The organism is Paenibacillus sp. B-A-8 (assembly GCF_048572915.1).
GTDB lineage: Bacteria > Bacillota > Bacilli > Paenibacillales > Paenibacillaceae > Paenibacillus_AQ.
Genome location: NZ_CP183882.1, coordinates 1787818 through 2018503, shown reverse-complemented (window position 1 = coordinate 2018503; position 230686 = coordinate 1787818). Strand labels below are relative to the sequence as shown.

Sequence of the window (230686 nt, the reverse complement as noted above, 5' to 3'; positions counted from 1 at the left end):
CACATAAATTTTGCGCAAGTAATTGTCAATCGAACGACGACTTACTGCAATTTCGAGTGCTATTTTATCATAGGTAATCCCCTGTACGATTCGCTCCATAATAAACATCTCTGTCTGCGTCAATTGAAGAACATCATCCAGTCCTTTAGATGTCGAAATCGGCCAGGATCCTTTCTCTATCCATTCTAGCGGCATTGAAAGAAAACCCACTCGCAAACCCAGTATCAGCTGTAAAAGCTGATTAGGAGAAGCTCCTTTGGAGAATATCCCGCTCGCTCCCAGCTCTATGAGGGGTTGAAGCAGATCCCTGCCATCTTCATCTGTCATCACGACAAAATGTGAGTTTGGTGAGCTTTTTTTCATATTTAACAGCACACTCTCAATATTACCTTCAGGCATATGATAATCTGCCAGCACTAGCTCGGGATTCTTTTCCCTTACGATGGAAGCGCCTTCGTTCCAAGTTGAATACATTCCTAGAACCTTAAGCTCTCCTCCCTCTTCCAAAATCAATTTCGTCCCCAGCATACTTGTAGGATGACACCCCACAATAACCACCTGCCAAACCTTCATCATTAATGCCCAGACCCCCTGCTTTATATAATCATCCAGAAAGGAAAGCGCCGCAGCGTTTCCGGTTTAAACGCAAGCAAGGAAGTATGATGACTTGTCCGTTTATTCTCTAGCTGGTTACCTTGAGTACGTCTATCAGAATTCCAATCTATAGAAATTGTATCGCAGTAGTTTAATAGGATGCAATTACTTTTTCTAGTTTTCACACTCTCTTTCATTTTTGCGAAACTAGTCAAAGTCTGATAGAATGGGGACTTGAAAAAAAGACCAACCCGAGGTGATCAAATGCAACCGCTAGCGGAAACGTCCCCGGTACACTCGCGCCGTGCTGCTGTGAGAAGCGGCCCTTCCGTAAAATGGTTTTTACTGTTCTGGATCGTGATGATTGGAATTGGTGTATATGCTGTTTACAGCTACACGAACCATTTGAAGCAGCAGGTGCTGAGCGAACTTAGTACTCAGAGCCAGCAGCAGCTTACCGTTCTAAAGACCGACTATGAGTCAAAAATTGCCGTTCTGACCGAAGAAGTGAAGGAATTGCAGAATACTGTGCAAAGTTTTAACGAACTATTAACCTTCACTAAAGATAATGCTAGTGCCAAGACAGATAATAGTAATAAGCTATATACGCAATTGAACGAGGTTAACAAACAGTTAGAAGCTTTGAAGAAACAAATGGATCTGATCAAATGATGACGCCTGTCAAAAGAGTAAACCGTTTCTTTTTGCTTCTAACCGCACCTTTTCTAGGTTTACTGATATGTATGTGGTGGTATCGACCACCGATCGAGCTGGATCTTGATGTAGGACAATTCACACCTATCTCAGGACCGTTGAATGAAACAGCCATACTAAAAAAAGATTTAGCCCTAGCTGAAGGCACTGTATCCTACACCATAGATGCAATCAGCGCCAGCGCCAAGCTATATAAAGGAACCACTGCTGTGATGAATAAGCTGGTTGAAACAGCGCAGACGCAAGCGAGCCGTCCTGAGCTTATCTATAACCGCCGGATTTCCGCCAAGCTTGGAATCCCTTCTGAGATCCTTAGCAGCGACCGTATTAGAGTTGAGTTATATCGATTGAATCCAGGAAACTACAAAGCTTATGCTTTGAAAATCAAACTGAAGGATCCGACCGCTATGAAGATGAGCCTGGCGGAGACAGCCTCCGGTGCGGAAACAACTATGCATGCCGTACAGCGTAATGGAGCCATTGCTGGTATTAATGCAGGCGGTTTTGCAGATCAATCCGGAAAACGCTATCCCTTAAGCACTACTGTGGTTGATGGAAAGTATCTCAATGGTTTCGAGCCGACCTTCAAGGACCTCAGCTTCGTAGGACTGAACAAGTCCGGACAGTTAATCGGCGGAAAATTCTACAGTCGCGCACAGTTAGATCAACTTGAACCCGTATTCGGTGCAACCTTTGTGCCTGTTCTACTGAAGAATAACGTCAAAGTGCCCATCCCTGAAAAGTGGAAAACCTCCCCCAATCGGGCGCCACGTACAGTTATCGGTAATTATAAGGATGATCAGCTTCTCATTTTTGTAGCAGATGGCTATAATGAGCTAGGTAGCTCTGGAGCACAATTAGAGGAAATTCAGAACAAGCTATATAACATGGGCGTGATGGATGCTTATAATTTGGACGGTGGAGGCTCATCATCACTTATCTTCAACGGAAGAGTAGTCAACAAACCTTCGGACGGAAATCTTAGAGCTGTACCGACTAATTTCCTGTTTTTCGAATGATTATATTAAAATGTCTATGCAACATATCACATTTGCGTTTATTTTTATTGATTTGCAGGTTATAATCTTGATAACGAATACATTTGCTAATGGAGGTGCCAGTATGTCGTTCTCATTAACCTTTTGGATCGTAACGTTCGTATTTGTGTTATTTATGGCCGGCATCCTTACCTCATCTTACAACGACGACAAAACAAAAGGCTTATAAGCAAGAAGAAACGGTATTGCCGTCCTTTTTGGGGCGGTACCCGTTTCTGCGAAAACCAGCACGATTAATTTACGGTGTGAAATCTATATAAATTCTTACATTTATACTAATGCTTCAGAGGCTCTTGGCTTCTGAGGTATTTTTTTGTATAAAAAAACTGCCACATAAAGTAGACGATATCTACGAATGGGGCAGTTCCTTTATTTAGAAAACTATAGGCCGTCGAATTCTAAATGAGTAAATATGTACTTCCTAGGCGTGTCTCGGCAATTGGGTCATTTCTGAGAGGCATGCAGCGCAAATATAACGATCTTTATATTCACTTACACCTTCCATTGATCCGCAGAAAACACATTTTGGACGATAGCGCTCCAGGATAATATGGTCACCCTGTACCAAAATTTCAACCGGGTCGCCTTCATTCATCTGATACCTTTTACGCAGGGACTTAGGCAGAACAATTCTACCCAGCTGATCCACTTTGCGAACTACACCAGCAGGTTTCATATCTAACGTACACCTCTCCTGTTCAACTAATAATTTGTAGCTACTATTTATTTCGGCTCATTCATTATATTTCGTTATTAAAATGTCGAATCCTGCTGAAAAAAACAAAAAAATTGTCTTTTTTTCTAAATAAGATTCGGAAAATCCAGCTGTCGAAGGGCTTCATATACAATAATAGCCGCAGAATTCGATAAATTTAGCGATCTCACGGCATCACTCATCGGCATGCGCATTTTTGTTTCTTTTCCGGCTTCCAGAATTTCAGCAGAAAGCCCCTTCGTTTCTTTACCAAAGACAAAGAAATCTCCATCTTGAAAATCAAAGTCACTATATCTCTTCTCAGCTTTCGTTGTTGCGTAAAAGAAACGTCCCTCACTATACTTCTCGAGCACTTCAGCAAAAGAATCGTGATATTCAATGTTAACGGCATGCCAGTAATCTAATCCTGCTCTTTTCAATGTAGCATCATCTGTACGGAATCCGAGTGGGCGAACCAGGTGAAGATGAGTGCCTGTTGCTGCGCAGGTACGCGCGATGTTTCCAGTATTGGCCGGAATTTCCGGTTCAACTAATACGATATGGAGTGCCATTATATGGTTCCTTCCTCTCTAAAGGCTTGATAGCCAGATGTTTTATTCTAGTGCATAACCATAGCTTCTCCAAACAAACTGAAAACCTTCCACCCATGGGCGGAAGGTTTACGATAGAGTTCATTAACCTTGAGTTTGCCGGAAATGGTTCATGAAATCAGAAAGTGCCTTAACACTTTCGTAAGGAACTGCATTGTAAATGGAAGCGCGCAAGCCACCCACACTGCGATGTCCTTTTAAGCCGACAAAACCTTCCAGCTCAGCGGCTTTAACAAACCGTTTTTCGAGTTCTTCCGATTGCATCCGGAAGGTAACATTCATAATGGAGCGGCTGCTCTTCTCAGCAACACCACTATAGAAGCCGTCACTTCCATCGATATGATCGTATAAGAGACCCGCTTTTTCAAGATTCTTGGATTGGATGCCGGCTAGACCGCCTTGCTCCTCAATCCATTTTAACACTTCGTTAACCATGTATACAGAGAAAGATGGAGGTGTGTTGTAAAGAGAGTTATTTTTATAATGAGTACTGTAACGCATAATTGTTGGAATGTTAGAAGGTGATTCTGCAAGCAATTCTTCTTTAGCGATAACCACAGTCACACCGGAAGGACCTAGATTCTTCTGAGCTCCAGCATAGATCATTCCAAATTGATTTACATCGATTGGACGACATAGAATATCACTAGACATATCTGCAATTAGCGGAATCGAACCAGCATCTGGGAATTCCGCATACTGCGTTCCTTCGATGGTCTCATTGGAAGTTACATGAAGGTAAGCCGCATTATCCGCAGCCTTGATCGAGCTTAACTCTGGAATCGCTACGAATTTCTTATCTTCTGAAGAAGCGGCTACATGAGCGCCCCCGACCAATTTAGCTTCTTTAAAAGCCTTATCAGCCCAACTTCCTGTCATTACATAACTACCTACTTGGCCCTCAGAGATCAAGTTCATAGGAATCATAGCAAACTGCGTGCTTGCTCCACCTTGTACGAACAATACCTTATAGCCCTTCGGATTGCCGAGGAGCGAAAGCAGACGTTCCTGCGCTTCATTATGCACGGATTCGTAGATTGCTCCACGGTGCGACATCTCCATGATAGACATTCCACTTTCTCGGAAATCAACAAACTCCGCTTGTGCGCGTTCCAGTACCGTAAGCGGCAATGCTGCCGGTCCGGCATTAAAATTGTATGCTCTCTTATTCAAAACTACTCCCCACCCTTTCTCTCCTATCAATATGGATATCGCTTATGATAGCAATAATCTTACACACCAGCAAGTATAATTATTCACATAAAGGCTTGGATTACTGCTTATTGAGTTGTGAAAAAATGATAAGTTCGGCTCCAGGACTTGCTTTCATGCGGTAAAAGACTAATGTTCACAAAAACTTCAGGAGAGACCACATGGCGTTCTCCCCATAGCGCCATTCGTGCTACTGGGAAATCTCCGCTTTCACGTACTCCTGTTCCACTAGGCTTATGAACCAATTCCCAATTGAACTCGGCTTCCGGTCCTCCCCAGCCACTCAACTTGCAATAAAAGGACCGGTCTGGCTCTTCTGACCAAGTAAGGGTATTACCAGATACCTCTAGCAAATTGTTCGTGTATTGAGATTCCGGTTCCTCAACTTTGAGCCCATTCGGGAGGCGCAACTCAAAATCCGGACCTATATTTAAACCATCAATTCCAATAAAATTGTGGATGTACTCCTCGGTCTGGATTGGCTTATTCCCTTTGTTATGCAATTCATATGCAATTTTTAATTGGTCGTCCTTTATAGAGATCGTTTTGGTCAAAAGCATCGTGTATCCATTACTTTCCATAGGTTGAATAATATATGAAACCGAATCACCCTTAACCTCCCTATCAACAGTAAAGGGGGTTAGTGGATACTCGTTATGAAAGCTATAGCTCTGCGAGTCCTGCTTTTGTAACAGTCCGATTCCGGGCTTTGGAAACCAGCCTCCAATCGGTGCTTCATCATACCCAATTGCCCGGGAAATGCCAAACTCATTGCACAGTCCACTTCCGCCAGTACCTTCGCCTTCCTTCAAGCTTTCTGGCACACAAAAAGTATGCTTACCTTTTTCTAACGTAACTTGTGTGATAAACCCCGTCCAGTCAAAACGAGTCCCTTTATATGCTTCTCCAATATCAGCGATATCTACAGATAATACGCCATTTGACAGCTTGCAGCCCATCCTTCACACGCCCCTTTAATCATTCAACAAATAAATTAGCCCCATTATATCATCTATGAAGAAGCTTAGTTTTTATATTTTTTCAAAAAAAGTCTGCAGCCGCTATACTTAACGGTGCAGACGCTTTTAATAAAATCTAGTTATGATTACGCCAAAGTCACTTCAATCACGTGACGCTTCTCTGTCTGCAGAGCGAGTAGATCTTCACGTGGAATAATCGCACTCCCTGAGCCGCGCTGCAGCGTCACCTCGCTGCCATTTAAGGTAACGGAGTGTATTTGGTACTCTCCGTAATTAAAGCTTCCTGTGGCTTTATAGACCACTTCAAACTCACGATCTGCAAAGATCGTCTTAATGGATGCTTTCCCCTCTGAATCAAATTGTTCTTTTACTAGCTTAGGTTCTAGCAATAGATCGCCCAGTTTTCCCTTCACACCAAATACTTCAGTGACCATGGTTAGCAAGAGCCAGCTTGCCGAGCCTGTTAGATATGTGTACATTCCTCTGCCTTGCTCGTTAATATATTCAGGAATCCCTGGATAGATACGAGCTTTTGCGAAATCTGTACTCAAGTTGTAAAGAGATTCGAGAACCTTATGACCTTCTTTTACATAACCTCGTTTGTACAACGCATTTCCATACATGATCGTCATGTGACTGAACATGGCCCCATTTTCTTTATGACCAAATGCAAAGCCGAAAGCACGACCCAGATTCTGCTGAATCCCTCCGAAACGGGAATTAAGCCTGTATCCGATCTTGTCATCTAGTAGATTACGATCAACAGCAGCAATAATGTGTGGAATTTGCTCCGGAGCTGCTGCATGACCCATAAGCGGGAATACTTGACCCGTAAGTGTCATCCGAACGCCTTCAGAAAATTCTCCCTCTACCCGTTCACCATCGTTATTATAATAACCGTTAAACCAGCCATCGCCATTCTCACTCTGTACCCACTCGTTGTTGCGCAAATGATTAAATATCCATTCCGCTTTTTGTTCCAGATCATCAGCTACTTTTTCAATATCTAGAGATACACGAACTCCACTCACCTTATTTGGTGCCGCGGCATAATATCGATCCAATCTCTCATGCTTGCCTGATATAGAACCGTAATCCACACGTTCGTTAAGCGTATCCAGCAACAGCTGCATCTCTTCTGCCAACTCAACCTTTTCCTGACCTTTAGAAGTCTTAAGAGTACGCAGCATCCGAGAAATATCTAATAGATTGCTAGCATAGAAAGATGTAAAAGCCACACTCTCTCCGCGATCCGCACCCATATCGAGACCATCATTCCAGTCCGCACCTTCGAGCAGGATATTATTATGTTCCCCTACATTAAAGAACGGAACCAGGTTTTGCAGCAAAATATGTTCCAGAATTGTACCTTTGTAGATTTCCCCAGAAGCTGTTCTAAGATCACTGCCTGCAGAGGTTTCCCAAGAAGTATCACGTTCCTTACAACGACTCATAAAAGTATCCCGGAAATAAGTCTGTTCTTGCAACAAGAAATCAAGATCACCACTCTGATCCAAATAGAGCATCGTTGTTAAGAACGGCCATGCCCCATGATCCATCCATACTCGAGGAATATTGTTACGGTCAGCAATAAATTCGCCCGGTTGTTGACCGATAATAGTTGCGTTACTGCCGTCAATTCTCACACCAGCGTAATTATTGAAGAGTAGGCTGCGAACTTCGGCAGGTTCCATAATAAGCAGTGCCAGACAGTCTTGCCAAAGATCTCGCCAGCCACGTCCGCCTCTTCCATAATCATGATACGGTAAGAAGGAGTTACCATAGAGTCTTCTAAGGACCGGTTGAATGGTTACCCATTTCATCCATTGATCCGCATCCGAATCACCGGTATGGAATTCAACCATATTCACTTTATCTGCCCAGAACGCTTTAGTCTCCTCTAGGAGTTGATCAAAAGCTTCAGATGCTCCATATTTATTCATCAACGCTTCAACATTAATTCTATTACTATCAATTGCCATAACTACGACATATGAATGTTTTTCACCAGGAGACAAGGTAATTGAGGCAAACCGGAGGCCACCGACTGCTTCATAACCCTCTCTATCCACGCCTCCACCTTTACCGATCTCTGGCGTAGTATTCAGAATAACCGCTTCTGGCCAGTCAAGACTTCCACCTTCGCCGATGAATTCCTCTTGAATCGGGAAGAAACCAACAGGCTGACTTCCGTCACCTTCCGCTCCAAATACACCGTAAGAGGTATGGTTAACGCGATGACCACGTTCATCGAAAGAAAGTGCAGGCTGAACCTCAACACCATATGCTGAAGTGTAAATCCGGTTCAGCAAGGAAGTTACATGTCTGTGATCCCGCAGATCATCTGCGGAACGGGCATACAATGGAACTACAGCTGTTGGTGTAAGAGTAATCTTCTCTGTTCCAATGTTCGTCAATGTAACTTTCATTAGTTCTACCTTGTCGTTACCGCTAGGTACGAAGCTAGTAATCTCAGCTGTGACACCCATCTCAGAGTTACTGCGAGTGACCCGATGCCATAGAAAACCAGCCTCAAGCACTGCTTCATCAGCAGATGAAGTGTAGAACGCTGCGTTTTGCTTAGCCGAATTTCCTGCTGCAGACCAAGCACCCTTGCCTTCGACGTATACCCAGAAATTACGTGAAGCACGGGAATTATGCAAATCTTCGACAGATAATGGCGGTGTTAAAAATGTATTATGACCTGTCGTCGCCTGTCCATGAAGTTTAGGAGTAACGGTCGACATCATCCCTCCCTCATTTACTAGAGGGAAGTATAAGAAACTACTGTGATCCGGTTGCTGAAGCTTGAACTCCCCATCTTTCCCAGTGAATTCAAAGCCATGAATTTTTTTACGGTCCATTGTCCCCATCCTCTCATTTACACAACTACTTAAGCTTTAACCGCACCTGCCAATGCACCGTCAACAATATATTTTTGAATGAAGGTGTACAGGACGATAAGTGGTGCCGATACGATCATGATCCCGCACGCCAACATAGGCCAGTTATTCCCGTATTGACCGCGGAATTCTTTAAGCCCGAAGGTAATTGGATAATGTTCCGGACTTGGCAAATACATGATTGGACCTACAAAGTCATTCCAAATCGTAATCGCCGTCAGGATAACACCTGTTGCGATAACAGGTTTCATCAATGGCATAATGATCTGGAACAGATAACGCATATATCCAGCACCATCCATGCCCGCAGCTTCATCCATCTCACGGCTGATTCCTTTAATATAACCTACGAACATCATGAAGACGATACCAGTTCCCCCTGTTTTTAGGAGGATATAACCCAGCTTCGTATCATAACCCACAAATCCAAGCTCTTGTTTCAGGGTAAGCATTAATTTGAACTGTGCAACCATAGGGTTAGGCAAGAATTGTGACATCAAGAAGAACAAATAAATAAATCCGCTCCACTTTACATAATTTCTCGCTACCGGGAAAGCTCCGAATAACGAAACGATTAGTGTTAGCACTGTCGCTACGCCTGTGTACAACAAACTGTTAATGAAATAATTAGAGAAATTACCTTTTAACCAAGCTTCCTTGTAGTTATCCCATTGAATACTTTTCACAAGTCCGATCGGGTCTAGCAGGTAATCTGAAAAAGACTTGAATGAAATGTTTATTACAAACAATAGCGGCATGATATACAAAACAAGCAATACTGCAATCAGAATATAGGAGAGAGTTTTGGCGGTTTTGGAATCTTTCATTAATATTCCACCTCTCTCTTACGCATTTGTTTAACTGCAAATACAACGAAGACCAGAATCATTAGGAACTGTACCACCGAAAGCGCGGATGGAAGTCCCATCTGAAGAGAACCACGGAACGTCTCTTTATACACGTCATAAGCCATCGTTCTTGTGTTAAAGCGACCGTCCGTAGTTGCGAGAATAATATCAAAGGTGGACATCGCACCGATAATGGACAAAATAATATTAATGGTGAACGATGGAGCAATAAGCGGGAACGTAATGTTCTTAAAAGATTGCCACTTCGTAGTTCCATCAATATATCCAGCTTCATACAGATCCTTCGGTACGGATTGAAGGCCTGCAAGGAAAATTAACATGGAGTAACCCATGTACATCCAAATTTGCGTAAATATAATATAACCAAACGCATGGGTGAAGCTTCCAAAGAACATATCTTTATAACCGAACAATGAATCATACAGTTGATTGACAGGGCCACTAAGCGGATCGAACATCAAGCCCCATACCAGTGCAACTACCGATACACCGAGGACAACCGGTAAAAAGAAAACTGCGCGATAAAAATAATCGCCTTTCAGCTTCTGATTAATAACTACGGCCATAAGGAGACCTACACCGTTCTGTACGATTGTAACAATGATCATGAAATAAACAGTTCGTATAATGGAATCCCAACGTTCGCCTGAATTTCCGGAGTTAAAAACGCTATAGTAATTGTCAAGGCCTACGAAATTCAACTTGCTTCCAGGAACGTTAGTAATATCTGTAAATGAATAGATGACCGTCATCATAGAGGGTCCAAAATAAAAAACAACATACAACGATAATGGAATCATAAGCAGCAGAAGTGGTAAATATCGTTTTATACCTTTTCCGAACGGATACATTTCTCTCACCTACCCAATCCTAATTCAATAAAATCATCGGGGTCTGTACGAACAGACCCCGAAGTTGTAGTACATGATGTTGCACAGTATGTTGTAGATGTCTGTTTATTGGGATAACAGCTTATTTAGGAGCTGCTGCTTCCCATTCTTTTTGTTGTACATCTGCAAGTTCTTTAGCGGTTTTGAATTCGCCACCTGGTGCTAGGTATTCAGTGTGTACACCTTCAGCAGCAATGTGCTCGCCTACATTGTCGCGGTTAATCATTATGATTTCATAGGCAAGTTCAAAGTCTTCTGCCATGTATTGTGCTAGTTCGTTATCAATGAAGTCACTGCCAGTTGAAATGTTATCTTGTGTTGGTACAAATCCAGCAGCCTTAACATATTCAGTGTAGTTTTCTGGCTCAGAGAAGAATTCCAGCCATTTCAAAGCCCCTTCTTTGTTCGGACCTTTTTCTGCTGCATACCAAGTTACATCGTATTTACCGACAAGAGAAGCATTCTTAGCTGCATCTTCAGTAGCTGGGATTGGGAAGTAACCAAATTTCACATCAGGATTTGCCGCAGCGATCGTAGGTGCATCCCAAGTTCCGTCAGCAATCATAGCTGCTTTACCTGTTGCGAAGTACGAAGGTGCTGTTGCATAGTCAATACCCAAGAAACCATCGATGATGTAGTTATCTTGAAGGGTCTTCATTTTATCCAATACTTCTACAGCCTCAGCATCGTTGAACGCCGAAGTACCTTTCCAAACGCCTTCAATCCATTTTTGTTGGTCGCCGCCGCCTAGAATCTTAGCTTGCAAGCCGAACACTGGCAGTTTCAAAGGCCATACATCTTTACCAGCCACTACGATAGGTACGATGTTTTTGGATTTCAAAGTATCTAGAACACTGATGAATTCTGTCCATGTGGTTGGAACAGTCAATCCGTTTTGTTCAAAAATTTCTTTATTATAGAAGAAACCTGACATCGCTACTTTACCGGTTGGGATCGCATACACTTTATCATTGTAAGTACCCGCTTTAGCAATATCATTCGCATTGTAGTTTTTAACGAAAGCTTCGTTGCTCAGATCAGCAATCAAACCGGAATCAATCCATTGTTGCCAGTCTGGCACTTTCGCACCCGGTGTCCAATCTTTCGGAGACAATCTCATACCGGACAAATCAGCAAGGACGTCTACGTCACCAGCTGTAATTCTCGCTCTTTGTGCTTGTTTAAATTCATCATCCGGACCCGTGGTCGTGTACTCCACTTTGTATTCCGGATACTTTTCTTCAAACTTTTTATTAATTTCGGTAATGGCTTTATTAATGTTTTCTTGTTTCCAATGCAAGATCTTAATCACTTTCTTATCGCCAGATGCAGGCTTATTTGTTCCGTTGCCCGGAGTAGCCTCACCATTTGTGTTGTTGCCGCTTCCACATGCTGCTAATGAGAGCACCAGCGCCGAGCTCAACAATACCGCAGAAAGCTTCTTTACCATTTTTGTTACCCCCCAGATGATTTGTTATGACCTTTTACGAAACCTTGTGTTAGCTCCTAAACTTTCGTAATATAATCGAAAATATCACAGAAAGCGGTTTCGTTGTTTTTATTATTACATCCTTATATATCTTTGTAAAGTCTTTTTTTATTCTTTATTTTCGAACCCATTTTTAACGAAAACGCTCAAAAACCCTTTAATATCAAGGATATCCCTATTTGCGCACCAAATATCCCATTGACTATATACCTATATAATTATAAAATCATTTACGAAAACGTTTCGTAACTCATATTTGAAATCCATAGAAAAGTCTGACTCAACTACACTTTTATCATAGATTACGGAGTATTTCTCATTATAAGGAGGACTTAATTTGGCCTATAACATCAAAGAAATCGCGAAAATCGCTGGGGTTTCTGTTTCGACAGTATCCAAAATCATTAATAATTACAGCGATATTTCGGAAGATACCAAGACTAGGGTACAACAAATCATAAAAGAAACCGGATATACTCCCTCCAATTCCGCAAAAACATTAGCAACAAAATCATCGAATCTAATTGGTGTTATATTTGCAGGAATGCTGAATGTTGACTTTACCCACCCTTTTTTCATCGAAGTCCTAAACTCCTTCAAAAAACAAATGGGACTGCTAGGTTACGACCTTATCTTTTTCTCTAACGAAAAATTTCAAAGTGGTGACACTAATGATTATCTTGCCCGTTGTCTGCATTTTAATGTAGATGGCTGCCTTCTTATTTCCGGACAAGAGCTAGAAACCTCTATCAGTGAATTAGATAATAGCTCTATCCCATGCATCGGCGTAGATTTAAAGCTATCAGGCGACAATTCGGGTTATATCATGTCTGATAATTTCAAGATGTCCACTAAGGTAGTCGAACACTTTTACTTATTAGGCTATCGAGAACTCGGTTATATCGGCAGCTCCTCAGAATCAGAAATCTCCAACATTCGTGAAAGTGGTTTTCGCAAAGCGCTTGAAGATTTAGGACTACCGATCAACGAAAACTGGTTCTTAAACGGAAGCAATTTCTTTGAAGCCAGCGGTTATGAAACCATGCGTAGAATGATCGCGAACGGAAATTTACCCAGAGCGATCTTCGCAGCGTCTGATCAGCTAGCTATCGGGGCTATGCGTGCCCTTAAGGAATCTTCTATCGCTGTTCCTGGTACCGTCGCAATTATTGGCTGTGACGATATCGAAGCTTGTAATTACACAACACCACTGTTGACTACGATTAAACAAAACAAAGATAAAATCGGTCGCCTAGCCGCGTTAATGCTGTATGATCTGATAAACAATCAATCTGGCACGAGCTCCTTCAGCGTAGAGCCAGAGCTCATCATAAGAGAATCCTGCGGCGCTTCTGAGCGGGGTTTAGCGTAACCTCCTTAGAGTTACCTTTACTGAACTAAAGTAGAGATATGGGGCAAAAATTTGGACTATACAGGCAAAAAAACGAGGACATCTAAAGCCATGTCAATGGCCAATAATGTCCTCGTTTACTTGTAATCCTATATATCTAAAACAACAAAAAAAGATGTTCCAACAGCCAAGTAAATGGCTCAGGAACATCTTTTTGTTGATGCTTTATCACTTAAGAAATCTTATAGATCGAAGTACAGAGAATATTCATGTGGATGAACACGAATTGCAACCTCTTGAGCTTCGGAACGTTTCAGAGCAATATAGTTATCAATGAAGTCCTTAGTAAATACGTCACCTTCAGTTAGGAACTCATAATCAGCTTCCAAGGAATCAAGCGCTTCGCCCAGGCTACCTGGAACGCTGCGGATCTTTTCTTTGTCTGCATCAGACAATTCGTAGATGTTCTTATCCAAAGGACCGTAACCCAGTTCTTGTGGGTTGATCTTGTTCTTGATTCCGTCCAGACCTGCCATCAGCATTGCCGAGAATGCCAAGTAAGGGTTAGCCGTGGAATCCGGTGTACGGAACTCGATACGACAGCCTTTTGGTGTCACAGCTGCTACCGGGATACGAACTGCAGCAGAACGATTTCCCTTGGAGTATACCAAGTTAACCGGTGCTTCATAGCCAGGAACCAAACGTTTAAACGAGTTGGTGCTTGGGTTAGTCAAAGCGATCAAAGCTGGTGCATGGTACAAAATACCGCCGATATAGTGAAGAGCCATTTCGCTCAAGTTAGCATAAGCGCCTTTTTCGTAGAACAAAGGAGTGTCTCCATCAAAGATCGATTGATGCACGTGCATTCCGCTACCATTATCACCAAACAGTGGTTTTGGCATGAAAGTCGCTACCTTACCGTACTGACGTGCAGTGTTTTGCACAATATATTTATAAGTCATGAGATTATCAGCAGTTTTCTTCAAGGTATCAAAACGGAAGTTGATTTCCGCTTGGCCTGCAGTTGCCACTTCATGGTGATGACGCTCAATGCGCAATCCAGTTTCAGCAAGCAAACGGCACATTTCACTGCGAATATCCTGTTGGGAATCCACAGGTGCTACAGGTACATATCCACCTTTAACGCCAACTTTAAATGCCATGTTGCCGCCCTCTTCTTTACGACCCGTGTTCCAAGCCGCTTCTTCAGAGTCTACGAAGAATGAAGAGCTGTTCATACCACTCTCATAACGAACATCGTCAAAGATAAAGAATTCAGACTCAGGTGCGAAGAATGCTGATGTACCAACTCCGCTCTTTTGAAGGAATTCTTCTGCTTTCACAGCAATACCGCGAGGATCGCGCTCATAGCGTTCGCCATCAGGAGTGAAAATGTCGCACATTACGTTCAGCGTTGGATGAGCTGTAAACGGATCAATGAACACACTGTTCGGATCAGGCATCATTACCATGTCTGATTCTTCAATACCACGGAATCCTTTGATGGAAGAACCGTCGAATGCTACCCCATTTACAAAAGTTTCATCTTCCACTTCAGAAGCAGGCAGAGAAATGTGGTGAGCACGGCCACCTAAATCTACGAATCGAAAATCTACCCACTCGATATTGTTTTCTTTAATTGTTTGCAACACTTTTTCAACCGACATGAATTTTTCCTCCCCCAAGTTCCGAACATTAAGCCCCTCACAGTATGCAAATGTTCTTGTTTTATTTTTATTTGCTGTCGTCATTATAAATCTCATACCTAACATCGTCAATGCTTATGTCAGGTATTTCTTGCAACTATGTAAGATATTCTGACGCTTTCGTGAAATCCGTTATTTTCGCTTAAATTCATACCATCTTTAACTTATCCAACAGCAAAGAAGCCCTACTATCCCGCTATACCGCGGTTTGTAGGACTTCAAAGGTAGTAATATAATTAAAAATTATAGTGCCGAAACGGTTTCTGGCGAAGTTGAAAACTTACGTCCAACGATCGGAGCAAGCTTTTCCAGATCCTTAAGTAGATTATCGAACTGTTCAGGGAATAACGATTGAACACCATCACCTGTCATGGAATTGTCCGGATCTGTGTGCATTTCGATAATTAGACCATTTGCACCCGCAGCAACAGAAGCTTTAGCCATAGGCTCAACTAATTCACGTCGTCCAGTGCCGTGACTCGGGTCAGAAATTACCGGAAGATGACTCAAGCTTTGTAGAACCGGTATAGCCGATAGATCCAGTGTATTGCGAGTGTAAGTCTCAAACGTACGAATACCGCGCTCACAGAGCATTACATCCTTATTTCCACCTGCCAAAATGTACTCTGCAGCATTGAGCAATTCATCATAGGTTGCACTGAAGCCGCGTTTCAGAAGGACAGGTCTTCCACAAGTACCAAGCTTACGCAGCAAATCAAAGTTCTGCATGTTTCGTGTACCCACCTGGAGAATATCCGCATGTTCTGCACAAATATCCACATACTCTGGTGTCATTACCTCTGTAATGGTCAACAGGCCATGACGCTTTCCTGCTTCAGCCATCATAGTCAAACCTTCTACACCAACACCCTGGAAGCTGTATGGACCTGTACGGGGCTTAAACGCGCCTCCACGCAGTACCTGCGCACCTGAAGCTTTAACTAGACGGGCAATCTCATCAATCTGCTCTGGAGACTCCACGGCACAAGGACCGCCCATAATCACCAGATTCTCTCCGCCAATCTTCACACCCTTGATATCGATGATGGTATCCTCTGGATGGAAATCACGGCTAGCCAGCTTATAGGACTTGGAGATCTTCACGACGTTCTCCACACCCTTCATTTGCCGCAAATGCTCTGCAAGCTTAGGCGTAACACTTCCTACTAATCCGATAACCGTATGATCTGCACCTTTGGAGAGATGTACCTGCAAGCCCTCTCTTTCGATCACTGCGATAATATCTTTAACCTGCTCTTCTGGCGTTTGATTGGATGTAATGACGATCATTTTATAACTTCCTCTCTGCACTTAAAATTTATAATAATTCCGCTGAATACACTCGCACTACGACGCGTGTTCGCTTTTAAGCTTTTAAGCTTTTATGCTTTTAACCGATAAAGCGATTTTACCCCAAAAATCCATTATCGTCAATCCTATTTCCTGATTTAGAAGATGAAACCGTTTTTTCTATAAAGAAAAACGCTCAACCCCGATAGACGAGATTAAGCGCTTCTTCAAGCACAAATATATAAGTTCGCTAACGCATTAAGTAGTACTTGCGCTCTTATTCTTAACTGGAGGAAGTAGCTTCGCCATATTCACTGTACGTTTGATCTCCCATGTCTCGGGATTCTCGGAATCGTACTGATCCAAATAATTAATAACTTCTTTGGTAATTGGTGTCGGTGTAGATGCGCCCGAAGTAACCCCAACAATATTTACACCCTTTAGCCACTCTGTGTTTAGTTCAGAGATATCAGAAATCCGATGGGCCGGAACACCTGCGATCTCTTCCGACACCTGTGCCAGACGATTAGAGTTGTTGCTTCGTGGATCGCCAACGACAATCACTAGATCACATTGGCCCGCCTGCTCGGCTACAGCCTCTTGACGCACCTGAGTAGCCATACATATCTCATTATGCACTTCGGCACCTGGGAAGGTCTCTAGAAGCTTTTTCATAATATTTTTAATGTCCCACTGGCTCATAGTGGTCTGATTCGTAATTACAATCCGTGAAGAAGGGATGGACAGAGTTGCAATCTCATCTTCTTTTTCAATTAAATGCACATGTTCTGGCGCAATGCCAACAGCACCTTCCGGTTCCGGATGGCCTTTCTTGCCGATATAAATAACCTCATAGCCATCATCGACCTTCTCCTGAATGAGATCATGTGTCTTGGTCACATCAGGACAAGTAGCATCAACAGTAGTCAATCCTTTATCCCTAGCCATCTTGCGTACCTCAGGAGAAACTCCGTGAGCAGTGAATATAACGGTTCCACTATCTACTTTATCGAGAATATCCAGACGGTTATGACCGTCCAAGGTAATAATGCCGTCGTCCTCAAACGAATTCGTGACATGACTATTATGAACAATCATGCCCAGTATATAAATCGGCCGGGGAAGATCGAGATTTTGCGCAGCCTGCCGTGCCATTACCATAGCATCGACTACTCCGTAACAGTATCCCCGGGGAGAAATTTTAATGACTTCCATGACTTCACCAACTTTCTGCTTTCGTTGACTTCTGTAATAGGGCACACTTTAAATTATACCCTATTCCAGCGGCGGAGCAAAGAGAAGCGGCAACCAGATCACAAAAGTAGTTCCTTCGCCTTGGCGCGTAACAACTTCCACAGACCCACCATGTTCGTCAATAATCCATTTAGCAATAGATAAGCCAAGCCCAATTCCTTCCGTAATTCCACGTGATTCATCTGCACGATAGAAACGGTCGAAAATATATGGAACCTCATCTTTATCCATACCTATCCCCGTATCGGTGATTCGAATACCAACCTGATTCTGATAGAAAATCGTATCTAAACTCACCTCACCGGAAGGTGTGTATTTAAAAGCATTATCAATAAAAATAAACAACATTTGTTGCAAATAATCTTTATTACCCACAACATACTTACCATTTAAGACGGACATATCCCCTGTAACCCACTCCGCTTGACGAGGTAGAAATGACGCCCGACGCGCTATCTCCGTCATCATTGGTTCCAGTGCCACCGGTTCTATCTCGAAGGTTCGCCCTGTATCAGCGCGCGCAAGTGAGAGCATATCAGATACCAGCCGGCTCATACGTTTAGACTCGTCCGCGATATCCTTCACCGATTCCATCGAGAGCTGGCGAATTTCAGCCTCGCTCATCTTCCCTTCACCCGGCTCCATCTCCCATACTTTTTGCAGCAGATCAATATTCCCGCGAATGGTTGTCAGCGGCGTCCGCAGCTCATGTGATGCATCGGAAACAAATCGTCGCTGTGCCGCATACGAATCCTCTAACTCAGTGTAGAATCCTTCCATACGCCCAAGCATGTTATTGACGGTCTCAATTAGGCGACCTATTTCATCTGGAGGTCCATCATATTCAATACGGGAGCTTAGGTCATTCCCCGTCTGAATCCCGTTTGTAGCCTCAATAACTTTTCCAATCGGACTCATCGCTTTACGGGCCAGGAATAATCCAAAGGTAAATGCCGCAATCAAGGTAGCAAAAGACCCGACAAGCAATATATTTTTCAAACGCTCCAATAGCTTATTCTGCTCGCTCACATAGGCAGCGACTTGTAATACTGCCACTGGATTATTATTATAATGCTCTAGTTCGATAGGCATCTCGTAAATCAAAAACTGATTACCGTCTACAACTACGTTACGAAAACCTTTTACAGCTTTATCTTGAGGAGGATAATCAAACTGTAAGCCAAAGTTAATCATGTTCGTTGATTGCGACAGGCTTTTGCTTCCATAAGTATAAATCTGTGTATACATGTTGGAGTTTTCAGGACGTCTCACTCCACCGAGCTTCAACTCTCCGTTGAAGACATCGTAACTAAATAAAGGTTTCGTTTGCTCAGCTTGCAATCTTAGACGATCCTTCAAGTCACCATACGTATTAAAATAGACAAAGCCGTAAATTGCGGCTGATAAGGCCAGCAGCATAACGGCCAAAATCCCTGAATACCAAGCAGTCAGCCGCAATCTTATAGACATGTTAGTTGTCACCTCTTAGAATGTAACCGGCACCCCGGATCGTTTGAATGAGGCGTTTACCGCCATGCTCCTCCGTTTTTTGGCGTAGCATAGCTATGTATACCTCAAGTACATTAGATTCACCGCTGTAATCATAACCCCATATTTTATCCATGATCAGATCCCGCGAAAGCACACGTTTCGGATTCTGCATAAACAAATGCAACAGTTCGAATTCCTTCGCCGTAAGCTCCAGTCTCTTACCTGCACGTGTGACCTCGCGTGAATCTACATCAAGTGTAATATCCTCATAAGTAACCGCTTGCTCACTGCCTCCGCTTTGCTCACTCTTACGCCGAAGTAGCGCACGTACCCGGGCAAGTAATTCTTCCAGTGCAAATGGTTTTACTAAATAATCGTCCGCACCCAGATCAAGCCCCTTCACACGGTGCTCAATTTCATCCTTCGCCGTAAGCATTAGAACAGGCACATTACTGCCCCCTTCTCGCAAACGACGGCAAACTTCAAATCCGTCTACCTGAGGCATCATAACATCCAGAATCACCACATCCGGATCACTGCTCAGAATCGCTCGTAATCCATCCGCTCCATTCACCGCAGTCTTTACATCGTAACCTTCAAAGGCTAGCCCTCGGCGCAGCATGGAAATAATTTTTTCATCATCATCAATAATTAGAATATTCGGTCGCATCAAGCAGCCCCCATTGTTCATTTCTTTTTATTTATATTGTAGCAGTCGCACCATGTTTAGACAAAAAACGGAAGGGTTGCCCCTTCCGCGTTATTCACCGTCCGGTGTTATTTCTGCTGACTTTGCCCAGTAGTCGTATCAAAATCATTTTTGTTGCCGATTGTGACGGAAAGATCCAAGTTTTTACCATCGCGCACAACATTCAGCGTTACTTTGTCACCGACTTTTAACGTTTGAATGAAAGCAATCAGATCTTGGTTTGTAGCATATTTCGTTCCATTTGCACCAGTTATGATATCGTAAGGGCGCAAGTCTGCAGCATACGCTGGCGATTTAAAGATAATATCTGCAACTACAGAGCCTTCTTTAATATCCGTGCCCATTTGTTTAGCTACTTCATCTGTAATCGTCATAAGCGTTGCACCAATGAATGGTACTGGTTCTTTAGGAATCGCTTGGTTCGCTTCCAGTTTATCTACGACTTCTTTAATCGTATTCACTGCGATAGCAAAACCTATACCTTGGGAATCTGTGCTAACAGCAACATTCATACCAATTACCTGTCCATTCATATTGAGCAGCGGACCACCGGAGTTACCAGGGTTGATAGATGCGTCAGTTTGCAGCAAGTTTTTGTAGTTGCGAGTTCCACTACCATCTTCTTCGTTAATGTCGATGCTGCGTCCTTTTGCACTAAGAACACCAGAGGTTACTGTATGATCGAAGCCTTGTGGGTTACCGATAGCAACTACTTCTGAACCTACTTTCAAGCTATCTGAATCTCCCAGAGCAACTGTAGGGAAATCACTATCTCCCTCAATCTTCAATACTGCCAAATCCAGATCTTTGCTAGAGCCTAGCAATTTTGCTTCGTATGGTTTAGTTACGCCATCTACTGTAACTTGGATGACATCGGCATTCTCAATGACGTGCTGATTCGTCAAAATATATCCGGATTTCTCATAAATGAAGCCTGTTCCAATTCCATATGGGATGAGCTGCGATGAAGAGCTTGAATCCGACTTCGAGTCCTGCTCATTTTGTGAAGAACCACTTCCACCGTATTGATCTCCGAAAAAGAATTGAGAAAACGGATCACTCAAATTCGGGCTGGATGAACTTCCATTACGTGAACTGGATTTTACTAGTGTCTCAATCTTGACGACTGCTGGTCCAACCGCATCAACTACGCCAGTCACATCACGGGAGCCTTTCACCAAAGATGTAGTGGTAGTATTAGGTGTAGTACTAGCACTCTCATTCGTCGTCTTCGCCGTTCCATTCGATTCCGAACTAGCAACGGTTGAAGCTGCATCCCCTGTGAACCAGTTGCCTCGATCTGCCATAAACATTGAACCTGAGAGAACGACCATACCTGCTAAGAAGGAAATCAAAACTGTTTTCACTGAGCTTTTTGGCTTTTTATTATATTGCCAGCCACCGCCACCTTCAGAGCCGCCTCCGCCGTTTCCACCTCGTCCGCCGCCATTACCATCAAAGCCTGTACTGCGAAATGAACTGTTGTATGGGAGTGGTTTTACGGGCTGTGGAGGTGTAACCTCAACCCGCTCCGGCTCCATCCGGTTGTAATGCTGAGCACTTCCGTCTGCATCACTTTCATCTTTGTTCAAAGATTTAAAAGGTCCGTAAGAATAGTAGTATGATGATCCGGATTCGGATGACTGATTATTATTACTATTATGATTATTATTGTCCCAATCCCGATCTGGTGCTGGTCCATTGTCACGATTAAAGTTGTTTTTGTTATCGTCCATGTTCATATACCTCCTGCATCCTGTCGCCTGACAAGGATTAATTTGTTTTCTTGTTTCTTATTTTGTACTTTAAACCTTAAGGTCACATTAAAAACAATTTAAGCGGAGATAAAAGATATAGGCAAATAGACGGGATTGGGCATCAGAAGGGAGCTATTAGGGGACTAGGTTCCAAAAGGCGCACGCTGTTGGTCGGGACTGGGTTTCAGGCTACACCGCTGTTGAAATCATGTTCCTATGAATTGACCCTGCAGGTGGAACAGGATTTCAAAGGCGGACGTAAACTTTTCGCTCTGAACCCAATCCCTAGGCAGGGAAGTAAAAAAGAAGCTCGGGCGCGGAAAACAACGCGGCCCGAACTTCCAACATACAACCTAGAACAAAACCCTAGAACGACGTCCATGAACGAAGTCCAAGAACAAGGAACAAACAACAATTATAGGGAAAAACTCCCTATAATTAACCAAAAATCACAAGAAATCAAGATTTAAAGGGAATACCTCCCTATAATTCTCAGCAATATAGCTGTTTATGAGAAAAACAAGGAATTTATACGGAGGATTTCCCTATAATCCTGTATACAAGCGTAAAACTCAAGTTTAAAGGGAGGTTTTCCCTATAACTTACTTTTAAGCCCCCATAAACTACCCCACATCATCTTGAAAAACAATCCCTAACCCTGAGCCCAACCCTTCCGATGAGCATAAATAGCCAACTGGGTACGGTCGTCCAGCTCGCATTTCATCAGCAGGTTGCTGACATGCGTCTTCACCGTCTTGATGCTGATATGCAGCTCCTCGCCGATATCCTTGTTGGTCTTGCCCTCAGCAATAAGCAGCAGGACCTCCTTCTCACGCTCCGTCAAGCCGGAGGAATCACCTTGCACAGTACGCTGGCGAATGCCACGCGTCAGCGCTTGCGATACATCACCAGTCATGACAGGCATACCACGGAATGCGCCTTGCAGAGCGTAGATCAGCTCCTCTGCTGACACGGTTTTTAGCACATAGCTGACTGCTCCAGCTTCTATAGCGTCCACGACGAGATCATCTTCAAGGAAGCTGGTCAAGATCACGATTTTGAGATTAGGAAATTCTGACAGCACTGCACGAGTAGTCTCCACACCATTCATCACAGGCATCATCAGATCCATTAGCACGAGATCAGGCAAGCCTTCATGTCCACCGGCACGCAGCATCTCCAGTGCTTCCTGTCCATTGGCTGCCTCTCCTATAACCTCAAACGTCGGCTCCAGCATCAGATATGTTTTAAGGCCCATCCGCACCATATCGTGATCATCTACGAGCAACACTCTTATGACACTCATGCTCTATTCCTCCTCGTCCTCTATATCAGATCCTAGCACTCTTTTTTCCTCTGACTCAGAATTCCCTTGCACAAACTTAGGGATATGTACACGTATGGTCGTTCCTGCACCCTTACGGCTAATAATCTCCACTTGTCCACCTAGTTTCTCCGCACGTTCGCGCATGGTGGTAAGACCGTATGATCCCTGTTTTTGCTGTATATGTTCAAAGCCTTGACCGTCATCGCTAATACTTAGCACAACTTGTCTTGACCCTTCACGCAGCGATAGACTAACTAGCCTAGCTTCAGCATGCTTCACAATATTCGCCATCGCCTCCTGAATAATCAGGAACAGCTGATGCTCAATTGCTTCAGACAGTTCTCCTTGCAGCTCAAGCTCCTTCATTCCTTTTAAGCCGTTCTGGCGGCAATAATCAGGGAACCATTTTTCCAATGCTTCGAAAAGATTCCTGCCTTCCAGCTCCACCGGCCGTAACTGCGCAATGAGCGCTCTCATCTGCTTTTGTGCCATTTGTGACATTGCAATTAACTGATCCATTACCAATTGACCTTGAGCTTCATTAACTTTCAGCACTTTAGGCAGCGAAGAAGCCGACATATGGATGGCAAAAAGCTGTTGGCTCACCGTATCATGCAAATCCCGGGCCATACGCCTTCTTTCCTCCAACACCGCACTCTCCGCTGCCTGTTCCTTCTCAATAACCTCTTGTTCACCCAATCGCTGCAGAAGCTGCATCTTGTTCTCAACCGTATCCATCATGACATTAAATTCGTGGTACACTCTCGCAAAAGACTGGTCATCACTCTCTGGCATACGTACGGACAGATTTCCTTTTGCTACCTGCAGCATATTTAGATCCAGATGATCAATCCGGCGCTGAATCCGCTGACCTGCCATATAACCGATTACAACAGTGAACAACACGATCCCAAGACATAAGTACAGCCACATTCGATAATCCATAACCTCGATATAACCAAGGCAAGTGCCTGCATACATCAACCCGGCACTTACGGCTCCAGTGAGTAGAAAGTAAAACAACAACAACCATTTGGTATTACTGAATATTGTCCCCATCTAACCCACCGTTTTAACTTTAATGTCACCTATAAAAGCACTTACGTTAATACGAACTTTTTTGCCCGCTTCTTTATAATAAGGCGTTTTGCATTGAACACTGCTCATGAATCCACTGCGGGACTGATCCAGAACTTCCATATCGCCGATAAAAGAACTGCTGTTCACTGAGATCCCAAGGTCCATATCATTTGGAATATATACCTTGATATCACCAATAAAAGCGGAAATATTAATTTTTGTCTCACCATAAGCAATTTGTGCGTTCGTCAGATCCAGTACAGTATCACCAATAAACTGTGAGACATTCGTGTTCTTCAGTTGAAAATGCTCGCGACCCATATGAACATCCCCGATAAAAGCAGAGCGATTGGTTGACTCCTTGTTGTTACTCTCTGTCTCATGGAACTCCTCATGCCATTCCCCATGTCTTCTAGCATGCCGCTCATGACGCTCCTGACGTCTGCGCTCATGACGCTCCTGCTTCTCTTGCCAACGTGATTCAGCGGTGGATTTAAATGCTCCTCCATCCTCATCCTCTTCTTCATCTTTTTGAAGATTAATATTCCAGTCTCGCCCACCAGAAGGTTTACCAAATTTCTGCTCGAATTGCTCATCTAGCGTGGAATCCAGCGGCTTTGGCGGCTCCACATCCAGCGAGCTTTTTCCTGGAGGAAAGTAATCTGGCGGTGACGGCGGAGCTGGCGGCACTGGAGGTACTGAACCTCTAGGTTTAAAAATCACATAAAGACCGCCGCCAATCAGCATGATTGGAATGAACATTTTGAAAAAATCCCCGGCTGAAATATCGAACCAGTCCAAATTCCGTCCAAGGAAGAACACTCCGATCGCCAGAAAGAAAAAACCGCCGATTGGTGAAGATCCACCTTTTGAATGTTCGTCTCCCGTTCCCAGAAGCCGTTTCATCCCCATTAGGATCAAGATAACAGGCCAATAATTTGAGATCACATAGCCTAAGCTGAAATCGGTGTAACCCAATTGTCTGAGTAAAAACATGGCTCCAATTCCTATCAGGATCAAGCCGCCAAAAATCTGACTTGTGAACCTTCTTTTCATATTCCATTTCCCCTTTAAATTAGTGGAACGCTCTCTTCTTCAATCTTATAGCCTTAGTCTACAGGAAGAAAGCGCTCATAAACAGCGGCGAGAGAAGGAACTTCCACTCAGTCTCTAGACGGAGACGTTTGGGATATTATTCTATATACTACTATATATATAAAAAAAAGACCGCCCCTCAGTTATAAACTGATCTGGGACGGTCTCTTTATTCAGCAGTCTTCTGCATCAGCAGCGCATTATTGTTGCGGTTTCTGAGCTGGTTTAGAAGTATTTCCACTTTGCTTAGTAGTGCCGTCATTCTCAACAGCAAACTCAGCATTGTATTTTTCATTCGGTGTTTTGTAATTTTCTTGAACTTTAGATTTTTTATTATTAGCCACGGAATTCACCTCCCTTATCCCTTATGCAGCATAGATAATGCTTACTAAGAGAACATCTCGGATGAGGCTAACGCTCTGCCCCAGTCCGTATTATGGCAAGGTGATGTCACTATTATGCATGGCCAAGTGAAAATAAGTTCAATCCGCCAAATTCATTGAAATACAATTCTAAATTTAGATGGATTCTTCCAGCAGAGATTGCGGTACAGCATTATAAGTCTCAATCGCTTGGGTAAGCTTCTTCAGCATGACTTCCGTACATGTTCCGTTACCACGCTTAATGAGCTGAACCACAACTGATTTTTTACCCCATTCCTTATACACCTGTTTCGTAGTAGCAAAATACAAATCAATCTTCCGCCCTTTAATGGCAGATCCTGTATCAGCAACAATGCCGTATCCATAACCTGGTATATAAAGTATACTCCCTAACGGGATTACCTTAGGGTCAGCAGCAATAGTCGAGACTGTATTCTTATCTCTACGTACTTTCACACCTGAATAGGTGATTCCGTATTCGGGATGTTTAGATGTTTTACCTGTAGATTCATAACCCGCAGTATAACCCGTCGCCATCACTTTCATTGAAGTAATAATCTGGTCAGGAGCTGGTGCAGCTACAGGAATAGAATTCGGTGATTTCGAAGCGCCAGTGCCTCCATTTCCTTTGGCAGTCGGAGCTTTGGTGGCTGGAGCCTTGGTAGTTGGAGCAACAGTGCTTTGTGGTGGCTTTGTAGATACTGGTTTATTTATTGTTGTCGCAGGTAATACAGGTGAGCTTGCATGTGACTCATTAAACAATATCGTGGCACGGCCTGTCGTTAGAACGACTTGTTGTTCTTTGGTTCTCAGTGAACCAGAGTTAGTTTGGGTATGTTGCACCTCGTTCGAAAGCGTTTTGCTCATGCTTGTGTGTTGTAACGTGTCTCCTGTCCCACTAGCCACAACTGCTTGATGCTTTGATTCAGGAATGATACCTGCAGCAGTTAACAGTAGAACTATTGTGACGAAAAGACACCAAAACCTCTGAAATATGCCCATTTTGTTCATGTGATAAACCTCCCCCTTATTAGCGAAGGTTTCCCGATTCACAAAATTTTATACATGAAGATCCTTTTTAGATCCTCATGGGCATATGACAGAGGTCGTAATTAAACATACTTTTGGTGTAGATTATTTCATGTAATTAGGAGATTACACGGTCTGCAATTTCCTGAGCCAGTAGCTCAATCACTTCTTGAAGTGGCTTAGCTCCAATATCGCCTTCCCCGCGCTTACGGATGGAAACTGTCTCGGCATTCATTTCATTCTCGCCGACTACGAACATGTATGGCAGCTTCTCCAGCTGAGCTTCACGGATCTTATAACCAAGCTTCTCATTACGTAAATCTGCCTCAGCAGAGATACCACGGCGACGCAGCTTGTCCGTAACTTCCTTAGCATAATCGTCGAAGGCAGTGGAGACAGGAATAACTTTAACCTGCTGTGGAGACAGCCAAAGCGGCAGTGATCCGGCAAAGTTCTCTAACAAGAAAGCAACAAAGCGCTCCATAGTACCTAAAATACCGCGGTGTAGAACGACTGGGCGGTGTTTCTGACCATCGTCACCGATGTATTCCAATTCAAAGCGTTCAGGCAGCAAGAAGTCGATCTGTACAGTGGAGAGAGTTTCTTCTTTGCCTAGTACAGTCTTGATCTGTACATCCAGCTTCGGACCGTAGAAGGCAGCTTCGCCTTCTGCTTCGTAGAACGGCAGACCAGCTTCTTCTACAACCTCACGCAGCATGCGCTGTGCAGTTTCCCACATTTCGTCATTTGCGTAATATTTCTCAGTATCCTTAGGATCACGATAAGACAACCGGAAACGGTAGTCATTAATACCAAAGTCACTGTAAACCTGTTTAATCAACTCGATTACACGAATGAACTCGCCTTTAATTTGATCCAGACGGCAGAAAATATGGGAATCATTAAGAGTCATTGAACGCACACGGTGCAAGCCAGTCAATGCTCCAGACATTTCATAACGGTGCTGGATACCCAGCTCAGCAATACGGATCGGCAAATCACGGTAGCTGTGCATGGAGCTCTTATAAATCATCATGTGATGCGGGCAGTTCATTGGACGAAGCACAAACTCTTCATTATCAATAGTCATTTTAGGGAACATGTCCTCTTGATAGTGCTCCCAGTGTCCGGAAGTTTTATATAGTTCAACATTACCGAGCACCGGAGTGTACACATGCTGGTATCCTAAACTTGCTTCCAGATCCACAATGTAACGTTCTAGAATACTGCGCAGTTTAGCACCCTTAGGCAGCCAGATCGGCAAGCCTTGGCCTACCAATTGATTAAATGTGAAGATTTCAAGCTCTTTACCCAATTTACGGTGATCGCGTTTCTTCGCTTCTTCAAGCAGACGAAGATGCTCATCGAGCTGTGCTTTTTTAATCCAAGCTGTACCGTATACGCGTTGAAGCATTTTATTCTTGCTATCGCCGCGCCAGTAAGCACCAGCTACATTCATCAATTTAAAGACTTTGATTTTGGAAGTAGACGGAACGTGTGGTCCACGACACAAGTCGAAGAATTCACCTTGTTCATAGATCGAAATCACACTATCTTCAGGCAACGCTTCGATCAGTTCAAGCTTATAAGGATCACCTAGCTCCCCGAACATTTGGAGCGCTTCCTTGCGACTAACTTCCTTACGTACGATTGGCAGATTTTCAGAGATAATACGATCCATTTCCTTTTCAATCTTTAGTAGATCCTCAGGATTAAGTGGATGTTCCAAATCCATATCGTAGTAGAAGCCATCTTCGATAACCGGGCCTACACCTAGCTTAACTTCCTTTGTTCCGTACAAACGTCTTACAGCTTGCGCCATCAAGTGGGCAGTACTGTGACGCATAACTTCCAATCCTTCAGGTGAATCCAAAGTTACGATTTCAATCAATGCGCCTTCCTCAAGCGGAGTGGACAGATCCACGACAATACCATTCAATTTCCCTGCCACCGCGTTCTTGCGAAGTCCACTACTAATAGAAGCCGCTACATCATCAATATTACTACCTTCTGCGTATTCCCGAACAGAGCCGTCCGGAAGTTTAATACTTACCATTTTAATTCCTCCTTCATTTCCTTAAGCCAACCAACAATTTTAATTTTGCGAAACGGAAATATCCACGCACAAAAAAACGCCCGTCCCGCAAAGGGACGAGCGATTGCACCCGTGGTTCCACCCAAATTCGATTCTCTCAATCCGCTCTTAAATCGGAGTTGAGACAGAATCCTTCGTAAGCATGGAATAACGACCATGAACCGGCGGTTCTTACTATCCCATCTCTGGGAATTCATAACCGCAGCTACAAAGGGGTAAATCAATAGTAGATACCGGAGGAAATTACAGCCTATGTTCCCTCTCTCTGAACGGTCCAGAACAATCGATTCATATCTTTGTCAATGCTGTTAACGTGAATTATGGAGTAATTATAAATCTGTCCTCTCTGACAGTCAAGTCTGTAGAGGGGGCAAAATTTTGTAAACCCCGGGCACCAGTTACCGACACGTACAGTTCTACATCCTGGAGATCCTCCTAGAACTGTCCTTAAGAGGTTACTCTTCTCGTCGTTTCCTTTCAGGTAAGCGGCCTGCACGTTTCAAAGACTCACGCAGCAAGTATTCGATATGTCCGTTTACACTGCGAAATTCCTCTCCCGCCCAACGTTCCAACGCCTCATGCAGATCCGGATCGATCCGCAATGGAAAGCTTTTCTTGGCCGCCATGATGCACCGCCTTAATACAACGAGCCGGTGTTAATGACCGGACTCGCTCCGCGCTCCGACACGATCGCCACCATCAGATTATTAATCATCGCTGCTTTACGTTCTTCGTCAAGCTCGACTACACCGCTCTCTTTAAGCTGTTTAATCGCCATATCAACCATGCCAACTGCACCTTCTACGATAATTTGACGAGCTGACAGAATGGCAGAAGCTTGTTGCCGCTGCAACATTGTGCTCGCAATTTCTGTTGAATAAGCCAAGTGTGTAAGCCGGGCTTCAATGACTTCTACACCAGATAAAGACAAGCGCTCTTGCAGCTCAGACGCTAATTCTTTAGCAATTTCGTCTGCATTGGCACGCAAGGACATGCCGGATTCATTGAAGTTATCATAAGGGTATTTGCTGGCTACATGACGCAGTGCTGTCTCGCTCTGAATCTCTACGAAAGCCATGTATTTATCTACATCAAAAAGAGCTTTAGCAGAGTTAATCACCTTGAAGACAATAACTGCAGCAATTTCAATCGGATTACCTTCAACATCATTGACCTTAAGCTTCACACTGTTAAAGTTACGAACGCGCAGGGAAACCGTCTTACGTACGCTGAACGGAATGACTGCGAACAATCCACTCGTTGCAATAGTCCCTACATATTGCCCGAAAAAGGTAACAACGACCGACTTATTGGGCTGTACAACCGTAATACTGGTACATAGAACCCCAGCTACAACGAACAGAATAACTGGCACTGCAACATACTCCTGAACAGCACCATAAATTCCACCAGCTAAACAAACTGCAATCAATGCGATAACCCAAAATCCGCTGACAGGACGAAGCATTTTCTCCTTCATAAAAGCACCCCCAAAAGATATTCATTTGATATGAATATGATATCACTTTTGGATAATAATGTGTATACAGAAATGTAATAAAATAATGAATTTATGTTCACAGGTAAATGCGGTTAGAATCAGCTCCACAACAAAAAACGCTTGTTTATCATTCATCCAATTAAGAAGATGAACGACAAACAAGCGATAAATGTAACCGTATGAAATTGGTATTAGTTCTGCATGATGAAATCATTATCAATCTTCGCATTAGCATCATCGAACACGCGCAGAATATCGTAGCGAGTATTCCGCTGTGCCGGGATTTTGCCCGCTTCGCGGATCAATTGAGTAATCGACTCGATGTTAACCTTGTAAGTTGCACCTGCAGAAGATACTACGTTCTCTTCAATCATCGTACTGCCGAAATCATTGCAGCCGTATTGAAGGGAAAGCTTGCCGACCTCTGGTCCCATAGTTACCCAAGAGGACTGGAAGTTCTTGATGTTGTCTAGAACAAGGCGACTAATCGCTACCGTCTTCAGATATTCCTCAGGCGTTTGTCTATCCAGCTTCAGGTTGGTATTGTCCGGTTGGAATGTCCAAGAGATAAAGGCCAAGAAACCCTCTGAATCATATTTATTAGCAATACACTCGTCCTGAGCCTCACGCACACGAAGTAAGTGCAGTGCCCGTTCTTCCATACTCTCTCCAAGTCCAATGACCATTGTAGCCGTTGTATTCATACCGATCTTATGCGCTGTCTGCATTACGTCCATCCACTCGCGCCATGAGCCTTTAAGACGACTGATCTTGCGGCGTGTACGGTCATCGAGAATCTCTGCTCCCCCGCCTGGTAAAGAATCCAGACCAGCAGCATGAATTTCACGTACTACTTCCTCGAGCGATAATCCAGATACTTCCTTCATCTTCATAATCTCTGCTGGTGAGAAGGAATGCATTGTAATCTCAGGGAAACGTTGCTTAATACCGCGAAGGATATCTGTATAATAGCTGAAAGGAAGATTAGGGTTCGTTCCACCTTGCATTAGTATTTCTGTACCATTTACAGCGATGGTCTCAGCGATTTTTTGGTAAATCGTCTCATCCGGCAGTACATAGCCCTCATCAGAGCCCGGTCTACGATAAAATGCGCAAAAGCGACAGTAAACATCACATACATTCGTATAGTTAATATTACGACCAATTACAAACGTGGCCATCGGGTCCGGATGCCAGCGTTCCATTATGGTGTTTGCAGCAGCACCCATTTTCTCAATTTCGTTGCTCTCGAACAGTCGGATGGTATCTTCCAATTGGAGACGTTCACCCCGTAGGGCTTTGTCCAAAATAAGATCTATCGCACTCATCGTTCGCATCCTCCTTTTAAACCCTTAGGGGTATTGGTAGAATCACAAAATAACAGGAAGAAAAGACGTTGTCTCCTTTCAAGATGACAACCCTTTCTCATACAAATGAACAGTTCATTTCCTCATCGTATCACAATCTGAACAGCTTGAAAAATGCTTTTACATTCTTCGTAAAATCCCATCCAGAAGAAAAGCAGCATCGCACTAAGCGATACTGCTAGTTTATACTCTATTTCTCCACTAACTCCTGATTAAAAGTATATCCCAGTTATTTCGACTCAATTTCAGCCCGTGCCGCCTCTAGTGCGTGGCCAAGATCAGCAATCAAATCCTCTGCATGCTCAATACCGACAGAGAAGCGCAGCAAACGATCATCTACACCCACAGCATTTCGAATCTCCACAGGAATATCAGCATGTGTTTGTACAGCCGGATATGTCATTAGTGACTCTACGCCGCCCAGACTCTCTGCGAATGCGATAAGACGAATATGACGAAGAAGAGGCTCTACGTATCTGGCATCTTTTAATTTGAAAGAAAAAATACCGGTATTTCCTGAAGATTGACGATTCTGGATTTCATGCCCCGGATGATCTGGCAGTCCTGGATGGAACACTTCCGCAATTGCTGGATGCTCTAACAAGTAGTCGGCAATCGCTAGTGCATTGCTCTCGTGGCGCTCCATACGCAGAGCCAACGTCTTCAAGCCTCTCATCAACTGATAACTGTCTGTTGGTCCGAGAACAGCACCGATAGAGTTATGTAGAATTGCTATTTCAGCTGATAATTCTACACCCTTGGATACAATTAAGCCTGCCAGCACATCATTATGACCACCCAAATACTTAGTAGCGCTATGAACTACAATATCCGCACCTAATTCTATAGGACGTTGGAAAAACGGAGTCAGCAGCGTATTATCTACAATGCTAAGCAGCCCATGGTGACGTGCCCAAGTACACACGGCTTCAATATCCGTGATCATCATCAGTGGGTTCGTTGGCGTTTCAATAAATACAGCTTTCGTGTTGGGACGACGCGAAGCTTCCAGTGCATCCAAATCATTCGTGTCTACATAAGAAGCAGTGATTCCGAACTTGGACATAATCCGTTCCAACAAACGATAGGTACCGCCGTAAAGATCCAGCGAAACGATCAGATGGTCGCCTTGAGCGAACAAGGTAAGAATCGTTTGAATAGCTGCCATCCCTGAGCTACAAGCAAACCCTGCATCTCCAGATTCAAGTTCCGCAGCTGCATTCTCAAGCACCGAACGGGTCGGACTCTTGGTGCGGCTATAATCAAACCCTGTGCTCTGACCGAGTTTTGGATGACGAAATGCCGTTGCATTATAAATCGGAAAATTAATTGCTCCTGTGGCTGGATCTTCTAGAGAACCTATTTGAGCCAGTCTACTTTCAATCCTAAGTTTGTCATCCATGATTAATGCCTCCTAATTTATATTGTAGCGCTGTTATTAATAAACAATCGGGTCGATATCATAAGGCGTTTCTTGATATACATAGTAATTGAGCCAGTTAGAGAATAATAAATTGGCATGCGCACGCCATACTGCTGGAGGTGTACGTTCAGGATCATCTTTAGGGAAGTAATGTTTTGGCAAAGCCATCTCCATCCCTCTAGTCACATCACGGTCATATTCCCATTTCAAGGATAGAGGATCATATTCGGAATGTCCGGTCACAAATATTTGTTTACCGTCATTTGTAGCCACTAGATACATACCAGCTTCTTCGGATTCAGCCAGAATCTGCAGATCTGGATTATTCTCAATATCTTCACGGGAGACGTCGGTATGACGGGAGTGTGGTACATGGAATACCTCGTCAAAGCCGCGCAACAATTTAATGTTATTTTGATTTATCGTATGAGCGAAGACGCCAAAGCATTTCTCAGGCAATGCCACTTTACGAACACCAAAATGATGATATAAGCCTGCCTGTGCCGCCCAACAAATATGCATGGTTGAGGTCACATTATCCTTGCTCCATTCAAAAATCTCTTTCAGCTCTTCCCAATACGATACTTCCTCGAACTCCATTTGCTCTACAGGAGCACCTGTAACGATTAGGCCATCCAAACGGCGGTGACTGATCTCGTCAAAGGTTTTGTAAAAGCTCTTCAAATGTTCAGCAGAAGTATTTTTGGAAATATGGGATCGTGGATGCAATAGCGTAACATCAACTTGTAGTGGCGAATTTCCAATTAAACGCAGCAATTGAGTCTCTGTCGTCTCTTTAGTCGGCATGAGGTTCAGAATAGCAATCCGTAGTGGACGGATATCCTGATGGAAAGCCTGACTTTCGTCCATCACAAAAATATTTTCTCCGGATAGTACTTCTTTCGCCGGTAAACTGTCGGGAATTTTAATTGGCATTGTCTTTCCACTCCTTAGCTGAATTTAGTTGTTTTGCCGCAATGCGGCTTGCTGAACAATAAAAAGACCTTCCTCGGAAATCGAGAAAGGTCATATCTACAGTCATATGCGCCTCTCTCATCTGCCAGAATGTTCCTGAAGACGATTAGACGTCTGCAGAAGTTCCGCAAGAATTAGCACCGTGCGTTTACACGCCGGTTGCCGGGTTTCATAGGGCTAGTCCCTCCACCTGCTCTTGATAAGATTTAGCTGTATTCAATTAAATTACTTTAAAATTCACTTTAAATCATGAACCTCCTTTTCGTCAAGTCCATACAATGCTGAAGAAGCCTCAAAATCACAATAAATTTGCTTGAAAGAGGCATACTCCGTTGTTATACTAGACAAGTATTTCATACCTGAACGAAAAGAAGAGGTGAGAAGAAGAATGGAAGGCGACCCGAGCTCGCAAATTAGTGTACAGAATGAGCAACCACACAGGATAATCATCAGCTTGCCGGCGGCGGGAGCAGTTCTTCTTCATGCCCTCGAAACGTCATTTGGCCCTATGTATTGATGTAACGCCGGCCAAGCTGATTTTTTTCTCTGTGCTTAATTTAGCAGTCCCTGGTGAAGACCTGGGGATAGGAGGAGTGAAATCAGATGAAAATCCGGCTGGTGAATGCAGGGGTTTTTACACCTATTGATGAAATTGATGAAACACTGACACCCCCAACGGAAGGGTTCTATTGGATTGACGCCGATGTAGAGGATTTAGAGCTGCTTCAGCCTTTGTTCAACCTACATGATCTTGCTGTTGAGGATTGCCTTAGCGAAGAGGATCAGCGTCCGAAGATCGAAATATACGAAAGCCACTACTTTATAGTTGTAAATAGCATCCGCTTTGATGATGAAGAAATTTTCCTACGGGCGCTCAATGTATTCCTTGGAAGACATTACATCATCACTGTAACGAAACAAAAGATCAATGAACTTCGAATCCTAAAGCCTATGCTCTGGGAGCAAGAGGTAAGCGAACCAGATATGTTCCTTTACTTACTTATTGACCTTGTCGTGGATAACTATTTTTCCGTCGGCGACCGGATTGAAGCTCGAATTGAGAAGCTTGAAGAGGATATCCTAATGCATACCAAGAAATCTCATCTAAGTGAGATTATCGGTCTGCGAAGTGAAATTCTATGGTTGAAGAAAATGCTGGGACCACAAAAAGAAGTAATCAATACCCTAAATAAAAAAGACCTCCGTCTGATTGATGATCAGCTGCAGAAATATTTTAGCGACATTTATGAAAATGCGGTTAAAATATCTGAAACCTTTGAGACGTATCGCGATCTCATGGGCAACTTACGAGAGGCCTACCAATCCAGTATCGCCAATCGCGCGAATGAAATTATGAGAGTGTTTACTGCGATCACAACAATATTCATGCCTCTGACCGTAATTACCGGAATCTACGGTATGAACTTTGATCATATGCCCGAGCTTCATACGAAATACGGCTATTATGGCGTTATAGGCGTTATGTTGACGTTAGGCTGTGGGATGCTGTATGTTTTCCGCAAGAAGGAATGGCTATGAAAAGAATCGGACGAATAAGCAAGACGAAGGCCCTGTAACCGTAAGGTATAAGGTAGCCTTCGTCTTTTTGGTATGTGGACAATTAAAAACTAGTTGCCATCCCCACTTTATGCGTTTGCTCTCGACGGAAACGAATGCGGATCAATCGCAGGCGCTCATAATAAATATCCAATCCTTCAGCAGCGGAAAACCCCTCTCCATAAACCTTATTTAACACCGGTTTTAGAAAGAGATCACCGAGCTCCACATATGCATTCCATACCGCTTCTTGCTCATTCTGTGGCATATTACCAAGCTCTACATGGATCAGCTTCTCAACGGAATAACCTTCTCTTTCTAGTTCCTCTACCACTTCAATCAGTTCACGCCGGTTCACTCCACTATTCACCTTAAGCTGTTCCAAACCCAATCCATTCTCGATCCCCTGCAGTAAAATCCGCCGTAAGCGCAGTCGTTCAAGTTGCTTCTTATATTTGACCTCTTTCTGTTTATAAAGCCAATTTACAAAAGACTCCTCTTCAATTACTTCGTGAACCCAATTTAGAGGAAAGGAATGCTCCCTTGCCGCCACAGTAGTTATAGCCAGCCAATCGGTCCCAAACTGTGCTACCTTACCTTCTCCTACACCTGGAATTTGTAACAGCTCCTCTGGCGTATGCGGTAGAAATGTGCTTAACAAGCGCAACAGACGATTACTGGCGAGAATATAGGGCGCCTTGCGTTCACTCGAAGCTTTTCCACGGCGCCAAGCACATAATTCCTCATAAATAACCTCATTCCCATGATGTTCGCTGTAATATTGAAGCTTCAGTTGCTCCTGATTCCGTCCAGTAAGACTATCCTCCTCGTGGAATATCCCATCGATTAAGGGTCGATAGCCATCTCCCATCTTCACCGCTAGCTCATGCCTGTATACACAGAGCATTTCATTCCAAGAACCACCTTCATACCATAAATTCTCGATGTAATTCTCCCCCCCTGAAAAATCGCGCCAGCCCAAACTCCAGATCCCCTCTTCCTCTCCAATCCACAGCTGGGCGTACATCTCTTGATCCACTCCAGATATTCTGGATAAACGGTTCATAAATACAATTTGCATATTCATCCCTACCTTTCTCAACTTACAGCAAGCACAATAACTTCCCGGGCAGTGCCTCCTTCGGACCGAACAAATCCTTTCTCAAGTAGACCCCGAAACGCAAAAAAGCACCTCTCTCACGATAAACGTGAAAGAGGTGCTTCCTCATTAAATGCTATACTGTTAGATCCTAGAATACCATATATTACCGAACAGTCAATGTCTTTTTATACTAGCTTCTAGCTAGAGCTAATGTAGCCAGTCCAATCGCTCCAGCAAGCCCAGCATTATCTCCAAGACCTGGTGACACAACATAATTATTAATGTCGACATTAAGCGATGGATGCTGAACATAACCGTTCAATAGCTCTTGCAGCTTAGTACGAATTAACGGGAATAAGTGGCTTTGCTTCATAACACCACCGCCCATGACGATTTTTTGCGGAGACAGAATCAGTACATAATTCATGAGTGCATGCGCAAGATAGTGCGCTTCCATCTCCCATGCCGGATGATCCACCGGAAGGTCGCCTGCCGGTTGTCCCCAGCGTTTGCCGATCCCCGGACCTGCGGCTAATCCTTCAAGACAATCGCCATGATATGGACAGTAACCTTCAAACGTATCTTCTGGATGTCTACGAACTAGAATATGTCCCATCTCAGGGTGAGACAATCCATGGACCATCTGGCCGCCAACAACCGCTCCTGCTCCAATGCCTGTCCCAACCGTAATATACAGACAACTGTCCAGACCTTTAGCTGCTCCCCACTTACTCTCTGCAAGCGCCGCACCATTCACATCCGTGTCAAAGCCGATCGGAACGTTAAATTGCTCAGCCATGGTGCCTACCAGATTATATTGTCCCCAATGAGGTTTTGGTGTCGTTGTTATGTAACCATAAGTAGGGCTGTCCAGCACAGGATCAATGGGTCCAAAAGATCCGATTCCGAAAGCTTCTACATTCTTCTCTTTAAAATAATCTATTACTAGTCCCATCGTTTCTTCCGGTGTAGTTGTCGGAAAGCTAACTCGGTCAACAATGGTACCGTCCTCATAACCAATCCCACATACAAACTTTGTTCCTCCTGCTTCAATCGCTCCCAATAGCTTCACAGCAATGATCTCCCTTTCTCTAGTTAGAAGTAAATACAATACCCATACAAAAATGAATAATATCATTTAAAAAAGCAATCACCAGTCCTAATTATACGTCGAATGAAGCGCTATCACAACAAGTATAAACGCCTTCGGCATCCTTATAAGGACGATAAGCGTTTAAGCGAGAAATATAAGGATAATGTATAGCGTGAAACTTATTTGTCTTACAATTTAATAAAAACACCCTCCATGCAACTTTGCATGAGGGGTGTCTGTCCTTTAGTTATTCAAGTCATCGAACATGGAGCCTTTTACCGTAACCTCAATCTGATCCAGCGGCTTAATGCCGTTTAATTTGCCTAATGATTTGTAGGCATTGGTACTCTTGGACAGCTCCACATCTGCCAGCCAAGCCTTGACATAGTACTTACCGTCTGGCATTTCAGCTGTAGTATAGACAGGGAGTTTGTCTTTGTTAATCGTAATTGTTACTGTAGACTTCTCCGTGATCTTGTACATATGCTGATTCAAGCCTACATATTCACGGTATTTGAAATTGTTGAAGCTACCCAGTGTGCTAGACTGCGAGTAACCTTCCAGGATATTTTTCCAGAATTCATGGGTGCCTTTATCACTTTCTCTATCCTGTGAATATGGAATTTCTTCTACCTCTTTAGTAAAGCCTTTCTCAACCGTCAGCAATTTCTCATTATTCACACCCGTGTCATTCTCTACTGATAATGCTGCTGGCTTTCTCGCAAAGTTATTACCGTTTTTGCTGAGCGGCTCATTCCGCAGATTAACCGCATCCTTCTCCTTATTAATATACATAAGATCAGTTTCATAGCGGAATGAATTCGTAAGGTCTTCAACAAGCTCCTTATGATCCACGGTGTCTTTATCCGTGTCCTTAAACATCACTGTCTCCAGCGTAAAGGTATAGGTTCCAACTGGATTAAAATAATACCCCGATTTAATTGGATAATCATAGCCTTGCAGTTGTTTATCAGTTGCAAACACGGCAGTGTCGTAAGCAGATTTGTTGTTAAGCATTTTTTTTGCGGTATCTCTGGCCTTCTTATAAGCTTGAGCCATGCTATTCTCTACCTTCCAGCCGACATCTCCGCTTGCCTGCTGTGTAAAGATCCGTTCGAATTTACCCTTAACCTTCGTCCAGTCCTGCAAGATCTTATTCTCATCTTCATGAGCCATCCAGCGGATCACATTATAGTTGTAAGGCTCACTTGTCCAGAGAAGCTTTCTGATCAAACTATCTGCTTTGTTATTTTCTATTGAATTCTTGTATAACTTCGGCGCGATTTGTTCGAGCCCATTATAAATATAGGTCCGAATGGTTTTGACGTCTTGCCCGGGTGTAAACGGAGCCGAGGTGCTGCCGCTCGTCGTATATGTTTTACAAGATTCAACGTCTTGGCCTGCCGCATTCTTACTAGTGCTGCAAACCTGATAATCACGGGTGTAATTTCTGCTCACGGTACCCTGGAAACTTATATTTCCTGACTTCTGATTAGGCGTGTACGGAGCTGGATTACTATACCATTTACCGTTAACCGGATCATCGCCAAAATCAGGGCGCTGCAAACTAGCTATAATGTCAGGTTTTCTCACTATTGTACTGGCAGCATCATTCACAGCGGGATTGTTCTCCACTCGAAAATAGCGATAGATCGCATCCGTATTATTAGTAACTTCCAAAGCACCTGTAGCATTCCCACTCCAAGTGAAATTAGCATAGGGCGGCTGTAAAACAGCTTTTATAGCAGCGCCATCAGCTAAACCGAAGTTCACTTTTTTTGATAACACATTGTAATCCAGATCAAAAGAGCCTTTGGTCGTTGGCATCGCGGTGACCTTCTGAATCCATCCATAAAGCTCATTATTTTCGTACAAAACTTCCTTAGGTGACTTTTGACTGTTCAGATTAAATCGTATGTTCACATCCCCATCTGGCATAGTAAATGTCGCGTAAAGAATATTGTCCTCCGCATTAGCTGCAAGCTTAATTTCACCAGCCAACGTTGACGCATGGCCGTGGTATTTTACGGGAATTTCCTTCCCGTTACTCGTAATCTTCCAAGCAAAATCTGTTGTTTTCTGGGTAGCGAAGCTGGATCTGAGTCTAATCCCAACAGTTACCTCTTGTTCCTCTAATGCGCCGGTTGGCATCGTTTCGAAATGAGGGGATAAGTCATTTACCTGCAAAATAAAAGGAGCGATAGGAATGCCTAAGTAAGTGATATTTCCGTTAGAACCCTCAATGTAGATACGACCCGATCCCCATGACAGATATGTAGGCGGTTGCAGGACATGTACATAATCTATCCACTGACCACCCTTAGACGGAGTCGCATCCCTTGTATACACAGGACTGCCTTTAAGTGTACTGTTTTGATTGTTATAGATGAATTCAGCGTATGTTTTTTCAGCGTAATCTCTATTTAATCCATCGATAATGGATTTTTCAAAAGTTCCATTAGAATCTTTTAGATATTCACTTTTCCTATTGCTATAATCATCGAAATTATTCTCTGTAATATTGTACAACTCTTTAACTTTTTCATTTTTCCATGGACGATGAACCATATTGAAATCTTGTATCTGCTTTCCACTCCAACCTGCATACCAGGGCGCGCCTTCCGCTGAGACATCCTCGCCATCTTTTGAATAACCAGAGAAGGCATGCATTTTACTATGTTCCAACCAGTAATGAGGCTCTCCGTAAACTATTTCATAATTATTACGGTTAGAATCAATACTTTTTTGAAGTAAATCTTTTCTTAGGTCCCTGCTACCTACTTTAACTGGGTAATAATCAGGCCAGCCATATATATTTTCCATATCATTATTAATATATTTTATAACTTCCTCTGGTGTTTTAGGTAAGCTCTCCAAAGGATCGTCTATCGCTTCCTCTGAGAAAACAAAAGTATTAATAGATTGAAATAATAATACGATTATCGCAAAAATACGTATAGATTTTTTCATATATTCACCTATCTCATAATATTTTCATATCTATTCATAAATCCTATTTCCTCCATATGGAAAGATGTACACTCCCCCACTCCTTAGATTGCACTATAACTTTAAAGTTTTTATCTGAGAATTCCTTTATTGGTAATACATCCACTCTTTCTCTTTTAGATCTTACATACTCCATAATAGAATCCACCACATTACTTTCAATCTTTTGTTTTAGAATTTCTTCTGCCTCATTAGCTGCTTGCACAGGATCAGCATCTTTAACTTCATATTGAACTGTGATTTGGAAAAGGTATTTACCCTCTGCTGGCTCAGAACTACCAAACACTGTGAGTTTAGAATTTGAAATATAGACAGGTTCCCTATTTGGTCCTAACTCAGTGTATGGAATTTTAAAACCTTCAACCGTTGCTACTTTTGGTTCACTTGAATTCCCTGTTTCTGGAGTACTCGTAGGAGGCTCATTCCCCGGAGTAGTAATATAAACCGTCTTCACGGCATCATCCCATTTCACGTTTACACCGAGCCCTTCATATACAAAACGAAGTGGGACAAACGTTCTTGATTGCTTAAACAGTGCAGCCGTATCCATTTGCTTCGTCGTTCCATTAAGCTCATAGCTCTTTTTCCCGATATAGACACCCATGGTTTTGCCTTCAAGCGAAATTGTCGCTTTTTTAGCCTTACTGTCCCATAACACCTCAGCTCCAAGAGCTTCACTTATAAAACGAACTGGAAGCTGGACTCTTTGCTGCGCATCAATAAAAGGCTGGGCATCTGGAAAAATCACCTTTTCTCCATTAACTACTACCCTCAATGGAAGACTTGCGGCTAACCCCGTAAAACTCGAAGACAACAGGGCTACCATTATTAATACAACCAGCGAACTCATTATTTTTTTCATATAACTGCTCCTCTCAATTTAGTTGCCTATTGCTTAGTTCAGGCGCATTGTATTAGTACTTGCGCGGGCAGCCGCAACAATCTTGGATTCGATGTCCCGATATTTTGTTATCGTGTATTTTAGGCCTGCGGTTTTGCTATGAATTGCTGTTGTTACACGATTTTTCTGTGTCCTAACTTCATTGCTTATACGCAGCAACTCTCTTAATTGGGCTTGCACATAAGATTCACTATAAGCTCTGCCCACATTAGAACTTACTCCAGAGGCTATAGACAATATCCTTTCGACAATTTCAGCAATGCTCTCCTCCTTACGCACCAGGCTTTTCTGCAGACTCTCCAGTTTATCCATATTCGCCAAAATCTTGGCTCCTTGAATGACACTGGCGGATGCAACTGCAATTTTCGTTATAGTTTTTGTAATGGTCGATTTAACTTTGCTGATTGCTGAATCTTTAATCGTACGGGCGCCAGCGATAAATTCATCCTTGGTTTTCTTGATTTTAGCTTTTACACTTTGGAATATATCTCCCATTTTCTTCATCGCTTTGTCTTTTACACCGATCCAATATTCCTTCTGAGCTTTTACATATTGAATAGTGTTATCCACAAACCGGTTGAAGCCATCTTTCATTTTTGTCATAACATCAGAGACTGCTTGTTTTACCTTTTGTGAAAACTCCGCAATTCTTTCACCGATTAGATTAGTGACTCGGACAGCTTCTGTAACCATATTCGTTACAAATTCAACACTTTGATTATAAAAGGAAACCACTCTCTCCTTGATGTCTTCCACCTTTTGCTTAATCCAGGGAATGACACTGTCAATGACAAAACCGATTATATAAAGCGCAATCAATGCTTTTATAGTACCAACGAGTACAGCTAACGCTGTAGTAATCGCCGCAGTAACAACTGCAACAGGCCCAACAGTCGCCAGTAATACTCCAACTACCGTTATTCCTGCAATCGCTAATGGCCGTAAATCCACTTCCCCATCCAGTACTTTGAACACCCCTTCAACCAAACTCTCCTTCAGAAAATCAGGGATGACCTCCAAACCAACCGTAATATTATGCACGAGGTTAGGAACTAAACCCCGTGTCTGGGAATCCGAAAGTAGAAAGGTGTTGTTTCCATTGGTCTTCAGTGAGAATAAGGAGTGATGAGCCAGTACGTCATCCCGTTCAGATTCAGTATCTATATAAATACCTGCCGAGGGATTTAGGAATAAAGCCGGTACGATGTCATATTTATTCCTGAACTCTTTGATTTGCCCTTTTTCATTCATTTCATCAATATTCGATTTGAACTTGTCTAGTACATCTCCATTAAATCCCGGAGCATTAAAGGTTGAAGCCGAAATGAGGTGTTTACGCAGATCCTCCGACAGAATAAAGGAAGAATATAAAGCCAGGTTGCCTCCTAGCGAATGCCCGGTCAAATATAAATCATAACTGCCGTCGGTCTTAAAGCTTTTCATATACTCTCTCGCTTCCGTTTGCTGCATAGCTTCAATGGAGTACGCCGTTGTCCCGTTATTTTTCCAGTCATTGCGGTAAAGTGGGTTTTCCATAGGTTCACTACCCCGGAACGCAGCTACCTTTTCTCCGTTAAGGGTATCCACTGTAAATGCAACAAAGCCTGATTCCTCTTTTTTATTATGAGAGACGATATTGGAAATCTCCCAATTCTTATATGGAGGTTTATTCATCTGCTCTATGAGAACAATCCACTGGTCGTATTCTTTAACTCCGTTAAGATCGTTGGGAAAGCGCTCTTTTAATTGCCGCTGACCTTCGGGTGTAGAGTAGAAACTGAGAACTTCGCCGAGAGTGATTTTGTCGTTCTTACGTGTATATATTTTCCCAAGGTCTTTATTATCTAATATATCTAAATAAACAATCTGGGAGATTTGCTTTAACTCAATCTCTGAAAGAATATCAGGATCAGCCATTACAATCCCCCTCTTTGTTCAAAGCTTTCTATTCTTTTCTCTTTCCATATTTCATAATACTCTTCTATTTCTTCTCGGGATTCTTCAATCTCCCCATCTGCCCCTAAACTGTAACCAACCATCGTTACAATGTTAACTATTCCTGTTTCCTTCGTTTCATCACTATAATAAAGATCCACATCTGATTCTGTCTTTTTGATGTCATCCAAGCGACTATGAGCATCAGGAGTGAGGTAAGCTATAGTAATTAGACTACTGACATATTTGTTTTCCTCTAACCTTTTCACAAATGCTAACTGGGCTTCAATTTCTTTATCCCGATCCGAGTTTCCTTTATTATCCATATAGTTATCACAATTTAAATATACTGTTACAACCTGTGTATTCGTTGGATATAACTTCAGAAATTGCTCATAGGATATCTTGGTATCGCTATGTTCGGGATAAACTAGACCTGTTTCGTTGGCGACGATAACCTTACTGTCAGGCCAAATACTAGCAGCCATTTCTTGAATGTGTGGTTCCTCATTTCTGGCAACTACTTGGTTTAAGTACTTGTCATAGACCTTTTTCAGATCCTTCGTAATTTCAACAGGAAATCTTAGCGTTTCATCTTTTTTCGGATAAACCATCGCCTTCAACGTATTGTTGTTCATCGTTCCCCAGCCGCCGCCTATACCGTCAAGGACAAATTCCTCTCCATACTTTTCATGTAAGGAGCTCAAAATTTTCTTTGCCGCTTTCTCATCTTTGGACTCAGATCCACAACCCATAAAGCTAAACATTGATACTAACAACATCAGAGTCAACACCTTCCTTGTACAAATCTTGTTCATGCAGCTTCACTCCTTTGTGATGACGATCCAGTTCACGCTAGAATTCAAAATCCAGCTTCAATTCCGGGAATTTGAACATTTGATTCATGTAAGTTTCAACCACCTTATCGAGGTGTCCTGTCATTTGGTTAGATAGCTTCTCCATACATCCCATGATGGCGTCCGTCAATTTATCGAGCCACTCTTCAATATGATCCATCAGTTGATCCCCTATCGGACTGCAAATCAGAAGAATGGATAAGACAGCCTGTGTAATTTCATTAAACTCCTCCGCCACTTCCGCTGCCTCAAGCATGGCTGCCTCAGATAATTGCTCGAACTTCGCATGAATATCGTCAAAGAGAAAGGATTCCGGAATATTATTCATTTCGGTTCTCCACACACTGAACTTTTCATCCACCATTCGCTCATATTTGTGAGCAATTTCAGTCAGTGCACCTCGTACTTTTCCAACATCCAGTTGATCTATTAAGGTAAAGATCACATACCCCAAATGATCTGATGCACGTTCGGTTAGTCCGACGGTATCCCCAAATCCACTCATAACAGCATCAAAAACAGGCGTATGGTCTTCCGTTAAGGTATTAATCCTGGACAACATAGCATAGGCATTCCCTTTTTCACCTGTAATCACATTCCCCTGGGAATCAAAGGTATACCGCTGCCAAAGAGAATCAGGAATTAAGAAATCCGTTCCCTCTATACCCGATCTAGCAAATACAATCTCTTCGTTATGTTTACCTAATGCAGATACAAGACTGTTATAGGCCACAATATTCTTAACTTGAACCTTCCCACTTTGCTCCGTGGTCAAAAGGTTTGCGATTCCCGGAGCATCGAATACTACACCACCGACCCCCTCATTAACCGATGCTGCATAAAGAGCTAAAGCTCCGCCCATGGAATAACCTGTAACCTGGCAATTCCCCTCTCCTTTGTTCTTCAGTACAAATCTTGAAGCTTCCTCCGGCATGCTGCTTTGGCCGCTTAACAGAGACTGAAGATCAGCGAGCCAATCCGAGCCTTTATATGTAAAGATAATTAATCTATCGTTATACTCATCTTTATAGGCATAGGCTGTTGCACCTGCAAAAGCCAATTTATCTGTTAGTTCGAGACCATCTGCTGCTTCTAGAACGGTTGCCAGCGTTATGTATTGTTGTTCGGTCAGCTTCATTTTCAGATCCCCCCAAATAAAAATCACTTCATCATTCCTTAAAATCATACTAACAAGGCAGATGATTCAAAGATCTGCCTTGTTATGTACAACCCGCATTATTTTCCGCGCAGTTTACTTGCCATTTCTTGCTCAGCTTGTTGCTTGATGTTAGCAATTTGTGTTAGGTTCTTGCTGATATTCTCTACACAGAGAACCAGCTCTTTAAAACTAGGCATAAGTCCGTCGAATTGTTGTACAAAAGCAGTCTGTGATTCTCCTTGCCACCAACCGCTAACGGCATGGATTTCAGTTTGCAATTGTTTGATAAGTGTATCTGCATTGCTTGCTTTAGTCTTGATTGACTTTGCTACACCAAGTGCCTGATCTGGATTAAATGTAAGATTGTTTCCCGCCACATTATTCACCTCCTTTCAAAGCAGTTCTACCTCAACACCCTGTCACTACTTTTGGCTTTGCCTTTGTTTTTCCAATTGCTTTTGCTTCAGCGCCTCTTGCGCCGCTTTCTCTGCCAACCTTCGCTTTTCTTCTCTCTCTTGTTCGGCACGGGTCACTTCTGAAGCCACTCTTTGGACTCCACTTTCGAGCCTATCCAGCGTTCTGAGCAAGGTCTTAATCTCATGATCCAACTCGTTGTATTCACTTTGAAATGCCTTAGAAGCTGTACCGGTCCAATAGCTGGCTGATTGTGTATAATCACTTTGCAGCTTTTTTGAAGCACTGTTCACTTCATTAGTTAAACTATGGATCTGTGAAGCGTTTCCCCTGATTTCTGATGGACTAACTGACACTGGCTGCACCTCCATCCTAGACTCCTATGCCTGCAGTAACTTGATTCTCCTTACTCCATACAGCGCATCTTAATCCGGTGTATTTATTCTTCACAATGAGATAGCCATCGCCTTGCTCCCCATCCTTCTCCTGGGTTCCATAAGGTAAGGACACATTGAACAGATTTTGTTCTTTAATTTTACCTAGCAAGATCCCGGCCTGTTCTTCCCTTATCGTCTTGCCCAAAGAATCCCAATTAGAGGTAAGATCACTTGTGTTATCTGCCGCTAGAACAGCCACCTTCATACCGCGTTCTTGCTTCACAACTCGCTCAATCAGCTCTTGCAGCATGTACATGTCTCCGCTTGTAAATTCACTTAGACGATCAATGACGAAGATCATCTGCTTCCACTGCTTCATCAATGCGCCAACGTCACCACCGGACATTCTGCAAGAGAGAAGCTCACTGCGTCTGGTTTCCAGTTGTTCCTTTATCCCTTCAATGAAATCATCCAGATCATCCACATTCGATAGATCCGTTACGTATGGCTGCTGCATCAGCTCGTAAATTCCCATAGCGGAGGAATCCAACGCATACACCTCAAGATCCTGTTTATCACTCAGCAGCTTCATCCACGAGACTAGCAAAGTGCTTTTGCCTGACATCGCTTCTCCAGCTACCATCAGTACCGGCGTAGCAAGAAGATCTATAAAGACGGGTAGTAAATCATTGTTAGCCAAGCCTATAGCCAGTTGCTCTGTATCATTATTGAGCTGCCATAGGTCAATTGTAGAAGGCATCACTGGAATTGGAGTGGCACCACTTAGATGCAAGGCCTCCATTCTCTCCAAGATAAGCTCAGTAGCGGTATGTTGATAATCAGGAAGCGATGTCTGAAATTCCAAAGGCGGTTTGCCTCGTACTAGCCCTCTGCCTGGAACCTTTGCTGGCTCCAACCCTTCCGTTCGTCCCACAATACCGTCATATTCACTCTTCTCGGTCATCTGGAAGCTAATCGCCATCTTGAAGTTGACCGAAAATTTATATCTGACCAATGCACTGTTGGTTGCTGTGGCGACCATATAAATACCGTATTTAAAGCCTTCACGAGCCAGCAGCACCATTTGTGCATCAAAATCTTCGTAGGTCTCCGATAAAGCGAAGTAGTTGTCGACCATGACTACAAATGATGGCAATTTCCGACCACTTCTACGGTAATCGCTGAATCCTTCACTGCCCGTATTTTCAAACAACGTTCTTCGTTCCTCCATAACCCTGAACACAAAACGTATAAATTGATCAATCTTATCTTCTTGCTCCAGTGTCATTACACCGCCGACATGAGGGAGTTTCTCCGTAGCTTTAAGCGAGCTCCCCCCAAAATCCATAATATAGATATTGACCTCATCCGGCGGATACATCAGGGCCATGGAAATACATAACGTTTTGAGGAACACAGTTTTACCCGTACCCGGCGTTCCATAGACAAACAGATTGCCTTCAGATGCAAAATCTATCTCCAGCGCTTCCTGTCTCTGTCCTCTTGGATCATCCATGATCCCCACGGGCACACTGAGCAGCTTCTGCTGCTGCGGCCATCTACCCTCCGCAAAGCTATTCGTAAGCAAGGAATCAAGGTAAACTACTTCAGGCAGCGGCGGTAGCCAAGGCCCTTTTATTGGAGAAATCCCATATTGCTTGGCAGTCTCCGTAATGTATTCAACCATGGCATGCAACTGGGAGGCCGACTCATTTTTGGCTATTTTCTCTTCCTCCAGCGGAAAGATCTGCTCGCTTCTACCATTCAGGGCTATCTTATAGATTCGTTTCGGCTTGTTCTCCTGTTTCTGCAGTTCGCCTTTCGAATCATAATCAGCACCGGAATAAGCAGACTGGAACAACTCAAAGATCTCATCATTCCCTACTTGTATATAGGCCCGTCCCGGTTCCTTAATCATGGCCGCATCAGGACGCTTAACAACATCCCTACTATCAGCTTCATCCTGCACTTTAAGACATATTTTAAATTTCGAGTTACTCCAAATCTGATCATCCACTACGCCGGCAGGCTTCTGTGTAGCAAGGATCAAATGAACGCCAAGGCTTCGACCTACCCGGGCCGTACTTACAAGCTCTTTCATGAAATCCGGTTGATCCTGCTTCAGCTCCGCGAACTCATCCGCAATCATAATTAGATGAGGGATGGCTGGCATGTCACCTTTTACATTTTTGCTATAAAATAATTTTTGGTATTTATCAATATTGTTCACGCCATATTCCGAGAAGACACGTTGCCTCCGCATGAGCTCACTTTTGATAGATAGCAGAGCTCTCGTCGTTTGATTCCCATCCAGATTCGTAATGGTACCGACTAGATGAGGCATTCCCTTGAATACATCTGCCATGCCTCCCCCTTTGTAATCGATAAGTACAAAAGCAATATCATGGGGGTGGTAATGAATCGCTTGGGATACGATGATACTTTGCAGTAATTCACTTTTTCCAGAGCCTGTGGTCCCGGCTACTAGACCATGGGGTCCGAACCCAGCCTCATGCATATCCAGATGTAAAGCTTCTCCACCAGCCCTTATCCCTATAGGTACGCTCATACCCATATAAGTTTTGTTACGGGTCCAGTTCAACATCACATTTACTTCAGATACCTTTTCGTTCTTCAGCATTTCCATCAGTGTGATGGAGGACGGTAACGAGAAGTTAGCGTTTGCATTCTTAATCCGCAGCGGCGCAAGCTTTCTCGCCACCAGATCCAAGTCTTTAATGTCTGCCTGGTCCGGTGTAAACACAATCTTCTCTCCGGTTAATCGATTGGCCATTTCACCGCTTTTTCCATTTAAATGAATAACGGTTTTACAGTTCATGGGCAAATAAGCGGAATTCTTGGCGATAAATAGGGTTGATACCCCAAGCTGTGCACTGCCGTTATATAAATATTTACTGATTAGCTCACTCTCGAGCAAGGAAGCATCTTCAACAATAAAGAGATAATGCGGCAAAACCCCACCACCCAAAGGCCTCATCTCTCTCTCCTTCAAAGCGCCATAAATCTCGGACAAAGTCTGATGGGCAATGGCTTTACCACATAAAAGAAATCTGATATTAAAACCGTCATCCCATAGGTGGGGTACAAATTTTAGCCAATCCCATTTATCCAGCTCATCCTCTGCGGCAAGAACAATAATCCTGACATCGTCATAACCATGATGAGTCACTAGCTGTAGAAGCATTAGCTTTATAAGGTCGGCTGTCTTATTACTCTCCCCGGCAATCCCGCATATTTCAGAGCTCACTAGATTAACCGTTATGGGAACGTTCGAGACCTTCTCGAATTCCATAGCCAATCTTTGCGGCTCCATCAAGAGCGGGTCCGTTTCAAGAATAATCGCCTGTTTGGTGTATTTGATCTGCAGCTCGAGCGGTGCACCGCCTACCCCGATTCGCAGAGCCAAAAAATCATTATGAGACGGTGTTTTTTCCCACAGCTTGTTATCTCTACGCAAAATTCTCTGCACACATTCCGCTGGCTCCGGGCTCATTTCATTCATGGCTTTTACCTGCTGTTCGCGAGCGATTGATAATTCACTGCGCACATCGGTAATAAACTGAAGGTATTTCTCTTCTCGTTCTTTCTTTTTCCGTTTATATTTTCTGATCTGCGTTGTCGCCCCTGTAAGAGAGCCGATTAGAGTCATCACGGTAGTCGCAACTGAGATCAGTAAATAGATGGACTGTGAAGTCATTGCAATTAATACGGTAATAATCAACATCACGATAGGTGGGAGTAATATTCCAAACCAAGAGATTTCTGGCTTCTCGTTAATCATGGGTGGATTAGGAACATCAATTTCTCCCCTAGGCATATCCGGCAAGAAACGAGGCTGACGGCTGAATTCATCACTCATGGCTGTACCTTCCTGTGTAGGTTATTGTCTCGGCTTCTCCCCCAAATAGAGAGAGTCGATGCCATTCACGACCGTTGCAAAAATAAAGATCATTCTCCAAAACATGCAAATAATCAGCGCTCATTCCACATATCCGAATACTTCCCCCATGCACTGGGTCTATTCGATAAATACTGTTGCCGTTTAGCCGGTTAGTACAATAAATATATCTGCCATCTGTGCTGATACTAGCGACATCTATACCATTCATAACTGTTGTGTCGTTAGTTTTAAGATCGAGTAGCGTCAAGCAATGTCTATTCTTCTTGTCCGCACATGCGAGAATGTCTCCAACCATAATCAGCCCAGTCGTTACCATGCCGCTTATCGATTCTCTCTGCCCTCCGGACTCAGTACTTCGGATGATTCCCCGTGGCGTTGCACAATAAAGTAAACCTTCATACATAAGAAAGCTATCTACATGCTCATCAATCAGCCTTGTATTACGTTTGCTGTTAGTTGTATAGCAGTACAATCGATGATCTTCCTCATGAATGTAATACAAGCAATCTTCGTGACGCAGCAACTGATAACAGGGTTTATCAAGTAATAGTTCTTCCTTCTGTTGTTCGATATCCAGCTTACAGAGTGCATTTCCCTTTAACTGATCACTGTAATAAAGGAAGTTGCCGGCTTCGTTCATGAACCAGAACAGCCCTTCATAGTGAGTTGGCGCTGCATGAGGGTGATCCAAATCAACGAAGTAAGTGCCTGTATAGTTCTTGATATCCGTAATAAGCAGTGATTCTCCAGCTTTCATGACTAATCCACCGCTTAACAGGTTGCCATTCATTTCATCGCTCCTTCTCAGATGAGTGTGAGCAGTGCGCCATGGGCTACACCTTCTTGATCCAAAGTCTTGCTATTATTCAGAATTCTCCCGAGCGGTTCTGCCTGAAGTCTAACATCACCGTTCATCTTTACGTGAAGTGAAGAAGCGAGCATAACCAATAGTTCCTCTATAGTCACAAACACCGGAACCTTCAGGTCTATCCTTTGAGCAATACCGGTCTGCAAAGTTACCATGATATAGTCCATTCCGATTGTTCCTTTCATTAATTCTTAACGGAGAGAAGGTATGTTCTTACACTGATCAGCTTATAATCGACATCTTCCCCCGCTGCTTCGGCCAGCTTTAAATATTGTGTTTTAAATTTATAAGTGGATTCGGCCTTGATTTCTACTTTCGTCACCAGTTGTTCTGTTTCGTAATTGGTAACCGAGGAGAAATTTAAAGTGACCTGAAAATCGTTGTATTTGCTGTCATTCGATTTAAATTCAAGTGTATCGCCGTCACTGGTCAGTAATGTTAAGTCCATGGCACTCTCGAAGGCATCCGAGAAATATTCTTTGAACTTCTCTTCATCTATTTCCGCATCTAATCCGCGTAGCGACTCATACTCCAGACTTCGATCCTTTGCCACCCTACATGCGTTATTAATCGCTGTGCTTAGTACTACATTTTCTTTAAACACAAGGGCCATTTCTACCAAAGGCTCAATAATAACCGAAAGAAAAATAACCAACATTATTCCTATAGCAATATTCTTCACCGTCAGTCATTCCTATCAATTCTAATAGTAGTCTAGATCTTTATAATGCTTCAGACCCGTGGTCGTCATGGAGAATCTGACAGGCATCTCACGCTCCACTGGTTTCCCCCAGAGGGTGATTGAAAAAGGATATACCGCTTTGATCTCTACTTGAAGAGACTTCCCTCTCTGTCGGTAAGGTTTATCTGATTCCGGCATCTCATAATAATCGGTTGCATCATCTCCCCCACGGGCATCCTCTTTGTCCTCATTCAAAACTGTAATTTTAATATCATCTGCCTTGTCGCGAAAAATCGGACGTTTCTGCAATCTATCCAGTGCATCCTCATAATCAGAATTCTTCAAATAATTATCACCAGCTACGATCTGTGAGACATTATAGGTTTCAACAACTAGCGTCAAGTACCATGGGAAGAAGAACGCCAGATTCATAAACACCAGAATCATTGCCGTTGTGACAATAGTGATTAGGATTGCTTTTGCTATACTTTGCATCTCATGACTCTGGAAGATCAAAAACATCCTTTATTTTACCAAAAACAGCATCCCAAACATCTCCAACCCAATCAGCTAGAGTACTCCCACTGCTCAAAGAAGTAACTACAACTCCAATCAGAATAATAACACCGACTGTCATCGCAATTTGCTTAATGCCCACTTCACCTTTTTCATCAGCCCAAAACCCCTTGAATTTTTCAATAGTCTCTTTCATCCTAATCTCTCCCTAGAAATAATTTCGAATTATTGAAACAGCTTCATAGAACTCAAAATGGTAAACAAATAATAGATAACGATGTAAATAGCCAGAACAATAATAAGTACTAACTGAATTCTTGCACTGCTGCGCTCCCTGCTCTCAAGTTCCTCTTCCAGTGCCCTGATTCTGAAACCATCCAATTCATTCTTGAGATAAGCCATCTGAGACACATTGTCATACCCCTTTAGTCTGGTTTCCATAATGTCGCAGAATTTGATGATATAGTGCATCGGGATACGTTTCTTCAACTGTTTGAAGGCAAACTCTTCTCCATAATCGATGTTGTCCAGCATTACGCCAAGCTCTTCCGCAATATCCGGATTCGCATTTGGGATATAATCCTTGAGTACATCGGCAAAATGTATATTGACCGACTTTACATACTGGTAATAAACCATGCTGTAAAAAGCCGGGAAATCCAATGAGATATTTTTATTCTTCTTCTCAATAACCTTTTCAAGCTCCACGACCGGATACAACCAGCCCAGCATGATGAAGATGGCAGAAGCGCAGCCTAGCAGAATATTTACCTTTAGAAAAAATAGAGTAACTAGGATCGCGCCTAGCGTGAACATATATTGCTCAGTACGTATTTCCTCAGGTGTTTTTTGAAGATCTAATCTGTCTATTATTTTTTTGAATCTTAGCCTTTCAGCACTTCCCAGCAGGCCTTTGACATATTTCCTAGCAATTCTTCGTTTATATTGATTGAATTTTTCTTGGAAAATAGCATTTTTACGCTGTTTTATGTATTGACGTGCACGTTTTTTCTGTTTTCTGCTTACAGGCTTAAAGAAGGGATACAAGAGGACTTTAATCAAGTAAAGAATGGACAACATAGCGATGAGCTTCATCAGAAATATCATTTGCGCCTACCTCCGGTACCCACGCTCCCTTGAAGCACCTGACTTCGTGCAAAACTCAAGCAGATCACACTAATTAACAGCGTATTAATTAATTTCCCGGCATTGCTCATTAGCATGAATTGCCTGAAATCCTTCACCGTCAATGCATATAAGAAAAATAGCACAATAATTCCAGTTTTAAACATAAAGTCGCGATTCATTTTTCTGAAGATTCGTTCCTTTTTGGTGTTGATTTCACGAAGCACCGCATTTTCATCCACGATATCGAGAAAAATATCTGCCATTCCTCTTCTTTCGTTGTATTCAAAGACGACTGCTTTTTTGGTGAAATTATCAAATTTAGGTCCAAGCTGTCTGTTCAATAGCGTAATTGCTTGCCGAAAGGAGTAACCGTTATTATCACAATTATCTATAAACTGCTGGAAATACGGCCTAAGATTAGCGCTGATATATTCATCGTTCTCCATTACTTTTTTGATGGCTACAAGGACCCCTTCCCGGGCTAACGGGCAAATGATATCCTCGGCATCCATAATATTCTCAAGTCGTTCCGCCTGTATGGCTCTAGACTGCATCACAAAAAAAGTAAGCAATCCTACAAAGATCGAAATGGTGATTACAACCGAAAGCGTAATACTCTCCATAACAAGAACGACAAGCAGCGCTATAATAGCGAAACAAATGCAGAGCATAGAGGTAAAGCTTTCTAATGTAAAAGGCATATTAAAATCAAGAATTAGCCCTTCTACTAAGCGATTGTATTTCGCATAAATATTCTCCTTCTGCCTGACGATTCTCTCTTTCTTGATACGGTCCACATATCGCTTCGTATTGTATTTGCCTAAATACTCTGCGAGGGTATCAATGACATCGAGAATATATCTTAATGAGCCTTGGAAGAATCTCACTTCAAAAATAGCATTAATAAGCACAAATCCTGCCGTTCCCAAAAGAAGACTAATGATTAAAGTTGTATTCATCGAATTCGTACACCTCTGTTTCATCCTCCGTAGGATCCTTAGTAAAAAATTCAAATCTGCTCTTCTTTATTCCGGCCTTCAGCATAAGCTGCTGCACCTTCGCGGATATTTTCCCTACCCGCAAATGTCTTCCAACAATCTTGACGACCTTCTTGCCATCCACCATCTCTTCAATAACATCATCACAATCGAACCTGTAAATTTGATTAATCAGCGGATTCAGATCTTCCGACCCCAGAACTTCCGATATGGAGGTAACCTTACGGGTGCCATCCGCTAGCTTCTCTTGGAAAATCACGAATTTTACCGCACTGCATATATTTCGAAGTGCAAGTTCCGCAGGTTCGCTAGATGCCATAAGATACGCGGTTAAAAACCGATAAATCGCTTCCTTGTCTCCTTCAGCATGGAGTGTAGAGAAAAAATAATGACCTGTTTGGGCTGCTCGGAGTGCCGTTGCGAATTCACCGGGTGTCCGAAGTTCCCCTGGCCCTATCCAGTGTGGTGACTGCCTCATAGCGTTAATAAGCAAATTCTCCATGGTCGCCGGGCTTGAATCATCATCATCAGGTACAGATTCATACTGAAGGACGTCATTCAATACTCTACCGTGTTCACTACCGTCTTCTCGTTGAATTAATCGCATCTCTGAAGGATTCTCGATCGTTATAATTCTGGAAAGAGGATTGATCTCCTTAACCAAAATTTCATTAAGTGTTGTTTTCCCACTTCCTGTAGGTCCCACCGTGATCCACGATAAGTCTGACTTTGGGATCAATGACAACAATTTATACATGTTAGAAGAGAATGATTTATTCTCGATCAGCATTTTCGGAACAATACTTTTCTTACTGAACTTTCGAATTACAAAAGCAGGCTGATCGTAAGGTGATATATCTGCATGCGTTGCGTTTACCCGATACCCTTCAATCGTTCTGGCATTAACCATGGGAATTTTAGGGATTAAGCGTACCTTAGACACGCCAATAAGTTTGGAGATGATTCTTTCCATATGATCACGATCTGTGAAATGCTGATCCCACTGTATGCTTCTGCCGCCGCTTTCCACAAAGATTTGATCTGGACCATTCGCTCTAATCTCATCAATGGATGGATCCTCCATCGCTTTGGTAATCGGACCATAATGCGTGATTTCATTCGTAAGCGCGTTCTTCAACTGGGTTAAATCATGATATCCTTCGACAGATGGCTTCTGAGCGTCTACAAATTCATTGATATATGCTTTCGTCATTTCACGTTTACGGGCAGGGTCATTCTCGCGCCTGTAAGCATGTGTGGTTATTTTGGTAATATACTTTTGGCACAATTCCAAAGCCTCTTCAAAGCTGATCGTCGTATACTTATTGGTCAATTCCTCCATACTTTCCTTGGGACCCACCTGATGTAGTACTTTTTGCTGCATATCACTTATTTTCCCGCGTGTCAGCAATTTACTCTCCCCTTTACTGATCCGCCAACTGATCCGCCAGTTTTTGAATCTCTTTTTTGAAATATTTATTGATTAGGGGGTTATCCTTTATGTACAGCCTTCCCTCATGTGCACGAACCACCGCATCCTTCACTAGCGGTAATACGGTCACGATATTAAAGCCCATATCCTTCATCACCTTATAATCAAATTCAATATTCTGAAAATTCATAAGGACTACACTAGTGAATTTCGCTGTACTGACTCCCACTGATTTGGCGTAGTCCAGCAGCTTTACCATATTGATTGTGGCTTCCATTCGCTCTGTTGCTGTAAAAAAGCCGATATGGCAATATTTCATGGCTCCGAGACAGAATTCGAGCGGTGGATTGTTGGGAATATCGATCAGTACGATATCAAACATTTGTTTAAGTGTAGTAATGACGCGCTCTAAATTCTCAAACTCAAAATCAAAGTATTCTTCCATTAAGTCTTGCGGGCTCGGAGATAAAAGAAACAGTTTATCGTATTTGGTCTGCTGTAATTCATCCCTGAAATCTACCTTATCGCTTTTCAAAACCTTGATTAGACCATTCCCCTTCTTCTGTGTAGGCACATCCAGAAATTGATATAAGTTCGGATAGAATACTTTCAAATCAACTACACAGGTATTCAACCCCTTTTGTGAAATAAGATAAGCTAAGTTACTGATAAGCATCGCATTATCAACACCATCGCAAGCGGGAATAAATCCAACTACACTATAAATTAGGTTGTTCTCTTGAAGCTCTGCACCGACAAGATCTTTGGATGATATTTTCTGAAAAATACTATCGAGCCCTAATCCTCTTCGCTTATCCACGATTCCACCTCATTCTCCAACGTGGGTAATTGATCAATGATGACATCACTATCTTTTCTGCTCAGAATTGTAATTAAAAATGAATTCCCGTTTAACCCTTTATACTTGGCATAGTTATTAATTTGTTCGCTGGTTCCTTCTAGAAGCAAAGCTTTAGGTTGAATGTTCTTCAAAAAATCTTTACTTTTCATAACATCCTGTTTCTTCTGTGAATTCAGCTTTTGAACCTCTTTATAAACCTCATAAATGGAATGACTGCTAGAGTTGAGCATATCCTTTACAATAATGCTATCGAACAACACTTCTGTCTTTTTGATCGTATTAGTTGACTCTGAATAAATAGTATTAGGGTTGCTACCCACTGCACTTTTCTCGTCAACCTCATAAGAAACCCGGATACGAACGCGGTCACCAGGCATTAGGATATCGCCCCCTACCTCAAGGAAATTGTACGGGAGTGTCAACACCTCATTCTCTTCGTTAACCTGATACAGCCATTCATTTTGTTTAGGTTTCTCATCGATTAATTGATCTTTATAAAGCACGCTGTTTCCTCGAATATAATAGGCGGTAAGCTTTCCCTTTACAGAATCCAAATCCTCAGATAACAGCATATCTTCTGTGTATTCTTTTTTGATGATCTGGTATTTCTCAACCGTATTGTCTGAGATCATAACGAAGGCAGGAATGCCCTCATTCGATTTCACTCGCAACACTTCAACGACATCATTGGCATCCTTACTAGCCTTTGTCATAACCATATAAGAGATTACAATGATCAATATGCTAAAGAGCAATGCTGCGACTCGTTTGAACATATGTCTGTTCGGAGTCTTACTCTTAATCCCGCTCAAATCCATTTAACTTACTCCCTCCAGTAATCGTAGAAGTATGTTTCCGTAGGTCCTTTCATGGTCTGTGCCCGTGTATACAAGCGGTACGTCACTTTCGATTTGCGAATCAAAATCATTGTTATACGAGACATAACCTGCTACTTTCATTTCATATGTAAAACTTTCTAGTAAACCCGATGCCATAATCTCGCTTACTCTGTCTGGTGTGAATATATCTCCTTGAAACCGTGATCTATCATTGTATTTGGTAACGATTACCTTTGATTTCGCGTTCAAATAAGCCGCTTTCTCCTTATCAAGGGTACCTTCAACGTTCTTTAACGTACTCAAAACAGAGTAGAGATTATTAGGGATGCACATACCAAAGCTATCAATATGAATCATTACATCACCAAACTTTTCCAATAAATGAAGTGGCATATCCAATAATATTAAATTGAACTTATTTCTCAGTAAGGATACAAGACCGACTAGCTTCGAACTATTATAAAATTGCTCTATCAGCCTCGGATCAGTGAAGCTGTAGCCAAGCCCTGCCATCCAAAGATTGTCTTTCACATGAAAAGCTGTTGTCATATAATCCTGCGGCCTAGCCAGTGTTCGAATTAATGAAGCGTTAATCCCTTCATCCCTTTTAGAACGTTCGTGAAAGCTGCTGAAGTACATGTTGGTGCTGCGATATTCGATATCCATATCTAGAACCAAAACACTTAATCCCCGTTTGCTAGCTTCACTCGCCACGTTGATTGTTGTACTCGTTATTCCGCAACCTCTGTGGCCAGTGATCGCAACAATTCGGCTAATCCCTCGACTGACCTTATCCAGCTCTTTTGTAAGATTATCCGTAGCCTGAAATTCAGGTAGGGACTTGGGTTTTGGTTTAAACCGATCCAGAAATGATCCTTTTTTCTCCGTACTACTTTTATTCCCCTTATTCTCCAGGCTTCTAGCGGTTTCTACACTGCTTTTACTGTCGGATAAATGCTCCACAGCCTCACGGAAAACAGCGGGTGGTATTCGTATGTATTCGCAAATCTTAATTTGGAGATTCGAGTATCTATTGATTGCACTCTCTAGCTCCGCCTCTTGTTTGAAGTTCCTCGTGAGAACCAAAATCTTTACATCTAACCTTCGATTAGCTATCAGCCAATTTACAAGATCGTTTAAGTCATTCTTGTTTTGCTCAGTTCTCACTGACAAAGCCTCATCTGTTATCAATATGCTGTCTACAATTGGATTAGTATCCTCCAAATAATGCAGTACCTCACTTAGTGTTAAATCTGTGTCATTTACGATATCTATGGTCCGCTTAAAGTAGTTGACTATTATTTTTTGAAATTTGTGCGTGACCAAAAGAACCTTCATCTCATCACCTACTGCAATTTTATTCTTTTATGCTATCATAGTAATATTTTTACAACAGTGCATAAATAACCAATTTATTTACTATATTTGATCTATAATTTCTCCATTCTTCTATTTAACATAAGGAAAAATTAAACAAATATGTTCATTAAGAAACATTAAAATGTATTTTCGATAAACAAAGACATTTTATTACAATATATGATAAATAATCACCTATAAAAAAAGCAGGCCAAGGATGATAACCTTGACCTGCCATTATGTTTATTCACATTTTTATGAGAAGAGAACTCTTCTTTCCTTAACCCAAATCGCCTAACTCAATCTGGACAATTCCCCGCTCGTCCTGCACCTCAGCAATCAAATGCATCAAGCTGCCGAACTCTAGCTCCTGAAATTTGCGCGCGGCTGTTTCCCGTTGAAGCTGCCACAAGGCTTCCGTCAACTCGCAGACCACCGGTACATCGCAACGGATTTCAGCTAGCTCTCTCGATAAATGCAGCATATCCAAATCTGCTTCAATTTTGGTACGCACACCCTTAGGAAGCAGATGCAGATTCTCAATTACACCTTCAACTGTGCCGTATTCGGTCAGCAGCTTCAGTGCAGTCTTCTCACCAATCCCTTTTACTCCAGGATAGTTGTCACTGGTATCTCCCATGAAGCCCTTCAGGTCAATCACCTGTCTAGGAGTAAGACCCTTTTCCTCCAGCAGCTCTGCAAGATCATACACTTTATAGTTAGAGCGGCCCTTTTTCATAATTACGACCTTAACGTTCTCATCAATGAGCTGAAGCATATCATGGTCACCCGTCAAAATATATACCTCAGAATTTTCACTGTAACAAGAAGCCAGTGTACCAATGCAATCATCCGCCTCATAGCCTGCAAGACCAATATTCGGAACGCCTAGCTCAGCTACTACATCTTTTACGAGATCAAACTGCGGAATCAGCTCTAACGGCGCTTCAATCCGATTCGATTTGTACCCATCGTATTTCTCGGTGCGGAACGTTCCTTTGCCCATATCCCAGCAGCATACGACATGAGAAGGCTCAAATGTACTTACCGCATCGAAAAAATACTGTAAAAAACCATACACTGCATTCGTCGGTAATCCAGCTTTTGTCTTGCGAATATATCCTCCATAAGAGGTCGCATAAAAGGCCCGGAACAGCAGAGCCATTCCATCTACAAGCATTACACGGCCCTTTGTTTCTGCTCTCATGTATAAACCTCTCCTTTAATCGTTCTATTCATATTACGCATTTGTCCAAGCTATTGCACAAAGAGTATTCTATCAGAAAAAGCCTGATCTGATAAGGGATCATAAAGTTACACATATGGGAGCTTATTCATATCTCTTAAAATAACATAAAAGACCATGGCTCTCAAAAGGGACTGACCCCCGTTTGTGAGACAGGGATCAAAACACCTTACAAGTTTAAGTAGCCAGTCGCCGGAAATCCATCGGTGACTGGTTATTTAGTTTCGCTTGAATTCGAATTGAGTTATAGTAAATGATGTAGTCTCGAATGGTCTTTACAACGATTGCAGTCGTTGTAGATGTGAGATCTTCGAGGTAGAACGTTTCAGACTTTAGAGTGGAATGAAACGATTCAATGGGGGCATTATCAGCGGGCGTTCCTTTACGGGACATGCTCATGGTAATGCCTTTTCCTTTTACAGCTTCCTGGTACGCAAAGGACGTATACACGCTGCCCTGGTCGCTATGCAACAACATCTTTTTCTGCTTTGGAAGTTGATTTAATGTATCCAACACCAAAGAGGTATCTTGTTTATCTGCTATACTGTAAGCCACAATCTCACCATTGTACAAGTCTAGAATGCTGGAGAAGTACAACATCTTCCCGCCAAATGGCAAATAGGTAATGTCCGTGACGAGTTTTTGCAGAGGTGCTTCTGCATGAAACTGTCGCTTGAGCAGATTTTCAAAGGAGTGTACAGATTGCCCAGTCACCTTTCGTTTTTTCATCCTCACGCGGCACTGAAGCCCCTCACACTGCATGATCCGCTGGACTCGCTTATGATTTATACTCTGCTCTATCCGAAGGAGCGCCGTGATTTTCCGGTACCCATAGCGGAATTTATGACGGATGCAAAGCTCCCGGATTTTCTCCACCAGTCTGTCTGTATGCTTTGTCCTCACAGCTGCTTTCCAGCGGTAGTAAGTCGTTCTTGCGATTCCGAGCCATCTACAAGCCTCAGACACCGTCACTTCGTTTCGAATGGATTCAATCCAGGCAATAACGGCCTCTGGTTCCACCTCCTCTCCAACTCCTCGTACTTTTTTAGCAGATCTAATTGTTGTTTTAAGAATCGGTTCTCTGCCTTTACTTTTTCGAGTTCCGAAGAGTCCTCCGGACCTTTGCCATAGCTGTACTGTTTACCCACCGGCTGCTCCAAACGATGTCGTTCACCATTTCGATTCCATCTCATCCATGTCTTTAGCTGTGTCTTATTCCGTATTCCGAGCTGCTCCATAACCTCTTTCACAGGTACTCCTGCTAATCTCATTTCTATAGCTTTCATCTTTATTTCCACGGGATAACTTACTCTGGTTGCCAATGCAAAAACACCTCCAAGATGATCTCCTTATCTTACGACAAGGTTCCATTCTCTTGAAGGTGTTTTGATTTGTCTCACGTTATGGGGTCAGTCCCAAATGAGAATCATGGTCTTTTGTTGTTTAATTAAAGACAATTATTCCATAGGGAGCATACGGTCGAGAATGGGGACATCCCTTTACGGGATTATGCCTTGGAGGTATTGGTCCAAGCTTCAGCATATTGATCTTCTTTAAATCCTACTGTAACTTTAACTCCATCGGTGACAATCGGACGTTTATTCAGCATACCATGGCTAGCAAGCAGCTCTAGCTTCTCCTGCTCACTAAGCTGTGCCATTTTGTCCTTAAGACCTAATGCTTTATAGACTTCACCGCTTGTATTAAAAAACTTTTTCAGTTCAAGACCGCTATTGGCCAGCAATTCACGTAATTCTTCAACTGTAGGTGGCTGTTCTGCGATGTGCTGAAGCTCCAGCTCATGACCTTGAGCTTGTAGCCATTTCACCGCGCTGCGGCAGGTGCTGCATTTAGGATATTGATATACTTTTAGTTTGCTCATGTTGTTCTCCTTTAATTGTCGGCTAATAATTCTTAACTACGGGGAATGTTCGGACTTCCCCTGCATTACTTCATAGCCTGAGTATTAATCTTACCTCAAATTCACTATCGGTCCTTGCTCCAATATCTCCTCCAAGGCCGCCATATCAGGCGGCAAAGGAGCTTCAAAGATCATTTCCTGCAATAGCACTGGGTGCTTGAACGTTAGACGTACCGCATGCAGAGCTTGACGAGGGATAGATGCATCTAGTGCTACAACGGACTCCAACTGTTCGCTTTGAGTTGAAGTCAAATCCGGTAGATTATACAGCTCATGACGATACATGCTGTCACCAATCAAAGGACAGCCGATCGAGGTCATATGGACCCGAATCTGATGCGTACGACCACTCTCCAGCTTCAGTTCAACTTTTGATCCTTGTGTATATACAGCCTTAACTTCGTAACGAGTCAGAGAAGGATATCCATCCGGTGTCACGATACGCCGATGCGGCTCCTCAGGATCACGATCAATAGGTCCGTCAATATCACCGAAAGGCTTGGTAGGGACGCCATGAACAAAAGCAGCATAACGTTTGTCCACAGTGCCGGCAATCATCTGCTCGGAAATATGCTGATGACTATATGGATTCTTGGCGATGACTAACACACCGGAGGTTTCCTGGTCCAGACGATGGACAGGTCGAAAGCGGAACCGTTCATTTTTTTGCGCCCAATAATGAACTACTCCGTTAGCCAGTGTATCGGTGTAATGTCCATGCGTGGGATGTACAATAATACCTGCAGCTTTGTTTACAACAAGCAGATGCTCATCTTCAAATAGAATTTCAAAGGGAATCGGTTGCGGTAAAATATCATCCGAAGTCTCTGTTTCCATGCGAATCTGTACAATATCGCCTGCTTTAACACGTACGCTGATATAAACACGCTCTCCGTTTAATGTAATCCCTTGTTCTGTTTGCTTAAGGCGCGACAACAATTTGCGTGAGACATCCATCCGTTTATGCAGGATCGTCTTCAACAGCCAGTCATCCTCTTCAGGCGGTATGATGTAAGTAATAGGTGAATAATAGCTTGTCATATTAGTCCCGGAACACCTTTTTACTGCGAATATATTCTACATCAGTAATTCCTGCCCGTGTATTAGCCGTTCTAGCCAGCGCAAAGAAATAATCCGATAACCGGTTCAAATAAATAACCGCTTCCGGGTTAATGTCCGCATTTCGTCCAAGTGTAACTGCCCGACGCTCCGCCCGGCGGCAAACCGTACGGCACACATGTAGAACCGAAGCTAGAGGACTGCCCCCAGGGAGGATGAATTTTTCTAGTGGCGGATTCTCTGCTTGAAGATCATCAATCCAGCCCTCCAGCCGTTTAGCCATCTCGCTTGTTACCATATATTGACCACCCTCACCCAGCTTAATAAAAGCCAGATCGGTTCCACAATCGAATAGTTCATGCTGGATTTCCAGCAGCTGCTCGCGTACATCGTCAAACTGATCGTCCTCCATCAGGCTCCGCGCCTGCCCTACAAAGCAATTCAGTTCATCGATGGTTCCGTAGGCTTCAACTCGGACATCGTCCTTACCAACCCGGCCGCCGATCACTGAAGTTTGACCCGCGTCACCTGTACGTGTATAAATCACCAAGGCTTGTTCCTCCTATCCATTCTTCAAATCACATAATGCTAGTTTAAGCTTTCTTATATAAAATTGGCAAATGAAGAATATAGTTAGTAATCGACATCTATACCAAATTGTTTTTAAAGAGCGTAAGGCCATTATTATAGACAATCCGCCCGTCAATCAACGTACCTAGAATAGAAATATCTTTAATGTGAAGCGGATCAACAGATGTTGGATCTTCTGCTACTATAGCAAAATCAGCTCGCTTGCCAAGCTCAATCGTTCCTACCTCATCTTCTTCAAAAATCAGTTGTGCCCCGTAAGATGTCATTGCCCGCAGAGCCGTGACTACATCGATTCGCTGCTCCGGACCGAGGATTTTGCCATCGCTAGTTAACCGATTTACGGCTACCCATACTGAGAACAAAGGGGAGATAGGGGTTACTGGATCATCTGAATGAAGCGTAAATAACACGTTATGCTTTGCCGCTTCTGCCAAGGGATTGACTCTTCGCCCCCGCTCCGGTCCTAGAAAAATCTTTTCATGACGGTCACCCCAGTAATACACATGATTGATAAAAAAAGAGGCTGCGACACCTAAGTCATGCATTCGGATCAGATCTTCAGTAGTTGCTGTCTGGGCATGCTCAATCCGGTGACGATGATCGGGACGCGGATTTTCTAGAATTGCCTGCTCAAAGGCATCCAAAATCGAACCTATTGCGCGGTCTCCATTCCCATGAATCGCAATACGAAAGCCTCTATCATGCAAGTCTTTCACTTCAGCGTCTAATTCTTCCTGAGCATGGATGAGATTACCTGACACATCCGGATCATTGAAATACGGCTCACGAAGCGCTCCGGTTAATCCTTGAATAGAACCATCCTGGAACATTTTAGCACTATCTAATGAAGCACGGCCACCTGATCGTTTGCGAATATACGCATCCACTTCATTCGCAGTCATTGAACCCATTTGGCTGCCTTCTCGAAGCCTATCACTCGCGATCATCAATTTCATATGCATAGGTAGTCGCTCTTGTTCAATGGCCTTGAAACACAATTCCAAATCATCTATCTCATTGGTCACTCCAATCTTCGCATCTGTATTCGTTGTAATCCCCTGCGATAAATAAGACAACGACTCTTCACTTATTAACGAAAGAAGCTCCTGCTCACTAGGCTCTGGAGCATAAGCACCAACCGCTTGCGCCGTCCCTTCGTAGAGAACTCCATTAAGATGACCCTCCTCGTCCCTACCAAAGCTTCCACCTTCGGGATCAAGGGCTTGCTCATCAACACCTGCCAGTTCCAGAGCTAGAGAGTTAGCAACTCCCAAATGACCGGAAATATGATAAATGATCACTGGATGATCTGGAGCCGCTTCATCAAGTTCTTTTTTGGTAGGATGTCTCATCTCTGATAAGGCAGTATCGTCATATCCAAAACCCACAATCCAGTTTCCTTTCTCTACACTTAAAGCTTTTTGTTTGATACGGAACTGAATATCGGAAATATCACGATTAGGCGGACTTTTACAATCCAGATATTGTCTGAGCATAATAGCGCTGATCATGTGATTATGAGTATCTATAAATCCAGGAAGCAAGGTCGCGCCCTGTAGATCAATACACTGGGTTCTTTCAGTAATATTCACTTCACTTGAGGATGGCCTCTGTTCTAACCAAATCCCCGTAATTCTTCCGTTCGTAACACCTACAGATCCAGCCTTCTTATTTTCCCCATCTAAGGTCAACACATTTGCATTCACAATCAACAAATCCAAATCAATCATAACAAAAAACCTCCTTCATACCTCTCAGCTAGGAACTATAGTGGGAATTACCCCGTTCACCCGCCGTAGGAATCTACTTTAAAACATATTCTCTCCAATTCCGTCTGCAATATTGCGATGTGTGAGCTTAAAAGGAACAACAAAAAGAGGACCCTAAGGTCCTCTTCATCAGCATGTTGCGACGTTATTTTCCAACTGGACGCCCCTTCATGTATTCATTTATCTTGAGATCCAGTAAACTGCTAATTTCAATCACATTATCTGAAGTGAATGATTTTTCCTGCAAAAAAAGTTGCTCCATCTTGGTACGGAGTATTCTAATTTCATCTTCCAGAGAGAGTATGCGAGCAGATGCATCACCCTTGGGGGACAGTTTCCCACTTCCAGAAAAACATTGCCCTCCATAGGAAGGTAAGTAATAATCGGCATTAAGCACAATCATCCCTCCTAAAAGTTTGTACAGCGTTGCTTCTCGTAAGAGCTTTGTACAAAACTCGCTTTAGAAGCATAAGCCTAAAAGTATTATTAAACGCGTGCCACAAAATATCATCAAAGTATAAAAATTAACTTCAAAGCAACGCTTAATTCCAGAGTAAAATACATCCTTGTTAGTTCTATTATAGGGGCTAATTACTCTCAAAGTAAAATAATACCATAGGATTATGAGATAGGCTATAGTCCAATTTTCTCTATTCCATTCTCTCTCGTTCCAATTGTGTGACAAAAGCACCAATGCGTTCTATCGCTTCATTCAGTTGAGATACTGACGTGGCATATGAGCAGCGTAGGTATCCTTCACCACCTAATCCAAAGACACTTCCAGGTACAGCTGCTACCTTATATTCAAGCAACAGACGCTGTGCAAATTGATCAGAAGTCAGTCCCGTTTTGCGCACGCTTGGAAAAGCATAAAATGCACCCTGCGGTTCATGGCACTCCAGTCCGGCATCACGCAGACCTTTAACAATCAGCCTCCGCCGTTGGTTATACGAATCAACCATTCGGTCTTTTTCTTCCATCCCATTCGTCAGTGCCTCAAGTGCTGCTACCTGACCCATAGAAGGAGCACACATCACAGTATACTGGTGAATCTTAAGCATAGCGGAGATTAAATCAGGGTGACCACAAGCATAACCCATTCTCCATCCAGTCATAGCAAAAGCCTTGGAGAAGCCGCTGACCAGAATCGTACGGTCCATCATACCTGGCAATGAAGCAAAGCTGACATGATTAATTCCATAAGTCAATTCTGCATAAATCTCGTCTGAAATTACAATAAGATCATGCTTCTCAACAACCTTGGCGATCGGCTCCCAATCCTCTAGGGTCATAACACTTCCCGTTGGGTTACTCGGGTAGCACAGAATCAGAACTTTAGAGCGTGAAGTAATCTTCGCTTCCAAACTCTCCGCAGTAAGCTTAAAGTTATTCTCTCCAGTCGTTTCAATGCCTACAGGAATTCCCCCGCCAATAGCCGTTATCGGGGAATAGGAAATATAGCAAGGCTCTGGTATAAGAATTTCATCACCTGGCGTGATCAAAGCGCGCAAAGCCAGATCAATGGCCTCACTTCCGCCGACCGTTGCTATAATTTGATTCGCAGGATCATATTCCACTGCAAAACGGGTGTGTAAATAATTCGCAATGCCCTCCCGCAGTTCAGGCATACCTGCATTGGATGTATAACCTGTAAACCCTCTTTCCAGCGAATAGACACAAGCTTCTCTGACATGCCAAGGGGTCTTAAAATCAGGCTCCCCGACTCCAAGTGATATGATATCCTTGCTGCCTGCTGCCAGATCAAAAAACTTGCGAATACCCGAAGGCTGAATCTGCTGTACTAGCGGGGCCAAATAAGAATTCATTGATTTGCTGTCTTCTTCAGTTAGCTGTGTTTTATTCGTGATCATATGATTACTTCCTTTATGGAGAGATCATCAGACGGTTGTCTTCCTCATGCTCCTCGAAGATGATCCCATCCTGTTTGTATTTTTTAAGGGTAAAGTTCGTTTTTGTGGAGAGTACTGAATCGATTGGAGACAGCTTCTCAGAAACAAAGTTGGCCACTTCCCGTAAGTTTCTTCCTTCCACTTCTACTAGAAGATCGTAAGCACCTGACATGAGGTAAACGGATTTCACTTGTGGATACAGGTAGATTCTCTCCGCAATACCTTCGAATCCGCGGCCTCGTTCGGGTGTAATCTGCACCTCGATCAGCGCAGTAACCTTCTCATCATCCACTTTATCCCAGTTTACAACGGCGGCATACTTAACAATTACATGGTCTTTCTCTAATTGCCCAATCGCCGTCTTCACGTCTTCTTCTTCCTCACCAAGCAGCGTAGCTAAGAGTGCAGTAGATCTTCTCGCGTCCTCTTTAAGCAGTTCCAGCACTTTCCTCTTTAGTTCGTTCATTTCCTTCATGCCTTCCCTCCGGATAGTTCGCAAATGACGTTGCGCTATTCATGCGTCGCCCCGCGAAAAGAGTTTAATACTAATATGACATGAATTGAGCATCTCTGCAAACAAAATAACCCCATATGATGTCCGCATAGAAGACTGTGTTTACTCAGCTAAATGGATTTATATACAAAAAACGCCTGTTTATACTGGATCCCTCCGGTATAAACAGGCGTCATTCTTAAAACGATGAGACAGGATGCTTCATCCGATAACCAACTTGGTTACATTAAATGAGACGGTTGATGTTGCCCATTCGAATGAAGATGCGCGTTCGTATTGTGAGCAAAGGATCCAGCTTGTCCGGTTTTTTGCTGAACAAATTGTCCGGCTTTTTGCTGCAATTGCTGTGCAGTTTGGAGCTGCTTGTCTACATCTTGGCGCAATGCTTTTGCAGGTGCAGGATACATATTCAGTTGGGACATCTGCGTATAAAGCTCGCCCTGAAGTCGAAGCGTGTTCATGGTCATGTCGTTAAACACCCGACGAACCGCTGGACATGCTGATTCTGTAGCGGCGGTCGCATATTCACGGACCGTCCGCTTCAAGTCACACAAAATGGTGTTCATCAAATCCTCATCTGGCATAAATGCTGCTGAATTTTGTGCGTTCATAAAATAACCTCCTTAAGATTTAATAATGCATTTATTGTGGGCTTGTAGGCGCATATTGCTGATGTTGCTGGATTAACTGAGTAAGTGTAGTCATGTGTTGTGTATGGTTTTGCATGTGCTCCATACAAATTCGACGAACCTGCTCATTCTGTGTTGTCGCAGCTGTGGCCGCGCATTGCTTGAGGAGCAAATCCTCGTTGGAAATGGAGTCGGCAATATATTCCAGTTCTTTTCCGCTTAATGCCTGCATTTGATTTGATTGCATGTGTTGTAGTCCCTCCTTGTAGTTGATCCAAACAGGCTTTAGTATACCGCCAACACACACCATTTATTTGCCCGAGAGCATTAGAGAGATATGACAAAAATAAGAACATGCTGCGAATGAGACGGTAATATGCCGCCCATACTTAATTATGGAACGAATGAAGGAGCGATCAATTTCATGAGACTAAATAGCGGCACCCCCCCTTGGAGAAACACTTTACAAGACCCTCCAACTTATCCCGCGCTAGAGGATACCATACGCTGTGATTGCCTGGTTGTAGGCGCTGGAATGGGCGGAGCAATGGCATCCTATCGCTTGTCGTTAAGCGGAGCGGAGGCTGTTCTGATCGAAAAAAAACGAGTTGGCAGCGGAAGTTCACATGCCAATACTGGTCTGCTGCAAATATCTAACGACAAATCGTTAACCTCATGTATGAACACCTTTGGAGAAAAGAACGGCTTGCTCTTTTATCAGCTATGCCAAGCAGGGGTTAGAAATATTCTGGATCTGCCGGCCAAACTCGATATCGATCCCCAAATCATTCCTCGCAGCAGCCTTTTATATGCCAGTACACATGAGGATGTACCCGCTCTGCGAGAAGAATATGAGAATCTCGTTGCTCACGGATTCGATTCTGATTTCTGGGAAGAGGAAAAAATAGCTTCTGTGTATTCTTTTTCAAAACCCGCTGCGCTTTATTCACGCGGTGATGCAGAGGCGAATCCTTTCCGGACGGTTCACAGCCTGATCGCCAAGGCAGCAATGAATGGTGTACATGTTTATGAGCAAACCGAGGCTAAACGCTATGAATTTACTGAAGATGGCGTAATTTGCCACACAGAGCATGGACGCATCATTGCGAAAAAGGTTATCTTTGCAATGGGCTATGAAACGCAGGAGTTTAAAAAAGACCGGGGCGCTGAGCTGATCAATACGTATGCTGTGATGACAAAGCCTCTGAAGGAATTTCCGAAATGGCATGAGCGCAGCCTTCTTTGGGAAACCGCCCGACCGTATTTGTATTTTCGGACAACACCGGAGGGACGTATTATTGCAGGAGGCAAAGATGAGCCATTGACGGATCCCGAGCGTCGTGATGTCAGAGTAATCTCTCAGAGTCAACGGTTACTGGAAGAGCTGGAAGCTCTGTTTCCTGAAATCAAAGGCATCGAGATTGAATACTCCTGGGGAGCTGTATTCGGCTCCACGCGTGATGGGCTCCCTTATATCGGCCCACATCCCAAGTTCCCTCATTGCTATTTCATCGAGGGTTATGGAGGCAATGGGACGGTGTACAGCATGATTGCTGCGGAGTTATTAACAGATACGATTGCGGGTAAACACCGGCCGGAGCTAGATCTATTCTCGTTGACACGATCAGTTAAACCTTCTCCTTCTCAGAATACGAACGTTAATACACAGAAATGGAATTAAAAAAAGCTTAGTCCCCTTATAGTCAATAAGAGGACTAAGCTTTTTATGATGATACTTATGCTTTATCGGTACTCAGATTACGTACGAGCTGAATACGGTCTTCCTGCGCCAGACTATGCTGTACATGGAAACATGATGGGCACACATAGACATTAAGCGAGAATGGAGATGTTAATACAGGTCCACCCAGTGTAGCCGGTGCAGAAGGCTCGAAGTTGTTAACAAGCTGCTTTCCAGCAAGGATAGTTAATTCATGGCATTGTGTACATTCGGGTGCTTCTTCCTGAATCGCTAAGATACCCGATACACGCTCTTCATACTTATTCAAATCATAATCGTCACCGAATTGATTGAGCGTGTTGTAGATAGGCACTACACTGTCTTTGTCGACGTCGCCCCAAAGATCCTCATCATTAATAACCTCTTGTTTAGGTTCTTCTACAACTTCCTCTTCCTCATCTTCGATGCCGTCTATCCCTACTGTAACAGTACGATATCCGTTAAGTTCATTGTTACAGTGAGGACAATTTTCCTCTGGTCCGAATTCCTCGTCCCATACGATTTCAGTATGACACCAAGGGCACACAGTTGTTTCCATCTTTATAATCTCCTTCTTACTTCACGTTTAAATTTAGTTCATCATTAAATAAATAATACCGGCTGCTATAAAAGCAATGGCTGACACAAACAGAACTCGGGTAAGAATCTTCATGATATCCTCCTAATCCCCCACAAAGTGGAGCTGCTCATTTCAAAGCTTGTCCAGATCCATCTGGAATCCTTTGTAGGGAGGTGCAAAACCGCCTATTTTATTTAAAATATAGCTGCACCGATCACATAAGACAACGAAACCGAGATCAGCATTGCTATTAGCCCAACAGCACGGTTATCCGCAGCGATCTCCTCATCAATAGAGAATACCGGGGTTAGAAATTCAAATAAAAAATAGGCAAGCAGCAGCAGTAAAAAACCAACAACCGACCACTTCATCGTCTCATAAATCGAGACACCTGATTCAATACTGAAGCGCAGCACGTTGCAAATTCCGAAGATTTTGCCGCCAGTAGCCATGGCTACTGCCAAGTTTCCCTTGCGAATTTCTTCCCAGCAATTATATTTCGTTACCATTTCAAAAATAGACAAAAATACAACGAGCCCTAGAATTGCCACTGCAAAGTAGCCAAGCAAGGCACCTAGCGGATGACCCAGCAAAAGATCAATATCTCCTTGCACACTCTTCCCTTCTTTCTGCCGGGCAATCCCGCTATTGCAGCTCAGCTACGGTTACGCCTGCGCCGCCTTCATTATAATTTCCAAGCCTATAGCTCTTAACATGTCTGTGCTTACGCAAATATTCTTGAATCCCTGTGCGGAGCACACCTGTGCCCTTACCATGAATAATTGAAATTTGGCCCAAATTGCCTAAGAAAGCTTCATCAATAAAACGATCCGTCTCCATGATTGCTTCCTCTAGGTTCGTCCCCCGTAAATCCAGTTCTCTACGAATATTCTCGTCACGGGAACGTTTAACGGTTGTTGCCTGCCGAAGAGGCACCGGTGCAGAGGCTGCCTTAGATGAGAGCAGTTCAAGATCATCCAGGCTCACCTTCATCTTCATGATCCCAAACTGTACTAAAGCCTCTTTAGTGCCGCTTAATTCCACTACAAAACCTTTTTGATTTAAGCTATCTACTTTCACTTCATCACCAGGCCCAATCGTCCGCGGAGTCTTAGCTGGCTTCCGAGTTGCGGCTTTCTTACGCGGTGAAGGTTCCGCTTCATCTAGACGTCTCCGTGCTTCAATCAGCTTATGCTCTTTGACTGAAGCGCCTTCTTCCATAGCTAAGCGGCGCAAATCGCTAATGATTACTTCAGCTTCCTTACGCGCTTTCTCCAAAATCGCACTGGCATCTTTCTCCGCTTTCTCCAGTCGTTTGTCCCGCTGGCTTTCCAGCTTTTCAAGCTCTTGCTGGTGTCTGCTGCGCAGTTCTTCCACTTCACGGCGGATACTCTCTGCTCTCTCATGTTCCTGCTCTGCACCAAGTCGATTCTCTTCAAGAGAAGCAATCATATGCTCCACACGAAGGTCTTCTTCCTTCACTTCACCACGTGCATGCTCCAGAATCGCGCTTGGCAGACCTAATCGCTCTGCAATTGCAAAAGCGTTGCTTCGTCCAGGAACACCAATCAGCAAACGATAGGTAGGACTAAGACTTTGGACATCAAATTCCATGCTGGCATTGATGACCCCTTTACGCTCATAAGCATATGCCTTCAGTTCGCTATAATGCGTAGTAGCGACCATACGGCATTCAGTCCGGTGAATATGCTCCAGAATGGCAATTGCCAGCGCGGAGCCTTCTGCCGGATCCGTTCCTGCACCCACTTCATCAAGCAGAATAAGACTCTTTGGAGTCATTCGGCGCAGAATGGATATAATATTCGTCATATGGCTGGAGAACGTACTCAGACTTTGCTCAATACTCTGTTCATCGCCAATATCTGCATAAATGGCATCAAACACACACATTTGACTGCCTTCCTCTGCTGGAATGAACAAACCAGACATCGACATAAGACTCAACAGTCCAATGGTCTTGAGTGTAACGGTTTTACCACCTGTATTCGGTCCAGTTACAATTATCGAGCTATATTGGTTGCCGAGCTCTACATCCAGAGGAACCACATGCTCCGCAGGAATCAGCGGATGTCGTCCTTTGCGCAGCTTCAAATACCCGCGATCATTCATGCGAGGCTGCGTAGCCTTCATATCTCGTGCAAGACGTGCCTTAGAGAAGATGAAATCAAGCTCACCTAAAATATCGATATCATAAGTCATTTCTTCGGCTATATCAGCTACTAGCGCTGTCAACCTATGCAAAATGATCTCAATCTCCCGCTCTTCACGCAGCCGTGTTTCACGCAGTTTGTTATTCATCGCCACAATAGACTCAGGTTCGATAAATAAAGTCGCACCTGATCCAGACTGATCATGTACGATACCACCGAAATGCGCACGATACTCCGCTTTTACAGGAATAACAAACCGATCCCCACGAATCGTTACCAGCTGATCCTGCAGCATTTTAGATACGGAAGAAGAACGAATCATGGAATCCAGCTTCTCACGAATTCGAGTCTCTCCGCCGCGTAATTCACGTCGAATCGTAGCCAATTCAGAGCTAGCTGTGTCAAGAACATCTGCGTTCTCGTCTATGCATAAACGAATGGCATCTTCTACATGTTTTTGCTCTGACAAAACATCGCTGAGTGAAAATAGGAATTCAATCTTCTCCTCCTCATGCATAGCTGCCAGGAAGCGTTTGACTCTTCTTGCTCCGCCAATGGTAGTTCCCACTGCCAGCAGTTCAGTTGTTCCCAGCATTCCGCCTATAGAGGCACGTTTTAGCGCAGCTCGAATATCGCTTATCCCGCCAAATGAAGGAATACCCTTCAGGCGATCTACATTAGCCGCTTCATCCGTGGCTTGAAGTAGCTTTTTCACGCCTTCAAAATCACCGGAGGGTCTTAGCTGCTCCGCAGTCAATCGCCCCATTGAGGTTTGCGTATATTGCATTAATTTATTTAAAATCTTGCGATATTCAAGCGTATGCAAAATTTTGTCGTCCAATTACAGTCACAGCTCCCTTCATAGATGTTTCCATTATACAGAATTCAAGTCAATTTCGCTATTTGGTATAGGATTAAGCATAAAAACAAGTATTAAGGTCACAATAAGAACTGCACATATCCTTAGCTTGGGCCAAAGGAGGTTAGTACATTGAATTTCTTAAGTCATGTGGGTCGTTTTGTTGTAGCAGCGCTTGTTCTGATGGTTGTCGGTTGGATTGTTCCACAGTTCACTATTGGAGGCTTTTGGAGCGCTCTTATCCTTGCACTGGTGATCGCGTTACTCGGCTGGGTTGTCGAAGGAATCTTCGGCAAGAAAGCAACACCCTTCGGCCGCGGTATCGTCGGTTTTATCGTCAGTGCATTAGTCATCTGGGTCGCCCAATTCGTAGTGAGTGGAGTTAGCGTATCCATTCTAGGAGCAATCCTGGCAGCACTGGTCATCGGTATTGTCGACTTGTTTTTACCGGTATCCACCCCGTTCGAAGCGGCAAAGTAACGAAAGCTATCCACAACACAGAACCCCTATTCCCGGTTCTTTTCCGGCAATAAGGGTTCTGTGTCTTTTTTATCCATAAGTCGCAATTTCAGCTCCATCATTGTCAAAAGCATTAACGACTGTATTCTTGCCACGTTTCTTCGCTGCATATAGCGCATTATCCGTTTTGCGGAACAGAATCTCCTTCCCGTCCCCTAGCTGATATTCACATATTCCAATGCTTACGGTGATCGGCTTATTGCCAGCGTGCAAATGCTCTATTCGAGCAATGTTGATCCGTAGTTCCTCTATAGCTTTATAGGCCTCAGAATAACTTTTGTCCGTAAAAATCACTGCAAACTCTTCACCGCCGTATCTGGCTGCAAAATCATTAAGTTCGATCATGCCGCCAACCTTTTCCGCAACCGCCTTAAGTACAAGATCCCCTACCCAGTGCCCATATGTATCATTAACCTGCTTGAAATTATCGATATCGAAAAGAGCCAGCTGTAATTTGAGGTTGTTGCTCTCACACTGCTCTAATAATGTATCCAGGTATTCATGAAATGTTTTATGGTTGTACAGCCCAGTGAGCGCATCTGTCTTGAGCAGCTTATCAGAAACAGCCCTCTCCACCATGAGATCTTGGCCTTCCTTCGTTAATCTCTCTAGATTATCACGCGCTTCCCGAGCTCGGATTATTACCGCATGAGCCATCCCTACGAAAATAATAAATACACACTCTACCATTAAGAATTCAAGCAACGGTTTATTCAGAAATATCCGTTCTAATCCAAAATAATTCCCTGCATAAAACACTACGCTGAATATCCCCATAATGTACAGAAGCTTACTATCAAAGTAAATTAGAGCAACCATAATAGGCATCATTAACGTCATCTGCGCACCATCAACATAAGGCTCTAATACAAAATACATAAGATAGGATACTAGAAATCCACAACTGACCACTCCGAGCTTAGGAGAAAGTCTGCTATACCGCAGCCACAGCTCAGCTGCAATCATAAAGATCACAATTAATAAATTGCAAGCTAGAAACAAATGTGATTGCGTTTGTGTGTGGGGAAGGTCAACATTTATCATAAAAAGGATCTCTGAAACCATCATTAGAATGACTATTATCCAGAAGCCTTTTAAAATTCTACGGTGCCAAATCTCTGTTTTTAGCACATCGTTATTATTAATAATCTGTATCCCCTACTTAATCGTTAATATATTCTTTTTTCATTATAATAAATCTAAATTAGATTCACATCAATTTTTTGCAATTTTCGACAAAGTTTGAGCGATCCCTTCGTTCACGGATTATTCACAATTCATCAAAGTGATGACAGAAATTTTAAGTTATGATGTTTACATAATTGTCACATTATTTCTGAGATTGTACTTCCTGGGAGGGGATAAGGATTATGAAGAGAGTTGCAATTCTGCTTTCCATTGTGTTTGTAATAGCTCTCACTGCCTGCAGCAACAGTAACAATAATACAGCAAGTAATAGCGGTAATGAATCTAAGCCAGAAATCGAAGCAGAAACAGAACTCATAATTACGGCTACAAATTACAGCTTTGATCAGGAAGAATATCATTTAAAAAAAGGTGTACCCGTCAAAATTATTTTTAAAAACGATAGCGGCAATCATGGCATCCTTATCCCTGAATTTGAACTCCAGCTTAATAGCAAAAAATCCTCAAAGGTAATTGTTCCGGAAGAAGCCGGCACATTCGAAATGACCTGTTCGATTATGTGCGGTTCCGGACATAGCGGTATGAATGCAAAAATCATCGTAGAATAGATGACTCAATAAAATAGCCGATCGCTAGGGAATTTCCCTACGGTCGGCTATTTATTTACGCTGTGGCCACTAGCATAAACGCCTTCGGCGTCTCTATAAGAATACTAACCATTTAAGCGAGAAATATAAGAAAGGATAGTGTGAGGCTTATACTAACTTATATTTTAGACAAAGAGGGCTAACCTGAAATAGATCTCTCTACACCTCAGGTACAGCCCTCTTTTCTTGCATCCGACATTCAACTATCCTGTTCGATCAGTTGAATCCATTCATTATATTCATTCTGAAGCTTGGCATATTCCTCTTGAAGATTACGATGCTCATCCGTCATCTTCTGTAGCTCATTCTGATGCATCTCAAACTGGACCTGTAGCAGACGCAGTTGTCCTTGAGCCAACTCATAGTTCTCGCCGACTTCACCAAGCTGCTGAAGCACCTCACTGCGTTCACGTTCAATAGATTCCTGCTTCGCCTCAGCCTCACCGGCCTCCTGCTGCCAAATATCTATCTCTTCGCGCAGCTTCGCTTCTAAATCACTCCACTGCTGCTGCCGCTCGAATAACTCCTCGTACTTGTGCTTCCAGGAAGCTCCGTACGCCTCGGCCTCCTTAAGCACTCCCTGCTGCTCAGCAACAGTAGCAGCGGCTTCACGGCTAGCTTCAGACAACTCTTCCAAACGTCGTGCTGTCTCTTCGCCTTCTTCCTGCAGCAGCTGATATCTTTCCTGCAGACGTTCGCCATCTTGCAGCACTTCGTCATATTGAGAGATCAGTTCCTCATAGCGTTCACGAAGCGCAGACAGTTCCTTCTGAACCTGTCCACCTTGTTCACGGAGTGCTGCAGTTTCCTCTTCTGCATCTGTACGAAGTTGAACTTGATGATCTAATTGTTGTACTAATCCATCCGCTTGACCACGAAGAACCTCAATCTCCTTCTGAAGTGTCAGTGATTTCTCCTCGGACTCCAGCAGATTCATTTCCAGTTCGCCAATATCATCCATTCGTTTATCCGAAAGCTCTTGCCAATTCGCTGCCTCCGCCATAGATCCAGCGAGTTCTTCCTGAACACGGTGCAGATTATCACTCGTTTCCTGTAATGACTTCCGCAGCTCTGCTGCTTCATTCTGTGACAGCTGATAACGCTGACGCAATTCTTCCAGCTCTTCATTCAACAGCACACCTAACTCAGTAGCCGTACGCAGTTCCTCACTGAGCTGCTCTTCGCGTTTAACCACTGCTTCATATTGTCCGAGCAGCGTTTGACGAGCATCTCGTTCACTCTTAAGACTGGCTTCAGCCGCACGGAGTCTAGACTGAAGTTGTCCTGTTCCACCACGGAGCTCAGCCAGCTGTTTCTCAAGCTCTTGAATGCTTTGCTTATGTCTGTGTTCCTGAGTGCCTTGCGATTGTCGAAGCTCCTTATTCTTAGCAAGCTCCCGTTGTAAAGCTTCCCGCTCTTCAGCCAGTTCCTTGCCTAGCTTCGTTGTTGTATCCTCAAGCTCCTTACCCAGTGTTAACTTAGTCTCCTCGAGTTCCTTACCTAATGTCGATTTGGTTTCCTCAAGCTGTTTCTCTAATGTTGACCTGGTCTCGGTTAACTCAAGCTCCAGGGCAGACAAAGTATCTGTCTTCTCCTTAATCAGCGTCTCACGGATGTTCTCCAGCTCTAGCAGATGCGCCGTCTTCTGCTCTTCCAATTGCTGCAGACGGATGGCTTCTGCAATCGCTAGCTCCTCTCGATGATTCTCACGAATAGCAGCCTGTTCTGCCTCATAGCTTGCCCGCAGTGCTTGAAGCTCCTGCTCACGCGCAAGCAGCTCCTCTTCCAGCTTCTCTCGCGCAGCTTCAGCCGCTTGGTTTGCCTCCTGAAGCTGGTCCGCATGTACCTTGCGCTCGTTCTCCTGGATCTCCAGATGACGCTTGCGTTCTTCTTCAATCGCAGCAATCAGTCGCTCTGCTTCTTCCTTAGCCGCCGCTTCAAGGCGTTCATATTCTTCTTGTCGCTCCCGCTGAACCTCCAGCAGGCGAGATACTTCCAATCGCAGTTCACTGCGTTCACCTGTCATCATGTTGAGTTCATTTTTAAAATCCTGAACCTGAATAGCCTGCTCCGCCATATGTACTGCTGCAAGCACCGCAATACGCGGCGTATCCAGTCTGGTGTGTGATTTAGAAATCGTGCGCATATGTTCGTCAACATAACGGGCCACTTGTTTCATATATTCAGTGCTGCTTCCGACGAGTTTATAGGAAGTTCCGTATATCTCCACGGCGACACGAGTCCGGTCCATAGCCACAGTTGTGCCCTCCTTTGTATGTGTGCGGATTCTAAGCTAGTCTTACTGTTTCTATTGTAGCTTTTTTCTTAAGCATTTGGCAAAATCCCTTGTAATTCAATAGATTCTCGCTGACATCCTCCGCATTTCACTCTACCCAGAAAAAGCCGCAGCGAATCTCAGTTTCTAAATGGATTCGCTGCGGCTTTACACAATTCCTGCTATTTTCTTAATTCTGCACCAAAAGTTTGTTGAAGGGACGATAATAGCTTATCGTGTACTTCTCCAACCTCTTCATCTGTCAATGTATGTTCACCGTGACGATACAGAAGTGAGATCGCAATGCTCTTCTTCCCACTCTCTAATTTGCCGCCAGTGTACACGTCGAATACCTGAACGGATTGTAGCAAAGTCCCTCCGTTTGCACGGATGGAAGCTAGCAGATCGCCCGCTGGTACAGTTGAATCAACAACCACAGCAATATCCCGTTCCATTCCCGGGAAACGTGGAAGCTCATTATATTGCAGACGGCTGTGCGTGTTATCATACAGCGGCTGCAATAAAATCTCAGCGACATAGGTATCCACTAGATCAAGCTCTCTTTGCAGTTCCGGATGGAGCTGACCCATCGTTCCGATCTTCACACGACCCTCGTCTCCGAGCAGGTACACAGACGCGGAACGTCCAGGATGATATCCTTCTGGACTGTCTCCCTCGTAGATGATTCTGTCTGTAAGACCCAAATAAGCAAACACCGATTCTAGCGCACCCTTCAAATCAAAGAAATCGACAGGCTGTGCTGAAACGTTCCATTGCTTCACGGTTAGGCTACCGCTAAGCAACAAACCCAGCACTGGCAACTCACGCGGCTGGCGAGTCAACTGTTCTTCATCCGTGAAGAAGACATTGCCGATTTCAAACAACGCTAGATCGCTTTGACGACGGTTGGTATTGTAGCTAGCAATATCCAAAAGTTGTGGCAGAAGGCTAGTACGCAGTACACTGCGTTCTTCACTCATTGGCATAGCCAATTTAACCGCTTGTGAGCCTTCTGATAACTCAGGGAACATTTTGCTTTGTGCCGGCTGGATGAAGGAGTAGCCCATCACTTCCTGATAACCGCCATGCGACAACAGGCGACGCAGTTCACGGCGGAGTGATTGCTTATGCGTTAATGCACCTGGCGTTGTAACTCCTTCAATCAGAGTCGTTGGAATATTGTCGTACCCGTACAGACGAGCAATTTCTTCGATAAGGTCAACATCATAGTTGATATCGCCACGTCTAGTCGGCACCTGAACTTCGATCAGCCCTTGTGCAGTATCACCACACTTGAAATGAAGACGTCCAAACAATGTCTTCACTTCTAGCAAGGACAGATCTGTTCCGAGATAACGGTTCAACTTCTCCAAGGACAAAGTCAGTACCTTCTCTTCAGTTGCGACTGTTCCTGCTTGAACAATTCCTTCATGCACAGATCCGCCAGCATAACGTGCAATAAGTACTGCTGCGCGGTTCAATGCAGGAATAACTGCATTTGGGTCCACTTCTTTCTCGAAACGAAGGGATGCTTCCGAGCGAAGCCCCAGTTGACGCGAGGTTTTACGAACAGTTCCTCCATCAAACTTAGCGGATTCCAGAACGAGATTTACCGTTTCAGCAGTAACTTCTGTATCCTGTCCTCCCATTACTCCAGCCAGAGCTACTGCTTTAGCTCCATCAGCGATAACGAGCATATGTGGCTCAAGCTTCCGTTCTTGGCCATCAAGTGTAGTCAGGACTTCACCTTCATGAGCAAGACGAACGCCGAGTTCTCCGCCTTCGATTTTATCTGCATCAAAAGCATGCAGCGGCTGTCCGTATTCGAGCATCACATAGTTAGTGATGTCTACGATGTTGTTAATTGGACGAATCCCTGCCGCCATCAGACGATTCTGAATCCACAGCGGTGATGCTGCAGGTTTAACACCCGAGATATAACGAACAGCGTAGTGACTGCAAAGTTCTTCATTCTCAATCTTAACGGAAATAGATTTAGCAGCTGCTCCGCTGATCTCAATGATTTCGCCTGCTGGATTAGGCAATTTGATCTCGCGTCCAAGAATCGCGCTCACTTCATAAGCAGCACCAATCATGCTTAGACAATCTGAACGGTTCGGAGTCAGATCGAATTCCAGAATCTCATCATCTAAACCCAGCAACTTTGAAATATCTTGACCGATCTCTGTTCCCTCTGGAAGCACAAGAATTCCTTCTTGTTGCTCTTTAGGAAGCAATTTATCGTTCAGGCCTAATTCTTTAGCTGAGCAGATCATCCCTTGCGATAATACTCCGCGCAGCTTTGCTTTTTTGATATCCAGCCCTGGCAGCTTAGCGCCTACAAGAGCTACAGGAACGGTTTGTCCTTCAGCCACATTTTTTGCGCCGCAGACGATTTGCAGATCTTCACCTTGACCTGCATCCACGATACATATGTTCAGCTTATCAGCATCAGGATGCTTTTCCTTCGATTTCACATAGCCGGTTACGATGCCCGAAATCCCTTTATTACGGCGCTCTACTCCGTCAATTTCAATGCCGGCAGCGGTAATCTTCTCCGCTAGCTTTTCGGCGGTTACTCCTTCAATCGATGTATAATCAGCCAACCATCCGGTTGATACTTTCATGTCCGCTCACTTCCTTTATGTTTCAGATGTATTTATCTACTTGCCGTTCGATCTGCTTCCAGTCGGAGGCTTGATTAAGAGCTCTCAATTTCAACTGCAAAACACTATTAAGAGCGGTCCCTGCAAGGAATCTTTGGACTTCCGGCCGCTGTTGTCCCCAGATTTCTTGATCTAAACCGCTCTTCGCGGTGGAAATCCGGGGACAAAGCTTATGCTTACGATGCTAGCTTTCCTACGGAAAGCTTTCAGGCGGTCGCTATCGCTCCTACAGTTCCAAAATTCCTTTCCGATCCTAGCTTAATAGGTTTTTTACAACATGAAATCAAATGCTCCAAAATCCATCCTCCTAACCCGTCAGCCAGCTCGCCCACCAAAAATCTAAACGCCCTTGAACTGCTTTACAAAACTCATATCGTTGTTATAGAAATGACGAATGTCATCGATGCCGTATTTAAGCATAGCAATCCGCTCAACACCCATACCGAATGCGAAGCCGCTATACTTAGCAGGATCATAGCCACCCATTTTCAGAACATTTGGATGCACCATACCCGCGCCAAGAATTTCTAACCATCCGCTTTGCTTGCACAGTCTGCAACCATCGCCGCCACATTTGAAGCAGCTTACGTCCACTTCAACGCTAGGCTCGGTGAACGGGAAGAAGCTCGGACGAAGACGAATGCCTGTATTCGGGCCGAACATCTCCTGCACGAATTGCTGCAATGTACCTTTCAGGTCACTCATCCGAATGTTGCTTCCGATAACCAAACCTTCGATTTGATGGAACTGGAAGGAGTGCGTTGCATCGTCATCATCACGGCGGAATACTTTACCCGGGCAGATGATTTTAACCGGAACTTCACCATTCATAGCCTGCATTGTACGAATCTGTACAGGAGACGTTTGAGTACGCATGAGCAGATCATCCGTCAAATAGAAGGAATCCTGCATATCACGAGCCGGGTGGTTCTTAGGCAGATTTAGGGCTTCAAAGTTATAATAATCGGTCTCCACTTCAGGACCTTCAGCCACACGGTAACCCATACCAATGAAAATATCCTCAATTTCCTGAACCACTCTGCTAAGCGGGTGAATGCCCCCTTGCTGCATGCGTCGGCCCGGCAGGGTTACGTCGACTTTTTCAGCCTGCAGACGCTGTTGTGTCTCCTGTTGTTGAAATGCCTCTTGCTTCGCTCCAATAATCTCCTCAATCGCACTACGCACCTGATTCGCTACTTGCCCGATAACCGGACGCTCCTCAGCACTAAGTCCTCCCATACCACGTAGAACTTCTGTAAGCTCACCTTTTTTACCGAGATACTTCACTCTTAGGTCATTCAGAACCTGTGGATCCATAACCTCCTGCAACTTAGCCAGTGCCTCTACCTTCAATGCTTCCAACTTCTCTTTCATGGCCGTGTACAGCCCCCTTCAATCATTGTCTAGTTCAACAAAAAAAGGCCTTTCCTCCCGGTAAGGGACGAAAAGACCGTGGTACCACCCTTGTTAGATAAGCTGATCTGTTCCCCTTAAGAGCTTCATTCCCTCTTTTGGCTGGACAGATACCTATCTCACTTTATACAGAAATAACGGTCTGTGACCGGTTTCCCCTACGCTTCCTTGCAAGGCAATCTTAAGGAATTCAAGGAACTGCTCCGGAGTGAACTTCGACAGCTCTGTTTCCTAGAAACGCTCTCAATCACCGGCGTCTCCTCCCTGTAAGTCAGGCACTGTGTACTCTTCTCCATCAATGCATTTCACAATTCAATCTAATTGTCAGGTATCTCTTTAATGTAAGAGATATGTCTATTTATTATATGCAAAATCTGTCGTTTTGACAAGTTCAAGCATAATTAGGTCAATTTTGATCTGGCTTTAAGCTAGCTTCTGACTCCAGCTGCACCCCCGGAAGGAACACCTCAAAGCGAAAGCTTTTTATCATCTGGTTAATATGTCCGGTTATCTACTTCCATTGCGGCCAGTTCCTGAGGGTAAATATCTTCTGCTGGAACCATACGTTTGGGGAGGGTCCGGCCCGACATAATCTCTTGGGTAGCTTGCATTAGTAAAGGACCCAAGAGCGGATTGCATTCAACGACAGCATTAATGTTCCCGGCAATCATCTGTTCAAAGGCACGGCGTGTCCCGTCAACTGAAATTATTATAATATCAGTACCCGGCTTCAGTCCGGCCTCCTCAATGGCTTCAACTGCACCAACGGCCATGTCATCATTATGGGAGAACAGCACCTGCGGCCACTCATCTTGAGGCAGGCTCAGGTATTCCTGCATGATCTTACTCCCTCCTGCCTTAGTAAAATCCGCAGGGCGGGTAAGTGTAATTTCAAAGGTATTTCGCCCCTTTATCGTCTCCCGAAACCCGCGTCCGCGGTCAATTGAAGGGGTGGATCCGATAGTACCCTGAAGTTCGGCAATTTTGATTTGTCCGGTATGATGCCGCATTTTGTCCAGCATATATTTAGCGGCCTTCACCCCTTCTTCAAAGAAGTCAGAGCCTATGCAGGTCACATAAAGTGAGTGGTCTTGCACATTAATAGAACGGTCAAGAATGATGACGGGTATGCCTGCCTGCTTTACTTCTTCTAAAATATCATCCCATCCGGTCTGCACAACAGGGGCAATTGCAATGATATCTACATTGCTCTTCATAAATGAACGGATGGCTTCCACCTGCTTTTGCTGAGATTGCTCAGCATTCTTCATAATTAGTGAAATGCCCGCTTCCCGAGCTGCCTCCTTAATGGAATTCGTATTTGCAGCTCTCCATGTACTCTCCGAGCCCAACTGGGAGAATCCGAGTAATATAGTTTTGGCTGCAGGCAGATCTGCCTGCGGAGGATTATTGATCTTCAAGGGGATTTCCGTAGGCCTGAGCGAAGGTTCGGCACTCCTGACCCCTGCTCCGAAGCAGCCAGTCAGGAACACAAACACTAAGCAGACTATCCATTTCCCTGCTTTCACTGAACTCTCCCCCATTTTGGTAACGGTTGCATTTATAAACGAATACTATCGGGAACCCAAGAAAACGGAGCCCGATGGTAATTGTAGCAACAATTCTATAGTAAGAGCAACTGCTACTGCCTTAGGATAGAACGTCTTGCACTAAGAATTCTCTGAAACAGGATAAAGGTGAAGAGCAGCAGACCGATAACAATTTTGGTCCACCAGGAGCTGAGTGTACCATCGAAACTGATTAAGGTTTGGATTACGCCCTGAATTAGCACACCGAAGAAGGTACCAAGGACATAACCGACGCCTCCAGTTAGTAACGTTCCACCTATGACAACCGCAGCAATCGTGTCAAGCTCAAAACCAACTGCATGAAGCCCGTATCCCGATAGCATGTAGAATGTGAACACGACGCCAGCCAAAGCTGAACAGAATCCGCTAAACGCATATACCAGCACTTTGGTTCGCGCAACCGGAAGCCCCATCAGCAACGCCGATTGTTCGTTTCCCCCAAGAGCGTACACATTGCGGCCAAATCGCGTATAATGCGCGATGAAGATAGCGGCGGCTGTGACAATCAACGCAACAATAGCACTAATTGAAATAAAGCTGCCACCCGGGAGCGTGATCTTGGTCTGCGCTACATTCGTATAGAAAGCGTTATCTATCGTTATCGTATCAATGCTGATTACATAGCACAATCCACGAGCCAAAAACATTCCCGCTAAAGTCACGATAAAAGGCTGAATTTTAAAATAGTGGATAATGGCTCCCATTCCCGATCCAAAAACGGCTCCCATAAGAAGTACTAGCGGAATAACGACTGCTGGAGACCATCCTTGCTGCTGAATCAGGCTCGCTGACACCATTGTTGTAAGAGCGATGATTGAGCCGACGGACAAATCAATACCTCCGGACAGAATGACAAAGGACATGCCGATGGCGGTAATCAGCAGAAAGGCATTATCCACGAAAAGGTTCATCAGTACCTGCAGAGAGAAAAAACCGGTATATCGGAAAGAACCTGCAGCAAACATGGCCAGAAACAGTGCAATCGTTACAATAATCGGAATATACTTGCGTTTAAGAAACATGGCGTGCAATCTCCTTTTCTCCTGGATAATGCCGCTTTTTCCACCGCAAGGCAAGTGCTGCCCGGAAGGCAGATGACTGGATCAAGCAGACCGCCAGCACTACAAACGCTTTGACTACCAGCGTGATTTCCGGCGGAACACCGATCATATAGATTGTGGTGGTCAGCGTTTGGATGATCAGGGCTCCGACAACAGTTCCAAGTAAATAGAAGCGTCCGCCGTTTAGTGATGTTCCGCCGATAACGACTGCCAGGATGGCATCTAGTTCATACCACAGCCCTGCGTTATTTCCATCTGCGCTGGATACATTTGAACTCAACAGCAATCCGGCTATACCGGCACACAATCCGCAGAATATATATACGGACATCATCACCCATTTGGCACGAATACCCGACATCAGACTTGCCATCGGGTTACAGCCAACCGATTCAATAAACAGCCCCAGTGCTGTCTTTCTTGTGAGCAGTACGGCTGTAACAAGAACGGCGGCTACTACAAAGATGGAGAACGGCAAAGTCGCCAATGAACCGGAGCCGATATAAGTGTATTTATCGCTCGTCACTGTGATAATCTGTCCGCCAGTAATGAGTTGGGCTATTCCGCGCCCGGCCACCATAAGAATTAAGGTGGCAATAATCGGCTGAATGCCAGCGACTGACACCAGCAGCCCATTCCATACCCCCAGAAGGAGAGATAGCACCACTGCCATTAGTACCGATATCAGAATCAAGGACAGCATATTCTGATCCGAGCCTTTGCTAATGGAAAGACAGGCAATAGCTCCCGATATAGCCACGATTGATCCGACGGACAAATCAATCCCGCTCGTAGCCACAACCAGAGTCATTCCGATCGCCACGAGTACCAAAGGGGCGCCAAAGTTGAGAATATCGATCAGACTGCCGTATAAATGCCCGTCTTGCAGCGTAATCGAGAAGAAATCAGGAGAATAAAAAAGATTAAATAGCATCAATGCAGCCAGTACGCACAACGGCCAGAATAAATGATGTTTATAAATGGTTTTCATATGATCTCAGCTCCCTGCTATTGCCTGCATGATTGTATGCTGGCTCATATCCTTGTCTGAAATTTCCGTTACTTTATGCCGGTCCCGTAGGACAACGATTTTGTCGCTGACGCGAATCACTTCTTCCAGTTCGGAAGAAATAAACACAAAGGACATTCCTTGGCGTGAAAGTGACAGTACCAGCTTCTGAATCTCCGCTTTTGCGCCAATATCTATCCCGCGGGTCGGTTCGTCCAGAATAAATAAATCCGGCTCAGTTAACAGCCATCTGGCGAGTAGCACCTTTTGTTGATTACCACCGCTTAAATTCTTGATCAGGTGATCGGGATTGGGCGGGTTGATATTAAGCATACGGATATATTCCTCTGCAACTTCGTCCTGACGCTTTCGGGAAATGGTCTTGAACCAGCCCAGTTTGGCCTGCAGGGCAAGAATTATATTTTCCCGGATCGTAAGATCTCCAATGATGCCTTCAGTCTTTCTATTTTCTGAACAGAAGGCAATCCGCCGATGAATAGCCTCACGCGGCGAACGTACGTTTCCCCCTCCAACAGCAAACGTAAGCTTACCGGTATCGGGCTTATCGGCTCCGAACAATAACCGTGCAGCTTCGGTCCGGCCCGAACCCAAAAGACCGGCAAGGCCAACAACTTCTCCCTTAGAGATAGACAGATCAAACGGTTCGATGGCTCCCTTCCGACCCAGTCCTTCAGCTTTGAGTAGCTCCTCTCCCGCTTTATCCTTATTGGTTCCTGAAAGAACAGGAAGTTCCTCCAGCAAATTCAGTTCCTTGCCGATCATCTTCAGAACAAGATCCAGCCTAGTCAGATCTTTTGCCATATGCTCCCCGGCAAATTCCCCATTTCGCAGGATGGTTACCCGGTCGGAGATTTCATACATCTGATCCAAAAAATGAGTAACGAATAGAATCGCAAGCCCGTCACTTTTCAGCTTCCTCACTACACGGAATAATTGTTCGACCTCATTTTTGTCCAGACTGGAGGTGGGTTCGTCCAGAATCAGAACCTTTGCGGAAATATTTAGTGCCCTGGCAATAGCGATTAACTGCTGTACAGCAACGGAATACATGTGCAGAGGTTGAGCCACGTCTATATCTAGATTCAAACGGTCCTTTAGCAGCACTTCCGCCTTTCGGTTCATTTCTTTCCAAATGATGCGGCCCAGTTTTCGGGGCTCTCTCCCGATAAATATATTCTCTGCCACTGTCAGATTGGGGCAAAGATTGACTTCCTGATACACTGTGCTAATGCCGGCCGCCTGTGATTCCAGTGGATTGTGCACCGTTATAGGAATGCCTTCCATTTCTACAGTTCCGTCATCAATGGAATATACGCCGGTCAGTACTTTGATCAACGTTGATTTTCCTGCGCCGTTTTCACCCATAAGCGCATGTACTTCTCCGGGAAAAAGGCGTAGACTTACACCGCTAAGTGCTTTGACTCCCGGAAACCGTTTATGAATATTGGTCATTTGCAGTATGGGCCTTGCCATGCTCATATCATCATCCACTCCTTGGTTTAATGAAGCCACTCCGTGAACCTGGTCACCAGCTACGGAGCGGCGGTGTTAAATAGGTCAGGATTAATATTGACGGCTTGGCAGAGCTTCTTTGGCCTGCTCGGAAGTAAATGTCGTTTCTTCGGTCACAATACGGGCTTCAACCGTTTTTCCATCGACAACATCCTGAACCACTTTCATTAATTGAGGTCCAAGCAAGGGGTTACACTCGACGATAAAGTTGATTTTTCCATCGCTGGCAGCCTGCATTCCGTCTTTAACTGCATCGACCGAAATGATTTTAATATCTTCTCCGGGTTTCAGTCCGGCAGCTTCAATCGCTTGGATTGCACCCAGCGCCATATCATCGTTATGCGCATAGAGAACATCAATATCCTTATGGGCTTTCAGAAACGCCTGCATAACTTCTTTCCCCTTGGCCCGTGTAAAGTCTCCTGTCTGGGAAGCAACAATCTTAAGCTTAGGATTGCTGGAGATCACTTCCTTGAATCCTTGCATACGGTCATTAGCCGGAGCAGAGCCTGTGGTTCCCTGCAGTTCAACGATATTTATGTCTTCTGCGGCATCCTTATATTGGTCAGATAACCATTGACCGGCCTTCCGTCCTTCTTCTACAAAGTCAGAACCTAGGAATGTCACATATAGCGAAGTGTCCTTCGAGTCGACGGCACGGTCAGTCAGAACCACCGGAATTCCTGCATCCTTGGCTTCTTTAAGTACAGTGTCCCATCCGGATTCCACGACCGGCGAGAAGGCGATAACATCCACCTTTTGCTGAATAAATGAGCGAAGTGCCTTGATCTGGTTCTCCTGTTTTTGCTGTGCATCCGAAAACTTCAGCGTAAAACCGGCATCTTTGGCCGAATCCTGTATCGATTTGGTGTTCGCACTGCGCCAGCCGCTTTCTGCTCCTACTTGTGAGAAGCCGAGCGTGATACTCTTAGACGGTTTCGCTCCGGAACTCCCTGCATTCTCTCCGGCAGTATTCCCGTTATTTCCAGCATCTCCGCCGCCGCTGTTACTACCGCAAGCTCCAACGATCATCATGGACAAGCTTAACGCTAACACAGCACCCATTTTTCCGAGTCTCTTCATAAACTGTTGTCCTCCCCCTTATCAATCACCATTACCTGGTGTTGGCCTGATTATAAATCGCTTACAAATCAACCTGATACGGACAGTCTTTAGCATTTGTTTATATTTTTTGGTTTTTATTAAGAACAGGTCTCTTTTGGTGTAATTTTTTAATTAAAAAGTGTGAATATTGGTTGCGCTTTCTTTTTTGCTTCCGAATAGGTCATAGTTGGTATAAACTATAAGTTGCATGAACCATAGACCGTATGAGAGGAACCTACTGATGAGGATCAAGCGCTGGATCTCGTCCAGCCTGAGGGCAAAGTTGCTGGCCTTGTTTATTGTACTCACCACCATACCGCTAATGACTGTGGGAGTGATCTCTTATCAGAAATCCTACAATTCAGTTTCCAGTCACAGTAAGGCCTCCAGCATGCTCCAGGCTGATATGCTTGGAACAAATATCGATAATATGTTTAAAGATACCGAGAGGCTTCTAGAGTTAAGTAATAACCCCAAGGTTATTCACTTCCTCTTCTCACAATCGGAGACTTACGAGGAAGCCAAAGACATTCTTCAGACCTTTGCTCTATACCGCGACACCTACAAATATGAGAATGTTCTCAACATCAGCTTGATTAACCGTTATGGGAAAGGGATCAGCGAGCGCAGAGGGATTTTCCAGTCCAATATGAATCCGCTGCGGGATCAGCATTTTCAGACACTCGCGCAGAATCCTGATTCTGTGCTGAGAATTCCGCCGGCACTGATTACGAGCAATGAACGAATTGACGGTTTTACCTATGAAGATCAGGGAGTCATTTCGATTATGGCAGCGGTCAGACAGCAAATTACACATGAGGTCATCGGATTTATTACCGTGGATCTGGATGATTCGTTTATCAAAACGTTCTGCGACCAGGTCAAGATAGGTAAGACAGGTTTTTTTTATATTCTTGATCAGCATAGCAATCCAATCTACGTTCCTCCTATAGACAACGCTGACTGGAATATCATTCGAAAGACAAAACTTCCTTTTTCCGATCAGCCTGACGGATTTGTGCTTAGGACTGACAAGATGCCCCGGTTCATCGTACATACCGCTTCTCTTTACACGGGTTGGACAATTATCGGTATCGCTCCCTTGCAGGAAATTGTCGCCGAAGCTAATAGCATCAGGCAGCTGATCATAGTGAGCGTGGTACTCAGCATTGTATTTGCTATCACTCTGCATTATCTGTTGACCAAAAGGCTTACCCGCCCTATTCAGCTCCTTCAGCACAAAATGAGGCTTACCGCAAGCGGTTATCTCGAGGCCAAAGTCAAGCCGGTCGGAACGGATGAAATCGCCGATCTGGGACAAAGCTTTAACATCATGGTGGAGAAAATAAAAGAGCTTCTGGAGCAAAGTATACGTAAACAGCAGCAACTGCAGAAAGCGGAACTGCGTACGCTGCAAGCCCAAATCAATCCCCATTTCTTATACAACACCCTTGATTCCATCATCTGGATGGCGGAAGCGGGCAAAAGCGACGCCGTTATCCAACTCGTGAAAGCGCTATCTGACTTATTTAGGATTAGTTTAAATAAAGGACGGGACTGGGTGATGATCCACACTGAGCTGGCTCATGCCCAGAGCTATCTGGTAATTCAACAAATGCGTTACCGGGATATCCTTGAATATCGAGTTGAAGTCGATCCTGAAATTCTGGAGTATCCGATTCTAAATATGACTCTCCAGCCACTGATAGAAAACGCTTTGTACCACGGTATTAAAAATAAAAGAGGTAAAGGCTTGATTATCATTGGCGGTTATATGGAAGATTCGGCGGTGATTCTTACCGTTAAGGACAACGGTATAGGCATATCCACAGAGCGTCTAGCATTGCTGAAGCAACAGCTGGAGCACCCTCTCCAGTCTGAGGAAGAGGAGCCCACCGAAGGTGGTTTTGGACTGCAGAATGTGCATCAGCGCTTACGGCTTTATTTTGGTAGTGAATATGGAGTCCTGCTGGAAAGTATCGCAGGTACAGGTACGACAATCTCTGTGCGGATACCTAAGAACAGGGGGAACTTGACATGAAGAAGGTCATGCTCGTCGATGATGAAATTCTAATCCGTGAGAGTATCCGGGATTCTATAGATTGGAAGAAGGAAGGTTTCTTCTATTCCGGTGACGCTCCCGACGGTGAGCTGGCACTGCCGCTTATTGAAGAACAAGCACCCGACATTCTGATTACTGATATTAAAATGCCTTTTATGAACGGACTTGAATTGACATCCGTGGTCAGGCAAAGATTTCCCGACATCAAAATTATCATTTTAAGCGGCCATGATGATTTTCAGTATGCCCAGACTGCGCTCCGGCTTGGCGTTGAGGATTATTGCCTGAAACCGGTCAGCGCTGCGGAACTTATTCATATGCTGCGTGCTGTCAGCGCCAGAATTGACGAAGAGCATCGGTTAAAACAAAAAAATACGTACACCCCTGACAAGCTGTATGCTGATCTATGCGGAGGCCTAATCGGCACTGGAGCCGCCATCGAGGCGGCAGCTCAACTGGACCTGATGCTTATGGCTCCTTATTACGCAGCCGTTATCCTGTCCTTTATTCCATCTTCCCATAATGAATCGGATATGGACCAGTCTCAGGTTCAGGCTGCTGAGCAGTTGCTTGTAAACACACTGATCGAGTATCCTGAACTCTGCTTTTTCAGGCGGAGCCGTAACGAAACAGTGGTTATTCTGAAGGGTGGCCAGCCGGATCAAATTTCCGGCAGAATGGATACGCTGATTCAAGTATTGAAGCATAAAAAATTCCATGCAGACTTGCAACTGTCTATAAGCTGTGGAGATATCCATGAACGTCTTCAGGGGATACATCTTTCCTTCCAGGAGGCTGAGGACGACAGAATGTTCAAGAAGCTGTCGAGACAGAACAAAGAGGCAATGATAGAGGCTTCGATCGATCATTCTCCTGACAGTGTGCTGCTAGACCGCAATCGTCTAATTGATTTTTTAAAGCTGGGCACTCCTCAGGAGGCCCCTGGCTTTATCCGTCAGTTTGCTTCCGGACTTAATCAGATAAACTGGAATTCCATGTATGCCTACTACCTGATCAATGACATCACTTTAGAGTTAGTCCAGACAGCAAAGCTAACCTTCCGTTCAGACAGTAATCCTACAGAAACGATGCAAGAGCTGCAGAAGAAAATCCAGAATATTTCCAGGGGTGAAGAATGTCTGGATTATTTCCTTGAAGTATTCGACCGGCTCTGGAAATGGCGGTCTGAAGGTTCTGGAAAATACGGAGAGTTGATCGAGAAAGTCAAACTTTACATCCGGGAAAATTATCACAATGACCAGCTCTCCCTTCATGAAACTTCAAAACAGATCGGAGTCAGCTCCAGCCATCTCAGCAAAGTTTTCAGCCAGGAAACCGGGCAGACAATGACAGAGTACTTAACTGCCACTAGGATTGGCAGGGCGAAAGAAATGCTTAAAACAACCCGGTACAAAACCTTTGAGATCGCTTTTCAGGTAGGCTACAACGATCAGCATTACTTCTCTAACCTGTTCAAGAAAGTTACCGGAATGACACCAATGGAGTACCGCAAACAAGGACATCCGAGTAAACTGGCAGAAACCAGCGCCAAAGGAGGGCTACGGATGTGACAGTCCGCTACCAAACGTTTAAGACACTGGCGCTGCTATTGGGGTTCACCTTTATTTTCAGTGGATGTATAGGGACCAAGAGCGGGGTGAATGTCCGAGAACCGATTGACGAGGTACCTACAACCGCTGCAAGCGGCGGACCCCGGCTAACCTTCGGCATAATCTATCCTATGGTAAACGATACGTACGAAATGGTAACGGAGAATGCCGAAGCTGCAGCCGCCGACCATGACATCAAAGTTATAGTTCAAGCTCCGGATGAGGCAAACCTGGAGCAGCAGATTCGGATCATGGAGATGATGATCAAGCAGGAAGTTGACGGCATAGCCATCGATCCTGTTGACTCTGAAGCACTGATAGATGTCATCAACAAAGCTGTATCCAGCGGGATCCCGGTTATATGCTTTGAGTCCGACTCCCCGTCCAGTCAGCGGAATGCGTTTATCGGAGCTGATAACTATAAGACCGGTATTGTGATCGGTCAGACCGTAGACACACTGCTTGGCGGCAAGGGTATGATTCTGGTCCAATCCGGGATGCCCCATATGCTTGGGTTGACCCAACGGCTACAGGGGCTTCAGGATTATGTGGCGCAGCATACAGAGATAGACGTGCTAGAAGTTCGTCATAACGACGGCAGCGAAGCAAACGCCGTTCTGCAGTTGGAACAAATGATAACGGATCACCCGCATTTCAGTGCGCTGATCAATTTGGATTTCGTGTCGAGTTCCAGCTCTGTGCTGGTCTGGAAGGCTAAAGGACTAAATCGCTATAATGTCGCGCTGGGTCTTACCCCCTATGTCAACCAATCCATTGAGAATGGCCAAATTACCCGCATCATCTCGCAAAATGAGCAAAATTGGGGCCAAGCGATCATCAATAACTTACGTAAACTGGCTCAGGATGAGACATTGCCAGAGTTTATTAATACGGAAATTACAGAAATACGCAACTAACCGGTTCAGTCAAATTCGAGTTCATTATAACTTGGCTATGTGAGAATCACGATGTAATATCTTTTTTGAAAAGTGAGGTTTTTTCGTTTTTCAGAACCGTTTCCCTTCACTGGCACAAGCAAAAAAACAACCGCCAAATAATCGGTTGTTTAGTCGTGTCTCAAGACTTCTGCAGATCCTATGTTCTCTTTTCGATTAACCCTTAGTATTCTCCATTGCCCTGCTGTCGAGAATGTGGAGCTTGGTTACTAGGAAAATACACTTCACTTACTGTATCCATTGCATGGGATATGGTAATGATATCCTTTGTTTTCTCCTTGCTTATCAGCGTGATTTTCGGAATGATGCCTGCGAACAAAGCCGCTCGACTTCGTCCCATTCATGCACTACGTAACGAATAGTTACTTCAAAGTCAGCTGCCCCAGTCATAATATGATTGTGGCAGCTTTTTTAACTAACAGAACGTATATTTTTTGGGCATCTGCAAAGGATCTGAGTAGGCATCGAAGCAAAGCCGGGTATCATTTACGGAGCAGTTGGGTAATAGGATTTATGGATTTGAATATAGATAAGGCAATAGGCCCATCCCCTAATCATTTAAATTTTTATTATTGATATTTATTTGAGGAAGCGATTGCTCTATAAGTAGGACGTCCTATATACTTGTTGTACGACAAACTGCGATCCACACACAATTTATCTTTCCCATGCCTCATTTCCCACTATGTTAGAACACCTCTTTTTCAATTAATTACTCTCAACATCTTTGCCTAAAAATAAAAATACACCTGCCACAGATAATAGTTACGCAGGTTATACGTTAGAAGCAATAAGATTTTTTTAAATCATCTTATGCAGGGAGAAGATGACCGTGGCCGGATTTTTCAATATCAAAGTAACACGCAAGCTAATCTTTATTTTCGCTGCGATCTCCATTCTGTTGGTTGGGATTAGTGTGGCTTCTTTACTCTATCTAAATCAGACCATTAACAGAATGTCAGATTCTTTATATGACGATGTATTTGAGAACTCTGAGCTCATCCTGAGCGCTGATCGTGATCTGTATCAGGCCGCAATCGCTCTCCACTCCGCAATGAGCTCGAACCTCACTGAAGCTGAACGTGATCAGTTTATTCAGGAATTTAAGGACAATAATCAGCAAGCAGAGGAACGGGTAAGTCTAGCAAGTTCAGACATTAAATCAATTAACAAACCCTTCAGTGATTTGAAGCAGGCCAATATACTTACCAAATTAGAGAACGAGCTCCATTCCTTCGAAACATCCCTAGTCCTATGGAAGAGTACAGGGAGTAAATTGATAGCTGAACGGATGCAGATCGGATGGGATCCTGCTTCATATCATGCTGTTAATCTGAACATACAGTTAAATGAAGTTAGAAGTCATCTAGATCAATCAGAAGACCTGATAAACACCTATGCCTTGCAAGTAACAAATGGGTTCCAAGATAAAAAGAGCGCGCTCTTTGCGCTATATTCACTCGTCTTTTTCATACTGCTTCTGGTTATTATTTATCTGGGCCGCAAAATCATTTGGCTCAAGAATGAAATGCTGGAGGAACAAACACTCTATCAGCTAATCGGCGAAACGATGTCTGATTTCATTATATTGACCGATCCTAACGGGTTAATTCTGTATAGCTCCCCTTCTCACTCAAGTATTCTCGGCTATGTCCCTAAAAAGGGTGATCCACTATCCAACTACATTCGTGAACCGGAGATCGCCTGGGCTAAACTAAAGAGTGTCGTTCAGGGAACCCCCCGTATCTCAGAGCTACGAATGCGTGGATCTGAAGGACAATGGGTATGGTTGGAAACGAAGGTGTCACCTGTTCGAGGAAGTAATTCTTTCCCAGCACAATTTATGTTAGTCTCCCGTGAAATTACACAACGGAAGCAATATGAAGAACGATTACATAAGCTAGCCTTCTATGATCATTTAACCGCGATTCCCAACCGGGCTCATTTTAAAATGTACATGGAGAATCTCATCAACCAACCGGAAGAACGGAGAAAGAATATTGCACTCGCACTGTTGGATTGTGACAGATTCAAGCAGCTAAACGATACCTTAGGACATCTGGCTGGAGACGAATTTCTCCAACTGCTCTCTCGAGAGCTTCTGCAGACCGTCAAAGGTGTGGGTCAGGCATTTCGGATTGGCGGTGATGAATTTGCGGTGGTACTGCACCGATTTACCTCTCCAGAAATGTTAGATGAAATGCTACAACGTTTGCTTAAGCTGTTCAACAAATCTTGGTCTATTGATAATGGATCAAGCTTCCATACCTCTGCTAGTATTGGTGTAGCTCTATTTCCTGAACACGGAAGCAGTATAAATGAACTTCTGCGCGCCGCCGATCTAGCGATGTACCTTTCCAAAGAACGTGGAGGAAATGAAGCTAATCTCTACTACGAGCTTTTGGATGTAGGTTTATCTAACCAGACCATCGGAAAACCATAAGAACAACAAAAAAAGCTGCTTCGGAGTAACACTAACCCCGAAGCAGCTCTTTTCTTCTTTTAACTGGTTAACTGCAGATGATCATCTGAAATCCCATCATTCTCTTGTTCACGATCTATAACCATGACCTTGATAAGGTCTCCATTCTCAGAACAATCAATGAATCGGTCGCCATCTCCATCTTTTTCTTCCCAGTCATTAAGCCGTAATATATACCCGATAGAATTGGTATCAGGCAATACCTCAATTCGTGCAACTGCACGTCCGTCCTCCATATACCGAAAATCGCATTGTCCATCCTGAATTCCTGTATCCCAAACCCAAAGATTCCAGCCCTTATAATCTCCATCTGGTCGTTCATAGTGTACTTCGATGATTTTGGACCGCGGTGCAGGCTCACCACATTCATCATAGAGCACCATCATCGATAAGCCCTCAATTTCTACCTCGCTACCTGCAATCTTTCGGAATGCTTCTGTCCCCGCTTGGGTATGATCTACTACCACATTCCAGCCGTTAGTAGCTTCAGGAAGAGACAGCCTTATTCGATCGTTATTGGCATTAAAAATGACTGCTATATTGTTCCAGAGGTCGCCTCCTGCATGATTACTGAGCAGGTACGACACTATACCACTATCACAGCGCATAAATTCCAGTGAACGCTCAATTTCCTGCCGCCCATGTAGACGAAATGCCGGATGTGTACGCCGCAGTTCGATCAAGCCTTTATAATATTGAAATACAGGCTTAAACACACTTTTCATATTCCAGCGAATCGCGTTAATCGTATCACCACTGCGATAACTATTATGATCTCCAAATTTACTACGCAACAGCTCATCACCAGCGTGCAGAAATGGAATACCTTGTGATGTCAGGATGATTCCGTTAGCAAGCAGGGAACGGCGTACGGTTTCATTGCTAAGAATATTATCAAGATCTACATTAGAGTAAGGATTAGCTCGTGAAACGGCATCCTGAAATCCCCCTTGAACGGTAAGCACTTTATCCCACAAATTCAAATTGTCATGGGCGGTTACATAGTTCACAGATTCCACAGGGGAGTCCGTAAATTCGTGGATAGCTCCTTTAATTCCTGATGCAATAGCCCCTTCTTTACCGTATTCTCCTGTAATAAAGCCCCGTCCCCATCCATCGCTATCTCCTTTGATTGCCGAACGAAAGTTATCGTTGAAGACGGCATATCCTTTCCCCCGCTGCACACCTTTGAGCGTCTTTGTTGCCAGCGGAGAATCTCCTCCTGTCCAAGGTTCTCCATATAACAGCAAATTAGGATTCACCTCAAGTCGAAGCTCTTCCGTTATTTCACGCATGGTCACACTATCCATCAGACCCATAAGATCAAATCTGAAGCCATCAATATGATACTCAGAAGCCCAGTAAAACAACGAATCCTTAATATATTTGCGTACCATCGGGCGCTCTGTCGCTAGCTCGTTACCAACTCCCGAGCCATTAGATAAACGTCCCAAGTAATCACGGCGATAGAAATAATCTGGCACAAGCGGCTCGAAGGGCCCCTTCTCCACAGCGTACGTATGATTGTAAACTACATCCATAATCACCGAAATTCCACGGCTATGCAAAGCCTGAACCATTTCTTTGAATTCGCGAATTCGTAGCTCTGGATCGGTAGGATCTGTGCTATATGATCCTTCCGGTACGTTATAATGCTGAGGATCATAACCCCAATTGTAGTCAGTCTGTTCAATGGACGTACCGCGCTTCACTACACTTAACTCATCCACTGTCTGGAAATCGAACACAGGCATCAGATGTACATGGGTGATACCCAATTCAACCAGATGATCAATACCTATTGCATTTCCTTCCAAATCCTTTAATCCAAATTCGGTAAATGCTTTGAATTTACCCTTATAGTACATCCCAGAGCTCTCATGTGAGGAGAAGTCACGCACATGCAGCTCGTAAATAACCGCATCAGCAGGATGTTGCAGCGGAGGAGCAACGTCCTGCTCCCAATGCTCAGGATTGGTCTCCCGTAAATCAACGATTGCTGTTCTTAAACCATTTGCCGATACGGCTGTTGCATAAGGATCTACTGCTTCCGTCACATTCCCATCAGCATATACAGCACGGTACATATAATATTTCCCTTTTAGATCACCTGATAACTTAGTCTGCCAGACTCCGCCGTTCTGGCGCTGCATATATATAATCCGCCCACTATCTGTAGAGCTCAGATCAAATTCAATGTTAAGTTGATTTCCATCCGTTTCGTATAACACAAGAGACACAGCAAAAGCAGTAGGTGCCCAGACTTTAAATAAACTGTACTCCACCGAGTACGTTAAACCCAGGTCTCTGCCTTCATAGACTTCTAACATTAATTCTGTATTTATAACATTTTTACTCATGAGTTAACACCATCCTATGGCTCCCTACCTAACTTGAGGGATGCTTATAAGTCCAAATATTTCCAATTGTGATCATAATAATACTTGCACAGCTCTGCAAGTCGAATAAGGAGTATGAACTTTCTATGGATCCATACTATTATATGTAAGACATATTTACAGGTTTGGGTTCCTTACCGACTTTATACTCATCACTATTACTATCGGCATAGACATCTGTGCAATAAAGCAAATAATTAGCGAATTTAGTTATTCTTAATTGAGTATAACGCTCATGTATGAACAGAAGCCAATGTAAGCGCATGAACTAAGATCAAACCACGAATCCTTGTGTGCTGATACCAAAAAAATAGCAATTAAACACAAAAAAACCGACCTCCAAAACATTGGAAGTCGGTAATAGTAGTTGGAGCGCTATAAAACGCTTAAACGGAGTAATGCATATGGAAATAATTAATTAGTGATGCTTTGAACAAGTGCAGCTACTTCTTCAGCAGTGCCAAGTTGCAGTGCTTTTGCAGCCAGTTCCTTCATGTCGGCAGCCGACAATTTAGAAATTTGACTACGTGCTGGCAGAATTGACGTTGCACTCATACTGAATTCATCAAGGCCAAGACCTAGTAGAAGTGGAATCGCTGTTGCGTCCCCAGCCATTTCACCGCACATTCCTGTCCACTTACCTTCTGCATGCGCTGCATCAATAACATTCTTGACCAAACGCAGGATGGCAGGATTGTATGGCTGATACAGGTAAGACACCCGTTCATTCATACGGTCAGCAGCCATTGTATATTGAATAAGATCATTCGTACCAATACTGAAGAAATCAACTTCCTTCGCAAACTGGTCTGCCAATACAGCAGTAGAAGGAATCTCAACCATTATGCCGAGCTGAATGTTGTCAGATACTTCCTTGCCTTCTTCACGAAGCTTTGCTTTCTCTTCAAGTAGAAGATCGCGGGCTGCACGGAATTCACTAAGTGTTGCGATCATAGGGAACATAATGCGAAGATCCCCATGAACACTCGCTCTTAGTAAAGCACGCAGCTGCGTACGGAAAATATCTTGACGATCCAGACAAAGACGAATCGCACGGAATCCTAAGAAAGGGTTCATTTCCTTTGGAAGGTCCAGATACGGAAGCTCTTTATCACCACCGATATCCAGTGTACGTACAACTACCGGTTTGCCTTTCATATTCTCAAGCACAGTACGGTAGGCGTTGTATTGGATTTCCTCGGAAGGCAGCTTATCACGGCCCATGTATAGGAACTCAGTACGATACAAGCCTACACCTTCGCCACCATTCTCAAGTACACCATTGACATCGTTTGGTGTACCGATATTAGCCGCCAGCTCCACGTGCTTACCGTCTGCAGATATCGTTGGTTTATCACGAAGTTTCTTCCACTCTGCAATTTGCAAGTCGTAAGCTTCCTGCTTGCGAACATATTCAGCCACTTCTGCTTCACTAGGATTAATTAGAACGTCTCCGTTCAGACCATCGACAATCACTAGATCCCCAGAATTCACTTCAGTCATGACATTCTTAGTTCCAACCACCGCTGGAATTTCTAAAGAACGTGCCATAATTGCTGAGTGGGACGTACGTCCACCAATGTTTGTTGTGAAGCCTTTAACATACTTGCGATTTAGCTGTGCTGTGTCAGAAGGCGTCAAATCCTCAGCGATAACAATTACCTCTTCACTGATTTCTGCAGGACTAACATAATGAATACCCAGCAAGTGGTTCAGCAGGCGTTTGGTCACATCACGCATGTCAGCAGCACGTTCCTGTAAGTAAGCACTCTTCATGTTCTCGAACATTTCAATGAATTGTGTAGCTACTTCGTTTAGTGCATAGTCCGCGTTAACCGATTCCTGACGAATTTTATCAATTACAGGATTAATTAGCTCAGGATCCTCAAGAATCAGCAGATGGGATGCAAAGATCTCCGCTTTTTTCTCTCCTAATTCCGCTAAAGTACGCTCTTTAATGGTTTGCAGTTCAGCACTCGATTTAGCAAGTGCGTCATTCAACTTGGCGACTTCTGCCTCAGGATCACTGACACCAGTCTTCGTAATTGTATAATCCGGATGTTTCAGGATAAAAGCACGGGCTACTGCAATCCCTGCTGAAGCCGCGATTCCTGAAATTTTATTCATGGATTTCCCCTAGCCCTTCTTTGATCATTACATCAGAAAGTGCGCTCAGAGCTTCAGCTTCTTCGCTGCCTTCAGTAATCAGAGACAAAGTGTCTCCAGCTTCCAGACCCAATGACAATACGCCAAGGATAGATTTCAATGTAACTTTTTTACCTTTTGCTTCTGCATAAGCTTCTGTACCTTTGAATTTCGTTGCTGTATTTACCAAGGCAGTTGCCGGACGTGCGTGAATTCCATCTTCATCAATAATTCTGAATGTTGTTTGCATAATATTATCCAACTCGCTTTCTTTTAATAGAATATTTTAATTTATAGTGAAAGCTTCGCTCCCTTTAAGATTTAAAGGAAGCGTCAGCCCTTGCACTTTTACTGAATGGTAATAATATCTTTATCACCAATTGACACCTTGCCTGGCTTCTTCAAGGTTACGGAAGATCCCTCTGGCAAATTAGAGAAAATAACAGGAGACATTACAGATGGCGCATGTGCTTTTACATATTCTAAATCCACTTCCATGATCGGCTGTCCAGCAGCTACAAGGTCGCCCTCTTCAACTAGAACTGTAAAGCCTTGACCTTTAAGCTTAACTGTATTAACCCCTATATGAACGAGCACTTCCTTGCCTCCATCGGACATAATGCCGATAGCATGCTTGCTCGGGAACACATTAAACACTTTACCGTAGACTGGCGAAGCAATTTTTCCATCATCAGATAGGAAAGCAAAACCATCACCCGTCATTTTTTGGGAGAATACCGCATCTGGAACCTCAGTGATATCCACCAGTTCACCATTTACCGGAGAGACGATATCTTCTTTGATAATCGCTTCACCTGCTTCACCTGCCTGCTGTTCTTCCTCAGGCTCTGGCTTAGCCGCTGCTGGTGTTGCTGCAGGTGTCTTCCCGCTAATTACATCTTGAATCTGCGATTTTATGGTATCGGAACGTGTACCGAAGATCGCTTGAATGTTATTACCCACCTCGAGTACACCTGATGCACCTAACTTCTTCAGACGAGTCTTATCCACGCCTGATTTATCTTTAACCTCCACACGAAGGCGGGTAATACAAGCATCCAGATGAGCGATATTCTCTTTACCACCCAACGCAGACAAGATGTTTCGTGGTAAATCATCACCCGTTTTAGAAACTGCTTCTGTGTTTGTATCTTCGACTTCACCCGTATCCTCTTCACGACCCGGAGTCATCAAGTTGAACTTCCGAATAACAAAGCGGAATCCGAAGTAGTAAATTACGGCAAGAGCAAGACCTACTGGAATTACGAGCCACCAAGCCGTGCGGTTCGGGATTATACCAAATAGCACGTAATCGATAAAGCCACCCGAGAAAGTCATACCAATCTTGACATTAAGGATATGCATGGTCATAAAGGACAAACCAGCAAAAACAGCATGTACTGCGAACAACAGTGGAGCCACGAACAAGAACGAGAATTCAAGCGGCTCAGTAATCCCTGTCAGGAATGAAGTTAATGCTGCGGAAAGCATCAAGCCACCGACAAGTTTTTTGTTATGAGGTTTAGCTTCATGATAGATAGCCAGAGCAGCTGCTGGAAGACCAAACATCATGAATGGATACTTACCTGTTGTAAATGTTCCTGCTGTGAATTCTACGCCATCACGAAGCTGCTGCATGAAGATCCGTTGGTCACCACGTACCAATTCTCCTGCTTTATCAACGTAGGTACCAAATTCATACCAGAACGGAGAATAGAAGATGTGATGCAGACCAAAAGGAATGAGCGAGCGTTCAATCGTACCGAAGATAAACGCAGCGAGCGTTTTATTCGTATCAATCATACTTTGGGATACATAGTTCAGACCGTGTTGAATTGGCGGCCAAACTAAGGTCAATGCCAGACCAAGAAGCAAAGACGTTACCGCAGTCATGATCGGAACGAAACGTTTACCTGCGAAGAAACCCAGGTAGGATGGAAGTTCGATTTTGAAGAATCGTTTGTACATGGACGATGCCAATATACCGACGAGTATACCTCCAAATACCCCCGTTTGCAGTGTTGGAATTCCTAAGACGCTAGCATAGGAAAAATCACCTTGGCTCAGGACATAATCATTGACGCCAATTACAGTACCCATCGTAACATTCATTACGAGGAAACCGATAATAGCGGCTAGACCAGCAACACCCTCACCACCGGATAAACCGATGGCAACACCCACGGCAAATAGTAAGGATAAATTATCAAATACAATTTGCCCTGAGTTCATCAATACGTTCGCTATTGCCTGAACTACATCGTTCTCAAGAGCCGGAACGTATTGTAGAAAATCGGGGTTTACCAGCATGTTTCCTATTCCAAGGAGCAGACCGGCTGCTGGCAGTATGGCTACCGGGAGCATTAGCGCTTTACCGACTCTTTGTAAAACGCCGAAAAGCTTTTTGAACATCATGGTCACTTCCTTTCATTATTCACATTTTCAGTAAAAACAGATGCCAAAAAAGGCATGAGCAACACAGTATAAAGGTTGTTATCTAACGCTAAGGTTAGATTACCCCAAGATGGGGACTAGCAACCAAAATACTGTAAATCACTCATGCCTGATCGAATCAGTTACACGCTTGGTATTCTGTTTTAATTAGGACACGGATATTGTAGCACCGTTTTTTTGAAGTGACAAGCTTTTTTTTAATATTAGAAAGTATAAATTTCACACTATACATTATCCATATTTTTCTCGCTTAAACGCTTTCCGGCCTTATGAGGAGGCCAAAGACGTTTATGCTTATCAAGCTTTACCTTTCGTCTCCATATCCATTTCATCCTCTTTCTTCTGAGCAAGACGTTGCAGGTGAACTGTCAAATAGCTGACCTCTGCTGGATACACAGGAATTCGCACTCGGTTCTCGATAACCTTAGTTAATTGCCAAGCCAAGGTATACATTTCGGGATATTCCCGTTTCATTAGACCATCCAGCGTAGAAGTCTCCCTTACCGATTCTCCACGGCGCAGTCTTTCAAGAACAAATCGTAAATGAGTCACCAATCGCGAATAATCAAGTGAATCACGAGGAATTCGATATTCGAGGTTATTCTCTACGATTCCAATCAAATCCGCAATCAAAAGCGAATGTTGTCTAACCTCAGAAATTTGTCTATTACTCAACGCGCTAACGATATGAAGTGCCACAAAGCCCACCTCATCTACGGGTAATTCCACACCCATACCTTCATTAATTCGCTCAATCGCATACTCTGCCATCTTGTACTCTTCAGGATAAATTTCCTTAGTCTCATACAGAAATGGGTTATGAATAGGGATATTTTGTTCATAACGCCGTATAGCAAATGAGATATGATCGGTGAGTGCAATATGAACATGTTCATTAAGCGGTTGACTACTGCAATTCATAATATATAACAAAATTTCATGTACAATCTCAATCAACTTCTCATCCACTTGGGGAAGAAGCTGTTTATATTGTTCCTGCTCTTCCTGGCTACGGAGAATAAACATCTTCTCCACAGAGGATAGATTAATCTGATCATGCAATTTTCGATTAAACCCTATCCCTTTGCCAATCACAACAACCTCGGAATATTGGGGATGGTCCGCAATGATAACGTTGTTATTTAACACCTTTGCTACAGTTATGCTACTCATATTTGCCACCTCTTTTATTTCTAAACACCTGACTTCCAAGCAGCAAACGCAACATGAAACGGTACGATTAAAAAAACTCTTGTTACCATCATATCATCAACATTCCGATATTAGAAGGACACTCTGCGTTCTATTTTACCCGAAAGGTTCGGCTGGAGAACTTGTATACCAATGTCACGGCAATAACCATATAAGCTATCGTTCCCGTCAGAACAACTAGTGTAAAAATTGACGATGCTTTTGGAAATCCGATACAAGCCACACTTAGTCCCATGACAATGCTGTTGACGATAACAAAGAACGGATTCTTCATATTTAGCTCTGTGCTGTACGGTTGAAAAATATAATACATGAACAAGTGGTGCACCGAGAAGAACAAGGAAAGACAAAGAATCGTTACCCAAAAGATCACCGCATCCATCAAACCCCAATCTGCACCAGAGAGCAGAAACAGCAGCGTACATGCAGAACATATAGCGAAAGCAGGAATAAGATTAAGTCCACTCAACTTAATAAGACGTATTTTGAAATTGTCCAGAATTGCTGATTGTTCACGATAAAAACCATACCTTAATAAGCTTAGATCACAATTGTAAAACATCGCTTTGCATACACGCTCACCTATAGAGGTATAGTTCATTATAAATACAAAAAAAGGAAGTCCGCTTAGCAGATAGGTCGTAAACTTAGACGAAGTCTCTGGCGAAATGAGCATCATTAGGACAGCCACTAAAAAGAGCACACCAATGATGGTTAAACGTCTCTGGATGGGTTGAATTAACAAGCGTTTATGCCTGGAGAAAAAAATAGCATTCAGATAGGCGTAACCTGTTTTTCCTTGAAAAGCTTTACCCTTAAGCTCTTCCGACGAAAAGTCCTTCTCCTTGGTCTGGACTTCCGCCACCCTCGCCTCTCTCATCATCCGATTCATATCCAGCAGTGGATCATCTATCTTGGTGACAACATCTACAGCACTGCGATAGTTAGGATATTTCCCAATATACACAGCTGCAATTCCTCCAAGTACAACAATCACAAGACTCAATGGGACACTAAATCCTGCCGTATCATTTACAAAAGCATTTCCAAGATAAAGGGGCACATAGGCAAGTAAACCACCTAGTCCAATCACCGACCATACCCAACTCATCTTTTTAACTAACACAATTCCCTTTTTATCAAAAAACCAAAGGTTTAGAGCCTCGGTGACTATTCTCCAGGCCGTTAACAGTACTGTAAGCCATATGCCATGCCACAGCGGTGCGCCAAAAATCCCCGCAAAAACGGTTAAAGCTGGCACAAAATAAATAAAGAATGTTAGGCCTTTAAGTAATAGCGTAGCATGCATATACTGTTTAGCCGGAATCCTCATTAGCTTCACACATATATATTTATCCCGTTTGGGCTCTAATATAAATACATTCGAAACTCCAGCCACTATAAAGCTTAGAATGATAAAAATATGTAGGAACAATGCATACTGTTCGGCGAGCGGCATTTCTTTGTGTGTGAGAATGATTGGCAAATATATCACAATTCCCAAATAAGCCAACTTATTTAAAAATCCCCACAGTACCTTCAGTACAGCTACAATCCCAGCAAAGACTTCTTTTAGGGCAACATTGGAGTAGATATCATCTTTTAAAAGTTTACCAAGAACAGGTAGCTTTCTAAAATAGTAAATCAGCCGATTGGCTCCGGACGAGCCTCGAATCCTCTGGATGCTGCGAAGTGTCCTAATCATTGTTGCCATCCTGAAGTAAAGCTATAATCTGTTCCTCAAATTCTGGACTTTGTAGGGTCTCACGCGGAATTTCTTGAAGGGTTCCATGATTTAGAATAACCAACTCGTCACATAAATCGGCGGCCAATTGCAAAATATGCGTAGAAAAAATAATGATGTGATCCTGCTTCATCTCGCGCAGCAACTTCTTGATCTCAAGAGCGACAACAACGTCAAAAGAAGTTAAAGGCTCATCTAGTAAAATCAAAGGCGGTCGAGTAATGATAAAGCAGAGCATTTGAATTTTATTCTTCATTCCGTGGGAATAGCCCTTAATCAGTCGGTGTCGATCTTCTTCCTCAAACTTAATTATGGAAAAATAATCTTCAATGCTTTTATTCGGATCAATCTTCTCACGGTTAATGTCCATATAAAACTTTACGAACTCATAACCTGTCAGAAACTCAGGTAAGATGGGGAGAGAAAATACATATCCGATGTCCTCATCACGAAGCGGACGGGCACTATCCTTCTCACCGATAAAGGCAGCGCCGCTATCCATTTGAACCTCACCGCTCAGACAATTGAAAAGTGTGGTTTTGCCTGCTCCATTTCGTCCGAGCAGCCCGTATATCTTCCCTCTTTCAAAGGTAAAATCAGCACCTTTAATGACCTGTTTACCATCAAAGCTCTTTTGAATATCATCTAAAATCAACTGCACGTTCTCGCACCTCTCCCATTCAATAACTAAAAGACCTAAAAACATAGAGTAAGCCCGGCAGCAATCACCGAGCTTACCTTAAGTTAAATTATTCTATAATTATTGCTTACACTAGCCTTCTGGTTGCTCCGCCACAGAAGTTGAAGCTTTGCTCGCTCCCTCCGAGGCTGCTGGAGGTTGCAGAGAGGCCGCGGGTGCGACTGGAACTGCCTTGCTTCCAGCTGCCCCTGAGGATCTTGTCGTCAGCCCTTTGATCAGGGCCTCTACGTCAATCCCAGAGACGCTCTTCAGCATCTCAGGAGCCGTAGACATCAACTGAGTTACATAGTTACTGACACGTGCCGCACCTTCACCATTACCGGTATCTACAACAGTAAGCTTATCAATGGATGCCAGCGGCTTCGCAATTTGTCCAGCCAAATCTGGCAGCATTTTGACGATAATATCGAGCACGGCTGCTTCGCCGAATTTCTGGAAGGCTTCTGCCAGCTTCTCTTTTGCTTCTGCTTCCGCTAGACCGCGCAAGCGGATAACTTCGGCATCCGCAGTACCTTTTGCCAGCTCTGCATCCGCCATCGCTTGACCTTCAAGGCGCTTTTGCTCCGCTGTTGCTTTAGCCTGCGTCTCAATACTGTATTGCAACGCATCCGCTTCACGCATTCTCTTCGCCTTATCAGCTTCTGCCGCTTGCTCTACTGCGTAACGATCCGCTTCCGCTTTTTTCTTCACTTCTGCGTCGTACTGCTTCTCACGAACTTGAATTTCTTTCGCTTGCAGATCGATTTCACGTTCCTTACGCACCAGCTCAACCTTCATCTGCTCTTCGACAACGGTCTGCTTCGCACGTGCCTCTTGAATATGGTAAGCCTGGTCAGCTTCCGCCTTCGCAGTATCCTGATCCCGCTTAAACGCTGCCACCTTAAGCTGGTTATCCTTGGAGGCTTCAGCGATATTCGTATCCCGCAGCAGCTCTGCTTTTTGCCCTTGCTCCTCAGCGTTCGCCTTTTGAATTCTCGCATCACGCACAGCTTCTGCTTCAGCGATCTCTGCGTCCCGCTTCACCGCAGCAATCCGCGGCTTACCTAACGCTTCTAAGTATCCATGTTTGTCTCGCACATCTTTGATGGTGAAGGAGACAATTTGCAGACCCATTTTCTTAAGATCGCGTGCCGCCACACCTTGAACCTCTTGCGCAAAACGATCACGGTTACGGTATACTTCCTCGACAGTCATGGAGCCGAGTATTGCACGTAAATGCCCCTCAAGTACCTCTTGAGCTTCACTCTTCAGCGCCTCAATCGGTTTCCCCATGAACTGCTCAGCGGCTGTTGCCACGTCTTCAGTGGAACTGCCCACCTTGATAATCGCAACCCCGTCAGCAATTACCGGTACACCTTGCTCGGTGTATACTTCTGGGGTCGTCACATCGAGTTTATGAGAAAGAAGTGACATAAATTCAGCCTTTTGAAAGACTGGGAGGATAAACGCCCCGCCTCCGCGCACAATCTTTATTTTACGTCCAGACCCATCGTCAGAAATATGATTGCTCCCTAAAAACGAACCGGTTACGATCATCCCTTCATCTGGTCCTACCGTTTTGTAACGTGCCCAGAATGCGATCCCTAGCACAAACAGAACAGCGACGACAACAGCAGGAATTAACAAATACTCAGGAATACCGAACATTAAAGATCCACTCCTCTTCTCTTCTCGAATTCTGATACCAACGCAACGCCTTCTCTAACTTCCACTACAACAACTTTAATCCCTGCCGGAAGCAACTCATGATCAAAGCTTGCTGCCGTATGCAGGCTATTGCCGGCTCCAAACTTTACCATAATCTCACCATAACCCGTGGCGGGAACAGGAATTGTGATTTCCCCAATTTTTCCAGGCAGATCACTCATAGAGAACCCATTGGACATCTCACTTTTTTCCATAGGCTTAACAACCCCTAGATACATTAGTACTCCCAAAAAAGCGGCGGTTAACAAAGACAAAGCAATGATCGCCCCAGTTTCCAGAGCACTGTACCGGGAAAGAAGAAGGCCCGCTCCGCCGAACACGGTAATTCCTCCTGCCAGCACGGTGGGATTCAGAAAATCAACAGATACGAAATCAAAGACCCCATGTAAGGCATCTCCGATCACATCGCCCACCAGGACGCTGACTATGGCAAATATGACGCCTAGCGCCAAGCAGCCTAAATACAGCGTTTCCATACTTACTTCCTCCTGTCTTCAATCAGGACTGTCATATTACATTAAACGTACAAAGTAGGTCCTTGGTTTCACAAACTTTGGATATTATCCCAAAAAAGTTCCATTCTGAGGATAAGCTTGCTCACATATGCACTTTTTTATTACATAGGAAGACGTTCCAAAAGACGATTAAATGGCTGCGGAAGCAGTCCTTTTTGCTGGAAACTCACATGATATTTAACGGACGAGGTCCAGATAAAGTATAGTATGAGAAGCTAGTCACATTAGACCCCTAAACGCAAAGAAGCGATTCATCCATTACAGGAGAATCGCTTCCTTGATTTTCAATTACGTCTTCTAGAATAAAGACAGATAATCTCTTTCGTTGAAGAAATTACTTACAGAGCCATTTTATAAATTTCTACTACATCTTCACGATCAAGCTTACGGAAGTTACCAAACGGTCCGAAACGAACAGCTTTGTCAGCCATACTGCCGATCTCGCTGTCATCAATATCGTAATCAGCGAGTGTCTTCGGCGCACCAATGGAATCCCAGAAGCTACGCAGAGCTTCAATACCCTCCAGCCCAATTTCCTTATCCGTCTTGCCAGCTGGATCAACACCAAACACATTTACAGCAAGCTTGCGGAAACGAGCAGGATTCGTATCCAGGTTATACTTCATCCATTGTGGGAACAGAATGGCCAATCCTCCACCATGTGGAATGTCATATACGGCTGAAACTGCGTGCTCGATGTTGTGAGTCGCCCAATCTCCAGCAAACCCCATGCTAACCATACCATTAAGCGCCATAGTACCGCAGTACATGATCGTCTCACGCAGTTCGTAATTATTCAAATCTTCAATTAGCTTCGGTGCGGTTTCGATCACCGTACGTAGCAAAGTCTCACAGAAGCCGTCTTGTACCGGTGTGTTGCCATCAGTATGGAAATAGTGCTCCAGAACATGAGACATGATATCTACCATGCCGTAGACCGTCTGATCACGTGGCAGAGTGAAGGTGTTCTCTGGGTCAAGAATCGAAAATGCTGGAAATGCATGAATACTGCCCCAGCCCATTTTTTCCTTGGTCACTTCGTTGGTGATTACAGAGCCGCTATTCATTTCTGATCCTGTAGCTGCCATCGTCAGCACTGTACCGAGTGGGAGAGCGTCTTGAGCAGCTGCCTTACGTTCAACAAAGTCCCACATGTCACCATCATATTTCGCCCCAACAGCAACTGCTTTAGCGCAGTCCAACACGCTACCGCCGCCTACAGCGAGGATGAGGTCGATCTTATGCTCGTGACACAGCTCTACACCTTTATGTACGGTGGAAAGGCGTGGATTCGGCTCTACGCCTGAGAGTTCAGTTACAACAGCATCAATTGCACTCAGCTCAGCTATTACCTTATCGTACAGACCGCTACGTTTGATACTACCGCCACCGTACATCAACAATACATTCTTGCCGTACTTAGGAACCTCAGTCTTCAACGCTTCCAGTGTACCCTGTCCAAAAATCAGCTTGGTAGGATTATAAAAATCAAAATTACGCATATGTGTAAACCTCCATTAGTTATTTCAGAATGTTTTGCTCACTCGTATTATAAACCTCTGAATAGCCGCATTCAAATGGAGCAGCTTCAATACCATCAAAAAAGGGATGTCCTTAAGCCTACAGGCTTAAGGACATCCCCTTTCCAAACTTTATATCGCGCCGAAGCTCTTCACGAAACGACGGAAAGCAGCTTGCCCTTCCGGAGTCCGTTTATAGACACCCGCGTGTTCAAGAATATGTGTAAACTTGATGCCGACTTCGTTCTGCACAATCTTGACGGCTTCTTCATGCTGTAATGCCGTTCCGAAACGCTCTACTAGCTCCTGAACCCAAGTAGCATGCTGCGCAAGTGGATGACTAGGATCGTTCTTCACCGCTTCTAATCGTGCTTGATCTCCTGCAAGAATGCTCGCAATAGAATCGAGCTCTTCCTTCAGACGACCTGGCAGAATTGCGAGTCCCATAACCTCAATCAAGCCGATATTTTCTTTCTTGATGTGGTGCATCTCCCGATGGGGATGGAAAATTCCCTCAGGATATTGCTCGTTAGTCCGGTTGTTACGCAGCACGAGATCCATCTCGAAGCTGCCATCTTCTGCCCGACGAACGATAGGAGTAACGGTATTATGAGGCTGCACTTCACCATCAACTTCGGTGAACGCCAACACTTCTGCTTCAGGATCACTATACGCCTTCCAAGCTTCATAAAGTGCATTGCCACATTCCAGCAATACCTCTGGATCGCCACCATTCAAACGTAATACGGACATAGGCCATTTTACTATATTAATGCTGACACCCGGATAAGAAGCATGCGTGAACGTATCTTCCTTAGGTGCTTTCTGAATAGGGAAGGTGTGACGTCCACCCTGAAAGTGGTCATGCGTCAGAATCGATCCACCAACAATCGGCAAGTCTGCATTCGAGCCAATAAAATAGTGCGGGAAAGATTCCACGAAGCTGAGCAGACGCTTCAAGGTATCCTTGGTAAGTTTCATTGGTACATGATCATGATGGAATACAATACAGTGCTCGTTGTAGTAAACATAAGGCGAGTATTGAAAGAGCCATTTCTCATTATTCAGCTGAAGCGGAATGACACGCAGGTTCTGGCGCGGCGGATGGTTAACCCGTCCAGCATACCCAACATTCTCACGGCACAGCAGACATTTTGGATAGACCGGCGGCGGGAGCAGTCGGGCCATAGCAATTTCCTTCGGACTTTTCTCAGGCTTGGACAAATTGATTGTCATCTCGATGTCACCATAAGGCGAATCTTGCAGCCAGTAGACGTTCTTGGAAATCCGGTCCATCCGGATATAGTTGGAATCTATGCTTAATTTATAAAAGCGATCTGTAGCCGCGGAGATGCCTTTTTCAGCAGCTAAACGATTGAACTCCGCATTTACGTCTGATGGACGGGCCATTAGGAGCCCCATAATCTTAGCATCCAGCAAGTCACGGTAAGTGTCGCTATTCTCTGGAATCAACCCGATTTCAAAACCATAATCAATCAGTGCATCCAGTGGAACCTGTGGACCTGTAAGTGGACTTTGATCGACCTCGCCAACGAACGGCTCACTAAATCCGAACTGATCTAGCAGCACATTACGGCTAAAATCTTCATCGGATGGTGCAATGAGCTGCTCGCGGAGTGCGAACAGAACAAGTTGCTCAATCGCATATAATGCTTTCTGGCCAGCAGGCGTAACCTTATTCTCGTTGTGCATTTTTAATTCTCCTTAAGTAGGATCGTAAGCTCAATTCGAGCTAAATCCCTTATTCTCCGTATCCTTGCGGATTGGCAGAATGCCAGTTCCAGGCGCTTTGAATGATATTTTCCAAGTCAGCATGCTGAGGGTTCCATCCAAGGATAGAGCGCGCTTTGTCGGAGGAGGCTACCAGCACTGCCGGATCTCCAGCACGTCGTTCTTGAATAACTACAGGGATTTCCAGTCCTGTAACCTTCTTCGCTGTTTCAATAACCTGTTTCACCGAGAAGCCAAGTCCATTCCCCAAGTTGAAAATATTACTGTTGCTTCCGCTGCGAAGATAGGTTACTGCACGAACATGGGCATCAGCCAGATCACTCACATGAATGTAATCGCGCACGCAAGTACCGTCTTCTGTAGGGTAGTCGTCTCCGAACACGGCGATGCTCTCCCGTTGCTTCAAAGCGGTTTGCAATACCAGCGGAACCAAATGACTTTCCGGACGGTGGTCTTCACCGATTTTGCCACTAGCATGTGCACCTGCAGCATTAAAGTAACGAAGCGCTACATATTTGATACCCAGTACTTTATCAAACCAAGCCATCATGCGTTCCATGGTCAGCTTCGTTTCGCCGTATACGTTAGCTGGCTCGGTACGGTCAGTTTCTTCAATCGGCACTTTTTCCGGTTCGCCATAGGTTGCCGCTGTGGACGAGAATACGATTTTGTTCACGCCAGCTTTTTGCATAGCTTCCAAAAGACATTGTGTGCCGTATACGTTGTTGTCATAATACTTAACGGGGTCCTTCATGCTCTCACCAACCAAAGAGCTCGCCGCGAAATGAATGACTGCCTCAATCTCGTTCTCAGCAAACAGCTTACTCAGCAGCTCCTTATCACGCAGATCACCTTCGTACAGCTTGCCACCCAATAGCGCCTCACGATGCCCTGTCAGCAAGTTGTCGATGACTACCACTTCTTCGCCGCGATCCAACAGCTCCGCTACAGTATGAGATCCGATATAACCTGCTCCACCTGTTACTAAAATCGCCATTTGATTACACTCCCTTCAATTCTTGGACACCATTACCGATGCCGCAAACGTAGAACTCACCAACCAAACCAGATCTTGTGGTATACGCCTCGCCTACTTCACGAATAAAACGTTCTACATCATCTTCATGTACCAAGGATACAGTACAACCACCGAAACCTGCGCCAGTCATACGGGAACCGAGTGTACCCGGAATACGCTGTGCTTCTTCAACCATAATATCTAGCTCTTCACAGCTAACTTCATACAAGTCGCGCAAGGAAGCATGTGAGTCATTCATGAACTGACCAAACTGCTTCAGGTCATTGTTCTTTAATACTTCAACAGAATCTAGTACACGTTGATTCTCTTCCACAACATGGCGAGCGCGGCGTCTAACAACTTCATCCGTGATTTTATCTTGATGTGCTTCGAATTGTTCACGGTTGAGCTGTGCCAGATAAGCTAGTGAAGGCACTTCTTTTTGCAAAATAGACAAGGCCTCATCACACTGCTGACGACGCTCATTATACTTGGAATCTACAAGTCCTCTGCGTTTGTTCGTGTTGCCGATAACCAGTTTGTAAGCACCTGTGATGAAAGGTACCAGATTATATTCAAGCGTATCGCACATTAACAGGATTGCATGATCTCGTTTGCCATTAGCAACTGCGAACTGATCCATAATTCCGGAGTTTACACCTACGTACTGGTTCTCAGCACGCTGAGACAAGAGTGCAATCTCAACGGTATCCGTGTCGCCGCCTTCAAGCGTCAGGAAAGCATAAGCAGTCACGACTTCAAGAGAAGCCGATGAGGACAAGCCTGCGCCATTCGGAATATCACCATGGAACAGCAGATCGTAACCTTTAGATACTGGAGTGTTTTTCTTCTCCAATTCAACCATTACTCCAACCGGATAGTCGATCCATTCTCCCGTTTTGGCCTTGCCAATTTCACTATAATCAATAGATGCTTCATAAGGAAAATTAGTAGATGCAAAATTCACTTTGCTGTCACTGCGTGGGCGAACAATCAAAGTTGTACCGAATTCCAAAGCTGCGGGTAGCACGTATCCACCGTTGTAATCCAAGTGCTCTCCAATGAGATTGACACGTCCTGGTGCATAAAATACTTGAGCCTCTTGCTCGCTTACCCCGTATTTTTCGATGAATTTCTTATTAAGTTCCTGTGTGCTCATTAATGCCACTCCATCCTTTCGCTGCTTCAGCCAGTGGGAATTAGTAAAGCGTTCTTTATGTATTCATTATAATGTAATCAGTGATCCTCTGATAATGCAATCATGTGTGTAATGTATGGATAAATGTGACTTCCCATAATATAATAATTACACAGAGAAATGATACACCCTAAACTATAAGCCATAAAATGACAATAACACAAGAAAGGCTGTCCCATATGGAGCATACTTATTCCGTAGGATCCAATCCCGTGTATTACGATAAACAAAATCTCCATGTATTGTTTGCCGGTCAAAGTCAGACGATTCCTATGCATCAAGCTGGCCCTAAGATTTACGATTATTATTTACTTCACTTTATAGAGTCAGGCTCAGGTATTTTCCGTACTGAACATCATCAATATACACTAGGACAAGGTGACTGCTTCCTTATTCATCCAGGGCAGCTGGTCAGTTATGTTTCGGATAAAGAACAGCCCTGGTGCTATCGCTGGGCAGCCTTTACTGGGAGCGAGGCTGACGACCTTGTGCTGCAGACTGGCTTTACACCTCAAAAACCTGTGTTGACTACAACGGGTGACAGCGTCATCCCAGGTGCCCTTTCCAGTATCATGCAAGCCTTCAAAGCAAACAAAGAAAGTGCCCACCTAACTTCTCTGGGATATCTTTATCTCATTGTAGGTGAAGCTGCAGATTTGCTCTCTTCTTTCTCCCGTCTTCCCGGAGCTGAATCGCAGGTTAAGCGTACTGTGAAGCAAATGATCCACTACATGGCCTCCCAATACGCTCATCCAGTATCTATTGAACAAATGTGTGATACCCTTGGCTATAACCGGGCCTATCTCTCCCGTGTGTTCAAGCAAGAAACCGGTTTGTCTCCGGTAACATACTTGCTGAAGCTGCGTATTGAGAAGTCTAGACAACTGCTCCGTGAGCGACCAGAACTGTCTGTCGAACAGGTTGCCGCTTCCGTTGGACTCACTGACGCCCTATACTTCTCGCGTCAATTTAAACGCTTTTGCGCCCAGTCACCCACTGCCTACCGACTCACAACGACCAGACATGTAAAGAAGCCAGATCTTTAAGAGGCTTTTCACTTTTAAAAATTCACTTCTACAACAACAGCCCGGTTCCTTAGCTTAAGGAACCGGGCTGTTTCTCTATTACTATTCCTTCTCTAACCAATTAGATCCTTTACACTGCCGAGTACCTTCCCAATCCGATCTGTAATCAGAAGATCAGCTCGATCATCATAGGGGGTCGGGTCGCCATTCAGCAGCACCGTACGTTTCCCCCTGAAATAAGTAACCAGACTAGCCGCAGGCTGGACCGTAAGAGAGGTGCCACCAATCATAAGCATATCTGCAGCTGCTATCGCTTCAACGGAATTCACCAGCACCGAGTGATCTAATTCTTCTTCATATAACACAACATCCGGCTTAATAATGCCACCACATTCAGGACAGCGAGGGACGATCTCATTGGAACTTAGGAGCTGCTCCAACCCGTAATAACGTGAGCAGTCCATGCAATGGTTACGATGAATGGAACCATGCAGCTCAAGTACCTTTTGGCTGCCTGCCAGCTGGTGCAAACCATCAATATTTTGCGTAATAACAGCCTTAAGCTTGCCCTGACGTTCCAATTCTGCAAGCAGCTGATGAGCACCATTCGGACGAGCGTCGGGATGAATCATTTTACTTCGGTAAAAATCAAAAAAAATGTCCGGTGAGGACATAAAAAAAGTTCGGCTCAGCATCACTTCAGGCGGATAAGGTGAATTGTGCTGAGTCTGGTATAATCCCGCTGCCGAGCGGAAATCCGGGATTCCACTCTCTGTTGATGTACCTGCCCCTCCGAAAAAAACGATATTGTCACAGTCTTTAATCCAAGAAGCAAGTGTCTGCAATTGATCCATATGTTGTAGCACATCCTTTCCATTAGTATGCTGATCAGTAGGTGATCCTTAGCTCATTATAGCTAGAAATAATCACATCTGCGTCGATCAAGTGATTTCCATCACCCATGTTGGAGATTCCAACGGCGAGGCGTAATCCTGCACCTTTACCCAATTGCATATCTGCATTACTGTCACCAATAATAATCGTCACTTCAGGAGACAGCCCCAGCTCCCGGCAGGCTAATTCAGCCATTTCAGGTGCGGGTTTTCCGTTTAATACTCTGTCTCTTGTAACTACCGAATCGAAATAATGCGCAATACCAAGCCAATCCAGATGCTCCTGAGTGGTCTTTGCACCATCTGAGGTAACCACACCTAGCTTCAGCGATGCAGCCGCGCAGTGTTCCAGAAAAGAATGAAGACCTTCTAGCGGCTGTGCCGTGCGGCGTCTGCGCAATTCATACATTGCGTCCTTCGCTATGCTCTTTACACGGGTCAACGCTTCATTCCAAGGCACGCCCGCAGCATATAGCTGCCAGGCAAGCACTCCATAACTTTCTTCCTCTGTAGCCATGGTGAGCGGCCCTGCAGGATCATAACCAATCAACTTACCTGCAGCATCATGCTGAGTACCAAGCACTTTACTTCGATCTACAATAAAATCAGTTCCCATAACCGTAAGCTGGTTTTCTATTCCACGAAGAACAAGCTCGGCCCAATTCCCCCATGTGGCTAACAAATCCAATAGCGTACCATCTTTGTCGAACAATATTCCTGAACAGGGAATGCAGTCATCGTTAATGTGTAATAATGGCATAATCCTCACTCCCTTTGTTGGAAAGACCGAACCGGAGACTACCTAAGATTCCCTAGCCAATCCAGCATAGCTCTCACTGTTTCTTTTTGCTGCTCTTCTTCAGAAATGGTTGCATTCCCGTCTCCCTTTTGAGGTCCATAGCTTCCAAACTGAGCGTGATTACCACCGACGATTGAACTATAGACCGTATTATCCGGCAGATAAGAGCGCCCTTTACTGTAGCTGTCTCTGTCAATCACTTGATCCTCAGTCCCTACCAGCGACAATACTGACAAAGTGGTCTCTCGTAGACTACCTTTTTCATCCGGATAAGAGGCTAGAAAAAATACACCTTCCAGCTGGTCCGCATGCTCAACTGCATAACGTGACGCCATGACGCCCCCAAGGGAATGTCCACCTAGAACAAAAGATTGCTTCGGATGTACACGAATAATCTCTTCTGCGGCATCGCCCTTTGTTACTGCTAAATTAAACGGCATTTTGGCGATGTAGAAAGGATGTCCCGCAGCAGCAATGCCCTTCGCAAGCGGGGAATAAGCTTCTGGTTTCACCAGAGCTCCAGGGTAAAATATGATCGAGGCACCTTTAGTAATGGAAGGTTCGAACGAGATCCAGTTGTCATTCTGCTCGACGGTAACTCCACCACTGGAAATCAGGGCAGTTTCTGCTTGTTCGGCTGGTGCATACGGAGTTAAATATTTCCATAACAGCAATCCGGCTATAACAAGAATGATTAGTACAGTTAAACCAATACGACGCTTATTTATTCTTCTCTTCAATATGCTCCACTCCCGGATGTTACTGTGTATAAGAAAATTATAGTGGAAACCCACTATTCTAACAACCTTCAACACATCGCCACATTTGGTACTCATGATAACGCTTTCACTAGTGAGTTAATTCACAATTCAATCGAAGAAAATTTTGTATTTTAAAATTAAAGCATCAAGCATCTTTGGGGGGAAGTCATGGTAGGGGATAACTCGCTAGACACACCTGGAAAGACCTTTTTTCTAAATTTACGTTTTGTTCTCATTGTCACTGTAATCGTTGGAAACGCCATAGAACCACTGATAGGCTCAATGAGCAGCTTGCATAGCTTATATTTGTGGATCTTCAGCTTCCATATGCCCCTCTTCGTGCTCGTTACAGGCTTTTTTGCCAATAAACACCTTACAGGGACGCAAGGCCGTCGCATAATCATGCAAATCGGACTGCAGTACATTATTTTTCAAAGCCTCTACTCTGTGCTAGACGCCGCCATATATCACGTACAGGGTATCCATCATTCTTTTTTCGCCCCCTATTTGCTCTTATGGTTCCTGGCAAGTCATGCCTTCTGGCGTTTGCTAATGATCGGGATGCGTAAATGGACGCCTGCCATGCAATTCATTTTTGCTATCGTTGCTGGAATTGCCATTGGATACCTACAGCTTGATGGCATATGGTTCAGCATTAGCCGTACTTTCGTATACCTGCCATTTTTCGTATTAGGTTATCATTTTCCGTTCCAGACCTTTTTACGCTTTTTTCAAAAAAAGATTAAAGTCACTGCTGCCGCAGTCTCCATCCTTCTATTCCTTCTGTTTGCATCTGGGGGCTCAGAGTTCCCGATAGGCTGGCTTTACGGAAGTATGACTTACATGCAGCTTGGACTTCATGAATGGTACGCAGGAGTTTATCGGTTAGCTGTTTACGGTCTGCAAATCACTGCTGCACTAGCATTTATGGGGTGGATTCCTTACTTGCTCAGCCGGATGACTGACTGGGGTTCCCGTACATTGTATGTTTTTCTACTTCACGGATTTATCATTCGTTTTGCCGCCGTTTCTGGCCTGTACTCCTATATCAACCATTCTATAGGCGCCGTCTTATTAGTGTTCTCCGCAATCTTACTAACCATTCTCTTAGCCCAACCAAGTGTAAAACGACTGATGCATCCTATTGTTGAGCCTCCCGTTGGTTGGATGATCACCCTGCAGCGTGTTGCCTTAAGGCGCTCATTATAAGTGGCCTATCCCCTAGCGGATAGGTTTTTTTATACGATTTAAGGCCGGTCTCCTCATGAGAAACTTCACATTGTCCGGTAGAAAAAACGTGCTCTTTGTGATAGACTCACTAATAACAATGACTTCTCCGTTCATTATAGGCGGGAAACGTTTATACCAAAACAGCGGCATTATTTATAGAATCGGCTTCGCCCTTCTTCTCTAGGAAGCTCGTCCCCGTTCATTCTATAAACCGTATATACGCAGGTCTTTGGAGTTCATTGCGTTAATGCGACACTATATTTCATTGCAATTTATTTAGGGGGGAAATGTCAATATGGCAGCTAAGAAAATGCGTTCAGACATGATTAAAAAAGGCTTTGACCGTGCTCCACACCGTAGTCTCCTGCGTGCAGCCGGAGTAAAAGAAGAAGATTTCGGAAAGCCGTTTATTGCGGTCTGCAATTCCTATATTGATATTGTTCCAGGTCATGTGCATCTGCAAGAGTTCGGTAAGATCGTTAAGGAAGCGATTCGTGAAGCTGGCGGCGTTCCTTTCGAATTCAATACGATCGGCGTAGATGACGGTATCGCAATGGGACATATCGGCATGCGTTATTCACTGCCAAGCCGTGAGATCATCGCTGACGCCTTGGAAACTGTAGTTTCCGCGCATTGGTTCGATGGCATGGTCTGCATCCCTAACTGCGATAAAATCACACCGGGTATGATGATGGGCGCACTGCGTGTCAACATCCCAACCATGTTCGTAAGCGGCGGACCAATGAAAGCCGGCGTAGACAGTAAAGGTAAAAAACTCTCCCTTACCTCCGTATTTGAGGGCGTAGGTGCTCACCAAGTCGGCAAAATCAACGATGCTGAGCTGCTTGAATTAGAACAATTCGGTTGTCCTACCTGCGGATCTTGTTCAGGAATGTTCACAGCCAACTCCATGAACTGCTTGGCAGAAGCACTTGGACTTGCATTGCCAGGTAATGGTACCATCCTAGCTGTAGCTGATGAGCGTAGAGAATTTGTACGCAGATCTGCTACTCAATTGATGGAATTGATTAAATTAGATCTTAAACCAAGAGATATCGTAACTAAGGAATCCCTAGATAACGCTTTTGCACTGGATATGGCAATGGGCGGATCCACCAATACGGTGCTGCACACCCTTGCGCTAGCTCAAGAAGCTGGTATCGATTATCCGCTTGAACGTATTAACGAAGTGGCTAACCGTGTTCCTTATTTGGCGAAGCTGGCTCCAGCATCCGATATTTTCATCGAAGATGTGGACCGCGCAGGCGGCGTTAGTGCCGTCTTGAATGAACTGCTGAAGAAACCAGGTGCTCTGTACGGAGACTGCATGACGGTTACCGGCAAAACATTAGCCGAAAACGTAATCGGACATGAGATCCAAGATACTTCGGTTATTCATAAGATCGATAACCCTTACTCCGAAAGAGGCGGTCTCGCCGTCCTATACGGCAACCTGGCTCCTGAAGGTTCCATCATTAAAGTAGGTGCAGTAGATGCTTCTGTTGGTGGATATCACAAAGGTCCTGCGATCTGCTTTGATTCCCAAGAATCCGCACTCGAAGGTATCGCTAACGGTAAGGTTAAAGAAGGCCATGTAGTCGTTATCCGTTATGAAGGTCCAAAGGGTGGACCGGGAATGCCGGAAATGCTAGCTCCTACTTCACAAATCGTGGGCATGGGTCTGGGTGCTAAGGTTGGTCTGATTACAGACGGACGTTTCTCGGGGGCTTCCCGCGGAATCAGTATCGGTCATATTTCTCCAGAAGCTGCTGAAGGCGGCCCGATCGCTTTTGTTGAGGATGGCGACATCATTGAACTCGACCTCAACAATCGTAAGATTGAACTGCTGGTTGACGAAGAAGTATTGGCGGTTCGCCGTACGGGCTGGAAAGAGTTTGAGCCTAAAGTTAAGACTGGTTACCTGGCTCGCTATTCCAAAATGGTTACCAACGCAAGTAACGGTGCAGTACTGAAGATTTAATTCGCCTAGTTCTAATTGTTCCTAGCATACAAGAGCAGTTCACCTTAGATAATCTATGGTCGGACTGCTCTTTTTTATTGGACATAAGAAAAGATGCCCCACAATCCATTTCTGGTTTGTGAGGCATCTACATTGCCATTCATTATATAAGACTAATAATATCAAGAATCAATTCGTTACTGTTGCTCCTGGTAATTCCACTTCTGAAAGTGAATCGTTAAGCGACAAGGCTTCCTCTTGCTGTGGTTTACGTTTTCTTACTGACCTTTCATCATGAGGCAGTTGCTGATTCATCTTCTTGAGCAATTCTGAGACAGGCATCAAGATTAGCTTCGGTACAAGGACCTCACTCCGCTCCTTGAGCCTAGCACCACCATCTGGATGAATCACACTTAACAGGATCTTTAAGTAAAACTTGGTGGAGCGTGCGAATAAACCATCCGGCAAATCATGTACACTAAAGCCAAATTTCTCTGGCCCACGGTTTATCATACTAACCCCATAAAGTGCTTTGGCTTGCGCAAGATCCACATCCTTGGCAATGACTTCCGCCAGCATTGGCAACCCTTTCTCCATTCTGCGGATCATTCGAATCGCAAGTTGAGCAGAAGAACGGGAATGAATACCTAATTCGAATAATTGCTTGTTATCAATATGCAGCTCAATGATTTTATCGCCTTTTCTCAGCTGGGTTCCATCACCGAGTTCAACAGGCTCTCCCTGATATTTACGCATTCGATAATGCATGAATGGATCCGCCGGGTTAATCGTCTTAAGCTGGAACAATACTTGAAATACTTGCTCCCAAGCCAACCAGAGTCCTACCAGTACTCGTTTACCAAAGGATAAACGCCGAATCGGTGATTTCTCCGCCATCTTGATCATGTCATCCACTCGAATGCTACGCAGTCCTCTTCTTTGGGCCTCCTGCAGCGTCAGTTCAAGGGCTACAAGCATATTCTCGGGTGCGTCCGGATCGGCACCCAGCGTTGTACCGCTATCATGCAGCAGCATTACTTCACCGGGATTCAATCGGGCAAGCATTTTTTCGGTGAGCCGCTGCGCACCAAGCTTCTCACGCCAATCGCCAAACATTACCGACCAAAGAACAATTTCAACTTGGCGACGCTTAGAAATATCGAACAAATTGACAATCCCCCAAGGTGGACGGTAATACGTACTACGCTCGCCTATTATGTTGTAGATAATATCATTCGTGCGCTGAATCTGCCGACGAACGGTTGCGGGCCGCATGAGCCAGTTCGTCTTGTGAACATAATTATGAATTCCAATAAGATGTCCCTCTGCATGTATCCGCCTAATAAGCTCCGGATAACGTTCAGCGTTAGATCCTACTACAAAAAAGGTTGCTTTTGCATCATACTTCTTCAATAAATCCAGGAGTAACGGTGTAAATCGAGGGTCAGGTCCATCGTCAAAGGTCAACGCGAACTCATTCAGCCCAGTTCCTTTACGAAAGACACGGTAACCAAAAATGCGGCTAATCATACCCGGGATAAAAGCATAAAAAGATGAGATATAAAATAACCAGAGCAGCAAAGTCTGCATATGAATTCCTCGCTTTTCCAGAGTTGACTTTGGCTCGCCTTACGTCTGCAAGCAGAACCTGTGATACGGCCAAGTGAAATTAGACAAAAAATACGTTACCCCCTATTTTAACACATGTATCAAAGAAATAGACGTTTTTTAAGTAAAATCATGTACAATGTATTCAACCTGACCTATCAACAATTTAAAGAGGGAGTTGTTTATATCTATGCTGCCGTTATACAAAAAATATTGGCGCACGTTCTTCGACATTGGATTAATTGTCCTCACGGTCTATCTGGTTATGTTTGCCTTCAGTAAATTGTATCAGTTAGCTGCACCTGTATTCCTATCTTTTTTTGTATTTTTGCTTATTGAACCACTTGCCCGTTTCTTGAACCGACGGGGGCTAGCCAAACCATTCGCTTCGGCAATCTCAGTGCTTCTGTTTCTAATCGTTCTTCTAGGTACGTTATTTGGTGCTGGGCTATTGGTCACGATCCAAGCGCTTCACTTTCAAGATAATCTTCCTAAGTATACATATGTGGTACAACAACATTTCGCGGAATTCACAACCTACCTTCAGCAAAAAATCGATAGCCTGCCGCCTGATATTACCGACAAAGTGAATGGATACTTTAAAGATGCCACGAATGTCCTTACTGGATGGCTTGTTGCTTTTCTAAAATACATGGTCGGTGTTCTTGGATCCTTTTCCTCTTTCATGGCCAATTTTGGGATTGCCATTATTTTAGCATTTTTTCTTAGTATGGAAATTAAAGACTGGCGCAAAATCGCCCATGACAAAATGCCAAAAACATTTAAAACCGCTTATGCCTTTTTGCAGGGTAATGTATTTAAAGCCATCGGCTCTTATTTAAAAGCTCAGCTTATTCTGATCAGCATTACCTTTGTTATCGTACTGGTTGGCTTATTCATACTAAGAACCGGTAACGAAATCACTATGGCGCTTATCTGTGCTGTATTTGATGTCTTGCCGCTCCTAGGTGTAACAACGATTTTAGTCCCTTGGATTATCTATCTGTTCATTGTTGGCAATACCTCTTTAGCAATCGGTCTAATCATACTCCTCGCAATTGTACTGATTGTAAGACAACTGCTTGAGCCTAAGATTACCGGGAATTCGATTGGCGTTTCGTCAGCTTTTCTAATGCTGTCCTTCGTCATTCTGTCCACATCTGCTTTCGGTATGGCCGGTCTGATCCTGTCGCCAATTCTGCTTATTCTAATCAAAGAGCTTATCCAACAAGGATATCTTCAGAGCTGGATCTATTTGCCTCAAGAGGAGTTTATCGTTTCGCCCTTTGCCGCAAACGGCCCTTCATCTAAGGGCAAGGCTACTCCTGCTCCTCCGGAGACTCAAGCTTCTGACGAATCCGATAACAAATCAAATATCTGACCGAACAGCTTAATGGCAAGATGCGGACTGTCCGGAGCGACATTCTCTACAGCAACTGATACAGCATATCTTGGGTGATCCACCGGACCGTAGCCGATAAACCATTGATTGTTGCGTGCTATACCCTTAACTTGGGTCTGTGCCGTCCCTGATTTACCTGCAACGGGCCAGTGTGTGCTTTGTAGACGGGTTCCGGTGCCTTCCGTCACTACTTTGCGCATCATGGACAGTAACTGGCGGGCTGTAGCCTCAGAGATCCTTCCTGCGGAGGATGGGGACAGATGACCCGGAAGCTCCTCCAGCTTCTGTCCATTTGCAAATGTGACTCGCTGCAGGATTCTTGGCGCTCTTACTTCCCCACCATGCAGTAGCGTTACGATTAGATTTGCTGCTTGTAAAGGTGTGACTTGCACATCTCGCTGTCCAATTGCAGTCTGTACCCTGGCTCCCTTGTCATCTGGAAGTAAGGTAGTGAAGATGGTCCCCTTTTGCTCGCCGGCTAGTGGTTTTAGAAGTGAGAACCCAAGCGTCTTCTCCGCTTGCCAGCTAATATCTCTTCCAAGTCCTAGCGCAAATGCTGTTGATTGAAGCTGAACACCGCTCAATCGCTCTGCCAGAGCAGCAAATACAGTATTACAGGACACGGCAAATCCTTGCGCCAGCGTAAGGGGGCCGTGTCCCTTTCCTGTCAGGCAAGACAATCCATATTTCTCATATTGCCCTGAACAATAAAAAAGCTCGTCAGCGGAAGTTACACCCGCTTCTAACGCTGCGGCGGCTGTAACGATTTTGAAGATCGATCCAGGAACGGCGGCCTGGAGCGCCCGGTTATTCCACTCCCCCCCTTGAGGAGATATCTTCTCTGGGTTATAGAAGGGTAAAGATACCATGGCTTCAATATCTCCCGTGCCGGTGTCTAACACCACTATGGCTCCTTCCTTCATTCCGGATTTGAGCGCTAGCGCCTCAATCCCCTCCTGAAGCTTCTTATCAATCGTTGTATATAAAGACAAAGGGAAATAAGGATTGCCCGGGGCTTTAACTTGGATGGGGCTGCCTGGAAGGCGATTCCCACGCGCATCCACTTGAACATATGCTTCCGTGTGTCCTACCCCTTGAAGCAAAGGCTCTAATGTCTTCTCTAAACCGTCCGTTCCCGTCATAGGAACTCTAAGACCCGTAGGAGAGGCTTTAGCTCCAGCATGCATGGTGGCTTCCGATAAATAGCCTAGCCATTGCCGACCTGAAGAATTCCCATCATATCTGCGTGCGAAAGGAAGCACGCCTACTCCGTCAATCCCCAGTGCACTCACTTCTTCTGCCTGTGCCTGGGACAACGCGAGGGGTTCTTTTCCCACTGAAGATGGCCAAAGTAAAGGTTCTTTAAGCGAAGAACGCTTATTCAGCAGTTGTTCATAGCTGACACCCAGAATCTCCGCCAGTCGGTGCATGGGTTTCGCTTCTTCGTAAACAACCTTCGTCACAGGTTTCTTAGCCATCTCCTCCTGTGGAAAAAACGCCGCCGTCCAAATAGTTTCCCCGGCAAGGGGTTCATTCTTGCGGTCATACAGACGTCCCCGACCACTGTCCAGTACCGTCTCCCGTTCACTTTGAATTTCCGCCATCTTCGCTAGTGTATATTTTGTTCCAGGAACCGTCTGTTCCTTCATAATTAGTTGAACCCACGCCAGCCTAAGGATCAACACGGCTACAGCCGCAGATAAAATAAGAAGACCGCTGAATACACGCCGGTGTTTGTTATTACGCAATGTCTTCCCTCCTGATCAGACTCCACACTATTATGTCCCACCTACATCCATTAGAATCGCCATAAATTTGCCTTCACAACATCAGTAGCAAAAATTTTTTTCCAAACAAAAACGCCTACGTCGTCCTTGTAGGGACGGTAAGCGTTTGTCCTTCTGTTTCATTTATCACCTCACCAGTAAAGCGTTCGGACTCTCGAGTCCGCAACTCACCCCATAAGCAGCAAAATGCACAAATAGCTGCATCTGAGTCCGTTACACATAAGCAATTGATTTGTAATGTTTATTTTCTGGTAGAGTCGTTGTATTTTGTGCAGCAGAATTTTAAGAATCGTGCTGAATTGTAATTCGTTTGTATTTTGTACAACCAATAAATGAAAAATGCCCTTTAATAGCATATTTCCAGTAGTTTGATTGCACAGAGTGCAGTAGATGTTATTTTATGAGCGGAAATGGCGTTTTCTATTGTACTATCTGCAATGTAACGTAATGTTTGCCTTCAGATCAGTAGGTTCGTAGGGTCGTTTCTCGGGCTTATCTAGACTATCTTCAGATGCATCTGGATTATTTTATACTGGCTTCATGCCGCTCAAAACAAAGAACCGCTTCTCCTAAAGGAATAAGCGGTTCTTTAATTTAGTATTCTGTTAAGACTACTCTACACGCTGAACTTCGATAATTTCTCCTTTAACTGCAAGGATGCATCCTCCAGCTTCAAAGAAAGCTCTACCAAATGATCACTTACACTTTGTTGCTCTCCACTGAGTGAGGCAACCTCTTGAGATGCAGCTGATGATTCCTCAGCTATTGAGCTTACGTTGCTCATCGAATCGGATAGAACCTTTTGCGATTGGCTCAGGCTGTCCATCGACACAGTTACAGCATTCAGACGTGCGATAAAATGCTGCATCTGATCCTGTACAGATACGAAGATATCGCTAGTGCTCTGCACGGAGGTCATTTGCTGATTAAAAAGCGGTGCAACTTCTGATAGAACCACAACTGTCTCGTTCATATCTCTCATTACGGTATCTGTTATTTCTGCCACAACAGCAATAGACTCTTTCGATTGATCAGCAAGCTGGCGTATTTCATCAGCTACCACCATGAATCCGCGTCCAGCCTCGCCTGCTCTTGCTGCTTCAATGGTGGCATTCAGAGACAAGACATTCGTCTGCTGAGTAATATTTTGCATCACATTAAGAACCTTCATAACGGAAGATGCCGTTTCTGTCAGCTCGTTAACCTTCATCACAAGCTGATTCGTCTTCAGGCCCGTCCTATTCGTCTCATTAAGTAATTCTTTCAATCTGTTGAAACCTTCCTCACTGAGTTCGCCGATGCTGTGTGCAGTATGATCCATCTCGTGAGTAGCTGAATTGACTAAATCCATCTGTACCGAAATTTGCCCCGTCAACTCATTGCCACGATCAGCTTCCAAGGCTAGACTTCCAGCACCACCCGCAATTTCTTCCGTGGCCGCGGCAATATCCATGGCTGCATCAGCTGTCTTACGTGATACACCGCTAAGCTCATCGGCGGTTTCCAGTAACTTCTGAGCGGTTTCATTCGTATGAATAACCAGCTCTGTTATCCGTTCCATCATCATGTTAAAAGAGCTGGATAACTGACCGATTTCATCACGTGAGGTGATATTCGTACGCACTCCTAGATTCCCTTCGGCTCCCTCAGACATCAGATTCTTAAGTCTGGTCAACGGACGAGATACCATTCTTACCATCCAGTACCCAATCAGAATCGCGATAACTGCCGCTACAGCTACGATAAGATAGGTAGTCTTGAGAATACGCAGCGCGTCTTTCGTCAAGTTCTCAGCGGGTACAACACCAAGTAATCGCCATCCCGAGGTTTCTAGTGTTCCATAGACAGCTAATATAGATTTCCCCTTCTCATCCTTTGTTGGCAATGACCCTGCTGTATTCTGCAGCCCCCCCAGAAGCGTTCCTCCCAGATTCAAATATGTATCCGTCCCCACTTGCTGAGAAGAGGCAATCAATTCATCCTTATTCGTCAGCAATTGCATGTAGGAGCCTGCTCCAAGATCTACTTTACGAAGCTGATTTTCTAATTCGCTAATTCTGATATCACTAATGACTATGTATCCCGAGCTTTTAGAATCACCGGCAATCGATTTAGCCAAATGGAAAACACCTGACGTATTTCCTTCCTGGCCCTGTAACTCACGTGGAATCCATACACTCTGCGGCTTCTCCACTAGCTGCTTAAACCATGAGGATTCTTTGAAACTCTCAATAAAAGCATTATCTTTTGTACCCGCCGAAGAAATTGGAAAACCTTCATTCATCGGAATAAGGTATACGGCTTCCACACCGTTTGAAGCAGTGAGCCAATCATTTAGCTCCGCACTAACCTGATTAGACAGTACCTTACGTTCCTCATTACTTGTAGTGGGATTATTCCCTTGTTTGAGTGCATTTTGAATTTCATTGTCGTACAAGATTCTTCCTAGACCATCCTCATAACGTAACAATTCCACATCAAACTTCTCAGCGGTTTGAACGACTGTCTGTTGATTGGCTGACAGCGCATTAGTCTCGATCGTATGCTCTGCTACGGAATAGGAAGTGTAGCCAAGCGAGAGCACGAGCACCATCGTCGAAACAAAGAAGATGAGAAAAAGCCGCACCCCAATGGATTTGGATGGATGCAGCTGGAACCGTCTTTTTTCTTTTTTCACTTGTACTTTCATCTAATCATTCACCACCGTTGTCGTCTGTTATGCCTACTGGCTTATCGTTTACAAGGTCATGAACATTTGTAACACCCGATCGGAAAGATATGGCAAATACTCATGTCCGTACTCATAATAAACCATAAGCTCTTTGGGCGCTAGTACTTTGTTGTATGTGGCAAACTGCGTTGAAGGTGGACAAATCACATCGGATAACCCTGTAACCCACAACATTTTGGCTTGAATTCGCTCCGCGAGATTCTGAATATCGATGTAACCCAGTCTATTAAAAATCTCGTCTTCACGTAAATGATGGGGGTCAAAAAAGCGGAAATAATAGTTAATTTCCTCATAAGCTGAAGTAGTAATATCAAGCTCCCAAGCCCGTCTATAATCTGAAAGAAACGGATACACAGGAACGGCCATGCTCACACGCGGCTCTAATGCTGCACAAGCTACAGTAAGCGCTCCGCCTTGAGATAAACCAAAAGCACCTACTCGTGCTGGATCAACTTCTTCCATAGACATCAATATTCGAGCAGTCTGCGCTGTATCCAGAAACACATTACGATAGTAAAGGTTGTGCGGATTAGGATCGTCAATGCCGCGAATAATATGTCCACGAATGGTTGTGCCTTTTACAGTTAGATTATCCTCGGAAAGTCCGCCCTGTCCCCGGCAATCCATCGCAAGGACACTAATCCCATGGGCCGCATAAGTCACCTTCTCCATCCAATCGCCACTGTCACAGGAATATCCGTGGAACATCACTACACCGGAACCTTTTTCTGACCCTCTTTTCTTCGGTCTTACATATTTACAATGGATTCTTGCTCCGCCAACGCCGGTAAAATAGAGATGAAAACATTCTGCCAGCTCGCTGACAAACTCCGCAGGCTCTAGTTCATACTCTAGTGACTGGGCGTCTAGATCACGCAAAGCCCGCTCCCAAAATGAATTGAAATCATCCGGCTTTGGGCTGCTTCCGTTATAATTTTTCAATTGTGACAATGTCATGTCGCTTCCCATATTAAGATCCTCCTTTAGGTTTTCCCTCTTAAAAATAATGGAAACGGAAAACCCTCTGAATCGGATTTTCCGTTCGTTTTACTAATAACAAGAGCTCGATAATTGCACTTTCTGCAACTATTTACAGCAAAATATATGTGTTGTTCATTTAATTGCAATCTATACAACTAAATTTGCTCACAGCAGGGATTACGAGGCAAATCGCCTGAGATAAGTGTACAATATGCAGCTATTTACACTAAACATCACCAAACAGGTTAGTTTAAGTGTACTTTGTGCAATAGAATCACTCCATATGAGCGTCAATCGGTGTTCTATTGCACTCTGTGCAATCACTTGAGCGAAAACGAGCATAAAATCTATTTTTGCGGAAATCCATTGCAGAGAGTGCAATAGATTCTATTTTTCAGACAAAATCGAAAGTTTCTATTGCAAAGAATGCAATGAAAAGCCCAAATCAATGAACATAGAGCGCGTAACGTGCAGAACCCAGCACCAAACACAGCGCCAAGCATCTACCCAATTTCACTCTCACAAAAAGTTGTTCCCAAAAAGATTGCTCACCCTATTAGATTTTGCCTAAACCCGCATCGTCCCCAACCTCTTCATGGGTGTCGATCACATAGTTGACGATTTCATCAACCGTTGTATAAGCAACGCCTACATAAGTATCAGCAGCGCCATAATAGATAGCGATATGACCGGTTTCTGCATCATGCAGAGTAGCACATGGGAAAAGAACGTTATTAACAAAACCTCTTTCCTCGTACCATTCTTCCGGTGTTAATACGAAGTTCTTTGAGCGATATTTCACCTTCGAAGGCTCATTAATATCCAAAATAACCGCGCCCATGCTATATACAAGACCGTTGCAGGTTCCAGTAACGCCATGGTAGAACATCAACCAGCCTTCTGTAGTTTCAATCGGTGCAGGTCCGCCGCCAATCTTGACACTTTGCCACCAGCCTTGACCACCTTTACTCATCACATGGCGGTGTTTACCCCAATATACAAAGTCAGGACTCTCACTAAGGAATACATCACCGAATGGTGTATGACCACTGTCACTTGGACGGGACAACATCACGAAGTTATTGTTGATTTTTCTTGGAAACAATACGCCGTTCCGGTTGAAGGGTAGGAATGGGTTTTCCAAGCTGATAAATGTTTTGAAATCTTGTGTTTTAGCTACACCGATTGCTGCACCGTAGAAATCAGTACACCAGATAATATAAAATGTATCTTCGACCTTAACCAGACGTGGATCGTAAGCATAACGCGGCTGATAAGGTTTACCTTCTTCATCTATAAATTGGATCGGCTCATCATCAATCTTCCAATCCAGACCGTCAACACTATGTCCCATACGCAGATGTGGGCGAGTTGTGTTATCTTCTACACGAAATACTCCGATAAAGCTACCTTCATACGCAGCAACCGCACTATTAAAAATACGCGCCACACCTTTTGCAGGATTTCTCTTGATAACCGGGTTATCATTATGTCTCCAAATCGGATTCTCGTAGCCAGCAGGCTTATCCTGCCAAGGCATATTAGGGATGTTAATTGCACTAGCTCCTACCAATTTCACTTCACTCATTAGTATTCCCTCCAAATGTATGCAACCTATCGAGTTGCTATTTTATCTAATAAAGTTATTAAATCTACTAACTCACTTTACTGAACCTTGCGAAAATCCATTGTAGATATACTTTTGCAGCGCGGTAAACACAACCAATGTCGGAATAATTGCGATCATAATCGCCGCACATATGACTTCCCACTGTGATCCATATGGACCTTTAAACTTAAAGAGTGCTGTCGAGATCGTTTGGAGATCTGTTTTCGGCATATATAGGAAAGGCGTGTAAAAATCGTTATAAATATTTACGCCCTTCACAATAATTACTGTCACAATCGCCGGCTTCAGCAATGGCAAAATAATTCTCCAATAAATCGTCCAATAAGAAGCTCCGTCCAGCATCGCGGATTCATCCAGTGATTCGGAGATCGAATCCAGGAACTGCATAAAAATATATACAGCGATAATATCCGTACCGAGGTACATTACGATGGGTGCCCATCTGGTATTAAACAAGCCCAAGTGATTGATGATTTGGAAAGTCGCTACTTGCGTAGTAACACCCGGAATCAGGGTAGCAATCAGAAACATACTGATGAGGACTTTACTGCCTTTAAATTTGAAGCGGGATAAAATATAAGCCATCATCGAACCCGTCAGCGTTGCACCCAGGATAGAGATCACAACGATAATGACCGTGTTTTTAAAACCAAGAAGCATTTTGCCATCAACAAAAGCCTTAGTGTAGTTGGAGAAATTCAGCCAATTCTCTGGCAGTGTTAACGGTCCGGTTGAAGCGTATTCTGGCCCTGTTTTTAATGAGGCAAAAAATACAACTACGATAGGTATCAATGCTGCTAGTGCTCCCAAAATCAAGGTGAGATATTTGAATATACTAGCAGTGGTATATTTTACTGAATGCATAGTTTATTTCTCCTCCTTGATCAGAACGCGCTGCAAAATAGTAACTACTATAACGATACCTAGCAAAACTACGGCCATCGCTGACGCTAATCCAACTTTGCTATATTTGAACGCTACATCGACTGTCTGAATAACAAATGTGCTACTTCCGTTAGATCCGCCTGTCATGACGTATGGAATTTCAAATACACCAATGGCGCCACTAACCGCTAAGATCAAGTTCAATTGCAGAATACGCTTAATACTTGGCAAAATAATATGCATAAACTGATGCCATCTGTTTGCACCATCAATCTCAGCGGCTTCATAAATATCCGAACCGATCGAGGAGATAGCCCCAAGGAAGATCAGGAAGTTCATCCCCATGTATCTCCACAGTGACGCACCTGCAAGTGAGAAGTTAATCAAATTCGGATTGAGCAGCCACTTCTGTTGTAAACCACTAAGTCCGAGCAGGTTAAGAATCGTGTCTAGCGTTCCATCTGGTTTGAAAAAGAACAGAAAGATAAAACCGATGGCTACACCATTTAGCAAGGTTGGGAAGAACAAAATCCCTTTGAACAAATTTTTCATGCGAACGCTAAAGCTCAGAATGGTCGCAAAATATAAAGCAAGCGCCATCTGAATAAAGGTGGTGAAGAAATAATACAAGCTGACCTTAAATACGGAAAAATACTCCGGTTTCGTAAAAATAGTCTTGTAGTTCTCCAGCCCAACGTATTCCATATTTTTACTTAGTCCATTCCAGCTGGTGAAGCTGTATCGAAACATACTGATGACTGGATAATAAGCAAACGTGAGTAGTAATACGATCGGCACTAATGAGAACAAGAATATGATGGCAATCCGTTGATTTTTGTAACTCAAATTCGAAAACTTGAACACCCGATACACCTCCAGAAAAAGCATCCTCATTTATTTATGACTCATTTAAATGTGAAGGGGGAAATGCCTGTTAGCAAATCCCCTCCCACATCCACTACCGCCTATAGCATTTAAAAGCTTATAGATGTTACTGAGCTATGACTTTCGCGCGAGCGGCCTTCCACTTGTCATTCAGGTCTTTCATGATGTCATCATAGGATTCTTTTCTGTTGCCAATTGCTGCTTCAATAATGCGTTTCTTGAAGTCTGGCTGCCAAGCACCGATTTCAGCTTGCTTGTCAATTTCATCAGACCAGCCTTCTTCGCCGGCTTTAGCAGCTGCAAGTGTATCAAAGGTTACTTCAGTGCCTTCATATTGTTTCAGAATTTCTGGAAGCTCAGCACCGATAGCTGGGCTCATACCGCCACCTTCAGTCGTTGGGTAGCCAGATTCGTTAATGAACCAATCCACCCAAGCTCTAGCAGCTTCTTTGTTTTTACTATGAACGCTGACACCCAGATTGTAGTCACCCGCTAGTGGTACAAGCACTTTATCTGCATTCGTAGGGAATGGCATAAAGCCAACGTCATCAGGATTAGTAGCAAGGCCTTTAATTTGACCAATCGCCCAAGATCCAAGAACCATCGTGCCGATTTTTCCGTTTGCCAGATCCGCTTTGGAAGATTCCCAATCTGTTGTCGTTGGGTCTTCTTCAATCAAACCTTTTTGCGCTGCATCATATAGAATTTTGTACAGCTCATAGTGAGGTTGACCTGGAACATAGTTGTCATCACTAGCAACTTGACCAATGTTCACATAATCACGGTTACCAGCTACTGTAGCCAGATCCGCCTCCCATTGGGTCAATGTCCAACCTGCTGCATAGTTTGTGTACAACGGTACAGCTTTTGTTTTGTCTTTAACAGATTGCAGAGCAGTTAAGAATTGTTCAGGCGTTCTTGGAACCTCTGTAATCCCGGCATCTTTAAAGACTTGTTTGTTGTAAATAATGCCGTTAAAGTTGATGGTCATTGGAATTCCGTAAGCCATTCCGTCTACTGCACGCTCTTCCACACCTGTATATTGTTTTTGCATATCTTCGAGCGTACCTAGTGGTTCGAAGAAATCGGGAATATCTTTAATAGCTATGCTAGTAGGTAACAAAAGAACGTCGCCATAGTCACTAGTGCTCATGCGAATTTTAATTTGATCTTCGTAAGTAGCAAGCGCTTCAAAGTTTACCTTTACATCAGGATACTTCTCGTTGAACTTAGCCGCATACTCTTTGAATACGGTATCAACAATATCCGTTCTTTGCGTAATTACTGTAATATCCCCTTTAATATCTTTGGCTGCCGTATCCTCAGCTGGAGCTGAAGAAGCCTCTGTGGATGTCCCCTTATTCCCTGTGTTCTTTGCACCCTCATTGTTGGAGTTGTTGTTTGAGGAACAACCGCTAAACAATCCCGCAACAAGTGTCAGTGCCATTAAGCTCACTATTGTTTTGCCTTTTTTCATGCTTTTACGACCCCTCTCTTCGTTTCAAATCTAATTTTTAGTAAATAACAAAATAATAACTTTTATCATCACGAATAGTTGAGATGAGTATTTATCAATTCCACAATTATTGAATTACTCATGAAAACAAGTGATGATATCGCTTACATACTCATTATAAATCTATTTTCAACGCAAAACGATGGTTTGAATTGCTTTTTCTGGTCTTGTATTTGTTATTTTTGTTTTCGTTATTTATATTCTGTTATATAATTTATCGAAAATAACCACAAAAAAAGAGAGCTTATCGCCCTCTTAAATAATAGCTTCCTATATAAGTCTAAAACTCTCGTTCCATTTTCGATATTTTACAGCCGCTTTTATAATCCTTAGGTGTCATACCACACATTTTCTTGAACAATTTATTAAAATAAACAGGATCACTATAACCTACCTTATCGGCAATTTCATAATTTTTCAGGTCAGGATGCTCCATCAGCAATTCTTTCGCCTTAGTAATACGAATCCGAATTAGATAATCGGTTATGGTAAGTCCCGTCTTTATTTTGAACAAACGGCTGAGGTAGCTCGCATTCATACCGACGGTCTCCGCCAAGCGCTCGAGTTCGAAGTTCTGATCATACTCCCTCTCCAGTATGCTCTTAGTCTGTTCAACTACATAATGCTCTCCACCGTCTGCCGCTTGAGAGAACATCTCCTCCTGTTCTTTGACATTCTTTTTCTTCACACCCTCTACTCTCTTGAGCAGTTCATATAGCTGAGTCTTATCAATCGGTTTTAATAAATAATCCATCACCCCATGACGGATTGCTCGGCGGGCATATTCAAATTCACTAAACCCGCTAAGGACAGCAATAGGCATATCCTCCATCTGTCCTCTAACCTGTTCAATTAGCTTAAAACCATCCATTCTAGGCATTTTTATATCAGTAATAAGCAGATCCATATCCTCTCGGGATAACTTTTCAATATGCTCCCAAGCTTCCAACCCGTTTCCGTAGGATCCAATTACATGTACGTCTAATTCCATCCTGGATGTGATTTTTTCAAGCCCTCTGCGAATGACTTCCTCGTCGTCCGCAATCATAATATTTATCATTTGAGTACTTCCCTCCAGTTGTATCGGCCAGTTATTATGATTGCGCTATCATCACGAATAGTATTCTCCCCATGTATTACGTCAATGTAGGATTGCGCTCATTTATAGTCTTGTCTTTACTATAACGAAAGTTATTCAATTTTCCCAGCCGCAACTATAAATTGTCCTTGAAATCATCTTCGAAAAAGTATATAACTAAATTAAGTTGTTATTATAAACTAACAAATTAATAATAACTATATAACAAAATTAAGATTTGCTAATTTTTCTCTTTTCTATTTTCAATGTAAGGTGGGGATTCTCGATGCGATTTAACAACGAATACATTGCAGGTGTAACCTGGGGTTTCTCGGGTACTCGTGGTTCATGGAAAACAGAAGAAGCGGAACGTTCGATGGAACTCATGTCTTCAGTTACTGGAGCGAACTGGACAGCTATTGCTCTTAGTGCGCTTCAAGCTACCGCTCATTCAACGGAAATTCCCTATTGGGAAACTCCAACCGTTAGTGATGAAGAAGTGAAATCGGCCATCAGTAAAGCGAAATCATTACAGTTAAAGGTATGCCTGAAGCCGATTGTTAATTGTGCTGACGGAACTTGGCGTGCTCACATTAACTTTTTCGATAAGGATGTTCCTTGCGAGCCTAAATGGTCTGAGTGGTTCAGCTCATATACCAAATTCATTCTGCACTATGCCTCCATCGCTGAGGAAACAGGCTGTGAGATGTTATGCATCGGCTGTGAGCTTGTACAAACGGATAGGCGGGAAACTGAATGGCGCACACTTATTGCTGAGGTTCGGAAGGTTTACTCAGGAATTCTTACTTACAATTGCGATAAGTATCAGGAGGACAACATAACCTGGTGGGATGCGCTCGATGTGATTTCTTCAAGTGGGTATTATCCAGCTAACGATTGGGAAGCTCAGCTCGACCGCATTGAGAATGTAGTGCGATCACAGAATAAGCCTTTCTTTTTCATGGAAGCCGGTTGCCCAAGCCGGAGCGGAAGCGCCGCGATTCCTAATGATTGGACCTTAAAGGGTGAACCGAGCCAAGAGGAACAAAGCAAGTTCTATCGGGCAATGTTTCAAGGCTGTGAGCGCAGAGATTGGGTTCAGGGCTTTATGCTCTGGGACTGGCCTACTCATCTTTATCCCATTCATGAAGCTGCTCAGAATGATGATTATTGTATGTATGGCAAGCAAGCCGCAGGGATTATCAACGAATATTTCACCTCAAAAATCAATAAGTAATGTGAGGAGTGACTAATAACCAATGATTAATTCACCAGAATTATGGATTACTCAGCTTGAAGATGAGCTGCAGGGTAATATCCTCAGTTTTTGGATGAAACAAACGAAGGACAAAATCAATGGGGGATTTGTTGGTGAGATTGACAATCAGCTGAACACTAGTCCTGACGCGGAGAAAAGCCTTGTGCTTAATGCCCGTATTCTATGGTCCTTTGCGAGCGCTTACCGGATTTACGGCAAGACAGAATATCTGGCTATGGCAGAACGTGCCTATGCCTATCTGATGGATCACTTCATCGATAAAGAGTATGGCGGATTATACTGGATGGTCGATGTTGAAGGCAAACCTGCTCAGGAGAAAAAACAGATCTACGGCCAAGCTTTTGCTATCTACGCATTGGCTGAGTTCTACCATGCGACCGAACGATCTGAGGTATTGGATGAAGCGATTCAATTGTTCCAGCTTGTAGAGAAATACGGCTATGATTCTATATATAAAGGTTATGTTGAAGCTTTATCCCGGGAATGGCAAATCACGGATAACCTAAGTCTTAGCAGTAAGGATATGAATGAGAAAAAATCTATGAATACGCATCTGCATGTGTTAGAGGCTTATACCGGACTTTTTCGAGTATGGAAGTCAAAGGAACTAGAGAGCAAGCTGGCTGAGCTAATCGAAACAATGCTGGATCATATCATTGATAAGGAAGGGAAGCATTTCCATCTTTTCTTAGATGAAGCATGGACTGTGAAATCAGATATTATCTCCTACGGACATGATATCGAAGGTAGCTGGTTACTTGTGGAAGCAGCAGAAACGCTTGGACATGAAGAACTACTGCATCGTGTACATACAGTAGCCATCTCCATGGCAGAGGCCGTTCTTGCGGAAGGCATAGATAACGACGGCGGAATATGGAATGAAGCAGACACGAACGGATTACTGAGCAAAGAGAAAGATTGGTGGCCGCAAGCCGAGGCGGTTGTAGGATTCTATAATGCTTATCAGCTGACCGGTGACAGCAAATTTAACGAGGCTGCCCAAGCCTCCTGGACTTTTATTGATAAATATATGGTAGATCACCAGTTAGGCGAATGGTACTGGAGTGTAGATGAGAATTACCAGCCTTTAGCTCATGCTCCAAAGGTTAGTGCCTGGAAATGTCCTTATCATAACAGCAGAGCCTGCTTCGAAATGATCGCACGACTGAAATCAACTATAAAGGAGACTGTATAATGTCATTATTTCAAGAACGCAAACAACAATTAACAGATCGTTATGAAACACTGATCACCCGTAAAAATGAAAAGCTTCCTTATGGAAACGGTATTTATGACCGCTATGCTTATCCACTGCTTACCGCTGAGCATGCTCCCCTAATCTGGCGTTACGACTTCAACCCAGACACCAACCCTTTCTTCGCGGAAAGAATCGGTGTAAACGGTGTATTCAACCCTGGTGCGATTGAACTGAACGGCAAGTTCTATCTCGTAGCCCGCGTTGAAGGTAATGATCGCAAATCTTTTTTTGCTGTAGCTGAAAGTGACAATGGGGTGGATGGCTTCCGCTTCTGGGATCACCCAGTCGTGCTGCCTGAGACAGAAGTTCCGGATATCAACGTCTACGACATGCGCCTCGTAAGCCATGAAGATGGCTGGATCTACGGTCTCTTTTGTACAGAACGCAAAGATCCAAACGCCCCACACGGCGATCTTTCCAGCGCAGTAGCACAATGTGGTATTGTTCGCACAAAGGATTTGAAGACCTGGGAACGTCTGGCTGATCTTAAGACGAGTTCTGCTCAGCAGCGTAATGTGGTGCTTCACCCTGAATTCGTAGATGGAAAATATGCCTTCTACACTCGCCCACAGGATGGCTTTATTGATGCAGGCTCCGGTGGCGGTATTGGCTGGGGACTCTCGGATACCATTGAGGATGCCGAGATTACGAGCGAGACTATCATGGATGAACGCCACTACCATACCATCAAGGAAGTAAAGAATGGTCAAGGTCCTGCACCTATCAAAACTGCAAAAGGCTGGCTGCATATTGCTCATGGTGTACGCAATACCGCTGCTGGGCTTAGATACGTGCTCTATGCCTTTTTATCTGATTTGGAGGAGCCAAACAAAGTCACGCATTCACCAGGCGGTCATTTCATCGCACCAGACGGTGAAGAACGTGTCGGGGATGTCTCTAACGTCGTGTTCTGTAATGGTGTGATTGCACGTGATAACGGTGAGATCTACATTTACTACGCTTCCTCCGATACTCGCATCCATGTAGCTACAACTACCGTTGACCAAATGTTAGATTACGTGCTGAACACTCCTGAGGATCCGCTTCGCTCATATGCTTGTGTACAGCAACGTATCGCTCTCATTGATCGTAATTTGGCACTGTAGGGTTTGGCTTTTAAACTTATACAGAAAAAAAAGCGTCCTCAGTTAAAGTTTCTACTGAGAACGCTTTTTTTCTTCTTACTAGACACGGGCAGGTGTACCTTGATGGAAATACATCTTCCATTCTCCAGATGTAGCTCAAAATGACTCAGTGTCATTCGAACAATTCCTAGTCCTTCTTCAGGAATACCATCACTTTTATACCACGTTCCACCCGAACTACCAATTTCAAAAAAATCGTCGGCGAGCAGCTTTGATATTTCTTCAGGAGAAGAACGAATTTCTGGCTTTAATAATTTTTCTTCTAGCTCGCGTAAATAGACCTCTAGCCTAGCCTCTCTCGTCATTCCCGATCACCTTCGATCTCACTTTGTCTCATACAAAGCCCGGTATTCATCCTCCAGCATAGACATCAAAATCAAGTTATGAAATTCTCCATCAACATAAAGAGCATCCCGCTCCACACCATCGCGTTTGAAACCGAGCTTCTCATAGACATGAATGGCTCTTGGATTAAATGGATACACACCAAGATGGATGCGATGCAGCTTCAAGCTTTCAAAGCCATATTGCAGCATTTGAGTCATAGCCTCAGTACCGTAACCTTTCCCTCTATGTTCATGGCTACGAATCCCAATTCGAATGTTTGCGCTGCGGTTATCCGGATCTATTTCATTCAGCACCACTTCTCCGATAAGCTCATCCGTTTCCTTGACGATAATCATAAGATCCACACGATCCTCAGCTGGAACACTAATTTTTCGAATCCAGTCCGCAGTTTGCTTGCGAGAGATTTCTCCTTGTGACCCCGTTAGACGTCCCATCTCCTCATCAAGTAAAAAGTTATAATAAGCCTCCAGATCGGTCGCTTCTACAGCACGCAGAATAATATGCTCGCCATCTATCTTTGGCATTGTATTTGCTTCAGTCATAGCATTTCCCCCTAAACTACCTTCACCATTATATATTTGTAAAACTAATTTCTAGTCGTGCGGTTTATCCACAGAATCACGATGCACTATGTCTGCTGCGATCAGGATCTTCTCCAGTGGCGCAGAGGGATGCCCAATCCGGCTTAGCAGCTTCTCCACTGCCGCCCGGCCCATCGCCTCTTTAGGGACATGTACAGTAGTTAGCGGCGGAACACCTCTTGAGGCATCCTCAATATTATCAAAGCCCGTAACCGAGATATCCCCTGGAATATTAACACCTTCTGCCTTCAGGATATCACTGACCGAGAGTGCTGTTTTGTCATTGGCGCAGACCAAGGCGGTTGGGAGTGTCTTCGCTTTTTTCCGCTTCATCACCCAATTTTTAAAATCCTCTTGGAATACATCTTCCTCCACCCCTTCCAAAAAGAGATTTGAGTCGTCTTCCAAAGGCAGTCTTATCCCACTCTCCTCCAGCGCACTCCGAAAGCCAATCCACCGGTCACGGAAGCTGCGTGAGAATCCAATATTCCCGATAAAATGCATTTGGGTATGGCCTGTCCCCATCAAATGATTAGTCAGCCGAGCCATCGAATCCACATTGTTCGCGAATACAGTATCACTTGGAATTAATGGATCTTCATGGTCAATCAACACCATCGGCAGACCGATGCGATGTACCTCAAGCAGTAAAGAAGTGGAGATTTCACCCACACCTACCAAACCAAGAATTCCGCTTGGGTTCAAGATATTAACAAAATTATCTGCACGGTTCTCAGAGATGATCACCATTCCTAGTCCTTCTTGATCCAGAGCAAGAGCAATACCGTCCACAATCTTTCCCCAATACAAGGAATCCTGAGTCTGTGAGCGGATATTCGGCATTAATACAAGCACAGATTGCTTATTCCGATCACTTCCCGCCACCGGAGGCGTTCGTTTAATACCTTGGACAAAAGCGTTCTTTTGCGTAAAATAGCCTAACTGCGAAGCCGCTTGAATAACTCGTTCTCTGGTCATCTCATTAACGCCAGCTTTACCCGATAGTGACTTAGAGACAACAAATTTAGATACACCGAGATGATCGGCTATTTTTTGCATAGTGACCTTTTTAGCCATATTAAACCCTCCAGATTTACTTGAAATTTATGTACTTATATATTTAAGGCTGTGAAGCCACCTGTGTTTCCGCTCGCGCTTCCTTCCATTTGGCATTCAGTTCATCAAAAGCCTTCTGTAAATCAGGTGCAGCAAGTAACTCCTGAATATAATCACCGGACCAAAAGGATAGCTTGGCACGATTTGCGATATCAATGAATGCATCACTCTGAACTGTGGGATCAAGCAGCTTCGGTTTGTAAGATAAAAACTCTTGATACTGCGGCATAAAAGGGTTTAAGCTGCCGTCAGCAGGGAGAAATCCCCAATCATCTTTATAGGAAGTCTCCTTCACAAAAAAGTTCAGCCAAGCCATTGCAAGCTCTTTATTCTTGCTATATTTACTTACCCCCATGAACCAGTCTGAATTGATCGGCGCATAATGAGAGTCACTATTATCATATGGAAATGGGAAGAATCCAATATCTTCTGGCGAAGCTCCAACATCAAAGACTTGTCTAATGGTCCAATTTCCAACTAAATACATCCCTGCTTGACCCTTGGCGAGCTTAGTCTTCGATATTTCCCAATTGTTCGAGAATAGTTCATCTTCAACATAACCTTTAGATATTAGGGTTCTGGCAATAGAAATCGATTTCCCCCATTCATTATCAAGCTGCCACGGGCTATCTTCATTTACCATTTTATTAAGATATTCAGGGTCGCCTGCCATATAGTTAACTAGAGTATTCCCCCATTCACGCAGTGGCCAAACTGCCCCATAATTCATATATAGCGGGATAACTCCAGCCTGTTTCAACTTAGCACAAGCCTCATAGAATTCATCTAGTGTCCGTGGTACAGAAGTGATCCCTGCTTTTTCGAAAGCTCTCTTATTATAGACGATCCCAACCGTGGTAGTTCCCGTCGATACCCCATATCTTTTGCCCTCATAAGTAGAAAAAGAAGGGAACCGTTCACCAGCAGTTGTTTCCTCATCCAGCGGCTCGAAAAAATAATCCAGCTCCTTTGCAGGGAGATTTACCGGAAGTAGCAGTACATCACCCGCATCCTTAGTGGACAGCCGTACCAGAATATCCGTTGCATAGTTGGACAGACCTTCAAATTCGACATTCGCCCCGGGGTATTTTAGCTTGAATTGATCTGCGTATCCTTGAAAAGTTCCGTTCTCAATCAAATCTATTCGATTGGTCATCATGACTATAGTGCCGGATAAGTCAGACTTCACTTCGTTTCCAACTGGAGGTGCTGGTGATTCCGTCTGCTTGGTGTTGTCCTCACAGCCACTTATTGATATCAAAAAGAGAAGAAGCAGTACGGTACGCATAGACCAGTGTAATCTCATCCCCTTCAACGGACAGCCCCCTCTGATTTCAGTCAGGTAATCAAATCATTTCCGGTTCCAGCAGCGGTAGCGACAAAATAACATCCGTCCCTTGTCCAAGCACACTGTATACCTCAATTCCATATGCCGCTCCATAATGAAGGCGCACTCGTTGCTGTATATTTTTCATACCAATCCCCCCATTGATACTTTTCTTAGGAGGACTTTCTTTTTGCAGCCCTTCGTTCAATTTCTCCAAAGTGAGCTTATCCATTCCACAGCCATCGTCCTTAATATGAAACAGCAGCATTTGCTCAGTAATCTCGCAACGAATGCTTAGATGCATTTGCGGTTTGTTATCATCTAAGCCATGATAGGCTGCATTCTCTATGATCGGCTGGAAGACCAGCTTGATAATAGAGTAATTATCTAAAGCATTCGGCACGTCGATCTCCAGCACGAAACGATTAGGGTAGCGACAATTCAGCAGCTCAACATAATTGCGCACATATCCAAGCTCTTGCTGCATAGTCGTTTTACCGCTCAAATCACTTGTACTATACCGTAGCAGTTTACCTAAAATAGAGATCATATCCGCAGCTTCAATATCATCATTAAGCTCAGCGGTCATCCGGATCGACTCCAGCGTATTATAGATAAAATGAGGATTAATTTGACTCTGCAGAGCGTGAAGTTCCGCTTCCTTCTTCTGTTCTTCAATTCGGTAGATATCCTGAATTAACTGTCTGATTCGAGCCAACATTCGATTAAACTGATGCCCGAGCAGACTAATCTCGTCACGCCGTCTAACCCTAAACATCACATCTAGATCGCCGCCCTGAACCTTTTTCATCAGGAGAATCATCTGCGATAGTGATTTTGTTAGTGCAAAGGATAGAATAATGGAGATAATTAACGCCAGCACAATGATACTTAATGTAGCAGCGAGAGTTGCATTACGGGTCACCTTCACATCCCGCATCAGCACATCCACAGGAATGGAGATAATGGCCTTCCAATTGGTCTTGTTAGAGCTTGAGTAGATATTCAGAAATTCTTTTCCGTTGACTGTATCATAGAAACTTCCGGATATCCCATCGACCCTTTTGAATCGCTCTGAATCAGATACATCTGTGGCAAGAAGCTTTTTATTGCTGTCGTACACGACCATCCCATTTCCATCAACAATCAGAGATTGGCCATGTGTTACTTTATCCAACTCTTTAACTCGATTCTCCAGATTGCTAATATTCGCTTCTACCGCGATCAGCCCAATCGGATTTAACAATCCATCCACGATTTTGCGAACAACAGTAAAAGCATATCGAGTACTCTGCAAATTACTCGTAAACGATTGGGTACCAAACAAGAGTGCTTCTCCGCTGGAATCCTTCGTCTGCTGACTCCAGTACGTATAGCTTTGATCAAGGTCAAGCCGCACTCCACCATCCTTGGCAGAATAATAACCATTCCCATGAGCATCAAAAATATAAACCGTGTTCGCGCCTCGCTTAATATTGTTAATAAATGAAATATTACCTTCTATTCCCCGCTGAATGGATAGCAACAGATCAAAATCTCCAGGCGACAATGAGGCACTGCCTCCCTTCCCACCCATGATCTCTTTCTGCTCATAGTACCGGTTTGAACGAATTAAATTTTGTTTAATATCGTTCACATAGGCTGGCATAGATGAAATTCGCTTCATATCTTCGATGTAATCATCTACTCCATCCATCATTTGATCGATTAGCTTCTCAGAATAAGCAATAGTGTTGCCCTGAATAGAAGCTGAATAACTCTTATAAGTAAACACACTAATAAAGGTTAGCGGAAGCGTAATAATGATTAAAAAGACGAGGAGCAGCTTGCGTTCCATGCTCATGTCCCCGATAGCGGACCACCAGCCAAAGATGCGTTTACCTTTCATAGGGTCCTTCTCCTTAAACCTTTTTACTAACTTGTTATTATCAATTACCTAACAAAATTATTATACGGGGAAGTTCTACTTTATACAATAACAAAACCGCTTCCTCATAGCGAAGAAGCGGTTTTGTTAGGAAGACCATATAATGATTAATAAGGGATCCTATTACTTTATAGTGAATAATGACAGCTTGTCCTTCAACTGTCCTGAAGCACTTTCCAGCTTGCCTGATAGTGAAACGAGTTGATCACTAACACTTTGCTGTTCGTTACTGAGTGAAGCCACTTCTTCGGAAGTCGCTGAAGATTGCTCAGCTACAGCACTTACGTTACCCATCGCTTCTGACAACACAACCTGTGAATGATTTAAGCTGCTGATCGCTGTTGTCACCGATTCCAGACTAGTAATGAACTCATCCATCTGTCCCTTTACGGATACAAAGATATCACTCGTACTCTTCACTGAGCTTATTTGCTCTTTGAAGAGAGGGGCCACTTCAGATAATACAGCTTCCGTTTCGTTCATTTCCATTATGATCTTGTCGGTAATTCCGGCTACTAGGGCGATAGACTGCTTTGATTGGTCGGCAAGCTGTCGCACTTCACCTGCTACCACCATAAAGCCCTTACCAGCTTCACCTGCACGTGCAGCTTCTATCGTCGCATTTAATGACAAAATATTCGTCTGCTGTGTGATACTCTTCATCACGTCCAGCACCTTAATTACTGAGAATACCGTTTCTTTCAAATGATTAACACGCTCTACAAGCGCACTTGTCTTTTCCCCAGTACGGCTAGTCTGATCCAATAAATCCGTTAATTGTTTAGCACCTTGCGCACTGGCTTCTCCTACCCCACGAGCAGCCTCGTCCATCTCAGAGTTGGCACTGATCACAGTCTGCATTTGTGTAGCTATCACATCTGTAAGCTCATTCCCACGTTCGGCTTCAAGTGCCAGGCTGCCTGCTCCTCCGGCGATTTCTTCCGTCGCGGCTGCGATCTCCTTCGCTGAGATAGCTGTCTTGCGCGATGCATCTCCAAGCTCCCCAGCGGTCTCCAGCACATCTCGAGCGGTTTCTGTTGTTTGCGATACAAGCTCAGTAATACGCTCCATCATCAAGTTAAAGGATGCTGACAGTTGCCCAATTTCATCCTTAGACACATATTCTGTGCGTACACTTAAGTCTCCACCTGCACCTTGAACCATAAGATTCTTCAAACGTGCCAGTGGGCGAGCAATCATACGAACCATCCAAATTCCGATGAATATCGCCAGCAGAGCCGCACCCGCAGCTGCAATAAAAGTTGTCAACAGAATCGGACGTGCTTCCTTCACAAGCTCGTCTGTAGGAACTACACCGGTGAGCTTCCAATCCGCACGCATCATCGGATTAAACACCGCCAGAATTGGTTTGCCGTTAGAATCTTTGACATCTAGACTAGTGTTATTCTTCTTGCTCTCTTTGATAAAAGTAAACTCCGATGGCTTTCCTTCATCCTTCTGATCGGTAGAAGCCACCACTGTTCCATCAGGAGTCACCAATTGAATACGGGAGCCGTCTCCAAGCTTCACGCTTGCGAAAGCTTCTTCCAACAGTGTATTTTTCATTACAATCATGATTATGTAACTATCATTTGATCCCAGATTTTTAAGAGATCTCACCATAGCGATATCCTTTTCTGCATTTCCTTGAACGGAAGTGGAGAACCAAATATTTTTGGCACCGCCTTTGTCACCGTCTGAATAATATGGATTATATTCTTTGGTGCTGGCTAGAACCGTCTTATACCATTCTTGCTCTCTTAATCCATCAAGATTAATGCCACCACTACCACTTGTAACAATATCTTGATCAGGTGACTCTGGAATCAAAGAAACACTGATAATATTAGAATCTGTTGTAGTCTGACTGGATAATTTCTTACTAATGGAGCTTGTAGCTTCAAACTTCTCATAAGACGTTTTTGCATTCACCAAAGTCCTAAGATCCGTTTGCGTTTGTGCATCAAAATAAAGCTGCAATGCCAGGTTCTCATACTGTTTCAAGGTAATATCCAGCTTCTCCGCAGTCTGAATAATAGTCTGACGATAAGCTTCGGATACGTTATTCTTTATCGTTGTTTTTGCCTTTGAATATGATATTAGTCCAAGTGACATCACTACGATTACAGTGGAGCATAGGAAGATTAGAAATAACTTCACTCCGACGGATTTAATAGGATTCACTCTCTTGATTTGGCTTCCCCAACCCAACACCATATTCTTAGCATCTAGCTTTGATGTCTTACCTGTGCTTGCTTCATTGCTCTGTACTTTTACGGATTTCTTATTATTTTTCTTCATCTCTAACCTTCTCTCTTTATGCTTTTCACTAATACTATCTTGATCAGGATCCCCATCATGATCATCTACCCGCTAATATTAGAGGACATATGAAAGCGCTAACTATATTATATATCGGTATATTAGGTCTTTTTTCTTAGCTTTAATACACTTTTTTTATAACTTTTAACCTATGTATTTTGAGGCAAAAAAACTTCGTTCGTTCTGCCCTCCTTCTTGGATTTATTTGTTAGTTACTAATATATATAACTTATTGTTAGCTTTGTCAAAAGAAAAACAGGGATGCTCTTCTAACAAAGAACATCCCTGTATCCTATTAAGATTTTCTCTTACGCATCATATCAAAGTATGCTACTGGTTGATCTACCTTCATGCGAACACGTTGCAGAGGATGACGGGCTACATCAAGCGGGTTGCCTGCTTCATCCCATATTTCCGCTACAGTCTGCTTAAAGAACGTATCATTCGGTCCGAAGAATTCAACTTCCTGACCAGGCTTGAAGTGATTGCGTTGCTGAATTAGTGCCATTCCACTCTCAGCATCGTATTCTAGCACAAGTCCGGCAAAATCATAAGGAGCTGCTTTTTCTTCCGGTTCATAGATATGATCTTCATGATCCGGAGTATCATAGAAGAACCCTGTGTTAAGCGGGCGATTCGCCGCTTTGTTTAGCTCGTCCAGCCACTCTTGCTTCAACTCGTACCCTTCCGGATCAGCCATGTAAGCATCAATGGCTTTACGATAAGCATTAACGACAGTAGCTACATAGTGAATCGACTTCATCCGTCCTTCGATCTTGAAGCTGTCGATACCGACTTCAATGAGTTCAGGGATACTTTCCAACATGCACAAATCCTTAGATCCCATGGAAAAGGGATTATCCCCTTGCTGATGCAGTGGAATCTGAGTTACACCCGGAAGTAAAGGTGCCGGAGATTGCACTTCAGCTTGATCTTCTTCAGACACCCAAGTGCCTTCAGGACGCGTATCCTCGAACAGATCATATTTCCAGCGGCAAGACTGGCAGCAGCCTCCGCGATTGGAGTCACGGTCTGTAAAGTGATTGGATAATACGCAGCGACCTGAGTATGAGGAGCACATCGCACCATGGATAAAGCTCTCAATTTCAATGTCGACATGCTTCTTAATCTCGGCGATCTCTTCCAGGCTTGTCTCACGCCCGAGTACTACACGTGGTAGACCCTCTTCTTTCCAGAAGGATACAGCTTGCCAGTTTAGTGTAGATTGTTGAGTACTCAAATGCACCTCTAATCCAGGTACTAAACGGCGCGCTGTATCTACAATGACTGGGTCAGCTACTATAATGGCAGCAATACCGACTTCATAAAGGTTACGCAGATATTCTTCAATCCCTGCGACATCTTCATTGTGAGCATAAATGTTCGTTGCAACAAATACCTTAGCGCCATACTTCTTCGCGAATTCAACACCTTCACGCATTTCCTCAAAGCTGAAATTGTCTGCCCCTGAACGCAAACCGTATTTCTGCCCTCCGATATAAACAGCATCCGCACCATAATGTACTGCGAATTTTAATTTTTCCAAATTACCGGCCGGAGCTAGGAGCTCCGGTTTGTCCAGACGGTAACGTTTGCCCTTGAATTGCGGCTTTGTCATGGTTCCCATTCCTGTTCTCCCCTCCATCGCCCCACAAAGTGATGTCTACACCTAGTCTTTGCGGGGAACTAAGAACTGTCTTAAATTAAACTTAATATACTTGCTCTTTATAGAAAAATCCGAAGCTTAGCTCCCGTTCTGGATCCTGCAACGTTCTGATTGCTTCCATCCAATCCTCTTGGAAAGAATAGCCTTCTGGATCAGCTGCATAGAGATCAATAGCTTTACGATAGGTCTTAACAACCGCCACATTATAAGCTGTTGATTTCAACAATCCTTCAATCTTAAAACTCTGTACGCCTGCAGCCATAAGGATATGAAGATCCTCCAAAATACATATATCATCCGAACTCATAATATGTGTACCGTTCACGTCTTCATAGATCGGGAACTTTTGGTCATCTCGCTCTGCCTCAATCAAGAATAGACCACGTTCCTTGCTAAGACTGCCCCCTTCAATTGGACGTCCTTGATGTGACATATAGCTTTCTACAAGCTTACGCTTGGAATGATATATATTGGTCATGCCGTGAACCTGAACCTGTGCTTCTACCTCTAAAAGCGGAACCATTTCCGTCATTTCATCCATATTCAGCTCACGGGCAAGAACAACGCGAGTAGCCCCTTTACGCCCCCAATAATTCGCGGTTGCGTAATTGGTAGAGGTCATTTCTGCATTCCAATGCAGATTCATCCCCGGCGCTTCCTTTTTCACTGTAGTCAACACAGCAGGATCACCAAATTCAACACCATCAACATCAAGTTCACCTATAGCCTTCACATAGGCAGGAAGCTCTTCAAGAAGAAGGTTGGACATGAGCCCACCTAGTCCAGCATATACCTTGCAGCCACGCGCATGTGCCATTTCTACGACAGCAGCTGTATCCTCCAGAGAAAAATGTCCGGCAAGACGCATGCCGAAACGATCATCCCCGATGAGCAACGCGTCGGCTCCGGCATCCAGCAAAGCAGCAGCTTCCTCTAAGGATGCTGCTGTCGCCAATAATTCCGGTTTGTTAGTCATGTTGTACCTCCTACTTGTACAGTTGTTTCAACCGCACCACTCTTCATTTTAATATTTTATTTCGATTCTTGCTTACTTTTTTCGATATTGGCTAAATGTTCCTTGTAAGTCTTAGCAAACAAATGGCCCTGTGTACCATCTTTCTTTGTCACATAGAAGTAGTATTCAGATGCCTCAGGTTCAAGTGCCGCCTGAATAGAAGCCAGCCCTGGATTACTAATAGGTCCCGGAGGAAGCCCAATATTTCTATAGGTGTTATAAGGACTGTCAACTTCCAAATCTTTATATAACAGTCTTTCCTTCTGTTTGTCGAGCAAATATTGAACCGTAGCATCAATCTCCAGCTTTTGCTCCTTCTTTAAGCGGTTATAAATCACGCCAGCGACTAGCGGTCGTTCACTATCTACCACGACTTCACGCTCAACTAACGAGGCCACCGTCAACAGTTCATGCAGCGTCATTCCACGTGCTTCAAGCTTCTGCTTCCAGTTCGGGATCGTATCCAGTTTCTTCTGGAACTGATCCAATAACGCTTCTACAACTTCCTGCGGTGTACTGTCCTTAGCTAGTTCATACGTTTCTGGGAACAAGTATCCTTCAAGACGATGGCGAAGATTCTTATCCTGTGGGATACCTAGAAGATCAACTCCCTTTAAGCCCGCACCGGTATCCATTATTTCGAGAAAAATAGCAGCCTCCTGATTCCACGCTTCAGCAAGCTTCTTGGCAATCTGCTCAGCAGTATATCCTTCGGGAATTGTAAAAGTTATGGTCTCTTTCTTAACAACATCACCAGCATTTAACCTCTCGATGAGCTCGTCATAGGTATCGCCTGGACTAGCAACATAAGTACCAGCCTTGAAGCTAGAACCTTCTTTGGTCCATTTTAAATATCCCTTAAAAAAAAGACTGTTGCGAATAATGCCATTTTGTTCGAGCAGGTCGGCTATTTCCGCACTGCCCATGCCCTTCTCTATCGTAAATGTTACGGCAGGTCCTGCAGGCTTTACCGGCTGCATCCCGTTCCAAATGTACCAAGCGCCTCCGCCTCCTGCTGCTACCAGCAAAAGAATAACGATAAGCACAGTACGGATTGCGGATTTCAAGTCAGGTTCCTCACTTTCCGACTATAAAGTATAAAAGTGTATTACTTAAAATTCAATACATATCTCAAGAAATGCTCTACATAAGGAGGTCACTGTAAGAGTTATAGGGAAATACTCCTTACATTTCATCAACTCAAGGCATGATCTCGGTTATTCCTTAAAATTATAGGGAGTAATTCCTTATAATATCAAAACACCAACCAATCCCTCTTACTTATGAGGACAATTCCCTATAAGTAAGAGGGATTGATGATCGTACCTGAATCACAGGAATTAATAAGTTGAATTCTCCAAAAAGAACATCACATATACCAAGCAAAAAGAGCGCGGAATTCTCCGCCCTCTTCCGTACTCGTCATAAATGTAACGTACATGTTTAAGACTTACTCTGCGTCATCCACTGGGAAAGTCATCTCATCATATAGTTCTGAGATATCTTCCCATTCTTCATCGTCAACGATGTTCTCTAATTCCGGAAGTCCGTTAGGAGAGACAACGATACGCAGGATTTCATAATCCACGTCTTTACCAGCGCCTTGCAGCACAGCATAGCCGCGACCACCGACTTCGAATTCGGCAATAATATCGTAAATGGAAGACTTGCCCTGCTCATCTTCCAGTTCTACTGTTTCTCCGTAGGCTTCTTTAAGTCGAGAAGTCCATACCGCTTGGTCAGCGGATCGATCAGTCATTCTCAGATCCTCCGTCCAACTCGTCAACCAGTGTGTTGAAAGTCTCTTCGACAATCGCCCACTCCTCGTCATTATCGATCATGAACAATTGAAGATCGTCGCCTTCTTCCACATAACGGAACGCATAAACCTCATCGGTTTCCTCGTCCTCGGAATCAAGCGGAACCACCATCATGTACTTAGCGTCCGAGCCATCAACCTCAAACTTCATAATGACCTCGAATTCCTCTTCATTACCTTCCTCATCGGGAATATAGATAATTTCCGGTTCTTCCTCTTGGCCAATCTGTTCGTTTGTCATTTCCTCGCACCCCTCACCTTTTACTGTTAGCATCCAAAAAATTTTGCAAAATCAGGGCTGCAGCCATTTTGTCCACAATCCCTTTGCGTTTCTTCCGGCTGACGTCCCCTTCAATCAGCACCCGCTCTGCGGATACCGTCGTCAGACGCTCATCCCAAAGGTGTACGGGCATTGCAAATTGCTCCCGCAGCTTGTCAGCGAACTCTATGCAGATTTCGCCCCGGGGTCCTACTGAGCCGTTCATATTCTTCGGTAGACCAACTACAATCTCTCCAATTTCGTGCTCCGTAACAAGTTCACGAATACGTTCGAACTCATTACCAGTACCGCGGCGCTCAATCGTTTCAAGAGCTTGTGCCGTCCATCCAAAAACATCGCTTGTGGCTACACCGATTCTACGGTCGCCGTAATCCAGTCCTAACTTCTTCTTCATCTGGGATTATCCACCTTGTGATTGACGAGGTAGAATCTAACCAGCTCTTCAATCAGCTCATCACGTTCTTTTCTCCGGACCAAACTTCTCGCGTTGTTATGACGCGGAATGTAAGCTGGGTCTCCGGAAAGTAGATACCCTACGATCTGATTGATCGGATGATACTCTTTCTCCACCAGTGCATCGTATACAGCGAGCAATATTTCCTGGGGAGATGCTTCCTTTTCGTCGCCCTTCACATTGAATTTGACCGTTTTGTCCATGGAGTCCATTTGTGACACCTTCCTTCTGCAAAATCACCCTATCAGGGCGGCTTCGCAAAGTTGCTACTGTGCAGCTCACTTGCTTCCTTTATCATAACATATTCATAGCCCAACGAGGAAATCCTACGCGTGGAATAACGCTTTTTTTGGTATTTCCTCTACAAAAATAATGATATTTTTGGCTTTTAAGCTATTGTCAAGCACAACTTTTCATGAAAATCTAACCACCTGTTAATAAAGAGTAGCGGTACTGATGTCAACCTCTCAGTACCGCTATGTTTTTTCGTAATACGTTTAAATTAAGAAATAGTTTCGTAATTTTAATTTATGCTAGGGAAGCTATTAATTCTTCTGCTTTAGCCAGTGCCTCACTAAGCTTGGAAGCGTCTTTACCGCCAGCTTGTGCCATATCTGGACGTCCGCCACCGCCGCCGCCGCATACTGCTGCAACTTCTTTAACGATCTTACCAGCGTGGAAGCCCTTTTTCACCAGATCCTGTGGTACAGCTACAACAAAGTTCACCTTGTCGTCCATGGCAGCACCCAGAACAAGAACAGCATCCGGAAGCTTGGATTTCAATTCATCTGCAGTGGAACGCAATGCATCCATATTTCCTGCTTGTACGGCAACAGCAAGAAGCTGCGTACCTGCGCCAACCGTTTTCACACTGCTCGTTAGTTCAGCAGCAAATGTTGCGCTCAGCTTAGATTGCAAGGATTCATTCTCACGCGAAAGCTCACGGACTTGGTTATGCAGTGCTTCAATCCGTTTTGGAACATCATTCAAAGAAGACTTCAGTAGACCCGCAGATTGCTTGAGCAGATCCAGTTGACTCTCAGTGAACTGATAAGCGTAACGTCCAGTCACTGCTTCGATACGGCGCACTCCAGAACCAATACCACTTTCGCTAAGCAGCTTGAAAATTCCAATTTGAGATGTGTTGGATACATGGCATCCGCCACAAAGCTCAAGGCTGTAATCGCCGACTTGAACGACACGCACGATATTGCCATACTTTTCGCCAAATAGTGCCATAGCACCCATAGCCTTAGCTTCATCAATCGGCTTGTTCTCAATGACTACATCAAGACCACGCCAAATTTGTGCGTTCACGCGATGCTCGATGTCGCTTAGTTCTTCCGGTGTAATCGCTCCGAAATGGGAGAAGTCAAACCGTAAACGTGCGCCTTCCACTAACGATCCTGCTTGGTTAACATGGCCGCCGAGAACCTCTTTGAGCGCTTTATGCAGTAGATGGGTAGCTGTATGGTTCTTCACGATATCTTCACGCTGTGCACGATCTACTTCAGCACGAACCGATTCGCCTACTTTCAATTCTCCAGCTTCCACAGTTACCAAATGTACATGTTGACCGTGTGGAGCTTTGAACAATCCTTTTACCTTAGCTGTAACCGAACCGCCAGTAAGCACACCCGTGTCACTCACCTGTCCACCACTTTCAGCGTAGAACGGTGTTGCCTCAAGAATCACTTGGCACTCTACGCCTTCGCCAGCAGTGTCCACCAATTCGTCACCCACAACAATAGCCATAATCTTCGACTCTGTTACCGAGTCATTATATCCAACAAATTCACTTTTAACCGTCAGATCCGCCAATGCGCCACCCTGAATCTTCATGCTTCCACCGTCATGACGTGCTGCTCTTGCACGGTCACGCTGTTCTTGCATAGCGGCATCGAAACCTTCACGGTCTACAGTTAATCCTTGCTCTGCTGCGAAATCTTCAGTCAAGTCAAACGGGAACCCGTAAGTGTCATAAAGCTTAAATGCATCGGCTCCAGCAATGGTGCTGAGGCCATCCGCTTTTGCTTTAGTGCTGATCTCCCCCAAAATAGCCAATCCGTCAGACAATGTCTCATGGAAACGTTCTTCTTCTGTACGGATAATCTTTGCGATATATTCACGATTCTCGACAACGGATGGATAATACACACCCATAATCTCGCCAACAGTTTCCGTTAATTCATGCAGGAATGGACGATCCAGACCCAAGGTTTTTCCGTAACGAACGGCACGGCGTAGCAATCGACGGATAATATAACCACGACCTTCATTAGAAGGAAGTACTCCGTCACCTACGGCAAAAGTAACCGTACGCACATGGTCAGCGATAACTTTAAGCGCGATATCCTGCTCAACATTATCTTTATAAGTTACACCGGCAAGCTCAGCAGTTTTTTGAATAATGGGTTGGAACAAATCGGTATCGAAGTTGGAATCTACATCTTGCAAAATGGAAGCAAAACGCTCTAATCCAGCACCGGTATCAATGTTCTTGTTCGGAAGCGGCGTATAGCTGCCATCCTTGTTATGGTTGAACTGTGAGAACACTAGGTTCCATACTTCAAGCCAGCGTTCGTTTTCTCCGCCTGGATACATTTCTGGATCGCTCATGTCGCTGCCGTAAGCTTCGCCGCGGTCATAAAAGATTTCCGAACAAGGACCACAAGGGCCTTCGCCGATATCCCAGAAGTTTTCATCTCCCAGCTTAATGATGCGTTCTGCTGGCAAGCCCACTTTTTCATTCCATAGCTTGAATGCTTCTTCATCCTCAGCATACACAGTTACGGAGATGCGTTCAGGATCGAAGCCGATCCACTCCTTGCCAGTTAAGAATTCCCAAGCCCATGTAATAGCTTCTTCTTTGAAATAATCGCCGATAGAGAAGTTACCCAACATTTCGAAGAACGTATGGTGACGACGTGTCTTCCCTACATTCTCGATATCATTGGTACGAATACATTTCTGTGAGTTCGTCAGGCGCGGATTCTCAGGAATCTCACGTCCATCAAAGTAAGCTTTCAGCGGTGCCATACCTGCGTTAATCCACAGCAGCGATGGATCGTTATGCGGTACGAGGGATGCACTAGGTTCAATCTTGTGACCTTTACTTTCAAAAAACTTAAGCCATTTGGAACGAATTTCACTTGCTTTCATTATTTACAGCTCCCGTCTCATCATTAATTCGGCGTATGCGCCAGATTACACAAATTTTCTAAAAAATAAAAACAAAAAAACGCCCCTGAATAATTCAGGGACGATTAATATCGCGGTACCACCCTGGTTATCGCCTTAACCCGATTCACGGGAAAATTGCAGACGATCGCCTTGTCGCGGCTGATAACGGGTGCCCCCGGTGAGAATTGTGATCCCACACTCCGAAATTAGCTTTCCACCGGCCTGTCTTCAAGGTTCTCACAGCCATTACGAAACGCTTTCGTAAAGGAACCTGTTCTCTGATCAAGCCATCCTCCGGTGTACTTCATTTTCATCAACGTTTTATCCGATTTACATTTTAACATTTCAAGTATAGCCAGTGCCCCTGCATCTGTCAATCCGGGGGGGGAGCTAAGGCTAAAGTGAGAATATATGATTTTTGTAATGGTGAACTCGAACACTTAAAGAATATAGTAAATCTCAGATATCATTTGGGAAATTATGTATTATAGATGATGTTCTAGAATACGCAATGCTCGGGTAAAACCTAAGGAGGATTACAAATCATGCTGCGCAATAAAGTAACTGAGGAGCTATCGATTGTTAAAGTTAAGCCTACATCAATACGCTATATCGTCAGTCTCATTTTTATTCATATTCTCTTCACACTAACGGTTAACCTTGTCCTTTTTGCAAATGGAACTTTAAGCGTTATTGCCAAAAGCACAAACGGATGGATCAACGAAACGTTAGCTGCAAATCTGTTCGGCCTTGTGTTAGAAGTGGTTATTTTCTTATGTATAATAGCTAAATTATCACCTAGTGATATTGGGTTAAGAAAAAATAAATTATTAGCAGGACTTATCGGTACTTTACTATTTTGGCTTGCTATAAACATTGTTGATTTAGGTATGACATTACTGACTCACTCAAGTTTAACATTCAATAATGATATCTTTACGAATTCGAACGTCGTCTTCGGTGGATTTCTGGGTCAGATTTTCGGAAATGCTTTACTGGAAGAAGTTTTGTTTCGGGGCTTTCTGCTAGTTCAAATTTATCTTTTATTAAATAAAGTCAAAAAAGTCAAAACCAATACTTCACGCATTGTTTATGCAATGCTTATCTCACAATCGATCTTTGCCGCTATACATATCCCAAATCGGATCTATTCAGGATTAGTCGGAATTGATTTTGTTTATGATTTTATCGTTCTAGTAATCCTAGGGATCATATTCTCATTACTCTATGTCCTAACTAAGAATCTATTTTTCGTGATTGGCGTCCATTCCTTAATGAATGTTCAGATTATGTTTTGGGATAGCAGTTTCACTTATACAGCAACTTTAATCTGTGTATTGTTACTGGCTTGTCTTTTAATTTGCTTCAGAAGAAAGAAATTCCGAGCGGAGAAATCGATGGATTTGAGTCTTCACTAGCAAATCCCTCCCCACATACTTCGGAAGCAGACGATAACAAAACGTAGGGCAGCGACTCTCAAGTAAATATGAGAATCGCTGCCCTGTGCTTTATTTTTACGTTTTTAATATAAAAGAGCTACGTTTCCGTCAGCAGGCGTAGGTAGTGTATCCTATCAACAATTCTAAATCAGCTTGTGTGCAAACCACTTTTTGCCTTTGAAGCGCCACAGAAAAATGCCCCCGCGAACGGCCCACTCGCAGTTCATTGCCAACCAGACACCCATGACACCGTAACCTAGTACGATCCCAAGGATGTATCCAAAAATCACCCGAAACAGCCACATCGTCAGCATCGAGGTAATTGAGGTGAAGCGGGAATCTCCCGCTGCCCGCAGCGCGGACGGCAAAATAAAGCTGACGGCCCACAGTGGAACTTGGGCAATGGAATTCACCAGCAGCACCACAAACAGATCGTCAATGATCTCGGGAGGTGGGGAAAAGATCGATACCAGCGGGTGGAATAGCGGCATCAGAATCAAGGCGATCAACGCCAAAGAGCCGGACCCTATCCAGAGAAAGGACTTGATGAACTTTCTGGCTTCAGAGACATTCCCCCGCCCGATACATTGGCCGACCACCGTTACAATAGTTAGCGACAGCGCGCTGGCTGGAATTTGAAACACCAGAGCCAGAGAGCCGGCAATGGCATTGGTCGCAATGGCATAAGTGCCTAGGCTGACAATAAACACCTGAGTGAGCAGTTTACCCCCATTGAAGAACATCTGCTCCGCCGCGAACGGCACGCCGATGAACATGATTCTCCTCAGCATGGTCAGAGGGATTCGAAATAGGTCACGAAAACGCACCCGCAGGGTCGTATCCACCTTGAACAGATACACCAGGGCACAAACCATACCTGCATACCGCGCGATATTAATCGCAAGCGTCATCCCCAGCACACCCATGTGCAACAGGTTAATGAAGACCACGTTCAGGATAACATACAGCAGGTTCATGATGAGCGACAGCATCAAAGAAGCTCGTGTCTTGCCCACTCCTCGCAGAGCTCCGCAAACCGCCTGAACCACCGCGATACCCAGATACGAGATGCTGCTGCCGATCATGTAGATGCGGGCATTGTCCAGCACTTCGGGTGAGGCGGTTCCGAACAACAGGTTCAATATTGGAGTATGTAATCCCATTAGCAACAGACCAATTCCCAAAGCAATCAGCGACACCGAGGCGACCGAAGCCGCCGTAGCCTGGGACACCATCCGGTCGTTTCCGCTCCCTTTATACTGCGCGACTACCACTGTTCCCCCGGTTGCAACCGCCACGAACACATTGATCAGAAAAATATTCAGCGAATCCACCATATTCACTGCACTGACCGCCGCCATCCCGGACGAGCTGATCATTGCGGTATTTACCAGATTCAGTCCAATAATGAAGGCCTGGTCTATCAGAATTGGAATAAATAAAGCTATAATTTGCCGATAATCCATCCCCTCCCCAGAAAGATATTTCTCTAGTAATCTTTTCTTCTGAAGACTAGCCCGAAGCTGCATAACATATCACATTCTTTTCTGTAAAATGGAAAAAACTCTTCATCCGAAGAGCTCTTCAACAAATTATACCCATTATACCGTGGGCACTTTACATTCAGTTTACTATAGATACACTTTTAAGTCTTTAATCAGGAGTCAAAAAACAACAACTGTCCTTCACATATTTGAAGAACATAATCTTCATCTTTGGAGAACATAAACTTCATTAGAATTATGCAGCTTCAGACCTTCAGACCATAGAATCATTCGTTCATCAAAAGTATTGGCAAGAGTCTTTACGCGGATTGCGTTATGCTTGATGATTATGATCGATCTTTGCATTTACGCAAGAAAAACGCCTGACGGCTTCCTTGGAGGTAGAGTTACAAGCTGAGTACATCCGTAATTCCATAATCGTATCCATATATACCTTCGTAGTGAGGTTCCGAGAGACGGACCGCATTGCACTTATTCCCTAATAACAAGCCCATTCCCGTGTGACTTGGGGCGGATAACGGCGCTGGCTCGTTTACGTTACCATCAGCACAATGTATTCAGTTTTTCGCATACATTCGGCTCGTTTACGTTACCATCAGCACATTATATTTGGTTTTTAGCATACATTTGGCTCGATTACGTTACCATCAGCACATTGTGTATGGTTTTTCGCATACATTTGGCTCGTTTACGTTACCGTCGGCACATTGTATTTGGTTTTTCGCATACATTCGGCTCGATTACGTTACCATCAGCACATTATATTTGGTTTTTCGCATACATTTGGCTCGTTTACGTTACCGTCGGCACATTGTATTTGGTTTTTCGCATACATTCGGCTCGTTTACATTACCATCAGCACAATGAATTCAGTTTTTCGCATACATTCGGCTCGTTTACGTTACCATCAGCACATTGTATTCGGTTTTTCGCATACATTTGGCTCGATTACGTTACCGTCGGCACATTGTATTTGCTTTTCCGCATACATTTGGCTCGTTTACGTTACCATCAGCACATGTATTCAGTTTTTCGCATACATTTGGCTCGTTTACGTTACCGTCGGCACATTGTGTTCAGTTTTTCGCATACATTTGGCTCGATTACGTTACCATCAGCACATTGTGTATGGTTTTTCGCATACATTTGGCTCGTTTACGTTACCGTCGGCACATTGTATTCGGTTTTTCGCATACATTCGGCTCGCTTACGTTACCGTCGGCACATTGTATTTGGTTTTTCGCATACATTCGGCTCGTTTACATTACCTTCAGCACATTGTATTTGGTTTTCCGCATACATTTGTCCGTATGCTCGACTAAAACATGCATTTCGAAGGCTATAAGGTCCGCTCGGCCCGTTATACATCTCAAAGAGGCGTGAGGTTAATTAAAAACAGTGCTCCCCATGGCCACTAGTTGAATATAGGCCCATCCCATAAATTCGTTTCACATTTCTCCGCGATCTCGCAATTTTATAATTTCTATTCCATAAAAAAACCCGCGCTAGGCGCGGATTCTTAAAAAAGCTATTAAGCCTTATATTATTTTACACTCTCCGCAATCGCCTTATAAGCCGCTAAATCTGTATACACTTCCACTTTAAGCGGATTCCGTTTATGTTTAATAATTTTATAGAAGTGATAGACAAATACTGCAATGTTAGCAGCCAAGGATAATGCGCTCACTACCCAAAGCGCGGTTTCGCTATGTGAGGATTGAACAGCGAACTTCGACTCACCAACAAACGCCGGGAAAGACATCGTAAACATCATCCAAATCGCCAAGGTTTGAGCGCGATGCTGCAGCCATGCTCCTTTTTTGAAGAAGAAAGCTGGAATGGTACAAGAGATCAACAATGCTGCGCCTGCATAGAAGGCATGGTCAGAAACTGCGTTATATACATAAGCAAAGTTCCAAATATCATAGGCGATAATCCAGAACCAAAGCTGGTCAGGCCACAACATATCCTTACTCTTGTCTTTACTGATAACAATACCCATCCAACCCGAAATCGTAATAATGTTCAGAATACCTGCGATCCCGTTCATTATGTTCCAAGGACCACCTACCATCATTACGCCATCCACCATACCCTGCAAACTGTACACTTGGAAATCACGGATAACAGCTTCAAGGATGTTAACTGCAAGGATAATCGCCGGGAACATTAAGATATATTTATTTTTGTCCCAACCTTTAACATAGCGGATCGCCATGAACCCTAAACATCCTGCCAAAGCAGAATATACCTTAACCCAGTGAAACCAAGTTCCAGTACTAGAGCCTTCACCCGCCGTATTCGGCCAAACCGCTATGGTAAGCACAATTGGTACAGCTATAAATAGAATGATTGAGAACCACTTGCTCTTTCGAGCTATCTCGTTGAAAATCATTAATCCTGCAAGTACTACTAACCACATAAGAGCAGAGTACCAGGGAATCGATTCGAATAAAAACATAATGAATTCCTCCTTCATATTTTGTATATAAGCTATGTCTTGAGTCCAATATATCCCATCCTCCTTCGAACGATCAAACCACTCAAAACGTTGATTTATCAAGGTTTTCATAGTCTCATTTCGAGTTAAGTTTACACATCAATAGTACTGGAATTTATCAGAGGACCTATCCTAAGCAGGGAATTCAATTGGAAACTATGTCTATAGAACTACACACTGTAAACCTAACTTGAAAGTAAATTATCCCCGCAAAGCGGAGTTTTGCTTTGATGCTTACTCCAGATACTTTGCGGGGTGCCCCAAATATATTTTTTCTGCAATGTAAAAAAACCTTGTCGACAAATTTCTTTGTGGACAAGGCTACTGCTAAAACAATTTAAAAAAATCGTTCAACCAGGTATTTCGAATAAACAATACAGTTCTCCAGTGTAGGAAAGTTCATGATCTCTCCAGCATAATAGATTTCATCTCTTCCCTGCATCTGATCAAGCCGTTCATAAAACCCTTCCCGGATCGCATTAGAATCCACATGGGGGAACTGCTTCCAGCGCTTCATCATATACAGACGGATATTCTCGCCGCCAAGCTCGCGAAGTTTATTTTCTACCTTTTCCCGCATTTCTAGATCTGTCATTTCATCATTCTCCGCTACATAAACCGTAACTAAATCTGTTGTTCCCATATCTGCCCACCTGTAATACCACGCCATCATATGTCCTTTACGTTCAGGGTTCATATTGCGGGGGATATATCCTGATAGCTCCGGTAGCCCCTTCACTCTGTAAGCATATACCCGAAATCGTTCATAGATAATGCGCTCGAATAATGCTCTGTCTTCCGAAGATAAGTGAACCCTATCGCTCAGATGCTCTAAGGAAGCTGTATAAATCACCTTATCGAAATAAAAGATATCCTGGCTTGTTTCCACCCGAACTTGACCGTTCACCTCTTGCTCCATATGTAGCACTTCACAAGTCAGACGCAGATCTTCTACTTGGTCGGCCATTCTTCTAATGAGTTCTGTGACTCCCTTAGGCCAGGTTATCATGTGAGTGATTTCAATAAAAGATAGTAAATTATCATAAGTAAGAAATTTCAACACATAAGCCGCCGGCACATCTTGAATACTTCCAAAACCAAAAGTATTGAAGTAATGCATATACACCTGCCCAATAACAGTTAGATCGTTCTCTGCACACCACTCTGAGAATGGCTGGCATAAATCTGAGGGTAAGTTCAGAAAACCAGGTTCTTGCAGTGACTTATAACGCTTCAAAATATCGGGCAACCTTTTGAATTCTTGAGTAAATGCCTGAATTTGGTCCATAGGAATCTGAGAAGTCTTCCTCCCGTTATTATCAAAAAATCCCCGTTCCAATAGCGGCCCTTTATCCATAAGATCAAACTCTTTCATAAGTTCTATCGTATGTTTATAAGTTGGCAAGCCGATTAGCGTCCCCATTTCATAAGTTTTCCCTTTGTATTCAATAGAGTGACACTTTCCGCCTACTCGGTCTGACTTCTCAAGGAGAGTAATATGGGTATATCCTTTTTTCGCTAATTGGTAAGCAGCAGTAATCCCGGAAATCCCTGCACCGATGATCCCTATCCTGTCTTCATGCTTCATCTTAGTCATCATCCGTTATCTCCTTGTAAATAACCATAATGGCAAGGTCTCACGCTGGCCTGTATACTCAAGTGCGACATCTGATGGTATTTTACCTTGATTAGGTCCATCTGTGATCACCCTGCTGAAGTTATAGATCCTCAAGTATTCATGTAAGCGCTTTTCTAAAATCTCAAAGGAATCTATCGAAGCATCCAACCAAGCCTGCTGGTAAAATTCTTTCGTTAACACCGCCACGAATTGATGTAATGGCTGAAATACTTCTGTCTGATCTGCAGTTATAGCTACTTGATTTATGTTGTTCTTATGTAAAAAATCGCTGTATTTATGTTTCCCTCTATCCCAGTTTGTAGTAAATTCACGACTTTTGTTCGTTACCAAATTGTCGATTTGGAATTCTAAGGTCTTCATCAATGGGATAACCTTCAGATCCATAAAATCGATAAAATGAATGGCAGACTTCCTATTATAAAGCTTAACTAAGCCTAATCTGGAATAGGCATCGTAGACCACATATTGATACACCTTTCCTACCCTTGGGAATACGCCCATATAGCTAATACTTTGTTGGCACATATACCCGGGGTGAGCATTTTCAGGATTTTTCATCTTATAGTCGAGAGATTTCGGTTTCTCTTTACACCCTTTGGTGTTAACTGCTTGTGCACCTTCCCTCTTCTTTGCTTTGACTTCTTTGGCATAAGCCTCACGTTCTATCCTCGTACTAAGTCCATTACGACGCAGCACATTGTAAATACCTGACTCCCCTATGTTCACACCCTCATCCTGCAGTTCATAAAAGATTCGCTTGGGTCCATCTTCAGGAAATTTGGCAACGTATTTTAAGATCAGTCTCTCTGTTCGCTTATCCACTTTATTAGGCATTACCGGTTTTCGTTCCTTCTCAGCCAGTCCATCCATGCCCTGTTGTTGGTAAGCTTTACACCACTGATAATAGATCGTCCGAGATATGCCAAACGCCTTACAGGTTTCGCTCACATTGTTGCTGATCGTCCCTTGCATGAGGATATGATATTTGTTGTTCGCATTCATCTATTACACCCCCTACTCTCTTTATTTTATACATAGTTGAGGTTTAATACAGTGCTATTCTATATTTCTTTAAGTTCATTTCATGACTTATGTAAGAAGATCTATATTAAAAAAGAGAGACAGCTCAAGGCTTCTCCCCATTCCGAACAAAATGTGTGATATATTCCCCTCCAGAAATCTCCAAACAGTTCAGACGTTGACCATATGCGCATCCACCGTCCACACCGATCTTATCGCCCTGCGGGCTAAACCAGATTTCTTCCGAATCATGTAGATCCATCGTCGAGGTATGTCCAAAAATAACCGTTTTATTAGTGCTAACTACCGGATTCGTATAAAATGGTTCTCTGATCCAGATAAAATCATACGGCTCTTGCTGCTTCCAATCTTCTATTAAGGGGTTAATGCCTGCATGCACAAAAATATGCTCTTCGGTCTCGTGATATAGCGGCAATGAACTTAGAAAATCTAAATGATGTTTGTATTTCTGTCTAAGTTCTTCTTTCAGCAACATATAATCGTCCCAGCCAAAATCCGCTTTAAAAAAGTTCGAATCTGCCTCACAGTAGCTCATCAATGTATACAAACCGCCGTTGCTAAGCCAATGCGTATCCAGTTTATCATCTTCGCCGGTGAGCGCATCATAGGCCATTTTATCATGATTGCCTTTTAGAACAATAGCGCCACACTCCCGCTTCAGAGCCATGACCTGATCCACAATCCCTTTACTATTGAGACCTCTATCCACATAATCCCCCATCAGGATGAGCTTGTCCTCGGATGGACGATAGTTTACCTTTTTTAACAATGCGTTGAATTCGGAATAACTTCCGTGAATGTCACTAATCGCTAATATTCTGATTGTAATTCCTCCTTGCTCTGGGTGCAGAAAAAAAGACGTTCCGGCTAAAGGCTCCGAAATATCTTTTGGTTATGTTCACTATACAGAATCCAAAACGAGCGGATCTTCATCGGATGAATTAAAAAGCTGACGGCTTCTGACTTCATGCACCGCTTCTTGAAAACGATCACATAGAAAAATCAATTGGTCGATCTCTTTCTTGCCTACCTTTTCCATAACTTCGCTTAGAATACCGGAATAAGTAGCCATCTGCGAATCATAAATCTGTTCTCCTTCATTCGTTAGAGCAATATATACAACTCGCCGATCAGTATCGGACGTTGTTCGCACCACGTATCCTTTTTCCTCCAAGCTGTTTACCATTTGCGTCGCAGTAGGTCTGCTGATTTGGAGCAGGTCGCTTAATCTGGAAATCATTACTCCCCGTTGCTCTTCACCGTCTGAAGGCTTCTTTCGTTTCATCAAATTGTTAATGACATACATCATCACAAATTCTCTATACGAAACACTTTCCTTAAAAGAGGGACGAGCGGTCAAACGTTTAATGTTCTCAAAGGCTATGATTAGCTTTTGCTCTTGACTATTTTGAGTATCCATAGGGCACCTCCAATTTAACTCAATCTAATTAGATTACCTACCTATTTCCAAAAAATCAAGTCCAAATCACATTCTCATTAGATTAAAATTAAATAATTAAACAGTTGTGCTAAATGATGAATTTGTGTATTATACATAAATGATAGTTTGGCTACCTAATTATTAAGACATGAATTCCCAAACTACAATATATAGACGTTAAAGGAGAGGAACTGCTCTGGAGCACCTTACGCAAAAGAAAAAAGTTACAATTATGATTGCATTAATGGCGGCCATGTTTTTCGCAGCAATCAACCAGACCATTGTGGGGACTGCAATGCCCCGAATTATTGCGATGTTGGGAGGCATTGAACATTATACTTGGGTAATCACCATCTATATGCTCACCTCAACAATCGCCACCGTACTTGTCGGTAAGTTATCCGATATCTATGGAAGAAAGCCATTCCTCTTAGCGGGGATCGTTATTTTTATTATAGGCGCTTTCATGTCCGGATTGTCGACAAATATTTTCCAAATGATCACTTATCGCGGGATTCAAGGTCTTGGCGGCGGGATTCTAATGTCGGCTACCGTAACCGCTGTAGGTGATTTGTTCGCTCCTAGAGAGAGAGCCAAGTGGACCGGAATTATGATGGCCATATTTGGATTCTCCAGCGTAATCGGTCCTACCCTTGGCGGCTTCATGGTGGATCACATGGCTTGGAAATGGATCTTCTGGATCTTCCTGCCTTTCGGTATCGTGGCTTTCTTTATGATTTGGAGAATGTTCCCTAAAACTGCACGCTCCACCTCAGAATCCATTGACTACTTAGGCTCTATATTCCTTTCCCTTACCATTGTTGCACTCTTGCTCGGCTTTTCATGGGCCGGGACAAAATATGACTGGGGTTCTCCAGAAATTCTCGGGCTGTTCGGAGCGTCAATTCTGGGAGTTATCATTTTGATTCTGATTGAACGAAAAGCTAAAAGCCCAGTGTTGCCATTATCCTTATTTAAAAACTCCATTGTAACCATCTCTATGATTGTAGGCTTCCTAATGAATGCTGGTATGATGGGCGCAATGATCTATCTACCGTTCTTTGTCCAAGGTGTAGAAGGTGTCTCCCCAACCAACTCCGGATTTATTAATATGCCGATGTCACTTGCAATGATTGTACTTAGTACACTTGTAGGAAGATGGATCTCCAAATCAGGTAAATACAAGCGTTATGCTCTGATGGGAATGCCGTTTATGGTTGCGGCTATGATCATAATGGCCTTCATGAGCAATATCGCTATGGCCGTAGTCAGCATGATTATTTTCGGTATTGGTTTAGGGCTGTCGATGCCTGTGTTTACCTTAACCGTACAAAATGCTGTAGCTCCTTCCATGCTTGGTGTTGCTACTGCTACAAATACTTTATTCCGTAATTTAGGTGGAACCATTGGTATTGCTATCATGGGTACCATTATGAACTCCACATTAACGAAAAAATTAGAGGCAGCAGTGTCCTCTGGCAAGGGTCCGGATTTAACCAAACTTGATCCTGAATCCGCTAAACAGCTATCCGCATTTATGAACCCGCAAATGCTGCTGGATCAACCTAAGCTGAAGGAACTGCACGCAACACTGCCAGAGCAAATCCAGCCGCTCTTTAATCAATTGATTGAGATGCTGCGGAACGCACTAAGCGATTCCCTGACGGTTGTATTCTTAAGCGGCACTGCACTGTTAGTAATTGCAGCACTGCTTGTCCTGTTCCTTAAAGAGATTCCGTTACGAAGTGGCGAGAAAAAAGTTGAGGTAACTGCAGAGGGAAAAAGCGAAAGCAAAAAACTTGAAAAGTCTGTACCTGCTGCACATTAATCACAAATAAATATACATTAGAGATGTCCGTTAACAGCTTAGGCTGTGCGACATCTCTTTTTTATGTGAAGGATTAGGATTCAGTGGGTTGATTATCATTCAATTCTTCAAAATAATCGTAGACCTCGTTTAACAGCCCCATTAACGAATCTGTCTTTTCTTTGCCCATATAATCAATCATACCTTTAAAGGTGTTTCGGGATTTCGTTACAGCCATTTCGGCCAAATGCTCTCCTTTTTCCGTAAGCGTGATCTCACTGATCCGGCGATCCTGTGTATCGGCAGTACGCACTACATATCCTTGTGCAATCAGGCTATTGACCATCTGTGTAACCGTAGGAGAAGTAACCTTTAGAAATTTGCTAATATCCGAAACCGTCTGGCCCCTCTTTCCTTCCCGTTCATTCCCCAGCTTTAAAGAGACCAACATCCGAACTTCACTTGGCTTCAATCCCCAGACCGTAGTTTTACGCCAATTCATCCTGGAAAATTGCTGGAAAGCTTCCATTAGTCCATCAACATTCTGATATTTATCTTCGTTCATCAGTACACCCCATAAGATCCATTTAATATTTAGTATAGCCTAATCGGGTATAAAAAAGAATTGATAGATATAAGGTATCCATTTTCAAATCATTACTAGCGGGATGTATAATACAATAGAGACAGGCTATTTATTCCTATTCGAAAGAAGGTACCTATTATGTCCTTTTCTTATTCTACATATGATGCCCTAGGACTCGCAGCGCTTATCAAAGCACGTGAAGTCTCCCCTAGGGAGCTGGTTGAAGCCGCCTTCGATCGACTCGATGAAGTCAATCCAGTCCTTAATGCAGTCGTACGCACCCGTAGAGAAGCTGCTCTTAAGGAAGCTGACGAAATGCCTGTACACGATGACTCTCGCCCGTTTGCTGGCGTTCCTTTTCTGCTGAAGGACATCTCTCAAGCCATCGCTGGAGAACCTCTTACTTCAGGTGCCTTATTGATGAAAGACAATATTGCTAGACGCGACTCGAACTACGTAGCACGAATCAGAAACGGCGGTTTTATTCCGCTTGGACATACGAATACACCGGAATTCGGCCTCAAAAACATCACCGAGAACGTCCTTCACGGCCCGGCACGTAATCCGTGGAATCTCGAATATTCCCCTGGTGGTTCTAGCGGCGGTGCAGCAGCGGCGGTAGCCTCTGGTATTGTTCCGGTAGCTGGAGCTAGTGATGGCGGCGGCTCGATCCGTATCCCTGCCTCGTTCACCGGCTTGTTCGGGCTGAAGCCAACCCGTGGACGCACTCCAGTAGGACCAGGTGTAGGCCGTCAATGGCAAGGTGCTTCTATCGACTTCGCGTTGACACGGTCCGTACGTGATAGCGCTGCTATGCTGGATCTGCTGCAGGTCGTGCAGCCAGAGGCTGCTTTTCAAACACCGCTATATCCGGGCGTCTATCTGGACGATCTTTTCAAACCAACACAGCGAAAACTGCGCATAGCGTTCACAACAGCATCCCCAGTGGGCACTCCTGTAACGAATGAAGCAGTAATTGCTGTGCTCAAGACTGTAAAATGGCTCGAAGCTGAGGGGTATGAAGTTGAAGAAAAGCTGAGCCCGGTAAATGGTGTAAGGCTAATGGAGAATTACTATACGATGAATACTGGGGAAGTGGCAGCGATGTTCGTATCGCTGGAAAAAATGATGGGACGTTCCATTACTTCCAGTGAAGTTGATATCGTTACTTGGGTCCTTGGGGAAGCCGGAAGAAAAGTCTCTGCGGCAGAATTTGTGCATAGTCTGGATGAATGGGATATTGCAGCCGCTCAAATGGCAGGTCTGCTTAACCGCTACGATCTGTATATCACACCAACAAATGCGGATTCAGCTCCTAAGATTGGCGAGTTAACGCATAGTTCTGCTGAAATCGAAAAACTGCTGCATGTACATGAGTTGCCGAAAGAGGAACAAGAGCGAATGATTTACGCTATGTTTAAACCAAGCCTAACCTATACACCGTTCACCCAGCTTGCCAATTTGACGGGCCAACCCGCCATGAGCGTTCCCGTCCATATGTCGCAAGCGGGTCTGCCGATGGGGGTACAGGTAATGGCTGCTAAAGGGCGGGAAGATTTACTGCTTCAGCTTGCAGCCCATCTTGAACAATCCGAGCTGTGGGTAGGGATGACAGGGAATCCGCTTTTCCCATGATGAATTAGAGTAAACAGGTTGCAAACCTTACGCTACTCCTGCTCCCGCCCGCAAATGCCATAGAAGAAGAGATGGATGGCTTCCTCCAGGAAGCCGTCTATATCTTCTTGTTTGCTGGCTTCATCTAGCATTTCTCCCGAGCTTCGCATATACATTCCTATAAATGAAAGTATCCCTTTGGTGGATACTTTATTTGAAATTTCTCCTCGTGCTTTGCCATCCTCCACCATCTTGACCATCAATGGTAAAACGTCATTCGTGTAACGTTCTTCAATATAATGAAACATTTCCTGGTCCTCAATCATAAGCTCCTTCACAGTCGTAGGAGACAATGAACTGTAGGTTTCTCTCTCCATCGTCATAATGTATTCAATAATCTCTTTTAGAGAATGCTCTCCATGAATGTAATCTTCAAATTCACGAATGGCCTTCTCTATAAAATCTTTAAAGGTCTCACCAAGCAGTGCTTCCTTGCTGCCAAAATAATTATAAATCGTCACCTGTGAGACGCCTGCTTCTTTCGCAATGTCTGCGATCCGGAGACGTTTGGGCTCACAGCTCTTGAGCATCTCCATAGTAGTCTTCATAATTTTGAGTTTTATTTGAGCGGCTCTTTTCTCAAATCCATTCATGCTATCCACCCTTAACTTCATTATATAGTGCGCTAATTTAAATTTAATGAAATATTGATTATCAATTATTTCATAATTCCATTGACTTCACTATTCACTAGGAATAATATAACATATGAAATATCTAATTAATAATAGTTCATTATTTTGCAGTGGAGGTGGTAGCATGCTTGTAGTTGAAGGCTTAACTAAGCGATTTTCGAATGGCAAGGGAATCGAAGATGTTACGTTTACCGTAAATAAAGGCGAGGTGTTTGGGTTTTTGGGGCCAAATGGCGCGGGTAAATCTACAACCATAAGACATATCATGGGATTCATGATGCCTGATCAAGGTTATGCGAGTATTCATGGACTTGATGTATGGAAAGCACAGGGCACGGTCCAGAAGCATATCGGCTATCTACCTGGTGAAATCAACTTTTTTGACGGGATGACGGGTATTTCCTTCCTTAAGTTCATGTCTGGCATGCAAGGGATGAAGAACACTACCAAACGTGACTGCCTGATTGAACGACTGCAATTTGATGCCGCAACTCCGATCCGCAAAATGTCAAAGGGAATGAAGCAAAAAGTCGGTATTGTCGCAGCTTTCATGCACAATCCTGAAGTTATTATTCTGGATGAACCTACCTCGGGACTCGACCCGCTTATGCAAAAGGTATTTATAGATCTCGTATTAGAGGAAAAAGCAGCCGGAACCACCTTTCTAATGTCCTCCCACAGCTTTCAAGAAATTGAGCGTACCTGTGACCGCGCTGCAATCATTAAAGACGGACGTATCATCACTGTGAAAAATATCCATGAACTGCAATCGATGCAGCGGAAGCTGTTTGAGGTTGTGTTCGCGAATCGCGAAGATGCAGAACAATTTGCCGCCTCCGGCCTGCAAGTGGAAGCTCGTGAAGGGAACATGGTCCGCATTGCCGTTCAGGGCAATTACGATCGATTCATTCAGGAGACCGGAAAATACAATATCCGCAGTATAGATGTATTTACGCAGAATCTAGAGGACATTTTCATGGACTATTATGACCGTGAGGGGGCCGTGCAATGAATCTTCCGCTCTATAAAGAAATGATGAGAGTGAACCTGAAAGGAATTATGAATTACGCCTTCGGTTCTGCCTTCTATATTCTGTTTATGATCTGGCTATATCCGGGGATCGCCGGAAGCACACAAGCCATTGATGACCTCATAAAAGCTATGCCGGAAGGTGTGGGAAAAGCTTTTGGATTAAACAGCGGATTTACCAGTGCTGAGGCTTTTATCTCTGGAGAATATTACGGACTTATTCTGGTACTGATTCTATCTATTGTATGTGTACAAATGTCGACGCAGCTCATGGCTCGGCTTGTGGATCGCGGTTCTATGGCTTATCTGCTTATAGCCCCAACAACACGGAGAAAAGTAGCGACCACACAGGCGCTTGTACTCACGACAGCTTTGCTCCTGATTATGGGTGTAACCACACTCGCCGGATTATTAGGTAAAGCATGGTTCCTCGGCAGTGAATATGAATTTAACAGCGGCCGATTTGCTCAGCTGAACAGCGTGGCTTTTTTATTATTTTTTGCCGTGGGGGGCCTTGCATTTCTTGTCTCCTCAATATGTAATGATGAGAAAAAAGCACTTGGAATTTCCGGCGCCATCACCTTCGGATTCTTCACTCTAGACTTGCTGGGTAAAATAAGTGATAAGCTGGAAGGGTTACGTTACCTGACCCTATTCTCCTTCTATCAGCCTGGCAAAATCGTTCAAGGCAACGTGGAGGTCATTCAGGTTTCCAGTTGGTTACTATTGATCGGTGTGCTCGCTTTTGCCTTAGGGATCGAGCAATTCAGACGACGCGATCTTCCATTATAAGAAAAGGGGACGCTCCAATAGCATATTGCTACTGAAGCGTCCCTTTATTAATAGAAGAATATTATAAGCTCCTCACACTAAAGAAGCATTATGTTAAAATATGCGAATGTATTGGCTTATGCTATAAATTTAACTTCGTATCCGGTCTAGGGACACCAAAATTTGGCGTTCCATCTTCATTCCACTGGATCACTTGCACACGTGCGTGACGATTAGGATCATATAATGGGTCTCCCACAATTTCCTTATAGCTTCTGGCATGGAACACCAGGATATCCTGTGTGCCATCTTCTGAGACTGTAAAGCTATTATGTCCCGGACCATATTGACCATTTTCTTCAGAAGTCGTAAACACAGGTTCTGGTGTTTTGACCCAAGATTTCGGATCCATTAAATCACTGTTCTCATCAGCAGTTAACAACCCCATACAGTAGTTATGATCTGTTGCACTTGCCGAGAAAGTCATGAAAATACGTCCATTCCGCTTAAGAACTGCCGCACCCTCATTCACCAAAAATCCGATTTTTTCCCATTCATATTCAGGTGTGGTGATGCACACTTGTTCTCCTTTTAATGTCCAAGGATTCTCCATTTCAGAGATATACATATTAGAATTACCAGGGATATCAGGATCCTTTTGTGCCCAAACGTAGTATCTAACGCCTTTGTGCTCAAAAGTGGTTGCATCCAAGGCAAAGGATTCCCATTTCGTTTTAATTTGACCCTTCTCCACCCATTCACCCTCCAAAGGATTTGCGGATGAATTTTCTATGGCAAACATGCGATGATCAAACAAGCCGTCTTTTGTGTCAGACGTATGTGCTGCTGCGTAATATACGTACCACTTTTCATCAATATAATGAATCTCTGGAGCCCAGATATTGGCACTCATTAAACCTGCTTCATGCTTAACCCAAATCGTCTTTCCCTCAGCCTCCGCTAATCCCTGAATGGATTCGGAGCGACGAAGCTCGATTCTATCGTACTCTGGAACAGAGGCTATGAAATAGTAATATCCGTCTGTATGTTTATAAATCCAAGGATCTGCTCTTTGCTCAATCAGCGGATTTTTTGCATTAAATTCTCTCATGATGACAACTCCTATATCTCTCTATATTTTTATTTTACGGGTCACCAAAACACACCCTTCCTCATAAGAAGGCAAGGTGTATTTAAGTTTTTGTTCATTCGATCTACCCTTTAATACCTGAATTCAAATTAATAGATTGAACGAAGTATTTTTGAGCAAATATAAATAGCAGCAAGGTTGGAATAATCGCCAAGATCGCCGAGCCCATTAATTGCCCGATCATACGATAGTTTCCGTAGATATCTTGAAGCAAGAGCAAACCAGCTGTAACCGGCATTTTATCTACATCTGTGTACACGATAACCGGCCAGAGGAAGTCATTCCAAGATCCCGTAAAGGAGAACAAACCGCAAACAATCAGAATCGGCTTAACCAACGGCAATATAATTTGTGCAAAAATTCTAAAATCACTGGCACCATCCACTTTTGCAGACTCATCCAGCTCTTTCGGGATACCGTTCATAAACTGTCTGACCAAGAAGATATTCCCCATACCCGCAAGACCAGGAATGATCATTGCCCAGGAAGTATTCACCCAACCAAAGGAATCGATAATTTTATAAGAAGGAATCAAGTTAACCACACCGGGGAAGAAGGAAATCCCTAGCAAAGTGAAGAACAACGTGTCTCTTCCTTTAAAGTTAATACGGGTATATCCAAAGCCGGTAATCGAGATCACAATAACTACCAGAATGGTGTGCGATGTCGCGATAAACAATGAATTTCCTAACCAACGTAGAATCGGGGCTGTAGAAGTATTATTCAGAATCGTGACATAGTTCTCAAAGACCCATGTTTCAGGAAATAGTCTAAAACCCGAGGAAACCACTTCCGTTTGTGATCTAAATGACGTAGAAATTCCGAAGATCACAGGAATGATCCAAATTACACAGAGAATAATTAAAAATGTGTAGGATACATATTTCGAAATACTGATATTGGAGGAGCCTTTTTCTTTTCTTGTTCTATTTATAACTGGATGATTTTCCAGTCCGTTTACCGCCTGATTTGACATATTAGTACACCTACCTTTTCCATTTCCTTGTTAATCACTTAGTCTCAGAGATCCCTAGGTTGCATTTCGGTTCATTACATAATATTGAAGTGCTGAAATGACCAAGATCACTAATCCCAATAACACTGCCATAGCGGATGCCATCCCTGCGATGGACTCACCGTTACCGAAAGCTAATTGACGAATATACATCATGAGTACGTGTGTACTTTGTCGAGGCCCGCCATCGGTCATCATTAACGGTTGGCCGAATACATTAAAGGCTCCGGCGGTTGTCATAACAAAGGTATAGATTAATGGAAAACGAATAGATGGCAAGGTGATACTAGTGAATCTTTTAATTGAACCCGCACCATCGAGCTCGGCTGATTCATATAATTCTTGCGCAACGCCACTTAAGGAAGCACGATAAATAATCATGTTGCCTCCAATACCACCCCATAATGTGATTACAATGATGATAATCCACGCATACGGCTGGTTTGCAGGCCACGCAACTTGTGATCCGAACAGATTTCCTGTGATCCCCAGTTGTTTATTAAAGATCAAGAGCCAGATCAGTGCTGCCGCAGAAATCGAAATCAAGCCTGGAATATAGAGAATAGATTGAATTAAGCTCTTCATTTTAACTTTTTTATGTTCCAGTGCAACAGCCACCATTAATGGGATCACAATTAATAATGGAACAGAGAGACCCACAAAGATCAACGTATTTTTCAGACCTCTGAAAAATTGCGTATGAAACGTTGATTTGCCATCAAAAAGAATGGCCTTATAGTTATCAAAACCTACCCAAACCGGATCACTCATTAAATTCCACTTTGTAAATGAAGCATAAATCCCATAAATCGTTGGCAATAAAATGAAGACAGCAAACAAAATGACATGCGGACCTACAAAGAAGGCAGGTGCCCAATTTATTTTCTTTTTCATAGGATTTCATTTCTCCTTTTGCACAAAGTAATGCACCAACGATATGGCACATTACTTCGTACAATCTATTCTATTTCACTTTATTTGGCTGCACTGCTGCTTTCTGCGATCTTATCTTCTACAAATTTCTGCATAGTTGCTAGGGTTTCATCAAGATCAACGTTGCCGCGAACAATATCTGCACAATAAGTATCTACTGCTTCCGCAATGTATGGGTAGTATTCATATGTGTAAATGTAAAGGGATTCAATTTCTTTTTCATTAGAAGTAAAGAAAGATTGCATATAATTTTGGTACTCTGGGCTTTGGTTAACTACGTTACTTGCTACGTTTTGTCCAGCTTTTGCCCATTCCATCGAGTTTGTACGAACATATTCCAAGAAGTTAGCAATACCTGCTTCTTTTTCGTCCGTTCTCTTGTCGTTCTTCAGCATAGCGAACAAGTGAGAAGAAGATCTATTCGTGAACTTATCAGGTGTTGGAGAATAAACATTTGTTACACCAAAGTTCAAGCCTTCAACCCCAGCATGTGCTGTAGAGCTCCAAGTTCCGTCTGTAGAGAATAGTACGTTTTGGGATTGGAACATCAAGTAACCGTCTTCACCAAATGGAGTCATCAGACCCGCATCAGCGATTTTCTTAACATTTTCAAAGGCTTGTTTAAATACAGGGGTGTTAACAGCCGGCTTACCATCAACTTGGATGTCTCCGCCCAAATCTTGGATTTGAGCTAAGATAACCCAGCCCAGCAAAGCATCGTTAACTACATAGTCGCCTTCATCCAATTTACCTTGTAAGGAGAGCATCTCATCAATCGTAACAACATTATCATCTAAGAATGACTCCGCATTATATTTCTTGAGCAAATCTTTATTGTAGTACATTACATTACTGTGGATATCAAGAGGTACTGTGTATTGCGTTCCGTCGATGTTACCAGTGTTCCAAGCTTGAGGTAAGTAATTTTCAGCTTTTAGTTCAGGTTGTGCTGGCAATACGGTATCTTGCATGGCTTCTAAGACACCTTGCTTAACAAACCCAGGAACACGGTCAGCGTGGATAATCGCCAAATCAGGAACACCTTTGTTGGAAGCTAAAACAGTAGAAATTTTTGTGTACATATCAGCCGTGATCACGTGTTTTACTTTAATTTCTGGGTTTGTAGCATTGTAGTCTTTAACAATTTGATCCATATAAGCACCATCATCACCAGTCAGCGGTGTCCAGAATGTAATCGTCTTACTATCATCTTTACCACCACATCCTGCCAACACTGTCGTTAACGTTAGAACTGTTGCCAATAATATACCGAATTTCTTTTTCAATACTCTCTCCCCCTGCAGCTGTATTGTTAAGATAATCATTTGCGTTAACTTTCTTTGGAAACGATTAACTTAAGCTTAGTATACATTCGTCTTGAAAGCGTAGTCAATAACTTTTAAATAAACTTAAGAGATTTTTTTTAAACTTAATTAACCTTTTAGTTCATTACTACGAGATGTAAGCGATACTTTATTTACTTCGGTTATCTTTCGTGTTACTTTATATATAGATTAATAAACTTTACAGTATATGAAATAACTTTGAAAGAAGTGGATGAAATGCAATTGGAAATAGACAAGTCCTCTCTCGTTGTTTACGAAGCCTTGGCAAGTGAAGTACGCATAAAAATCATTCAGTTGCTCTCCAAAAATAAGATGAACATCAAAGATTTGGCAGAAGAACTTAAAATAAGCAGTCCTATCGTAACAAAACACATCAAAAAACTAGAAGACGCAGGACTCATAAAAACCGAAAAGGTTCCTGGTAAATCAGGGATGCAAAAAATCTCGATTCTAAGAGTGGATCATATTGAGATTAACTTCCCAAAGAAGATCTTCCACTCCTTTGCCTCCTACGAGACATCCGTGCCGATTGGTCATTATACGGATTATGATCTGAAACCTACATGCGGACTTGCTACAGAAAAAGAGTTTATCGGCAGAGTTGACGAACCTAAGTATTTCATGGATTCCAAAAGAGTTGACGCTGAGATCCTATGGTTTACTCAAGGCTATGTTCAATACAATATTGCCAACTTTCTAAAAAAAGAGGAAACCTTGCAGCAATTTGAAATTAGCTTGGAGCTATCTTCCGAATTTCCGTTTGCTAATGATGTATGGCCTTCAGACATCACCTTTTCCTTGAATGGCTTGGAATTAGGAACTTGGACGAGCCCTGGGGATTTTGCGGATGCTAGAGGAAAATTCACACCAGATTGGTGGCCGCACAATATTAACCAATATGGATTACTAAAAACGATCAGAATTACCAATCACAATGGAACCTACATTGACGGTGACCCATTGTCTTCCGTTTCAATCGAGGATTTAGATACAACTTGTGACCGATGGACCTTCCGGATCGAAGTGAAGGAAGATGCCAAGCATGTCGGAGGCGCAACCATTTTCGGGAAAAAATTCGGAAATCATGATCAAGACATCATGTTCAAATTGTATTATCTTTAAAATCTCCTAGTGCATACACGTAACAAGGTTGGTTCTTTCATGGGGGCGAACAACTAATTTGTATTATTCTTCATTAGCTCCCCCCTACCTACAATGCAATATTCACCAAGCCTATCACCTATCAATTTCTTATTCACCTTCCCCTCTTATTCACAATTTGTAAAACTCCAACGCTCCTCTAAAGTACTACATCTACTCTCTATATTCGACAACCTTTCGTTAATAAAAATATAAAAAGATTTATCTTTACGTAAATTTCTATTTGACTATATGCTAATATCATGCTTAAAATGAGATCAATATGAAACGTTTTCCACACTATGGTTTGTATAAACTTAAAACAAATCCATTTCTATTTGTGAGAAACGTTTTTTTAGTAGTTGTATTGTAAGCGTTTCACATTTTTTTCTGCACCACCGCAATTTCTAATCACTAGAATCGGAGGATCATGAATTTGAGGAAAACAACTCGTAAACTAACCGCTTCACTTCTTGCACTCACTCTGCTAGTACCTGCACCACTTATTTCAGCGGCTTCTGCAAGCGATTCAAAAGCCACCGTACAATCCACGCAACAACAGACTGTCGATTATATGGGTCACTGGGCACAGAAGGATTTTCAATCCTGGGTAGATAAGGGTTTAATTTCAGGCTATGGCAAAGGAATATACAAACCGAACCAGGAGATCACCCGTGCGGAATGGGTCACATTAATTAACCGGGTCTTTAATTTGCAGGAAAAATCCGAAATCAGCTTCACGGATGTGTTGGAAGCGGGCTCACATTACAAGGATATCCAGAAAGCAGTAGCTGCAGGATATGTATCAGGATATGACGACGGTTCCTTCCGACCCCAACAGGTAGTAAGTCGTCAAGAAGCCGCAGTAATGCTGCACAGACTATTCCAGCTTAATGCTTCCGCGAATACCTCTGCTCCGAAAGATGTTGAAGATTTACCTTCTTGGAGCCAAGAAGCTGTATTATCTTTATTTGGTGAAGGTTATTTGAATGGTTATAGTGACGGCAGTTTTAAAGGCGCAAAGGCAGTAACAAGAGCAGAAGCTCTTCGTATGATTGAAAAGTTAGCCGGGGAAATCACTTCAAAGAGCGGGAGCTATACAGGGATTACCACTCAGAATATGGTTATCAGTAGCCCGGGTGTTGAATTGAACAACTCCACTATCTCCGGAAACCTGTACCTTACCGAAGGTATTGCAGAAGGCGACATTACGCTGAATAACATCACTGTAAAAGGAAAAGTATACGTGTTCGGCGGCGGAGAGAATAGTATTGTATTCAACAATTCTAATGTTGCCGACATGGTCGTAGATAAGCGTAACGGCAAACTCCGCATCGTTACTAAAGGATCGAGTGTCATACCGAGTGTACGTGTACATTCCGGTGTAACGCTTGAGGAAGATAGTACTTTAACGGGCGCAGGCTTCGGCCGGGTTATTATCGAGAATACGCTCCCGAACGATTCAATCATCACGTTAAGAGGGAACTTTGATTCCGCCGAGGTACAAGCGTTGGGAGTGCCTACATTACATCTAGCTGCAGGCAGTATTGCTGAAGTTACACTGAAGCAATTAGCTAAGCTGCGTGTAGAGGCAAGTACAGAAATCAAGAATCTCATCCTTGGCATAAACGATATGATTACTATCCAAGGTACCGGGAAAGTTGGCTTTGACAGTAGATTCAGCCACCTAATCAAATTTGAAACGCCTACTCCGACAGCTACGGCAACCATAGGTACAGGTGGATCAGGTTCTGGCGGATCGGACGGCGGCGCAGTTACTACACCATCTCCGACAGCAACACCTACTCCGGGAGCTACGGCACCAACACTCACCAATGTTTCAGTACATGATCCCTCCGTAGTCGTAGACAAAGGTACGTATTATGTGTTCGGGTCTCACATCGATGCAGCCAAATCAAACGATTTGATGAACTGGACTCATTTCACAAACGGCTATACAACACCGGGCAACGTACTCTTTGGTGATCTTTCCGCGAATCTGGCAGAATCCTTTAAATGGGCTGGAGAAAACGATTCTGACAGTAAAGACGGGTTCTCCATATGGGCTCCGGACGTTTTCTATAATGAGGATTATAAGAATGCAGACGGAACAACTGGCGCTTATATGATGTATTACAGTGCTTCTTCCACTTACATCCGCTCAGCGATTGGCTTTGCCACTTCGCAAAATATCGAGGGTCCTTACACCTATGGGAATACCGTAATCTATTCCGGTTTCACCAAGGACGAGGATTACGATACTAACAGCAAGATCAATAAAAAATGGACAAACACTAATATTCAGAAGCTTATTGATAACGGAACACTAGAAGGTTTCAACCCCGATTGGTTTGATGCAGGCGGCTCTTATAAGAATAAAACATATACAAACGCAATTGACCCTACCTTGTTCTACGATAAAGATGGCAAGCTATGGATGACTTATGGATCATGGTCAGGCGGCATATTTATTCTGGAAATCGATCCAGCTACCGGCGACCCTAAATATCCAGGCAAAGATAGCAAAACTGCTGATGGACGTTTAATTGACCGCTATTTCGGAACCCATATTTCCGGCGGGATGACCAAATCAGGTGAAGGACCTTATATCGCTTATGATAAGAATATCGGTTATTACTATTTGTATGTGACTTATGGAGGATTGGCGTCCGACGGTGGTTACAATATGCGTCAGTTCCGATCAACGAATCCGGACGGCCCTTATGTGGATGCTGCCGGACAAAGTGCAGTGCTCGCAACGAGCAATGACCATTCAGCGGTCGGCAACAAAGTCCTCGGAAACTTCATGTTCACAAATTTGAATAGCGACCCTGACTTCCAAACCTACGGTTATGTAGCATCAGGTCATAATTCAGTGAATTACGACGAAGAGACCGGTAAAATCTTCAACTTCTTCCATACTCGTTTCCCGCAGCGCGGTGAAACACATGAGCTTCGTGTGCATCAAATGTTCACGAATGAAGACGGCTGGCCAGTCACTTCCGCTCACCGTTACACAGGTGAAACTATCACAGCTGTTAAGCAGGAAGATGTTGTTGGAGCCTATCAGTTCGTGAATCATGGGAAAGACACTTCCGCTAAAATCAAATCTACAACAGATATCGAACTGCACAGTGATGGCACCATTACAGGATCTGTAACAGGTACTTGGGAGCTAAAAGGAGAGTATTACGCTGACCTACTCCTCAATGAAACTGAAAACGGAGCTGCCGTAAAAAATCTCTACAAAGGTGTATTTGTGAAGCAATGGGATTCCTCCCGCCAAAGCAATGTTATGACTTTCACAGCTATGTCCAACAAGGGTGTTACTGTCTGGGGCAGCCAAATTGAACTGCTCAGCACCGAACAAATTGTATCCAATATTAAAGATAGTTTAAGCTTGGGCAACACAAGTAAAGTATACAAAGATCTTACACTCCCAACTGAGGCCGTAAGAGGAACGGTTATTACATGGTCATCTTCCAATACAGACGTAGTAGAAAACGATGGTTCAGTTACTCGTCCAGAAAAAGGACTCGGAAATGCAACGGTTGAGCTTACTGCTACGATTACACTGGGTGAATCTACTGCAACGAAGACCTTTACTATCGTTGTAATGGAACTGACCGGCAATATGCTGGAAGACGGTTTGGTGGCCGCGTATGATTTTGAAGGAGATCTTTCAGAGAACGGAGATCGTACTGATAAGGGTACAATTACCGGCAATCGGATTAACAATACGGGTGGTACCATCACCTACGAGACGGGTGAAGAAGGCCTTGCAGCCAAATTCGACGGTAACTCCGGTGTTCGTCTACCGAACGGTTTGATTAAAGGCAACACCTATACAATAGGCATGTGGCTTAACCCACAAGAATTGACACAATTCACCACTGCTTTCTTTGGTGCTACAACAGATACCAATTGGATCAGCCTCTTGCCTTATGGAAACGGCGGAGCTACAACTCGGATGTGGTTTGGTAGCCAAACCTTCCATGATGCAGAAGCAGGCATGCAAATTCCAGTTAACCAATGGTCCCACATAGCTTTCACTTACGATGCTGGAGCTGTGAAACTGTATGTTAACGGAGAATTGAAGTACACAGGAAAAGGATTTACGGATGTTTTTGATAGCGAGGATGCAGTATTCTCCCTAGGTGTAAACTATTGGGATATCCCATACAAAGGTTTGATCGATAGCCTGCGGATCTACGAAAGTGCACTTTCCGCAGAAGCTGTAGACTTGCTAGTACACGGTCAGCCCGACAGTAATGTTAAAGTAAGTACGATAACCATAACGGAGCCTGAAAAAGCACTGGAATTAGGAAATAGCTTTACACCTCAAGTAAAAGTACTGCCTACCCATGCCGGAAATAAGAAACTAACCTGGAGTTCTAGTGACTCCAACATAGTTTCAGTTGATGCTGTAAGCGGAACGGTAACAGCGCTTGCGGTCGGTGGCGAAGCAGTGATTACAGCCACCGCGACTGATGGAAGTGGTGTTACTGCTGATTATAAGGTAAAAGTTACGGATGGTAGAGTAGCCTATTATGCTTTTGATGGAAACCTTGATGACTCCCTCCAATTGGTTGGTACTGGGCAGGTTACGGGAATTAAAATCGAAGCTCCCACTGTAGGTAACATCACTTACGGTAACGGTATCTCTAATCAAGCAGCGGTATTTGACGGTGTTTCGGGTATCCGGTTGCCTGATGGATTAATTGACAGTGATACTTACACAGTATCTATGTGGCTCAACCCTGAGCAGCTCACAAAAGCAACAACAACCTTCTTCGGTGCTGCTTCGATAAATAGCTGGATCAGTTTTGTACCACAGAACAGTGATGGTATAACACTGTTGTGGTCAGGTCAGGCTTGGTACGATGCTCTTACAGGTATGACTATCCCAGAAAAACAATGGACACATGTAGCGTTTACAGTCAAAAACGGTACAGTTAAGGTTTATATCAACGGAGTTGAGAAATTCTCCGGTGAGGATTTTCCTAATGTATTTAGAAACAAGAATGGTGTATTCGCTCTTGGCGTAAACTATTGGGATGTACCCTATAAGGGAATGATTGATGAACTGAAGATTTACAGCAGAGCACTCAAATCAGACGAAATACTGACAGAGTATAACTTGAATGTAAATTAAGAGAATCATCATCTGAAAAGAGAGCGGAGCCTCAGGCTCCGTTCTTTTTTTCTCGAATCACGCTATCAATTATGAAAGAGCGTTCAGAAATTTTCTCCCTTTCGTATTGTAAAACAAGCATTTAAATAATATAATCATTAACTATACATCTTGAAAAAACGATAATTTGACCTTTGTTATTAATAAACTACTTAATTTCTAAATCATCAGCGCGTAACCATAAATTTAAAATAGGAGGCCATCTATGAAACTTGACCTGTCGGAAGAATCTCTTCCCGTCTACGAAGCTTTAGCCAGCTCAGTGCGTCTACATCTGTTGCGTTTGCTTGCCGAGAATCCTATGAATGTCAAGGAATTGGCCGCAGCGGTAAATTTGAGCAGCGCCATTATGACTATGCATGTGCGCAAGCTGGAAGCTGCAGGACTCATCCAGACACATATGGCGCCTGGACGAAGTGGTCTGCAAAAGATCTGTACACTAGCTGCTGAAAGTACCGAAATCACCTTTCCGGGCAGACAAATCAATGAGCGCAAAAGCTACCGCAAGGAAATTCCTGTTGGACATTATTCCGACTTCCTGATCGAGCCTACCTGCGGTCTAGCAACTACGGAGCAAGTGATTGGCAGCTTTGATGACCCCCGTTATTTCTGGGATCTCGAGCGTATGAATGCTGGTATTCTTTGGTTCGGCAAAGGATATATCGAATATAAAATCCCTAACTTTCTCCTCTCCAGTCAACAGCCAGAGGAACTAATTATTACGATGGAGATTGCTTCCGAAGCGCCCTCCATTAATAATAATTGGCCCTCCGATATCACTTTCACACTGAACGGAGTGAAGCTCGGATTCTGGACAAGTCCCGGTGATTACGGAGACAGACGCGGCAAATACACACCGGCTTGGTGGCCAGCACTCACGAACCAATACGGCCTACTTAAACAACTGCGCGTAACACCTAAAGGCACATTTATGGATGGTCTGAAACTCTCTGACGTTACACTGGATCAAGTGAACATCCGCAACAAGCAGTGGACCTTCAAACTTTCTGTCGATGAGGATGCCGAGCATATTGGCGGCATTACCCTTTTTGGCAAAGGCTTTGGCAACTATAATGACGATTTAATCGTTGAGCTGTTCTATACAGATGCCTAAGAAGAAGCGGTTATCGTCACTTAAAGAGGATAACCGTTTCTTGAATAATATAAGACATTAACTATAGCGTGAATTTCTTATATTTCACGAATAAAGCCGCATTCATCTCTCCTTGGAGAGTCGAATGCGGCTATTATTTTACCTTATATCATGTTAAATGAAGGATCCCCATAATCCGCCACCGGGCAATGGACAGCTGCGTTCCTTAAGCTTAGCTACAACGGGAATAATGCAACCACAAGCGACGCAAGTCACGCCCTCATGCAGCTTAGGACAAGTCCTGCAAAGAGCAACTCGTTCAGCATAAACTTCATCCGGAACACAAAGCTCTGTCTTAAACATGCTTGATGACAAAATACGCTCGATCTGTGCTTCGGTAACCTTATAATCGTCTCGACAACCCTTGCATGCAGATGTTGTTGACATGATAACACCACCTTATGCCTTTGGCGTAATCTCCAGCACAGTTACTGACATTGGAGCCAGCTCTACATTAAGAAGATCACCTTCAAGTGTAAAGGCTGTAAAAGCCTCCGGTACGACTGCATCTGGCTGACTAAATGTATTATGAGCATCTATCTTGTCACCAACGAGCGTAGTGCCGGTCACTTCAACCTTCTGCCCGAAAAGACCTCGTAGCTCTAGAGGTACAGTAGCTGAGGCAGCGTGATTCAAGTTGCAAAGACTGACATGAATGATTCCAGCGTCTGTTACAGAAGCTGAGGCAGACACTTCAGGAATCTCGCGGCCCTCAAAGCTGTAAGTCCCACTATCGATTGCTAAATCCAACAACTCAGCATCCTGATGGACTTTAAACATATTGAATACATGATAGGTAGGCGTTAGCAGCATTTTTTCTCCTTCGGTTAAAATCACCGCTTGAAGCACGTTAATGGTCTGAGCAATATTTGCCATCCGTACCCGATCACTGTGTTTATGGAAGATATTCAGTGTCACACCAGCTACTAGGGCATCCCGAATCGAATTCTGCTGATATAGGAATCCTGGGTTCGTACCCGGCTCAACATCATACCAAGTTCCCCATTCGTCAACGATAAGGCCTACTCGTTTATCCGGGTCATATTTATCCATAATAACGCCATGCTTAGTAATCAGCTCATCCATGCGAAGTGCCTTTTCTAAGGTGCTAAACCATTCATCCGTTTCAAAGCCTGTTGCTGCCCCTTTATTCTCCCAAGCTGGACCTGGAATCGTATAATAATGAAGCGTAATCGAGTCCATAAAGCGTGTAGCCTCACGCATTAGAACTTCCATCCAGTGATAATCATCCACGTTAGGACCACAAGCGATCCGGTGAATACGGTTGTCCCCATAATTACGAACATACGTCTGATATTGGCGATAAAGATCTGCATAATATTCTGGACGCATATTCCCGCCGCAGCCCCAGTTCTCATTACCAACGCCAAAATAAGTCACACTCCAAGGTTCTTGATGGCCATTCTGCTGGCGAAGCTCAGACATTGGTGAAACACCGCCAAAGGTTAAGTACTCCACCCATTCGGACATCTCTTGAACCGTACCACTTCCCACATTACCATTGATATAAGGTTCACATTCCAGCATCTCACATAATTCCATGAATTCATGCGTACCAAAATGGTTGTTCTCAACCGTGCCGCCCCAATGCGTATTGATCATCCGTTTACGGGCTTCGCGATCACCAATACCATCTTTCCAATGATATTCATCCGCGAAACATCCACCCGGCCAGCGAAGCACTGGAATCTGAATTTCTTTAAGCGCTTTCACAACATCATTACGAATACCATTAGTGTTAGGAATCGGTGAATCTTCTCCAACCCAAATACCTTCATAAATACAACGTCCTAGATGCTCAGAGAAATGTCCATAAATATTTTTGTTTATTGTACCCTTGCGAATGTCTGTGTTAAGTATTGCGCGCTTTGCCATAAATAAGTTCCGCCCTTCAAGATTTATATTTTTATTAACTAATTAATAATTATATGAATATTATAGAGCGGTCTTCCGCGATCCGTCAATCTCCAATATCAATATTCACTATTCTTTATCAATAGGCTTGTTTATCTTGTCTTCATAATAATCAAATACAAGCTGCTGCTGCGTGCCTCTTACCCCGTAAAATACGTCGGAGATCCGTTTCCCCTTCCGTCTTAACTCATTCTCAAGCCATTCTTTGGTCAGACCATTATTTTCAAGATTTTCTTCAATGAGAACGCCATCCATAATTAACTCTACGGGAAAGCTCTGAGAGACCGAAGAAAGCTTCAAATCTTTTCGGGTCACATATTGATACTCCTGTTTCTTTAAGACAGATACCATTCCGTTATCTTCTAATACGGCGTACTCTACTACCTCTAAATTAAAAATTTCTTTTTCCCTCAGCGCCTGTGCCAAGGAATCCAGTGAATACCTTACCTTTTTCATATTTCCTTCAAGAATTTTCCCATTTTCGATAAGTACCGTGGGTGAACCCGATATCCAGCTTCGCATTCTACGACTCTTTATTGCGATGACTGATAGCAGAAAAGAAGTAGCTGTGATAACAATAAGCGCCACGATCATATATGACGATTTTAGTTCTTTATTAAAAGCCAAGTTCGCCGCAAGCGATCCCAATATAATACCTGTTACGAAATCATGAAACGTCAAATTAGAAATCGTTTGTTTACCCAATATTTTAGCTATCAATAACAGCATGATCATCGCTACTACTGTACGAAGTACAATATCCAGATGTGCTTGCATCACTCAACCCCCTACCTCTCCTCTCCCATTATTTACAGACGCAGTAGAAATGAAACATCACTACAATTGAAGTAATCATTGTACAGAAAGATTCATACGGGTAGGCATTCGGAGATTTCTATAACCACGAAAAGGGCTCTGGAATAGTTCTACTGAACCGTCCCAAAGCCCTGGCTTCGAACTCTTACTTTTCATTCTTGATTTCAAGCAGATTATGCAGAACCATTGCCCCTTCAGCTCGGGTTGCTGAGCCTCCCGGATCGAAGTTCCGGTCACTCCGGCCCTGGATAAGTCCAAGGACTTGGGCGGCAATGATTGATTCACGGGCCCATGAGGCAGCCGCACTCAAATCACCGAATTGGATTACAGGCTTTGATTCCACCTTTTTCCCGCTGACATATTCGTAGGCCCGCATCACCATGACCGCCATCTCTTGGCGGGAAATAAGGGCTTCTGGAGCGAAGCGGGTCTCGCTCACCCCATGGACGATCCCCGCCTCTACAGCCTGCGCCACTTCCTCCACATACCACTGATCCGCAGATACATCCGTAAATACTGTAGATGATTTTACTTCAAGACCCAGCAAACGGGTCATCATGGCTGTAAATTCCGCACGGGTCACTGACCGATTCGGATCGAATTTCCGAAGCCCAACGCCTTGAATCAGATGTTTAGCGGACAATTCTTGAACAGCCTCATGCACCCAATGTCCGGATGGAACATCATCATAAGATTTGTTGTATTCCAGCACGGCATATGTGCCTAAGTGTTCAGTACTCAGAGCCACCTTGCCCTTTAGCCAGGAACCGCCCGCATACTCCATATTTCCGGAGTCCGAAAAATAATAGCTGCCGAGTAAATTCCTGTTCGTCTCAGGGTGAGTGTTAAGCTCTAAAGTAAGTTGATCTACAAATTGGTGAATTACACTCTTTTTCCCGTCTGCTGTGGCAATATAGAGCTTAAAGTCAAGGAATTCACCTGCCAGGTTCAGCTCTACGCCGGATTGCTGCGCTGCGCTTGCCAGCATCCGTTGTGCTGCTTCCCCTTCCACCTCGGAAGCCTCCAGAAAGATCTGACTGCTGGCTAATTGCTCCGCAGGAATCAAGTTCCGCAATTGTTGAAGCACTGCCGCCGGAAGGGTCACATTGAAGTTAGAAGCCTCTACCCGAAGCGGCTTCTGCTTAAGCATATCTGCTGCCGTTCCCGGCAATACTAGCACTCTCAATTTACCCTCATAGACAATTGCTGCCGAGAGATCGTTCAACGAAGCGGCGTTTAGTTGCAGCCGCCCCGCCGTTTCCTCCGGAACGGAAGGCACTTGTGGTTGCGAGCTCGGGACAGTTGAAGAAGTGTCTTCCGCTTGTAGAATCTGAAGCGTCAGACTGCTCTGCTGTCCTCCGTAACTTGCAGTAATTACAGTCATACCCGGATCGAGAGCTTGCAGCTGCCCCGTTGCCGTTACTGTGGCTACCTTCCTGTTACCGCTCTCGTAGATCACACCCTCGGTTACCGTAAGGCGGCTATCATCACTATATACCGCCGTTGTGACCACCTTACCGTTCTGCCCTATTACCAAGGATGTCGGACCGCTTAACGAAATTGAGACGAGTTCCGGCAGTTGTTCATACACCTTTAATGAATAGGAAGCGGTCATGTTGTCATATACGGATGAAATAACCGAAACGCCCGGGCCTTTAGCTTCAATATGGCCATCTTTGTCTATACTTGCGACGTTAGGATCGCTAGTCTCATAGATTATACCTTCGGTTACTATATAACGGCTGCCGTCGCTGTACACTATCGAAGTAACCGCCGTTCCGGTCTCCCCGACACTCAGGATTTCCGGGCCGCTGATTGCCGTTGAGACTCTTTCTGTAGGCTCCATGACCGTCACCTGAAGCTGCCGGAACGGCTCTACATTGCCTGCCTTATCCACCGAACGATAATCGATCCCGAAGGTTCCGGAGTTCTCGATATATACGCTCTGAGTAACCGTATTCCATGCACCTCCATTGAGCCGGTATTCCGTCCGCTTGACTCCCCAGCCGACAGCTCCCCCATTGGATTGATCGGTCGCATCGAAAATGATATTCACTTTGCCCTTATATGAGCCCCCTTCTCCTGTTTCTCCAAGTATGGTAGCTTTCGTGACCGGAGGTGTTGTATCCTTCGGCAAAATCTCCAGATATGCAGCATATTTGCCATTCTCATTCTTGCGGCTTCTTATGTCTGTGGCGAGATTATAGCCTACCTGCTTAAGAGCCAGGCTTATCACCGGATCGGAAGGGAACTCCGAGCCAACCCATGAGGTGATATCAAACTGCCGCCACTGCTCCGGTCCGGAAAAAGTCTGCAGCGCGGCTTGAGTACCGATTTTTGGAGCATTATTGTAATTTATCGTTGCCTCTGTCCAAGAATCATCTTGGACTCCAAATACACCGATATCGGATAAAGTGCCTGCCCCATCATTTGTCTTTCCGAACACATTCAGCTTTACAGAACCGACTTCGCCGACAAATGAACTCAGATCAAATTTCAGATAAGCCTTTCTGTCTGTGTCCCCACTGCCATTTCTGATTTGCAAGTAATTGACCGAACTATAATTGATTGCAGCTTTCGATCCTCCATTGACATACGCATCTTCAGAAACATACAGCTTCGTTATTGCCGCTTCGTCTGGTTCCAAATCGGAGGGCTCAGAAGGCTCAGCATTCGGATCAATTCTGAACTTGACAACATGGCTTTTCCCCTTGGATCCGCTTGTATGGATTGCGAGTTCAATCCTCGGTGAGGTCTGCAGTACCGTCACGGTTGGGTCTTTCATCAGCTCTTCCAGCGCGGTTTTGCCGACATCCACATTCACCACAGATTGGGACTGTGTCGGGTCCGAAACGGCTATCGTCAGTTCATCTCCAGACTCCTTGATGATAATGGAAGCTGGATGATTGGCACGTACGGATTCGATCATTCCCGGAACCCAGAAGTTCATAGCCGTAAGTCCCAGCTTCTGTTCCTTGACAGCTTGAACACTATCCGTGTTGGCTATAATTTCGATGTCGGGACTACTGCTGTAACGTGCTGTTGCCGTTTCATCCTGATTCGGCAGCAGCACATACGAATACGATTGATTCACCGGATTCGTTCCCTGAGCAATCGACAGACTGACATAATTTCTCGTAATCGGCTCCGTTGATCCCCCTTGATTAATATCCTTCCATGCGCCAGTCCGAGACTCACGTAGACCGTCTATCGTTGGGGCGTCAGGGAAATAATAACCGATCCCCGAGCCGGGAACATTGCCTTCCAGATGTGCCCAATGCACCTGATTCATAGACTCAGACCAGCCCAGCGCGGATGGCTTGACCTCTCCGTTGACCGTAAGTACATTTTCTCCGCTCGCCTTGAGCTTACGGTTATCTACGATGGTCTCCACCTTGCGGTTATCCGTGCTTGTAATGCCTGCCCCAAGCGCTACGATTTCATCATCGAACATGAACCAGGACTTTTTACCGGACAATGTGCTGTTATCCGGGTCCAGATCCATGCCGGCCGCTCCATAAAGACCGTCTATGGATGATCCTCCCACCCAGGTTTTAGATGTAGTCTTGGCTGCACCGCGACTTGCCCCATCTGATGTAACCCCAGGCAGACGATAAGCGTTCACGGTCGGCCAGAATGCATCTGCATATTGATCCAGATCCTGATTATACAAATAGGTCATGCCTTCGCCTGTATACCAGCCCTTCAGGTTCTCTGTGCCAGCTTCATAGTTGGCAATTCGGGCCGAAGACATGCTGATCCCAAAGGCATATCCAGGCCGATGATGGACAATCCGGTCCATAGCCGCAAACTGCTTATGCACAGTAAGGTCTCCTGATGGCTGCACCTCTGGATCGTTCATAAGCTTCTGGAGCAGAACAATATCAGCTACTCTAAGACCGTCGTAATAACTTTCTACTACCGTATCGGCTTCGAACCAATACTTCACCATCGATTTAAACCGGGCCGCTTGCTCCGGTGGCGCGGAAGAAGCCAGCCGCAGAATATGCGACCAAGGCACGAGCTGCCGGTTTCCCCTGGCTATCGATCTGCCGAACACCATATCCATCATTAATTTTCTGTAGACAAGAGGTTCATAAGAATCCGTTACCCAGTTGTATACATTCTTCATATTGGCATCAGTCAACGGCCAGGAGGACCCTGTCAGCAAGGTCATCATTTTCATCATATCGCCAAGCAATACAGCCCCATAACTGCCGGTATATGCAATATTATTATGCTGGATAAAGGAGCCGTCCTCATAAAAGCCGTCTCCGCGGGTCACATAGGGCAATACCTGGCTAACCGCATCCCGTCCTTGCTTAATCTTCGCACTGTCATGATTGTGAATGCCCCTCAGGACCACCGCCAGTGCTTTATCCAGGCGATTCGCGCCGGTTTCCATCAAAGAGGTTTGATTCGTCCGTTTGGTTGGGTCCGGGCAGAACTTATCGATGGCTTTGGTATACTTGGTAATCTGATCGGCTGATAAATACTCGAACATCAAGGCCATCGTATCTCCCAATGCAAGCGGAATGCCTATCTCCCATTCGAACCAATTGCCTTTCTCCACTTTGGTTTCGTTATACCAATTTGCGTATAGGAAGTCTAAGCCGCCCAGGATATCTGATTTCAATTGCATATTCTCGTACAATGGTGAGCCGGTTGTCCTAAAGGCAATAGCCATATCCTTCAACCGATTATAAGAGGCTGCCGTATCAAAAGCATCTGCTGTGCTGCCCGGCTTATCACTCCATAAATAAGTACGGTTCAATTGCTTGTTCATCGTATCCCAGAATCCAGTTTGCTCCTGATTGCTGATCTTATCGGATAAAGTCGTAATGGACTTAGCGATGTCCGGATTATTCGGATCGAAGGATTGCCCTCCGGTCAAATACTCCACCCATCTTCCACGAAGCTCGTCATATTCGTCTTTTGGAGTCTCTCCTTCAGCAATATTAAATTTCAATACATGCGTAGCCCCTATGGAATTCTTCACATCCACTGTAATAACTGTATTTCCCGATGCTTGCACCACTTCCGTCTTGCTGTCTTTGCTGAGCAATGTCAACCCCGGTATATCCAGTTCCAGGGACAATAGGTTTTGCGACTGTGTAGGATCAGACACCGAAACCTCAAGCTCCTGATCGATCTGCCGAATCATTACAGAAGCCGGATTGAGCGCCTTGATGAAATCTACCGTTCCTGGATTCCAGAAATTAGCGGCGGTTATACCCAGCTTTTTCTCTCTTACTGCATGCACATTCTCTGTATTGCTCAGCACTTCGATATCCGGGTTGCCACTATAGTCTTCAGTGCCGGCAACATCACGATTAGGCAACAGGACATAGGAATATGAGCCGTTCGAAGGCGTATCCCCATGCTCAAATGCCAGGCTTAGATAGTTCCGTGTAACGGGAACATCGGATTGTGTGGCATTAATCTCTTTCCAGCTGCCGGTTCTAGCTTCACGCTGAGCTAGAAGACTTGGAGCGTCCGGGAAATAGTATCCAACATCGGAAGCTGGCACATTGCCCTCCAGATGGGCCCATTGAACATTCTTCACCGTCTCTGACCATCCGGCCAGTGATGGTTCTGCGGCTCCGTTGATTAGAAGTTTGTTATTCCCTGCTTCGTTCAGCATGCGGTTATCAACGATCGTCTCGACAGACTGCGGGCCGGCAGTTGTTTTGGAGATTCCCGAACCGAGCGCCACAATCTCATCATCGAACATGAACCAGGATTTCTTGCCCTGCAAGTCGCTGCCTGTCACTTGGGACAGAGAGAAATCCATCCCTGCTGCACCGTAAAGGCCTTCCAATGACGATCCACCCACCCAGGTTTTCGGATTCATGTAACTTTTCCATTCTACAGGTACCATCCCCTGCCCCGATCCATCCGTTGTCGTGCCAGACAAGCGGAAGGAATTGACGGTAGGCCAGAAGTCATTGCGGTATTGGTTCAGATCCTGATCGTATAAATAGGTCATCCCAATCCCCGTATACCATCCCTTCAAGTTCTCGTTGTTCCCTTTCTCAAACGCCGAGATTCGATTCGAGAACAAGCTCAGGCCGAAACCGTAACCTTCGCGTAGATGAACTACCCGGTCCATACCGGCGAAGACTTGATTCTTAATCAGAGCTCCTCTTGGATCGACCTTTCCGTCATTCATCAGCTTTTTCACAATCGTTATATCGGCAAGCGACAACCCTTCATAATAATTACCGGATGCCATATTCGCTGAGATCCATTCTTTCGCCGCTTGCTTGATGGATAAAGCAATATTCTCTGGAGCAGTTTCAGCCATCCGCAGCAGGGTGACAATTAACCCCCTTGCGCTGCCGCTCCCTTTTCTAGAGATCCCTCTGCCATTGACCGAGTCCATAAATTGACCGTTGTAGATCACCGGCTCATAAGTCTGAGCCACCCATTCGTAAATGTTCAGAACATTCGGGTCCGTTATTGGCCATGGAGAATCGGTCAGCAGATAAGACATATCCGCCGTACCTTTGAGCCAGACCGAACCATATCCTCCCGTATAGGCTATATTATTATGCTGAACGAGGGAGCCATCCTTATACACACCGTCTCCATGGGTTGTGTAGACATACTCAGAGCCTATGGAATCACGGCCCTGAATGATCTTCGCACTGTTGTTGCCAATCACGCCTCTTACCGTGACCACAAGCGCTTTATCCAGCAGGTTCGCTCCCGTCATCTTCGTGCCCTTAACGCCAAGCACCGACCCTACTTTGGGGTCTGGACAGAAGGCATCTATAGCCGCAAGATACTGATTGATTTGCTGCGGCGTCAGATGGTCATACATGAGCACCATAAGATCATTCACAACCTGCGGCGTGCCGATCTCCCAATCCCACCAGTTCCCATAAGCGCTTTTGCTCGGGTTGTAACGGTTGGTGTACATCCAATTGATTGCGCTTACAATATCATCCGCCAAAGCGCTGTTGCCGTAAAGCTCCGATCCCTCCACAGAATAGGCCAACGCCATAGTCTTCAAGCGATTGAAAGCGCTTGTAATAAACTGCGAATCTGTAGTGCTCGCGGTATCACTCCACAAGGAGGTGCGGCTGGAGGATTTGTTCATCCCCTCCCAAAGTACAGCAGCCGAAGCAGCCTGAGCGCTTATACTGGCAGCTATATCAGGATCACTCCCATCGTATTGGCCACCACTTAATCGGTCGTACCATCTCAGCCTCAATTTATTGTAAGCCTGTATCGTGTCGGGAGCTTCAACAGTAACCAGACATTCGGCTGCAAGGCTACCATCCGGCGTAGCAATCTTGATGGTCGAAGATCCGATCCCCGTTCCCGTTACATTACCAAGTGCGTCCACAGTCGCAGCTTCTGGATTGCTCGAAGTCCATACTACCGTTTTATCCACCGCCGTTATAGGGGATAAAGTCGGTAGAAGTGCAACCGTGTCCCCTTTGACCATAGAGAAGGCTGTACGGTCTAGCGCAATTCCTGTAAGACCCGCATATTCCTCCAATACGATATCATCTATCCATAGCTTACCTTTTCCAGTCTCCAAAAAAGGCTCGATGACAAGCTTCGTCGCGTTAGCCGGCATAGTTAGAAGTACTTGCTGCAAACTCCAGTCCTGTGTGCCTGTTATTTTAGGAGAGGAAGGTCCATCTCCCACTTTAGCAGTATTGTAATATTGTGTTCTAAAGTAGGCTCCCTGCCCAGTGACATTGTCCGTCTTCAGCCAGACTTTAAGTCTGTAGGATTTACCGGGGATAACCGAAGTTACCCCCTGATTGATGGAAATCCTGCTTGTCGCAAAGGCATCGAATAGCATGGACCGGGTTCCTTCATGCGCAGTGCCAGTGTCTATCTTGATATTTGCAGTTTTATTCGTCCCTTTTCCGCTACCAGTAGGTACCCATAAACTCCAGCCCACCGGAGCAGAGTCTGTAACCCCTGTCCAGGTGGAGTCCAGGGTTGTCGTTGAATTCTCAAAACTTCCGTTAAGCATAAGATTTGATGCAGCCGCAGATGCCCTGCTGTCCGAGTGATAAAGAACTCCCGCACAGGAAGAAAAAAGATCAACAATGAGAACTAATACTAAAAACAGACTTGGTTTTCGCATTTGTTCACCCCAATCTTAGAATAGGTTAAAGCTAAAAATATCTACAATATATCTTCCTGTACAAAATTCAGCACGGCATCGTCGACAGCTGAAGTTTTTCCCAGATCCGGGAGATTCACAAGTTCGATTTCGCAAGTCTCCGCACAGCCGTGCAGCTCCAAAAGAACAAGTTCATTACGCCCTTTGCGCAGCAATGGACCGGGAATATATAGGGCCCTTTGCGGTCCTGCGTTCCAGTAGCGGCCCAGATTAAATCCGTTGATCCAGGCAACCCCTTTATTCCATCCATCGAACCGTAGAAAAGTATCGCCAATTTCCTCCGCCTCAAAGCAGCCCCTGTAGAATCCGGGCAAACCCGAAAGTGCCGCAGCTTCTTGCTTCTCCACCGTCTGCTCCTTGTACTCAAGTGAAGCCAGCGTTCCCGGTTCTAACGGAAGTGTACGGATCGTCCAGTTATATTGCAGTTGGTTATCGATTCGAACCCCGTCCAGAATTCCTTTCGGATCACGAATGAGCGGTCCATAGTTGATCCGACCCATATTCTCGACGAGAATTTCCAGCTTCGCTCCCCCTGCAGGAATAGAAATTTCCAGTGGCTGCGGATTCCAGCGTTCAATTACCCCAAGCAGCTGCCTATCTAGGAAGACCTGCGCCCGATCCCGCACACCTTCGATGTGAAGCTTCTGCCTAGACCGCGGTCCCTTTACAAAAGTACTGTACACTATAAAGCCATAGGATTGTCCGAGCTTCTCCATCGGCTGAACAAATACACTGTTCACCGGTTCGGATAACTTATCCAGATTGGAAGCTGTGAACAGTTCCGCTCTTTCCGTCAAGGCAACTTTTCCATAGGAGATCTTCGGAATCGGCTCAGGGAGTGAACAAGTCGGGGCAAATCCATGCTTACCAAGTACCGACCGGACAGCTTCAAATTTTGCCGTCGTATCTCCCCATTCCGTGAGTGGAGCATCATAGTCATAGCTTGTAGTCGTCGGCTCGTAGCCGACGATATGATTCGCCCCATTATAGAAACCAAAATTGGTTCCGCCATGGAACATGTACATATTTAGTGAGGAGCCATGCGTTAGGATATCATCCAGAACGCCAGCTACATCTTCGGCATCACGTACATGATGATCCTCCATCCAGTGATCGAACCAGCCGTTCCAATATTCCATCACCATCAGAGGTTCATCAGAGCGGTACTCCCTATATTTGCGGAAAGACTCCTCTGTACTAGAACCAAAATTGACTGTTGCATGCACATCCTCCAACGTTCCGCCGAGCAACATCTCATCCGTTGGCCCGTCGGAAGTAAAGAGCAGCACATCTACCCCTCTGCTGACCAATCCATTACGCATATATCTCAAGTAGTTACTGTCATTTCCATAACTTCCATATTCATTCTCAACCTGGACGGCCAGAATCGGCCCACCATGTGTGGAGAGCAGCGGAACCAGCCGAGGAATTAGCTCATCGTAATACCGATCCACTTTACTTAAATAAAGAGGGTCACAGCAGCGAAGCTGAATTTCCCCGTAAGCCAGCAGCCAGCCCGGCAGGCCTCCGAACTCCCATTCCGCACAAATGAATGGACTCGGTCTGACAATCACATGAAGCCCAACCTCTCCAGCCAGTTCGATAAAAGAGACAACATCGGCCATGCCATCAAATACGAACTCCCCTTCCTTAGGTTCATGCATATTCCAGGCGATGTAGGTCTCTACGGTATTAAATCCGCAGGCTTTCAATTTCAGCAGCCGGTCTTTCCAGTATTCAGGCACAACCCGAAAGTAATGAATCGCTCCCGATACAATCCGGTAAGGCTGTCCGTCCAGCAAATATTGTCCGTTGTTCCAGGTGAGCAGGCTCATAATCGACAACCTCCTTTTTTAACATTCATTTATTCTAACGTTTCTCCACAGTGGTAAACGGCAATCCGTCTGATCTCGGGATTTGCGGAAGCTTCTGTCACCCGTAGTCGTAATTTCTCTGCACATACTGGAGGGAAAGCGTCGATTTTCTTATGGCCAATCGCACTGCCGTGCTTCAGCTCCAACCACTCCCCGCTGCTGTAAGCTTCCAGCACATATCCTCCCACCCGCTCGCCGTAAGCGATGTCCTCCATAATCTCGGCGTGGTCAATCACAGCAGCCGTTGGCAGCTCCAGCTCAATAAGATCTCCAGTGCCAGCTGTTACCGCCAGAGCCTCGCCGAATCTACGCTGGATCTCCTTACCGAATTCCAGGAGTCGCTGCACATCGGCCTCCGGAAACAGCCCGCGGTTATCAGGGGCTACATTGAGCAGCAAAGTCGCCCCATGTCCGACCGAACGATAATAAATGTCCATTAGCTGTTCTAGGGACAGCAGCAAATGCTCTTCCTCAGGATGCCAGAACCAGCGGTCTTTACGGATGGGCACATCACATTCCGCAGGCACCCAGCTTGGCGTTCCGGGAAGCCAATTTAGCGAAGCTTCACTGAACATGCTCCCCCGTGCGGAATTTGCAGTGTTCCAGCATGGATAAGGAGCAAGGCCATCCTCATTGCCAACCCAGCGAATGGTTGGCGCTCCCATATTAAACACCATAGCCCCTGGCTGATGGAGCTTAATCAGATCCATAATCCGCCGCCAATCATAATTGCGGCCCTCAGATCCTGCACCGTCAAACCAAATCTCCGTAAGCGGACCATATCCCGTAAGCAATTCCTGCAATTGCAGGGCATAGAAATCATCGTACGCTTGCGGATCCGCATAACACGGCTCATGTCTGTCCCATGGAGACAAATAAATGCCAAAGCCGACTCCAAGGTCCCGGCAAGCTTCTGCGCACTCCATGACGACATCGCCGCGGCCTTCTTTCCACGGACTGGAAGCCACAGAATAGGTGCTTGTCGCAGTCGGCCACAGGCAGAATCCGTCATGATGCTTAGCTGTCAGTATAAAATAACGGAAACCGGCTTCTTTAGCTGTACTAACCCATTGGCGGGCATCTAGTTGAAGCGGATTGAAAACCGCAGGTGAATCACTGCCCTCTCCCCATTCCTGATCGCAAAACGTATTGATGCCAAAATGGCAGAACATCCCCAGCTCCAGGTCTTGCCAGGCCATCTGCTCTCTGGAAGGCAGCGCTGCCAGCTCTTCCGGCTTGTTCTGTGAAGATATGCTTTCCATCATTTCTGAACTCTCCCGTGTGTTTGTGTAGGCTCCCTTGTAAAAAAGGGCTTTGGAAAGCCGGTTGATGACCTTCCAAAGCCCCGTCCACAACTTGGGATACCTCGCTTATTGCCTATTTATTTGATGACGCCTTTTTCGTTGATAATTTTCGTTGCTTCATCAACCATCCATTGCTGAACTTTATCAATCGATTCATTGCCGAGCATAAATCTGCTGAAGCCGTCATCGATAATTTTGGTCAACTCGGAAGTTGCTGTAGTCATCACCTGTGCACCGTCGAGGAACTGAATTTCGCTATCGAAGAGTGTATATTTGAGTGAATCCATATCATACATATCTTCTTTTCCAGCAACCAATTTAGTCAGTAGAGCCTCATTGTCAGCTTTTTTATAACCGGAGAATTCCAGTCTGTTATCACTAACAGCCGTTGACATAAATCTCATCAGTTTAAAGGAAGCTTCTTTGTTCTTCGAAGTTGCCCCCATCGCCAGCATGTTGCCGCTGGTGAAGTATTTGCCTTCGTATTCTTTTGGTTCCGATCCTGCCGGAGGCACCGGCACTGGGGCAAAGGCTGTCTTGAATTCATGCGGATACTGCTCGGTGTTACCCGGATCAGCAATCGTCCAGTTACCAGCCAGGATCATAGCGGCTTCTTCATTGAAGAATTCCGTGCGGTAATTGAGCTTAGCAGCTAATGCGTCCGCATAGGATTTCGCGGATTTATCAGCAGACTCCATATCTTTGCGCAGCTGGAAGAAATATTTGTAGGTTGGATCCGCGAAAATGGTTGTTCCGTCGTCATACACGAACGGATCTTTCATCATCGTTTGGGCCGGAGCGTTCATGTACAGCTCCCAAGTGTGGAAGTATGTGCCGTAACGTTTATCCACGCCTTCGCCTTTGGTCAGTTTTTTAGCATAGTCGCGGTAGTCATCCCATGTCCAGCCAAAAGTAGGAACAGGCAACCCAGCTTCATCCAACGCGTCCTTGTTTAGCATCACATAGTTACTGCTCTTCGTGTATTGCATCCCATAATATTTGCTATCGACCTTAGCGTTCACATAATATTCATCCTCGGGAACGAGGTTATCCTTGTCATAGAATTCATTCAGCGGGGCAAGTGCTCCACGGGTTGCCCGTTCAAGCACGCCGCCAAGACTAGGCACCTGAACAACGTCAATCGCTTCACCGGAAGAAATCAGGAAGTCGAGTTTTTTCAACATTTCTACGGAATCCCCTGGAACGAGTGTCACATGCTCTACCTTGATGTCCGGGTTCTGATCCATAAATTCCTGCAGCATGGCATCGGTGCCTACCGATTGAGCTTCATTGTCCCAGTTGTAATACTTGATGGCGACCTGCTTGTCCGCCTTAACATTTCCTGCATTTGCACTTGCGTCAGCACTGCCATTCTCCGCCGTATTGCCGGAATTACCACAAGCGCTTAGCGTTAAGGAAACCGCCAGCATAGAGCCTAATACAACGGATAATCTCTTTTTGCTCTTTGTTTTCATTTTACTTCCCCCCGCACTGAATTTTAAGTATAGTGCCTTGTTCATTTCTTATTATAGGCATCCGCTTTACTGGCTAAGTGCACAATTTTGCTGTTGTAGGATCACATTTTTGACTTTTACTATCTATCACACACTCGCAGGTCAGCCCTTAACGCCGCCCAGCGAGATTCCGTTAATGACTTGCTTCTGCAAGGCAATGAACACAATGACGAGCGGGATGATCGCCGAAACAGCTGCCGTCATCATAATCGCATAGTTGTTCGAATAATCGTCCCGGAACAGTGTCATACCGAGTGGGATAGTGTACAAATTCTTATTTAGTAAGAAGATCAACGGATTCTGGTAATCATTCCAGGTCCAGATAAATTTGATGATTGCCACCGTAGCGAGCACCGGTTTACAAAGCGGAATAATGATAGACCAGAATATCCGCAAATGGCCTGCACCGTCAATTCGTGCCGCTTCAATATATTCGTCGCTGACACCTATCATAAATTGCCGCAGCAGGAACGTGAAGTAGATGGAGAACATACTCATTAATATGATTGCCGCATGGGTATCATAGAGGCCGAACCAGCGAATCAGCAGAAAACGCGGAATCAGTGTGGCCTGATCAGGAATAATCATGAACGACAGCAGCGCCAGAAACACCATATTTCTTCCTTTGAACTTGATTTTGGTCAAGGCGTACGCTGACATAGATGAAATGATAAGTGTAATTAAGGTTGTTATAATCGCAACTTTAAAGGAATTTAAATAAAAATGAGAAAAAGGTACTCGTCCCATCCAAACCATCTTGAAATTATACGCTACATTGATCTTCTCGGGAATCCATTGGATCGGGAAGCGCATTACATCTTTCTCATATTTAAAGGCTGCGGAAATCATCCAGATCAGCGGAATAAGAAATACAATGGACAAAGCCCCCATGATGCAGGTAGTGATTACTCTGGACATATTTTTTCTAATCAGTTGCATGTTAATCTCCCCCCTTTATTCTTCATTTCTCATTTTCCAAGTAGCCGCGGTGATCAAGCCTATGACGGCGAATAGCAGCCAGGAAATTGCAGAAGCGTAACCCATGTTGTAATATTTGAACCCTTCCTCATAGATCCTGAACACAAGCACGGTAGAAGAATTATTCGGGCCACCTTCGGTCAAAAAGGCGATGATGTCGAATACCTTAAACGAGCCAATCAGCATAGTGATAAGCAAGAAGAACGTGGTTGGACGCAGCATCGGAACCGTGATGGCAAAGAATTTTTTCAGTGCACTGGCTCCGTCTATTTCGGCGGCTTCGTAGATTTCATCGGAAATATTCGTCAAGCCGGCCATATAGATAATAATGGTATAACCCAGACTCGCCCAGGAACTGATAATAGCAATCGATAACAGCGAGGTTTTTGGATCCACCAGCCATTTCGGAGGACTGGAAATTCCAAGCTCCATCAAGAACTGATTGATCGGTCCAAGAGATGGATGGAACAATGCGCTCCATACGGCGGCAATTGCAATAATCGAAGAAATATAAGGGATAAAGAAGGCGACTTTGAAATAATTTTTAAGAAATACACTATTTTGAATCAATGCCGCCAGCACCAAAGCAATCGCAATCGGTATCGGCACGGTCATAATCATATAAATGGCATTGTTCTTCAAAGCTTGAATGATGCTCGGATCATGGAACATTTTGATATAGTTATCCAATCCGATAAACTCGATCCCTTGAACCCCCGACAATAGATCCCATTTCGAGAAGCTTAAATAAAGTGAGAATCCAAGTGCAAATACATTAAGAAAAAGCATTCCGACAATTTCCGGAGCTAGAAATAGCCACCCGGTCAAAGCCTCTTTCCGCTGCGGAGTCCAGAACTTCCGCTTCTCCTGCAGAATTTTTGGCACAGGTTGTTTTGCAGCCTCCACGTTGTATCACCTCGACAATTTGATTTGTCATTATAGTAATATATCCGTCTTCCGCATGAAGGAGTGATTATGACCCGAGATGTGCAAGATTTTGACCTTTGTCCGTAGGCAAGGTAAAGTGCCTTCGCCATCCTTTTAAGGACGCTAAGCATTTATACGAGAATTAGTAGGATAATGTATAACGTGAAACTTATAGATTCTTATAATTCAACAAAAAAACCGCCCTGGATGGGCGGAAGATCTAATCGGTAGGTTAAAAATTACGCTCTCAGCGTACCGAGTGTTTGGATTTATACTCGCTCGGCGTTGTTCCCACATATTTTTTAAACACTTTTGAAAAATAGGTTCTGTCCGAATATCCCAGACCGACGGCTAGCGATTCCAGGTTCTGGCTGGAGATTTTCAGCATTTTGGTCGCAACCTTCATCTTGTGCTGATGTACATAGTCCGTAAAGGTCAGACCTGTCATGCGCTTGAAATAACGCGAGAAATAGCTCGGGTCCAGAAAGAGATACCGTGCCATATCGATTGAAGTGATATTATCGCCAAGATGCTGATCGATAAATTGCTGGATAAGCTGCAGCTTCGGCTCCTGCGGGGGAGCTCCTGCCACCTGCTGCTTGCTGCCTGTAATCTGCACCAGCTTTCTTTCCACCAGTTCCATCGTATCCTCCAGTGTGCGGGTTTGCACGAGATAGACGAACAGATCCTCATCGAACGTTAGGCTAGTGAACATCAGCTCGATACCGCGGAGCATAAAGGATAAATCCCGAACGAAATCGCCCGGATGGATAGCCATTACTTTTGCAGTCTTAGCGATTTCCTGAAGAGTGCCACGGATGGCTTCAAGATCATTTTTAATCACGGCCCGCTCCATCTGCGGGATATAACTATCCAGAAATCCTGGAGGAGCGGGCTGGAAGCGAGGGGTAGCGATTTGCAGAGTATCCAGAACTGTGTAATCTGCACTCGCATAAAACTCGCACTTGTCCTGGACAATTTGCCGATGTATCTGTCCAATCGCCTGCAGCTCTATTTTCTCTGTGACTGCGATGATGCCCGGTTGAATCTTAAGGAGATGGGAGCACTCAGAACACAATCGCTGTAAATAATCATGAAAATAAAGACTGGCATTCTGCGCCAGATTCACTCGGTAATTATACAGAATCACAATATTTTTTTGCTCCAAAAAAGGCGTAATCCCCTCACACGCTTCGGACAGCTCTAGGGCTATATTGTAGATGGCATATAAAATAAGTGGATACTCGCTCTGCTTGTACCGCTTCTCGAAACTGGAAAAGTGAATGCTGACTGTGCCCAGCATGAACCACGGGTACGTCCAGGATATGCCAATTTGCGTCGCATAGGCCAGCGTGGTTTCGGGCGGAGCGCCGCCGATCACCCTTTGCAGCAAATTCTGCCGGAATAGCTGGCTGTTGTAACCCGTCTCCCCATGCTTGATTAAACCGATCTTCGATTTAAGCAAGCGTACAGACTTGGCAAGGCTGTTCTCCAGCTGCTCATCCGTAAGCTGATCCTTGATTAAATAGTCATCCACCTTCAGCTTTACCGCTTGCTGAGCATAATGAAAATCCTCATGACAGGTCAGGAAAATAATTCTGACCTCCGGCTTCATGCGGGTAAAGTAATCTGCCAGCTCAATCCCGTTCTTTTGCGGTAAGCCTATATCCGTGATCACGATGTCGGGCTGCACTTCCTCAAACATTAATAACGCCTTGGCACTGGAATAGGTGCTGCCGACAATCTGCAAGCTATGTGCTTCCCAGTCAATCATCTGCTGAAGCACCTTGAGCATAGGAACATCATCATCTATGAGCATCACTTTATACATCAATATCCCTCTCTCTCCGACAGATTAACCTGATGATTGCCTTGCGGCAAATACAGAGAAACGGACACCCCACCTTGCGGCAAATTATGCAGCGACAAGCGGGTATCCTGACCATAGGTCAGCCTCAGCCTTTGAACCACGTTAATTAAACCGACCCTTTGATAAGTTCCATCCTGTTCATCGCCCTTGTACATTAACCTGCGGTTCAATCCCGCCAAAACTTCTGCCCCCGCACCGCAGCCATTATCTTCAACTTCAATCAGAATCCCATCAGGGATCGTTCGTGAACGAACGACAATACGCGGTGCCGGGTGGTCAACTAGACCGTGAACGATGGCATTCTCTACGAGTGGCTGCAGAATCAACTTAGGGACGATGAGCTTCTCTGTATTCGCTTCCAGATCGACCTCCAGTTCAAGAGGGATTTCGTTGCGGATCTTCATGATGTCAATATAATGGCCGAGCAGTTTACATTCTTCCCGCAAGGTAGCCGGTTCATTGACCTTTAGATACGCCCGGAGCAGACTCATTAGCGAATCAATGATCCCGCTGTGGAGCTTATCTTTAGCCAAAATAAGGCTACATTTGATTGAATTCAGCGTGTTGATCAAAAAGTGGGGACGAATCTGCATAAACAGCGCTTCCAGCTCCATCACTCGCTTCTGTTCCTGCTCCAGCTCGATGTCGTGAATCAATCCTTGCAGTTGGTCCAGCATAGTATTCAACGTCTGCCCCAGCTCAGCGATTTCATCCTTGCCCTTGACCTCCAGCCTGACATCAAGATTCCCCATCCCGAACTGCCGCACAACGCGCTGCAGCTTCATGATCGGACTATGCAATCTTTTGGCAATCAACATAGAGGTGGCCGAAAAGACAATGAACAAAAGAAGCACCAAGCCAATACCACTATAAAAAGTTCGCGAAATCTGGCCCGACCATTCTTTTTCCGAAGCTTCATAGACCAGCTGCCAATTAGATTTGTCGATGGCTCTGGCCGTTCGTACGCTTCCTCTCGCTTCCTTACCTTCTGGAGCTAGTTCTGTGTTCCCGGCAATCAGACCGCCTCCGGAATCAAACAACGCAACCTTTCCAAATTCAACCGGTCCAAGCAGCTTGTTGAAATAGGCCTCAGGAATGGAGATGAGAAGCACGGATACCTGGCGTTTCTCCCGGCTGTCATAGATTACTCTGGCAATATAGTAGCTGCTGCTTTTGCCTGAACCGCTGTCAGCCATCCCTAGCCATTGCAAGGTCTCCGGTTCGTGAATATTGACACGGCCCATCAGCTTGTCCATGTTGGCATTAATCACGGATAAATTCTCAGTCCCAGAGGAGATCACAAAGTGCTTCCGGTTAACCAAATACATGCGAATGTTATTATTTAGCGGCTTAGAGTTGATGAGCGAAAACACATCCTGAATTTGCGTAAAATGTACGTAATCCTGATAGGTGTTCAGCCGCTCGGTATCTGCAAAGACCTTCAGGTTGGCGCGAAAATTGGTATCGTTTACAATAAAATGCGATGCAAATGTCACATCATCAATGGTCTTGTTTAGTTCGTCAATCATAACGTTCAGGAAGTTATCGTTGCTGAGCTGTAGCTTTTCTACCATCGTATCCCGAATTAGCACAAAGGAGATGATCGATACTGCAATCAGCGGGATAAAAATCAGCAAGAGAAATGATGCCTGGATACGTCTATAGTAAGTGAATTTGAACATGTTTTCTCCGCGCCTCTCTCATGCTCTTTTCTTGTATTCTATCAGCCCGTTATCCAGTATACATGCATTATCTGATTACCGTGACTTTCTTTTGACCGTTTGCGAAAACAATAAGGACCACTTCACCAAATATTTGTATACCTTCTACAACATAGGAATCCAAGTGACTGGATGGAACCTCATGGCTGATCACGATAATATGCTTCTCACTCTTTTCAGGGAAGCTGATGCGGCAAGCCTCGGCCTGTGCAGCATCCACTGCTTCACCCGTATGACGGTAAATCGTCACCTGTTCAACCAGAGGACAAAACTGCTCACCGGGAGGCTGCGGATACAGCACTTGCATGATCGAAACCTTCCCTTTCCCCGTTCGGGAGTACACAGCATGCTGATTGGGTTCCAGCAGATTGTATTCGCGGGAGATTCCCCCGTCATCAACCTTGCCCTGAAGTCCTTCAACATTAACAGGAATGATGCAAAGATTGGCTTCCCGCTCATTTTTAGTACGGCAAATTAATGTTTCGTCTTCCATCTGAACCGCTCCGAGCGCAAAATGTAAATGCTGGGAAAACGTATGCTCCTGCCGGCAGCTGAAGCTGTCGACCAGAAGCCAGTAATAAGGCTTGATGAATATAATCCTCCTAAGCGGGTATACCGGATCATTCAAATGACGGTAACCGTCATGGCTGCCTTCTACATAATCAAATTCCGGCTTGCTAATCCATTGGGTGCCCGTTGGCTTCGCAATTTGGGAGAAGGACCATGTATCCGTGATTTCGGTAAATCCAATTCCGTCAACAGTGGTCGTATTATGGGCAGCGCTTTCTTTTAGCGCTTTTCTGAGTGGTGCATGATCACTATAGTTGTATCTGCCGAGATCGGTAAGCATATCCCGCCCATAAGCATACAGATCGAAATGTAGCAGATCCGCGTGCCCATGTCCACCCCCAAGTGGTCCGCAGTGGAAATATAGGTACAAACCCTGCTCGTCCCAACCCGTCCGCATCACATAGTGGCCGGAATGTATAAAAGAATGTGACAAGTACGACGGTTCCTCTGCCAACAGCCGCGCGTAGCCCTCAACGCCAGTCAACCCGAACAACCAGGCATTATCATAATCCATTTGATCGTATCCGCCAAAGCGGAGCACAGAATCCTGGAACAACCAACCCGCATAAGTCAAAATCGAACGGACATCGCTATCATCGCTATCGCCGAGCATCGGCTGCCGATGATTCGGCTTGGCCCAATATAATGAAGCAACGGCCATTTGACGTACCTTTTGCAAAAATTCATCCTCAAGCTCCAGACCGTTCATACGGGCCAAGCGGATGCAGTCGAGAAAACATACCAGAACTTCATGGTGATACGTGGGGGATTGCTCCCAGTGGATACCGTCCGCCATGATCTGGATTCGAGCATTCTCCCCTAATCTCTCCTCACCGAGACGTCGCCAGTTTCTGGCCCTTGTGAACTCAGGGAAGTAGAGCGCGGTTTGGAACAAGCCACAAGTCTCCAGAACCCCCCAGTTGCTGATATTCTTCCAGCCCGTAAACGATGAAGCTAAATATTCACCGTGTTCATGCAGAGATATCATCACTTTTGCCAGAAGCGTCGGTGTGAGCAGCGGACTTTCCTGTATATAGGATAACGCTTTGATCCAGTTAGCACAGCGAAGGCCCGCTTCAATGGTGCGCCAAGTCAGCGTATCATTCGTAGGCATGTCTGGAACAGGATTACGGTCCAGCCAATCTTCAAGCTGACAGCAAAATGCCCTCGCATATTTTTCATTACCAGTTATCGCATACGCTTGTCCTAATGCCACCCAGTAACGGTGGCGATTCAGCATATAAGCCCATTCTACATCTTTGTCTGGAACATAACGCCAGTCAATTTTTTCCTCAAAGGTAACCGGAATGCGGCTTCGTTCCATGTCCCAGGGAAAGCGGAAGAGAAATGTCTGCTCGACGACTTCGTCCGCCGTCTTTATTACAAGTTCCAGATCATCTGTGCAATAGTGCTGTATATAGTCGATAAGCTGCTGCTTCCGGTTATCTGTTCTCCAGCCCGGCGTACTCCGGCTGGTCAAGTACCGATGCAACGCAGTCAGCGCATCGTCCTGCCGCGCTTGGTCGAGCGCATCCTTCACCGGAGCTAGAGCAGGTAACGCAAGGTCGAGTAGCGTAAAGACGGCATACGGAGAGGTTTGTTGGTTATCAGCGTTCATACCAGTACCCCCTGCTGCCTTTTTGCAGCCGCAGCAACGCTTCGAGATAAAAATAATCCCCCCAGATCATGAAATCATCCGGAGAAAGATCGCCGCGCACATGGTAAGAACCATGCTTCAGCAGCCCCTCCGCGTCTTCACCGATCGTGGAATAGTTCTGCACAAGTGAAGTCATCGACTGTATTAATCCCTGCTGAAAATAAGCTCGTTCGGGATCTTCCTCATCCATTAGCTCTAGCAGCTCCTGAAGTCCGGCCGCAACAATTGCAGATGCCGAACTATCCCGATAAGTATCCGCGGATACCGGTGCATTGAAGTCCCAATAAGCGACATGATCCTGTGGCAAATGCTCCAGGAAATAACGGGCCATCCGCTTGGACGTTTCCAAATACAATGGATCCTTAGTATAACGGTAAGATAATGCAAAACCGTAAACGCCCCAAGCCTGACCGCGCGTCCAAGTCGATCCGTTAGTATAGCCTTGGTGCGTAGCGCCCCCAATCGGCTCTCCGGTCTTCTGATCGAAGAAAAACGTATGGTAGGAGCTGTCATCTCCCCGCACCAGATAACGTTTCGTCTTATCCGCCTGCATGATCGCCACTTGCCGGTATATGGAATCCCCGGTCTGTTGTTCCGCCCAGTACAGAAGAGGTAGATTCAACAGGCAATCAATAATGATGCGCCCGCCTTCTTGGGCATCTCCGATAGGTCCCCAAGCCTGAATATATCCACCGTCTGTGCGCCAGCGCTTCAGTAGTAAGTCTGCCGCTTGCAATGTCAACTGACGTGCGGATTCGTCTTTTTCTATCATCCACTGGGCTTTGGAGGATAACGAATACAAGAATCCGATATCGTGATGATCAAGCACCGTCTTTGCCGCGAAACGGCGCCGGAAATCCTCTACGGTATGAGATGCCGCAATACGGAAGCTGTCATCCTGCGTATATTCATAGCACAACCACAACATGCCACTCCAGAATCCGTTAGTCCAGTCGTCGTTGTTATTGAGCTGGTAAGCTCCATTCTTGCTGACATGAGGGAAACTGCCCCCGAACCGATCTATGTTCTTACGTACCTTCTCTATCGCATCTTCAATCGCACTGCTCCACATAAGTTTCTTGCTCCCTTCAGACTCTTCGTTCTTACGTCTCATGATAAGGAGAGTGAACAGGATCTAATAGGGGTGATTTTTGCTTTGATGTGCATTATTTTGACTTTTGAACGAAGTAACAAAATATATAACTATTTATGGAAAAATACGTTAAAATCATGAAGTGAGTGAATTACAGCTTACATTATCTTAGAAACGGAGTGTCCTACTAATGAAAAAGCTAGGTGCATTATTTTTATCCATTTTCATTGTTATGTCTGTCTTTACCACTGCCCATGCGGCTGAAAAACCTGTCGGCGTATGGATTGACGGAACCGAAGTGAAGTTAGGCAATGCTAACCCTGTTGTAGAAAAAGGAACTACCTTGGTTCCTATGCGTCCACTTCTAGAGAAGCTTAATGTAAATTTGAATTGGAATAAAAAGACGAAAACCGTAACGGGGACCAAAAATGGACTGGCCCTCTCACTGACTATCGGCAGCACCACAGCAACGGTGAACGGGGAGAAGAAAAAACTAGAGGTGGCTCCTAAAACCATCAATAATGTCACCTATGTACCTGTCCGCTTTATAGGAGAAACGATCGGCTATAAGGTAGAATGGAGTCCGGCGCAGCGCACCATCACCTTTGTAGCCAATAATCAGGCTGCAGGCAGCACCGGTTTCTTATGGAAGGTGGAGCACAACGGTAACACCGTTTATCTGCTTGGTTCTATCCATGTGGCTAACGACAAAATGTACCCGCTGCGCCCGGAAATTGAAGCTGCCTTTGAGGCTTCTCAATATCTTGGGGTCGAAGTTGACTTAACCAAGGTTGATCAAACAGAGATTCAAAAGTTCCTTACGGAGAAAGGCTCCTATACAGATGGATCCAAGCTCAAGGATCACGTATCTGCTGATACCTATAACAAAGTTGTTGCGCTTCTGAAAGCGAATGGTCTTGCTGGAGATGCATTCGATTCCTATAAGCCATGGGTCGTTACTCAAGGCATTTCAAGCCTGCAAATGCAAACAACAGATTATACACCTGATACGGGAATCGACCTATATTTCACACAGAAAGCAGCCAAATTGAATAAACCGGTCATTGAATTGGAAAATATGCAATTGCAGCTGAACATGTTTGATCAATTCTCAGATGGATTACAAGAAAAGCTTCTCCTCGATACACTCGATAGCCTCAAACAAACAGACAATGCTGCAGCAACAGCTTCGTTGGATGCATTATCCCAAATGTGGATGCAGGGGGATGAACAATCACTCGTAGCTATGACACAAGCGGTCGCTAAGGAGCCAGAATACTATAAGGGTCTCGTTTCAGATCGGAATGCCAACATGGTGAAGCATGTAAAAGAGTATTTGAATAGTGATAAAAAAGCGACTTACCTTGTCGTTGTTGGTGCACTACATATGCTAGGTGATGATGGCATTGTGACTCAATTGCAAAAAGACGGCTTTAACGTCGTCAAACAATAATTGCTAATAACAAAATAAATAAGGCTGTCTCTTAGTCATCACAATGACTTTGGAGGCAGCCTTTTATCTTTACTTTTTTAGCTCAATCTAAAATAGTAGTAAATTGACGTGAAGACAGAGCGGAGGGGTGGAGGGATTCTGGAGAAACGCCAGTGTTCGCCTTTAAAGACCAATTTCAACTGCTAATCTTTCTACTATCCAGAAATTGGGCTTTAACAGCGATCGTAAGAACCCTCCACTCCGCAGCGGTTTGTTCACAAACAGGCTATTACTAATTTTGGTTTTGAGCTTTTTCCTTCTACCATTTGATTAACTGATCCACCTTCACTGGAAGTCCGGTAGCTATCGAACGATTAGCCGCAATCCCGGTCATAATAGACAACGCCCCATCCACATGGGAAGCTGCTCGATTAAACCGATCCTCCACAGGTCGTTCAAAAATATCCCGCAGCATGACCGGATCTCCGCCGCCATGTCCCCCAACACCTTCTTCAATCTCCACTTCATAGGGAGGCGCAAAATGTGGGAATACAGTGATCTGCTTGTCCTTTAGGGCCCCTTCATCCTCTTTGTTCCCTCCGGCATTTACATAAGACTGTTCAACTACTTTCACTTCCATCCGTCCCTTTGTTCCATTAAATACTACAGTGAAGCCTTCCCAAGGCAAATAAGCATTAAGTGAATAGTTCATAATCGTCTTGTTTTTGTATTTGACCATGACTGCCATCGTATCCTCAATGCTGATATTATCACCGAATACGCTTTGATCACGCAGGTACCCATCTTCATGCTCGGCATCCAAATACATCTGCTTCAGCTGTTCATTATCTTTAAGATGAAGGGCAAAGGGATCATTTTCGGCTGCTGCACTACCATGAGCACGCTGATAAAACTCGGTCACGCCGCGCTTCTCTGCGTTTTCTCTGCCATAAAACCTTAAATCCCCCATGGCATAGACCGTGTCCGGACGTGAGCCCAACCAGAAATTCATCAAATCGAAATGATGTGTTGATTTATGGACCAATAGACCTCCACTATTACGCTTATCCCGATGCCATCTGCGGAAGTAATCTGCTCCATGCTGTGTATTTAGCAGCCATTCAAAGTTAACAGAAAGTACTTCGCCAATGGCTCCATCCATGATCAATTCACGGATTTTGGTGTTATGCGGGGCATAGCGGTAATTGAACGTAACGCGCAGCTTTTTCCCTGTTCGATCAATCGCCTCAAGAATCTCCCGGCATTTTTCTTCATCCACCGTCATCGGTTTCTCTGAGATAACATCACAGCCAAGCTCCATCGCCCGGATAATGTAACGATGATGTGTGCGGTCAATACTCGTAACGATAACCACATCCGGCTTAGTCTCTTCAATCATACGATCGAACTCATGAGCTTTATAAGTAGGAACCGCATGATACTGATATTTCCCTTCCAGTAATCGGTTCGCATAATCCATTCTTACCCCATTCACATCGCAAAAGCCTACGATTTCCGAAGTCTCACGATAATTTGTAGTAATCTCTCCATAAAAGAATTCCGCTCGGCCGCCGGTACCTACGAATACATATTTCTTCTTCGACACAAGAATCACTCCATCGCTATTGATTTAGATGCCGTTTCTTTCTATAGTTTATAGTATAAAATACATCGAAATCTAAGCGATTATTAGCAAATATGACGGAAACTTTGCATATATTAGCTTTATTATCTGAAAGGAGCAAATCTGCAATGGAACAGGAGCTAGAGCCTCCATTTATCATTGAACAAATCAAAAGAGCCGGACCCTTCAGCATGGATTCCGACCATTATCACGATACATATGAAATTTATTATCTACTTGCAGGTGAACGCAGCTATTATATTAACAATCTAATTTACACCTTGCGCAAAGGTGATCTGATATTTATTAACAAGAATGAACTCCACCGCACCACTTCTAAGGGTTCAGCACGGCATGAGCGAATATTGATTAACTTTGAGGAGAGCTTTCTGCAAAAAACGTTGGCCAACTATGATCTGAGCTTTCCTTTTTTATCTACCCAAAGCTTGCTTCTGCGACCCGGAGTCCATGAACAAGGAGCCATCGAATATATCCTATTCGCTATGCTAAAAGAACAAGAGGAACATCGATCACAGCAGATCCCTTATCTTCAGACACTGCTTATCCAGTTATTCATTGAAATGAACAGAGCACAAGAAATAAGCCGCGAGCCCATCGCTCCTGAGAGCAGTGAGAAGCAGCTTAAAGTCTACGAAATGATCGATTATTTACAGGCACATTATGCTGAAAAGCTTACATTAGAGCAGCTATCCGAAACCTTTTTCATCAGCAGCACCTATCTTTGCCGTTTATTCAAGCAAACCACTGGATTTACCATTGTTGAATATCTAAACTACATTCGGATCAAGGAAGCCCAACGACTCTTGCAGAGCACTAACACTAAAGTCACTACCATTGCTGAGAATACAGGCTTTGACAGCATCGCCCACTTCGGGCGGGTGTTTAAGCACATCGCCAAGCGCTCGCCCCTGCAATACCGCAAGCAGAACCGCTGATTATCAGGCCTTGATTACACCTTTTTTTATAATAATATTTCCATAAAGTGCTTCTTCACCTGTTACAACAATAGCGTAGCTTTCCTTTGAACGATTATAAAAATCAAACCGCTCCTCATATTTAATCGTCGCTTCAGCGTCATGTTTGACGATAATCGATTCGTATGTCGACCAGATCACCGGCACCGTAGGATCTCCCTCAACCACAGCCATAAACGCCACCTGATGTTCCACATAATGATCAAGTGGCAGCAGCTCCAATATTGCGTCCAGTAAAGCAGGTATCCCAATGCCATCATATCTTAATACTTTTGAGTGCAAGGAGTGCCCTGGATAATTCGCATCCGCGAGGACAAGCTCATCTCCATGACCCATTTCCATCATTACACGCACCAGTTCCGGAGATAGCAGCTTAGGAATTTTTTTTAACATCCAAGCACCTCATTACTTCCCATAAAAAGATCTCAACGCAACCAGCTCATCAATCCGATGCTGCGGCAGTTCTCTCTCCCCGCCAATCATACGGGTAATGAATGTAATTTTAGCCGTATATTCGAGTCTCTCCATGTTCAAATAGGCTTCCATAACATCTGTTCCCCAAGTAAGTGCGCCGTGATTTTCAAGCAGGACTGCTGTTTTTTTGCCAAGGTAAGGCATCAGTGAGTCTGGAATTTCTTCTGTCGAAGGGGTACCATATTCCGCTAATGGGATATCCCCGATCATGATAACCGATTCCGGCATCATCATTTTATCGAGTGCCTCACCTTTAATGGCAAAAGCAGTGGCATACGGGGGATGTGCATGAACCACACCATTCATCTCAGGTAGCTCATTATAAATTCTCAAATGCATTTTGGTTTCTGTTGAAGGTCTGTACCCTTCTGCCGCTTCAAGCACTTCACCTTGCAGATTTACTTTTACAATCATATGAGGCTCTAAATATCCTTTGCTCACCGCTCTGGGAGTAGTAAGAATTTCATTCTCTGATAACCGTGCTGAAATATTTCCATCATTGGCGGCGATGAAATCTTTATTAAACAGATTTCTGCCGATATCACAAATCTGCAAACGTAATTTTTGTTCCAAAGTATCCATAAGTACTCTCCTCGTATCCTATTTTTTAGAGTTCTTTCCCACAGAAGGCTGGTATGTCTTAAAGGTAAAGGATTGTGCCACGAACTCTTTCCCCTCGGAAACATCCAATTTTCCCAGCGCAGCCAGTTGGACAATGATATTGCCAATTCCACTGGCCTCCACAGGTCCCGCAACGACTTCTCTACCCGTAGCATCAGCGGTGAGCTGGCATAATAGCTCATTTTGAATCCCACCGCCAACCATATGAATGATAGTGATTGTCTTGCCGGTGATCTCTTCCATTTCTTCAATCGTTCTACAGTATGATTGCGCAAGGCTCTCAAGGATAACGCGTATAATTTCAGCTTTTGTATTAGGGGGTTGTTGCCCCGTCCGCTCACAATATTCCTTAATCCGCTGTATCATCACACCTGGTGTACTGAAGAGCGGGTCATTCGGATCAATGATCGCTGGCGCCCTATTAATCGTTTTGGCTAGTTCAACCATTTCACTTTGACTAAGATTCTCTCCTGCTTTCGCCCAATTCCTTTGGAGCTCCTGCAAAATCCATAGTCCCGTTGTGTTTTTTAGCAAACGGTTAGAATTACCGAAGCAACGTTCATTTGTGAAACCATATTCATAGCTTTTCTCTGAAATGACCGGTTCAGGCGTCTCCATACCCACCAACGACCACGTACCACAGCTTAAAAATGCTGCTTCATCCTTACGAGTATAAGGAATCGAAGCCACGGCTGAAGCCGTGTCATGTGAAGCGCCGGCGATCACTTTTATAGGTCCTACACTAAGCTCCTCTTGAATAACCGGTAGGATAGATCCAATAACCGTTCCCGCTTGGACTTGATGTGGAACTAGACTACTCGGAATTCCAAGCCTGCTCAATAATTCAGAGGAGGGTTCTCCAGAGACAGCATCCACTAAGCCGCTTGTGCTCCAGATGGTACTCTCTGCTGCTTTAATACCAGAAAACAGATAATGAAATAGATCCGGCATCATCAAAATCGTATCCGCGGTCTCCATAAGAGAATCATTATCCTGAAAATCAGAGAACAGCTGATAGACTGTATTAATCACGCTTGGCTGAAGACCGGTCATACGGAATTGCTCTGCCGGTGAGAGTAGCGCTTCCAATTGGAGACGGTGAGCCTCCATCCTCCGATCCCTGTAATGATGTGGGGAATAGAGCATCATTCCTCTTTTGTCGATAAAACCGTAGTCAACTCCCCATGTATCCACACTTAAAGACGTCAATTCTCCGTGTTGCCTAAAGGCTTTTTGCACGCCTTGCTTCATTTCGTGGAAAAGCCTCAGAGTATCCCAATATAAGTGCCCATTGATCTGTACCGGCGTATTCTCAAACCGATGAATTTCTTCCATTTGCAGTCTATCTCCATCATATATCCCCAGCATAACTCTTCCGGAACTGGCGCCGAGATCTATGGCTAGAAGCTTAATTATATCAACCATTGTTCATCACACCTGCTTCACGGGAAGATTTTAGTAGAGGGGTCCAAAGTTCTGACATGCTCTATAATCTGCTCCCTCCAGATCTTCGGTACCAAATAGCGACCACACCCGAGGTCTAAAAATACGTGATTCCTCAACGTTATGCATACTGACTGGAATACGCAGAATAGACGCCAGTGTAATCAAATCCGCTCCAATATGCCCATAGCTGATCGCCCCATGATTTGCGCCCCAATTATTCATGACATCATACACCGATTGGAAAGAACCACTATTGGTTAACTTAGGCGCAAACCAGGTCGTTGGCCATGTCGGGTCTGTTCTTTGATCCAAGGTATGGTGAACATCTTCAGGCAGCTCAACTGTGTGACCTTCTACAAGCTGAAGAACAGGTCCAAGCCCTTTAACCAAGTTCAGACGAGCCATGGTCACCGGCATCCCGCCTTTAGTTAAATAATCTGTAGAGAAGCCGCCCCCACGGAAATATTCTTGAGAAGCCGGGCGGAACTCTGTATGGCTCAAACAAGCTTCCACCTCATCCTCCGAAATTTCCCAAAAAGGTTTAATCGCAGGTTTACCGTCGATCGTCTGCTCACCCGTCCCATCAAGAGCAGCCGAACCAGAGTTGATCAAATGCAGTATTCCGTGTGCTGCCTCACCTTCTAATTGGTGACCCGTTACACGCTTAACTGCATCTGGACTCCAAAAGGTTCGAACATCCGCAAATATTTGTGCAGTATTCGTAAGCAAATAATTGAATAGCATCGTTACTCCGTTCAGGCTATCATTCTCTGTCGCTACGATATAAGGTGAACGTTTGCCATTCCAGTCAAAGGAGGAATTCAGAATTGTCTCCATGAAATCCCCGTTAGGAAAATGATCTGTCCATTGGCGCTGCCCTTGGAACCCACCCACAATCGCATTATGGCCGTTAGCCTCTTCCTCAAAGCCCAGCTCAGCGAGAACAGGATTTCCGATCATCAGATCTCGGGCGATCAATGTCATTTTGACACAAGTCTCCCACTGCTTCTCTTTCTCATCATCACTTATTTGCAGATGCTGTGGATTATTATCGGCACCAACTTGGCAGTTTTCTTTGGTCCACGCGAGTGCTCGCTTATATTCCTCTTTATCATAAATTTCCTCTTCAAAACGTCGCACATATTCTGACATATCTATATATTCATTACGCATTCCCAGATACTCTTGGAAGAACTGTTCATTCACAATCGATCCAGCAATCCCCATCGAAACAGAACCCATTGATAAATAGGATTTCCCTCTCATTTGAGCGACAGCCAACCCAGCTTTGGCGAACTGCAGCAATTTAGTCTGCACATCCGCTGGAATCTCCTCACTGCTAGACTCCTGAACATCCTCACCATAGATACCAAACGCCGGAATTCCTTTTTGTGCATAAGCAGAGAGAACAGCAGCTAGATAGACCGCGCCAGGGCGTTCCGTTCCGTTAAAGCCCCAAACCGCATGCGGGATCGAGGCGTCCATATCCATCGTTTCAGAACCATAACACCAGCAAGGAGTCACGGTAATCGATACGCCAACATTAGCCCCGGCAAATTTCTGAGCCGCAGCAGCAGCTTCTTTAACACCACCAATCGTAGAATCGGCAATGATGCATTCCACGGGGCGGCCATCCGGATAAAATAAGTTCTCTTCAATAAACTTAGCTACCCGCTGTGCCATACCCATGGTTTGAGCTTCTAGCGATTCGCGGACACCTCTTCTTCTGCCATCAATGGTCGGGCGGATGCCAATTTTCGGATAGTTTTCTATCACTGCTGTTCCTCCTCAAGATCATCATAGTATCATCGGTAATGGACCTATTTCTCCTTCATCATAAAATATGGAAACGCTTTAGTCAACATAAAACAACATATTTATAGATAAATTATGTGGTTTTATGTGGTATTAATATTATTATACTGTGGTATTATGTGAATATGAGGTTATTTCTTTGATTTATACAACAATGTAGTAAACTAGAAAGTAGATGATGATAGAGGTGAGTGAACGGATGAAAGCATTTGAACGGCGAGATTTAATCATTAATGAGCTGTATAGACAAAAGAAAGTCCATGTTGCTCAGCTGGCGCAAAAATTCAATGTCTCGGAAGAGACCATTCGGCGGGATCTGGATAAACTGGACAAGGAAGGACTTGCCAAGAAGAATTATGGCGGGGCGATCCTCAATGCCCACACGAATGAGGACCCTCCCTATGTTAGTAGACATCAGGTAAATATAGAGGCTAAACGTACGATAGCTGATCATGTTCTCCAATTAATTAATGATGGGGACAGCTTGGTGACGGATACGAGTTCAACCGTTTTTGAGGCCTTACGGAGAATTATAGAGGAGAAAAACAATCTTACGATTATTACGAACTCACTGGTTGTATTATCTGAATTTCAACACTCCGGGCAAAAGCTAATTTCCACCGGTGGAATACTAGGCCCCGAGACTAGCTCCTTCGTTGGACATACCGCCTCGCAGACTATTCAAAAATATAATGTGGACGTAGCTATATTCAGCTGTAAAGCGTTGTCTATGACTGGTGGGCTCAGCGATTCGAATGAAGAAGAAAGTGAATTGAAGATTCTTATGCAACAGCAGGCGAATAAAGTAATTCTGCTCGCAGATCACTCTAAGTTCGACAGGACTGCATTCATTAAATTATTTAGTTTCGATAGAGTGGATTATATCGTTACAGACGAGAAGCCTTCTGAGGAATGGATCGAGTTTCTGAATAACTATCATATCTCTCTTATCTATGCACCCGCTGAGTAATCAGTAGGTGCATAAATTAAGATAAGGGGAAACCTTTATTCCACTAGTCGTTTAAAAGACCGCTTTTCCCTACGATCTTCAGCCACTCCCCGGCAATCAGATCATGCCCGGCCGCTGTCGGGTGAACGCCGTCCCACAGCCAGTAGGCTGCATCTGTTCTACGAGCAGCTGCATCGAATGCTTCCTGTAAAGGAACAAACACCGCATTAAATTCTTCTGCAAGCTGCTTAACAACGCTCTGGTAATGCGTAATTTTAGCTTCCCATTCTTCCCATTGTTCTGCCGGAGCTCCGGTATTTAGAATAAAAGGCTCACACAAGACTAGCTTCGTTTGCGGAAGTACTTCCCCAGTTTCTTCAAGCACGTGACGGTACGCACGTTCAAAACGGTCCGTTACACCGCTTGGTTCCCCTTTCATTGTTCTCCAAAGATCATTAACACCAATCAAAATACTAATGATATTCGGCTGAAGGTAAATCGCATCCTCATTCCAGCGTGCATACAAATCGGAGATTCGATCCCCACTTATCCCACGGTTATAGAATACTAGATTCTGCTCAGCCTGTTCATTACCTAACTTGCCACCAATGATATATGCATAGCTATGTCCCAGAATATGATTGGGATCTTCATCACGACCACGGTTCCCGTCAGTGATAGAATCACCCTGAAATAAAATCACTTTTTTTGCTTTAGAAGTTGGACTAGTCATTACTATGATTCATCTCCTTGAAATCTTCTTTTACATGAAACATTCAAGTTGAATGTTCCATAAGATACAAGTAAAGTTAACATATACAACTCAAGGAGGGAAGAGAAATATGAAATACAGAAGACTTGGCAATTCAGGACTAAAAATCAGTGAAATCGGCTTAGGTAGCTGGCTTACATATGGAACAGCAGCAGAGCAAAAGGCTGCAGACGCCTGCATCAGCACAGCTTTTGAATGCGGTATCAATTTCTTTGATACAGCTAATGCCTATAACCGAGGTGAAGGTGAAAAAGCAATGGGTGCTGCTCTTCGCGCTTATGAAAGATCATCTTATGTGCTTAGTACCAAGGTGTTCTTCCCCATGGGAGACGATGTAAATAATCGCGGTTTATCTCGCAAGCACATTATGGAGCAGTGTGAAGCTAGCCTTCGCCGCTTAGGAACCGACTATATTGATGTTTATTTTTGTCATCGCTTCGACAGAGAGACGCCTGTAGAGGAAACCTTGCGCGCGCTTGACGACTTAACTGCACAAGGAAAAATTCTGTATTCTGCAGTAAGCGAATGGAGCGCAGCCCAGATTTCTGATGCCGCTGGTATTTCACGCAGACTAAATCTGCGTCCACTTATTTCTAATCAGCCCATCTACAACATGTTTGAGCGGTACATTGAAAATGAGGTGCTTGAGGTATCTCAGCGCGAGGGTCTTGGTCAAGTAGTCTTTTCTCCACTCGCTCAAGGAATTCTGACCGGTAAATACAAACCTGGTCAACAGCCTCCAGAAGGAACCCGCGCAGCGGATGATTCGGTAAACGGGGTCATTCGCAGCTACTTCCGCGATGATGTACTGACTGTTGTCGGACAACTGGATGAACTAGCCAACAGCCTTGATTTGAAGCTGTCGCAACTAGCGTTAGCTTGGACCCTGCGGCAACCTGGTGTAAGTTCTGCAATTATTGGAGCCAGTAAGCCAGCGCAGGTGGAAGAGAACGCCAAAGCTGTTGATGCCGTTTTATCCCTAGATACTTTGGAGAGAATTGAAGAGATCCTAAAGCCAGTAGCCGACTTCGCTCCAGCAAGATGATCCAAAAGAGGTTGTACCAAAAGCCATAGCAATTGGCTTAGGTACAACCTCTTTTTTTCCTTAGGAGATCAATTTGGATTCTTCGGCTTTCTCAGCCGCCTTATCGATATAACGCTCCAGCGGCTTCTTTAATGTTAGCGCCAGTAAGAGTGCTAGTACACCGAATAGGATCAAATAAAGACAATCGCGAACCGCCACTTCCGGCAGAATCCCCCCTACCGCTTCCCGCATTAGACTAATCGCATAAGTAAAAGGCATAAACGGATTCAACATCTGAAAGAAGCGCCCTGTTGTACTGATTGGAAACGTACCGCCAGAGCTTGAGAATTGAAGTACCATAAATACGATCGCTATCCCCTTCCCTACATTGCCGAATACGGAGACCAGCGTAAATACAATCGTCACGAATACGATACTAATCAATACTGCAAAAAGGACAAACCACACCTTATCCACCACATAACATTTCAGAATAAAAATATTACCAAGTACAGCCACCAGCGCTTGAAGAATCCCAACCGTAAGAAACGTCAGCAGTCGTCCAAAATACAATTGATATCGCTTGTACACAATCCCCTCCGTATCCACCCCCGTACGAAGAAGTGAGATAAGAAGTGTACCGCCAACCCATAAAGAAAGTACAACATAAAAAGGAGTCATAGCCGACCCATAGTTCGGAATAGGATATAACTTATTCTCTTTTAACACTACCGGATTGGCCAAAAAATCACTCTTGCTCTTAATATCCCCTCCAAGCAGCTCAGCAATCTCTCCCAGATCCACTTCATCTTTGATCTGACGGATGGTAGCTGCTGCTTTACGAATCGAATCTTCCAGGATTGGAAGATCATTTCGCACCAAGTCCGCTGCGACCGCCACCCCCTTATCCGCACGGGGGAGGCCTGTACGAATCAGATCAGAAATCTGATGCACGCGTTCCTCTACAGTCGGCAGATCCTGACGGACGAAATTTGCGGCTTGTTGTATCTTTTCCCCTGCGGCAGGCAAGCTGCTCTGAATAAGTGGAAGTGTATCGCGAATAAAAGCACCAAAGTTCTGTGTCTTATCTGCGACACCACTGGCTGCTGTATGTACCGCTTCACGAATCGCTGGTAAGTCCTGCTGTAGACTAGCCAAGCTCGATTGTCCGAATTCAATCGCCGACACGGTTTCTTCAAGTAGGGTACCCAGCGCAGATAGACGATCTGGAACCTGCTCCAGTGCTGTAGCTGTAGTCTCAGCAGCCGTAGTTAATTGCTCTAATGTATTTTTTATAGCAGGAATAGTTGCCGTTTCATATCTGGAAATAAGCTTAGCAACGGCTGCGTTCCCTTCATCAGATTTAAGGCCCAATTGCTCAACAATACTCGGATCAGGCTGACCATCCTTTTGAAGATCCGTTGCCAAGGAATTTACCAATGTAGTCTGTCTGCTAAAGGCATTGTATACATCCTTTAAAATGCTGATCTCCGCATTAGGCACTGTTCCTGGGGAGAATGTATTCAGTGCCGATAACAAAGAAAGCGTATGATCAATTACGCTACTTCCCGATGCTAAGTGAGCGGATACTAACTCAAGTTGCTCACTCACCGCTTGCGGGTCAATATCCTTTCCCTGCAACTGTTCAACAAGTTGAACTACTGTATTCTCTGTTTTTTGCAGGAGGTATATATTTTGTTTGAGGGCGGCAGGTACTGCTTCAAATGCAGCGTTACTCTTCTCTAAGAATTGCTGAAGCTCCAGAACAAAATCATTTCCAGCGGCTGCAATCTTGTCGGCCTTAGGTAACGCAGTTAGGGCAGTGTTAACAATCTTGTTGGCTCCAGCAAGACCTTCAGCCGCCTTATCCATGATTTGTTCAACTTCGCCAAAATGATTATCGAGTTGAACGATTAGCTGTGCGGTTTGTTCAATTTTGGGCAGCTTATCCTGCAGTGCGTCTAAATGATCTGCAGCATCGGCAATTTGCGGCCAATGTTCAGCTATTTTTTCTAAAGCTAGGCCCGCCTTCTCTACCTCAGGCAGTTTGTTCTCCAGTTTAGAGATACGCTCTGCTGATGCATGAATTTGTGGCCAATTCTCCTCAATTTTCAATACACTTTGGCCTGCCGTTTCAATCTCAGGAAGACTTGCCTCTAGCTTAAACAAACCTTTTTCTACCTTGCGTATAATAGGCAGTTCAGATTGGAACTTTGCATCAATTTCCTTTAAAGCAGTAAATACCGTTTCGCTAATCGTTTCCGTAAAATTCTCACTGATTTGCGTAGTGATTGAAGAGGCGCCTTTATCCGTGATTTTTGGAGCAATCGCATTTATCTTCTCATTGACGGTGTATTCAATTTCTGGCTTCACGATCCTGCCTTCAAGGATTCCCGTCATTCGCTTTGAGAAATCAGCAGGGATAACAATACTGGCATAATAATCTCCACGTTTCACGCCGTTATGCGCAGCTTCTGCATCTACGAAGGTCCAGCCTAAGTTTTTATTATTCCGAAGACTGTCCATCACGTCATTGCCGATATTGAAGCTCTTATCCTTCACAGTGGTTCCTTCATCCAGACTGGTTACAGCAATCTTAATGCCAGAGGTGTTACTGTAAGGATCCCATACTGCTGCAACATTAAACCAATCATATACAGAAGGTAATACTACCAAGGCAGCGATCAGGAACACGGCCACAGGAACCTTAAATACGTTGCGCCAGTCGTTCCTATAAATCCGCCATATTCCACCCATTCGTTGCTCCCCCTCATCTGTATGTTTTGACATTTTAATATGCCCGAGGAGACAAACATTTACTATCACTTTAGTGGATTCATGACCGCAATCGATTTTCAGAAATATTTTTAAAAAAATGCAACAAAACCTGCTCCTCAAACGTAATAGAAGTAGATAGCCCGTTTAGGAAAAAACGTAGCGGGTAATAAGATATATACAACCTTTTTACATATCTCAAGGGGGAGATTTCTAATGTTTAAGAAAAAGTCAGCGTATGTGTTACCGGTTGTTGTTCTATTGTTTCTTTCCCTAATTACTACTGCCAGTACCGTTGGAACACGAGTCGATGCGCAAGATAGTGGCAAGACTCAGCAACAGACGGTATATATCCATACTATTCAATCCGAAAATGGCAATCTTTCCATTACAGCCGATGAAATAAACTGGTATCAGGGTGCTGATGCTGACCGAGTCTTTGCTGAAAGAGACCCAGAAGGTGCAGCAGAAATTGGCGGAGCTCCAGACGGCTACTATGTTGTTAATGATGTTGATACACTGACAACCTATCCGATAGCGGATAACGCAACAGTCACCATGCAGATCTATGATCACACTGGCAATATTGACGACCTAGACATTCAATGGAACGAAGCCATTACCTTACAGCAATTTATCGATCAATTTAATAACACGGATATCTTAGATTTAAGCCAGTTCCCTTATCACCTTACGATTCAGGACGGCGTAATCACTTCCATCGTACAACAATATATACCTTAAACAGCATCTCATAAAAAGAGGGTTTACCTAGCGGCCATTTACGTGGCTTATAGGTAACCCTCTTTTTAATAACGAATTATTTATTTGCGGCATCCTTAACAGGAACTCCAAAATTCGGTGTGCCATCTTCATTCCAATGGAAAACTTGTGCACGAGTATGACGGTTTGGATCATATAGAGGATCGCCAGTAATTTCTTTATAATTGCGGCAGTGGTAAATGAGCACATCTTCCCCATTTTCATTAACCGTAAAGCTATTATGGCCTGGACCGAATTGTCCATTTTCTTCATTCGTTTGGAAGACAGGATTCGGTAGTTTAGTCCATGAAGCTGCATCAAGAAGCTCGCTGTCTTCATCCGCTACCAATAATCCCATACAGTAGTTAAAGTCGGTAGCACTCGCCGAGAAACTGATAAAGATACGTCCGTTGCGTTTCAATACTGCTGCCCCTTCGTTTACTTTGTACCCAATAATTTCCCAGTCATGCTCAGGAGTCGCAATCATAGTCTGAGGACCTGTTAGTGTCCACGGATTGCTCATTTCAGAAATATACAGATTAGAATTCCCCTCAATATTCAGGTCCTTCTGAGCCCATACATAGTACAGTTTTCCTTTATGCTGAAACGTAGTTGCGTCCAGCGCGAACGATTCCCAAGCGGTCTTCACTTGGCCTTTTTCTTCCCATGTTCCTTCTAAAGGATTTGCAGATGCATTCTCGAGCGCAAACATCCGGTGATCGAACAAACCATCTGTCGTCTCCGTCGTGCGGGCTGCGGCAAAGTAAATGTACCACTTTCCGTCAATGTAATGAATTTCCGGCGCCCAAATGTTAGCACTAAGCGGACCCGTCTCATACTTGCGCCATACTACAACTGGTTCTGCTGTAGTCAATCCTTCGATCGTTGTCGATCTTCTAACTTCGATCCGGTCATATTCTGGAACAGAAGCGGTGAAGTAGTAATAACCATCCGTATGTTTATATACCCATGGATCAGCACGTTGCTCCACCAATGGGTTGTTGTACTCTCTACTCGTATCCATACTCTCTCTCCTCTAGATAAGCTTTAGCAATACTGATCCATGCGGTGGAAGAACCTGCGTAATCCCTTCATTAATAACCTCCAGGTCGCGGCTTTGCCACAGATCACGGATCGTTCTTGGAATTGAAACATTAAGCTGTTGGAACGGTACCTGAAGCGTTGATTCTTCATCACTGAGATTAAACAATGCTACATAATGGTTTCCTTGTTCATCCTCAGAAGTCCAGATCGCATACTTCTCATTCAGATCCATCTGTCTGCCACCCTTACCAAAACGATGCAGATGAAGTACTTCCTTATTGGTTAACAAAGATAATGTCCACTCATCATTGTCTCTAAGCTCTCCCCCAAACATTAAAGGGGAACGGAAAATCGTCCAGAGCGTCATCATGGTAACCTGTTCCTCAGGAGTAAACCGTGTAAACCGGTCTCCCCCGCCATCAACGGAACGAATCCCAAGATGACCTAGCGGCAGCATATCACAATCCGGCCAATGGCCTGGCTGAACGTAGGGAGCCCACTTCTCACACCGCTCGAACATTCCACGCAGCAAATGCCAATGATCCCAATAATCGTCGGTCATTCTCCACAGGTTAGCATGTTCAGCTAAGTGTTCAGCCTCTTCTACTGGAGCAGGTCCAGGGGAAAGACTAAGCACCATCTCGCGACCGCTGCGGTCGATAGCCTTACGGATCATAGCAACTTCGTCTTTGTGATACCCATAAATACGTGAAGCAGCAATATCATCCACTTTCACATAATCTACACCCCAACTTGCATACAGCTGGAACAGAGAATCATAGTAAGCCTGACTGCCTTCTTTAGAAGCATCTACTCCATACATATCTGTATTCCACGGACAAATAGAATTGGGATGAGCGATATCACGTGCAGTTTGCTTAGATCCTAGTATGGCACTGGCCGAATGAACAGCCTGACGTGGGATTCCGCGCATAATATGTATGCCAAATTTCAACCCTAGACCATGTACAAATTCAGCCAGTGGAGCAAAACCTTTGCCACCCTTTGCGGAAGGAAAACGATTCTCTGCCGGTTGAAGTCTGGAATACTCATCCATGACCAGCGGTACAAAATTGCGATATTGTGAGGAGTTCGCTCCAGGCTCATACCACTGAATATCCACAACTACATATTCCCAGCCAAAATCCTTCAAATGAGTGGCCATATATTCGGCGTTGCCTCTTACCTCTTCTTCATTAACACTAGCTCCGTAACAATCCCAACTATTCCAGCCCATCGGTGGCGTTGCAGCTAACATAATGATTCCCACGTCCTTTTCTAAGTCTCACTCCTAGCTCCTACTCTTATCTCTAATCACAGACCATAAATTCAGCATCGGCCATTTTGCCTTCTTAAGGATTAATAAGCATTCAATTTCAGTTTAAAAATAGCATAGACAAAAAGACTTGTAAATATATTTAATTAAACCTTTTTATATTATTATAAAATTAATAACAAAAGTGACGAAATTTCCGTTAAAAATCAACCTAAATCGTGAATTTAGTTTACAATTATTTAAATTTAACTGCATTAAATGCAAAAACAGGAAATAAAACACCCGTATTTTTTGTTTTTCTACAAAATAAGGAAGGATGCTTTATTTATATGCTATATTAGTTTATAATTTCATAAAACAGTATTCATTTATGATCCATTTGGAAGAAGGTATTGATAAAATGATCTATATTAAAGATTTAATGAGTGGTCTTGAAATTTTCAAAGCGCTAAGCTCTGAAATCAGAATCCTCATCCTCGAACTTTTAGCTACCAATCAAGCACTAAACCTGAATGAAATAGCCAAAAAACTGAACCTTAGCAATGGCGCAATTACGATGCATATTAAAAAGTTAGAAGAAAGCGGTCTCATCGAAATAAACACATCCGTAGGCAAACATGGTATTCAGAAGGTCTGCTATTTGAATAAAGATAAGCTTATTGTTGATCTTCGCAGCAAGGATGTTGATAATCTCTATGAAGTAGAAATCCAAGTAGGACATTACAGCAACTATCAGGCCGTTCCGACCTGCGGACTCGCTACTAAAGACAGTATTATCGGTGACTTCGACGAGCCCCGTTATTTCGCAGATCCTCAGCGGATTGAATCCGAGATCATTTGGATGGCAGAGGGCTTTCTCGAATATAGAATTCCGAACTATCTTAAAGCTAATCAAACGTTCCGCGAAATCCAATTCTCGATGGAGATCGGCTCTGAAGCCCCTGGATCTAACGATAACTATCCCTCCGACCTTTATTTCTACTTAAATGGAATAGAAATCGGATACTGGACTAGTCCGGGAGATTTCGGAGACACCCGAGGAACGTTTAATCCAGACTGGTGGCCGCCACATTTAAATCAATACGGTATGCTCAAGCTGATCCGTATTAATAATGAAGGTAGCTTCATTGACGGCTGCCGAATTTCTGACGTAACTCTGGATGACATTCAGTTGGATTATAAGAGCGAGCTTACTTTCCGGATAGCTGTAACGGACAAGCCTGTAAACAAACGCGGGCTCACCATTTACGGTAAACACTTCGGCAACTACAGCCAGGACTTACTCGCGCGTGTCCTATATGATGTACATGAAGTAGAAATTGGCGCTTCTCGTACTGCCGTTACCTTATCAGAGTAAAATTACTGCTAAACAAAAAGACCTTAGAACCAGTAATAACTGGTCTAAGGTCTTTTTAAGCTTTGTATATTTTTTTGAGTTTGATCCATAATAACCTTGTCTCCCAAACCACCGAGAAGGAGTGTTTCGAATGCGTGAAGGTCTAATTCCCGCTGTTCTTGGAACCGTCGTAACCGCTTCTAGCGCCGCTTTTCTTGGAAGCAAGTATAAGATGGCAGCAACAGGCGTACTTGGATTTGGTCTGGCTCATGTCGTATTGGGTGCCATTGATCTGTTTGAGCATCGGTAAGGATTGGAAGATGCCGGGTGGCATAAACACTGCCCGGTTTTTTTGATGTTCACATATTGGCGAGAACATTCAATGGAGCATACGGACGAACCACACCGAACCCATAAAAAGAAGGGCTGTCCCATCAGCTATTTTCATAGCTTTTGGGACAGCCCTTCTTAGTATTTCTGAATATTCATTTTATAGCAATATAAAATAAACGTTCCGCATCATCATCCGCCTCTATCCACTCGAAATCGGCGTAAGTCTTCACTTCACTAAATCCAGCCTTAAGCAGCTCATCCTTCATCCACTGAGGATCGTAGGCACGCTGAATATGTGTTTCTTCGAAACGGCGATATACATCACTCCGTCCCTCTTCCCGCGCGAAAATGGACAGATGATGTTCTATCTCACGGCGTGGAACATCCATTTCACAAGTCCAAATATAAGACACCGACGGTTCGTCCAGAACAAAGGGCTGCTCTTCTTCATAACGGATTAGTGTGTTTGGATGATGAACATCGAACAGAAAGGTGCCGCCTTGCTTCAGTCCTGCAAAGGTACTAGCAAAGACAGCTCTGATATCGTCTTCTTCCAGCACATAATTCAGACAGTCACAGAAAGAAATCACAGAATCCACAGGCTCTGGAAGCTCCCATTCCTTCATGTTTTGTCTAATCCATCGAACACTACCTTCGCGCAAAAAGCGCCGTCCATGGGGATGCTCCTCCATTTTTCGCTGTGCCACTGAGAGCATATCTGAAGATAGATCGATTCCGGTCATATGATACCCTGATCCTGCCAAAGGAATGGTGATACTCCCTGTGCCGCAGCCAAGCTCAGCCACGGTTACAGGCTTACCGTATTTGCTCCATGCGGTTTCAGCAAAGGAGATCCAGTCAGGATACGGCATATCTGCCATGAGCTCATCGTATACATAAGCAAATTTCCCATAGGAAGACACTAGTACACCGCTTTCTATTACATCATTTAATATGATTCTGTTATTCAGAGGTTTCTTTATTTCCCTCGGTTGAACCTTCCTCTTCCTTAGGAGCAAGATACGTCCAATTCTCTTTTTGGGTAATATGGCCTTCCTTCATCAGCTTTCCAAGCGCACGCTTAAACGCTGATTTGCTAATTCCGAAACGCTGCTTGATAATGTCGGGTGGTGTTGCATCCGAATAAGGCATCGCTCCACCCGGACGGGCATGTAAGAACTCCAAAATCTTGGCAGAGTCTACATCCATGCCTACCTCTTTACGGAGACCCATAGAAAGGTTAACACGACCATCTTCGCGAATATGGGAGACACGTGCTTCGAACTGTTCTCCAAGACGCAGTAGACGACTCCGTTCAGAGGAATGGACCATTCCGATAATACCAAAGCCTAAAACCCCAGCATCTACAAGAACAAAAGTCCCCATCTGCAGCGGTTTGTACACCCGGGCTGTTACAGTCTGTCCCATCCAGGATTCAGGTGCAGGAAGTGCTAGCGGAGCTAGTTCCTGCTCTCCGGCTAATTTAGCACGAAGACGCCCCTGTTTATCATGCTCCATAATCGCATACACATAGTCACCGATCTGAGGGCGCAGCTCTGGAAGCTCTGGAAGCTCACGAATGGGCAGCAGAAGCTGCCGTCCAAGGCCCATTTCCAAGAAGCAACCTAGACGCGGATGAATATCAGCTACTTCCAATAAAGCCATCTCACCCAACGTTAGAAACGGTTTCTTCATCGTTGCCGCAAGACGATCCTCGGTATCAAAGAAGATAAAGACTTCAACTTTATCGCCTGTCTTAACCTTCTCGGTAAGCTCTGTATAATGCAGCATAACATCCTGATCTCCTGCATTCAGGAAAAATCCGTATGGGGAAACCTCTCTTACTACATTAAGTGTAACTGTAGTTCCTGCAATCAGGCTCATACAGTCTCCACTACCTTCGCATCCGACCACAGACGCTCGATATTGTAATATTCACGTTCATCGCGGTGGAAAATATGAACGATAACATCACCAAGATCCATCAGCACCCAGCGTGCTGAATCCATTCCTTCAATCCCCTTGATTACGCCGCCTGCTTCATGGACCACTTTGCGGACTTCGGTAGCAATGGACTGTACTTGGATATCCGAATTACCATGACACACGATGAAGTAATCACTAATCGGTGAAACAGTACGCAGATCTAATGCCACTACGTTCATTGCTTTTTTATCTTCCACAGCCTTAAGGGCCAGTTCTAACAGCTTGCTTGGTTGTACACTCATATTTTATCCTCCAATATTCTAACTAAATCATTACGTGCCAGTACCGTTAACGGAAAGATTACTCGGCGTTTTTCCAGTAACAAACTAATCGTAGAATCAAATCCCGCAACTAGTCCTTCTTCCAAACTTACTTTTGCCAGCTTACGTATCTTATCAACCCCTGGAAAATCGCGGCCAGGCTCGATATAGTCGGCGAGACAGACAATTTTCTCAAGTAAACTCATGTCTTCACGACCTGAGGTGTGAAAACGGATCGCATTCAGAATATCTGGATCTGTGATCCCATAATCATGCTCTGCTACAAAGGCACCTACTTCCGAATGCCACAACTGCTTGTCATGATTCAGAAGATTCAAGTTCAGATGATTCTGCTCGATAATCTCCTTCATTCTCTCCACAGGCCAATACTTGGCCACATCATGCAGAATTGCCGCTGTCTCCGCACGCTCAGGATCAGCGCCATATTGCTCCGCTAGTTGAATGGATGACTCCATGACGCCCAGTGTATGCTTCCAGCGTTTAGCAGGCATTTGTGTTGAAACCGCCTCAATTAGAGCTTCGCGACTGTATGCCATACAATCCACTCCTTTGAACAAAATCGAACACTGCCTCAGGTACCATATAACGAATGGATTTGCCCGCTGCAGCCCGTTCTCTTAACATCGTTGACGAAATATCAACCAGAGGCATATCTGCTAACAGCACTTTTTCTGCGATATATGTTGGCAATGCTTCTAGATCAAGAGGTGTTCCCGGACGACCTACGCCGATAAATGTAAGCCGCTGCACAAGCTCTTCAATCTCGTTCCATTTCGGTAAATACTGGACCATATCCGCTCCAATGATGAAATAAAGATCGAAATGCGGATACGCCTCTTGCAGCCGTCTTATGGTCTCGTACGTGTAGGAAACGCCACCTCTGACAACTTCCCAGTCTAATGTGCGAAAAGCTTCATGATTCTTTATCGCTTCCTGCACCATTGCCAGCCGATCAGCTCCAGATACTCCTGCCTCATGTTTATGAGGCGGAATATGAGAAGGCATAAACCATACTTCTTGAAGTCCATAAGTTTCTCTAGCTGCTTCCGCTGCCATCATATGACCGATATGAAGAGGATCAAAGGTACCTCCCATAATTCCAACTTTCAAGAGGACGACCTCCTCGGTAGTATGCTTTCAGGTATTAGCGTGGCAGCTCAATGGTTTTGTTATCACGTGATTCCTTGTACAGTACAATGGTCTTGCCGATCACTTGTACAAGCTCAGAACCCGATTGTTCGGCAAGTAGCGCGCCGATTTCCTTGGGATTCTCAATATTATTGCTCAGTATACTAATCTTCATTAGCTCACGCTTCTCAATAGCTTCTTCAATGTGACGTACGAGGTGATCGTTTACTCCACCCTTACCCACTTGAAAAATAGGATCGAGATGATGAGCCAATGAACGAAGATACCGTGTTTGTTTACCAGTTAACATAAATGAATAACTCCTTAATTAACATATATTATTACCCTAAATTGATGAATCCATTTCTTACTCTTTTCCACCCAGACAATGGAGTATAGTCTGTCGCATGATTTCCGTAGGAGCTGGTTGCCCTGTCCAATACTCCAATGCATAAGCTCCCTGATAGACAAACATCCCGAGGCCTCCATGAATCGTACAGCCCCGTTCAAGTCCTTCTAACAATAGCCGAGTATGCAACGGATTATAAATCAGATCACTTACGACCATACCTGCACGAAGCAATCCAGGGTCTATCGGTGTCTCATCCATATGAGGATACATTCCTACGGAGGTAGTATTGATCAGTACATCAACACCATCCAGCATTTCCGCCACTTGGTCCATGCTAATCCCGATGACATTCCCTTTGCCTTGGCAATCTGCAGCCAAGTCCCGTGCCTTATCAGCACTCCGATTAGCGATAAGGATAGAAGAAGGCTTCTCCTGAAGCAGCGCAGCAACAATTCCTCTTGCTGCTCCACCGGCTCCAATTACCATAATCTTCGTATCTGACAAATCAGAAATGGCTTCCGCTTTAAGCGAACGTACATAACCGATTCCATCCGTATTATATCCAGTGAGTATCCCGTTATTATTAACAATCGTATTGACTGCACCAACGGCTACCGCACTTTCATCTAATAGATCCATATGAGCCATCACCGCAACCTTATGCGGAATCGTCACATTTACCCCACGGAACCCAAGCGT

183 protein-coding genes, 1 pseudogene, 1 riboswitch and 1 other annotated feature (2 of these 186 running past the window's edge) are annotated in these 230686 nt (G+C 44.2%); of the genes and pseudogenes, 34 read left to right on the top strand and 150 right to left on the bottom strand.

Annotation, left to right across the window (positions count from 1 at the left end; all coding sequences use genetic code 11):
• Positions 1 to 576: the 5' portion of a response regulator transcription factor gene (locus tag ACN6MV_RS08840; protein WP_042125683.1), read on the bottom strand. It extends 81 nt beyond the left edge of the window; 576 of the gene's 657 nt are visible here — the first part of the coding sequence; it begins with the start codon at positions 574 to 576; the stop codon falls past the left edge of the window.
• 282 nt (positions 577 to 858) lie between these two features.
• Here ACN6MV_RS08840 and ACN6MV_RS08835 point away from each other — a divergent pair, with 282 nt between their 5' ends.
• Both ACN6MV_RS08835 and ACN6MV_RS08830 read left to right on the top strand, forming a co-directional pair.
• Positions 859 to 1266, top strand: coding sequence for a hypothetical protein (locus tag ACN6MV_RS08835; protein ID WP_042125682.1), 408 nt, complete (start codon positions 859 to 861; stop codon positions 1264 to 1266).
• On the top strand, positions 1263 to 2327 hold the full coding sequence (locus ACN6MV_RS08830; protein ID WP_419886159.1) for a phosphodiester glycosidase family protein: 1065 nt from the start codon (positions 1263 to 1265) through the stop codon (positions 2325 to 2327). Before ACN6MV_RS08835 ends, ACN6MV_RS08830 begins: the two co-directional genes overlap by 4 nt.
• A gap of 460 nt (positions 2328 to 2787) precedes the next feature.
• On the opposite strand, the gene ACN6MV_RS08825 is transcribed toward ACN6MV_RS08830, so the two are convergent.
• The 8 genes from ACN6MV_RS08825 to ACN6MV_RS08790 all read right to left on the bottom strand — a co-directional run bounded on the left by ACN6MV_RS08825 (position 2788) and on the right by ACN6MV_RS08790 (position 11975).
• Positions 2788 to 3042: an AbrB/MazE/SpoVT family DNA-binding domain-containing protein gene (locus ACN6MV_RS08825; RefSeq protein ID WP_039871533.1), complete on the bottom strand. Its 255-nt coding sequence runs from the start codon at positions 3040 to 3042 to the stop codon at positions 2788 to 2790.
• 125 nt (positions 3043 to 3167) lie between these two features.
• On the bottom strand, positions 3168 to 3632 hold the full coding sequence (gene trmL / locus ACN6MV_RS08820; protein WP_419886158.1) for a tRNA (uridine(34)/cytosine(34)/5-carboxymethylaminomethyluridine(34)-2'-O)-methyltransferase TrmL: 465 nt from the start codon (positions 3630 to 3632) through the stop codon (positions 3168 to 3170).
• A 123-nt stretch (positions 3633 to 3755) separates the two neighbouring features.
• Positions 3756 to 4844: a 3-phosphoserine/phosphohydroxythreonine transaminase gene (gene serC, locus ACN6MV_RS08815; RefSeq protein WP_313638509.1), complete on the bottom strand. Its 1089-nt coding sequence runs from the start codon at positions 4842 to 4844 to the stop codon at positions 3756 to 3758.
• Between the two features lie 107 nt (positions 4845 to 4951).
• The gene (locus ACN6MV_RS08810) at positions 4952 to 5842 is read right to left on the bottom strand and encodes a hypothetical protein (protein ID WP_419886157.1); all 891 of its coding nucleotides are present in this window, start codon (positions 5840 to 5842) and stop codon (positions 4952 to 4954) included.
• A 146-nt stretch (positions 5843 to 5988) separates the two neighbouring features.
• The gene (locus ACN6MV_RS08805; RefSeq protein WP_419886156.1) at positions 5989 to 8727 is read right to left on the bottom strand and encodes a GH36-type glycosyl hydrolase domain-containing protein; all 2739 of its coding nucleotides are present in this window, start codon (positions 8725 to 8727) and stop codon (positions 5989 to 5991) included.
• Between the two features lie 29 nt (positions 8728 to 8756).
• Positions 8757 to 9593: a carbohydrate ABC transporter permease gene (locus ACN6MV_RS08800; RefSeq protein WP_042125671.1), complete on the bottom strand. Its 837-nt coding sequence runs from the start codon at positions 9591 to 9593 to the stop codon at positions 8757 to 8759.
• Positions 9593 to 10486 carry a carbohydrate ABC transporter permease gene (locus tag ACN6MV_RS08795; protein ID WP_042125669.1) on the bottom strand — a complete coding sequence of 298 codons (894 nt, stop codon included), beginning with the start codon at positions 10484 to 10486 and terminating at the stop codon, positions 9593 to 9595. Before ACN6MV_RS08795 ends, ACN6MV_RS08800 begins: the two co-directional genes overlap by 1 nt.
• A gap of 121 nt (positions 10487 to 10607) precedes the next feature.
• The gene (locus ACN6MV_RS08790; protein ID WP_076119235.1) at positions 10608 to 11975 is read right to left on the bottom strand and encodes an ABC transporter substrate-binding protein; all 1368 of its coding nucleotides are present in this window, start codon (positions 11973 to 11975) and stop codon (positions 10608 to 10610) included.
• A 376-nt stretch (positions 11976 to 12351) separates the two neighbouring features.
• Between ACN6MV_RS08790 and ACN6MV_RS08785 the strand changes: the two genes are divergently transcribed.
• Entirely contained in the window at positions 12352 to 13386 is a 1035-nt protein-coding gene (locus ACN6MV_RS08785) for a LacI family DNA-binding transcriptional regulator (protein ID WP_042125666.1), read from the top strand.
• Positions 13387 to 13607: 221 nt separating this feature from the next.
• On the opposite strand, the gene glnA is transcribed toward ACN6MV_RS08785, so the two are convergent.
• The 17 genes from glnA to metA form a co-directional block, all read right to left on the bottom strand.
• Entirely contained in the window at positions 13608 to 15032 is a 1425-nt protein-coding gene (gene glnA / locus ACN6MV_RS08780) for a type I glutamate--ammonia ligase (protein WP_042125664.1), read from the bottom strand.
• A gap of 282 nt (positions 15033 to 15314) precedes the next feature.
• Complete coding sequence (aroF, locus tag ACN6MV_RS08775; protein ID WP_076119233.1) at positions 15315 to 16361, bottom strand: 3-deoxy-7-phosphoheptulonate synthase; 1047 nt, start codon at positions 16359 to 16361, stop codon at positions 15315 to 15317.
• A gap of 258 nt (positions 16362 to 16619) precedes the next feature.
• Positions 16620 to 17576, bottom strand: coding sequence for a 4-hydroxy-3-methylbut-2-enyl diphosphate reductase (locus ACN6MV_RS08770; protein ID WP_419886155.1), 957 nt, complete (start codon positions 17574 to 17576; stop codon positions 16620 to 16622).
• Between the two features lie 60 nt (positions 17577 to 17636).
• Positions 17637 to 19085 (bottom strand): sensor histidine kinase, encoded by a 1449-nt coding sequence (locus ACN6MV_RS08765; RefSeq protein WP_042125658.1) that lies wholly within the window; start codon positions 19083 to 19085, stop codon positions 17637 to 17639.
• 1 nt (position 19086) lies between these two features.
• Complete coding sequence (locus ACN6MV_RS08760) at positions 19087 to 19776, bottom strand: response regulator transcription factor (RefSeq protein ID WP_042125657.1); 690 nt, start codon at positions 19774 to 19776, stop codon at positions 19087 to 19089.
• 107 nt (positions 19777 to 19883) lie between these two features.
• Positions 19884 to 21551, bottom strand: coding sequence for a S1C family serine protease (locus tag ACN6MV_RS08755; RefSeq protein ID WP_042125656.1), 1668 nt, complete (start codon positions 21549 to 21551; stop codon positions 19884 to 19886).
• Between the two features lie 673 nt (positions 21552 to 22224).
• Positions 22225 to 22878: a response regulator gene (locus ACN6MV_RS08750; RefSeq protein WP_042125654.1), complete on the bottom strand. Its 654-nt coding sequence runs from the start codon at positions 22876 to 22878 to the stop codon at positions 22225 to 22227.
• Between the two features lie 3 nt (positions 22879 to 22881).
• Positions 22882 to 23958: a HAMP domain-containing sensor histidine kinase gene (locus tag ACN6MV_RS08745; RefSeq protein WP_042125653.1), complete on the bottom strand. Its 1077-nt coding sequence runs from the start codon at positions 23956 to 23958 to the stop codon at positions 22882 to 22884.
• Positions 23959 to 25035 carry a cell wall-active antibiotics response protein LiaF gene (gene liaF, locus ACN6MV_RS08740; protein WP_042125652.1) on the bottom strand — a complete coding sequence of 359 codons (1077 nt, stop codon included), beginning with the start codon at positions 25033 to 25035 and terminating at the stop codon, positions 23959 to 23961.
• 239 nt (positions 25036 to 25274) lie between these two features.
• Complete coding sequence (locus tag ACN6MV_RS08735) at positions 25275 to 25418, bottom strand: hypothetical protein (RefSeq protein WP_156114753.1); 144 nt, start codon at positions 25416 to 25418, stop codon at positions 25275 to 25277.
• Between the two features lie 174 nt (positions 25419 to 25592).
• Positions 25593 to 26300: a 3D domain-containing protein gene (locus ACN6MV_RS08730; protein ID WP_375105372.1), complete on the bottom strand. Its 708-nt coding sequence runs from the start codon at positions 26298 to 26300 to the stop codon at positions 25593 to 25595.
• 304 nt (positions 26301 to 26604) lie between these two features.
• Complete coding sequence (thrS, locus tag ACN6MV_RS08725; protein WP_042125650.1) at positions 26605 to 28542, bottom strand: threonine--tRNA ligase; 1938 nt, start codon at positions 28540 to 28542, stop codon at positions 26605 to 26607.
• A 494-nt stretch (positions 28543 to 29036) separates the two neighbouring features.
• Positions 29037 to 29207, bottom strand: a complete 171-nt coding sequence (locus ACN6MV_RS08720) for a toxin-antitoxin system HicB family antitoxin (protein WP_042125648.1) — start codon at positions 29205 to 29207, stop codon at positions 29037 to 29039.
• A gap of 11 nt (positions 29208 to 29218) precedes the next feature.
• A complete protein-coding gene (locus ACN6MV_RS08715; protein WP_042125646.1) occupies positions 29219 to 30061 on the bottom strand; it encodes an SPFH domain-containing protein in 843 nt (280 codons plus the stop codon).
• 212 nt (positions 30062 to 30273) lie between these two features.
• Entirely contained in the window at positions 30274 to 31410 is a 1137-nt protein-coding gene (mqnC, locus tag ACN6MV_RS08710) for a cyclic dehypoxanthinyl futalosine synthase (RefSeq protein WP_042125644.1), read from the bottom strand.
• A 268-nt stretch (positions 31411 to 31678) separates the two neighbouring features.
• The gene (locus ACN6MV_RS08705; protein ID WP_042125642.1) at positions 31679 to 32851 is read right to left on the bottom strand and encodes an aminotransferase class I/II-fold pyridoxal phosphate-dependent enzyme; all 1173 of its coding nucleotides are present in this window, start codon (positions 32849 to 32851) and stop codon (positions 31679 to 31681) included.
• A 36-nt stretch (positions 32852 to 32887) separates the two neighbouring features.
• A complete protein-coding gene (metA, locus tag ACN6MV_RS08700; RefSeq protein ID WP_042125640.1) occupies positions 32888 to 33808 on the bottom strand; it encodes a homoserine O-acetyltransferase MetA in 921 nt (306 codons plus the stop codon).
• 114 nt (positions 33809 to 33922) lie between these two features.
• A riboswitch (SAM riboswitch) is annotated at positions 33923 to 34053 on the bottom strand.
• A gap of 397 nt (positions 34054 to 34450) precedes the next feature.
• Between metA and corA the strand changes: the two genes are divergently transcribed.
• A complete protein-coding gene (corA, locus tag ACN6MV_RS08695; RefSeq protein WP_042125638.1) occupies positions 34451 to 35386 on the top strand; it encodes a magnesium/cobalt transporter CorA in 936 nt (311 codons plus the stop codon).
• Positions 35387 to 35468: 82 nt separating this feature from the next.
• Here corA and ACN6MV_RS08690 read toward each other — a convergent pair whose 3' ends face one another.
• The 32 genes from ACN6MV_RS08690 to ACN6MV_RS08535 form a co-directional block, all read right to left on the bottom strand.
• A complete protein-coding gene (locus ACN6MV_RS08690) occupies positions 35469 to 36485 on the bottom strand; it encodes an HRDC domain-containing protein (RefSeq protein WP_419886154.1) in 1017 nt (338 codons plus the stop codon).
• Positions 36486 to 36696: 211 nt separating this feature from the next.
• Entirely contained in the window at positions 36697 to 37578 is an 882-nt protein-coding gene (locus ACN6MV_RS08685; RefSeq protein ID WP_419886153.1) for an ROK family protein, read from the bottom strand.
• 264 nt (positions 37579 to 37842) lie between these two features.
• Complete coding sequence (locus tag ACN6MV_RS08680) at positions 37843 to 40569, bottom strand: hypothetical protein (protein ID WP_419886152.1); 2727 nt, start codon at positions 40567 to 40569, stop codon at positions 37843 to 37845.
• Positions 40570 to 40612: 43 nt separating this feature from the next.
• Positions 40613 to 41470 carry a copper amine oxidase N-terminal domain-containing protein gene (locus ACN6MV_RS08675; RefSeq protein ID WP_419886151.1) on the bottom strand — a complete coding sequence of 286 codons (858 nt, stop codon included), beginning with the start codon at positions 41468 to 41470 and terminating at the stop codon, positions 40613 to 40615.
• Between the two features lie 33 nt (positions 41471 to 41503).
• Positions 41504 to 43426, bottom strand: a complete 1923-nt coding sequence (locus tag ACN6MV_RS08670) for an Mbeg1-like protein (protein ID WP_419886150.1) — start codon at positions 43424 to 43426, stop codon at positions 41504 to 41506.
• On the bottom strand, positions 43426 to 44262 hold the full coding sequence (locus ACN6MV_RS08665; RefSeq protein WP_419886149.1) for a hypothetical protein: 837 nt from the start codon (positions 44260 to 44262) through the stop codon (positions 43426 to 43428). Before ACN6MV_RS08665 ends, ACN6MV_RS08670 begins: the two co-directional genes overlap by 1 nt.
• A gap of 37 nt (positions 44263 to 44299) precedes the next feature.
• Positions 44300 to 45439, bottom strand: coding sequence for a hypothetical protein (locus ACN6MV_RS08660; RefSeq protein ID WP_375102359.1), 1140 nt, complete (start codon positions 45437 to 45439; stop codon positions 44300 to 44302).
• A 98-nt stretch (positions 45440 to 45537) separates the two neighbouring features.
• The gene (locus ACN6MV_RS08655; RefSeq protein ID WP_042125627.1) at positions 45538 to 45837 is read right to left on the bottom strand and encodes a WXG100 family type VII secretion target; all 300 of its coding nucleotides are present in this window, start codon (positions 45835 to 45837) and stop codon (positions 45538 to 45540) included.
• A 45-nt stretch (positions 45838 to 45882) separates the two neighbouring features.
• The gene (locus ACN6MV_RS08650; protein ID WP_197069760.1) at positions 45883 to 46230 is read right to left on the bottom strand and encodes a WXG100 family type VII secretion target; all 348 of its coding nucleotides are present in this window, start codon (positions 46228 to 46230) and stop codon (positions 45883 to 45885) included.
• A gap of 16 nt (positions 46231 to 46246) precedes the next feature.
• Entirely contained in the window at positions 46247 to 50131 is a 3885-nt protein-coding gene (essC, locus tag ACN6MV_RS08645) for a type VII secretion protein EssC (protein WP_419886148.1), read from the bottom strand.
• Complete coding sequence (locus ACN6MV_RS08640; RefSeq protein WP_339289894.1) at positions 50124 to 50963, bottom strand: DUF5050 domain-containing protein; 840 nt, start codon at positions 50961 to 50963, stop codon at positions 50124 to 50126. Before ACN6MV_RS08640 ends, essC begins: the two co-directional genes overlap by 8 nt.
• A gap of 14 nt (positions 50964 to 50977) precedes the next feature.
• Complete coding sequence (locus ACN6MV_RS08635; protein WP_375102358.1) at positions 50978 to 51208, bottom strand: EsaB/YukD family protein; 231 nt, start codon at positions 51206 to 51208, stop codon at positions 50978 to 50980.
• 17 nt (positions 51209 to 51225) lie between these two features.
• Entirely contained in the window at positions 51226 to 51723 is a 498-nt protein-coding gene (locus ACN6MV_RS08630) for a hypothetical protein (protein ID WP_339289890.1), read from the bottom strand.
• Between the two features lie 21 nt (positions 51724 to 51744).
• Complete coding sequence (locus ACN6MV_RS08625; RefSeq protein ID WP_375102356.1) at positions 51745 to 52218, bottom strand: hypothetical protein; 474 nt, start codon at positions 52216 to 52218, stop codon at positions 51745 to 51747.
• Position 52219: 1 nt separating this feature from the next.
• Positions 52220 to 52435 (bottom strand): hypothetical protein, encoded by a 216-nt coding sequence (locus ACN6MV_RS08620; protein WP_375102355.1) that lies wholly within the window; start codon positions 52433 to 52435, stop codon positions 52220 to 52222.
• Positions 52436 to 52464: 29 nt separating this feature from the next.
• The gene (locus tag ACN6MV_RS08615; protein ID WP_042125615.1) at positions 52465 to 53346 is read right to left on the bottom strand and encodes a hypothetical protein; all 882 of its coding nucleotides are present in this window, start codon (positions 53344 to 53346) and stop codon (positions 52465 to 52467) included.
• Entirely contained in the window at positions 53343 to 54326 is a 984-nt protein-coding gene (locus tag ACN6MV_RS08610; RefSeq protein WP_042125613.1) for a hypothetical protein, read from the bottom strand. The genes ACN6MV_RS08615 and ACN6MV_RS08610 overlap by 4 nt, the downstream gene beginning before the upstream one ends.
• Positions 54304 to 55776, bottom strand: a complete 1473-nt coding sequence (locus tag ACN6MV_RS08605; RefSeq protein ID WP_042125611.1) for a CpaF family protein — start codon at positions 55774 to 55776, stop codon at positions 54304 to 54306. The genes ACN6MV_RS08610 and ACN6MV_RS08605 overlap by 23 nt, the downstream gene beginning before the upstream one ends.
• A 13-nt stretch (positions 55777 to 55789) precedes the next feature.
• Entirely contained in the window at positions 55790 to 56617 is an 828-nt protein-coding gene (locus ACN6MV_RS08600) for a hypothetical protein (RefSeq protein WP_076119199.1), read from the bottom strand.
• On the bottom strand, positions 56596 to 57477 hold the full coding sequence (locus ACN6MV_RS08595; protein WP_042125607.1) for a hypothetical protein: 882 nt from the start codon (positions 57475 to 57477) through the stop codon (positions 56596 to 56598). The genes ACN6MV_RS08600 and ACN6MV_RS08595 overlap by 22 nt, the downstream gene beginning before the upstream one ends.
• Entirely contained in the window at positions 57478 to 58836 is a 1359-nt protein-coding gene (locus ACN6MV_RS08590) for a hypothetical protein (protein ID WP_339289878.1), read from the bottom strand. It lies immediately after the preceding gene.
• 301 nt (positions 58837 to 59137) lie between these two features.
• On the bottom strand, positions 59138 to 60064 hold the full coding sequence (locus ACN6MV_RS08585; RefSeq protein WP_042125603.1) for a 5'-3' exonuclease: 927 nt from the start codon (positions 60062 to 60064) through the stop codon (positions 59138 to 59140).
• 216 nt (positions 60065 to 60280) lie between these two features.
• Positions 60281 to 61425 (bottom strand): IS3 family transposase gene (locus ACN6MV_RS08580; RefSeq protein WP_156114830.1). Its coding sequence is split into 2 segments (ribosomal slippage): positions 60281 to 61137 and positions 61137 to 61425, totalling 1146 coding nucleotides; the frame shifts between segments, so codons are not numbered across the junction.
• Positions 61426 to 61610: 185 nt separating this feature from the next.
• Positions 61611 to 61985, bottom strand: coding sequence for an arsenate reductase family protein (locus tag ACN6MV_RS08575; protein ID WP_042125601.1), 375 nt, complete (start codon positions 61983 to 61985; stop codon positions 61611 to 61613).
• A gap of 90 nt (positions 61986 to 62075) precedes the next feature.
• Positions 62076 to 63065 carry an RluA family pseudouridine synthase gene (locus tag ACN6MV_RS08570; protein WP_339289876.1) on the bottom strand — a complete coding sequence of 330 codons (990 nt, stop codon included), beginning with the start codon at positions 63063 to 63065 and terminating at the stop codon, positions 62076 to 62078.
• A 1-nt stretch (position 63066) separates the two neighbouring features.
• Positions 63067 to 63633 (bottom strand): cob(I)yrinic acid a,c-diamide adenosyltransferase, encoded by a 567-nt coding sequence (locus ACN6MV_RS08565; RefSeq protein WP_042125597.1) that lies wholly within the window; start codon positions 63631 to 63633, stop codon positions 63067 to 63069.
• 97 nt (positions 63634 to 63730) lie between these two features.
• Positions 63731 to 65404: an amidohydrolase gene (locus ACN6MV_RS08560; protein WP_375102354.1), complete on the bottom strand. Its 1674-nt coding sequence runs from the start codon at positions 65402 to 65404 to the stop codon at positions 63731 to 63733.
• Positions 65405 to 65588: 184 nt separating this feature from the next.
• A complete protein-coding gene (locus ACN6MV_RS08555; RefSeq protein WP_076120863.1) occupies positions 65589 to 65777 on the bottom strand; it encodes an aspartyl-phosphate phosphatase Spo0E family protein in 189 nt (62 codons plus the stop codon).
• Positions 65778 to 66093: 316 nt separating this feature from the next.
• Positions 66094 to 67314 (bottom strand): aminotransferase class I/II-fold pyridoxal phosphate-dependent enzyme, encoded by a 1221-nt coding sequence (locus ACN6MV_RS08550; RefSeq protein WP_042125591.1) that lies wholly within the window; start codon positions 67312 to 67314, stop codon positions 66094 to 66096.
• A gap of 13 nt (positions 67315 to 67327) precedes the next feature.
• Positions 67328 to 67828: an Lrp/AsnC family transcriptional regulator gene (locus ACN6MV_RS08545; protein WP_042125589.1), complete on the bottom strand. Its 501-nt coding sequence runs from the start codon at positions 67826 to 67828 to the stop codon at positions 67328 to 67330.
• 260 nt (positions 67829 to 68088) lie between these two features.
• Positions 68089 to 68478, bottom strand: coding sequence for a spore coat protein (locus tag ACN6MV_RS08540; protein WP_339289874.1), 390 nt, complete (start codon positions 68476 to 68478; stop codon positions 68089 to 68091).
• A gap of 31 nt (positions 68479 to 68509) precedes the next feature.
• Positions 68510 to 68743 (bottom strand): hypothetical protein, encoded by a 234-nt coding sequence (locus ACN6MV_RS08535; RefSeq protein WP_042125585.1) that lies wholly within the window; start codon positions 68741 to 68743, stop codon positions 68510 to 68512.
• A 177-nt stretch (positions 68744 to 68920) separates the two neighbouring features.
• Here ACN6MV_RS08535 and ACN6MV_RS08530 point away from each other — a divergent pair, with 177 nt between their 5' ends.
• Positions 68921 to 70177, top strand: a complete 1257-nt coding sequence (locus ACN6MV_RS08530; RefSeq protein ID WP_042131980.1) for an NAD(P)/FAD-dependent oxidoreductase — start codon at positions 68921 to 68923, stop codon at positions 70175 to 70177.
• A 55-nt stretch (positions 70178 to 70232) separates the two neighbouring features.
• Here the strand turns inward: ACN6MV_RS08530 and ACN6MV_RS08525 are convergent, their stop codons facing one another.
• The 3 genes from ACN6MV_RS08525 to ACN6MV_RS08515 form a co-directional block, all read right to left on the bottom strand.
• The gene (locus ACN6MV_RS08525) at positions 70233 to 70775 is read right to left on the bottom strand and encodes a hypothetical protein (RefSeq protein ID WP_042125583.1); all 543 of its coding nucleotides are present in this window, start codon (positions 70773 to 70775) and stop codon (positions 70233 to 70235) included.
• A gap of 215 nt (positions 70776 to 70990) precedes the next feature.
• Positions 70991 to 71410, bottom strand: a complete 420-nt coding sequence (locus tag ACN6MV_RS08520) for a DUF350 domain-containing protein (RefSeq protein ID WP_042125581.1) — start codon at positions 71408 to 71410, stop codon at positions 70991 to 70993.
• A 31-nt stretch (positions 71411 to 71441) separates the two neighbouring features.
• Positions 71442 to 73808 carry an endonuclease MutS2 gene (locus ACN6MV_RS08515; protein WP_339289873.1) on the bottom strand — a complete coding sequence of 789 codons (2367 nt, stop codon included), beginning with the start codon at positions 73806 to 73808 and terminating at the stop codon, positions 71442 to 71444.
• A gap of 150 nt (positions 73809 to 73958) precedes the next feature.
• Between ACN6MV_RS08515 and ACN6MV_RS08510 the strand changes: the two genes are divergently transcribed.
• Positions 73959 to 74306: a phage holin family protein gene (locus ACN6MV_RS08510; protein WP_042125577.1), complete on the top strand. Its 348-nt coding sequence runs from the start codon at positions 73959 to 73961 to the stop codon at positions 74304 to 74306.
• Positions 74307 to 74375: 69 nt separating this feature from the next.
• Here the strand turns inward: ACN6MV_RS08510 and ACN6MV_RS08505 are convergent, their stop codons facing one another.
• The gene (locus ACN6MV_RS08505; RefSeq protein WP_052414522.1) at positions 74376 to 75389 is read right to left on the bottom strand and encodes a diguanylate cyclase; all 1014 of its coding nucleotides are present in this window, start codon (positions 75387 to 75389) and stop codon (positions 74376 to 74378) included.
• 326 nt (positions 75390 to 75715) lie between these two features.
• Between ACN6MV_RS08505 and ACN6MV_RS08500 the strand changes: the two genes are divergently transcribed.
• Entirely contained in the window at positions 75716 to 76099 is a 384-nt protein-coding gene (locus ACN6MV_RS08500; RefSeq protein WP_331281360.1) for a cupredoxin domain-containing protein, read from the top strand.
• A 238-nt stretch (positions 76100 to 76337) separates the two neighbouring features.
• Here ACN6MV_RS08500 and zapA read toward each other — a convergent pair whose 3' ends face one another.
• The 8 genes from zapA to ACN6MV_RS08460 form a co-directional block, all read right to left on the bottom strand.
• Positions 76338 to 78389 carry a cell division protein ZapA gene (zapA, locus tag ACN6MV_RS08495; RefSeq protein ID WP_419886729.1) on the bottom strand — a complete coding sequence of 684 codons (2052 nt, stop codon included), beginning with the start codon at positions 78387 to 78389 and terminating at the stop codon, positions 76338 to 76340.
• A gap of 206 nt (positions 78390 to 78595) precedes the next feature.
• A complete protein-coding gene (gene pheT, locus ACN6MV_RS08490) occupies positions 78596 to 81040 on the bottom strand; it encodes a phenylalanine--tRNA ligase subunit beta (RefSeq protein WP_042125572.1) in 2445 nt (814 codons plus the stop codon).
• Between the two features lie 378 nt (positions 81041 to 81418).
• On the bottom strand, positions 81419 to 82453 hold the full coding sequence (gene pheS / locus ACN6MV_RS08485; RefSeq protein WP_076120826.1) for a phenylalanine--tRNA ligase subunit alpha: 1035 nt from the start codon (positions 82451 to 82453) through the stop codon (positions 81419 to 81421).
• 60 nt (positions 82454 to 82513) lie between these two features.
• Positions 82514 to 82800: a binding site (T-box leader), on the bottom strand.
• 186 nt (positions 82801 to 82986) lie between these two features.
• Positions 82987 to 84021 (bottom strand): ABC transporter substrate-binding protein, encoded by a 1035-nt coding sequence (locus tag ACN6MV_RS08480; RefSeq protein WP_231574086.1) that lies wholly within the window; start codon positions 84019 to 84021, stop codon positions 82987 to 82989.
• 113 nt (positions 84022 to 84134) lie between these two features.
• On the bottom strand, positions 84135 to 85103 hold the full coding sequence (gene yjfF, locus ACN6MV_RS08475; protein ID WP_042125565.1) for a galactofuranose ABC transporter, permease protein YjfF: 969 nt from the start codon (positions 85101 to 85103) through the stop codon (positions 84135 to 84137).
• On the bottom strand, positions 85093 to 86133 hold the full coding sequence (locus ACN6MV_RS08470) for an ABC transporter permease (RefSeq protein ID WP_042125563.1): 1041 nt from the start codon (positions 86131 to 86133) through the stop codon (positions 85093 to 85095). Before ACN6MV_RS08470 ends, yjfF begins: the two co-directional genes overlap by 11 nt.
• A gap of 6 nt (positions 86134 to 86139) precedes the next feature.
• On the bottom strand, positions 86140 to 87651 hold the full coding sequence (locus ACN6MV_RS08465) for a sugar ABC transporter ATP-binding protein (RefSeq protein WP_419886147.1): 1512 nt from the start codon (positions 87649 to 87651) through the stop codon (positions 86140 to 86142).
• Between the two features lie 84 nt (positions 87652 to 87735).
• Positions 87736 to 88767, bottom strand: a complete 1032-nt coding sequence (locus tag ACN6MV_RS08460; protein ID WP_419886146.1) for an ABC transporter substrate-binding protein — start codon at positions 88765 to 88767, stop codon at positions 87736 to 87738.
• A 262-nt stretch (positions 88768 to 89029) separates the two neighbouring features.
• Between ACN6MV_RS08460 and ACN6MV_RS08455 the strand changes: the two genes are divergently transcribed.
• The 5 genes and pseudogenes from ACN6MV_RS08455 (at position 89030) to ACN6MV_RS08435 (ending at position 95859) form a co-directional block, all read left to right on the top strand.
• Positions 89030 to 90829: a cache domain-containing sensor histidine kinase gene (locus tag ACN6MV_RS08455; RefSeq protein ID WP_042125556.1), complete on the top strand. Its 1800-nt coding sequence runs from the start codon at positions 89030 to 89032 to the stop codon at positions 90827 to 90829.
• Positions 90826 to 92421, top strand: coding sequence for a response regulator (locus tag ACN6MV_RS08450; protein WP_419886145.1), 1596 nt, complete (start codon positions 90826 to 90828; stop codon positions 92419 to 92421). The genes ACN6MV_RS08455 and ACN6MV_RS08450 overlap by 4 nt, the downstream gene beginning before the upstream one ends.
• Positions 92418 to 93377, top strand: coding sequence for a sugar ABC transporter substrate-binding protein (locus ACN6MV_RS08445; protein ID WP_419886144.1), 960 nt, complete (start codon positions 92418 to 92420; stop codon positions 93375 to 93377). Before ACN6MV_RS08450 ends, ACN6MV_RS08445 begins: the two co-directional genes overlap by 4 nt.
• A gap of 299 nt (positions 93378 to 93676) precedes the next feature.
• Positions 93677 to 93778: pseudogene (locus ACN6MV_RS08440) on the top strand (hypothetical protein); the annotation flags it as partial.
• Positions 93779 to 94248: 470 nt separating this feature from the next.
• Positions 94249 to 95859 carry a diguanylate cyclase domain-containing protein gene (locus ACN6MV_RS08435; protein ID WP_419886143.1) on the top strand — a complete coding sequence of 537 codons (1611 nt, stop codon included), beginning with the start codon at positions 94249 to 94251 and terminating at the stop codon, positions 95857 to 95859.
• A 59-nt stretch (positions 95860 to 95918) separates the two neighbouring features.
• Here ACN6MV_RS08435 and pulA read toward each other — a convergent pair whose 3' ends face one another.
• From pulA to ACN6MV_RS08370, 13 genes are all read right to left on the bottom strand, one after another.
• On the bottom strand, positions 95919 to 98258 hold the full coding sequence (gene pulA, locus ACN6MV_RS08430) for a type I pullulanase (RefSeq protein ID WP_419886142.1): 2340 nt from the start codon (positions 98256 to 98258) through the stop codon (positions 95919 to 95921).
• A 453-nt stretch (positions 98259 to 98711) separates the two neighbouring features.
• Positions 98712 to 100424 (bottom strand): phosphoenolpyruvate--protein phosphotransferase, encoded by a 1713-nt coding sequence (ptsP, locus tag ACN6MV_RS08425; protein WP_419886141.1) that lies wholly within the window; start codon positions 100422 to 100424, stop codon positions 98712 to 98714.
• On the bottom strand, positions 100417 to 100692 hold the full coding sequence (locus ACN6MV_RS08420) for an HPr family phosphocarrier protein (RefSeq protein WP_042131974.1): 276 nt from the start codon (positions 100690 to 100692) through the stop codon (positions 100417 to 100419). Before ACN6MV_RS08420 ends, ptsP begins: the two co-directional genes overlap by 8 nt.
• Before the next feature lie 98 nt (positions 100693 to 100790).
• On the bottom strand, positions 100791 to 102854 hold the full coding sequence (gene ptsG / locus ACN6MV_RS08415; RefSeq protein ID WP_042125544.1) for a glucose-specific PTS transporter subunit IIBC: 2064 nt from the start codon (positions 102852 to 102854) through the stop codon (positions 100791 to 100793).
• A 339-nt stretch (positions 102855 to 103193) separates the two neighbouring features.
• Positions 103194 to 104069 (bottom strand): glucose PTS transporter transcription antiterminator GlcT, encoded by an 876-nt coding sequence (glcT, locus tag ACN6MV_RS08410; RefSeq protein ID WP_042125542.1) that lies wholly within the window; start codon positions 104067 to 104069, stop codon positions 103194 to 103196.
• Between the two features lie 130 nt (positions 104070 to 104199).
• The gene (locus tag ACN6MV_RS08405) at positions 104200 to 105813 is read right to left on the bottom strand and encodes a hypothetical protein (protein ID WP_419886140.1); all 1614 of its coding nucleotides are present in this window, start codon (positions 105811 to 105813) and stop codon (positions 104200 to 104202) included.
• Complete coding sequence (locus ACN6MV_RS08400) at positions 105806 to 106513, bottom strand: ATP-binding cassette domain-containing protein (protein ID WP_419886139.1); 708 nt, start codon at positions 106511 to 106513, stop codon at positions 105806 to 105808. Before ACN6MV_RS08400 ends, ACN6MV_RS08405 begins: the two co-directional genes overlap by 8 nt.
• A 111-nt stretch (positions 106514 to 106624) precedes the next feature.
• Complete coding sequence (locus tag ACN6MV_RS08395; RefSeq protein WP_375105284.1) at positions 106625 to 108199, bottom strand: flotillin family protein; 1575 nt, start codon at positions 108197 to 108199, stop codon at positions 106625 to 106627.
• The gene (locus ACN6MV_RS08390) at positions 108199 to 108735 is read right to left on the bottom strand and encodes a protease (RefSeq protein ID WP_076120836.1); all 537 of its coding nucleotides are present in this window, start codon (positions 108733 to 108735) and stop codon (positions 108199 to 108201) included. Before ACN6MV_RS08390 ends, ACN6MV_RS08395 begins: the two co-directional genes overlap by 1 nt.
• Before the next feature lie 377 nt (positions 108736 to 109112).
• A complete protein-coding gene (locus ACN6MV_RS08385) occupies positions 109113 to 110276 on the bottom strand; it encodes an iron-containing alcohol dehydrogenase (RefSeq protein WP_042125534.1) in 1164 nt (387 codons plus the stop codon).
• 150 nt (positions 110277 to 110426) lie between these two features.
• Positions 110427 to 112007, bottom strand: coding sequence for a UDP-glucose--hexose-1-phosphate uridylyltransferase (locus tag ACN6MV_RS08380; protein ID WP_419886138.1), 1581 nt, complete (start codon positions 112005 to 112007; stop codon positions 110427 to 110429).
• Between the two features lie 49 nt (positions 112008 to 112056).
• The gene (galE, locus tag ACN6MV_RS08375) at positions 112057 to 113043 is read right to left on the bottom strand and encodes a UDP-glucose 4-epimerase GalE (protein ID WP_042125530.1); all 987 of its coding nucleotides are present in this window, start codon (positions 113041 to 113043) and stop codon (positions 112057 to 112059) included.
• A 4-nt stretch (positions 113044 to 113047) separates the two neighbouring features.
• Complete coding sequence (locus ACN6MV_RS08370; protein ID WP_042125528.1) at positions 113048 to 114223, bottom strand: galactokinase; 1176 nt, start codon at positions 114221 to 114223, stop codon at positions 113048 to 113050.
• Between the two features lie 218 nt (positions 114224 to 114441).
• On the opposite strand from ACN6MV_RS08370, the gene ACN6MV_RS08365 reads away from it, so the two are divergent.
• A complete protein-coding gene (locus tag ACN6MV_RS08365) occupies positions 114442 to 115308 on the top strand; it encodes an AraC family transcriptional regulator (protein WP_042125526.1) in 867 nt (288 codons plus the stop codon).
• A gap of 92 nt (positions 115309 to 115400) precedes the next feature.
• Here ACN6MV_RS08365 and ACN6MV_RS08360 read toward each other — a convergent pair whose 3' ends face one another.
• Genes ACN6MV_RS08360 through ACN6MV_RS08350 form a run of 3 tightly spaced genes read right to left on the bottom strand, consistent with a single transcriptional unit; the run spans position 115401 to position 117719 of the window.
• Positions 115401 to 116141 (bottom strand): NAD-dependent protein deacylase, encoded by a 741-nt coding sequence (locus tag ACN6MV_RS08360; RefSeq protein WP_042125524.1) that lies wholly within the window; start codon positions 116139 to 116141, stop codon positions 115401 to 115403.
• Positions 116142 to 116175: 34 nt separating this feature from the next.
• Positions 116176 to 116940: an HAD-IA family hydrolase gene (locus tag ACN6MV_RS08355; protein ID WP_339289864.1), complete on the bottom strand. Its 765-nt coding sequence runs from the start codon at positions 116938 to 116940 to the stop codon at positions 116176 to 116178.
• 38 nt (positions 116941 to 116978) lie between these two features.
• Positions 116979 to 117719: an alpha/beta hydrolase gene (locus ACN6MV_RS08350; protein ID WP_042125521.1), complete on the bottom strand. Its 741-nt coding sequence runs from the start codon at positions 117717 to 117719 to the stop codon at positions 116979 to 116981.
• A gap of 189 nt (positions 117720 to 117908) precedes the next feature.
• Here ACN6MV_RS08350 and ACN6MV_RS08345 point away from each other — a divergent pair, with 189 nt between their 5' ends.
• Entirely contained in the window at positions 117909 to 118949 is a 1041-nt protein-coding gene (locus ACN6MV_RS08345; RefSeq protein WP_042125518.1) for an acyltransferase family protein, read from the top strand.
• Between the two features lie 316 nt (positions 118950 to 119265).
• Positions 119266 to 120951 carry a dihydroxy-acid dehydratase gene (gene ilvD / locus ACN6MV_RS08340; RefSeq protein WP_042125516.1) on the top strand — a complete coding sequence of 562 codons (1686 nt, stop codon included), beginning with the start codon at positions 119266 to 119268 and terminating at the stop codon, positions 120949 to 120951.
• Between the two features lie 168 nt (positions 120952 to 121119).
• Here the strand turns inward: ilvD and ACN6MV_RS08335 are convergent, their stop codons facing one another.
• A complete protein-coding gene (locus ACN6MV_RS08335; protein WP_042125514.1) occupies positions 121120 to 122520 on the bottom strand; it encodes a polysaccharide deacetylase family protein in 1401 nt (466 codons plus the stop codon).
• Positions 122521 to 122728: 208 nt separating this feature from the next.
• On the opposite strand from ACN6MV_RS08335, the gene ACN6MV_RS08330 reads away from it, so the two are divergent.
• On the top strand, positions 122729 to 123919 hold the full coding sequence (locus ACN6MV_RS08330; RefSeq protein ID WP_042125511.1) for an AI-2E family transporter: 1191 nt from the start codon (positions 122729 to 122731) through the stop codon (positions 123917 to 123919).
• Here the strand turns inward: ACN6MV_RS08330 and ACN6MV_RS08325 are convergent.
• From ACN6MV_RS08325 to ACN6MV_RS08290, 8 genes are all read right to left on the bottom strand, one after another.
• Positions 123880 to 125688 (bottom strand): peptidoglycan D,D-transpeptidase FtsI family protein, encoded by a 1809-nt coding sequence (locus ACN6MV_RS08325; protein ID WP_419886137.1) that lies wholly within the window; start codon positions 125686 to 125688, stop codon positions 123880 to 123882. The genes ACN6MV_RS08330 and ACN6MV_RS08325 overlap by 40 nt on opposite strands.
• A gap of 655 nt (positions 125689 to 126343) precedes the next feature.
• A complete protein-coding gene (locus ACN6MV_RS08320; protein ID WP_419886136.1) occupies positions 126344 to 128416 on the bottom strand; it encodes a methyl-accepting chemotaxis protein in 2073 nt (690 codons plus the stop codon).
• A gap of 48 nt (positions 128417 to 128464) precedes the next feature.
• Positions 128465 to 129427 carry an acetylxylan esterase gene (locus tag ACN6MV_RS08315; protein ID WP_419886135.1) on the bottom strand — a complete coding sequence of 321 codons (963 nt, stop codon included), beginning with the start codon at positions 129425 to 129427 and terminating at the stop codon, positions 128465 to 128467.
• Positions 129428 to 129995: 568 nt separating this feature from the next.
• Positions 129996 to 131027, bottom strand: coding sequence for a glycoside hydrolase family 130 protein (locus ACN6MV_RS08310; protein ID WP_042125506.1), 1032 nt, complete (start codon positions 131025 to 131027; stop codon positions 129996 to 129998).
• A 72-nt stretch (positions 131028 to 131099) separates the two neighbouring features.
• Positions 131100 to 131933, bottom strand: a complete 834-nt coding sequence (locus ACN6MV_RS08305) for a carbohydrate ABC transporter permease (protein WP_042186110.1) — start codon at positions 131931 to 131933, stop codon at positions 131100 to 131102.
• Positions 131934 to 131936: 3 nt separating this feature from the next.
• Positions 131937 to 132818: a sugar ABC transporter permease gene (locus ACN6MV_RS08300; RefSeq protein WP_341111404.1), complete on the bottom strand. Its 882-nt coding sequence runs from the start codon at positions 132816 to 132818 to the stop codon at positions 131937 to 131939.
• A gap of 127 nt (positions 132819 to 132945) precedes the next feature.
• The gene (locus ACN6MV_RS08295) at positions 132946 to 134316 is read right to left on the bottom strand and encodes an ABC transporter substrate-binding protein (RefSeq protein WP_419886134.1); all 1371 of its coding nucleotides are present in this window, start codon (positions 134314 to 134316) and stop codon (positions 132946 to 132948) included.
• Between the two features lie 319 nt (positions 134317 to 134635).
• Positions 134636 to 135415 (bottom strand): response regulator, encoded by a 780-nt coding sequence (locus tag ACN6MV_RS08290; RefSeq protein ID WP_419886133.1) that lies wholly within the window; start codon positions 135413 to 135415, stop codon positions 134636 to 134638.
• A gap of 304 nt (positions 135416 to 135719) precedes the next feature.
• On the opposite strand from ACN6MV_RS08290, the gene ACN6MV_RS08285 reads away from it, so the two are divergent.
• Genes ACN6MV_RS08285 through ACN6MV_RS08275 form a run of 3 tightly spaced genes read left to right on the top strand, consistent with a single transcriptional unit; the run spans position 135720 to position 139076 of the window.
• Positions 135720 to 136670: a glycoside hydrolase family 113 gene (locus ACN6MV_RS08285; RefSeq protein WP_419886132.1), complete on the top strand. Its 951-nt coding sequence runs from the start codon at positions 135720 to 135722 to the stop codon at positions 136668 to 136670.
• Between the two features lie 22 nt (positions 136671 to 136692).
• A complete protein-coding gene (locus tag ACN6MV_RS08280) occupies positions 136693 to 137907 on the top strand; it encodes an AGE family epimerase/isomerase (protein ID WP_419886131.1) in 1215 nt (404 codons plus the stop codon).
• Positions 137907 to 139076, top strand: a complete 1170-nt coding sequence (locus tag ACN6MV_RS08275; RefSeq protein ID WP_197069758.1) for a glycosidase — start codon at positions 137907 to 137909, stop codon at positions 139074 to 139076. Before ACN6MV_RS08280 ends, ACN6MV_RS08275 begins: the two co-directional genes overlap by 1 nt.
• A 38-nt stretch (positions 139077 to 139114) precedes the next feature.
• Here ACN6MV_RS08275 and ACN6MV_RS08270 read toward each other — a convergent pair whose 3' ends face one another.
• The 14 genes from ACN6MV_RS08270 to alaS all read right to left on the bottom strand — a co-directional run bounded on the left by ACN6MV_RS08270 (position 139115) and on the right by alaS (position 155132).
• A complete protein-coding gene (locus tag ACN6MV_RS08270; RefSeq protein WP_052414518.1) occupies positions 139115 to 139420 on the bottom strand; it encodes a nuclear transport factor 2 family protein in 306 nt (101 codons plus the stop codon).
• Positions 139421 to 139438: 18 nt separating this feature from the next.
• Positions 139439 to 140005: a GNAT family N-acetyltransferase gene (locus ACN6MV_RS08265; protein WP_042125490.1), complete on the bottom strand. Its 567-nt coding sequence runs from the start codon at positions 140003 to 140005 to the stop codon at positions 139439 to 139441.
• Between the two features lie 51 nt (positions 140006 to 140056).
• Positions 140057 to 141121, bottom strand: a complete 1065-nt coding sequence (locus tag ACN6MV_RS08260; RefSeq protein WP_419886130.1) for a LacI family DNA-binding transcriptional regulator — start codon at positions 141119 to 141121, stop codon at positions 140057 to 140059.
• 43 nt (positions 141122 to 141164) lie between these two features.
• Complete coding sequence (locus ACN6MV_RS08255) at positions 141165 to 142466, bottom strand: ABC transporter substrate-binding protein (protein ID WP_419886728.1); 1302 nt, start codon at positions 142464 to 142466, stop codon at positions 141165 to 141167.
• 40 nt (positions 142467 to 142506) lie between these two features.
• On the bottom strand, positions 142507 to 144375 hold the full coding sequence (locus ACN6MV_RS08250) for a cache domain-containing sensor histidine kinase (RefSeq protein WP_419886129.1): 1869 nt from the start codon (positions 144373 to 144375) through the stop codon (positions 142507 to 142509).
• Positions 144376 to 144537: 162 nt separating this feature from the next.
• Positions 144538 to 146715, bottom strand: a complete 2178-nt coding sequence (locus ACN6MV_RS08245) for a methyl-accepting chemotaxis protein (RefSeq protein WP_419886128.1) — start codon at positions 146713 to 146715, stop codon at positions 144538 to 144540.
• Between the two features lie 316 nt (positions 146716 to 147031).
• Positions 147032 to 148363, bottom strand: coding sequence for a peptidase U32 family protein (locus ACN6MV_RS08240; RefSeq protein ID WP_076120858.1), 1332 nt, complete (start codon positions 148361 to 148363; stop codon positions 147032 to 147034).
• An 82-nt stretch (positions 148364 to 148445) separates the two neighbouring features.
• Positions 148446 to 149378 (bottom strand): peptidase U32 family protein, encoded by a 933-nt coding sequence (locus ACN6MV_RS08235; protein ID WP_419886127.1) that lies wholly within the window; start codon positions 149376 to 149378, stop codon positions 148446 to 148448.
• 56 nt (positions 149379 to 149434) lie between these two features.
• The gene (mltG, locus tag ACN6MV_RS08230; protein ID WP_341111388.1) at positions 149435 to 150484 is read right to left on the bottom strand and encodes an endolytic transglycosylase MltG; all 1050 of its coding nucleotides are present in this window, start codon (positions 150482 to 150484) and stop codon (positions 149435 to 149437) included.
• 383 nt (positions 150485 to 150867) lie between these two features.
• The gene (locus tag ACN6MV_RS08225; protein WP_341111385.1) at positions 150868 to 151176 is read right to left on the bottom strand and encodes a DUF1292 domain-containing protein; all 309 of its coding nucleotides are present in this window, start codon (positions 151174 to 151176) and stop codon (positions 150868 to 150870) included.
• Positions 151169 to 151477 carry a DUF1292 domain-containing protein gene (locus ACN6MV_RS08220; protein ID WP_038569507.1) on the bottom strand — a complete coding sequence of 103 codons (309 nt, stop codon included), beginning with the start codon at positions 151475 to 151477 and terminating at the stop codon, positions 151169 to 151171. The genes ACN6MV_RS08225 and ACN6MV_RS08220 overlap by 8 nt, the downstream gene beginning before the upstream one ends.
• 13 nt (positions 151478 to 151490) lie before the next feature.
• A complete protein-coding gene (gene ruvX, locus ACN6MV_RS08215) occupies positions 151491 to 151910 on the bottom strand; it encodes a Holliday junction resolvase RuvX (protein WP_042125475.1) in 420 nt (139 codons plus the stop codon).
• On the bottom strand, positions 151907 to 152182 hold the full coding sequence (locus tag ACN6MV_RS08210; RefSeq protein ID WP_042125473.1) for an IreB family regulatory phosphoprotein: 276 nt from the start codon (positions 152180 to 152182) through the stop codon (positions 151907 to 151909). Before ACN6MV_RS08210 ends, ruvX begins: the two co-directional genes overlap by 4 nt.
• A 316-nt stretch (positions 152183 to 152498) precedes the next feature.
• A complete protein-coding gene (gene alaS, locus ACN6MV_RS08205) occupies positions 152499 to 155132 on the bottom strand; it encodes an alanine--tRNA ligase (protein ID WP_076120860.1) in 2634 nt (877 codons plus the stop codon).
• Between the two features lie 566 nt (positions 155133 to 155698).
• On the opposite strand from alaS, the gene ACN6MV_RS08200 reads away from it, so the two are divergent.
• Positions 155699 to 156571, top strand: coding sequence for a CPBP family intramembrane glutamic endopeptidase (locus tag ACN6MV_RS08200; protein WP_042125470.1), 873 nt, complete (start codon positions 155699 to 155701; stop codon positions 156569 to 156571).
• 164 nt (positions 156572 to 156735) lie between these two features.
• Here ACN6MV_RS08200 and ACN6MV_RS08195 read toward each other — a convergent pair whose 3' ends face one another.
• The 6 genes from ACN6MV_RS08195 to ACN6MV_RS08170 all read right to left on the bottom strand — a co-directional run bounded on the left by ACN6MV_RS08195 (position 156736) and on the right by ACN6MV_RS08170 (position 164697).
• Positions 156736 to 158121, bottom strand: a complete 1386-nt coding sequence (locus tag ACN6MV_RS08195; protein WP_076120862.1) for an MATE family efflux transporter — start codon at positions 158119 to 158121, stop codon at positions 156736 to 156738.
• A gap of 1519 nt (positions 158122 to 159640) precedes the next feature.
• A complete protein-coding gene (locus ACN6MV_RS08190) occupies positions 159641 to 160558 on the bottom strand; it encodes a DUF5692 family protein (RefSeq protein ID WP_042125466.1) in 918 nt (305 codons plus the stop codon).
• Between the two features lie 376 nt (positions 160559 to 160934).
• Positions 160935 to 162197: an FAD-dependent oxidoreductase gene (locus ACN6MV_RS08185; RefSeq protein WP_081954029.1), complete on the bottom strand. Its 1263-nt coding sequence runs from the start codon at positions 162195 to 162197 to the stop codon at positions 160935 to 160937.
• Positions 162198 to 162200: 3 nt separating this feature from the next.
• Positions 162201 to 163238: a helix-turn-helix domain-containing protein gene (locus ACN6MV_RS08180; RefSeq protein WP_042125462.1), complete on the bottom strand. Its 1038-nt coding sequence runs from the start codon at positions 163236 to 163238 to the stop codon at positions 162201 to 162203.
• A gap of 124 nt (positions 163239 to 163362) precedes the next feature.
• Positions 163363 to 164094, bottom strand: a complete 732-nt coding sequence (locus ACN6MV_RS08175) for a metallophosphoesterase family protein (RefSeq protein WP_419886727.1) — start codon at positions 164092 to 164094, stop codon at positions 163363 to 163365.
• 84 nt (positions 164095 to 164178) lie between these two features.
• On the bottom strand, positions 164179 to 164697 hold the full coding sequence (locus ACN6MV_RS08170; protein WP_042125459.1) for a MarR family winged helix-turn-helix transcriptional regulator: 519 nt from the start codon (positions 164695 to 164697) through the stop codon (positions 164179 to 164181).
• A 217-nt stretch (positions 164698 to 164914) separates the two neighbouring features.
• Here ACN6MV_RS08170 and ACN6MV_RS08165 point away from each other — a divergent pair, with 217 nt between their 5' ends.
• Positions 164915 to 166546, top strand: a complete 1632-nt coding sequence (locus ACN6MV_RS08165) for an MDR family MFS transporter (RefSeq protein WP_042125457.1) — start codon at positions 164915 to 164917, stop codon at positions 166544 to 166546.
• Positions 166547 to 166619: 73 nt separating this feature from the next.
• On the opposite strand, the gene ACN6MV_RS08160 is transcribed toward ACN6MV_RS08165, so the two are convergent.
• Positions 166620 to 167090, bottom strand: a complete 471-nt coding sequence (locus ACN6MV_RS08160) for a MarR family winged helix-turn-helix transcriptional regulator (RefSeq protein ID WP_419886126.1) — start codon at positions 167088 to 167090, stop codon at positions 166620 to 166622.
• Between the two features lie 159 nt (positions 167091 to 167249).
• Here ACN6MV_RS08160 and ACN6MV_RS08155 point away from each other — a divergent pair, with 159 nt between their 5' ends.
• A complete protein-coding gene (locus tag ACN6MV_RS08155) occupies positions 167250 to 168746 on the top strand; it encodes an amidase (protein ID WP_339289848.1) in 1497 nt (498 codons plus the stop codon).
• Positions 168747 to 168778: 32 nt separating this feature from the next.
• Here the strand turns inward: ACN6MV_RS08155 and ACN6MV_RS08150 are convergent, their stop codons facing one another.
• Positions 168779 to 169378 carry a TetR/AcrR family transcriptional regulator gene (locus ACN6MV_RS08150; RefSeq protein WP_419886125.1) on the bottom strand — a complete coding sequence of 200 codons (600 nt, stop codon included), beginning with the start codon at positions 169376 to 169378 and terminating at the stop codon, positions 168779 to 168781.
• Between the two features lie 166 nt (positions 169379 to 169544).
• On the opposite strand from ACN6MV_RS08150, the gene ACN6MV_RS08145 reads away from it, so the two are divergent.
• Positions 169545 to 170432: an ABC transporter ATP-binding protein gene (locus tag ACN6MV_RS08145; RefSeq protein ID WP_339289846.1), complete on the top strand. Its 888-nt coding sequence runs from the start codon at positions 169545 to 169547 to the stop codon at positions 170430 to 170432.
• On the top strand, positions 170429 to 171241 hold the full coding sequence (locus tag ACN6MV_RS08140; RefSeq protein WP_042125446.1) for an ABC transporter permease subunit: 813 nt from the start codon (positions 170429 to 170431) through the stop codon (positions 171239 to 171241). The genes ACN6MV_RS08145 and ACN6MV_RS08140 overlap by 4 nt, the downstream gene beginning before the upstream one ends.
• Before the next feature lie 121 nt (positions 171242 to 171362).
• Here the strand turns inward: ACN6MV_RS08140 and ACN6MV_RS08135 are convergent, their stop codons facing one another.
• The 4 genes from ACN6MV_RS08135 to ACN6MV_RS08120 all read right to left on the bottom strand — a co-directional run bounded on the left by ACN6MV_RS08135 (position 171363) and on the right by ACN6MV_RS08120 (position 175604).
• Positions 171363 to 172331 (bottom strand): family 43 glycosylhydrolase, encoded by a 969-nt coding sequence (locus tag ACN6MV_RS08135; protein WP_042125444.1) that lies wholly within the window; start codon positions 172329 to 172331, stop codon positions 171363 to 171365.
• A gap of 103 nt (positions 172332 to 172434) precedes the next feature.
• On the bottom strand, positions 172435 to 173346 hold the full coding sequence (locus ACN6MV_RS08130) for a carbohydrate ABC transporter permease (RefSeq protein WP_042125442.1): 912 nt from the start codon (positions 173344 to 173346) through the stop codon (positions 172435 to 172437).
• Between the two features lie 54 nt (positions 173347 to 173400).
• The gene (locus tag ACN6MV_RS08125; RefSeq protein WP_042125440.1) at positions 173401 to 174279 is read right to left on the bottom strand and encodes a carbohydrate ABC transporter permease; all 879 of its coding nucleotides are present in this window, start codon (positions 174277 to 174279) and stop codon (positions 173401 to 173403) included.
• An 80-nt stretch (positions 174280 to 174359) separates the two neighbouring features.
• Complete coding sequence (locus tag ACN6MV_RS08120) at positions 174360 to 175604, bottom strand: extracellular solute-binding protein (protein ID WP_231574072.1); 1245 nt, start codon at positions 175602 to 175604, stop codon at positions 174360 to 174362.
• Between the two features lie 276 nt (positions 175605 to 175880).
• On the opposite strand from ACN6MV_RS08120, the gene ACN6MV_RS08115 reads away from it, so the two are divergent.
• From ACN6MV_RS08115 to ACN6MV_RS08105, 3 genes are all read left to right on the top strand, one after another.
• Positions 175881 to 176786, top strand: coding sequence for an ArsR/SmtB family transcription factor (locus ACN6MV_RS08115; protein ID WP_042125437.1), 906 nt, complete (start codon positions 175881 to 175883; stop codon positions 176784 to 176786).
• A gap of 454 nt (positions 176787 to 177240) precedes the next feature.
• Positions 177241 to 181959 carry a LamG-like jellyroll fold domain-containing protein gene (locus tag ACN6MV_RS08110; protein WP_419886124.1) on the top strand — a complete coding sequence of 1573 codons (4719 nt, stop codon included), beginning with the start codon at positions 177241 to 177243 and terminating at the stop codon, positions 181957 to 181959.
• 244 nt (positions 181960 to 182203) lie between these two features.
• Complete coding sequence (locus ACN6MV_RS08105) at positions 182204 to 183112, top strand: ArsR/SmtB family transcription factor (protein ID WP_042125436.1); 909 nt, start codon at positions 182204 to 182206, stop codon at positions 183110 to 183112.
• A 153-nt stretch (positions 183113 to 183265) separates the two neighbouring features.
• Here ACN6MV_RS08105 and ACN6MV_RS08100 read toward each other — a convergent pair whose 3' ends face one another.
• From ACN6MV_RS08100 to ACN6MV_RS08040, 13 genes are all read right to left on the bottom strand, one after another.
• Complete coding sequence (locus ACN6MV_RS08100; RefSeq protein WP_076121014.1) at positions 183266 to 183538, bottom strand: DUF6171 family protein; 273 nt, start codon at positions 183536 to 183538, stop codon at positions 183266 to 183268.
• 12 nt (positions 183539 to 183550) lie between these two features.
• On the bottom strand, positions 183551 to 185047 hold the full coding sequence (locus ACN6MV_RS08095; protein ID WP_419886123.1) for an alpha-N-arabinofuranosidase: 1497 nt from the start codon (positions 185045 to 185047) through the stop codon (positions 183551 to 183553).
• A gap of 108 nt (positions 185048 to 185155) precedes the next feature.
• Positions 185156 to 185863: a DUF421 domain-containing protein gene (locus ACN6MV_RS08090; RefSeq protein ID WP_419886122.1), complete on the bottom strand. Its 708-nt coding sequence runs from the start codon at positions 185861 to 185863 to the stop codon at positions 185156 to 185158.
• Positions 185864 to 186047: 184 nt separating this feature from the next.
• Positions 186048 to 194015, bottom strand: coding sequence for a polysaccharide lyase family 8 super-sandwich domain-containing protein (locus ACN6MV_RS08085; RefSeq protein ID WP_419886121.1), 7968 nt, complete (start codon positions 194013 to 194015; stop codon positions 186048 to 186050).
• A gap of 41 nt (positions 194016 to 194056) precedes the next feature.
• Positions 194057 to 195889 (bottom strand): glycoside hydrolase family 35 protein, encoded by a 1833-nt coding sequence (locus ACN6MV_RS08080; protein WP_419886120.1) that lies wholly within the window; start codon positions 195887 to 195889, stop codon positions 194057 to 194059.
• A gap of 29 nt (positions 195890 to 195918) precedes the next feature.
• A complete protein-coding gene (locus ACN6MV_RS08075) occupies positions 195919 to 197193 on the bottom strand; it encodes an alpha-L-fucosidase (RefSeq protein ID WP_419886119.1) in 1275 nt (424 codons plus the stop codon).
• 116 nt (positions 197194 to 197309) lie between these two features.
• The gene (locus ACN6MV_RS08070; protein ID WP_341111332.1) at positions 197310 to 198707 is read right to left on the bottom strand and encodes an ABC transporter substrate-binding protein; all 1398 of its coding nucleotides are present in this window, start codon (positions 198705 to 198707) and stop codon (positions 197310 to 197312) included.
• Between the two features lie 141 nt (positions 198708 to 198848).
• Positions 198849 to 199685 (bottom strand): carbohydrate ABC transporter permease, encoded by an 837-nt coding sequence (locus ACN6MV_RS08065; protein ID WP_042186014.1) that lies wholly within the window; start codon positions 199683 to 199685, stop codon positions 198849 to 198851.
• Between the two features lie 15 nt (positions 199686 to 199700).
• Positions 199701 to 200630, bottom strand: coding sequence for a carbohydrate ABC transporter permease (locus ACN6MV_RS08060; protein ID WP_042125419.1), 930 nt, complete (start codon positions 200628 to 200630; stop codon positions 199701 to 199703).
• A gap of 268 nt (positions 200631 to 200898) precedes the next feature.
• Positions 200899 to 202482: a response regulator transcription factor gene (locus ACN6MV_RS08055; RefSeq protein ID WP_419886118.1), complete on the bottom strand. Its 1584-nt coding sequence runs from the start codon at positions 202480 to 202482 to the stop codon at positions 200899 to 200901.
• Positions 202482 to 204203: a sensor histidine kinase gene (locus tag ACN6MV_RS08050; RefSeq protein WP_419886117.1), complete on the bottom strand. Its 1722-nt coding sequence runs from the start codon at positions 204201 to 204203 to the stop codon at positions 202482 to 202484. Before ACN6MV_RS08050 ends, ACN6MV_RS08055 begins: the two co-directional genes overlap by 1 nt.
• 67 nt (positions 204204 to 204270) lie before the next feature.
• Positions 204271 to 206430, bottom strand: coding sequence for an alginate lyase family protein (locus ACN6MV_RS08045; protein ID WP_419886116.1), 2160 nt, complete (start codon positions 206428 to 206430; stop codon positions 204271 to 204273).
• Positions 206420 to 207541, bottom strand: coding sequence for a glycoside hydrolase family 88 protein (locus ACN6MV_RS08040; RefSeq protein WP_042125411.1), 1122 nt, complete (start codon positions 207539 to 207541; stop codon positions 206420 to 206422). The genes ACN6MV_RS08045 and ACN6MV_RS08040 overlap by 11 nt, the downstream gene beginning before the upstream one ends.
• 211 nt (positions 207542 to 207752) lie before the next feature.
• On the opposite strand from ACN6MV_RS08040, the gene ACN6MV_RS08035 reads away from it, so the two are divergent.
• A complete protein-coding gene (locus ACN6MV_RS08035) occupies positions 207753 to 209015 on the top strand; it encodes a TraB/GumN family protein (protein ID WP_419886115.1) in 1263 nt (420 codons plus the stop codon).
• Between the two features lie 298 nt (positions 209016 to 209313).
• Here ACN6MV_RS08035 and ACN6MV_RS08030 read toward each other — a convergent pair whose 3' ends face one another.
• Entirely contained in the window at positions 209314 to 210600 is a 1287-nt protein-coding gene (locus ACN6MV_RS08030; RefSeq protein ID WP_375105252.1) for a Gfo/Idh/MocA family protein, read from the bottom strand.
• A 146-nt stretch (positions 210601 to 210746) separates the two neighbouring features.
• Between ACN6MV_RS08030 and ACN6MV_RS08025 the strand changes: the two genes are divergently transcribed.
• Positions 210747 to 211574, top strand: a complete 828-nt coding sequence (locus ACN6MV_RS08025; protein WP_419886114.1) for a helix-turn-helix domain-containing protein — start codon at positions 210747 to 210749, stop codon at positions 211572 to 211574.
• A 3-nt stretch (positions 211575 to 211577) separates the two neighbouring features.
• Here ACN6MV_RS08025 and ACN6MV_RS08020 read toward each other — a convergent pair whose 3' ends face one another.
• The 4 genes from ACN6MV_RS08020 to ACN6MV_RS08005 are packed head-to-tail and all read right to left on the bottom strand — an operon-like array spanning position 211578 to position 215930.
• On the bottom strand, positions 211578 to 212006 hold the full coding sequence (locus ACN6MV_RS08020) for an RbsD/FucU family protein (RefSeq protein ID WP_341111313.1): 429 nt from the start codon (positions 212004 to 212006) through the stop codon (positions 211578 to 211580).
• A 12-nt stretch (positions 212007 to 212018) separates the two neighbouring features.
• A complete protein-coding gene (locus ACN6MV_RS08015) occupies positions 212019 to 212669 on the bottom strand; it encodes a class II aldolase/adducin family protein (RefSeq protein WP_042125403.1) in 651 nt (216 codons plus the stop codon).
• A gap of 18 nt (positions 212670 to 212687) precedes the next feature.
• Positions 212688 to 214133, bottom strand: coding sequence for a rhamnulokinase (locus ACN6MV_RS08010; protein WP_419886113.1), 1446 nt, complete (start codon positions 214131 to 214133; stop codon positions 212688 to 212690).
• Positions 214134 to 214163: 30 nt separating this feature from the next.
• A complete protein-coding gene (locus ACN6MV_RS08005) occupies positions 214164 to 215930 on the bottom strand; it encodes an L-fucose isomerase (protein WP_419886112.1) in 1767 nt (588 codons plus the stop codon).
• Positions 215931 to 216168: 238 nt separating this feature from the next.
• On the opposite strand from ACN6MV_RS08005, the gene ACN6MV_RS08000 reads away from it, so the two are divergent.
• Positions 216169 to 216939: a DeoR/GlpR family DNA-binding transcription regulator gene (locus tag ACN6MV_RS08000; protein ID WP_042125399.1), complete on the top strand. Its 771-nt coding sequence runs from the start codon at positions 216169 to 216171 to the stop codon at positions 216937 to 216939.
• Between the two features lie 43 nt (positions 216940 to 216982).
• On the opposite strand, the gene ACN6MV_RS07995 is transcribed toward ACN6MV_RS08000, so the two are convergent.
• Complete coding sequence (locus ACN6MV_RS07995; RefSeq protein WP_042125397.1) at positions 216983 to 217651, bottom strand: SGNH/GDSL hydrolase family protein; 669 nt, start codon at positions 217649 to 217651, stop codon at positions 216983 to 216985.
• Between the two features lie 109 nt (positions 217652 to 217760).
• On the opposite strand from ACN6MV_RS07995, the gene ACN6MV_RS07990 reads away from it, so the two are divergent.
• Positions 217761 to 218735, top strand: coding sequence for an aldo/keto reductase family protein (locus tag ACN6MV_RS07990; protein WP_042125396.1), 975 nt, complete (start codon positions 217761 to 217763; stop codon positions 218733 to 218735).
• A gap of 60 nt (positions 218736 to 218795) precedes the next feature.
• Here the strand turns inward: ACN6MV_RS07990 and ACN6MV_RS07985 are convergent, their stop codons facing one another.
• A complete protein-coding gene (locus ACN6MV_RS07985; RefSeq protein WP_419886111.1) occupies positions 218796 to 221471 on the bottom strand; it encodes a YhgE/Pip family protein in 2676 nt (891 codons plus the stop codon).
• 234 nt (positions 221472 to 221705) lie between these two features.
• Here ACN6MV_RS07985 and ACN6MV_RS07980 point away from each other — a divergent pair, with 234 nt between their 5' ends.
• A complete protein-coding gene (locus tag ACN6MV_RS07980) occupies positions 221706 to 222233 on the top strand; it encodes a hypothetical protein (protein ID WP_419886110.1) in 528 nt (175 codons plus the stop codon).
• A 76-nt stretch (positions 222234 to 222309) separates the two neighbouring features.
• Here the strand turns inward: ACN6MV_RS07980 and ACN6MV_RS07975 are convergent, their stop codons facing one another.
• Both ACN6MV_RS07975 and ACN6MV_RS07970 read right to left on the bottom strand, forming a co-directional pair.
• A complete protein-coding gene (locus ACN6MV_RS07975) occupies positions 222310 to 223275 on the bottom strand; it encodes a family 43 glycosylhydrolase (RefSeq protein WP_042125391.1) in 966 nt (321 codons plus the stop codon).
• A 12-nt stretch (positions 223276 to 223287) separates the two neighbouring features.
• Positions 223288 to 224553, bottom strand: coding sequence for a glycoside hydrolase family 27 protein (locus ACN6MV_RS07970; protein WP_375105368.1), 1266 nt, complete (start codon positions 224551 to 224553; stop codon positions 223288 to 223290).
• Positions 224554 to 224971: 418 nt separating this feature from the next.
• Between ACN6MV_RS07970 and ACN6MV_RS07965 the strand changes: the two genes are divergently transcribed.
• Complete coding sequence (locus ACN6MV_RS07965; protein ID WP_042131966.1) at positions 224972 to 225928, top strand: ArsR/SmtB family transcription factor; 957 nt, start codon at positions 224972 to 224974, stop codon at positions 225926 to 225928.
• Positions 225929 to 226058: 130 nt separating this feature from the next.
• Positions 226059 to 226217 carry a hypothetical protein gene (locus ACN6MV_RS07960; RefSeq protein WP_036675694.1) on the top strand — a complete coding sequence of 53 codons (159 nt, stop codon included), beginning with the start codon at positions 226059 to 226061 and terminating at the stop codon, positions 226215 to 226217.
• A gap of 175 nt (positions 226218 to 226392) precedes the next feature.
• Here ACN6MV_RS07960 and ACN6MV_RS07955 read toward each other — a convergent pair whose 3' ends face one another.
• The 7 genes in view from ACN6MV_RS07955 to aroE are tightly spaced (at most 57 nt apart) and all read right to left on the bottom strand, a layout consistent with a single transcriptional unit that may run on beyond the window.
• Complete coding sequence (locus ACN6MV_RS07955; RefSeq protein ID WP_042125386.1) at positions 226393 to 227163, bottom strand: class I SAM-dependent DNA methyltransferase; 771 nt, start codon at positions 227161 to 227163, stop codon at positions 226393 to 226395.
• 40 nt (positions 227164 to 227203) lie between these two features.
• On the bottom strand, positions 227204 to 228124 hold the full coding sequence (locus ACN6MV_RS07950; RefSeq protein ID WP_076121874.1) for a S1 RNA-binding domain-containing protein: 921 nt from the start codon (positions 228122 to 228124) through the stop codon (positions 227204 to 227206).
• Entirely contained in the window at positions 228121 to 228468 is a 348-nt protein-coding gene (rsfS, locus tag ACN6MV_RS07945; protein WP_042125383.1) for a ribosome silencing factor, read from the bottom strand. The genes ACN6MV_RS07950 and rsfS overlap by 4 nt, the downstream gene beginning before the upstream one ends.
• Positions 228465 to 229043, bottom strand: coding sequence for a bis(5'-nucleosyl)-tetraphosphatase (symmetrical) YqeK (yqeK, locus tag ACN6MV_RS07940; RefSeq protein ID WP_042125381.1), 579 nt, complete (start codon positions 229041 to 229043; stop codon positions 228465 to 228467). The genes rsfS and yqeK overlap by 4 nt, the downstream gene beginning before the upstream one ends.
• Positions 229015 to 229617 (bottom strand): nicotinate-nucleotide adenylyltransferase, encoded by a 603-nt coding sequence (locus tag ACN6MV_RS07935; RefSeq protein ID WP_042125379.1) that lies wholly within the window; start codon positions 229615 to 229617, stop codon positions 229015 to 229017. The genes yqeK and ACN6MV_RS07935 overlap by 29 nt, the downstream gene beginning before the upstream one ends.
• A gap of 34 nt (positions 229618 to 229651) precedes the next feature.
• Positions 229652 to 229945 (bottom strand): ribosome assembly RNA-binding protein YhbY, encoded by a 294-nt coding sequence (gene yhbY, locus ACN6MV_RS07930; RefSeq protein WP_042125377.1) that lies wholly within the window; start codon positions 229943 to 229945, stop codon positions 229652 to 229654.
• Positions 229946 to 230002: 57 nt separating this feature from the next.
• Positions 230003 to 230686, bottom strand: partial view of a shikimate dehydrogenase gene (gene aroE, locus ACN6MV_RS07925; protein ID WP_419886109.1) — the 3' portion only. The gene runs 192 nt beyond the window's last position; the window shows 684 of its 876 coding nt (coding positions 193-876); the start codon falls outside the window, past its right edge; its stop codon occupies positions 230003 to 230005.

Coding starts and splice junctions, on each gene's coding strand:
- ACN6MV_RS07970 (WP_375105368.1), bottom strand. CDS start 224,553: ATGTTAGCTGCAACGCCACCGATGGGCTGGAATAGTTGGGATTGTTAC.
- ACN6MV_RS08330 (WP_042125511.1), top strand. CDS start 122,729: ATGCTGCCGTTATACAAAAAATATTGGCGCACGTTCTTCGACATTGGA.
- ACN6MV_RS08055 (WP_419886118.1), bottom strand. CDS start 202,482: ATGTATAAAGTGATGCTCATAGATGATGATGTTCCTATGCTCAAGGTG.
- ACN6MV_RS08755 (WP_042125656.1), bottom strand. CDS start 21,551: ATGGACGATAACAAAAACAACTTTAATCGTGACAATGGACCAGCACCA.
- glcT (WP_042125542.1), bottom strand. CDS start 104,069: ATGAGTAGCATAACTGTAGCAAAGGTGTTAAATAACAACGTTATCATT.
- ACN6MV_RS08585 (WP_042125603.1), bottom strand. CDS start 60,064: ATGAGAGCAGAAACAAAGGGCCGTGTAATGCTTGTAGATGGAATGGCT.
- ACN6MV_RS08385 (WP_042125534.1), bottom strand. CDS start 110,276: ATGCGTAATTTTGATTTTTATAATCCTACCAAGCTGATTTTTGGACAG.
- ACN6MV_RS08535 (WP_042125585.1), bottom strand. CDS start 68,743: ATGCAATCAAATCAAATGCAGGCATTAAGCGGAAAAGAACTGGAATAT.
- ACN6MV_RS08550 (WP_042125591.1), bottom strand. CDS start 67,314: ATGATCACGAATAAAACACAGCTAACTGAAGAAGACAGCAAATCAATG.
- ACN6MV_RS07980 (WP_419886110.1), top strand. CDS start 221,706: ATGTTTAAGAAAAAGTCAGCGTATGTGTTACCGGTTGTTGTTCTATTG.
- ACN6MV_RS08025 (WP_419886114.1), top strand. CDS start 210,747: ATGGAACAGGAGCTAGAGCCTCCATTTATCATTGAACAAATCAAAAGA.
- galE (WP_042125530.1), bottom strand. CDS start 113,043: ATGGCGATTTTAGTAACAGGTGGAGCAGGTTATATCGGATCTCATACT.
- metA (WP_042125640.1), bottom strand. CDS start 33,808: ATGCCAATTAAAATTCCCGACAGTTTACCGGCGAAAGAAGTACTATCC.
- ACN6MV_RS08125 (WP_042125440.1), bottom strand. CDS start 174,279: ATGAAAAAGAAAATAAATTGGGCACCTGCCTTCTTTGTAGGTCCGCAT.
- ACN6MV_RS08660 (WP_375102359.1), bottom strand. CDS start 45,439: ATGAAGCTGACCGAACAACAATACATAACGCTGGCAACCGTTCTAGAA.
- ACN6MV_RS07950 (WP_076121874.1), bottom strand. CDS start 228,124: ATGAGCCTGATTGCAGGAACTACAGTTACACTTAATGTAGTAAGAGAG.
- ACN6MV_RS08405 (WP_419886140.1), bottom strand. CDS start 105,813: ATGATTAGGACACTTCGCAGCATCCAGAGGATTCGAGGCTCGTCCGGA.
- ACN6MV_RS08665 (WP_419886149.1), bottom strand. CDS start 44,262: ATGAACAAGATTTGTACAAGGAAGGTGTTGACTCTGATGTTGTTAGTA.
- pulA (WP_419886142.1), bottom strand. CDS start 98,258: ATGAGTAAAAATGTTATAAATACAGAATTAATGTTAGAAGTCTATGAA.
- yjfF (WP_042125565.1), bottom strand. CDS start 85,103: ATGTTTCTTAAACGCAAGTATATTCCGATTATTGTAACGATTGCACTG.
- zapA (WP_419886729.1), bottom strand. CDS start 78,389: ATGGACCGGACTCGTGTCGCCGTGGAGATATACGGAACTTCCTATAAA.
- ACN6MV_RS08615 (WP_042125615.1), bottom strand. CDS start 53,346: ATGATATTTCTGATGAAGCTCATCGCTATGTTGTCCATTCTTTACTTG.
- ACN6MV_RS08250 (WP_419886129.1), bottom strand. CDS start 144,375: ATGAAAGGTAAACGCATCTTTGGCTGGTGGTCCGCTATCGGGGACATG.
- ACN6MV_RS07985 (WP_419886111.1), bottom strand. CDS start 221,471: ATGGGTGGAATATGGCGGATTTATAGGAACGACTGGCGCAACGTATTT.
- ACN6MV_RS08610 (WP_042125613.1), bottom strand. CDS start 54,326: ATGAATACAACTTTAATCATTAGTCTTCTTTTGGGAACGGCAGGATTT.
- thrS (WP_042125650.1), bottom strand. CDS start 28,542: ATGGTAAGTATTAAACTTCCGGACGGCTCTGTTCGGGAATACGCAGAA.
- ACN6MV_RS08070 (WP_341111332.1), bottom strand. CDS start 198,707: ATGAAAACAAAGAGCAAAAAGAGATTATCCGTTGTATTAGGCTCTATG.
- ACN6MV_RS08015 (WP_042125403.1), bottom strand. CDS start 212,669: ATGGATACTTTGGAACAAAAATTACGTTTGCAGATTTGTGATATCGGC.
- liaF (WP_042125652.1), bottom strand. CDS start 25,035: ATGAAAAGAAGGTTCACAAGTCAGATTTTTGGCGGCTTGATCCTGATA.
- ACN6MV_RS08135 (WP_042125444.1), bottom strand. CDS start 172,331: ATGAGAGAATTTAATGCAAAAAATCCGCTGATTGAGCAAAGAGCAGAT.
- ACN6MV_RS08335 (WP_042125514.1), bottom strand. CDS start 122,520: ATGCAGACTTTGCTGCTCTGGTTATTTTATATCTCATCTTTTTATGCT.
- ACN6MV_RS08195 (WP_076120862.1), bottom strand. CDS start 158,121: ATGCAGCTTCGGGCTAGTCTTCAGAAGAAAAGATTACTAGAGAAATAT.
- ACN6MV_RS08065 (WP_042186014.1), bottom strand. CDS start 199,685: ATGCAACTGATTAGAAAAAATATGTCCAGAGTAATCACTACCTGCATC.
- ACN6MV_RS08000 (WP_042125399.1), top strand. CDS start 216,169: ATGAAAGCATTTGAACGGCGAGATTTAATCATTAATGAGCTGTATAGA.
- ptsG (WP_042125544.1), bottom strand. CDS start 102,854: ATGTTCAAAAAGCTTTTCGGCGTTTTACAAAGAGTCGGTAAAGCGCTA.
- ACN6MV_RS08825 (WP_039871533.1), bottom strand. CDS start 3,042: ATGAAACCTGCTGGTGTAGTTCGCAAAGTGGATCAGCTGGGTAGAATT.
- ACN6MV_RS08370 (WP_042125528.1), bottom strand. CDS start 114,223: ATGAGCACACAGGAACTTAATAAGAAATTCATCGAAAAATACGGGGTA.
- rsfS (WP_042125383.1), bottom strand. CDS start 228,468: ATGAGTGTACAACCAAGCAAGCTGTTAGAACTGGCCCTTAAGGCTGTG.
- ACN6MV_RS08620 (WP_375102355.1), bottom strand. CDS start 52,435: ATGAAAGAGACTATTGAAAAATTCAAGGGGTTTTGGGCTGATGAAAAA.
- ACN6MV_RS08450 (WP_419886145.1), top strand. CDS start 90,826: ATGAAGAAGGTCATGCTCGTCGATGATGAAATTCTAATCCGTGAGAGT.
- ACN6MV_RS08640 (WP_339289894.1), bottom strand. CDS start 50,963: ATGAATGGCAACCTGTTAAGCGGTGGATTAGTCATGAAAGCTGGAGAA.
- glnA (WP_042125664.1), bottom strand. CDS start 15,032: ATGTCGGTTGAAAAAGTGTTGCAAACAATTAAAGAAAACAATATCGAG.
- ACN6MV_RS08115 (WP_042125437.1), top strand. CDS start 175,881: ATGCAATTGGAAATAGACAAGTCCTCTCTCGTTGTTTACGAAGCCTTG.
- pheT (WP_042125572.1), bottom strand. CDS start 81,040: ATGAAAGTATCAACCGGATGGTTGGCTGATTATACATCGATTGAAGGA.
- ACN6MV_RS08790 (WP_076119235.1), bottom strand. CDS start 11,975: ATGGTAAAGAAGCTTTCTGCGGTATTGTTGAGCTCGGCGCTGGTGCTC.
- ACN6MV_RS08315 (WP_419886135.1), bottom strand. CDS start 129,427: ATGGGAAGCGACATGACATTGTCACAATTGAAAAATTATAACGGAAGC.
- ACN6MV_RS08085 (WP_419886121.1), bottom strand. CDS start 194,015: ATGCGAAAACCAAGTCTGTTTTTAGTATTAGTTCTCATTGTTGATCTT.
- ACN6MV_RS08460 (WP_419886146.1), bottom strand. CDS start 88,767: ATGAAGAGACTCGGAAAAATGGGTGCTGTGTTAGCGTTAAGCTTGTCC.
- ilvD (WP_042125516.1), top strand. CDS start 119,266: ATGGCAGCTAAGAAAATGCGTTCAGACATGATTAAAAAAGGCTTTGAC.
- ACN6MV_RS08225 (WP_341111385.1), bottom strand. CDS start 151,176: ATGACTGATCGATCCGCTGACCAAGCGGTATGGACTTCTCGACTTAAA.
- ACN6MV_RS08360 (WP_042125524.1), bottom strand. CDS start 116,141: ATGGATCAATTGCAGACACTTGCTTCTTGGATTAAAGACTGTGACAAT.
- ACN6MV_RS08160 (WP_419886126.1), bottom strand. CDS start 167,090: ATGAACGAAGATAAATATCAGAATGTTGATGGACTAATGGAAGCTTTC.
- ACN6MV_RS07960 (WP_036675694.1), top strand. CDS start 226,059: ATGCGTGAAGGTCTAATTCCCGCTGTTCTTGGAACCGTCGTAACCGCT.
- ACN6MV_RS08045 (WP_419886116.1), bottom strand. CDS start 206,430: ATGAACGCTGATAACCAACAAACCTCTCCGTATGCCGTCTTTACGCTA.
- ACN6MV_RS08525 (WP_042125583.1), bottom strand. CDS start 70,775: ATGGAAACAACTGTGTGCCCTTGGTGTCATACTGAAATCGTATGGGAC.
- ACN6MV_RS08255 (WP_419886728.1), bottom strand. CDS start 142,466: ATGAGATTACACTGGTCTATGCGTACCGTACTGCTTCTTCTCTTTTTG.
- ACN6MV_RS08220 (WP_038569507.1), bottom strand. CDS start 151,477: ATGACAAACGAACAGATTGGCCAAGAGGAAGAACCGGAAATTATCTAT.
- ACN6MV_RS08830 (WP_419886159.1), top strand. CDS start 1,263: ATGATGACGCCTGTCAAAAGAGTAAACCGTTTCTTTTTGCTTCTAACC.
- ACN6MV_RS08240 (WP_076120858.1), bottom strand. CDS start 148,363: ATGGGAACCATGACAAAGCCGCAATTCAAGGGCAAACGTTACCGTCTG.
- ACN6MV_RS08635 (WP_375102358.1), bottom strand. CDS start 51,208: ATGGACTATATCATGGTAACTTTGCAGACCGGTATTGCTCAAAGGATA.
- ACN6MV_RS08810 (WP_419886157.1), bottom strand. CDS start 5,842: ATGGGCTGCAAGCTGTCAAATGGCGTATTATCTGTAGATATCGCTGAT.
- aroF (WP_076119233.1), bottom strand. CDS start 16,361: ATGATCGTCATTACATCCAATCAAACGCCAGAAGAGCAGGTTAAAGAT.
- ACN6MV_RS08575 (WP_042125601.1), bottom strand. CDS start 61,985: ATGAGCAAACTAAAAGTATATCAATATCCTAAATGCAGCACCTGCCGC.
- yhbY (WP_042125377.1), bottom strand. CDS start 229,945: ATGTTAACTGGTAAACAAACACGGTATCTTCGTTCATTGGCTCATCAT.
- ACN6MV_RS08285 (WP_419886132.1), top strand. CDS start 135,720: ATGCGATTTAACAACGAATACATTGCAGGTGTAACCTGGGGTTTCTCG.
- ACN6MV_RS08080 (WP_419886120.1), bottom strand. CDS start 195,889: ATGAGCCTGCTCACCTGGAACAACGGACAATATTTGCTGGACGGACAG.
- ACN6MV_RS08265 (WP_042125490.1), bottom strand. CDS start 140,005: ATGACTGAAGCAAATACAATGCCAAAGATAGATGGCGAGCATATTATT.
- mqnC (WP_042125644.1), bottom strand. CDS start 31,410: ATGAGTGCGATAGATCTTATTTTGGACAAAGCCCTACGGGGTGAACGT.
- ACN6MV_RS08200 (WP_042125470.1), top strand. CDS start 155,699: ATGCTGCGCAATAAAGTAACTGAGGAGCTATCGATTGTTAAAGTTAAG.
- ACN6MV_RS08295 (WP_419886134.1), bottom strand. CDS start 134,316: ATGAAAAAAGGCAAAACAATAGTGAGCTTAATGGCACTGACACTTGTT.
- ACN6MV_RS08010 (WP_419886113.1), bottom strand. CDS start 214,133: ATGGTTGATATAATTAAGCTTCTAGCCATAGATCTCGGCGCCAGTTCC.
- ACN6MV_RS08745 (WP_042125653.1), bottom strand. CDS start 23,958: ATGGGGACAATATTCAGTAATACCAAATGGTTGTTGTTGTTTTACTTT.
- ACN6MV_RS08560 (WP_375102354.1), bottom strand. CDS start 65,404: ATGATTGATTTGGATTTGTTGATTGTGAATGCAAATGTGTTGACCTTA.
- ACN6MV_RS08275 (WP_197069758.1), top strand. CDS start 137,907: ATGTCATTATTTCAAGAACGCAAACAACAATTAACAGATCGTTATGAA.
- ACN6MV_RS08105 (WP_042125436.1), top strand. CDS start 182,204: ATGAAACTTGACCTGTCGGAAGAATCTCTTCCCGTCTACGAAGCTTTA.
- ACN6MV_RS08670 (WP_419886150.1), bottom strand. CDS start 43,426: ATGGCTGATCCTGATATTCTTTCAGAGATTGAGTTAAAGCAAATCTCC.
- ACN6MV_RS08765 (WP_042125658.1), bottom strand. CDS start 19,085: ATGTCTATAAGATTGCGGCTGACTGCTTGGTATTCAGGGATTTTGGCC.
- ACN6MV_RS08040 (WP_042125411.1), bottom strand. CDS start 207,541: ATGTGGAGCAGTGCGATTGAAGATGCGATAGAGAAGGTACGTAAGAAC.
- ACN6MV_RS08715 (WP_042125646.1), bottom strand. CDS start 30,061: ATGAAGGAGAAAATGCTTCGTCCTGTCAGCGGATTTTGGGTTATCGCA.
- ACN6MV_RS08170 (WP_042125459.1), bottom strand. CDS start 164,697: ATGGATACTCAAAATAGTCAAGAGCAAAAGCTAATCATAGCCTTTGAG.
- ACN6MV_RS08470 (WP_042125563.1), bottom strand. CDS start 86,133: ATGAAAACCATTTATAAACATCATTTATTCTGGCCGTTGTGCGTACTG.
- ACN6MV_RS08260 (WP_419886130.1), bottom strand. CDS start 141,121: ATGGCTAAAAAGGTCACTATGCAAAAAATAGCCGATCATCTCGGTGTA.
- ACN6MV_RS08365 (WP_042125526.1), top strand. CDS start 114,442: ATGGAGCATACTTATTCCGTAGGATCCAATCCCGTGTATTACGATAAA.
- ACN6MV_RS08235 (WP_419886127.1), bottom strand. CDS start 149,378: ATGACTAACAAACCGGAATTATTGGCGACAGCAGCATCCTTAGAGGAA.
- ACN6MV_RS08800 (WP_042125671.1), bottom strand. CDS start 9,593: ATGAAAGATTCCAAAACCGCCAAAACTCTCTCCTATATTCTGATTGCA.
- ACN6MV_RS08770 (WP_419886155.1), bottom strand. CDS start 17,576: ATGGAAGTCATTAAAATTTCTCCCCGGGGATACTGTTACGGAGTAGTC.
- ACN6MV_RS08140 (WP_042125446.1), top strand. CDS start 170,429: ATGAATCTTCCGCTCTATAAAGAAATGATGAGAGTGAACCTGAAAGGA.
- ACN6MV_RS08100 (WP_076121014.1), bottom strand. CDS start 183,538: ATGTCAACAACATCTGCATGCAAGGGTTGTCGAGACGATTATAAGGTT.
- essC (WP_419886148.1), bottom strand. CDS start 50,131: ATGAGTGATGAATTCAGCCGTCAGCCTCGTTTCTTGCCGGATATGCCT.
- ACN6MV_RS08395 (WP_375105284.1), bottom strand. CDS start 108,199: ATGTTCGGTATTCCTGAGTATTTGTTAATTCCTGCTGTTGTCGTCGCT.
- ACN6MV_RS08545 (WP_042125589.1), bottom strand. CDS start 67,828: ATGAAGGAAATGAACGAACTAAAGAGGAAAGTGCTGGAACTGCTTAAA.
- ACN6MV_RS08090 (WP_419886122.1), bottom strand. CDS start 185,863: ATGCAAGCACATCTGGATATTGTACTTCGTACAGTAGTAGCGATGATC.
- ACN6MV_RS08345 (WP_042125518.1), top strand. CDS start 117,909: ATGGTAGGGGATAACTCGCTAGACACACCTGGAAAGACCTTTTTTCTA.
- ACN6MV_RS08180 (WP_042125462.1), bottom strand. CDS start 163,238: ATGAATGCGAACAACAAATATCATATCCTCATGCAAGGGACGATCAGC.
- ACN6MV_RS08155 (WP_339289848.1), top strand. CDS start 167,250: ATGTCCTTTTCTTATTCTACATATGATGCCCTAGGACTCGCAGCGCTT.
- ACN6MV_RS07990 (WP_042125396.1), top strand. CDS start 217,761: ATGAAATACAGAAGACTTGGCAATTCAGGACTAAAAATCAGTGAAATC.
- ACN6MV_RS08390 (WP_076120836.1), bottom strand. CDS start 108,735: ATGGAAACGCTGTATTTAGGCTGCTTGGCGCTAGGCGTCATATTTGCC.
- ACN6MV_RS07975 (WP_042125391.1), bottom strand. CDS start 223,275: ATGGATACGAGTAGAGAGTACAACAACCCATTGGTGGAGCAACGTGCT.
- ACN6MV_RS08540 (WP_339289874.1), bottom strand. CDS start 68,478: ATGAACGCACAAAATTCAGCAGCATTTATGCCAGATGAGGATTTGATG.
- ACN6MV_RS07995 (WP_042125397.1), bottom strand. CDS start 217,651: ATGACTAGTCCAACTTCTAAAGCAAAAAAAGTGATTTTATTTCAGGGT.
- ACN6MV_RS08505 (WP_052414522.1), bottom strand. CDS start 75,389: ATGATAAATGTTGACCTTCCCCACACACAAACGCAATCACATTTGTTT.
- ACN6MV_RS08145 (WP_339289846.1), top strand. CDS start 169,545: ATGCTTGTAGTTGAAGGCTTAACTAAGCGATTTTCGAATGGCAAGGGA.
- ACN6MV_RS08750 (WP_042125654.1), bottom strand. CDS start 22,878: ATGAGTGTCATAAGAGTGTTGCTCGTAGATGATCACGATATGGTGCGG.
- ACN6MV_RS08270 (WP_052414518.1), bottom strand. CDS start 139,420: ATGACGAGAGAGGCTAGGCTAGAGGTCTATTTACGCGAGCTAGAAGAA.
- ACN6MV_RS08185 (WP_081954029.1), bottom strand. CDS start 162,197: ATGATGACTAAGATGAAGCATGAAGACAGGATAGGGATCATCGGTGCA.
- ACN6MV_RS08290 (WP_419886133.1), bottom strand. CDS start 135,415: ATGATAAATATTATGATTGCGGACGACGAGGAAGTCATTCGCAGAGGG.
- ACN6MV_RS07965 (WP_042131966.1), top strand. CDS start 224,972: ATGATCTATATTAAAGATTTAATGAGTGGTCTTGAAATTTTCAAAGCG.
- ACN6MV_RS08530 (WP_042131980.1), top strand. CDS start 68,921: ATGAGACTAAATAGCGGCACCCCCCCTTGGAGAAACACTTTACAAGAC.
- ruvX (WP_042125475.1), bottom strand. CDS start 151,910: ATGAAGAAGAAGTTAGGACTGGATTACGGCGACCGTAGAATCGGTGTA.
- yqeK (WP_042125381.1), bottom strand. CDS start 229,043: ATGGCATACAGTCGCGAAGCTCTAATTGAGGCGGTTTCAACACAAATG.
- ACN6MV_RS08075 (WP_419886119.1), bottom strand. CDS start 197,193: ATGATGGAAAGCATATCTTCACAGAACAAGCCGGAAGAGCTGGCAGCG.
- ACN6MV_RS08420 (WP_042131974.1), bottom strand. CDS start 100,692: ATGCAAACAACATTCAGAATTATTGATGAAGATGGAATTCACGCACGT.
- ACN6MV_RS08245 (WP_419886128.1), bottom strand. CDS start 146,715: ATGAAGAAAAATAATAAGAAATCCGTAAAAGTACAGAGCAATGAAGCA.
- ACN6MV_RS08690 (WP_419886154.1), bottom strand. CDS start 36,485: ATGCAAATTGTATTTATGAACCGTTTATCCAGAATATCTGGAGTGGAT.
- ACN6MV_RS08280 (WP_419886131.1), top strand. CDS start 136,693: ATGATTAATTCACCAGAATTATGGATTACTCAGCTTGAAGATGAGCTG.
- ACN6MV_RS08050 (WP_419886117.1), bottom strand. CDS start 204,203: ATGTTCAAATTCACTTACTATAGACGTATCCAGGCATCATTTCTCTTG.
- ACN6MV_RS08035 (WP_419886115.1), top strand. CDS start 207,753: ATGAAAAAGCTAGGTGCATTATTTTTATCCATTTTCATTGTTATGTCT.
- ACN6MV_RS08795 (WP_042125669.1), bottom strand. CDS start 10,486: ATGTATCCGTTCGGAAAAGGTATAAAACGATATTTACCACTTCTGCTG.
- pheS (WP_076120826.1), bottom strand. CDS start 82,453: ATGAAAGAGAAGTTGGAAGCATTGAAGGTAGAGGCACTGGCTAAGTTG.
- ACN6MV_RS08020 (WP_341111313.1), bottom strand. CDS start 212,006: ATGTTAAAAAAAATTCCTAAGCTGCTATCTCCGGAACTGGTGCGTGTA.
- ACN6MV_RS08305 (WP_042186110.1), bottom strand. CDS start 131,933: ATGCATTCAGTAAAATATACCACTGCTAGTATATTCAAATATCTCACC.
- ptsP (WP_419886141.1), bottom strand. CDS start 100,424: ATGAATAAAATTTCAGGAATCGCGGCTTCAGCAGGGATTGCAGTAGCC.
- ACN6MV_RS08130 (WP_042125442.1), bottom strand. CDS start 173,346: ATGTCAAATCAGGCGGTAAACGGACTGGAAAATCATCCAGTTATAAAT.
- ACN6MV_RS08590 (WP_339289878.1), bottom strand. CDS start 58,836: ATGAAGGTTCTTTTGGTCACGCACAAATTTCAAAAAATAATAGTCAAC.
- trmL (WP_419886158.1), bottom strand. CDS start 3,632: ATGGCACTCCATATCGTATTAGTTGAACCGGAAATTCCGGCCAATACT.
- ACN6MV_RS08465 (WP_419886147.1), bottom strand. CDS start 87,651: ATGAGCATGGCAAGGCCCATACTGCAAATGACCAATATTCATAAACGG.
- ACN6MV_RS08210 (WP_042125473.1), bottom strand. CDS start 152,182: ATGGACTCCATGGACAAAACGGTCAAATTCAATGTGAAGGGCGACGAA.
- ACN6MV_RS08455 (WP_042125556.1), top strand. CDS start 89,030: ATGAGGATCAAGCGCTGGATCTCGTCCAGCCTGAGGGCAAAGTTGCTG.
- ACN6MV_RS08310 (WP_042125506.1), bottom strand. CDS start 131,027: ATGAGTGAAGTGAAATTGGTAGGAGCTAGTGCAATTAACATCCCTAAT.
- ACN6MV_RS08355 (WP_339289864.1), bottom strand. CDS start 116,940: ATGCCATTATTACACATTAACGATGACTGCATTCCCTGTTCAGGAATA.
- ACN6MV_RS08095 (WP_419886123.1), bottom strand. CDS start 185,047: ATGGCAAAGCGCGCAATACTTAACACAGACATTCGCAAGGGTACAATA.
- ACN6MV_RS08625 (WP_375102356.1), bottom strand. CDS start 52,218: ATGCAAAGTATAGCAAAAGCAATCCTAATCACTATTGTCACAACGGCA.
- ACN6MV_RS08720 (WP_042125648.1), bottom strand. CDS start 29,207: ATGGCGGCCAAGAAAAGCTTTCCATTGCGGATCGATCCGGATCTGCAT.
- ACN6MV_RS08500 (WP_331281360.1), top strand. CDS start 75,716: ATGAAGAGAGTTGCAATTCTGCTTTCCATTGTGTTTGTAATAGCTCTC.
- alaS (WP_076120860.1), bottom strand. CDS start 155,132: ATGAAAGCAAGTGAAATTCGTTCCAAATGGCTTAAGTTTTTTGAAAGT.
- ACN6MV_RS08835 (WP_042125682.1), top strand. CDS start 859: ATGCAACCGCTAGCGGAAACGTCCCCGGTACACTCGCGCCGTGCTGCT.
- ACN6MV_RS08675 (WP_419886151.1), bottom strand. CDS start 41,470: ATGAAAAAAATAATGAGTTCGCTGGTTGTATTAATAATGGTAGCCCTG.
- ACN6MV_RS08680 (WP_419886152.1), bottom strand. CDS start 40,569: ATGAAAAAATCTATACGTATTTTTGCGATAATCGTATTATTATTTCAA.
- ACN6MV_RS08760 (WP_042125657.1), bottom strand. CDS start 19,776: ATGCGACCGAATATTCTAATTATTGATGATGATGAAAAAATTATTTCC.
- ACN6MV_RS08380 (WP_419886138.1), bottom strand. CDS start 112,007: ATGCACAACGAGAATAAGGTTACGCCTGCTGGCCAGAAAGCATTATAT.
- ACN6MV_RS08805 (WP_419886156.1), bottom strand. CDS start 8,727: ATGGACCGTAAAAAAATTCATGGCTTTGAATTCACTGGGAAAGATGGG.
- ACN6MV_RS08190 (WP_042125466.1), bottom strand. CDS start 160,558: ATGTTTTTATTCGAATCGATTCCCTGGTACTCTGCTCTTATGTGGTTA.
- ACN6MV_RS08705 (WP_042125642.1), bottom strand. CDS start 32,851: ATGGATGACAAACTTAGGATTGAAAGTAGACTGGCTCAAATAGGTTCT.
- ACN6MV_RS08595 (WP_042125607.1), bottom strand. CDS start 57,477: ATGGATTTGAGCGGGATTAAGAGTAAGACTCCGAACAGACATATGTTC.
- ACN6MV_RS08570 (WP_339289876.1), bottom strand. CDS start 63,065: ATGACAAGCTATTATTCACCTATTACTTACATCATACCGCCTGAAGAG.
- ACN6MV_RS08150 (WP_419886125.1), bottom strand. CDS start 169,378: ATGAATGGATTTGAGAAAAGAGCCGCTCAAATAAAACTCAAAATTATG.
- ACN6MV_RS08320 (WP_419886136.1), bottom strand. CDS start 128,416: ATGAAAGTACAAGTGAAAAAAGAAAAAAGACGGTTCCAGCTGCATCCA.
- corA (WP_042125638.1), top strand. CDS start 34,451: ATGAAAATCCGGCTGGTGAATGCAGGGGTTTTTACACCTATTGATGAA.